We start from the raw sequence: 211,127 nt of genomic DNA on the forward strand, positions 1-211,127 counted from the left end.
ACCACAAAAAGTCCTTAACTCGTTGGAAGAGTTAAGGACTTAACTTGTAGTTCATTGTCAGAATTGTTTCAGTGCCTGGCACCTGAACTTGGTTTGGGATGTATCTGAAGGACTAATCGACCCTATCGATTTAGAATATAATATTACTTTTGGCATATCTGATCGAAATCCGGATTTAGCAGTTGTTCCGTTTGGGGTAAACCGTCCAGATAAAGTATGGAATATAGCAAAAAAAGGTAAATATAATTTTGCAGGTGTATCTGGTGGTGCGGATATGTATACAAATTATAAATTTACGGGAAAAACCTCTTATACAATCAAGGTAAATAATCGATCTAAAAAGCCTATAGAAATAACAGCTAAAAGACTTTTAAAAACATATGCATCTACAAAAGTATCAGGCAAAAAGAGTGCAACAATTCAATTTAGTAATATAAAACATGATACCGAGTTTTATATTGTTTTTGAAGGCAAAGATCAAGATTTTGATGGTTATATAAAATAGTTTTAAAAAATTAATAGAGTGACCAAGTATAGTTTTGGTTGCTCTTTTTTTATGAGCTAAATTGCAATATTAAACACAACAAAAGTTAAATATGGATAAATAGGTATTTCTAAGTATTTAGCCAAAAGATGAAGAGTACGATCACCAAGATACGCCATCACTACTATATATGGTGAGGTGAACAAAGTCAGTATATCTAAATTGGTTGCACGATATGCTTATTCTACATTTATACTATAAAGTAGTTTTATGTTAAAATAAAGTCGTTAGAGGAGGTATAGAAATGGACATAAATATAGGTGATATCTTAGTAACTTTAGCCATCTTTATCACTTTAATATCAATCATTTCTTTAATTATAATATTCTTTAGGCTATTTGCTGACACAAAAAAGCAAAAGCAAAACATTAATCAAAAATTAGATAAGATTTTGGAAAAATTAGAAGAGAAATAAGCAATTTGTATCGAAAAATCTTTAATTAGAAGGTTCGCTGTAAGGAGATGCTTTTATTAGATATTTAGTAATTATGGGGATTATTTGTATTGTCGTTTCAGGATTAAGCATTGGAGCATGGACTTCAGGACCTGAGCAAAGAGCGAATTTTTTCTCTGAAACAAAAGAATACAGAAAAAGCAGAGAAAAGGTAGGCTTATGCTTTGGAACCATAGGTGTTATTTTGCTTATTATTGCAGCTTTAATATGGTATTTATAGTTACTAGCACCTATAAAAGATTTCAAATAAAGAATAAACTAATAAAGGGTTAGCCAAATATGGTTAACTCTTTATGTTTTTACAAAAATAGTTTGTCAACACTAAACTATACAATTGTTTGGGTGACTGGCACCTGAACTTAATATATATATCATAAATTGATAAAATTAACAGTTATCAAAGAAATAAAAACAATTAAATACATAATTTAACAAAGTTGACACACTAAATTATTTAAAATATGATAAAATATAATAAATTCTAATAAAGAAATATATTGTTATGTTAAAAAAAGTGTTTTATTAGCTTTACCTTTTGCTTTAGTCGTGGGATTATCATCTAATATTTTAGCTAATGCTGAGGAGGATTCTTCTAATCCAATAGAATCAGTAAATGCGAACGAAAAAGCAAAATATCAAGATGAATTCGCGAGTTTGACGGAAGATGAAATAGTTTCTAACTATGAAAGAATTGATCAACAATATGATGTGGGAGAGGAACTTTCGTTAAAGGATCAAACTTTTATTGAAATGTATGCAAAGAAACCAGCATCTTCAGAAATGACCTTATTTGCTTCAAAGTATATTTCTGAATCTAGAACAGTAGATGGTGTTACAGTATCAGTTAAAGGTACTATTAAACATGATATAAATAATATTTTTTACAGTAAATCCAGATTAAAGGAGGGTACTGTTAATAATGTTAAGTAGCTTTGGATTTCCTGGGCTTATAATTACTACTTTGGTCTTGATTTTAGTGATTTTCTTATTAAGAAAATTATTCAAGAAATTTAAAGTGAATAATCATGAGAATATTAAATCGAAATAATTAAAACCCCTCTGCCAATCGGTAGAGGGGTGATTTTTTATTTTATGAAGTTATCTGTATTTTGCAATAAACAGTTATCTCTGCATCTTACTAATGCTTTTTCCATTTAATTGTTTGGGTGACTGGCACCTGAACTTAAAAAGGGATACTAGTTGATAAAAAGTAGAGTCTATTCTATTTCACATAAACTCTACTTTTAAGAGAGAGGGATAATTAAACTACCATTTAAGATAACCGCCTTCTCTAAAAATACTTTTATATTTTTTAAAAGCCCCTTTTTTTACATTAAGTTGATAATAATTAATTATATATCCCGGTGGATTAGATGCATTGTTGTATATAGCAACTTTAAATTTATATTTGCCAATATTTTTGGGCCTTAGGGTATTGCCTAAACCGTTCTTAGCCTTTTTTAGTTTGCCGTTATACATATAGTAGACTGATGTCGAACGATAACTACTAGTTTCTGCTGATGAGATAAGTAGTAAATCTGGTTGTCCCTTGTATTTTGAAGAAATTTTGTAAACCATCTGTTGTGTCTTATTATAGGTGTAGTTTCTTAATTTTTGTGAGCTTTTTATGTTATTCACATAAAATTGAAAGTTTCCATAATAAATTCGGTCTCCCTCGTTTGCTCCTGCCCAAACTATCTCATATGGTTTGTCCGAATTCCATGATGCAATACCTGATTTATCATTTATCCCTGCCAGTTTGATCTTGTATTGTTTTCCAGATGAAGATTTTAAAGTTGTAGAATATCGAGTCTTATTCCCTTTTGCCATAACATCTCCTATATTGGGTGTTATTAGGAAAATAAGAATCATAAAAACGAGAATTCTTTTCCAAAATTTGAGCATTTATATTCTCCTTTTTTAGTTATTGTTAGGCTATATATCTATTTTGCAATTAAAGTCTCACAATTTTCCATCATAAATTTTTGATATTTTTGGTATTCATAGGTAACCATCGTTTGTCTTACACTACTTATACTAAGTTCAAGTGCCAGGCACCGAAACAATTGTACAATACGCAAAGGGACAAACCCTTTTACATTTACCAGATACTAAGATCCAACCTTTTATACGAGAAAGAGACAATCCGAATAAAGGAACGGACTTTGCTGCGATTTTTGGTCATGCAAAAGCCAAATGTGCATTGGAAATTGCAGCAGCAGGTGGACATCATATTCTGCTCAATGGTCCTCCTGGATGTGGGAAAAGTATGTTGGCAGATGCCTTTCAAACCATTTTTCCTGAGTTAACACAAGAAGAGATGTTAGAAGTATACAGCATTTATCATTTAGCCAAAGAACCATTTACCTTTTTGATGCGTCCATCCTATAGAGCGCCACATCATTCCTCCTCCTCTACGTCTTTAATCGGAGGAGGAACATATCCAAAGCCTAGGGAAATCTCATTAGCACATCGAGGCATACTGTTTTTAGACGAATTAGGCGAATTTTCACGAAAAACACTTGATATGTTGCGTCAACCAATGGAAACAGGTGTGGTCAGCATCAGTCGTGTGCGACAAACAGTCACTTACCCTGCTGATTTTACACTCATTGCAGCAACCAATCCTTGTCCGTGCGGTTATTATGGTTCAAACGATCATTATTGTACTTGCTCACCGAACGAAATTCGTAAATATCAACTAAAAGCATCCGGTCCATTGCTTGACCGTTTCGATTTTCAATTATTTTTACAAAGTGTTCACCTCTCACATCAAGAAACAAGTGAAGACTCAAATACCATCCGACAACGAGTAACAGATGCGAGAAATCAACAAAATAAGCGCTATCGTCCATCATTTCTAAATAGCACAGTACCATCTGATCAACTTATACAGCTCTGTGGCATCACCAAACAACAACGCGATCAACTAGCCGTTACCTGTTTTCACGAAAAATGGAGCAACCGCACACAACTTAAAATCATCCGAATGGCAAGAACCATTGCTGACCTTGCAGGAACAAAAGACATCACAGATACAGCCATAGAAGAAGCCATTTCATGGAAAAAAGAAGCAACCCAAACACAACAGCCAAATCCATCCTAACCACAAAAAGTCCTTAACTCGTTGGAAGAGTTAAGGACTTAACTTGTAGTTCATTGTCAGAATTGTTTCAGTGCCTGGCACCTGAACTTGGTGTTGCAGACCTTGCAGGAACAAAAGACATCACAGATACAGCCATAGAAGAAGCCATTTCATGGAAAAAAGAAGCAACCCAAACACAACAGCCAAATCCATCCTAACCACAAAAAGTCCTTAACTCGTTGGAAGAGTTAAGGACTTAACTTGTAGTTCATTGTCAGAATTGTTTCAGTGCCTGGCACCTGAACTTAAGCAGGAACAAAAGACCTCACAGATACAGCCATAGAAGAAGCCATTTCATGGAAAAAAGAAACAACACAAACACAACAACCAAATTCATCCTAACCATACAAAAAGTCCTTAACCCGTTGGAAGAGTTAAGGACTTAATTTGTAGTTCATTGTCAGAATTGTTTCAGTGCCTGGCACCTAGCAATTACCCTAGGAATGAGTTAAGGACTTAAATTGTTTCGGTGCCTGGCACTTGAACTTAATATATTGAATATTGGAATAAGTATTTGTGAGATATTTATAAGTAAATAGGCAAAAAAAGTCCTTAACCCTAGGAAAGAGTTAAGGACTTAACTTGTAGTTCATTGTCAGAATTGTTTGGGTGACTGGCACCTGAACTTAGTGGGTACACATGAAATATCTGTCTTAGTTGTTTTGAAAACCATTCCTTCACAAAAATCTCTTCCATTTGGATTCTCCTTTTCTCTTAAAACCTTGAAATAGACGGGTAAAACGATTACTTTTAAAACCCTTTACTTTCTTAGGCTCGTTCAAAAGTAATAGCTTTTTAGGTACTGTATGTTGCTTTGAGAGCCATCATTCCATTCCCTCCTAACGAAAAAAGCTCCCATGTACGGAATACATGAGAGCTAGAATTCAAGATAATAATATATATTTAAAAAGAGAATCCAAACACTATGAAACAAAAAAACTCCCATCTTCCGAAGAAGATAGGAGTCTTTGAATCCGTTCGCCCAATAAGGTAAGGGGTGGATTTAATAATCTGGTAGATTATTTTGAAGCAGAAGCTGTTAATCCAGCTTTAGCAACGTTACCAGCTGCATCAGCTGTAGTATTACCAGTACCTAGAACTTTTACAGATACTTTAGCAATTGTACCAGCTAAGATATCTTTACCTGCAGTATATGTTTTATCGCCATCAACATCGATATAATTACCTGCAGTTGCATCATTTTCATAATTGAATGTAGCTACAATGTTACCAGCATCTGAACCAGTACCAGCAGTGAATGTGTAAGCTGTAGTTGGAATTAGAGTATCATTAACTTTAACTTCATAACCTGCTTCAGCACCAAGAGTTGAAATATTTTCATTGAAATCTAATGTGAATGAACCGTTTGTATTCCAAACAACTTTGTTTAGTTGTGGAGCAATGTTATCTTTTACATTAGCGAAACCAACGAATGCTGATAATGCAGAACCATCAGCTGCTTTTACATTGTTAACAGTAAATACAGCATTTGAATCTGTTTTTGCAACAAAATCAGAAGGTAATGTAATTGTTACTACTTTACGAGCAGAGTCAATATCAATATTTGTATCAGCTGGAAGAGCTTGACCAGCTAAAGTATAGTTTGCTGGGTTATTAGCAGCAGTTGCACCGAAGTCACCTATAACTTCTTTAGCAAAAGTGATTTTGATAGTATTTTGAGTAGTAGTATCTAAATCGCCTTGTACTAATTTGAAAGCAGAACCTGCTTTATCAAATGCTACTGTTTTAGAAAATGCAGTTGAATCATTTGCAGTTAAAGCAGTATCTTGTACAAATGCTTTACCAAATGCAAAGTTATATTTATTTCCTTGTGCAGCTGCTTTTACTCCAATTTCAACAGTTTTCTTATCATCAGATAATTTAATAGCTGTAGCATCTAATAAATCAGTAACTGTTGCAGTTGTACCAGTACTTGCATCTTTAGCAGAAATACCAGATAAATCAGTAGGTGCAGCTTTTAACTCTTCACTGAAAGTAACTTTTAGAGTTTTAGCATTACCATTTGCATCATTTTCTACAACAACATTAGAAGCAGTTGGAGCAGTTACATCTTTTGTTAAAGTTACTGCTTTAGTTGTTGTTGAAACTTTATTTCCTAGTGCATCTTTAGCAGCATCATCAACAACTACTGTTAATGAACGTGAAGCAGCATTATCATAAAGTGTTGTACCGTTAATTGTAACTAAGAATTTTGTTTTACTTGTACCAACTTGAGTTACTGTAGAACCCACTGTGCCAAGTTTTTCATCAAGAACTTTAACAGCACCTGCTACAGTACTTACAGTCATATCTTTATCGAAAGTTAATAGAATAGCATGGTCACCACTTGCTACTGTTGTTGCAACTGGAGCTACGGTATCTTGATTTACTGTGAATGTTTTAGTTTGTAATGGAGTTACATTATTATTGTAGTCAGTTGCATTAAGAACTTCTACTTTGTGTTCTGAAGATGTGCTTAATGATAAACCATTGAATGTTAATTCATCAGTACCAGTACCACTAGCTGCTGAGTAAACTGTTCCATCAATTTTAACAACAGCAGCTGAAACTGGTTCAGAGAATTTTACTTTTGCAGAAGTTGCAATAGTAGCATTTGTGTTTGCAGTTACTGATTCTACAGTTGGAGCAACTTTATCAGAAATTGAGAATGCTTTAGAGAATTCTTCAATACTTTCTTTACCAGTAGTTTTTACTGCTTTAGTTGCACTTAAAGTGTATGCACCATCAAAAATTTCACCAGTGCCAAGTGTAATTACTAATGTTTTAGCATCTGTAAATTCACCAGTTGCATTTGCAGCAGTTACTGTAGCAGTAGAATTTGAAGCTGATTCTTTAAAAGTAATAGTACCTGCTACTAATTTTGAATTTGAATCAAGAACAGTATCTTCATCGATTGATTTGTTAAATGTAACTTTAACTTGTTTAGCGTTAATCGCTTCTACCGATTTAACTTTAGCACCGACTTCAACGCCGTCTTCGTATGCCTTTTCGACACCGTCAACATCGAAAGTACCGTTTGCTAACTTTGTATCGTTGTAAGCTTTACCATCTTTTAATGGATCTGCTACGAAGCCTTCGTTTTTAGCTGCATCTTTGTAAAGATCTTCTTTGTAAAGAGCATAACCTACGTTAAGTACGCCATCTTTATAAAGTTTATCTTGATAAAGAACAAGATCTTTTTCAAGAACACCTTTATTGTAAAGTTTTTCTTTGTAAAGACCAGTTACTAATTTACCGTTAGTGTAAACTTTACCTTTGTATTCACCTTCAACACGTTTACCATTGTAGTAAGTGTAACCGTATTTTGTTGTACCAGTGTAACGTTTACCATCTACATAAAGGTTACCGTATTTTGTTTTACCATTGAAACGTTTACCGTTTACATAGTAATAACCATATTTTGTTGTACCTGTGAAACGTTTACCGTTTACATAGTAGTAACCGTATTTTGTTTTACCAGTGAATTTTTTACCTTTCACATAGTAAACACCTGAAGAAGTTTTGCCAGTGAATTTTTTACCGTTTTTATAAAGTTTACCTTTATAAGTTTTGTAACCTTTCACCGCTTTGTTAGTTTTTGCGTTTACAAGTGTACCGTTCTTGTTCACTTTGTAAGTAGTTTTTGCTGAAGCATCCGCGCCAGGTACTACTACAGCAGTAGTTAGTACAGAAGCACCAAGTACAGCCGCTGTTGCTGATTTAACAAATTTGAAATTTGCCATGAATAAAAATCCTCCCTTATGAATATGATTAGCATTTTGCTGGTTATAAGTTTCATCAGCTAATCATGCTTAGCCTAATTATCGACTATCAGAGGGAGAATTTCCACCTTTTTTTCTGTAAAATTATTGAACATAATAATCCGAATATCATATTTTTATAAAATAATCAAAAAAATATTATCCAATATTTTCATTTATGATTTTTTATTACAAAATAAATGATATTTTTATCATCATATCTTTATTAATAGTCTTAAAGTATCATTTTATAGATTAGCAATTTGCTATTTTTGAGTGTTTTTTACATCAAATAACTTTGTAATATTTATATAAAAATGAAATATACGCATTCTTTTAAAGCCGTAGAATGATCCTTACTTTTTCTGCTATTTATTTTGAGTTTCTTCCTTTATATATAACTATTTTTTTGCATACTATTATTTTTACCTCTATTTTTATCCTTGATTTTACCATACCATCTTTTGGTACGACTGTTACAAATGTTACGAAAACAATGAAGTTTGTAATAAAATAACAGATTATGTTGAGGAGCCTTTTTCTTTTTTATTAAATTTCTATCATATATTTTTTGTTAAATACCGATAAATACTAAATTTATGTAAAAATTTGCGTGTTGGTTCTATCTGCAAGAATATTTCAGAGTAAAAGTTATTATAATGAAGATTACTAATAAGCGATTTTAGGGGGAAGTTGATATGTATCTTTTAATCATCTATTTTCAAAAGAAAGCTTTGTCGTCTGTATGGGAAAATTCACGTTCATTCTAAATGATTAAATATTTGATCGCTAATAGATTTTTTCTCTTTTGAATTACACTTTTAGTAATTTAGATTACTTTTTTTATGCCATTTCTTTTCGACTAGTGATTTTGAGGAGGATTTGCTCTTATAACGAATAGTGTCTTCGATTTGAGGACTTTGGTTATGAACATTCAGATCCATTCATCAGAAAAACCCCAACAACCTTTCCGTTGTTGAGGAATCTTATCCATATTTGCCTCCATTCACTACTACTAAATTTGGTGGTGGAGGGGTGATTGTTTTGGCATTGGCTATTCGTATGAGTGTTTCTCTTAGTGTATCGGTATCCTGCTCTAGTATGGAATCGAGCATCTGATAGAGTTTTTGCTTGTCGATGGGTTCTGCTTTTCCGATAAAGATTTTCGGGAATACTTGCTTTTTTTGGACTTCATCTTCATTTAATAGTTCTTCGAATAGTTTTTCGCCAGGTCTGATGCCCGAGAACTTGATGCCAATTTCTTCTTCTGTATAACCGGACAGTGTGATGAGATTTCGAGCCAAATCCACGATTTTGACGGGCTCCCCCATATTTAGGACGAATACTTCTCCCCCTCTTGCCAATGTGCTTGCTTGAAGAACTAGCCGTGATGCTTCTGGAATGGTCATAAAGTATCTGGTCATTTCTGGATGGGTCACCGTTACGGGTCCACCCGCTGCGATCTGCTTTTGAAAGAGAGGGATAACGCTGCCCCTGCTTCCCAGCACATTGCCAAAACGCACGGCTACGAATTTCGTACTACTTTCTTTTGCTAGGTTTTGAACAATCATTTCTGCGAAGCGTTTCGTTGCGCCCATGATATTCAATGGGTTGACGGCTTTATCGGTCGAAATCATGACGAAGCATCCGACCCCAAATGTGTTTGCTGCTTCCGCTACATTCTTCGTACCAAAGATGTTATTTTTCACTGCTTCCGTAGCATTAAACTCCATTAATGGTACATGCTTATGGGCTGCGGCATGGTAGACGACATCTGGTACATACTGTGCAATGATTCCATATATTCGATCTCGATCTCGAATATCGGCAATGATCGGGATTAATTCAATCTCATTTTGATAGGCTTGTCTTAGTTCCATGTCGATGTTATAAATGCTATTTTCACCGTGCCCTAAAAGGAGTAGTTTTTTAGGCTGGAATTTACAGATTTGCCGGCATATTTCGGAGCCGATCGATCCTCCCGCACCTGTTACTAACACGATTTTGCCTGTTAGCTCTTTTGAGATGCTCGTCATATCAAGCTCTACAGGTTCTCGTCCTAGTAAATCTTCTACTTGTACATCACGAATATGATGGACAGCTATTTTCCCTGTGCAAAAGTCTTCAACGGATGGCATGATTTTGGTATTCACTTTTGTTTTCGCACATTCCTTGTAAATTCGATTGAGTTCGGATTTTTTCAATGAAGGAATAGCAATGATGATGTTTTCTATTTTTAATTTTTCTACTAGCTGTGGAATGTCTTGAATGGTCCCTTTTACCTCTACCCCATAGATTTGGAGTCTCATCTTTTTTAGATCATCATCTGCAAAGGCGATCGGATAGAGATCCGTTTCAGTGCTTTTGAGTAATTGCCGAGCGATCATCGAACCCGCAGAGCCAGCTCCAACAACGAGTGTCCGCTTTTTATCGGTGTTCAGTGTGATAAAACGATCACGAAATAATCGCCATGAGAATCGGGAGCCTCCAATGAGTAGCATATGCATCATCCATGTAATGCCTAATACCCGTATATCTATCGTTCGAAAGGCGATCACCTGAACGATGATCGTTGTTAAAATCGAAAATGTAATCGCCTTTATAATCGCCAGTAATTCTCGAATACTTGCATATTCCCATGTGTTGCGATACATCCGATACACAGCAGCAAATATATGATGACTGGTAAGTAATGTGATGGAACTAACCAACAAGAATGACATGGCGGTATATGGTAATGCAGGATAAACGATCAAATAGCTCAAAAATATTGCTGTAAAAACGATAGTAGAGTCTAATAGTATTAATAACAGTAGTCTTTTATTGTATAGCAGTGTGTATCCTCCTCTAATGTTTAATTGAAGCCATTTCATTATATGGGGCTTTTTTAGTAGCTATGACTGAAAAATATTTTTCTTTATTGGCAATTGGTCAAAATGGCTGAGATTTGGCTATCTAAGTAACTATGAGAGATGGCGCATGCGGTTTAGTCTATGAGAATAGTGGGAGTTTATGGATGGGGGTTCTATTTATTGGGGAGGGAGCCAGGATTGAAGGACTCCCTGCGAATGGACTTTATCCATGGGAAATACTCTCTTATCCACGGGAAATAGACCTTTATCCACGGAAGGAGAGGTTCTATCCACGAATGAAGCTCCTCCATCCACGGAAAAACGAATTGTATCCACGAACAAGAATATTTAAGTCTTAAGTTGCTTACTCAGAGCTCCAAATGATGGTTGGTTTTTCCAAAATAAGAGTAATCAAGGTTTTTTCTTTGGAATTAGGATAAGGGCTGTTGATCCTGTAGGCGATCTCCTATTCGAAGATTTGAACCTCTATCTGGGAAAATAGCTTTCTGTCCATGAAAATGGAGAGGGTTCTAGTTCTGCTTATGGGATAAGACTCTCCCATGATGAAGAAGGACAATCTGCGAATGAGAAACTTTCTATCCATGGGAAATACTCGCTTATCCATGGGAAATGACCTGCCATCCACGAAAGGAGAGGTTCTATCCACGGACGAAGCTCTCCCATCCACGGAAAAACGAATTGTATCCACGAACGAGAATATTTACGTCCCCTGATCGCTTATTCAGGGCTCAAAATAATGAATTATTTTACCAAAATAAAGTAATCCTCCTTTAAATTAGGAAGTGTTGCTCTATCGAGTAGAACTGCTACTCTTATCGATAGCGTTATCCCATTAGAAAATCCCCCTCACTGTCCACGCCACCTCTCTTCCCACCTGATATTTTGTGAAAAAAGCTCATTAAAAAACACCATCTGTGATTGATCCATCAGATGGTGTTTGAATTTGCCTTTGGTATCATTAGAAATTAGTATCACTAGAATCATTAGAATTTTGTCACGATTGTGGAGCTGACCCACCCTTTTGTTGTTTTGCCGGGGATAAAGATTTGATACCATGTTGTTCCGGCTTCGTCTGTTGATGTTGCTACCGCTCCTTTGGCATCTGTTACAAGTTTTAGGTAGGTATCTTTTTCTAATTTTACGATGACGGTTGAATCTTTGGTTGTAGCTTTGTTACGGACATTTGAATCGTCATAATTGGTGACGGCTAGATTTTGAATGTTTAAGTAGTCGCTTCTGATCCATGCTTGGTCATTGCCGTTGTAGCTGACACGGAACCAGCGTCCTTTGAAATTGCCGTTGCTGTCTTTATAATCTTTGATGTCTGCGTTATGTCCTAAAATAGTAATCTGTTGTCCTAATGCTAGTGTCCCGATTTGTCTAGCAGACGTAGCATATGGCATAGAGTAGACAGGTGTTAATAATGTTGCAGATGCCACGATTCCTTGATCGAATGTGTAGAACGTATCTGGTTGTGGCTTGTCTGCTGGAATAATGTGACTATAGACTTTGGTGATCGGCGCTGGATTTAATGTGCTAACTGGTTGAGCCGTGTAATATTTGCTGTCGTATGGTTTCATTTCTTCCATCAGCCTAGCAATGCTTCGTCCCCAATTTGTGTCTGTTGCATATTTTGTATTCATCCCGGCAATGTTGACACCATAGTTATAGATGGAGCCCGCTTTTAAATATTTGTTGTAGATGGCGTCTGCGTAGTATTCGAGCCCTTCTTGTCCAGATGGAAAATATAAGGCACAGGTAAATGGTGCTGAATCATAGGCTTGATAGCCGAAGAAATTGTTTTTGTATTGTGAGATGGCTGAACCTCCCCAGCCTGTTTCCCAAATAGCATGGGCCAGCATAAATTGCGCATTGATGCCATATTCTTTTTGGACTTTGAGAAATGCTGGAATCATTTTGTAAAGGTTGTTTGTTTGGATGCTCGTTCCTTTTTTCTTTACCAAATAATCTTCCATTTCTTTTTGCGTGATATTCGATACTTTTCGCAAGTTTTCTGCTATATAGCTATTCCCGGTCTGTTCTGGTGAAATCCAGACGGTTTTACCACTGATGGTTCCTTGATAGTAGGTATTGCCATTGATGACTTCCGTTTTCTTAGCTGTGAAAGCGGTTGCTCGGTAGTCTGCAAGTGAGTCATATACCACATTGTTCGTTGTACCGTTTGAGATATTATAAGCTTTACCGAACCCTGTTAAGAACAGTTTTAAATTGGATGTAGTAGATGAAGTGATATTAGACAGAGTGATCTGCCCTTCTTCTACCCACCCGATTGCTTTTGTTGAGGTGCCATCTGTTCGGCTGATTTCGTAATAGGTTTTGTTATCAATGGTTGCTTGTTTGTATACATAGAAATTTTCTTTTGTGTATATCGTACCTGCTTGTTGTGATGTAGCCAAGTCTGTTAGATCTTGATAAATTTTAGTTGATGTACTTTTCAAGATACCTACTTTCGTAATGGCTGCTGTTTCTGGTTGAACGGGCGTTTCCGGATTCGTTGATGGAGCATTTTTTACTTGTGTTGATGAAACCCAGATGCTTTTATTGTTCGGTGTTATACCTTGATACCAGATTTCATTGCCTGCCTTGATCGCTTTTTTGATCGTGAATTTTTGATCTTTGTAGTTCGCTAATGATTTTTCGGCAATGTTATTCGTACCGCCCCATTGAATGTTGTAGCCCTTGCCCGTACCCTTTAGTACTTGGGGAGTGGTTGGCACTTTAGCAGTTGTTTGAGCTACACTTTTTAGATCTGTGCTTTTGACCCAACCAATTATAGAAGTTGTGCCTGTTTGAGATGTGCTCAGTTGGAAGTAGATCGTTTTTCCAATTGTTGCTTGTTGATTGATGTAATAAGTTTTTTCCGTCTTTTTAGATGTTGCGGCTGCTGATTTTTTTAGGTTATTGATATCTGAATAGATTTTAGCAGTTTGGGTGTTGATACGACCAAGTCTATTTACCTTTTTTAGTACGGGTTTAATCGTCGTTGAAGGTTTTTTCGTGGTTAATTGATTCGCTTTCAACCAAATGGTTTGACCATTTAACGTGCCGCTATACCATGTATCGCTACCCACTTTTTCGGTTGTTTTTGTTTTAAAAAAGGTGTTTTTATCCGTACTAAGAGAAATGAAAAGGATATTTTTTGATCCTCCCCATGGTCTTGTGTAACCTTTGCCAGTGCCTAATATATATCTTTTAGTTGTACTGTTTTTGAGTAATTGATGCGCTTTTGTTGTGAGGTCTTTTGCCTTCACCCAACCGATTGCCGTACGGGATGCACTTTTGTAATTACTGATTTGATAATATGTTGTTTTATTGTAAACGGCTTTTTTATTTATGTAATACGTAAGTTGTAGTTTTTGAGCACCAGCCTTTGTTCCCTTTTTAGCGGTTGGTGCTTTATAAATGATAGCTTTTTCAGTTTTGAGTCTGCCTAGTCTACTCGTTTTTGTTTGTTTGACGGTTTTTGTCGGTTGTGTAACTGTTGTTTTTGCAGTTGCTTTTAGTGCCGGTAAATACATTGTCGCAGTTGATGCGAGCATGGCTGCTGATATGACCGCTGTCGTGAGTCTTTTATGAGACTTTTGCCGTGTAAACATCTATAATCTTCCTCCCTATTAAAATAGTGGATTTTTACTAACTATAGCATATATTTGAGTGATTTGAACAGATTTTCACAGATTAGAAACAAAAGCTGGGAAGGGCGTAAGATATGGCTAGGATCTTTTGATTTATACAATTTGTGATGAAGTTGAGACTAGTGTGAAATATAGCTAGATTCTTTTATTGACCTTGAGGATAAGTCAGGTATCTTGAAATTGATTCAGAAGAAAAGCTAGAATGCTTTTTCAAATTATCATCTGTCGAATAGGCTTTCTTGAGATTGATTTAAAAGCAAAAGCTAAAATATTTTTTCGAATCATTCTCTATCGAAAGGGTCTTCTTGAGATTGACTCAAAACAAATCTAAAATTTTTTTCAAATTATTCTCTATCGAATGGACTTTCTTGAGATTGATTCAAAAGCAAGCTAAAATATTTTTTCGAATCATTCTCTATCGAATGGACATCCTTGAAATTGGTTCAAAAGCAAAGCCAGAAATGCCGGTGTTTCAACTTTTCTGGCTTGTTTCATTATTTTGGCATGATTTGCTCCATATTGGCTACGATATCGTTTTCAGACATTTGGCCGGTGATGATTTTTTCGATCTTGCCTTCTGGGCTGATGAGCAGTGTTGTTGGTAACGGATCGATGTTGTATGCTCTCATTACTGACTTGGTATGATCGATGAGAACTGGGAAAGTTAATTCCTTGCGATCGATATATTTTTGGACAGAGAGTTCCGGTTCTGCGATGTTGACCGCTAATACTTGAACACCTTGATTTTTGTACGTTTGATATTGTTGATCGATTAATGGAAATTCCCGTTCACAAGGTTTACACCAAGTTCCCCAGAAATTGAGGAAGACGCCTTGTCCTTTGTATTCTGATAATTGATGTTCTTTCCCGTTCATATCGACTAGCACAAAATCAGGTGCTTTATCGCCTACTTTTATTATCTCTGCCTGATCTTTCGTTGCTGTATTGTAAATGGTATACACAATGGCTGCGAAAAGGACAAGCAAAATAACTAGGCGCAGATAGAATCGTTTTTTCTTATTCATAATCCCCTTCCTTTCCTATTTGCAAGGTGCTTGAAAAGTCATTCATCCCCAACAAAATGATAAAAATCAGCTTTTCAATGACAAAAAAGATATATTTTTATCGTAAAAGTGGCAATGTTATCGTTTTTTCGTTGATCTCCTTCCTTATTTGCGTTTGCAAAGTACAAGCATGGAAATCGTAATAATGGTAAAAGCAATCAATGCTAAAAATGGAATGGTGATAAAACCAAGCCAATTAATATATTGACCAGAGCATGGAACGCCACTTGTACATGTCGCGAATTCATGCATGGATGGGATCTTTTGGAGCGCATAATGATAGCTCGAAGTTGCCATCCCGATGATGGATATCGGTAAAATGTATTTGTAAATGGTTTTTTCTTGATGATAAAAAGCGATTCCTAGAAAGATGACAAGCGGATACATTAAAATTCGCTGATACCAGCAAAGGGTACATGGGATGAAGTCCATCACTTCGCTAAAAAATAGGCTACCTCCCATAGCGATAATGGACGTGACCCATGCAAGCAATAATGGTTTATTGATCATTTGGAAGCCTCATCTACCATCTTATTGAAATCGTCCATTGTCTTTCCCTTAAATTCCTTACCGCCTATGAAAATCGCTGGTGTTGCTTGTACTTTTAATTTGTTTGCTGTTTTCATATCTTTCTTGAAAGCATCTTTTGCTTTGTTTTTTTCGAATGCTTTTACTACTTTTTCAGTTTCAGCTTTATTAGCAACTTGACCTAATACGGCTTTCAAGAAATCTTCAGTCATTTGATTTTCTTTGCCGGCTTTTGTTGTTTGGTTCGCAAATAGTAATTCGTGGAATTTCCAAAACTTTTCGTTGCCTAGTTGTTGATAGACTGTTTCAGCAAATTGTGCAGCTGTTGTTGAATCCGGTGCAATAAATGCATAGTTCATGAAATATAATTTTGCTTTTCCTGTTTCAACAAATTGTTGTTGGATGTAAGGCAGTAGACTTTCATTGAATTCGGCACAGTGAGGGCATTTATAATCGCCAAATTCAACGATTTCTACTGGTGCAGACTCTTTACCAATATAAGGCTGATCCTTATAATCGATGGTTGAAGCTGCGGATTTATCACTTTTTCCATTTAGTACAATTAGAGCGATTAGGCAGATCGCGATAACGCCTATCATCCAAAATATTTTCTTAGACAAATGATTTCTCTCCTTTTATTACTACATAATGTAGTGCAATTTATGATTGACATTCCAAAAGTTTACTTGATGTCCAGTCTTTATAACTACATAATGTAGTGCAATCGTGCAAAAAATTTACGCACTACGCAAGCACGTAAATAAATACGATGCAGATCAAGCTAAAAATCATCACCGATTTGAAAGCTATGTCTACTGGGATTTTCAGTTTAAAATCTTTTAAGGGATTTAACATATATTCGATTCTGTAATTGATCGAGGTATCCGCAAATGATACGTAAACCAAAGGCGTTGCGTCTGCCTTCCCTACTTTCAGCATTTTCAACAGTGCACTCCCAATATTCAACGGTGTGGCTTGCTTTTCAATCGCTAAATTATCCGCCAATAATTCTTGAATAATTCGATATTGACTGCTAAACCATTTTAAGATCGGAATGTAGAAAAATGATGATGCACAAAATGATAGCAAAAAGATTTTTAGCGGATCGAGGTTTTTTTGGTGATGCATTTCATGGTAAATAACCGCGTCGAGTTCGTCATCATTCAGTAAATTCATAAGACCTGTTGAGATGATCACTTTAGGTGATAAAAATCCCATTGTAATGGCAAGTGGAACAGGATAAGAAATGACGATGATCGATTCTTTTTTTGCGCCGCATTTTTTGTTTAACTCTTTCGTTAATGCAGAATTTTGATATAGACGGAATTTTATCTTCAACGTGAAGTAGCGGACCATTTCCGAACCTAATTTCCATAGTGCAAATAGTAATGTAAAGACAACCAAGGTATCAAGAAGGTATTCAAATGATGATAAGCCGATCGCCTTTAATGTCACATGGCATACTTCAACAAGGTTGTGGAATTTTAAACTTGCACAACCAGTAGTCATAGCTATGACATACAAAGCCATCTGTAAGAAGATCGTTCCAGAGATCAAAAATGTGGCGATTAACATCATGCCGGATATGCGTTTTTGGCGTTTTTCCATATGTTATCGTTCCTTTTTTAGTTCTTTAATCTTCATCTCAAGTTTGGCCACTAGTTCGTCATCAACATCCTCTAGCGCATCGAGCATATGACTGACCACGACATTGCCAAATTCATCCATCAGCTCAGTGGTCATTTCTTTGGATTGCACATTGAGAAATTCATCTCTAGACTGAACGGGTTTGTACAGGGAAGATCTTCCTTCGGTTCTCTTTTGAAGGATCCCCTTTTCTACTAACCGGTTCATCACTGTCATGACCGTATTAAAATTTTTCGTCTTGTCTTTTTCAAGAATATGTTGGACTTCTTTGATGGTCATTTCATCATGATTCCACAATATGTCCATAATCTTGGCTTCAAGCGGCCCAAAGAAACGATTGAGTCCACTTTCATGCATCTTAAATTTACGAATATTCATATTGGACACCTCACATCGTTACATTACTCATTGTAGTGTTAGGAAGAGTGGGCGTCAACTGTTATTTCTTTTTGGAGGAGCGTCAATTGGTGATAGTGGAGCTTGGGCGATTCTTTGAGAGGAGTTGATTCGTAGTAGTGGAGAGTCCGCCGGTTCTTTGGGGTGGATGGGTTGTAGCAGTGGAGGGGAGCGTCGATTCTTTGAGCTGAATGGGTTGTAGCAACAGGGGTTTGTCCATATATTGGTGAGAGTTGATCAACTGATAACGAGTTTGGTCAATTTATTGAGAGGATTTGAGCCAGTGAAGATTTGTTGATTCATAGGGTAGGCTAATCTGTAATGGTAGGGGTTGAGCCAATCCGTAGATAACGGAGTTTGGTCGCTTCATAAATGGGATTGATTCGTAGTAGCGGAATTTTACCAAATCATCAGTAGGAGCTGACCTGTAGTGAGGTTACTTATTAGTTGATGGGGAGAAATTTGTTTTGTAATCTGTAGTAATGCTTAATGAATGGATGGGGGTTTTATGGATAGAAAAAGGGTTGAGCCAGAACTAAACAGGCCTCTCCTAAAGCCAAATAATTGAACTTATGGAACTATAATAAAAAAATCCGAACTACTGTGAAATTCTGATTAGAATTTCGTTTCGTAGTTCGGATTTTTTATTAGCTGAAATACTTTTGTCCCAGTGTCATTTGAATTAGTTGTACATTTGAACGAGTGAACCGCTAATCCAGACTTTTTTGGTGGTGCCTGGTTTGTAGATTTGGTACCATACGTTTTTATTTTTATCTTTTTTTGTGACAAATTTGTTTCCTTTTTTCACCAATTTAACAGGTGTGTTTTTCTTGACGGATGCAACTTTTGTATATTTTGTATCAGCACCAGCTCTTAAGTTTGATCCATCACTTGTTGTGAATGCCAAGTTTTCGACTGCAATTTGATCACTGCGTACCCATGCTTGTTTGCCGCTATAACTAATTCGATACCAGCGAACCACTTTACCGCTTGCGTTTTTGAAATCGCGGACGTCCGTGTGATAAGCCTTTAGTGTGATAGATTTTCCTTTTTTATATATGCCATAGCGCGATGAATAGATATATGGCAAACTATAAACCGTTGCCCCTGCCGTGACATTAACTTTTGCCGTAATCGCTGATGGCATGGCACGATATTGTTCTGGCTGTGCCTTTGATGACGGAATGACGTTATCGTATTCCTTTGGTGCTGGGAATACTTTTGTACTTGCACTTTTTTTGCTGTAATAGGAACTGCTATATGGTTTCATTTGCTTCATCAGGTTGGCGATCTTTTCACTCCAGCCTTTATCCGTCGCATATTTGACGTTCATGCCTAGTAATGTTGGCCCGTTATAGTAAGCACCTGTTTTTGTTAGATAATCTCGATAAATCTTGTAGATATAGGCACTTAAGCCAGCTTTCCCTGTTGGAAAATATTTTGCGCATGTTAACGCACAGGTGTCATATGCTTGGTAGCCAAAATAGTTGTTTTTGTATTTTGCGATGGTCGAGCTGCCCCATCCCGTTTCTAGGATAGCATGTGCAAACATGAATTGTGCGTTGATGCCCGCTTCATTTTGCAATGTGATAAATGTTGGAGCTAATTTATAAAGGATGTTGTTTGGTAATTTTCCTTTACTTAATAAAAAGGTCTGCATTTCCTTCGCTGTCATATTAGACGTTTTTCGAAGGTTCAGTGCGATGTATGGATTTGTTTCGATATTTGTTGCTGAAATCCAAACTTTTTTGCCACTTAGTGTTCCTTGATACCAAGTTGCTGTCCCTATTTTTTCGGTACGGACTATTTGAAATGTTTTTGCGCGATAGTTACTTAATGTGTACTTTTTGTTTTTGGTGCCGCCCCATGGTATGTCATAAGCTGTTCCTGATCCCGATATGTATGCAGTGGATTTTTTCGTGTTGAGGAGCGTACGTTTATTGAGCTTTAGGTCGCCTGAAGCAACCCAACCTATTTCTTTAGAGCCTTGGTAAAGTTGGTAATACGTTGTTTTGCCGATTTTTGTTTTACTTTTTGCGTAATAGGCTCGCCCTGTGTAGGTTGTGTTCGCCAATTTAAATTTGTTTTTATCATCAGGACTTTTGTAGATTTTATCAACTTTGGATTTGATGTGCGCAATCTCGTTGATTTTTGTTTTGACAAAAGATGTTGATTCTTTTGCAGAGACTTGTCCATTTGTGATATAAATCGCTGCTAATAGGATTGAGAGAATCAAGCCTATACGTTGAATACTGGTTTTCATTTTTGGTCTCCCCTTCTTTCCGTCTATCCTTATAAGATTATTGTATAGGAATAATTCTTCCAGGTGAACGGGTATTTCAGACTAGTTCTGAAAAATTTTGAGAATTATACATAACTATTTTTGCCAAGAACGTTCTTTTTTAATATCCTTTTCTGAAAAAAATGCATTTTAGTGACGAATTATAGCTTTTTGAATGAATAGTTGGGGGATGGTTGTGGAGAGGCGGAAGGTGAGGAGGCGGAGAAAAAGTGAAGTAGGCGACTTAAATTATTTGATTCGTGGATACAATTTGTTTTTCCGTGGATGGGAGGGGGTATTTCGTGGATGGAGCCCTTTCTTTCGTGGATTGGGGGTCTTCTTCCGTGGATGGAAAGGCTCCCTCCGTGGATTGGATCTCTTCTTCCGTGGATGGAATCTCCTTTCCTTGGATTGGATCCTTTTTCCGTGGATGGTGCCCCTGCTTCCGTGGATGGAGCTCCTACTTCCGTGGATGGGGCCTCTCCTTCCGTGGATGGAATCTCTGCTTCCGTGGATGGAGCCTCTCCTTCCGTGGATGGAACCTCTACTTCCGTGGATGGAACCTCTGCTTCCGTGGATGGAACCTCTCCTTCCGTGGATGGAATCTCTACTTCCGTGGATGGGGCCTCTCCTTCCGTGGATGGAATCTCTGCTTCCGTGGATGGAACCTCTGCTTCCGTGGATGGAACCTCTACTTCCGTGGATGGAACCTCTGCTTCCGTGGATGGAATCTCTGCTTCCGTGAATGGAACCTCTACTTCCGTGGATGGAACCTCTGCTTCCGTGGATGGAACCTCTCCTTCCGTGGATGGGGCCTCTCCTTCCGTGGATGGAATCTCTGCTTCCGTGGATGGAACCTCTACTTCCGTGGATGGAACCTCTCCTTCCGTGGATTGGGCCTCTCCTTCCGTGGATTGGGCCTCTCCTTCCGTGGATGGAATCTCTGCTTCCGTGGATTGGAACTTGTTTCTCGTAAATAGGAATGTTGAATTTTTTCTAAACACATTTATTTGTCGAAAAATTTTCATAATTTCTATAAAAAATGAGCGAAATTAGATTTTGAATAATTTTTATAATATTTTTGCAGCATTGTTAAGTTAATTTAATTAAAATATTATCATTTTTGATTATTCATTATTAATTTCGGTTTTGCATAAAAATTGGCTCCTCTATATAATTCTATTTAAAAATAGAAGCGATGGAGGGGATTTCTTGATTGGTAAGGCTTTTTCTGAAACACATTACTTGGATGCACTAGATAGGATGATTCAACGGCTTTCGACATTAAATCCGAAGCGGGAAGCATTAATAGATGAGTATAACCATATTCAGGCAGGGGATTTTGGTGAGAAGGTCGTGATAGAAGTATTGGAACAGCTTCAACTTCCTTATCATTTTTATGTATTTCACAATCTTTCTTTATTGCTAGAAACGCGTGTCCAATTTGATATTTTGTTTTTGACTGCACATTATATTATCATTTTAGAGGTTAAAAATATTAAAGGGACTGTTGTATTAAGGCAAAATCCAAGCCAACTCGTCCGAACATTACCTAATGGAGAAGTTAATGTGTTTAACAGTCCGGAGCCCCAGCTAGAAGAATATATGTATCAACTCAAAAATTTCTTTTTGAATAAGGGATTGAACATCCCCGTATATGGCGCAATAGTTTTTCCTTTTACATCAAGTTTCATCGAGCAAAATTCTAACAAAACAACAATTCTGCGGAAAAATGAATTGAAATCTTTTATACGAAATATACCTGTAAATACTGAGTCTATAACTGACAATGATCTAGAATCTTGTAAAAACTATTTTTTGAGTCATCATAAAGATTTTGATCCATACCCATTAATTGATCGATATAATATTTTACGCAAAGATATACTAAATGGAGTTTTTTGCGAAAAGTGTGGAAAAATCGGCATGCAAAGGATTCCTCGTTATTGGGTATGTCCAAGTTGCAGCCATAAGAGTGCAGATGCTCATAAGAAGGCAATATATGATTATTTAAGAATAATTAATAATTCTATTACTAATACAGAATGTCGAGAATTTCTTGGCATCCGTAATCCAAATCAATCTTATAGAATGATACAAAATATGAACTTAATAAGGGTGGGGAAAAATAGATGTGCTAAATATATGCTTCATGATCGGTGATATGTTTTATGGGAATATTAGTAATATCAGTTAGATTAGATACGAGGAATGAGATGGTTGTAGAGAATGGAGAAAGTGAATAGAACGACTTAAGTTGTTGTGTTCGTGGATACAATTTGTTTTTCCGTGGATGGGAGGGATTCTTTCGTGGATTGGTGTGAGTCTTCTTCCGTGGATTGGCACCCTTCTTCCGTGGATAGAACCCTTTCTTCCGTGGATTGGGAGCCTTCTTCCGTGGATTGGCACCCTTCTTCCGTGGATTGGCACCCTTCTTCCGTGGATGGAGCCTCTCCTTCCGTGGATTGGGAGCCTTCTTCCGTGGATGGAGCCTTCTTCCGTGGATTGAACCTTCTTCCGTGGATTGGCACCCTTCTTCCGTGGATGGAGCCTCTCCTTCCGTGGATGGAACCTTCTTCCGTGGATAGAACCCTTTCTTCCGTGGATTGAGAGCCTTCTTCCGTGGATGGAGCCTCTCCTTCCGTGGATTGGGAGCCTTCTTCCGTGGATTGAACCTTCTTCCGTGGATTGGCACCCTTCTTCCGTGGATTGGGAGCCTTCTTCCGTGGATTGGCACCCTCCTTCCGTGGATTGGAATCCTTCTTCCGTGGATTGGAATCCTTCTTCCGTGGATTGGAATCCTTCTTCCGTGGATGGAGCCTCTCCTTCCGTGGATTGAACCTTCTTCCGTGGATTGGCACCCTCCTTCCGTGGATAGAACCCTTTCTTCCGTGGATTGGGAGCCTTCTTCCGTGGATTGGGAGCCTTCTTCCGTGGATAGAACCCTTTCTTCCGTGGATGGCACCCTTCTTCCATAGATTTTCAATAAATTAAAAGCAGATAAAAAACTACACCGCCAATTGTTAGATAGTGTCTAACAATTGGGGTGCAGTTTGCGACTGAGACTGTCTTTTTATCCTTTTATAGCAGTGGTTTTTGCATGTTTTCGGCAATGGTTTGTTCGATTAGTTTGCGCCATTGGTTGTAGTAGGTTTCTGGTGTGTATGATTCTTGGATTAGGTTAAAGGCGCTATCGCCCATTCGTTCGGCATCTGTTGGGTTTTCTAGTAGACGTTTGATGCGATCGGCTAGGGCTTCGATGTCACCGTTTGGTACGAGATAGCCCGTTTCGCCGTCTTTGATGACTTGGGCTGGACCGTAGTTGATTTCGTAGCTGACGACTGGCGTACGATTAGCGAACGATTCAAGCATCACTAGGCTGAATCCTTCTGCTGTGGATGTTACGAGTGAAACAGCTGATTTGGCGAATACTTCATCGGTTCGGTTCGTGTAGCCTTTTAGTTTTACACTGCGATTTATTTTTAATTTTTTAATCAGTTTTTTGAGCTCTTCTTCTTCTTCGCCTGCTCCATAGATTTCCAGTTTGGCGCCTGGCACATCGCGTGCTACTTCTAGGAAGGCTTCGATGGCCTGATCGATTCGTTTTTCTTTGGCGTAGCGAGCTACCATGGACACAAGGAGTGGATCTTTTTCAACTTTTACGACTGGTATATCTACACAGTTTGGGATGACGTGGATATTGCCACGATTACCGATTTCCTTGTGAAGGTCAAGTTGTTGCTGTTCCGTTAATACGACGACTGGATAACCTTGTGGAATAATATCTAAAATCGGCTGTACGGCTTTTCGATATGGGCTTCCAAGTGTATACGGTTTTTCGAAATGATTGGAATGGAGCATGAAAATTTTAAATGCTAAATCATCATCCATATTGATCACACGCTCTGCGGTTGCTGCTCCGTCAACGATGATTACAGGTTTTACGACTTCGGTTCGGCATAATTCTTCTAACCAGAACGTATGGAAGTCTCTACGGTTGGCAAAGTCCACTACTTTTTTATGTGTCGGCTCGAACAAATAGATATGTTGTTGTTTCCCCGTTTGGTGATTGAACCACATCGTTAAAAAACAAAATCCGTCCGGTGTGAAGTAGCGTTCTTGGTTTTTTTTGTTGTTTGCCGGATGATACAATGTTTCGCGAATTTTATAGCCTTGTGGATGATATTCTTCACGGCGAATACGAACACGGTTTTCATCGAAATAATCGATAAATTTCAGGATACCATCGTTGTCCCATTGTTTATATTTGATATAAGTTCCATTCCTGAAATAACGTGCAAAATAGTCTCCGTCTTGTACCCAGTAATCCTCTTCATATTTTTTGATATTTTGTGCGTATTGTTCTTTTTGTTCACTTGTAACCTCTTTTGAAGAAAATTGTTCACGGTAATAATCGTAGACGTTTATGATTTTGACATCTTGTTTTAGCTGACCTGTTGCGCGTAATTCTGCTTCAATTTCTGGGTAATTCATTTTAAAATCCATTGTTAGAAGGACTGAACGATAGTCTTGGTTTGAGAATAGTCCAGAACGGCGAAGCATGACTTTGTTGACGCCGCCTTTTTCAACATCCATGTCCCATGCAGTCATAAATATGGTTCTTTTCATTGGAAAATTCACATCCTTTTGCGATATGTAAATGGTAAATGAAGAGGCTAGGACAAGACCATTAAAAATGAAGAAACCGTATGAAATCAAATATTTTAACAAGCATGTTGATTATCCATTTTTCCTATAAAATATAGTGTATTCGCTGATTTCCGCTACGGCTTGCACGACTCATGCGGGCGAATGCTGGGGGCAACAGGATGTTGGTCACGGAGTCGTTGCCACAGGACGTGGCGCACTACAACTCCGTTCCTTAATCGCTACGCTGTGGGGTCTCATCTATTTGCTTTTCCCGCGGGAGTCGAGCAAGCCACCACTCCTATCTACATAAATGGAGATAAAATACATGTTTTTATAGAATTATGCTAAATTTGTTACCTATTTTTTCCTAATCAACACGCCTGATGTTTTAATACAGTTCTATCTTCAAGACTTGTGCTAAAATCGATTAGTTTTCAACTTATGTCCTAGCCGATCATTAATTATATGGTAAATATTCAGATTTTTTTATTCATCCGGATTATCCGGATTCATTATTTTGCTATGTTTTCGTCGGTCTGCTAATTGATCTCGGAATGCTTTTTGTTCCGCTGGAGGTAGTCTGTGATATTTTTTGATAAAAGCTGCGTAATTTCGCATCACAACATTTGTTGGGCCAAATTCTCTTAAATGCCCACCTTCAATCCAAGCGATTTTTGTGCAGAAACTACGTACTTGACTTAAGTTGTGACTGACGAAGAAAATCGTTTTACCGCGTTTTTTATATTCATTCATCTTCTCAAGTGACTTGTCCGCAAAGGTTTGATCCCCTACAGAAAGAGCTTCGTCGATGATGAGAATATCAGGATCTGCCGTCACACTGATAGCAAATCCTAATTTAGACTTCATACCACTTGAATATTTTTTCACAGGTTGGTAGATGAAGTCCCCTAGCTCTGAGAATTCGATGATTTCAGGCAACACTTTAGCGATCTTCTCTTTGCTATAGCCCATAAGCAAGCATTTAAATTCGATATTTTCAATGCCTGTTAGTTGATTGCTAAGACCGGCATTAATGGCGATGACGTTGACTTCCCCATTGACGATGACCTCGCCAGAAGTAGGAGGAATAATTCCACCGATAATATTCGAAAGCGTTGATTTTCCTGAGCCATTGATGCCAACAAGACCGACAACGTCCCCTTTTTCAACTGCAAATGAAATGTTCTCGATCGCATTGAAGCTACTCCCTTTTTTACCTGGGAAGATTAAATCACCTAGCTGTTCGCCCTTTGTTTTATACATACGATATGTTTTGGTTACATTTTTGATAATGACTGATTCCGCCATGTAAATTCTCTCCCATATTATTTTTAGATAAAGTCAGAGAAGCGATTTCTGAATTTGAAATGTGCTTTCGAGCCAATGAGTAATAGGACAAAGATAAGCGCCCAATTGTACAGTGTAAGTTCCCAATGGGACACGATATACCAATCATGAAATAGCAATGACGCACGATAGCCGTTCGCTAAATAATAAAACGGATTTAACATTAAAATTTGATGAATCCATTCTGCCATGTTTGTTGTACGATCCCAAAGAATCGGGGATAGGAAGAACATTGCCTGTAATAATGATTGGATCAGCATTTGAATATCACGAACTACAACCGTTAATGTTGATGTTAACAGTGTGATAGCAAATGCCAGAATATAACTCATCGCTAAGAAATAGATTAACTGTAAATAGTAAATACTTGGGGGATAACCTCCAATCCAGCAGACAATTATAATGGCACCAACTAGTACGAGATGCCCATAATATTTCCCCATAATGATGTAGCTAGGCAATACGGATAGTGGGAAGTTCATCTTGGCGACCATTGCGTATCTTTGATAAATAGCCTTGGAGCCATTTAAAATGGCTTTGTTGATGAAGAACCACATCGAAATCCCAGCGAGCATCCAGTAGACATAAGGAACCTTCTCAAGACCGTTTTCGCTTTCCATTACACCACGATCCATCGCAAAGCCGAAGACAAACCAGTACATTGCCATTTGAATTGCGGGATTGAGAATTTCCCACGCAAAGCCTAAATAGTTATTCTGATTGTCGATCCGTAACTGGAATTTTGCTAAGCGCATGATCAAATAAAATGAATTGAATTGTTCTTTTATAATTTTAATAAGTGCTCTCATTTCGTTTCTTTCCTCAATTCATATATTGAATTTGTTCTGAACTAGTAGTTTTGTGTTTTTTTATTAGTATAGCTAATTTGGTAACTTTTCATAACCTTTCTATTAGTTATGATCTTTTTGAAAGAAATAGTAAGATTTCTTTGGATTTAGCTCTATTGTTTTAGGTGAGTTTTTTCATTGATCTGTTTTCTAACGCCTTTTAACGCTTCTGAACGTTTCTTAACATAAAACGTTACTTTGCATTTTATGTTCCATATACTTTATTTTCGATAGGATATCGTTTCAAATGAAACTTTTTTAAGTAATTCGTTGGTACCTATAGAAAAACACTTCACATAGTATAACATATTAGTGGAAAATATTCCGAGCGTGTGATGAGAGTTTTTTAATAGTTACGAGAAATTGAATTTTGGGATAAAGCATAGATAATGGATCAGTAATGGAAATCTTAATATCGTAAAATTGATGTGATTCAAATGATTTTCTGGTTGTGAGTTGTTTTGGATTATTTGCTTTTTTATGCAAGTAGAGTATTGAGGTTTTTGGGCTGATTTTTTGTGAAAGAATCCTAAGTGCATTGGATATTTTATTTCTGAGGCTGAATGGTTGAGTTTTGGATGGATTTGATGGGATTTTAGTTGGATTTTAAGACTTAAATTTTTTCGTTCGTGGATACAATTCGTTTTTCCGTGGATGGAACTTCTTCTTTCGTGGATTGGGCTCCTTCTTCCGTGGATGGGGCTCCTTCTTCCGTGGATGGGGCTCCTTCTTCCGTGGATGGGGTCTCTTCTTCCGTGGATGGGGCTCCTTCTTCCGTGGATGGGGTCTCTTCTTCCGTGGATGGGGTTTCTTCTTCCGTGGATGGGGTCCCTTCTTCCGTAGATTGGACTCCTTCTTCCGTGGATGGGGTCCCTTCTTCCGTAGATTGGACTCCTTCTTCCGTGGATGGGGTCTCTTCTTCCGTGGATGGGACTCCTTCTTCCGTGGATGGGGTCCCTTCTTCCGTAGATTGGGCTCCTTCTTCCGTGGATGGGGTCTCTTCTTCCGTGGATGGGGCTCCTTCTTCCGTGGATGGGGTTTCTTCTTCCGTGGATGGGGTTTCTTCTTCCGTGGATAGCCCCACCTCTTCCACGGATAGATTTCTCATAGGAAAAGCCCACCAATCTTGGCGGGCTTTTAGGAATTATTTTCCGAACACTTGGTTTACGACACGTTCTGTTGCTTTACCGTCTTCCCAAACGCAGAATTTTTCGTTAAAGCGGTCGAATTGTTCTTGTGAATAGTGACCTTCTTTTAGGGCACGTCCAATTTCTTCAAATAGATCTGCTTCGTTTTGAACAATTTTACCTGGTGCATCCGCTTCGATGTCGATGTAGAAGCCACGGAGACGATCGCGATAATCTTCTAGATCGTACATATAGAAGATGATTGGACGATTTAAGATAGCATAGTCAAAGAATACGGATGAATAGTCTGTGATCAACAAATCACTGATTAAGTATAGGTCTGCTATATCATAGTAGTTTGAAACATCTTTGATGAAGTCACCGTATTGACTGAAATCAAAGTTTTCAGATACAAGATAGTGCATACGTGCCAGCAGTACGAAATCATCACCGTATTGATCTTTTAATTTTTGAATGTCAAATTGGAATTGGAATTTGTATTTTCCTCTTTGGAAGAATTGGTCATCACGCCATGTCGGTGCGTAAAGGACGATTTTCTTATCATCTGGAATATTGAGCGACTTGCGAATCTTTGCAATTTTCGCTGTATCTTCGTTTTGTAATGCGTCATTACGTGGATAGCCCGAATCAATCATTGTTCCATTGAAATGGAATGCTCGTGCAAGAATTTCATGTGTATATGGGTTAGGGGCTACTAAATAGCTCCAGTTTTTAGATTCAGCTTTGATATTCTTACGATATTTTTTTGTTTTTGTACCTGGCATATGCACTTCTTCGATGTCTGTTCCTAGCTTTTTAAGTGGTGTACCATGCCATGTTTGAAGATAGGTCGTATCCTTTGGTCGCGTCATCCATTTTGGATAGCGTACATTATTCACCCAATATTGAGCGCGTGGGAAAGTGAATAACCATTTTAATGTGAAACGTTTCATATAAGGAACGCCTAATTCTTGGAACAAAGGGATACTATCCTTAGCAACACTCCAAATAAGTTTGTATTCTGGATTATGTTCCTTCATATATTCATATATCGCGCGTGGATTATCGCTGTAGCGTTTTCCGTGAAAACTTTCGAAAATAACTAAGTTTTTTATACGCGGCGCTTTTCGACCTATAAATCGAAAGGCTTTACCAAAATACTTTCTAAATGTTTTATTTTTCAACATTATCTTTTCACTCTTTCATATGGTATTAAAAAGTTGCATCAAAATGAAAACCTCATTGATGGGGAGGAAGTATTATTATATGTAAAAATTTAATCTGCCAATTATCATAACATAGTTGATGACGTCCATCAATCCTTAAGAGACGGTAATAGCAACGTTTCAATTCGTATATATTGCCTTTTAAACGGTGATAAGCGGACATACTCATGTCATTTAAATGAAGATATTTTATTCCTCAAAGTTCCCTACAAGCAACCCATATAGCTTAGGTAGAGACCACTGAAAAAATCTATTGATCCCCCATATATAATGAAAATCAATTTTTTAAATCACCAAAACGAAAGAAGATTTTTATCAGCAAAATGGACATGCCATAGTTTTTCACTATCCTCGATTAGAACGGGGAGCAATTACCTGTATAAGGTTGTTTCGTTCAACTAACACTAATAATGGGTCGAAGAAAAACCTCACTGTGTGAAGTTTCGCTTATAATAAAGAATATATGCTACCAACTATCTATTTTGCCAGCCTAAAAAAAATGCTACTATACGATAGGTATAGTTTTTAGTAAACGAGGTGATCTCCAATGATTTTGAATGAATTCTACAAAAATTTCAAAGAAGTATTAGATGATCGTTCACAAAAAGAACAACATCGAAGAAATCAATTATATGCAAAGTTCTATGACACTTTGCCAATCGTGGATCATTCCATTTTATATGAAGTTCGAGATGGGCAAAGTATAACTGACTCTCCCTTTGCTCTTTTCAAATATATTTTAGAACACGATCAGGAGAAAAAATACCAACATATTTGGTCTATTCAATCTTCTGAAGAGCTAGAGAAAGCGATTTCTCCTTACCTTGCTATGTCAAATGTTACTTTTGTAGAGCGTGATAGTGAGGATTATTTAAAATGGCTTGCACAAGCACAGTATCTTTTGAATAACTCTACTTTTCAATCTTTCTTCGTTCCTCGCCCTGAACAAACATATATTAACACATGGCACGGAACCCCCTTAAAACATATGGGCTACGATATTCCCGGCAACCCAGCTGGAAGTCAAAACGTGATTCGTAATTTTTTGAATGCGGATTATATTATTAGTCCGAATGCTCATACAACAGAAATTTTTTCAAAAGCGTTCCGTTTAGAGGGCATTTATGAGGGGACCATTTTGGAAATGGGCTATCCTCGTAATGATTTGACCTTTCATTCAAATCGTCAGGCAATTGTGGAAACATTAAATCAACAAGGCCTCTCTGTTTCGCCTAACGAAAAAATTGTATTGTATTCTCCTACTTGGAAAGGGACAGATACAAAGAATGCTCAGGACAATATGAAGAAAATCATTGCAGAGATGAATTTTTTGGCTGAACAGCTTGGCCCTGAATATCATGTACTATTTAAAGTCCATCCATTTTTGTATACTATTGCGACAAACTATCCGGAAGCTCGCAGTCGGTTGATATCCGATCAAATGGATATGAATGAGTTGCTAAGTATCGTCGATATTTTAATCACCGATTATTCTAGTGTATTTTTTGATTATTTAGTAACGGATCGTCCTATTTTATTTTACGCATGGGATCAGGATCTGTATGCTCAGGATCGTGGGATGTATTTAAATGAGAAAGAATTGCCTGGCCCGATTTATGAGCATATCGATGAGGTAGCAAATGCGATTCTTCATATTGAAGATGTAAAAGCTTCTTATCAAAGTGTCTATCAAGCAGCCAAAAAAAGGTTTGTTGGTTATGATGATGGAAATGTTGCTGAACGTTTGTATCACCTAGTCTTTTGTAAGGAAAACGTTGACCATGTGAAGATCGTTCAGTTGAGAAATGATAAAGAGAAAATATTGATCTATCCAGGCGGCCTTTTAAATAATGGGATTACTAATAGTTTTATCAATCTAACCAATAATATCGATTATGATCGCTATGATGTCACTTGTTTTTTAGGTGCCTCTCATCACGAAGACATCCTTGATAATCAAAATCGGATTCATCCAAAAGTTCGTCTGCTTTTTAAACCGGGCATCCCTGTTTATAGGTTTCAGGAGGCTGTAGCAGACCGCTTGATTCGTTCACATGGATTAACATCAAAGCTAAAATCCCGTTATCCAGACAAAGCCTATCAACGTGAAATGCGCAGATTGACAGGCGGCGTACATTTTGACTACGCCATCGATTTTAGTGGTTATAGCTATTATTGGACAAAATTAGTATTGGCGGCGAATAGCGATCGAAAAATTTGTTTTTTGCATAGTGATATGGCAGCAGATCGAAAAAAAGTTATAGATGGGGTTCGCCCTCACTATCAAAATTTACTGACGATGTTCTCCGTTTATCATAAATTTGATAAGTTATTGGCGGTTTCAGAAGCAACGATGAAACTAAATATATCCAATTTGGGTAAATTCACAACGACCGAGCAATTTGGTTATTGTATGAATACGATTGATCCAAATCGGATTTTAAATCCTCCTAAGAAAACGGTTACCCAAAAGGATGAAACTTCCCAACTTATTTTGGTCAATAAAACCGGCAGATGGGACTCGTCCATTCAATCCGTTGCTATTTATCGTACTTTGGCTCAATTGAATGAGGGGAAACCTGCCACACCATATACTGTTCAAGCTGATGATCAGATTCACGTGTTTGCTTATAATCATTATCATGGTGAGGATTATTATAAAATAGCGATCAACGATATCTATGTAGGCTGGTGCAATGCTTCTTCTCTAAATATGACAGGTACTGATACTAGCGAGGAACAGGGTGAACAGATTTTATATGAGGATATGCATGCAATTGGTAGATTGGACAATGTTTCTCCTAAGTACTACTTATGGGATTTACCATTTGGCGCTCCTGATGCTCATAAGAAGTCTGATATTTCCTTGTTCAAAGATGTCATTGTCTATATTCCGAAAGTGGCTAAAACAAGTCGTTCCACTTATTATCTGATTGAAATTGACCAACAAGAAATTGGTTGGATTGACTATCGTGCCGTTACTTTAATGGACAACCTGACTTCAATGTTCACAAATCCTTTAACAAAACTTGCGGCAAATTCATATATTCAAGCAAATCACAAAAAACATCACGCCGCACTTAGAACCGTAAGTGAACTTGCTTCTTTAGAAGAAAATGTGAAGCAATATGGATATATTTTGAAAGATATTGAAGGCTATCAAATTTTGACGCATCCTCCTACGCATCCTGACAGCCGAGTGATCCGACATAAGAAGGATCTACGTGGAAAAGTGTTATTTGTACACAAAAGAAAAGTTTATAAAAAACGTACCTATTATTATGTAAAAAAGGGCTCGATCATTCAGGGATGGATCGATAGTCGTTGTATTCGACTAGTGCCAAACGATTATTCAGAATTTATCTCTGAAAAAGAAATGACGTATCCTGCAATTGTTGAAAGAGCAGCTATCGAAGTCTACAAGGAACTGCCTACTACTGCGGATAGTGGCGATTTTATCCTACCAGATGAACTGTATTTGAAACCATTAACTATCCAAAAAGAATTGCGTACAGGACATGGTTATTCTGTGTTGCTCTACGATGGCGATACTAAGATTGGCTGGGTGGATAAAGATGCTACCTCACCATATAACTGCTGGATCGATATTCATAACCATATTATTACGCTTGAAAATGATGATTCCTTTAAATTCGTAACAATGGGGCGCCTTTCTCCTGAGAAGGCACAAGATAAATTGATCAAAGCGTTTGCTCAGCTTCATGAGGAGTTCCCAAATACCAAGCTATACTTGCTCGGTGATGGTCAATTACGAAAACCTTTAGATACATTGGTTCAAAAGTTGAAATTAAGAGATTCTGTATTTTTAACAGGTCAACTTGATAATCCTTTCTCATTCATGAAGCAATGTGATGCTTTCGTTCTTTCTTCCAAGTATGAAGGACAGCCAATGGTGTTATTGGAAGCATTAACATTGAAGATGAAAATTGTAGCAACGGATATTGTGGCCAATCGTGCAGCCCTGGCAGATGGCGACTATGGCCTATTGACGGAAGATACTTCAGTTGAAAGCATCTATCAGGCAATGAAGAAAATCTATCTTGAACCTGATATAACCTTTAAAGAATTCGACTATCGTGCTTATAATCAAAATGCGATTAACCATTTTTATGAAGAAATCCGAGGATAACGGATGAAGGATATGCCTGTTCGAAAAGTCAGTTGGTTGGTTATTACTGATTTTTCGGATGGGCTTTTTTGGTGAGGTATTGTGGGGGTATTCGCTCCCTCTGGATGGTTATTCGCTCTCTCCGAGGGTTTATTCGCTTTCTCTGGGGATTTATTTGCTCTCTCTGGAGATTTATTCGCTCTCTCTGGAGATTTATTCGCTCTCTCCAAGTTTATTCGCTCTTCCCGAGGGTTTATTTGCTCTCTCTGGAGATTTATTCGCTCTCTCTGGAGGTTTATTCGCTCTCTCCAAGTTTATTCGCTCCCTCCGAGGGGTTATTTGCTCTCTCCAAGGATTTATTCGCTCTCGAAGGGCATTTTCCTTCTTCTTGTTACTATTGTGTCTAGAGGCAGGCTTACTGCTTAGGATAAGTAAACTGGCATCAGTACTTCATCTACCAATTGGACAATATACGCTCTTGTTACATTGCCACCACTTAACACATTTTCTAGACGCAATAAATTAAAAGGGAGGATCATTTGTATTTTTGAGAATTCATGTTTAATTTCCCCACGATTTATAGCTGAATCTTGTATTCTCTTCATCAGCTTCATATTACTTTCCTGTGCTTCATTTAACCATAATTGCAAACTTTCATTTCTTTGACGCAATTCAAACAACAGGGCACTCAGTACTTTTGGGCCTATTGCTTCAACAATTCTTTGGAAGATCTCCATTACAGCTATTAAATCCGCACGCAAACTTTCCTTTTCTTCAAATAGATCCATCATTTTCCCGCCAAGGATTTGTTTAGATTTATACTGTACCAGCCCATGCAACAAATCGACAGGGGTTTCATATCTACGGTAAATAACTGTTCGGCTGGTGTTTGCTTGTTTAGCAACATTTTGAAATGTCATTTTCTCATATCCTAAAGTTTGGATAATTTCATCTGCAGCCTCTAAAATGGCTATTTCCAATTGATCTCCTCGTTTTCGTTCACTTGCCACGTCTTTTCCTCCCAAATCATTACTACAATTAATTAATGGCTCTACACCAAAATCTGTTCTTGGCATAAAAATTAGATAGTCCACAGGTTTCCGCTGCGGCTTGTTTGCTTTTCTCACGGGACATTGAACATACCTTCTAAATCCATATCACTCGAAGGATTTTGGAGACTCGAGCAACTCCGCCCCAATCTATATAAATGAAGTTAAAATGAACTATTCAACACTGTTTTTAAGCAATAAATATGCCCATTCATTTCGTCAAGTACATATTTCAGCAAAGAAGACTACAATTAATCTTAGCATATTTTTAAGATACATATTGGACTCTATATTCATAAGGTGTATACTCCATTTGCGTTAAGATACAAAATGTATCTTAAAAGGAGGGTCAATGTGTCACATAAAGAGAAAGAAACATTACCCAAAGAGCTGATAAAAATTGCCCTTGTTCTTGTCTTGGGTGCAATTGCTCCAATGTTAGATTCAACAATGGTAAAATATAGAATTAAATGATTTTAGCAAAGATTTTCATACATCTCTTGATACGATTCAATGGGTAATCACAGGATATGTCTTAGCAACAGGGATCGCTGTTCCCTTTTCGGGATGGCTCATCAACCGTTTTGATGGAAAAAATATTTATTTCATCTCGCAACTCCTTTTTTTGATAATTTCCATCCTTTTTTGGGATTTCACGGAATATTGAGAGTCTGATTGCTTTTCGTCTTATTCAAGGCTTTAGCGCTGGGCTTATTATTCCATTACTAACAACATTATTGATCCAAAATGCCGGACAGGATAACATGGGGAAATTGATGTCTATCGTTGGCGTACCTATCACTCTTGGACCAATACTGGGGCCAGTCATTGGAGGCTTTTTAGTAGAGTATCTGTCATGGAGATGGATCTTCTTTGTCAATATCCCTATTGGAATAATAGCGCTCTATTTAATCCATAAAAAGCTACCCAATTTTGCCGCAGCCAATAAACAAGTCAAATTGGATTGGTTTGGCATCTTATTGCTAGGTACTCTTTCAGCAAGTTTTATTTATGGAATCACAAAAGCTGCCTCAAGTTCAAACTTCAATAATTTAAAGACCATTGAGTTTATGGCAATAGGTATTTTATTGACAATTATTTACGTCATTTATGCAATGAAATATTCTAAAAAAGTAATTATGCCTTTAAACTTATTCCACCACAAAAATTTTACGGCATCTATTTATTTTCTTTTTCAATATTTCAATAGAAAAAATGAATATCCTCGATCTTATCAATTGCATCTAGATTCCTTATCTCCACTTTTTCATAATAAAATTCTACATCCTCATATTGTTCTTTTAATTTGCTTTCTGACTCATATTGATATTGAGGCTTATTTGGTACGTAGATATTATGAATAATGATTTTCTTTACAGGGATCTCAAGTCCTTTTGCTTTAGCGATCACTTTAAAGATTACTTTCTTATCCTTAACACGATCGTAACGCAAAGCATTAGTAGGATCATCCTCACTATCCGCAGATATCACTAATGCATAGGAATGACAATCATGATAGGTAACCATTTGATAGCATTCAAGCTCCGGCTTATTTTCACTTTCGGTAAAACCATATTTCGATAATTGAGGTTCCATTTTCTTCAATTCTTGCTCCGTTACATCGGTAAATTGATAGGAAAACTCTTCAACATTAGAAGCAGCTAATCGGTTTCCTAAATCTTCCGATGATTTATAATCCTTGTTCAAATCAAGCATAGCCCCATAAATAGATACCCTGTTCATAACATAATTCTCTTCTTCTCTTGTTTCTTCTTTGAGTTGTTTTAGTATAGGTAAAGCCTTAAATAGCATGGCAAAATTTTGAGTACTAGCCAAATATATGTCATCTGGTAAGGATAGAGATAGTGGTGGGTCTTCTACCTCCTTTCCAAAAGTGATATCTTTAAAGCCTATTGATTTTAGCTTTTTAAAAATATCAGAACTTCGATATTTGTCGTTTAAGTCATGTTTTCTCTTTACTTGTTTGTATGTATCACCCGTAATCATACTAATAAAACTAATATGGATGTCAAATTCCAGTTGATCTTTATCCAGCGTACGAACATGGGCATCTTCAACAATCAATCCGGCACTGCCTGGTACTTTTCCGGGATTGCTAATAATCTCCACATTCACACCATGCTTTTCTTTTACATAATGAATTAATTCTTTATCTGAATATCCAAAGCGATCCTTTACTATATTTACACCAACAAAAACTAAAATAACGGTTACGCTGACAAAAAGAATCGTTGTAGATAAACATCCAATCCCCAATATCTTCAATATCTTTTTCAATTATATTCCCCTTTTGATCAATTATTCCCCCTGTAAGAGGTAAACGTCTTCTGCCGAATACAAACATGAGTACGACTTAAATTTGTTATGATGATAATCATTTCTTGATAATATAAAATCTATAAACCTCCTAAAATAGCATTATTTGTAATATTATATTATAAATACTAATATTATGCAATTTTTTGAGGATACTTTATAAAAATCAGATAAAAATGATAAGTCACGATGAGGAATTTATTAACTAGGAGAACAAAGTCACTAAAGAAAAATAGAAGAAATGAAGAAAAATAAATTCTTGCTGAAACAAAAAATTTCATAAATTAGTTTTTGCTATTTTTTATCAAATACACACTTAGAAAATGTATGGACAATCATACCAGTTGAAAAATAATTGTTTATATGCCGGACAGCTGTTGTTCATTACTTTACACTTTTCATCATAAGATTATTAAAAGAGGCGGAGACATCACTACATAAACCTCTTTTGGTGCTTACTCAATTAAATAAAAAGCTCCGTAAATTGATATTATGAACATATAAATTTATAGAGATGCAACTCTATTTTTTAATAACTTGTCTGAATATATTTGTTTATTGGCTCCCATCAATCAAGAACAGTGAATGATGTAATTAAATAATCTGAAAATGGTCTTTTGATGATGGTCCTAGATAAATGCTTACCGTTCTTTAGATCGAAAGCATTTATTTCTCCGCGTTCTATATCTTTTTGTTCATCTCTGACTCTATAAGTCGTCTGAATGTAAGCGATGTGATTTTTAACTTCTATCCCTTCAGTAAATGTTATATCATTTGATAAAAAGTTCTTTTGTTTATCGTTTATATCAAATTCTAGTTTTGTGAATTTTTCTTTTTTATTCATCTTATAAGCATAGTTATAATCATCTAATATCACTAATTGCCCATCTACTATATCAAGCGAATCTGGTCTAAAATATTTATCAGGAATATGAATCTTTTTTATAGTATTCAAAGTTTTGGGGTCTATTACTACGATTTTCCCATTTTCCTTACTATCATCAATTCCTCCGCTTATTGGATAATATAAATAGTTATGATATAAAAGGAGGGAAGGATTGCTTGGTAAACCTGAATAATTATTTTGGTCTTCTGGAAGATCCAGTTTTTTAGTAGATAATACTTTTCCCGTTTTTAAATTACATCGATTAATATAAGCCACAGCATCAGGATCTTCTGTGATGATAAATGCGGTATCTCCTTTAATATATACGGAATGTAAAAATCCATTAGGAATGACTAAAGTTTTCTTTTGACCAGAATTTTTTCCTTTCCAGTAAACCAAAGTCTGTCCATTCTCTAAATCATCTGCCACATCATAAAGTACATAGTCTTTATTTGCATATAAGGAAAATGAATGACTGATATTTAAATCTGGAGCATTCATAGATTCAATTTTTCCTGAATGTAAGTCTATTTGATAGCGTCCTGCAGATCTATTACTGATTACATACGCTTTTTCACCATCATTCACCATACCAATAGGTTCAAGCATATTTATTTTTTTACTTTGTGATACGAAATCACCATTTTCATCTACTACATATAAGGCGCCTGATTTTTCAGGTGAAAAATTCCCTACCTTAGAAAAGGCAATAAGATATTTCCCCTTAGTGTTTAGCGTTTCTGATTCGGTAGGGAGATTTTCAACTAATTTTTGTCCATTAGTATGACTTGGAGAATAAGCTAAATATAATATAAATCTTGGTAAAATAGCTGCACAAATTATAACGACAGTAATGAATGAAAGGCTAATCAATAGCCATTTTCGTTTTCTCATATTTTCCTCCAATTGAAAAAATGCCAGTCACCGATGCCATTTAAGTCTTATGGATACGATTTCATTCAATATTGGATGTGGTAGCATCATTTCATCAGATTAGTGTTAATTTATATCTTAACTTGCTTGGTTACCTGACTTTTTTAACATTTTGCCTTTTTGTTAACTATTTTTGCATTCATCATCGATCATTTATGGCTGCCATAATGTATGAAGCGTTGTCTGTAATAGCTGTGATTTCTGTACTAATTCCCTTTTCATGAGCCAACCATTTTGGATAGTAAGGAAAGACTTTTATAAAGTTATCTTTGTAAATCGTGAGGCCACTGAAAAAGTCAATGCATCTTCAAAAAAATGATAAAAATAATCTTTTTTAGTTCATAAAATTAAAGAAAAGATGGATTTTTATCAATGAAAATAGAGATTCTATAGTTTTTCAGTGTTCTCGTAAATCGTACGTGGACTTTTTAATTTGCTAGAAGGTTGTATATCTGATTGGCGTACAGTTAAATGCTTACCATTAGAAACTAAATTAAAATGAAGCCCTTCTTTGTTTTAAGTTCTATTGGCTTTTCTAAACCACTTACAATCAAGCTTTCCCCACACTTCTTCTGCATTCATCTCTCCTTCGCCCTTTCTGTTTCAGTATCTTGTTTGCTATTTTCTCTTCTGCAATGGTAAAATCTCATCTTTCATCATGTAATCAAAATCTTTTCGTACACCTTTCCAGTATTTTAGTTTACTTAGCGGTTTTTCCGTATGTGTGCGATATAGTTCGTAATTACTCGTTCGTTTCAGTTCCGCTTCGCCGTTTTGTCTTTCTTGGCGTGGGTTATAGTTCGATACCATGAAATTGAGTGCTTCTTCTTTGACACACCATTTCTTTGAAAAATCTTCAATTAAAGTATAGTTGGTACTTTGGATCATATTTTCTAATAAAATCGATACATTTTGATCACGATATTCTTCTGGTTCCCTTTGGATTTTGTCCCATAGTTGTTTCATCAAATAGGCAAGTTTTGGGTTATTTCGCTCTAAATCACGCAAGTATTGATTCACTTCATGGATTGCTTTTTCATCTTGTTTCGGAATCAATTCGTATTCATCGTTTCCTGATGGTACAAATTGTTGGATAAGCATCAAGATATATTCATAATTGATGTCTTCTGTTTTAATGGATTCCAGCTCATATTCAATATCAATATCAATTTCTTCCACTGGATCAGTAGACGTTTTCAATTTTTCCAGTGCATTGACGTATTTTCCTTGGAATTCTTCTATTTCTTCAAGGGTGATTGAAAAGAGTGAACCAAGTTGTTCTTCCTTAAATTCACTATAAACTTGGACAGATGCAAAGGCTTTATCCAATGTTTGATAAGCTTTCGCAAATTTCTTTAGCTGTCCACGATTTAATTCATCTACTGCCGCTGGCGTTGCTACTACTTCACGCAATGCTTGAATAGCCTCGATCAACGCTTGTTTAGCTTCATCCCATGTTGGGGCTAATACATCATTTTCCCCGCCATTTGAATATAACAGTAAAGCTTGCTTTACTTTTTCTTCAAAAATTTTCGGTGTTTGGAAAGTCACAATTTGTCCGTATTTTTTCGTTTTATCAAATAAACGATTCGTCCTTGAAAACGCTTGAATCAAGTCATGTGGCTTCATTGGCGGACGATCGATGAATAGAGTAGAAAGACACGGTGCGTCAAATCCTGTTAAAAGACGATCTACGACAATCACTAGATCGAGCTGCTCCGAACGGGCTTTATATTTATCTTTCTTTCGCGCCAAACGATCATTGACGTTTCGATTATAGGCACGAATCGTTTCTAGTGTGTAACTAGTGCCGTATTCCTCATTATAATCACGTAATGATTCTTTCATCTTCTCTTGGTTACTTATCGACACTTCTTCATTTTCGGAAATGGAGTAGGTAATAGCCACCTTCGGAAAATCAGGCAAAACTCGTTTGGTCTTCTCGTCAATTTGGACGGTTGAAGTACCAGCTTTCACCTCTTTCAATAATTCATAATACCGCTGTGCTTGTGCAATGGAAGACGTCGTCAAAATCGCCCCATAAGTTTGACCGACGCCTTTTTGAAAACCTAATTTTTTGCGAGACTTATTCACGATTGAATGAATGACTTCTAACATATGTTTCTCATCTTCATAAACATACTTTGGTAAGCGAGCTTCTTTATCTGAAAGTGCCATTTCATCCATATCGATTTCGTCTATACCTGCTAATTTGAGGATAGTACGATCCAGTTCTTCTTCTGAAAAGGTACTCTGATACTCAACTTGAAAACCTAATACTGCTCCATCATGAATCGCTTCTTTTACTGTATATTCATGCAATCGTTTGCCATATTGTTGTTCCGTCGTTCGTGGTAAATTGCCAAGTGCTTGTTTGGCATTCTCCGCAAAGATGGGGGTTCCCGTAAAGCCATACCAAAGGGAGCGCACAAAAAATTGTTCAATTTCCTGCTTTTTTTGAGGCGAAACAGCGCGATGGCATTCATCCACTACAAATGCGATTTTTAATTGGGTAAGCTTATGATAACGTTTCGTTTCTTCTTGTCCTTTAAAGCGTTTTATGACATGATTTAATTTTTGGATGGTTGTGACGATGACCGTGCGATTATCTGATAACAATTTTTTGATCAAATCACTGACATTATCAGTTTCATCAATATCAATCACATCATTTACCGCATAGGAGGTGAACGAGTTTGTGGTTTGTTGATCTAAATCTACTCGGTCAACGATAAAAATTGTTTTATGAATGGATGGAATCTGTAAAAGATTACGTGCCACCTTATAGGAAGTCAACGTTTTCCCCGAACCTGTCGTATGCCACACATAACCAGACTCTTGCCGTTTCGATGCCTCTTTTACAGCTTCAATGGCATGAACCTGATAAGGTCGTAATAAAATGAGCGCCTTTTTTTCTTGATCGATCACGGTATACTGTGTCACCATTTTATGAGCTTGCGGAATGGATAGTACATCACGAGCAAACTCTAAATAATCATTGACAGGTTGATTCTCTTTATCTACCCATTTTGTGAGGAATTGTTCATTTAACTTGGTATCTGTTGCTGTTGCGATATAACGTGTGTCCGTTCCATTCGACACGACAAACATCTGTAAGGAAGAAAAGATTCCTGTAAATTTACCTTCTTTTAAGTATTTCTTAATTTGCCGAAATGCATCCATATAGGAATGATTCCGACTTTTTAGTTCAATATGAATCATTGGTAATCCATTCATCAATAACGTCACATCAAAGCGACGATTGCGATCTTCCAATGTCTTTTTATCGCTTTCAAATTGATGAATCACTTCATAAGAAGACATCCCACCCGCTATATCTGCACGATTAATGACACGCAATCGAATGATTCCCAAAGACGCATCCTCTCTTTGCACTTGCACTTTGGCAATGCCATTTTCCCCTACCAACCAGCGAGCAGCTTCATAAAAATTCGCAAAATTCAACTGATTTTGAACTTGACGGAATTCTTGCTCTGTCAAAGGAACCTCATTGAGCACATCCTTATTATTGTTCTCTAGCTTTTCTTTGAAGTTCGCCCATAACTGCTCTTCTGTATGCAAATCCTCTCGATATGTCCATTGTGATTCCCCACTGATTAATTGCTTAATCAAATTATCTTCCAAAACCGCTTCCGGTGTAACACTTCTATTCATTGATATCACCTCATCCAATTCAGCTGTTTGTGTTTTATGTAAAGTGTGAATCGATAAAATTTTCGTATATAAATACATTGCTCATATTTAGTATACCATTTTCAAAGTTGGCAAAAAAAGAGAATATTTTTGCTTGGGAGCAGCGTAAGTTAAAAGATTTAGTATCGCCAGTTGTTCGGGAAGTTCCAAAACCAAATATACCTTACAATAGACTTTCAGTAAGATCTCACGCTAAAGGAACTTTTCATCAAAAAGTTGAGGATCCTAAAACAGTAGCAATGGATAAATTATATGTAGTAAAGAAAAATGATTTAATTGTAAATATTACTTTTGCATGGGAACACGCTATTGCTGTAGCAAAAAAAGATGATGATGGATTACTAGTATCCCATCGTTTTCCAACTTTTTTAATTGATAAATCAGATGTTAATTTTATTCATTATGTAGTGTCTCAAGAGTCTTTTCGACGTAAAATGGATTTAATTTCGCCTGGAGGAGCAGGTCGAAATCGTGTTCTGAATAAAAAGGATTTCATCAATCTAACAATAGTTGTGCCAAAAATAATTGAAGAACAAGAGAGAATTGGAAACTTTTTAAAAAAACTCGATGAGACTCTCGCTCTTCTTCAGAAAAAATTGGATCAGTATCAAACCTTGAAGAAAGCTTTTTTGCAGCTGATGTTCCCACAGAATGGGGAAAGTGTTCCTCAGGTTAGATTTGCACATTTTAGCTCTCAATGGGAACAGCGTAAGTTAGGAGATATTGTTAAAATTACAATGGGTCAATCCCCAAAAGGAGAAAATTATACTGAAAATCCTAAAGACCATATTCTAGTTCAAGGTAATGCTGATATTAAAAATGGTTGGGTTGCACCACGTATTTGGACTACTCAGATTACAAAATTTGCAGATAAGGGAGATATTATTATTAGTGTTCGTGCGCCTGTAGGAGACATTGGAAAAACACAGTATAATGTCGTTCTTGGACGAGGAGTTGCAGGGATCAAAGGAAATGAATTTATTTTTCAATCTTTAAGTAGAATGAAAATTAAAAATTTTTGGGCAAAATATAGTACAGGATCTACCTTTGAATCTATAAATTCAGGAGACTTAAAAGATGCAATTATTAGCTTACCAGAAGAAATGGAACAAAACAAAATTGGTATCTTTTTAGATAAATTGGACAACATTATCACTCTTCATCAAAACAAACTCGATCAATTAAAAAAATTCAAACGCTTTTTACTACAAAAAATGTTTGTCTAGTAAAGTTTTTTGTATATAAAAATCTTCTAATATTAGAGTCAGTGAGCTATTCACAAATCATAATATTGGAGGATTTTATTATGCCAAGAAAGAAAAAATCGCAACAATTATTTCATGAGTATTTTAAAGAATGGATTGAGTTGTACAAGGTGGGGGCTATTCGACCTGTTACGCTTCAAAAATATTATATGAGTCAGCAAAAGATTATGGAGCTAGCACCTAACTTGACAATGGGGGAACTGAATCGGAGAAATTACCAAACACTGTTGAACCATTATGCATTAACTCATGAAAAGCAAACAACAATGGACTTTCATCATCAATTAAAGAGCGCTATTCTTGATGCAGTAGAAGAAGGGGTAATTGAAAAAAATCCAACGCGAAAGATAATTATTAAAGGAAAAGCCCCTAGAGAGAAAAAACAGAAGTTTTTAAATCAGTATGAATTACAGAAACTTTTCAAACAGCTAAATCTTAAAGACACAATAAATTGGGACTGGTTTATCCTTTTAGTTGCAAAAACTGGTTTACGCTTTTCAGAAGCTCTAGCACTTACACCAGAGGATTTTGATTTTCAAAATCAAAAATTAACTGTTAGAAGAACATGGAATTATAAAAAGACAAAAGGAGAATTTCAGCCAACGAAAAATGAATCTTCCAAAAGAAAGATTCAGTTGGATTGGAAAACCGCCATGCAGTTTTCTCAATTAGTAAAGAATATGGAACCGGATAAACCTATTTTTGTCAAAGGACGAGTTTTTAATTCTACCGTCAATAACCGATTAAAGGTACTATGTTCAAAAGCGAAAATTCCTGTTATTTCGATTCATGGACTACGTCACACACATGCATCACTCCTACTTTTTGCAGGCGTTTCCATTGCAAGTGTAGCCAGAAGATTGGGGCATTCCAGTATGACAACAACACAAGAAACCTATTTGCACATTATTCGGGAATTAGAGAATCAAGACAGCGATAAAATTATGAGACATTTGTCAACGCTTATGTAGAAAGAAAATTTAATTAGCAAGGAATAAAGATAAAAATAATAAGCGTGTACTTTCACTAAAATATGATTGGTTGGGGAGTAGCATGCTTATTATTTTTATTTTGAAAGATTTTATACAAACATTTTTTGTAGTAATACTTTTTTTAGTAGTTGAAATTGCCCAATCTTTAATTGGTGAAAATTGATAATTTCATCAAAATTTTTTAGAAATCTAGAAATTTTTATTTGGTTTTCTACTAAAGGAAAGTAACTTTCAAACTTTAATAAATTTGAAACACTGATACCAAAAACCTTCATACCTGTTCCTGTTCTATAACCATATTTTCTAAAGATAGGAGAATGAATTAAATAGTATAAAAATAAAGAATCGACATTTTTGGGTCTTAAAGCTATCGTATGCAACCCAGATACAAGTTTATAAGGCGTATCTATAGTAACTATAGCGGGGGTGGCTATTCCTTGATAGTCTTCTGAAGCATCAGCTAAAATCAAGTCCCCTTTTTCAAGAAACACATAATTTCCTTTTTTTATATTTGGTAATTTACTATTCTCATTAATTCTATCAGCTATTTTGGTATGTATATCACCATAATGTACATATTTATATCCTGTATAATCATTAGTCTCAACATCACGAGATAAAGAATAAGATTTAACTCTATCAACAAGTTGATCTAACTTACGCTGTTCCCATCGAGACTCAAAGTTTGCAAATCTGATTTTAGGAACACTTTCCCCATTCTGTGGGAACATCAGCTGCAAAAAAGCTTTCTTCAAGGTTTGATACTGATCCAATTTTTTCTGAAGAAGAGCGTAAGTATGGTCAAGTTGTCTAAAAAAGTTACCGATTTTCTTTTGTTCGTCCATATTTGGAATTAATAACAGCATCTTTGCCATTTGTTTTCCAGACACTTCCACAAAAGTAGAGCCTGCTCCGTTTATTTCACCAAATCGTTTTAATTTGTGAGTGCATGAGTAAATAAAGTAACTATCTAATTTACCTTGACTTGGCACAATAGATTGAAATCCTTGATTAGTTGCTCCCTCTTTCGCCAAGATAGCTGTATTTCCAATACCTGCACGAGATGTGAACAACACTGTCCCAACTGGTAAAATTTTTGCTGAACTCTTTTGTAATCCTAACCTTGTGATTTTTTTTTGACTTTCATCTACATAGATTTGTTCTCCTATTTCAACAGGAGAATACCAATCAATATCGCCGTCCCAATATTCTTCATTGTTCGTACTTGGAGTACCACCACCGATAATATCTGCAACTTCACCCAACTTACGCTGCTCCCAATCGTCAGAAAACCCTTTAAAACGGAGTTCCGGGACCTTTTTCTTACTCACCACGGAACACCGCCTTTGTCATTTCGATGATATCTTTTGAGGAATCAGTTACCGCAAGTTCATCCAACATCGCCAAAATTTCTTTTTCAGTTTGTTGGATTTTTTTGTTAGTTTCAAGTATTTCTTTGCTTAATTGGGCAATATCTATGGGCTCTTCTTCCTCGAAAGTGTCGACAAATCTAGGAATATTAAGATTGTACCCATTTTCCACAATTTCTTCGTAAGTTGCTACATGCGCATACTTCTCTATATCCTCTCGCTTTATATAAGCGTTTAAAATCTTTTCAATATGTTCATCTTTTAAAAGGTTTTGGTTTTTCCCTTTTTCGAAATCTTTAGATGCGTCAATAAATAATACATCTTTTGTCGGACGTTTTTTCTTTAGAACGATAACCGTTGTTGGAATGGATGTATTAAAAAAGATATTGGCAGGTAATCCTATCACAGCATCAATAGCGCCGTTTTCTAATAGATTTTGACGAATCTTGCCTTCAGCATTTCCTCTAAAGAGTACACCGTGAGGGAGGATAATTGCCATGACACCCGTATCTTTCAGATGGTAATAACCGTGCAGTAAGAATGCAAAGTCTGCTTTTGATTTTGGTGCCAATACCCCATACATTGAAAAGCGGGGGTCATCTAAAAAGCCTTTATCCGCTGACCACTTCGCAGAATAGGGCGGATTCATTAAAACGGCATCGAAATTTGTGGGTTCTTCTGTAGGCCAATCTTGATCTAACGTATCGGCATTGTGCAGGTGCTGATTAGCTATATCGACATCATGCAAAATCATATTCATACGAGCAAGATTATACGTTGATGTATTTAACTCTTGCCCAAAATAGGAAATTGTTCCTGATTCTTCCGAATATTTTTTAACATTTAATAACAATGAACCTGACCCACATGTCGGGTCGTATACGGAAAAACCTTTTTGATTTTCTTTACCGTGAAGGACAATCTTAGTCATTAATTTTGAAACCGGCTGAGGAGTATAAAATTCTCCTGCTTTTTTGCCAGAATCAGAGGCAAATTGTCCTATGAGGTACTCATACGCATCGCCTAGCACATCCCCATCATGTCCTGCAACGTCTAAAACCGCCAGTTCTTTCATCACATCTGCAATACTTTGGTTTTGTTTTTGGGCAGTTGCACCTAATTTTTTAGAATATAAATCAACATCTTCAAATAAATTCTCAAATATTTCACTGGCTTGTTCAATATTACGGAAACCTTGTGCCAAATCCTCTAGCTGGAAAGTACCCTTATGTATTTTTTGAACCAGTGAAGTGAATGTTAGATTGGGCTCCAAAGAATAAGAAAAGTCATATTGAAGATTTTCTAAAAGATCGTCTTTAATCTCTTCATCTTGATACGCTTCTTCATAGATTTTTTGTGCTTCGTTTAAATCAGCTGTTGATTCTTCTAATAAATCAGCAGCATGATATAACATTTTATCTGATAGATACTTATAAAAGACTAGCCCCAATAAATAACTTTTATATTCATTGGCATCCATTTTTGAACGTAGGATATCTGCTGAATTCCATAACGCTTGGTACAGTGTTTTTGAAATATTCTCAGACATATGTATTTCCTCCTTCGTGACAGTTAAGTACTAAAATAAGTATGAAAATCTCTATTCTATCATTTTATAACTTACGCTTATATAAAGCGAGAGTCATTTTTATTAAAAAAAGTACCAGCCTTTTTGAAATCATACCAGACTGGCACTTATGGTTAGCTATTTTATACTTTTTTACTCAAACTTCGCAGAGTGAAATCGGCAAATAAGCCTTGATGTAGCTGGGAAGACCGTCCACCCAAAGCTGTAGTTGATTTTTGATTAGTTTTTGTATTTTCTTATTTGTCTTTTTTAGGGCATCTTCAAGAAGCTCGATTAACTGCTGTAAAGCGACAGCCCAATTAGGATAAGTGCCAGGCACCCATACAATTATTGTTCAAGATGAAACTATCTGGGCGACTCAAAAATCAATTGCTCAACTATTTGATGTTGGTGTACCTGCAATCAGCAAGCATTTAAAAAATATTTTTGAGTCAGGCGAGTTGGATGAAAAAGTGGTTGTTTCCATTTTGGAAAATACCACTCAACATGGCGCAATCGAGGGAAAGACTCAGACAAACAAAGTTAAGTACTATAACCTGGATGCTATTATTTCTTTAGAGAACCGTGTCAATTCGCAAAAAGCGACGAAGTTTCGTATCTGGGCAGCTGATGTCTTAAAAGAATATATTCAAAAGGGCTTCAAGATTGATGTTGAGCGTATGAAACAGGGCGAAGTTGTCTTTGGTAAAGATTACTTCCGTGAGTTGCTTGAAACGGTTCGTAGCATTCGGGCAAGCGAACGACGTATTTGGCAACAAATCACAAATGTGTTTGCGGAAATTTCTTATGACAATGTAATTCCTAATAAATGATGAAAAAATGCCACACAATTTAAGTCTTATGGATTCGATTTCATTCAATATTTGACGAGATATCATTAAATTTAGAATAATTTGAGCCTTAAAAAGCTGTTCGTAACATGGATCTGTCATAATCTCTGTTATTATAGGACTTAAAATTTCTCGTTCGTGGATACAATTTATTTTTGCGTGGATAGAAGAACTTCATCCGTGGATAGAACTTCTTCTTCCGTGGATGGGAGGTCATTTCCCGTGGATTGAACGATATTTCCCGTGGATAGCATTATTTTTTGGTTATGAAAGTAAGGCTGGATTGACTGGCACTTATCACTCTTAACAAAGACTTTTATCTTCTATTAAAAAAATAAAAGACCAGTATCTAATTGATCGACTACTGATCTTTTATTAAAATAAATGTGATTGATTGTAAATTTTGCCTTCAACAATGTATTTCTTCAAAATCTCAATTACTGTTTCTAAATTCTTAACATTCGTATGTTGACGTTTAGCCGGATCATATGGAATATGATGATGGTGATATTGATCCTTTTCAAACATGGGTGGACCTGAATGATCTTCATTCCCATATGCAGTTATATGTCTTCTTTGCTTACTTAGTTTTTCTACCTCTTGGGAGAGTTCCCAACCATAGTGATATGACGTGATTTCTCCATCATCATCTAAAGTCTCTGAAATATTTAAAATGGTGGCACTATATTTTGGATGGTTGATTAACGGCAATGTTGCTACGACTTTACTGATACCTTTGGCTTTGATTTTTACCATTAAAGGATTTTTTCTATCAAATACATCAAGATTCTCTTCGAATAAGCGCTGAATCTCGCTAATTCTTTGCTGTTGAACGACATTCATTTAAAGATTATTCCCTTGAACCTTTTCAAGATCATTTAATAAATCTCGCCAATCCTTATAATCATCTGGCTCATCTAAGTCGTAAATATCTAATTTTCCATTAACGACATCTGCAAATACCTTATTGAACGGCCCACCATATTGCTTTTCATATTCTTGTATTTCCTTTTTGATTTCTTCAATTAAGTTTGTTTTACTTTGATCCCGCAATTTGAAGTTTTGTTGTAAGGCTTGAATACGTAATGCCCAAACACTATCTTTCCAGTAAAAAGCATTGTGCTTTGGATAATGTTTATGACCTATTCCTTTTTTATTGACTGTCTCCATACCATTATCAACATACCGTTTGATTGTCGCGCGAGATACTCCCATTTTTTCTCCTAATTCCTTGCTTGAAACTAAATAATTGCTTCGATAGCAAAATTCAAGTACACCTGTCTCGGTCATCTCATAAAACAACTTCTCCAAATAATATTTCACGAGAGCAAAATTGTTAACTGATATATCGCTAGAAGCGGCTTTCCGTAAATTTTCAAGGATATCTATTTCTTCTACATCTTTATTAGAAAAAATGGTATTTTCACTGTGAGTAATGTTGACGATAAAATCTCGGAATTTAAGCTGAATAAAAAATGCAAGTTTATAAAACGTGCCTTGATTGTCAAGAAATTCATTGTTCTCTATCATATTCGGATTAATCTCTCCAATTGAATGCTTTGTACCATTGGGTCGTAGAGCAATCATTGCGTATCCCTCCTTTTATTTTAGAATAACACATTTGATACAAAATAGCATTTTTGTTTCATTGTATGCAGAAAAATCAGAAATTATTCTTTTTAATGGTGATTTATCAAATTAAGTGCAACAGTTGTTCATAAAAAGCCTTGTATACCTTTTTTACCAAGAGATTTTCGTGATCGATTACGACAAAGTTTTAAAAAATGCCAGTTACCCATATAATTAAATTTCATTCAATATTTGACGAGATATCATTAAATTTAGAATAATTTGAGCCTTAAAAAGCTGTTCGTAACATGGATCTGTCATAATCTCTGTTATCGTAGGACTTAAAATTTCTCGTTCGTGGATACAATTCGTTTTTGCGTGGATAGAAGAGCTTCATCCGTGGATAGAACCTCTTCTTCCGTGGATGGGAGGTCATTTCCCGTGGATTGAACGATATTTCCCGTGGATAGCATCTTTTTTAAGTATATTCGTTGGGCGACTAGTATCAGAAAAAGCGCAAAATGTTGGTGGAACAACATTTTTGCGCTTTTTAATTACTATTTCAGCATTAACTAGGCTACAATTTAGACCCTTAGCAATCCGCGGAAACCTCTAGCTGCGTAGTAGGAATCTGCTCCATTGTGGTAGACAAAAACGGCGTCATAGCGACGATCACAAAAGATGGCGCCACCGAGGTTTCGAATATGAGGTGGTGTTTGTATCCAGCTTGAGGTTTTTAAATCGAATTTTCCGAGTTTTTGTAGTTCGCGATATTGTTCTTCGTTTAAAATTTCAATGCCCATGTCCGTTGCCATATCAATCGCGTTGTTTTCTGGTTTGTTTTTCTTCCTAGACTCTAGCGCTTCTTGGTCATAACAAACACTTCTTCGACCTTTAGGACTTTCCGCTGAACAATCATAAAAAATGTATTCTTCTGTCTCTTTATCGTAGCTAACGATATCTGGCTCACCACCAGTGTTTTCCATTTCATTCAGTGACCATAGTTTTTCAGTATTGGCTTCCAGCTTTGCTTGCACATGAGCCCATTCAAGTTCTTTGTGACGATTCATGTTTCCCTCAAAGCGAGCTCTCAATATTTCGAGTATTTCTTCACATTGTTCTGGTGACAAGTTCTTCTTTTCTTTTTCCATACTAAAACCTCTCCATATAATATGTTTAGAATTACTTTTTCAAAATGACTTCATTCTTAGCACTTTTTAATCCCATCTCTTGAACTTAACTATACACTCCATCTTCTATTACAAAAAGTTTATGGTTAAATAGAGTGTGATCTTTCTATTTTTAAACTTTTTATATTTTCTACTGTCTTTTAAAGCATTGAACTTTGTTTAGAATATGATTTCCAAGGTTTAGCTTTTATTCTTCTTCAATATATCATTTATCTTCACTTTTCTTCATTATCATAATTTATAACGTCTCAATATATACTACTCGATTGAGTTTTTAAAAGTGATGCAAAATTCTGAGGACCCATCTTTCACTACTGACGGCATTATGAAATTGACTGATCTCATTAAACCTCCTTTTTTATTCAAATGAAAATCCCCTAATTAAGCCGCCTTTCCAGTTTCCTTTTTTTGTTTAGCTTTTCAAGAGGAGGAAAAATCTCTACCTTTATAGAATTTCTACTTATCAAAGGGTTTACCTTGTATAAAACACGTCAGAATCTTTGACCAAACCTTTCTTCAGTTCATCCACTAACGCGTTTACCTTGTATAAAACACGTCAGAATAGAAAATTTCTTCCCCTTTAAAGGATTTCTACATACCCTTCTGCTCCATGTACACGAATTCGTTGCCTATCTTTTATCAGTTTGGTGGCATTTTCTACTCCGACAACTATGGGTAAACCATATTCACGTGCGATCACTGCTCCATGAGTCATCAGCCCACCCACTTCGGTGACTAAGCCTTTTATGGATACAAATAGAAGTGTCCAACTAGGGTTCGTAAAGGTAGTACTAATATGGCTCCCTCTTCTAGATCAGCACCTTCTATGTTTAAGATAACACATGCTCGTCGCTCTATCACTCCGGAAGAAACAGGTAGACCACAAGAGCTTTGGGGGAGGCCACTGAAAAAGTCAATGCATCTTCAAAAAAATGATAAAAATAATCTTTTTTAGTTCATAAAATTAAAGAAAAGATGGATTTTTATCAATGAAAATAGAGATTCTATAGTTTTTCAGTGTTCTCGAGCTTTGGTTGGGAGATTTTCTCGTTTATACTCACCTGTAACAATTTCACCATCAGATGTGATCACACGTGGAGGCGTTAGTTTTTCATATCATCAAACCAATGGTACATAAAGAACCTATGTTTACCAAAATAGTAATTGTGATATAATCTATTTTAAACTATGGATTTTGCGGAGGAGTAACGGATCATTGCCAGAGATTAACCCTCCGCATCCAAATTATCTTTCGATGAAGAAGGCGGATCAAACGATGGCAAAACGTCAGTATATCATTTTATTAAGCTCTCTTTACGTAATTTTCATGATCTTTGTAACCGTTTACTCTTTTGAAACCGGGAATCAATTTTCAGGATCAGTCGGTCTTGCCGGTATTCTGTGTGGAGCGGTGCCTATCCTGCTGACGATTTTGACTCGTCTCAAATTGGATCTGCCGCTCGTCATCACTTATCTTATTTTTCTGTTTGGATCGCAATTTCTTGGGTCAATTCTGAACTGGTACCATAATTTTAGCTGGTGGGATCTTTTACTACATGGCTTAAGTGGTATGATTATCGCCTTCTTCGCGATCGCTATTTACAAAAAGCTGGTTCTTCAAAGGGTGAATGGACAGGTTTCTTCAGGGTTCCTTTTCCTTTTTATTTTGTCTTTTGCCGCGTTTTGCGGTGTCTTATGGGAAATCTATGAGTTCAGTTGCGGTGGATTATTCGGTGTGATTATGCAGAAAGACAATACAGATACGATGACAGATCTGATAGCCGGAATGATTGGCGCGCTTATAATTGCCTTATGGAAAACATAAGTGCCAGGCACCCATACAATTTAAGTCTTCCCAATTCGATTTCATTCAATATTTGATAAGATATCATCATTTCATCAAAATGATATCTGTTTATGACTTAATTTATCTCGATGGTTGGTAGTTGTTACTTTTCCCCATAGTTTAGATCTTTTACTCAACAAATTGCATTTAAATATAAGTCAAGAGATTCTTCGACTACCTGTTCAACTAGTAAGATAAAATCGCTATAATCTTCTGTTGTATGTGCTTTATCAAGTGCTTCGTAATAGGCTAATCGATTTTCTACTTTAATAATTACTGGAGGAAACCCATTCTTCATTAATTCTAAATTAAGTAAAAGCCTGGAAGTCCGCCCGTTTCCATCGATAAATGGATGGATTCCAACAAAAATAGCATGTAACATAGCTCCACGTTCAACTGGGTGTAAATGTATTCCTCTATGATGATACCAATGCAACAAATCTTCCATTTTTTCTTGAATCAGAAAATGAGGTGGTGGTGTATGTTTGACACCTGCTATGAAAACTTGCTCTTTACGATAAATTCCAGCGTATTCATCATCAATTCCTTTTAATACTAAACGATGTATATTTTTTATTTGCCATTCAGAGAGCACCTCGTTCTTTTGAACAATTTCTTCAACATAACGAATGGCATCACGATGATTAATGACCTCCAAATGCTCTCTCAATGTTTTACCGCCAACCGTTATCCCCTCTAGGACCACTTTTGTTTCGTTCATTGTGAGTGTATTTCCTTCGATCGCATTAGAATTGTACGTCCACTCTAGAAATAGCTTTTCTCTAAGACTTTTCAGTGTATATTGAGACAATGGACGAGAAGCATCTAATTGCGCTTTCTTTTGATTAATGGTTTCAAACACTCTCTTCACCTCATTTTGTTTACCTGGGGATTATTTCTATATATTGTAACAAAGTCGTGTATGAATGCATAATTTTTATAAGTTAATTAACGCTAGAATTTATTATGTTTTTAAAATTATTAAATTGAAGGCACCCATACAATTTAAGTTTTCCCAATTCGATTTTATTCAATATTTGATAAGCTGGCATCATTTCATCACAATGATATTCATTTAACATTTCATCTGTTTATGCAACTTGTTACTTTACTTAACTTTTCCATTTTCTTTTTACATGTTCCATCTTTCTCAGCAATCCATATGAAACATGAATTTTTTCATTTTGTAATGGAATACCTGGCGTAATATGCATCCAAAGAGATTTTGAGAACGCAACTAATTGATCAGGATATACACTTCTATGCCCTATAACAATATAAGCGGTGATACAAGCACCTACTACATAAATTCCTATGTTACCACTAAATAGCTCATAACCCATGAAAACTGCAGATAATGGTGTATTCGATGCAGAGGCTACCACAGCTACCATGCCAATTGCTGCTCCAAACGCAGAATCTACACCTAATAAATTGGCAAACATATTGCCTGAAAGAGCTCCAATAACAAATTGAGGAGTAACAATTCCTCCATAAAATCCCGAACCTAATGTAATAGATACTAATAATATTTTCCAAAATATACTTGAATAAGGGATTGATTTTCCGTCAAGAGCTTCCTCCATTATTGGAAGACTCAAACCTAAATAGCTGGTTAACGTTGGAATGCCAAAAATAAGAAGAGCGATTATAATGCCTCCAATAAAGGGCATAAAAGGAGGCCATATTCCGAACCTTTCTTGGAGAAGATGAAAAATAGTCGTTGTTTTTTCAAATACTTCAATAAACAACCACGCTAACAAGCCACACAGAATACCGATGACAATAACCTTTAAAAACAACGTTTCAGAAAAATGGGGCGGTACTTGGATGGGAAAATAGCGATAAGTCATTCCCCACCATTTACTAATCTCAAAAGATACAATACTTGAAATAATGGCTGGAAAAATGATGTCATACCGTAAACGTCCGATCGTTAAAATTTCAATACCATAAATAGCTCCCGCAATGGGCGTCCCAAACACACTAGCAAAACCTGCACTCACTCCACATGCAACCATTCTTTTTTGGAGATTTGGCTCAAGTTTCAAAATACGCCCTATCCATGAAGCGAGCGAGCCCCCTATATGTGAACATGGTCCCTCTTTCCCAGCAGACCCACCAGATGCTAGTGTAATAATAGCCGCTATCGGTTTAATGGGCATTGTCTTAATCGGTAATTTTCCTTCTTGCTCATGTACTGCGGCAACTACTGAATCTTTATTTCCTGACTTGACATGACGATACGCATAAAAAAGCATCAAGCCATTTAACAATCCTCCGAGAGGTAAAATGACCATCTGTACCCACAGAGGAATTGAAGCCGTTTGTCCAAGAATACTATATAACCCCTTTAAAAATAAGGTCGTACCACATCCAACAACTGAACCTGTTATGACCGCCAATATAAACCAACGACATAATGTAGCTATCATAATAATAGGTTCAATATAATTGATGCGAAACAAAATGATCACTCTCCCTCTATAAATGCTGATATATCAACATTTTGCCCATTTTTAATAACTTTTTAAAAATTTTTTATTGTATGGATCTATTAATACTTTCTAATAATGCAACAGATTAAGAATACGCTTCACTCCTTATAACTTTCAAAATTGCCTACATACCGATGATATGAACTTGTTTCAATAATTAATTTCTTATTGTTCCCATCATATCATCTATATTCAAACTTACTATAAATAGTGCTTTTCTTCTACATGGCTATGCTAATCTATTCGATAGCTTTTCACACATACTACGTTTTAAGTTGGGTGGATGGATATAGTATGAATTCCACCTATAGTGAGTTTCGTGTTCGAGCTAAACTTATATTAGGACTTAAAAATTCGAATTCGTGGATACAATTCATTTTTGCGTGGATTGGACGGAGAATACCGTGGATAGAGATGTGAGTTTCGTGGATTGGATAGCATTTCCCATGGATTGAACGTTATTTCCCGTGGATAGCATCGCTGTTGTTCTTTAAATCAATCTAACTCAAAAATAAAAAAACGCCAGATGTTCGAAAACGCAACTGTTTACGTTTCAAACACCTAGCGAAAAATCTTAATCACTCACAAGCCCACATTGAGCATACTTCTGTACCAACATAGTAAAGTTCTACTAAAAGTCTCTCGGAAACCTGCATTTCTTTGTCTTATACCCACCACCTTCTAAACTTTCAAGTCCCGAGCCAGTGTAAATAGGTCACAAGATACATAAACAATACGGCTTTAGACGCGCTGTTCTAAAATTGTCTTCAACAGCGATTTGTCACAGCTTTTTATTGGTGGGGCGATCATCAAGACATATGTAGCTTCGCCTTCTTTATTCCTCACTCTACTATTATTTATTGATTTTCTTCCATCTCTATATTCTTTCTATCAATCTTTAGCAACTTTCGAAGCTTCATTGTAACGCAAAATTTCTTCATTCTTATCCGAAATGATTCGAACCCGTTTTGCTCCATATAAGACATAATATAAAATTGAGACAATGAAGATAAAACTGATTACGTAAAGTAATGGAACTTCGTTGCCAAACACCCCAAGAGAAGTCGTTAATATACTATATTTAATGATACTATATAAACAAACAATTCCTAGTATCAAGGCAATTCCTGGTACAATCGGATACATAACTTTAAAAGGGCGTTCCAGATCAGGTTCCTTTATTCTCAGAATAAACAAGGATACCATGCTGATACAATACATAACGACTGCTCCAAAAACAGCTAATATAATAAGGGCATTAGCAAAAGTCGCAGAGCCGGCACAAATAACGCCAATAGCACCAGGGAAGATTAGCCCCCAAGCAGGGACACCTCTACTGTTAAGTCTTGATAAAAAACGAGGCAAATATCCTTCACGTGCTAATGCAAAGGTTTGACGTGAATACCCAATAATAATTCCATGCAAACTTGCAATAACACCAAACAAACCTATAATGGCTACAATCGTTGGAATGAAGCTTCCTTCACCATAAACGCTTTCTAGCGCCTGTGGCAATGGATAATCGGCCAGTTCCCCTAATCCACCACCTAAACCTGCAGTTACAAACAGGGTGAAAAATGTTCCAACCGCTAATGTCAAAATGGCGCTAATAAAGCCCTTTGGAATATCTTTTTTAGGATTTTTTACTTCTTCAGCTGACATCGCTCCACCTTCAATAGCTAAATAGAACCAAATCGCAAAAGGAATAGCCGCTAATATTCCTGTACCCCCATTAGAAAATGAGTTCTCATTAATGATGTTGCTTATTTCAATATGCGGCAGGCCTGCCACATAAAAGATTGCCAACCCGACCAAGGCTGCAATAGTTGCGATCAATTCAATAATCGCCGCTTCTTTTACACCAATTAAATTGATTAATATGAATAGGATGAAAACACCGATCGTCGCATAAACCGGGTTGATTGCTGGTATTAGGAAATGAAGATACGCCCCAGTTGATACTGCGATGGCAGGAGGAGCAAACACAAACTCTATTAAACAGGAAATCCCTGCCATGAATCCAGCGAAAGGCCCCATCGCTCTTTTGGCATATGCAGAAGGTCCACCTGCATGTGGAATCGAAGTGGTAAGCTCTGCAAAACTGAAAATAAAGGTTGTATAAAAAGCCGTGACAATCAGTGCAGCGACCGCAAGTCCAAGAATTCCTCCTTCTTTAAATCCATAGTTCCAACCAAAATATTGTCCTGAAATGACCATTCCAACTGCAATTGCCCATAGATGAACAGGTTTCAAAAACTTTTTCAACTCTTGTCTTTTTTCCATTTTTTTCACTCCCTCTATAAATGTCGATATATCAACGATTTGACCCGTTTTTTTATGACTTTAAAAAATTTTTTAGATGCTCCTCTTTACATAACCAAACTAACACCGCTTGTCTTTTGTTCTAGCATTTTGTGAATCATCGTACCCATGTGTGCAGCAGCCTCTATCGGTGTGGTACCCCTTTGATGAATATTCGAAATGACCATTCGATCGGATTCCTTTGTTCCTACTCTTGGTCTATAACACATATAGGCACTAAGAGAATGCGCACAAACAAGGCCCGGACGCTCCCCAATCAATAGAATAAAAGCTTCTGGCTCAAGCAATTCTCCAATTACATCCATACAAGCGACTCTCCCTCCTCTAACAAAAAAAGGTGTTCCTGTTGTTAGATTATAAGATTCAAGAGAGTCTAACAACGTGGGGTATACATCACGTAAATTTTCTTCAATCGCATTGGAACTTAAACCATCTGAAATGACGATCTGGACCACCGGCCTTTTCACACATTTTTCTAGTATAAGTGCTTGTGCGTCTTCTGAAAAAATCCTTCCTAAATCAGGGCGTGTCAGATAACGCTCTTTTGTTTCAAAACACGTATCAACTGTAAACAAATTAAATTGATCAAGTAATTTGGCTGATACTTCACCATATACCGTATCGACGGCTGCCGCATGGTCAATTCGCAATAATAAAAAGTCCTTCGTTAGTGGTCTTGTTCCCGTTCTGCCTACTCCAATCCGTGCAGGTGTAGACTTTTTTAAAGCTAAAAGCGAATCCTTATTCATCTTTCATCCCTCTCTTCCTATGCTCTGTTCATAAACAGTGTTGGATCACCAGCAGCCAGACCCAATTTACCATCTTCGAGTATCCCGTATTTTTCCATCCATTTTTCAAATTCAGCCACAGGCCTTAATCGAAAAATACTACGCAATGTAGCGATATCGTGATAACTCAGCGATTGATAATTCAGCATGCAATCATCAGCCATCGGAACCCCTATTACGTAATTGACCCCAGCAGTGGCAAGCAGCATACTTAAATTTTCCATATCATTTTGGTCGGCTTTCATATGATTGGTATAACAAACATCCACTCCCATAGGCAGACCATGCATTTTTCCCATAAAATGATCCTCTAAACCAGCACGAGTGACCTGCTTACTGTCATACAAATACTCTGGACCAATAAACCCTACAACCGTATTTAGTAAAAACGGCTGAAATTTTTTGGCAAGGCCATAACATCTGGCCTCCAGTGTAACCTGATCAATATCAAAATGGGCATTAGCAGAAAGCTCTGAGCCTTGTCCTGTTTCAAAATACCAGCGATTTGGTCCTTTAGCCGTCCCTTTTTCAAAAATGAGGGCTGTGGCTTCTTCCAGCATAGAAACTGAAATTCCAAATGATTCGTTCCCCGCCTGGGTACCCGCCAAACTTTGAAAAATGAGATCAGCAGGGGCTCCCTTTTCGATCGCTCTCATCTGGCTTGTCACATGTGAAAGGACACAATTTTGCGTTGGAATCGCAAACTGCTCCATCACTTCTTTTGTTTCACATAAAAGTCCATAGATATTATTCGTTGTATCTATGACAGGATTAATACCAATGACTGCATCACCGGCTCCATAGCTTAATGCTTCATATAAGGATGCCCTCATGCCTAATAAATTGTCAGAAGGATGATTAGGCTGTGCTCTCGCCGCTAGCACCCCTTTATGACCGACTTCGGTATTACAATGGGTTATGACCTCAATCTTAGAAGCCGCCTGGATTAGATCAAGATTAGACATCAACTTTGCCACGGCAGCGATCATTTCACTTGTCAAACCTCTTCCGATGGTTAATAAATCATTACTTTCATGACTTTCATCCAAGATATATTCACGCAGTTCAGCGACGGTCCAGTTCTTAATTTTCTTGTAAACTTCAGTATCCATCCCCTCCTCAATCACCCTACTTACTTCATCTTCCTCAGGTGACAGCAACGGATAATTTCGAAAATCACTCAAAGGCAAATCTGCCAAAATGGTTTTTGCAGCCATGCGTTCCTTCATATTCTCAGCACTAATACCTGCTAGGATATCACCAGATCGTTCTTCATTCGCCTTTGCCATGATTTCTTTTAAACTATGAAATTGATAGATGTTCCCTAATAAAGTTATTTTTTTATACATCTTTATCACCCCTTTATTTTTTAGAAAGCCAATGTTTTGACCGATATCGAGATGGATTCTCCGGCAACCGGAAGACCGAGATCAATATAATCTCCATAAGTAAAATCAATCTGATCGATACACAAAATATCTAATGTGCCGTGACATCTTCTAGCAATCGCTTGGCCAAGTGCTTTTGCAATATCTGAATCACAGAGAATGACCAAACAATGAGAAGAAGGAAAGTTGTTCCGAAATTGTTCTAGGATTGAAGCTGACAGTTCTTGCAAGATTTGATACGTACAATTAGGAATATTCGATAAAGCTAATGCAATGGGCGGTTCATTCTCTTTAGCATGATAGATTTTACCTGCCTGTTCCAATAAATCCCCTAATCTTATCTGAAAGCTCTCCGGTTCCCACTGATGATTTTTTTCCACTACTGGAATCGTACAAATCGGAATATTTTTGATTGGTAATAATGCTTCATTAACATAAATGGTTGCTCCACTCACTTCTGTATTTTGCATTCCCGCACCAATAACTGTTGCTTTAGTGGTCTCTTGAGCTTGTGTGAAAATGAATGAACAGGCGTGGATCGACTCATTTAAGGAGTGAGCCAATTGTGGCCCAATGTCCCCGTATTTGGTCACATTCCTGATGGTGGCAGGAGGACCGTTTCTCATCATTTGCCCGATTCCACCCGAAATAATCACTTCGTCGATTGGAAAAATCTCAGTTGGCTGCGAATCTAGTAATAGTAATTCTGCCGAATACTGAGGACAACCACTCAGAAAAGAAAACATGCTGTCACTCATCTTGTTACAGATTTCCTGTACTTGAGGAAAGGTGAGAGTGTCTCCAAGTTCCAAATAAAAATCATTCTTCTTAAGCCATAATTGTATGGCATCTGAAATGTATACAATTCTTCCGCTTTCAGTAAGTCTGATAAGTCTACCACCAACGTTGAAAGTAATAGTTTGTATGGCTCTTCCATTCTGAAACAACGCCACATTAGCAGTACCGCCACCAATATCGATATTTGCAATGATCCCCTCAACCTGAGTAGATCGTCTTAGAGCTCCTGATCCTTTGCCTGCCAATATTCCTTCTAAATCAGCGCCAGCTGTGGCAACCACAAAATCACCAGCTCTATCCGCTAGATAGTGGATAATAGACTGTGCATTTTCTTTTTGAGCAGCTTCACCCGTTATAATAATGGCACCGGCTTTGACGTTTTCCATTCTTATTTGTGAGTTCCCATATTCTCTTTCCAATATGCATGTAATTTTATCCATATCAATTTTGTAATCATTTATTAAAGGAGTCGTATAGATTGGACTAGAATATGTGACCCGACGATCCACGATTTGACAGCTTGGAAGACTAAATCCATTACCGCTTTCACTTATAAGTAATTGACTAGCAATGAACTTTGTCGTGCTTGTGCCGATATCGAGTCCAATACTAGTTATCCAATTTTCAGGCATGTTCTCCCCTCTCCCTTCCTTATGGAATTTTCAAACATAGGACAAACAAAAAGACGCTTTGAGTCCTCATACATCTAACAGAGTGTTCAAAGCGCCATTGCTATATCATTATTTACTTTTGTGATCTATTATTATCTGCTCCGCAAGTTTCGCTAAAGGAATATGAGTAGCCATGCTATGCTTTTGCATACTTCTGTATGCATCATACTCCGAACAGGATAACTGCTGCATCAAAATTCCTTTCGCTCTTTCGATAATCTTCCGTTCCTCCATTTTTTGGTTTAACCTAAATATTTCTTTTTGAAGAGCTTTAAAGCGGGATCGTTCACTTAAGATCATTTCAACTGCCGGCAGCAACTCGCGTTCACTTACCGGTTTAACGAGATATCCATTAATCTCTGCATCTTTCGCTTGTTCAATCAACTTATGATGACTGTAGGCAGTTAACAGCAAAATAGCACAATCTGAAAAACCTCTAATCACGGACGAAGTCTTAATCCCATTAACCTTTGGCATCTTTACGTCCATGATAATTAAATCTGGTTTCAGATAATAAGCTTTTTCAATCGCTTCTTCGCTATTTCGTCCTTCTCCTACAACATCATATCCACTTCCTTCTAATATTTCTCTAATATCCATTCTGGTAATCGGCTCATCATCGACAATCATGATTTTTTCTGACATCATTACATCACCTTATCGGAAATTGGAAATGTTAAAGAAACTTTTGTTCCCCGTTTGGAGTAAAAAAACGATAGATCCCCTTGTAATTTTTCCTCAACCAGCATTTCAACTAATTGCAAACCCAGAGATGATGTCTTTAGGTCAGACCTTTTCTCTTTTAAACCTTGCCCATTATCTTTAACGGTAATGTATGCCATTTGTTTTCGAGAATTCACATTGATTTCAATCTTTCCTTCCTGCTGGTCAGGGAATGCATGCTTGATGCAGTTTTGAACCAATTCATTCACAACAAGGACAACGGAGGTCGTAATATCCGACGGTAAAAATAAGGATTCCCCTTGAACAGAAACATTAAACTTTTTTTCCTGGTTATTCGATAAGGAAATTAATAGTGCTGAAATTTGCTCCATTACAAACTTCGTATCTACTTTTTCAATACCATGCTGTGCCAGATAATCATGGACAATTGCCATACTTGAAATTCGGGATATACTATCACGTAATACTTCAACGGCTTCACTTGAAGAAGAACATCGTCTTTTTTGCAGTCGCAGTAAACTTGTAATGATCTGCAGGTTATTTTTCACGCGATGATGTATCTCTTGAACAATCACTGATTGGAATACGTCATCTTTTTCTTTATTATCCTTACTATTCATTAAGGTCTTCACTTTTTGCTCGTTTAAAATTTCTTGTGAAATATCTCGCTCTTTTATTAAGACAGCAATCGTTTGATGAAAGCTATCCTTAATCGGGACAATATCCTGTTGCATAACAACATTTTCCTGAGATATGCCTTTCGAGCCAATGACGGGTTTTCCTGTTTTTAAACTAAACAAAACACCCGGTTCAGAATCTTCATATGCAATTTGACCGACTACAGAATTTTTATATAATGATTGTGTGGTGCAGGGTTTTGCTTCAGCCACCACAATAGCAGCATCCTGATTATTTAACAGACAATCTATGAAAATATCTGCTTGAGTGAGATCGGCAATTAGTGGAAGATTGTTGAACATATCATATAAGATCCCGCATTGTTCATCTGTTAAGATGGTGACATCCTCCAAACAAAACGAATTATCCATGTTGATAGAATTCCTTTCAGCTATGCTTCAATTGCAAAACGGAGAAAAAAGTTTTCTGTAAAATCATTTACTTTCAACTACTATAACATAATAGAAATGATGAGACCATTAGTATGTTAGATAATCTAACATATAAAATTTCAAGATGAATGCTTGCGATCATTTTAGGCAAAAATGTTAGGCAACTATACAATGAATATTGGTATAAAATGAAGCTTCCATCCGTGGGGATTTTCTTCATACCCACGGATAGTTAGCTGAACCAATCGGGCTTTTACGGGCAGTTGATCCCCACCCTCTCCTTTCTTGTTTTTCTCTAAACCTTAAGGTGGGGTCTTACTGCCCGTTAACGCGGGATAAAATCATCGATTCCTTTGAAGAAGTCTTTTCCCACTTGAGGAGACCCTTTTGGATTCCCTCTGCGGTTTCCAGCCTGGCGACAATTTGCTTTTGACCATTATCGAGATTTTCGATGCCTATTTCTTTCGCGATTTTTAGATATTCACTTGGCTTGAGAAACGTTCGCAATCTAATTAAAATAATTCGAATTTAAAAAGCCTTCAATCTTTGTAGAGATTAAAGACTTTATTTGTAGCTTATTTTCAGAATTGTTTGAGTGTCCGGCACTGAAATTCATCTATTTTAAAAATTGAATTTCTGTTACTTTCTGTATTTCATCTACCCAAAGATAAACTTCTTTAAATTTATGAGTGAAATATTTTATGGCTGGGGAGTTCTTTAAATCATCATTTAGTATCCAATCATATAAACTAAGAAAAACATAAGGCATATTATAAGGAGGATTTAAATAAGGCAAGATCTTATCAAAATCCCTATTTTCATATTTTTCAATTTTTTCAGTCCTTATTTTATAAACCTTCTTCTGTTGCCATTTATCATCTGCATTAATTGGTATATCTATATTATAAATATTTTGAATTATCGGATTTTTAGAATGACCTTTAACATAATTAACTGAGTAATCTTTTGGCTGACTTAGCATTATTTCTTTTAGAACATCATTTTGTGACACCATTTTCACATTATTAAAATGTGGAATTACATCTTTTAGAAGATCTTCAGGTATCTTGTCTTCATCTAAAAAAATAGATATTAAAGAATTTTGTACTTTAGCTGTATTCGACACAAAAAATTCGGTTAAAACAGAAAAATTTTTATTGACACCGTCAATATTCCGAATATGTTGTATCTTAAGATCAACATCATCCTGAATAGATGCTGTATTTAAATCAACAGAACATTCTTCTAACCAGTTCATTAACTCCACCACTTTTTATTTAATTTCAAAATAAGATGCACCATTTGCTATTGCACTATAAGGACCATTTTCTAGTGTGATAAAACTTCCACCAAGACGTGCTCGATAACTTCCTTTTGACAATCTAAAACTTGCTTCATTACTAATATGTGTACTTGGTGAAGATACTTTATATTTGAAAGAAAATGTAGAATAATCTTTCCATCCACCTTTTAGAAAACCATAATCCTTTTCAAGGTAGACGATTACCTTACTATAAGTAATCACACCTCCCTTTACTTTTATTGTCCAAGGACAATAAGCATTCTTACCAAGAGTATAACAAGCAATTGTACCACCTGCAAAACTCAATCCTAATGGTTTAATAATACTTTGAATACCTGAAGATGATTCAGGTCCATAAATAGTTGTCGCTGTGTTTGATAAAGTATCAGGGTCAACTGATGGCTCTTTTTCTTCAGTAATGATTATTTCTGATCCTTCACCAATAGTTGGTAATTTGGTGCTTTCTTCAGCTAATGATTTACCTGGCACAATGGTAATCAATAAAGCAAGTAACATAATAAAACTTAACGACTTTTTCATAGTACCATCCATTCTAGTAATTTATTCATAATATACTATATATTATATATTAAGTAAATAAATTATTCTAAATTTTTAGAAAATATCATAAATAATATAATTGAAGCTGAACTATTCACGTATCCCCTCAGAACTAAAATTCGAATTCGTGGATACAATTCATTTTTGCGTGGATTGGACGGAGAATACCGTGGATAGAGGCGTAAGTTTCGTGGATTGGACAGCATTTCCCATGGATTGAACGTTATTTCCCGTGGATAGCATCGTTGTTTTGAGTTTAGTAAGACTGATAATTGTTTGAGTGCCTGGCATCAAAATTTTCATCAGTGGGAGTTTTCTTCATCCCCACTGAAATAGAAGAACTCAGGTTAAAAGCACCACGTCCTGTGGCAACACCTGAGTAATTGTGTGGGTGCCTGTCACTTGAACTTTAAAATTCGTATTTTTTCTGTGAAAAACAATTCACGAAATTGATTCATCTAATATAACTACAAAAATTACACTTTCTCAAAACTACCAGTATAACTAGTGGTTTTGATTTGTTTACTTTTCTTCAAATTCCTTCATTCTCTCCATTAAATCTAGCTGTTCTTTGTTTTGACTTATATATTTATATTCAAAATACTTAATTCTATCTGTTGGACCAAATTCACTTTCATCCCAATTTGTATAATCAAAATGTACGTTTAATTTACCTGTATCATTTAAAATTAATGTAACTGAAAACCAAGGATCCTGGTCATTATCAGTAAAAACTTTTTTGAGTTCAACAGTTAGTTGAAATAATTTATGTAGTTCTTTATTATAAGCCTTCTTATCTACACTATATAATTTTGGAATATAATGTGAAAAAATGTATTGTTCCTCACCTTTTGGCGTAAAAAAGAAGAAAACTCCTCCTTCACCCTCCTTAACTTCACCATTAAAACAGAAATTATCCCATTCAGTTGGAATCATATCATTAACCTGTTGTGCAATTTCTTTATATAACTCGTTTAATTCTGTTTCAAAACTCATCAATATCAGCCTCCTGATTTATTTGCAATCTCGCGAATCACTGGCAATTGGCCTTCAATTTCATATTCGACCATAAAGAAATCCGGTCTCATTGAATTATTAGAGTAGATCGGTTCAATACTAACAGAGACTTTCTTGGGCGGTACCTCTTTTAATGCACTGGCCCACTCAGTCTCCATTTAATTGTGTGGGTGCCTGTCACCAAAACTTACTTTGAGTAATAAGCGTTTCATTCGGCACTCCACCCACTAAAAAGCCCTTGAACAAACATATTCAAGAGCAATAGCTTTCATCTATTTAATAATTTTCTCCGTTGGTGGTTCAGGGCTTTGGATAGTAGTAATGTTACTTAGTATTTGTTCTTTTAGCCTGATAATATTTGGCAACAATTTTTCAGGCATTAAACTTTGAATATCTTCTAATTCACAACCTTCCCTTATTATATCTATCACTTCTTCACTTAAACCAGACATTTCTAGTTTACTAACAGTAAGGGGATTAAATAAATATCCCTCAGCTTCTTCAATACTGATTATTTGTTTTTCTAAAGCAGATAATAATCCTAACTGAATTATAGAAACTAACCTTTCGCTTTCACTTTTTCCAGAAATGCTAATGTTTATTTCCACGATAACACCCCAAATTCATTTATTACTCCAGCCTGATTTAACTTTCACATCAAAGACTTTTCCAGATTGACCTTCAAAATAATGTATTGATATCTTTTTACCATTAGAGTCATACCCATCCTTATATATCTTTTTCCATTGTCCTGACTCTACTTCTCTTAACTTTTCTAATACATCTTGGTTCTTTACATTTACTTTCTTAGTACCATTTTGTACCGCCTTAAATCCAGATGGGTATTTAGGTGCTTGTTTAATAGAATTATACACATTTTTAATTTCACCAGTACCCTTACCACTACCTCTTACCTCCATCTTCGCCATAGAAATCAACTGATATCTCAAGCCTACACTATTCACCGTATTATAAGGCACAACCCCTGCGTTAATTGTTTGAGTGCCTGTCACCAAAACTTATCCTTTGCAGTTCTTCGATGCGATCCACTTCTTCATTGTGTGGGTGCCTGTCACTTGAACTTTTTGATTAAACTAAATATTCAGCTTCCCATTTATCTTGTTTCTCTATAGGGCTGAGTTCTGAAATATCCTTATATCCATAGTTAATTTTCATTTTTCCTGTACTATCTAAAATAAAAGTTAAACTAGTCCACTGCTCTTGTTCTTGTACCCTAAATTCCTCCCACAATCTCGTAAAACAATTATAGAGCTCATTTTCCAATTCATCATAATCATCTTCAGAAATACTAAACAAATCTGTTATATCAAGGCTATACACTGGTTCTACTCTAGATTGAGCATAATAGTAAAAAAATACCTTTTTATAATTTTCTCTAATTTCAGCATATAAAAAAATTTTTTCCCATTCTTCAGGTACTATATTTACTAATGTATTTGCAATTCGTTGATATATCTGTTCCATTAACTTAGTTTCCATCTCACTTACCTCCTAGATAATTAGTTAATCTATCCGAATATTTTTTACCTTCTATTGTATAGCTAATTTTAAATTCAGTCGGTCTAGAAGATTTCCCTTTATAAATAGGCTTTACTCTAACTGTTACTTCTTTTCCTTCTTCTAAAGCTTTTTTCCAAGAAGTCTCTAATGCTTTGTACTCTTTCCTATTAAGAGTAGCATTCATTGGTACTAAGTTGTCAATTTCACCCGAGCCTTTAAAAATGCTTGCTATCAAATGTCCTCCATCATCATTAGATAATCTGTCCTCTCCACCAACAGTCCTTTGCGCATATTGATTACGTTCTGCTTTGCCAAGTTCTAACTTCGCTTCTACATTTGATATTCTTCCACTACCATCGGTTTTATACTGGTACCCTTCTTTAGTTGTATACTCAATATTAGGTTTCAATGCTTTCTTACCATTGTCTTTAGTGAAATGCTCTCTATATTTTACTTGTTTAGAAATATCGTCTTTGCCTTTACCACTCATCTTCGCCATAGAAATCAACTGATCTCTCAAGCCAACGCTATTCACCGTATTATAAGGCACAATACCTGCATTTACACCCGCTGATTGGTGTTGGGGCGCATAGGGATACAGGTTAAGTGGCGAGATTTTTTGGGCTGCGGCTTTTACCTTGTGGACGCCTACTTTAGCAGTGGCTTTGACTGTGGTCATTCCTGTCTTCGTTACAGCGCCTAATCCTTTAGTGCCCACTGCGGATAATCCGAGGGTTCCTAATGCGTAGGAGATCCATTCCGCACGTGAATTGGCATCCCCATTGATGACATCCCGCTGAAATGCTAATGAATCCAATTAAAATAATTCGGATTTAAAAAGCCTTCAATCTTTGTAGAGATTAAAGACTTTATTTGTAGCTTATTGTCAGAATTGTTTGGGTGCCTGTCACTTGAAATTCAAAGTAAAAAACCTTGAAAGGCATTTAGCCAATCAAGGTAATTTTAAGTTACTATGATTCGAAAGCTGTTCTATCAGGAAATACACCACCTTCTTTTACTAGGCAAACTGCCAATCTTTGAGCAGCTCTATCATAATAAAACTTAGATGGAAAATTGTTATCTGGGATAACTTCTAACTCTGAAAATTTTCTAGTAAATTTATTTAACTCAATTTTCCCCATAATATTTTCATTAGGTCCGAATCTGTAAACTACAGTTTCATTATCTTCATATTCTTTTAGTAATAAAACGTATGAAGCCAACTTTATTCCTCCTCTGGTGGATACCATGGACGCCCAGACTCTACTGTTTTATCATGGGCCGTCCTATAGTCCGTTTTAAATATCCCTTCAAATCTCAACTCAAAAAGTTCATGATTTAATAAATCAATATCATTCTTTTTGTGGGTCCCTTTTTGGAGCCTATCCCACGCTTGTGCAATTTCATAATCTGAATCAAACCGTCCAACTCCATGTTCTTTAATGTGCTCTTTGAACAATAAATGATCTTTGATTCTTTGTACCCTTTGTTCAGTCATTCCTGTATTTTTAGCAATAGAATTTACATCCGTTTTGGATTTTCTAAAGGATTCGTACATATCATCCGCTTCATCAAGTCGTTTTAAATATTCATCTACTGAAAGTTCTCTACCACCAGTTTGAACTTTACCCGTACCCTTACTTTCCACTTTCGCCATAGAAATCAACTGATCTCTCAACCCAACGCTATTCACTGTATTATAAGGCACAACCCCTGCGTTCACACCAACTAATTGATATCGGGGCGCATACGGATACAGGTCGAGCGTCGGGATTTTTTGGGCTGCGGCTTTTACCTTGTGGACGCCTACTTTGGCAGTGGCTTTGACTGTGGTCATTCCTGTCTTCGTTACAGTGCCTAATCCTTTGGTGCCCACTGCGGATAATCCGAGGGTTCCTAATGCATAGGAGATCCACTCGGCACGTGACTTGGCATCTCCATTGGTGACAACTCGTTTAAATGATAATGAATCCAATTAAAATAATTCGGATTTAAAAAGCCTTCAATCTTTGTAGAGATTAAAGACTTTAATTGTAGCTTATTTTCAGAATTGTTTGGGTGCCTGGCACTTGAACTTTCTGAAGAAAAATGGTTTAGTAAAGTTGAAAAAAATATAGATAAAAACAATATCACAATCAAATATAAAGCTAATACTTATAAAACAGCCTAATTTTAGGCTGTTTTTTCGTATACCATGTCTATTATAATATTGAAAAGACTCAAAATAATTTTTTGAACCTCTCGTTTTTTCGTTCTTTTGAATACTGCACAAGCAACTATTTTTTATAAAAACTGGTATACTTATATTTAGTCTTTTTAGTTATTAATTTCTTTTTTGATTTATCTTTATAAACATAAATTGTTGTTCTTTCACCAGCAAGTGGTTTAAAAGTTTTCTTAGTTTTAACATATTTTCTATATGTCACTATTTTACTGTACGTTGTTGAAGCATTAGCTTGATAAACTAAATTAGCTATTTGCAATGGCGCTTTCGCTTTTTCAAAATAATTAGGTAATATACTTATAAAATAAATATTTAAAGCTGCAACAGTTAAATTTCTCACTTTTTTGTTATAGAAAAGTGTAGAATGGTATTTCCAACCAGTGTATTTATACTTTGTTTTTGCTTCAACTATTTTTGGTTCATCATTTGAAAGAAATGGACTTACAGATGAAAATACAATTACAGATAACATCAAAGAAACTATCACTTTTTTAGTAATTTCATGAAATCACCTCCTTATTCCCTAAAATAATACAATTATATTAGGGAATAAAGGGTTTTAAGTAGAAATAAGTAAATGTTAGTATAAATAGAAATAAATGTAATTATTTAGGGTCATTATCTCTTTTGATAGAAAAAGCATTTAAAAATAGAAATAATAGGAAGAAAATTAGTGCCACTATTATATTTATTTTAAAATCAGAATACACATCATATAATATTAGCAACCCTAAAAATAATGATGAACTTGCTAAATTTCGATTAGAAAAAATTATCTTTAACATCTTATTACCTGCCTTCTTCTTTTTAAAATAAAAACATTTAACTTTATTTACAATTAAAGTATACCATTTTTATATTTAAACTCTCAATTTAACTATACAAAAAATAGATATTAAGGAATAATATACTACGCTTTAATTTTTATAATTTATTAGCCTAATCTTGCCATTATTTCTTTCAATTTAGCTTCATAATCCATTGTTGATGCTGTATTATCTTTTTTGAACCAATCAGGAATCTTAAATATTCAGATATAATTTGTGTATCATAATGTCCCACCAAACGACTTAAACTTTATACATCTATACCATTCCTTAATTGCTTTTGTGCAAAATAATGGCGGCAATCATGCGGAGAACATCTTATTTCTTTTCTAACCCCCACATTGCGTCCATGTTCACGTAAAATTTTATTAAGTCGTGAACGGTGTAATTGTTCTCCTATTTGGTCTAAAAAAATAATCTTCTAGTTCATCAAGATTTTTATGTTTGAAGTGTTCAATTTAATTGTGTGGGTGCCTGTCACTTGAGCTTACAAAAGAATTGTTTCAAGTGCATCAATCAACATAGAATCAAAACTTTCAAATGATTGAATTAGAGTTCCTGAGGGTTTGTCGAGTTCTACATATATACTCTCTTTTAGATCATAACCATACCATGCTGTATCAGAGTCTCCAAAAAATAGATACCGCTTTTGCCAATCATTTTCATGCCAAAGCTCGTTTGTCTCAATAAATCCATGGATATCTTCGTCTACTTCCTTATCAAGTAGAACTTCATCAACGCCGTAGATTACCAATCCATTGAAGTCTAACCCATTTATTCTCCTTAGAAATTCGATATATGACTCAGGTAACACAATGTTTCCTAATTTCCGCTGAATATTATGATTCATTTTTTTGATTTCTGTATATGATGCAGGATTTCTGAGTGAACTTCCATATTTTTTTTCAATTTTTTCTATTTCTATCAACAAGTCTTTCCACTGGGGCATATCTACTATTCCCTCCTTTTAAAAGGTTTTGATGGGTAAATATCATCCTCAAACATCGGCCAATTTATCGTTTTACTTTGTTTAGGGACTAATCCTCTTGTTTGAGAGTTTTATTCATTGGTAACCGCTTTATGATAAGGGTCATTCTTTATCAAGACTAAATTAGCGAAATCATTTGTACCACCATCATCTAAAGGTAAATTGTGATGCACTTGCCACCCTTTAGGGTTAAGTCCATCTTTCATTCTAGCAATATCAGCTTCATCTAAACCAGCTTTTCTAAGATGTTTAACTCTTACAGGATCGCTGGCAAATTCTTTAAGAAAATTCTTCTTAACAGAACTATTAAATTCCTTTCTAAGTTTAGCTGTTTCTACTGGAATTCTCTTAATATAAGTGATTTCTTCTACCTTTACACCTTTTAAATGAATTTTCTCTCCTTTTAAAGTTCCTATAAAGTAATCATGCTTTTCACCATTAACCTTAATACTCCCCTTTCTTTCCACCTTCGCCATAGAAATCAACTGATCTCTCAAGCCAACACTATTCACCGTATTATAAGGCACACCCTCTGCGTTCACACCAACTAATTGATATCGGGGCGCATACGGATACAGGTCGAGCATCGGGATTTTTTGGGCTGCGCCTTTTACTTTGTGGACGCCTACTTTAGCAGTGGCTTTGACTGTGGTCATTCCTGTCTTCGTTACAGCGCCTAATCCTTTGGTGCCCACTGCGGATAATCCGAGGGTTCCTAATGCGTAGGTGGCACGTGAATAGGAATTATACCACTCACCATATCTCGTTCATATGAATCTAATTAATATAAACAAAATTTAAAAAGCCTTCAATCTTTGTAGAGATTAAAGACTTTATTTGTAGCTTATTGTCAGAATTGTGTGGGTGCCTGTCACTTGAACTTTCTGTAGAGATTAAGCTTTGTAACTTAAGATTTCAGTAATTAAAACCTATTTAAAGCCTTTATAAACATCTACATCGTTTTCGTTTAATACTGCTTTTATTTCTTTACCTTCAAAAACAACTATATAGTCGTTTGGCAAAGCAAGAACTTGAATGATTTCTGGTTTAATTTTTAGAAGCTGATAAGCATATAGAGCATGCAACTCTGTAGTATTATTATCCTCTACAGGACCTATATACCAACCTGAATCCCCTTTTTCAACGTCTCCATTTCTTTGTAAATATATTTTCTCGAGTTCTAGTACACCTTTAGAAAGTATGATTTTATCACTAAATTTTATTGTTAAACCATCGACATTTATCTTTCTCAAAAAATGACCTTGTTCTAGTTGTACCCACAATGCTAAAGTTAAATCTTCTGTTGTATCTTCAAATGGATTTCTAGAATAATCAGGAGTAGTCATTATAAATTTTCCGGTTTCTCTCTCATGTAAATAATAGACGGACCAACCAACTTGAAAAGAGAATCCATGAATTAATTTATTAGGATCTACCTGTTCTAATATAGCAAACAAATTTTCTACTTGAGGTTCTAATTCTGTTTCGGCAGTCACTATAATAGTTTTACCCGTAATAATCTTTTCAAATTTCTTCATTACTTCAACCTCTCTTCTATGGCTACTTTTAGAGCTTCTCTAGCTTGTTCTTCTTTTTTTAGCATTTCCATTCTAACATTAACAGGAACCTCTCCCATCTTAGAATGCCCTTTCCAATCAGCCCAACTATGATCCCCCTTAGATGCATTAGAAGATTTTCCAAGACCAATAAAATTATCTTTTAGATTTAGAATTTCTATCTGTTGTTCTCTAGTTAGCCTACTGAATCCATCCATTTCAGTTATTTTCTTCATTGAAACGATATGGTCTGCTTCAAATTTATCAATTTCATAACCATATACTGGGTCTACTTTAGGACCATCTGGATTAACCATTTTTCTTATATCGTTACTTGGTGTCTTCTTCCTCAAATTTTTATATTCATCTTTTGTAATACCATTACTCGTACCCTTTCTTTCCACCTTCGCCATAGAAATCAACTGATCTCTCAAGCCAACACTATTCACCGTATTATAAGGCACACCCTCTGCGTTCACACCAACTAATTGATGTCGGGGCGCATACGGATACAGGTTGAGCGTCGGGATTTTTTGGGCTGCGCCTTTTACTTTGTGGACGCCTACTTTAGCAGTGGCTTTGACTGTGGTCATTCCTGTCTTCGTTACAGCGCCTAATCCTTTGGTGCCCACTGCGGATAATCCGAGGGTTCCTAATGCGTAGGAGATCCACTGGGCGCGCGACTTGGCATCCCCATTGATGACATCCCGCTGAAATGCTAATGAATCCAATTAAAATAATTCGGATTTAAAAAGCCTTCAATCTTTGTAGAGATTAAAGACTTTATTTGTAGCTTATTGTCAGAATTGTGTGGGTGCCTGGCACTTGAACTTGAACCAAGTAGTAAGTGTGGTTGTATTTTTTTATATGTCACTGCAACCAATCTCGTAAGTTTGCTAACCATCATGAGTTTTTGATTCAAAAGTGATAATATTTTAACCATAAAGTTCTTAAAGTCAAAAAACCTTGAAGGCATATTAAGCCAATCAAGGTTTTAAGTTTCTCTGAATTAACTTTTATTGGACCATAATTAACAATTAAAATATGCCTTCAAGAAATCAAAAAACGATGACCAACTTTCCTTTAACTCACCTTTAATAAGTAGTTCATCTCCACCCTCAAAATTAACTATATAAACTTTATCTGTTACAGTATCCAGTACTAATACAGCATTTGCTGACATTTCACTTAAAACCAGATATTGCTTCGGAAAACCATGTTCTTTTCTAGAGATGAGTGTGTATGATTCAATATTGTTTTCTTCATCTGCTATATCTAGTAATTCAAAGGGTACATGCTCTTCCCAAAAAGGTCCTGCATACTGGATATAAAATTCTTGGAAAGTATCCGATACGTTTACACCTAGCCTTATTAAAGCATCCTGTACTAGATTGCTATCTTCACGTTTATATATTTCTTCTCCTAGAACTTCATCTAGTCTCTCAGGCAATATGCTCATATTATCTTCCTCCTAAAGCTTCTTCTCCTCGTATTTTCCAATAATTAATAGAATCTACTTTTTGAAACGCTCCTCTAGTTGTCTCATCCATTGGATAAAATGGGTTTAACTTTCCTTTATAAGGATGTAGTGGAGCTCTTTTAGCATTAGCGATATTATGGTACCTTGTTGAAGCTTCATATAATGGTCCAACACCTTTTTGTTGTGAATGATGCAATGTTGCAACACTACCTGCTTCATCAAGAATAGGGGCTAGTCCGTATTTCGCAGATGCTTCAGCATTTGTTAGCCCGCGACCTTTTTTAGCACCTTTTGTTCGGACCATATCCCAATTAATATCTCCTCTTTGATATACTTTATAAGTAAATCCTGTGCCATCTTTACCTGCATTATACTCTACACTTCTAGTGAAAAATTTATTATTTTTATAGTCCTTTAGATGTTGATAAGTTTCTTTACCCGTACCCTTAGTACCCGTACCGCTACCTCTCGCCTCCACCTTCGCCATAGAAATCAACTGATCTCTCAAGCGAACGCTATTCACCGTATTATAAGGCACAATACCTGCGTTCACCCCGGCTAATTGATGTTGGGGCGCATACGGATATAGGTCAAGCGTCGGGATTTTTTGGGCTGCACCTTTTACCTTGTGGACGCCTACTTTAGCAGTGACTTTGACTGTGGTCATTCCTGTTTTTGATACAGCCCCTAATCCTTTGGTGCCCACTGCGGATAATCCGATGGTTCCTAATGCATAGGAGATCCACTCGGCACGTGACTTGGCATCTCCATTGATGACATCTCGTTCAAATGAATCAGCGATGGATTTCGAAAGATAATCGTACGTTTCGATGGGATGAGCAATGGCATCCATTGTCCTTTCTATTGTTTTTACGGGATGAGTGGCGAAGTCAAATATGCCTTTTACAAAGTCTTTTCCCGCTTTAAGGAGACCCTTTGAGATGCCCTCCGCGGTTTCCAGCATAGTGACGATTTGTTTTTGGTCATCATCGAGATTTTCAATGCCTATTTCTTTCGCGATTTTTAAATATTCCTCTGGCGTGGAAGCTTTTGCGAGTTTCTTTTGCAATTCTTCGATTCGATCCACTTTTTCTGTCTCTACTCTTGAACAGGTGCTTCCCACCTCATCCTTCAACCAGCTATCTAGCTGATACTGGCTTAATGTGCCGCTTGTATAGTTTTCTAGTTGCAGCTTTCCACTCTTCATCTGCGCTTGGATGCCATCTATGTAGTTTTGCATGTTCGACACATCATTGGATAATTCTTCAAAAGCTTTACTTTGATTGTAATCAAATTGGTGAACTTTTTCTACCGTAGACTGAATCTGTTTTTGAGCGTCCGTCACTTCCTCCAAAAAAGAGGCATCATTTAATGACGGTGTTGCCACAATATCTTGGATGGAAAGAATGGTTTGATTGGCCTCATCTGTGAGGGTGATGGTACGATTAGCTGTGTTTTGGAGGCTAGTTTTTAAGTCCTCTGTTAAAAACGCTTCGTCGATCCGGCCATTTTCGGCGGATTCTAGCTTTTGTAATTCATGGTCCATGGCCTTTAGTTGACTCTCGTAATCGGCTATAAAAGCTTGGTAATAGGAGATAAATAGCAGGTGTACTTCTTGATAATAGGCTCGAATTGCCTCCCCACTTTCTCCTTTAAAAGCATCTTCTAGCGCCAGTATCCCTTGTACCGCTTTTTCAATCGCCGCCATCTCAGTTTGTTTATTTTTTAAGGACTTGAGCGTTTTCTCGATGCCATTCTGTAACCCTGCCACATCTAGTACTTTTGTAATAACGATCCACCTTCCTTTACGTTTCGTTCAACTTAATGTCGTTTTGTGTTTCACTGAGCGTTAGTTAAAGCAACCGCTATATCTACCACTCTATAACTATTTCATCATCATTTCCTATCTATTCAGTAACTATATTCCATTAAAACAAAGCATATTACATGTTAATATTTATCAATTATACCATGTAAAAAACATACTATTGAGATTATTTTTGCCTATTTATATCAATACAAAATAGGAAATATAAACTAATTACTGGTACCTATATCTAAGGCTATCTATAGAAAAAATCCTTAACCTCTGAAGAGATTAAGGACATCATTTACACCCCATTATCTATATTACAGTGCCTAGCTCTTGTATCTATTGCAAAATCGTCATAGATATTTCTTTCAAAGTCAAAATTATCATTACTCTTGTCCATTTGAACAATCCCTACCCTTGTTCAATACGTAAGAATTGATCAACGTTAGAATACATTTCCAAACCAATATCTTTGGCAACATTGAAACTCATTAAAGCAATTTGCAAACGTTCCCTGTCCATAAAGCTGTACAATAGGTTTTGTTTTGCTTCGTAGCCTCATTAAAATGGACTCTAAATGGTTCTCTGGGTCATAATCTTTAAAATCATCTTGGATAGTACCATTAAGAATATTTCTGTAAACAGGCTATCTTTCATAGTTATACAATGGCGCATTAACAAAATAATGGTATTGATATAGATACATACTAAGGACATTATTTTTTCATTTCCTTCACAAATCTACAAAAGCAACATATGACTATGCTTTAATAGGGAATATTCTTCTATTTAAATTAATTTATCAAGCCCGTTGATTATCCAATTTTGCCCACATAATATAGTACTTTTGATTTCCGCTACGACGTGCTTGCTTTCCTGCAGGCATGTCTCGAGCCTACTTAGCGAAGCTGCGTTTTTTCAACTGTTTGTTTTTCACGAGAATTTATTCGCTCTTTTCATGGGGCTATTTGCTCTCCAGGAGGATTTATTCGCTCTTTCGGAAGGTTTATTTGCTCTCCCAGAGTATTTATTCGCTCTCTCAGGATTTATTCGCTCTCTCGGAGACTTTATTCACTCTCTCGGAGGATTTATTCGCTCTCTCGGAAGGCTTATTCACTCTCTCAGAGACTTTATTCACTCTCTCGGAAGGTTTATTTGCTCTCTTAGAAGGTTTATTCGCTCTTTCCGCAGGACATTGCATTGTCTTCATCGAGTATGATTGCATGAAGGAAACGAGCTAGCCGCAACAAAGAGCGAGCTACATAAATGGAGCTAAAAATACATGGCTTTTTAGAATTATGCCCAATTGATTGCCTGTTTTTTTCCTGATCGACACGCTTGTTAATTTATAATCTACAGATCTATATAACACACTCAATTCTTTGCGATCAATCTATCAATGTTCTGTGATACCTCTTGTAAAATCGTTTTCCATTTTTCTTTTAAAGTTTTGCTTAGTCCAATATAGAACCTTATCTCGTGAGGCTCCACTCCTATGAGAAAACCCTTTATCGATTCTTTCTGTTAATATAATGATTGAAATAAATGAAAGTGATGCGCTGATATGTCTAACGTTTGATATTCATGTAAATCGGCAAGTGGATAAATGGTAATCTCTCCTGGTTTATTTCCTGAAAACACAGCATCCACAATGATGACAAATGTATTTTTCATGATTTGATCCATACAGTAATCAATATCGGATTCTCCAATCAGAAAAGATACATGGGGTGTACAATTCAGCTTGGATAGTTGCTCAATGAGATAAATACCGATTCCATCATCTGTCATTAATCGATTGCCAATACCTAAAACGATTATTTTTTCCATTAAAACACCTTTATCGTTTTTACTTGTTTTCTTAGACTATATACATGAGTTGCACATGACATACACGGATCAAAAGAACAAAGAATTCTGCCGATCTCTGCTGGGGGAAGCCACTGTAAAAGTAGTATATATATTCTGTAGATGCAGATGAATGCGTTGTGGTCTGAATAAACCAAGGCATTTTCAAAGTCATGACTCTCTTTGAATAGTGTGTCTTGGTGTGGATTTGCCCAACTAAATTGAGAAAAAGATGTTGGAAGATCTCTGGATTTATACCATTCAATCGACGTGAAGTCGCGAAATACTTATGAATTCTAAGTTTGTACCGTCTTGTAGGTGTTCATCCAAAAAGCAATCTGCCAAAGCATGTAGACTTTCCTTTTCGCGTAATTGTGCAAACAGAATTAGAGATGGTTATCAAGAAATCCAAAAATCTACTGCTGCTTCATACGTGTCAGCATCAAATGTATCCAGACGTATCCATGCTACCGAGAAAAAAATATATTCACAACTTCTATCAATTAGTGTAAAAGAATAACCCGACATGTCTTCTAAAACATCTAAGGTATACTGTGCGAATTTACTTATATCATATTTTGTTGGTTCCACAATCATGTTTTGTTCAAGGTATCTTTTTTCCTTAGAATAGGCATAAGCTTGTTCCATTTTTTCATCATCATTCGGATCATATGCACTTAATCCAATGGAATATCCTCCAAATGTTCCCGTTAACGAAATCGTGTGCTCATCACCAGCATTATAATCAAAAATTCCCCCATTAAACTTAATTATATATTTCTCCGCTATTTTCAAATTACTTGTTGCTATACGTATTTGATAATTTGCATCTGCGAATATATGCGCCAGTATAGTTTCATTATCTTCATCAAAAATCTCATAATCTGTAAAATAACTGTCGGGCACAGCGTCAAATGGAATATTCTCTTTAGAACACTTAACTGTTATTGTACCAATAGGTGTATTTAGTTCAGTTAAATTTTTAAGAATCCTATCATCTTTCACATCATTTACCTCCCTTATTTTTATTTCATATTCTGATTTATCCTCTACATCGAAACGAACTATTTTATTGTACTTTAATTTAACTATTAAATTTGCTTCCATAAACAGAATTCTATAGAGGAATAAAAATCAGATTTTCAAGCTCTAACTTTCAATTTGCAAACTCATAAATTCATTATTTTCAGGCTTTTCATACTCCGCATATGCAGGATTGCCACATATGAGTTGATAGGATTCATTTTCCCTCTAACTTTTAAGCATTACCTCATTTCACTGTCTCCGTCCCTATCCACATTCAAAATGATCGAGTAATTGACGCACTTCATCCGTTGACTTTGTGTTCATCAATTGATTTCTTAACATGCTTGCCCCAGGAAATCCTTTGACATATATTTTGAAAAAACGATGGAGCCCAGTGATTGGACGTGGCAATTCTTCTAAATAGTTGTCATGAAGATCAAGGTGCAATCTTAGAAGATCGAGATATTCCATACTACTATGCTCTTTCGGCTCTTTTTCAAAGGCAAACGGATTTTTAAAAATACCTCGCCCAATCATAACCCCATCCACACCATATTGACGAACGAGCTTCAGTCCCGTTTCACGATCAGGAATGTCTCCGTTGATGGTTAGTAGCGTATTGGGTGCCACACGATCACGTAATTTCTTGATTTCTGGAATCAGCTCCCAGTGTGCCTCTACTTGGCTCATTTCCTTTCTTGTACGTAAATGAATAGAAAGATTCGCGATGTCCTGTTTTAAAATATGCGTTAGCCACTCCTCCCACTCATTTACATCCTTATAGCCAAGTCGTGTTTTCACGCTGACAGGCAGTCCACCCGCTTTTGCTGCTTCAATAAGTTCTGCCGCAACGTCCGGACGCAGAATAAGACCGCTACCTTTCCCTCTCGATACCACATTCGGTACAGGGCAGCCCATATTGATATCTACACCTTTAAATCCGAGCTCTTTCATCCCAATACTCATTTGTCGAAAATATTCGGGCTTATCTCCCCAGATATGTGCCACCATCGGCTGTTCATCTTCTGTAAACAATAAACGACCACGAACACTGTTCTTTCCCTCAGGATGACAATAGCTATCCGTGTTTGTAAACTCTGTAAAAAATACATCTGGTCTACCTGCTTTACTTACTACATGGCGAAAAACAACATCTGTCACATCTTCCATTGGCGCAAGTACAAAAAATGGTCGTGGTAAATCACGCCAAAAATTATCAATCATTTTCAAACTCAAATCCTCTCATTACGGATACAACTTTAAACTGTCTGTTGGTCCAAAAATATAAAGCGAAACTTTCATCAGTAGGGGTTTTCTTCGTCCCACACTGAACTGGAGGAACTCAGGTTAAAAGCACCACATCCTGCGGCAGCACCTGAGTGACCAACATCTTGTTGATCCGTACCAATCGTTTTTATGAGCAATTGATCCCCCTCCTAACTTCTTTGCTTTCGCTAAATTTTGAGGTGGAAGGATTACTGCCCGTTAATACGGGATAAAACAAATGTATCGCTTTCTTTACACTGATACCATGTTTCCTGAATTGCTATCATACACTAGTACATTTGAATACTGGTCATTTATGAAAATCGCCATGTTTATTTTAACGAAAATCGGTCCGAAATGGTATTTTTATTATAGTACAACCATGCCCTGCCCTCCACATGGCTTAAGCGTACAGGATTGATAACGATGTCTGTATGAATAAATCATTGGGTAAACTTTAGCAATGTACTTTTGTAGGAATAATATATCGATTTACGGCATCTCACTCCCCCAAAAATCTAAAGCAAAATCTACAGATAAATCTTCGTCAGATACAAAATCTTTAATAGCGAGTGAAAAACGATACGCCCCCATAAATCTTTTCTCCGATTTTATATAAAAAGGAAATGCTTTTGATGTACTACAATCCACTAAAAAGTCTAAATCCCCATTATTAACAAAAACTGCTACTCCAAATGTAATGCCATCTTTTTCCCATTGCCAACCTGCATAAAATTCATCAGATACAACATCTACTTCTCGCCATTCAGATAAATACAAACTGAAATATCTTAGCCTGTATGATTAAATTACGAACATATTTTAAAGTATACTTAAACTTGTTTCTTTTATATCAGTAATTAGCATATGACCTGGTGCATGAGTAATCATAATCGATGGTTTACTTTCCATTGCAACTGCTTGAGGGGTTACTCCACAAGCCCAAAATACTGGTATTTCTCCTGACTTAATAGATACTTTATCACCAAAATCTGGCTTTGAAATGTCTGTAATACCTATTTGTTCTGGGTTACCGATATGAATAGGCGCCCCATGTACATTTGGAAAACGTGAGGTAATTTGAATTGCACGAATGGCATCCTCTGGTGTCATAGGACGCATACTAACAACAGTTGGTCCCTTAAATCGTCCTGCCTTTTCACAAGGGATATTCGTTTTATACATTGGTACATTACAATTTTCTTGAATATGTCTGATAGGAATTCCAGCTTCAAGAAGAGGTGTTTCAAATGTAAAACTACAACCTATTAAAAATCCTACCATATCATTTTCCCAATAATCTGTAATATCTAATACTTCATCTGTCAAAATACCATCACGATATATACGATATCTAGGAATATCCTTGCGAATATCTGCATTTTTAGCAATTTTAGAAGGTATAAATGATCCTGGTTCTGTTACATCCAATAATGGACATGGCTTTGGATTACGTTGACAAAATAGTAGAAAATCAAAAGCCAGCTCCTTTTTTAGGATCACTAAGTTTGCCTGTGTAAAACCAACTGCCATTCCAGAAGTTGGTCCAGTAATTTCTTGTCTTCGAATACATTTGCGGATTTCATTTGACTCTAGAGAACTATATATTGTCATTGACATTCACTCCTTATAAACGAATAATCCATGAGAAGAATACTCATGGATTATACTAGATTAACTAAATAATTTGGGAATTTGTTCAATTAGTGTGATAATGCTAAGATATCCCATTATTATCACGACGAGTGTACCACCAATAGTTAGCCAAAGAGGATGCTTATATGTACCAACTAATTCTTTTTTGTGTGCAGCAACTAATAAGGTTCCTAGTGCTAAGGGTAAAATCAGTGCATTTAATGCCCCTACCAGAATCAACACTTTAACAGGTTGTCCAATAAAAACAAAAGTGGCCGTTGAGAAGATAATAAATGTAATAATCACCCAATTATGATATTTCTCAATCAAAGGATGGAATGAACGGATAAAAGAAACGGATGTATAAGCCGCCCCCACAATAGAAGTAATCGCTGCTGCCCACATAATCACACCGAACATACGATAACCAATATTTCCGGCAGCTAATCGGAAAACAGATGCTGGCGGATTGCTACTATCAACTTTTAATCCCTGTGAAACAACGCCAAGCACCGCCAAGAATAAGGCAATACGCATTATACCTGTGATCAAAATTCCTGATACAGAGCTTTTGGTTACATCTCGCAAAGATTCTTGACCCTTTATGCCAGCATCTAAAAGGCGATGACCGCCTGCAAATGTAATGTATCCTCCAACTGATCCTCCTACTATGGTTACGATTGCAAACCAACTAATTTTCTCAGGTGCAAAGGTATTGACAAGTGCTTCCCCCATGGGTGGTGAAGTTTTAAAAGCTACAAAAAGCATCAGTAGAATCATAACACCACCAGCAATTTGCGCAACCCTGTCCATTGCCTTTCCAGCTTCTTTATAAACAAAAATAAAAATAGCAAACAGTGCACTAATAACGGCAGCAGTAACTGAATCTAAGCCAAACAATGCATTTAAACCTAGTCCAGCACCAGCTACATTACCAATATTGAAGGCTAGACCACCTATAACTATCATAATCGCAAGTATTACACCTAAACCAGGCAATATCTTATTAGCAATTTCTTGTCCACGCATGCCACAGATAGCAATAATGCGCCAAACATTAACCTGTACAAAAACATCAAGAATCAATGAAATTAAAATTACAAATCCAAAGCTAGCAGCTAATTGTTGTGTAAAGACGGTTGTTTGTGTTAAAAACCCTGGACCAATACATGAAGTAGCCATTAAAAAAGCTGCTCCTAGCAATACACTTTTATTTGCCTTTCTCTTAACAAACTTACCTTTTTCTTTCTGATCTATTTTTTTGTCCTCGTTAATATCAATTCTTTCTTCCATTGAATTACCCCTCCTTGATTGAACGTACGGATATTTGATGTTCTGTTAATCTTGTATAAATATGTTTTACAAATTCTACAGCATGTTCTCCATCCCCATGAATACAAACTGTATCTGCTTGTAATAAGACTGGTATTTGTTGCTCCGATAACACCTTCCCTTCTTTTATCATTTTTACAACCTGATGAACAGCTTGTTCTTTATCAGTAATCAATGCATTAGGACACTGGCGAGACGTTAAAAAGCCATCTTGCTGATAGGTACGATCTGCAAACACTTCATGAGCAGTTTGAAGCCCCATTTTTTGCCCTGCTTTTGTTAACTCACTTCCAGAGAGACCAAATAATACAATTGAAGGTGAAATATCATAAATGGCTTGTGCGATTGCCTCTGCAATCGCTGGATTTTTAGCAGCCATATTATAAAGCGCTCCATGTGGCTTAACATGTTGCATGGATTCATTAAAAATTGTTAGAAAACCTTGCAATGCTCCAACTTGATAAATGATCATATCATAGGCTTCCTGAGGTGTAATATTCATCTCTCGTCTTCCAAAGCCGTTTAAATCGGGTAATCCTGGATGTGCTCCAACTTTCACACCATTAGCAATGGCTAACTTGACTGTTTCTCTCATAACCGTTGGATCTCCACCATGAAAACCACAAGCAATATTGGCGGATGTTACATATTTTAGAATCTCCTCTTGCTCCCCAAGCCGATAACGCCCAAAGCTTTCCCCTAGATCACAGTTTAAATCAATCCTAAACATCTTCTTTCCCCCATTTTCCCCTTAATAGTTAAAATGAATATGCCTCTATTCAATTCCATTATTCGGAACTTCAGTTTTGAAATTCAAAAACATTTTAGCATAGTTTATTCTTACTGAAAAGAATAAATTTGAAATTTTTCGAAAAATATTTTTTTTAGAACTTTTCATTTAAATTAAACTTGTTTTTGTTTATCCTTAAATTATAATATAACAATAATCCGTTATTCAAAACTATAATACCGAATTTCGAAACTTTAGGAGATGGTTTTATGTTTGATTTAAAAGAGAATGTACAAATAAGACCTTTAGGTGATTCTGCACTTGTCATTCAAGTTGGTGAGGGAATTAATGAAATCATACACAAAAAAGTAAAAAGTATATTGAGCTTATTAGAAAAGTATCCATTTCAGGGATTCATAGAAGCGGTTCCTGCCTATAATAATATAACGATTTATTACAATCCAATTGATGTATACTTTTCAAATACAGAAAAAAATATAAAAATGCCATACGAACAAGTAAAAACAAAAATTCTTTCGTTAATGAATGAATCCCATATAGGCGAAACAACAAAAGAAAGTGTTATAAATATTCCTGTAGTATATGGTGGCGAAATGGGACCAGACTTGGAGTTTGTTGCATCGTATCACGATTTAACACCTAGTGAAGTCATTCAAATTCACTCTTCCATGGAATACCTTGTTTATATGATAGGCTTCGCTCCTGGCTTTCCTTTTATGGGGGGGATGAATAAACAAATTGCAACACCACGTAAGAAAAACCCTAGTTTAGCAATTGCTCCTGGATCTGTTGGAATTGCGGGAAATCAAACTGGTATCTACCCCTTAGAAACTCCAGGTGGATGGCAAATCATTGGACGATCACCTTTTTGTTTGTTTTTACCTGAACAGTCTCCTCCAACCTTATTACAGCCCGGGGACCGGATTCGCTTTACACCCATTTCATTGAAGCAGTATAAGATAATGGATGGAGAGATAAAATCATGGGAATAAAAGTATTGCAGCCAGGTATTTTAGCAACCATTCAGGATCTAGGAAGATACGGATTTCAAAAATTTGGTGTTATCGTTGGAGGAGCAATGGATTCAATTTCTTTACGAATTGCGAATCTACTCGTTGGAAATTCTCAAGGAGAAGGCTTACTTGAGGTGACACTATATGGAACCACCCTTTTATTCGAAAGTGATGAGCTAATTGCAATTACAGGTGGAAATTTACAACCTACAATTGACGGTAAAGAAGTTCCCATGTGGCGGCCCATTTTGATTCGAAAAGGATCCGTTTTAAAATTCAATGCTGCGATTAGCGGATGCAGATCCTATTTATCATTTAGTGGGGGTATTCAAATACCCAAAGTGATGGACAGTAAAAGCACTTACATGCGTGCTAAAATCGGGGGCTTTGAAGGAAGAAAATTACAAAAGAATGATATCTTTGAATGTGATAAACGAACAGAGTTAGGAGAGCGTCTTTTTAAACAACTAAAAAACAAGCCAACTTACGTCTCCTGGTCAGTTTACTACACATCCTTTGTTGCATTAAAAAAATCTCAAATAATCCGTATCATACGAGGTTCTGAATATGAGCTTTTTGATGAGAAAAGTCTAAAAAAATTTTTTTCAACTCCTTACATTATAACTACAAATGCAGATCGAATGGGCTATCGATTAGAAGGAGAAGCCATTCAATTAAAAGAACCATTTGAATTATTATCTGAGGGAGTTACATTTGGAACAATTCAAGTACCATCCAATGGGCAACCTATCATTTTAATGGCGGATCGTCAAACAACTGGCGGATACTCGAAAATAGGTCAAGTGATTTCTGCAGATTTACCTTCATTAGCACAAATGCAAGCAAATGGTCGGATATATTTTAAAGAGGTCACTCTTGAAGAAGCTCAATGGGCACTAATTCAACAAGAAAAAAAACTAAATAAGTTAGCACTAGGACTTCGTTTAAAAGATTACAAAGAATGTGAGTAAAAAAAGAGGCAATCTTCTGAAGATCGCCTCTTTTTAAAACTATTCATATCCTAATTGTTTAGAAATCGTTGCTGTGGCCTTCTTTAATTTTTCAACAAAAATTTTGACATTCTCTCCATGATAATTAGCTTCCAATCCAGCAATACTCAAACCTGCAATAACTTCTCCTTTGTGATTGAAAATCGGTGCCGCAATTGCAGATGTATAGTTTTCTAATTCTGAATGACTAATTGTATAACCAAGTTCTTTTGCCTGCAAAATCGTTTCATAAAGCTTTTTCTTATCAGTAATCGTCCCCATTGCAAATGATTTGAGCTCGATCGTTTCGAGATATTCTTTTATTTCTTCATCTGATAAAAAAGATAATATTGAGCGAGAACACGCCCCTGCATATAAAGGACTTTTTCTACCAATTGCTGTATAGAGACGAACTTTCTGCTTCGTATCTATCTTTTCTATATAAATGGCTTCGTTACCATCACGAACAATTAAATTGATTGCTTCCTTTACATCATTATGTAACTCATTCATAATTGGATATGCAATTTTTCGTACATCTAGACGCATGGATACTAGATGCCCAAACTTAAGGAAAAGAATGCCTAATCTATATTTTGCATCAATTCCCTTTTCTAAAAATCCTATTTCCTCTAAAGATTTTAACATTCGAAAAACAGAGGTTTTAGGAATCTCCGATAAATCGATTATCTCTTGGAATGATAGTTCAGCATGTTCGATAAATAGATTTAATATGTCCATTGAACGGACAACTGTTTTATTTGTCAATTTATTTTTTTCTTCCTTTCGTTATAGATTTTGATCTAATCATATATTTTTCATAAAAAACACCTTCTCAGTTGAATTTTCTAATCAATGTTCTGTTCTATATTACTTCAACTTCATCCAAGACACACACTTCACATGTGTCGAGTGTATATGGCAACGCATGGATGCTGGTGGGTTTAAGTAATTGGCTGGCCCCTACCATAGTAGAACCTAGCCTTTTTTATTTATCTCCAAACAGTTTTTTCCACTAACGCACCCGTTTGTACAATAAAGTATTTATATAAAAATGTGACCATCATTCTCTGCCACGACTTTGACCATTTCAATTGAATGGCTTTTAAATAAAGAGATAATCCGTATTAAAGGTTGAAATGGCAAAGATACTGATTTTATTTTTGGCTAATGAAGATAATATTCCAGTTAAGTTAATGTCTAAAATTCCCTCTTTCTTTATACATTTTCAACATCCTTAAATGCTTCGTTCATCTGAACCTTCCCCTTCCATCAGGAGGCCACTGAAAAACTATAGAATTGTCATTTTCATTGATAAAAATCCATCTTTTCTTTCATTTTATGATCTGAAAAAATTGATTTTTATCATATTTTTGAAGACGAATGGACTTTTTCAGTGGTCTCTTCCATCAATGGAGGGTTTTTTCATCCCCACTGAAATAGAAGAACTCAGGTTAAAACGCCACGTCCTTTGGCAACACCTGAGTGACCAACATCCTGTTGGCCCGAACCAATCGGACTTTTACGGGCAATTCATCTCCCATCTATCTTTCTTGTTTCTCTGTATATATTGAGATGGGGTCTTACTGCCTGTTAAAGTGGGATAAACATTTGAAAGGACACACGATAGATAGTTCCTCACCTGTTCGTGTGATAGAAAATATATTGGAGTCTAATGCCCACAATGGTATTGTTTCTGTTGATGAAATTTCACAACGGAAAAAGTTGAATCTAAAATTTTTAATCTCATATTTTCTGCACTCCTTTTAGAAGTTATTATACTATTTTTTCTATCAAATCCTTATTAAAACTAAATCGCCTGTTAGTTGAAGTGTTTGAGTAACTGGCACTTATCATTTTCTCTCGCTTTTTGCACATTTTTTCTAAAAACCATCTCATTTTCCCACGATTGTTGATATATCGGGCTTGGTGGGCTTTTTCCTCTTTTTTTAAACAAACTTTTTCCTACTGCTGATAAGTTGTAGAAAGAGTATTGAAAATGTTTATTGGTTGGTCACAATTTCCTTGATATCAATCCCACACACTCTACATACGGTATCACATAAATTTTATACAATTTAACAAATGGATATTGCTGTTTGAATCTTTTAGCAAAATCTAACTCCATGGGATAAATAGCTATTCTCCTGCTTTTCAGAACTATAGATTAATGGGTTTTTTAGCCTCCACCTTTTCTACTGAATAATCCAAAATTAAAATTTTCATCTTTAACATACTGCTTACTTTACACAAGTAAATCGGAATTAACAGGGAAGTCTTATCGAAAGAATTTGATTTAGTTCCTTACACGTCCAAATCTAACAAATATTATGTATTCTCCTACAACACAAAAAAAGTAATACTTTATTCTGTACTTTCAAAATAAAGCATTACTATTTTTAATCGAATATTCTAACTAATATTATTACGCTTTCGCAAGTGCTTGCTCTAAATCCCAAATGATATCATCAATATTTTCTACCCCAATAGATAAACGGATCAAGTCAGGCGTAATTCCTGCCTCTAATTGAGCTTCAGGTGATAATTCAGCATGTGTTGTACTAGCTGGATGAATAACTAATGATTTAGAATCCCCTACATTAGCAAGTAGCGAGAACAATTTTACGTTGTTGATGAAACGTTTTCCTGCCTCTACTCCACCCTCAATTCCAAATGTGAAAATAGAGCCAACACCCTTCGGTAGATATTTATTTGCCAATTTTTTATATTTGCTATCTTCAAGTTCAGGATAATTAACCCAAGTAACTTTTGGATGTTTGACTAAGAAATCCACTACTTTACGTGCATTTTCAACATGACGTTCTACTCGCAATGATAGAGATTCTAGTCCTTGAAGAAGATAGAAAGCATTTTGTGGACTAAGAGTCGCACCTGTATTTCGAAGTAATTGTACTCGTGCTTTAAGCGCATAAGCAACTTCGCCAAGATCAGCATACACTAAGCCGTTATAGCTTTCATCAGGTGTAGTGAAATCAGGGAATTTACCACTTGCACGCCAGTCAAATTTACCACCGTCGACAAGTACTCCACCTAAAGTCGTTCCGTGTCCTCCGATGAATTTAGTCGCAGAATGAACCACTACATCTGCACCAAATTCAAATGGACGAATCAAATATGGTGTTGCAAATGTATTATCGATAATCAACGGAATCTTATTTTCATGTGCAATATTCGCTACCGCTTCTATATCAAGCACATTGATTTTCGGATTTCCAAGTGTTTCACCATAAAGAGCTTTTGTATGATCGTCAATCGCTTTTCGGAAGTTTTCCGGATCATCTGGATCAACAAATTTAACTGTAATCCCAATTTTCGCTAAAGTAACATGGAATAATTCATATGTACCACCATATAATGTGCTGGCTGCAACGATATTATCTCCGGCATTCGCAACGTTTAAGATGGAGTAAAGAATAGCTGATGCACCTGAAGCTGTTGCTAGTGCTGCAGTTCCTCCTTCTAGTTCTGCGATACGTTTTTCAAACACATCTTGCGTTGGATTCATAATACGTCCATACACATTACCTGGTTTCTTAAGTTGGAAGAAATCAGCCGCTTCATCCGCATCTTTAAACACATAAGAGGTTGTTTGATAAATAGGTACAGCACGTGAACCTGTTGTAGGATCTGGTACTTGTCCTGCATGTACTTGCAATGTTTCAAAACTGAATTTTCTTACTTCTTCGCTCATTAAAATCGCTCCTCTTCAATCAATTAAATTTGGATTAAATAGAATCTTATTTTGAGGAAACTAAAAAGCCTCTTTCTTAAAAGATAAGAAAAAGGCTTTACCGCTCGGCTTCACTTTCTTATCTCTCAGACTTTTAATCTGTGGGAATTAACACCATACACATTAAATCTGTGCTGGTTGTCGGGTTTCATCGGGCCTATCCCTCCACCACTCTTGATAAGATTTATTTAATTGACTTTATATTACCATCAAAAAAAGCCTATGTCAAAGAAAACTTAGTATTTTTATATGATTACATGAATAAAAGTGCCAAGTATTGAAACAATTCTAGTTTAATAATTGAGCTTCAATTGTGTGGGTACCTGGCACTTTTATCTACCCTAGAACTTCACCTGCTATTTTTAAGCACGAAAAAAGACACCTTCATTTCAAAGTGCCTAAATAGCTATTACCATTAATATTTTGTTTTTTCGTTTAATTCACGCTCTAAATCTCGACCACCATACATGACACGAATCACATTAACTAGATTTGCTGGAATATTGACTATAGAGCAAGCTCAACTGGCATAAATCTTAGTCCGCGAGATGTCCATGGTTCCTTTTGATATTGAGGAATCGTTCTGGAAATTCCTCTAGACTCAATATTCCTTTTTCAAGTCGATCAAGTTGACCCGCGGCATTGCCAGAAGACTTTAATTCAAAAGCAATATATTCGAAAATCCCCCGTAAATCGTTATCCGCTTGTTCGGTTACTTTTACTTCAAAACTCATCAACGATAGTCCTTGCGAATGTCAGCAAACGCAGCTTTTGCACTCTTGGTTCTTCCTTCCAACATATCCACATAACCTTTTTCAAGTTCTCTATTCATTTCTTCTTCGGTTAAAGAGGAAGCGTCTAAAACTTTTAGTGCTGGCATTTTCAAATCAAACGGAATGCCTCTTTGAAGAATAATTTGTTTATAAAACATATTGATGGCATTAGATGCTGATATACCAAGTGCGTTAAGGATATTCCCTGCCTGTTCTTTTACATCAGGTTCAATTCGAGCATAAAGATTTGAAGTTTTTGCCATAATTTTGTGTTCCTTTCAAAAATTATCTAATTACATTAGACATATTTGTAAGCACATCAGCAATACAATTACCTTTTAGAATCATATATCTCTCGGCAACGAATATCATGCTCGAATCATCGACGACACATACGCCGCTTTTAGAATCATATATCTCTCGGCAACACTTCATCCAAAAACCGCTCAACCTTAGACTTAGCTCGCCCATTATATTGCTTAAGACATTCCCGCAAATCTAATTCATTGCTAGTAGCTTTTACAGCTAAAATACAATTGTTTCGGTATCTGACACCATCCCAAAATTTATCGCTCGTTTTTCAAGCGATAAAATAAGCAATAACGAAAAATATAAGCGATAAATGAAATCACCATTGGATTTTCTGATACTCTAACTTGTTCCAATGCTTTAGTATGCCAGCTATAGAGTGAAATTCCATGAGTAGGGGTTTTCTCCATCACCCACTGATACCATATACGATTTACGCTATTACTAAAATAAATTGAATCGCCTAGAATATTAATAATCGAAGGGTTCATTTTGGATATTTTCTTTTTTGAAGTTCCATTAATTTTTGTTTTATAAAAACCTTTATCATATCTAGAGTAATAAATCCAGCCATTATTGACATTATAAGCTAAAACATTAGAAATAATCTTTTTATTTTTTGTTCCATTAGTTTTTACTTTACATACTATACTACTAGATGTTTTGTAATATATCCAGCCATTTGATATTTGACATGATTGAAGATTTTTGGCTTTCTTAATGCATTTATTTCCTTTGCCATTAGTTTAAATTTCTTTATTTAAATCTATATAATAAATCTATTCTCCTGATATACAAAAAGAATCTAACCATTCTAGTTGTACCAACTTTGCTTTTTATACCATCATTTTTAATCTTATATATAGCATCATGCACATTGCTGCATACGTCACGTCACTCGCTCGAATTATCATTTTTAATCTTATGTATAGCATCATTACAGCTACAATAAATCCATCCGTTATATAGCTTTTCTTTGCATCAAAAAAGCCCACAAAACTAACTTGAAGGCTTAGTAATTTATTCAATAACATCTAATTCATCTTTATTGATTATTGTTCCATCACCAATATCAATCCCAATTTCTGTAAAAGTTTTCTTCGCCAATTTAGCAATAGTTCTTGTCGTAACAGTATCGAATGTTCCACCAACGATGGCTCCAGCAAATGGAACAGCTTTCCCCAAGTTAATAGCTCCCTTAGTTCCAAACTTAGTAACTAGTCTAAACCCAACAGCCTGGTTAATTTTAGTTAGTGTTTTTCCAGGAACTTTCTTCACAACGCCCAACAACATTTTATTTCCAATAACAATACCGGTCTTTTTCATGATATCTGAAACTGAACTTCCTGCGAGTGTAGCGTAGACAAATGTTTGAACTTGATCGCTTTTTAAATCATATCCTCTAATCAAAGCAATAGCTGCAATCATACGCATTTGAAATAATATTACTGTTGTTACATTTGCCGGTATGGAGACTGGCATAGTGATGACACCACCAAAACCAGTTATAAATCCAGAAGTTGCTGCTTTGGTTGTTTGAAAGTTAATCAGTTTATTGATTGCAGTCTCTTTGTCATACTTTGAAAGATAATCTTCGACTAATTCTTGAATATTTTTTTGACCAGGCAAACCAGTTAGAGTTTTTTCATATGCCCAGTCCAAAGTTTGCAACATTTTTTCTTGCGTAATATTTACTGCATTATCTGAATTACTTTTAAGTTTATCACTGATATTATTCGCTATTTTTCCCACACCATCAAATAGATTAGCCATGCTATCGCCCTCATCTACAATATTTGTTGTTAGTAATTATACATCACATCACATTTTTGGAATATAACAAGCCATCCTAAGTCCTTAAAAATGAATCCCCACATATTTCTCTTTCGCTTAATATTGTCGCGATGATTTCAATTGGCATTTCATTTACTAAAGTCATAGCATATTTTGTTTCGGTACCTGACACCTGAACTTTAACAGAAACATACAAATTATTATTTACTAGTACGTTTGCGTATGTACTCTAAAAAATCATCGATAGGTCTCTCACGCCACCTTTCACTGTGTACAGCGCGATGACAGTTTGCACATAGCATGATTAAATCTTGTTCTTTAGTCCATCTTGTCCCTTTATATAAAGGTAGAATATGATGGGCTTCGATAAAATCAATTCCATATGTCTGCTTAAATGAAAAATCACATGCTTCACAAAAAAGTGTGCCATGCTTTTTCAGGAAATTCTTTTTGGCTAAATTTACAATCGCCGAATTACGTTCAATTTGAAAATGAATTCGTTGACGTCTCATACCTTCAATACTTTCATCTTTGGCTATTATTCCACTATTTGAAACGAATGAAACCGTTCTATCAGGCATCTCAACATATTCTATAAATGCCTTACGCAAAGTATCTTTTACTTCCCAAATAAATGCACCATCTTCAGAGTATCCCTTAAAAAAATGACTCCAGTACCTTTCCTTACCATCCTTTTTTATATCTGCTACAAACGTATAACCACGTTTTCTCAATCGTTTAATTGTTCTCCATAGTGACAAATTATACGCTTGATGAGGTCGTCCTGTTATTTCTGATATATTTAAAGCAGAACCTTTGCCATTCATTTCAAAAACCAAAGTATAAATTGCTTCAAGTAAAATAAGTGTAAAGCAATCATTTTCTTTAAGCATATCTAACCATTCGTCTGTAGTGATAGAGGGGGCATTTGTTGGATAATAACTCCTCTCTTTCCTCATATTAATCTTCTCCTCCAATAAAAGTGCCAAGCATCCACACAATATTGTTTCGGTACCTGGCACCTGAACTTTAAATTAGGTACAATTGATTTTGGTCATTTCTTCGGCAATTAATTGTTAGTAGCTTTTACAGATAAAATATAGTCGTAAAAAACTCTATTAAAAACAATTATTACTCAAATATACAGTAAGAAATATAAAAAATATGCGCACCTTTTAGGCTTCCTCTTTAAACCATAGTTCCGGTTTTCTCTTCATTCAATCACTTATTTCTCAGTCTCTATACGACTTTAAAGCTGCAAAACAAAACTAGATGCTCATCAATGTTTATTGACAATTAAGACAGCAACCAGTCAATCAAATTCAAGGATTTGATTCCTTCATATGAAGTGATATAGTTTCTATCCATCGACAATACGATTTTTTCGTAGTTATCCGCTATCATACGTAATGGTCTGAGTTCACGCTCTCGTGTTTCCGGGGATTGCATACTTTCTGTTACTTGAATATATAGCTTATCATTTGGCTTTTCTGCAACAAAATCTACTTCTGTTTCACCTACTTTACCAATATATACGCGATAATCCCGGCGAATCAATTCCAAGAAAATGATATTTTCAAGGATGTGTCCACGGTCAGCATCGCGATAACCAAGTAGTATATTCCTGAATCCCAAGTCGATAATGTAATTCTTGCCAAGGGTCTTTAAAAGTTGTTTCCCTTTTATATCATAGCGTCCTACAGAATAAAAAATGAACGCACTGTGTAGCATAGAAATATATTTATCAACCGTTTTTCCGGCAACATTCTTTCCTTTGCCATTTTGGATATCTCCTTCATTAGAAAGGACATTTCCTATACGGTTAGGAGAAGTGATACTACCAATGTTCGAGCAAAGAAACAGCACGATTTTCTGTAGCATATTTTGGTCCGCTTTGTTGTTGCGTTGTAAAATATCTCGCAACACAACAGTCGAATAGATCCCCTCTAATGCTTGATTGCTTCTTGCCTCATCGAACTTATATTCTCTAAGAATTGGCATTCCGCCAAACTGCAAATATTTCTGGAACTTTTCTTCCATTGTCATGGCTGTTTCAAATTCATAGAAGGTCAAAAATTCCTTAAAAGACAATGGCAGCATACGAATCTCCACATATCTGCCGGAAAGTAGAGTCGAAAATTCAGTGGATAACAGATAAGCATTGGAGCCAGTGATGTAGATATCGACATCAAAGTCAATTCTGAAAGATTCGATTGCCTTCTCCCAGTGTTCCACCGCCTGCAGTTCGTCAAAAATCAGATAAGTTTTTCCTTCAGTCGGAATACGGACACTGACATCATCATAAAATGTCAGATAATCTGTCAAATTACGATAACGCAACGATTCTAAGTTTATGTGAATAATATTGGAATCAGGCACATTAATTTCCTTTAGATATTGATGAAATAGGTCAAGCAGCGATGATTTGCCGCATCTACGAATACCAGTAACAATTTTAACCAAATCAACATCTTTATGTTGAATAAGCTGCTGTAAATACTCAGGACGGTTGATAAGTTCAGGCATAAACACACCTCCTAAATTCTTATCTCTATTATACCCAAAAGCCCTAAAAGTAAATAGTTTTGGATTTATAGGTCAGAAAAATGATTATACTTGATACTTTTTGACATGAAACTTAGACAAAACAAATGTTGAGGGAAAAACATCTGAACAATCTTCTGCGGATACATCAGCATATACGCTTTGGAAGCAACGAAAAACTTTTGAAACTTCAGTAAAAACTTATCAAGAAGGCAAAAGACCAAAGAGATCTACGACGCCATTGCCGATGAAATTTTCAAGCTTCGTGAGTGAAAACAGCAGACCTTCATTGATACTGCCCCGCACGGAATGAGCAGCTCCATCGCATCAATAAATTGCAAGATTTCATCAAGGAACAGTCTGCAATAATTACAAAATTTAGATATTCTATCATACTAAATTATCATTATTTTTTGATTGATTTCACTCTGTCATTCCAACATTCCAAGTCATAATATTAACTTTATCCATCTTTTTATTCTCGATATTTTCTAAGAATATATGTACTTTATAAAAGTAGAAAATTTCTAATTTTTTCTCTGTTATCCAATCCGCCAACACGCCAAATCAATATCACTCAACTAGCGACATCTAATCCGCAGCCTAAACGGTAAGAACATTTTTCTCCTAGATATGTTGATAACAGAAATCTGGACTCTTCCATATCGGAAAAGTCCAGAAATACGCCACTTTCTGGCTGTTATTTATCCTTTTTTGACACCAATACTTATCGTCTCAAAGTGCCTTGAACGATCAAAAAAGAGGCCTTCTAAGCTTGGTGAGGCCTTGGGGCAGGATAATTTACTCGTATTTTATATTTCAACTTCTGTTAAAGTCAAATTCATCGCTCTTCCTCCGACCTTGACTTCAAAAATTTCATTTTCTTTTACAGCTAAAGACACTCGGATTTCAGATGGCCTTTTCATAGCATAACCTTGTTCAAAAATAATATTTGAAGCTTGCTTCTCGTTAATCTTTCCATAATGGTACAGATAACAACCAAGGGCACCGCTTGATGTTCCTGTTGCAGATTCTTCCGGGATATCATATAAAGGAGCAAAGTTTCTACAATAAGCGTTGGCGCCATGTAAGGATTTCAAAGAAAAAACATGGTATCCAACGGTATTGTACTTCTGGCTGATTTCTTTTACTTTGTTCATATCCGGTCTAATCGCATCTAAAATTTCAATACTTTTTACAGGAACCATAATATCTCGAAGTCCTGTTGACACAACTTGAATCAATAAGTCTGATGAAATCTGGGAAGTACTGATGTTCAAAGAATCTGCTACTTCATCTTTATCTATAACTTCCGAAAACACAGGAATAGATTGATCCATCATAACAAAACTATCGTTATGAATTTCAATGCCAAGTATACCTGCTCTGGTTTCTTGCTTATACTTACCTTGTTTTAACAAGTTCAGATTTGACATTGCGTAAAAGGTGGCAATTGTAGCATGACCACATAAGTCCACCTCTTCATTCGGTGTAAAGAATCTCACTTTAAAATCTGCCGCGTTTGATTGTAATACAAAAGCCGTCTCACTGAATCCAAGAACAGCAGCGATTTTTCTCATTTCTTCTTCGGATAATGAATCTGCGTTCATAACAACGCCTGCTGGGTTTCCGCCTTCTTTTGTTTTAGCAAAAGAATTTAATGCGTATACGTTTATTTTCATATATTTCCAAACTCCTATACTTCACTCAAAAATAAGCTAACTATAAAAGCAACCACATTATTACATAAATGATATAATTCAACAACCGTTTCTGTATACCTTGTTTGGACAATAATAATGTCGCAAAGTCCCACTGATCGCTTTGTAAAAGAATATACTTCCGAATACAATTTATATCAAACTGTAAACATAGACATTTGAGCCTGCTAAATAACCTTATTTAGCCTTTAGTAAGGTTACGTCTTTATTATTCAGTAATATCATAACTAGCTAAAATTTCAGGTTCAGGCGACCAATATATCTTCAATTTTTACCTCGCACGTGTAATTGATATTATGTGTAATATGTTCTTCAGTTTCATTTGTTATGATTAACTTAACTGAATTGCATTCCTTTACAACTTCAATATTATCTATCCCAAATACTCAACTATCGACAACCAAATCAACTACTCAATTATCCGTTTTACGACATCTAATCGCAGGCTGTCGTCTAATTTTACTATCTCAATATGCGACATCCAATCCGGCTACTCAACTATACAGCTGTTTTACTATTTTTCCCTTGTTACGCTGTTTCCGTTGAGCATTATGTTGGGTTGTCGATCTGAATATCATGCCACTTCTGATAGCGCAAAAGACCTGTTTTCAAGTCTCTTCCACCTTTTTTATTTCTACTTAGATATCACGCCATACACTCAACGTGCAACGAGCCAATCAGATTGATGTTGGATCTGTGTTTAGCGTTTTTCCCGTGCAAGGGAATAGGACGAACATGCTTTTTGTTTCGGTACCTGGCACCTGAACTTTACACCCATGTTTGTCTAGCATTTCTGCTCGATTTCATCAGCTGAATAAACTCTGCCATTTTCTATATCGGCCATTCCTTTATTTATTTCCGCATTGAATTGTTCTTTTGTCAGAGAACCATAAGCCAGCGGTGCTTCTGATGGAAGTTTCACTTCAAAAGGAATTCCTCTTTGTAAAACGACCTGTCTTAAAAACATGCCGACTGCATTTGACATAGGTATGCCGAGCTGATTGAGGACGGCCTCAGCCTGCTCTTTTACTTCTGGTTCAACTCGTGCAAATACATTTGATGTTCTTGCCATAATAATCGCCTCCTAACACTATCGTATGCGTTTAGCATGCGAATTGCAATCATATAAAATATTATTATTATAAATTTACAATTCAGGATACAAAAAGCATCCCACCTAAGTAAGCAGGATGCCCTCATGGCAATTTTGTTATTTTTTTAGTAAGCCCAAAATATAAAAATAAGCACTCCTTCATGGTACGCACGACGAATAGCATCTTTTTAACAAAAGCCCCAAGCATCTACACGAAAGTACTATGAGACTTGTTATTGACGATATAACTGCTTTGGATTAATACTCAAATAAAAGGGGGCTATTAAGTGAAAAAATTACTTATAAATTTGAATTTGTTATTACTAGCCTTTTTATTAATCGCATGCTCGAATAATTCAGAGGAATCCAATGCAGCAATATTATATTTAAATGGTGAGGAATTAATCGGGCAAAAAATTGTAGATAGCGATAAATACACGCTTCTAGATAAAATAGGAGAAATCCAAGTAAAAACTGATGCAGATGCCAAGCCAACACAGGAACTTACTTCTAATGCATTAGAGGTTGGAACGGAAATCTATACTGTTAAAGAAGATGAACAGATATATGTAGCTAAGCTTTCTAATCATCAATATCAAGTTTTTATTAAAAACGCTAATAAATAATCTCACTATCAAACTCAGAATGGTAGTTATGTTAACCAAAAAGTATGTAATTTATTTTATATCAATACATTACTATAAAAATTGGATGTAATATAATGTATGGACACACTCCCTCTTAAAATGTTGTTATATCAACGTTTGCTCTCGCGAGAAAAGCGAATAGATGAGACCCCACAGCGTAACGATTGAAGGAACGGAATTGTAGTGCGCCACTGTGGCAACGACTCCGTGACCAACATCCTGTTGCCCCCAGCATTCGCCCGCATGAGTCGTGCAAGCCTTCCGCTGAAATCAACAATCCCCCTATTTTATGGATTAAATTGGATAATCAACACGCTTGATGTCCATTCTAACTATAGCTATTGTTTGTTGTTAAGATTGATGTATGATTTTCTTTAACATATACTGTTCCACTCATTGTTAGTTCAACAAATAGAAAACTACTCAATGTATACATCACAAACCATTTTTTCTTCATAATTCCATTCCTTCCTGCTTAAGCGCAGGCACTCACACAATTTTCGATACTCTTCTATTTCTTGGTTGTCACTCTGATTTCCAAGAGCATCAAGTAATTTATCGATTTCAGCTAATATCTGTGGATAGATAGCCTGCGGTGAATCAATCATTTCTCCCATAGGTTCACTGTCTTTCTTTGTGAATTTTAGTTTTTTTATCTAAAATAAGTGTTAAATGACGAAAAATATATACTTAATCATTTTTTGTATTATATTATCTAAACTATACATTTGCGTTTATTCCCAATATTTATCCATTTTGATTTCAACAAATATTCACAAGCATAGAGAAAAAGCCTTTATTTGGGTGCCTAGCACTTGGGGTTTACCTATCCTTTGATTTTACGTATAGATATGATAAACTGAATATATAATAAAAAGAGGCTGAGTGCGCTAACACTCAGCCGATTGTAACACACATGCCGCAATGTAGCGGCTGACCAGTTCATAAGTTTATATCAAGAGATAGTCACCTAACATTTGGTCGTGCGAGGTGGCTATTTCTTTTTATTTAGATGAAAAATAATCGTCACGATTAATGTCAAAGCTGTCAACAACACAATGTTAAATTGAGCAACTAAACTTAGTACCTCATACGACTTCATCTCGCCTCACCCCCTTCCAAAAGGGAGTTCAGCCGCCACCTACTTTATGTATGTTACTCTCGCTATTCTATCATCTCGTTCTTCATTAGTCGATAGAATCGAATATCTGTACGAAATTTGTCCAGATACTTTGAATGAGTACCTAGCTGGATTCAATTATTTATATTCTTTCTCAAATCACTATTTGGACATTTCAGTTTTTGCACAAAACAAAAGAGACATTCTGCAAGATTGCTCTCACAAAGGACTTCTTGAATTCTAAATAACTCCATATATCCCCATAAATTATTATAATTATTTGAGTACCAGACACCCAAGTTCTGACAACCAAGTGGATCGGGGAAAATTGGTCATGAGTGAAGTGATTGAACAATTATATAAACAACTACGTTTACCATATATCACAGAGGAATTTGAAGATTCTTAGGGTTTAAGATGTTTATCATGATTATAATATCTGTTTTCTTTCCATTTGATACAGCAATAAAGTGAATCGAGTAGGAGGCTAACCATTAATTGATTAGCCGACCTCTCACACCACTAACAGTTCCTACTGCCAAGCCTGTAGTGGACTTTTACCACCAAGTAATCACTCATGCCGGGCGCACAACTCCATCAGTGGGGGTTTTCTTCTTCCCCCGCTGATGGTTAGTTGAACCAATCGGACTTTTACGGGCAGTTGATCTCCCATCTATCTTTCTCGTTTCTCTCTATCTTGAAATGGGGGTCTTACTCAATGTTGTCATTTGGGTGCCTGGCACTTGGGGTTTACAATTTTTCTTTTGAGGCAACTACTCAAAATATATAATTTTACTAATAGACACTACTATTAGTAAAAATTTTAAAAATCGGTATTACTGCTTTTACATCGATTTTAAGTTACCCTAAACAGCTCTGGTCACCTATATTAGACACCATTCATAATCACAATCGGAGTGTATTGGCATGGTTCTACTGTTCATCAAATCTTAGAACGCCAAATTTATACTGGCTGTTTAGTGGCAAAGAAAACATCACAATTTCTCCGACAACTAACAAACGTATTATTAATAAACCAGAAGACTGAATTGTACGAGAAAATACTCATGAAGCAACCATTAGTAAAGGAGATTTCGAATTAGTTCAACAACTAATTCAGTCCCGTAAACGTATAGTTCTCAACAAAGTTCGCATCTTTTTACTTGACTACTGATTTGTGGCAATTGCGATGCTGGAATGTATTTTAAACGAGATCGATATATGTGTGGGCATCAGAACAGCATGAAAAAAAGGCTTGCTCTGATAATTTCCATCCTATTGAGGAAAAATGAACTCAAGCTATTTTAAATGACTTAAATACACTCTACTTCTCTAAAATCTCAAAAAAATCTACAGAAAAGCTTTTAGAAAAACAACTGAAAAAACTACAAGCTAATCCCAATAATGAAATTAAAAAACATCAAAATCAGCTTACTAGTCTACGTGCAAAGAAACAAAATGCCCTTGATAAGCTATTTGAAGATAAAATTGATCAAGATGCGTATGATGGCCACTTTAAATCCTCAAATTGAAAAGCTAGTTGAACAACTAAATTTATTACAATATGAGGAGAATAATACAACTGTAAATGTCTCTGAATTAAAAGCAGACATTTTATAACATTTAAACCCCAAACAACTTTTAACAGAGCTAACGCCATCTTTATTAGCACGGTTCATCCATAAAATAATAGTAAAAGCAGACAGTCAATTAGAGGTGCATTATCGCACTTCTAAACCGTTTGCTTTTTATGTTTCAACAAATATTAAGTCAGATATCCCAAAGAACCATCCTATTAAAGCATATGTTGAAAAGCACGCTTAAATTAGATTTAGTCAACTAGTTCAAGCCATGCACAGCACTCAACATGTGTTAAGAGGTATTCATAGCTGTCAATAATTAGAAGGCTGAATATTTTTGTACAAAATTCACCTTGAGGAAGATATCCACTGAGGGTTTTCGTATGAGGGAAAATATCAACTCTTTTACTGTTTGATTTATACAAACAAGTGAAGATTTTAGAAGGTGGTTAATCTGCTTTGTTTTCTGGTAAATAATATACTTTTCCATCCTTCGCAATTATCTGCACATCTTCAAGATATAATTCTGATTGTTCGTATTTAAAACTACTGCCATTACCATAGCTTTGTTCATCTATTATATTTGCTACGCTCTCATCAATTGTACGAAAATTCAACTCATTTCTTATTAAGCCTGGAAAGAAATGAATTACTCCGTCAAATCCATCTCTCTTGCGGCGATTTTCATCTATATCAATGTTCAACCTTTTTGCAGTATCTTGATGCCAGTTAGTGAGCCTTGTTTGTGAATCAATAACCTGCTGTCTGAATACAGGAAGCAGAGCCACACACTGCTCGCGAGAAACAGCACCAAGATGCAGTGTATACCTTAGGTCAGAAATCTTATACATCACATCCAGCAAAGACTTTTGATACAAATACCAATTCTGAGCCCCTTTTAATTCTCTTTCGTAAGTCTTGTAATCAATATCTTTCTTTTTCGCATATCCAGCAAGTGTCAGATTAGCCTGTCCTAAAAGTTGAGTGCACTCTTCTTCAAGGCTATCAAGCTGAGAAATTTTACTAAGTCTCAACTCATTGTTTTCAAGGATTTCAACTTGAAAGTCTGCTATCTTCTTAACATGGACCATAAGTGAAAATACTCTACTACGATACTCATTGTCCTGAAAATCTGAAACCTTAGATATTCTTTCGCTTATTAAGCCAAGCTCAGCATTAATTTGTGTCATGTAATACTGGCCAACAACTATCGATGCTACTCCCATAGCCGTAGCTGCGGTATTTGCCACAACGCCCGTCCCTTCTTGCGCCTCAATTGCTACTAAATTTGCATGACCTTTAATCCCATCTGCGCCATGATAAATACCTCGAACAGCATTTTCCATTGCATTCGAGTTAGTGAGTTTTGCACCTGCTGGAATTATAGCTCTATATAAAACCTCGTTATTTGCTTGTACTGCTTGAATTGCATTATTAACTGTATTCACGACCTGTGCTAATTCTGGAACAAGATTGTTTACATGTGCCAGAACTTTACTGTTTCTAATTTCAACTAGTCTACTCTCATCAATTTTAGTTCCAACTGGAAGCATCTCCATTTGAATTGCAGATCCATATGGTTTATCTGCCTTCTTAGTAGGGGCTTTAAATGGTGAAATGCCCGAAACAATCATGGAATTTTCTAGTTTTTTATTATCTGCTTTCTTTTTCATGAATATCGTTAGAAAGAAAGCAGTAATAACTACGATGCAAATTCCAATTAATATGTATTCCATATAATTTTAGCCTCCCACAATTAACTCCATGTCTTACTTTTCAACAACTCTGCAATATCCTTAGTTTCAGGTAGATGTTCTGTCTCCAGAATTTGTGTTAAATCAAATATACGTGAGCCCATAGGTGCCCTTGGTGTAATTTTCTTAAAATCAGTTTCATAGAACTTCTCAACAAAGAAATATCTGTGCTTGATAGTTCTTAAATCATAGCCATGCTCATCACCATCTGTAATTGCAAGAAGAATTTTATGTTTTCTTTCCTCAGTTAATTCGCCATACTCTGTCTCATATTGCATACCGTCTTTAGTTTCAACTGCTAAAATACGAGCGCAAACCTTGCCGACTGCGCGCACACTTTTGTTTTTATATAGACTTAAATAGTCATGTGCCCTGAAGCCACGCTCAGCATTGTCATAGTAAATATCTTCACTTACGTTAAAATCAAGAGTGATCCCTGCCAATTGCATCCTCATAAATTTCCATGAATCAGAAACAGCAATGAGGTCATCGTTATAGCAGTAATTCAGATAATCATCCAAAACCTCCTGCATTTCATAATCCCTATCATCAATCACTTCTTGTATTGCATTTGCTATACCTTCAAATGTTGTATTGATATGAATGACTGGTTTACTTTGTGCAGAGTTATATTCCTTTAATTGTTGTTCAAAAATCTTCTTTTTATCTTCTGCCATTATCTCAGGGGCTAGAGTAATCATTACCTTATACTTCTCATCACCAAAAGAATTCAAATGTCTCATAAGCTGATCAGAATAAAACCAGTCAGACATTTTTGTTTCAACAACAATCTTAAAGCTTTCCTGTGTGATGGTCGCATCAGGAACACTATCAACACTCTTCTCTTGTAAGTTAAATACGATTTCTGGCTCAAAGGAATCAGAGAAAAACTCCGACTTTAAAAAGCGAAAAAACTTATCTGAAGAATATTGATATAGGCGAGATAACAGCAACATCGTATTTGCCGTAGCTACATTTTCTTTTGCATGATATCTTTGAAAATAATGAATCTTCATAACTATTTGTCTCCTCTCTTTTTCTTTCCGTAGTTCTTTGGGAAGTAATCCTTCCCAAGCTGCCAAACATACTGGTCGATTTGCTTCAAGTTATAGTTATCCAATCCATAGAAGGAGCGAAAATCAATCAGTATACCTTTGAATCTAACATAGTCCTTCAAATCACCATCTTGGAAATCTGAGAAGTTATCACGATTTCTAAAATAACGAAGCACCTCATCAACGTAGCTATCATAAATCGGATAATCAAGTGGATTGTGATGGCTACAATACTTTGAAGCAAAGGAGTAAAAATTCTTCTCTGTATCACCGATAGTTACATACTGGATATCCCGAACCAGGGTAACATCACCGGCCTTAAGCCTCACATCAATATTCAGATCGCATATATGCTTAGCCATTGGGTAGATTGAGAAAATGTTAGTACTATAAAAATCATTAAGCGTTGATGCCTTTAATAGAATATCGATAACGTCTGTATTCTTCGGGCATAGCTCAAAGAACAGTTTATTAAGTGCATCCTCCTGCAGGTGATAGTTCTCAAGGTCGTCCCACTTTGTAAGATAAATCTCAACCTGCTCGATTGATGGATTAGGAACATCAACGTCCATTTTCTTTTTACGAGTATATGTACGGTAAGCAGTCTTGTCCTGCTTAGATGTGGATAATGAATCGGCAATTCCATCAGTAGCTAAGAACAGGCGGAACCTTCTTAGATGAGACAGGTAGCTATTAGCAAGTGATTTAACATTACCTGTCGAGTTCTCAGAAAGAGTCTTTATTAACTCGTTCTTTGCCGCATTCTTGAAATCAGTAGCAGTCACTGCATTCCAGAACAGGTCTTTGCTTCCTTTCCTCCAAAGGTAGAAGGTATCCGTATAAGCGGTATTGATTGTTAGTTTTGAAATATTCTGACTATTTAAGAATTCTCTGTATAAAGAACGCAGCTCATCATATGGTAAAGCTCTCATTTTATTAATATCCAAAGTCAAACAACCTCCTTTACTCCATACTGTTTAATCTCTCAAGCCACTTCAATATGCAACCACTTTTGAAGAAATCTAATAATGCACCATCGCAAAAGCGCTCGGCTCTAACAACACCCATAATCAGCGCAAGCACACACTGTGCATTCAAATTTGAAACGTCAGCATTCTTCATAGATTTTGCACCCCGTTCAAGACCGTTATCCTTGAGAATATCTCCATAGCGGGTAAGTTCCATATCTTTATTATTTTCCTCAAAGGTGTAAACATCATTGATGAATTTATGTACCATTTCGGAATAACTTACAAAAGGCAACTGCATTGGATGCTCCGGTGTTCCATCGTTTTCTTTATCAACAACCCATTCGCCAATGCTATCTTCCTGGATTATAGGTATGTATTTTGTCAAAATATCGTATTTACCCATCCTCGTCCTCCTCAGTATCGTCAATGCCAAATAACATCTTGAACTTATCGAAGTTATATGGGCATGAGTTATCACCATCAAATCTAACATGTTTATGACCATTGTTGTATTCAGATTCTAGTTCCCATTGCGTACCATCACACACCGTGTATCCGAAGCGCTTAGTTGAATATCATCTGCGCCTCTCACCTATGTGGAAATCCTTAAGTGCGGCCATGAAAGTATCCTTTATATGGTAGAAAACATCTCATTATAAAATCTATCTGCAATATAATTTGTAAATGAACGATTACCTGCCATAATACTCTCCCTACCCATATGAAAATCATATCCTAAGAAAATTTCCTGTTCCAAATATTAGTTCATAGGTAAATTATAACATGTATCATGACTGTCTCAATATTTACATGTGTGCTGCAATAATTCAAGTTTTTTCTATTTTCCGCTGCATAAACGCAGCTATTTGTTGATAATCTACATACCTTCCTCTGGTAGATTATTTCTATCAGTTCAGATATTTTGACCTATCCGACATCCATTCTATCTCCACACCCCTACAAAATCATCCATTCTATCTCCTTAACCCTCTGCCGATTTCCTCCGTCGATATATTTCCTTAATAAAAACAAGAGTTTCCAAGGTTAAGAACATCCACCGCACAACCGGCAGAATGCTTCTCAATCTCAAAAGCCCTTTATTTACAGGCTTTTAAAGCCCCTCTATTTCTCCACCCTTGACATCAAGGCAACGCACTCCACATGGCTCGAGAGGACAGAATGAATGTCATTTGAGTATGCCCGTTCTCGGAAACATATCCACTGCGTTTTTGGTGCTATCGGTAGACGGGAACATATCAATGTTTCTGCATAATCTGATATAATCTAAACAATCTTTTTAACTGAGGTTGACTAAGCGAAGTCCCTTCAAATGCTTGTTCTATTGACTCAATAATTATTTGTTTTTGCACATTACATTCTTTTAGTTTTTCACACAGGTTGTCAGAATAAGTTAGCAACCATTCTAGCTGAAAAGTATCTGCCTTAAATTCTGAAGGGCATAATAAGAAATCATATTCCTCACAAATACCACGATATTTTTCCGTAATAGAAGCAGGAAAATTACGCATAAACATATATGCTGCAACTTCTCCAATATGTTCTTCTGCACTTGGAATCGTATATTTTTCTATTCCAAGTTCTTTGTTTTTTCCGTTCTCTTTAACCTTTTCTTCTAAATATGATTCAACTATATGAAACTCATCACAGTTCTTTGGAAGATGTCCAGAATAACCTCTTTGCATTAACTGAAAGACATTCTCTATTGTATATATAGGATCTATAATCTGTTTAGCCTCGGCATTCAACACGGGGTAAATATATTCCAAACAAGGCTTAACGTAAACTAAATTGTCCCTGTTATCAATAATTAGCCCAGAAATTGTATTATCCATGCTACATTTATCTACTTCTATTATATCTGATAATAATTGAGCAATCATTGAAATATCAGAGATTGCACTGTCAATTCCTATTGGAGGAATTTGATTTTTTAGAATAGGTATGATTTTTTCAAGTAACCAATTCTCAATCATTAAATAGGATCCCTCTACCTTTGCTATTCTCACCCATTTGTTTATTATTCTTATCCTATCAGAAATATCAAAATGTCCATCTCGCATATTAATAATAAATTGAACAGCATCTAATTTACATTCGTTATCAGTTACAAAATACGGAGCAATAGAAAGAAGCATTTTAATTTCTTCACTGTAAAACTTCCAGAGGAAAATTTCCCCTCCTGTTAAAGTTTCCCCAAACATACTATTATAACTTTTGAATTGTTTCTTTATGTAAATCTCTAACTCAGAACTTTCATCAAATGGCAAATTTCTTAAATTAATTTTATTGACAAGATAATCAATATCATCTTTTTTAAAATTCTTAGCTATCAAAATTATATCTGTAAGAGTAAACTTACAACGAGTATTTGATATCATGGAAAATGCCCCATTCTTACTTTTTGATACTTCTTTAGAATAAGCCTCCAACCACGATACCATTGCATTTTTTATGTAGAGTTTATTCTCATCAAATCCAGTAAATAATATCATATTATCATATATAAATTTCGTTGTTTCCAACATTGTTAGTTTAACTTTATCAAACTTAGACATGCCAAAATACATCGTATCTTTTTGAAGTGACTTTTCTACTTCATACTTCTCTTTTGTAAGTTCATAGTATTTATCTATAAAACAATTTCGTTTAGAAAAATCAATTAAAAATGTATATTGAGATTTAAATTCATATGGCAGTTCAGAAAATTGCTTTTCTAATTGGTGATTTCCCATTTCATAATTTAAATGTTCAATAAAGCTATCATCGAATACTTTTAACTGTTTCCCGAAATTAATTGCTCCCTGAAATCCTGTGGTTTGGGTTATCATTTGTTTAATAATCGAAAACAGATATTGTCTATTAATCTGTGAAAAGTAATATATATCCCATTGTCTTGCCTCTTTTGTTTTCTTAAGAATATCTGTATATAAGCTATAACTTGTGGTATAGTGCCCTAATTGTGCCAAATAATATGCTTTTTTATAATTCTCTTTTATACTTGTATATTCAACACAACAAAATTCACTCATAACTTCATATTCGGATGTAAAAGCAGGATTTGTTATATTAATATGAGGCCAGATAAAACCATTCTTAGTCTCTATTCCCTTAACTTCAGCTTTATCTATGAATTTCTTTACAGTAATATACCACTCCTCATTGATTAATTTATATTCTTCTTCATTCTCCCAAAAATCTTCAAAATAATCTAACCGTACATTGGAAAGTGTTTTTAAATGATTGTTTTCATCTAATATTGCATCATGGGTTCTTGTTTTATTAACAATTTTCCATTTATCATTTAATTCGTACTCTCCTTTGAATATACTATTAAAATCCTCTCTTCGAATATAATCCAAATTCCTTTACACCAAATACCTTTTCATAAATATATTGCAATTTGTTGACTCTATCTGCTAAATCAGTTTCATTATTAAATGTTAGTATGTCTTTCAATACGGAACGATACTTGACCAGATAATCTGTATTATCAGTGTAATCATTACAATCAAGAACTCTTAATCCACGGCCTTCTTGATATGAAAGTTCAATATCACTTAACCTTTCCCCAGTATGAATAAAAATTGGCATTACAAAGGAATCCGACTGCACATTTTTGACCCAATTTAAAATTAACTTAATGTTGTAATCATTTAAGCCATAACCAACAAATATAACGAGATTTGTTGCAAATATCGTTTTGACCAAATTGTCAATTAGAAGATACTTATTTTCATAATCCAAGTAATCTTGCTCTTTTAATACAAAATCATTCGAAAAATCACCATGCACCTTTATGATATAATTTGAAGTTTCTGCTTTGGCTACTACTTTATTTGAATTTAAAACACTAAAGTTACGCCCAAATTTAATGGCCGTTTCTTCAAGCAATGTATCATAATTGGTGGTTAGCATATGATTTGGATGTAATGACAATATTAAATCATGTATCTCATTGGGGGTACAGTTGTTTTCAAAACCTTTCTCAACTTTCTTTCTATATATATCCTCGCCTTTATTAAGATAATACATCTGCGGAATCTTTAATAATTCCTCTGGTGAAAAATTGGCATATCCATTTTTATCTTTTTTATATAAGTATCCTATTTCATCTGCCATATCCTGCACTAATCCATTCCAAGAAGGAAAACCAGATAATCTTGAAATACCAGCCCCAACGAATACAGATAATTTTCCTAATCCAGAATAGCGTTTAATGTCTTCCAGAATGTCTGCATTTTTCATATTGACCTCCCACGTTTATAATAAAATCCTAAATTAATTTTAACTACCACCGAACACAAAGAAGCCATCGGCTGGAATGCGTTCTCGCAAACAATTTGTCATATACACTCCACCACAAGGTAAGTTTCTTAAGTGGGAGTATCCCCTGCTCATGCTAGAGGCTAAATTCATTATAGATATCTACTGCATTAACCTGTACGTACAAGAAAAAGTCCTCTATTAATTCCCTTAAATCAAGCAAATCATTCATCTCTGCCAGATTTATAGAAGTCACAGTTCATCACTGCTATTCAAAAAATCTTTGATGAGTTATTTTTAATCTTTTTTCATAAAAAGTATTTATTCGTCGTTTTTATGTTGAATAATTCTTCTTTATCTTTTTCTGTTAACAAATCATCTGGATGTTTACTAGAATCCTGAATCCAATTAGCCTTGCCCATAGCCCATTCATATTCATCTGTTGTTTCATCCAGCTCAGCAGAAATGTATTCCTTTATTAGTTTCGAGTAAAAATAGTTTATCGAGTTAATCAACAAATCCTCGGTTTTTTTATGTTCTTTTTCTCTCCGTTCTCTAAGTAACTCCCTCTCCTGTTCTTCTATCAATCTTCTTTCTTCCTCTAGGATATGAGCCTTTTCAGCTTCATCCATGATTGGCGGAAGTGAAAATATGTATAAGAATACCTTTCTTAATAGATCTTCAGGTGTCATAGTTTTCGTTTGTTTAATTAACTTTTCATGTTTACTCCATTTAAGCCAATACAACTTATAACCCACTTCAACATATATTTTTCCTATTGTTTCATACTTAAATGTATTGTAACGTGAATAGGCTTTATCATCTGGGGATAATGTGACTTTTTTACAGGGGAGTTTAAAATTTAAATTGAATGTATACTTTTTATACAATACTTGTGTTTCATCATATTTACTAACGATTTTTGCTCCTGCCATTTCAAGCGCTTTAAATAAACTATCAATGAAAGGTAAAACTTCTGGAATGATTTCACCGAAGCAGAACTAATTCTTAATTTATCTTCTTTATATGATTGAGTTTTTCTGCGGTATGACACTATTTCCTTATGGGGTTTATTTGATAAAGACTTATTAACCTTTAATGTGTTGTATATTTTAGTTAATTTTTCTTGATCAGATTCTAAGCTAGGAAAGTGAGACGGCTTTTCCTTTTCTATCTTCTTTGTGGATGAAGCGGCATTTTTTCATCATGGGTGCTACTGGATTTTTTGTCATTTACGGCTACTGTAATTCTTTTAGGTACCCCTGCATTTTGTTTTTTAGCTTTTTCAATGGCAATTATTCGATTATTATTTGGATTTGGTAGTGGCGGTTGGACTGGCTTCTCATTCCCCATATGTAAACTACTCCAATAAGATGCTGTAGGTAATGGAATATCATTACCAGTACATGCGTTTTTCAGTTTATTATAGGGTACATTTAATTCTTTAGCAGTTTTAGTGATACCAATAGTCCATAGCTTTTCATATAAATCTTTTCTCGAGATTGATAGCATTATTTTTCCCTCTCTTCATCCTTTGCTTAATTTTATATCTGCAATAGTTTTCAGTCAATTTAATCCACAAATAAGCCCATGTATTCATTAACATGGGCTTAAGTAGATTATATTCACATTTCTATTTGCTTCTCAATTCCTGATTTAAATTCAATAGTTAAATCACTATTGTAAATTGTTATTTTTTCAATAAGCCGCCTTACTAATTGCTCATCATACTCCTCTAACTCGCAGGATTGTTCATTCAAGAAATTAGTCATTTCTGTGATTCGTTGCCTTTTCCCTTCTCGCTCTGCAATTTCAACAAGTGCATTTTGCTTCAATTCTCGAAGGCGGTAAATTTCATCAGCCACATCTTCATAGTCATTCTTGGATTTTGCTTGAATAAGAAGCTGTTGTTGTAATTCTTCCAATTTGCTATCAATGTCATCAGTAGCATTATCAATTTCTTCATTAAATACAGTAGCTATATTTTTCTGTAGCACCTTGAGGAATGGGTCTTTGTTAGCCAAAAGTTCGTTAATAGCCTTAACAACTGCTTTCTGCAATGTTTCCTCGTTTATGGTAGGGGCCGTACATTCAGACCCTTTTTCCTCTAAACGGCTGACGCATCTCCAAACAATAGACTTGTAGCCTCGGTTATTCCAGTGTACCCGTCGGTAAATATCGCCGCACTGTCCGCAGTAAACAATACTCGATAAAGCATACTTGCTGCTGTAGACTCTCTTTTTACCGCCCTTGCCGCCCCGAAGATTCGCTCTTCGAACCATCTCTTCTTGAACCTGCATAAAAAGCTTGCGTGGAATTATAGGCTCGTGGCTATTTTCTACATAATACTGAGGAACGATGCCGTTATTCTTGACTCGCTTTTTAGAAAGGAAATCAACCGTATATGTTTTTTGTAGAAGGGCATCACCGATGTACTTTTCATTCTGCAGTATCTTTTTCAGTGTTTCCGGTCTCCATTTGGATTTGCCTGCCGCTGTAAGGATACCGTCAGTTTCTAGTCCTCTTGCAATCTGTAAAAGACTGCCCCCCTCCAGGTACTCTCTGTAAATCCGTTTAACAACCTCGGCTCCCTCTGGGTCAATGACTAGTTGTTTGTTTTCATCCTTAGTGTATCCGAGGAAACGCTTGTGGTTGACTTGGACTTCACCTTGCTGATAGCGATACTGAATACCTAACTTTACGTTCTGGCTTAAGGATTGGCTCTCCTGTTGGGCAAGGGATGCCATAATGGTTAACAAGACTTCACCCTTAGAATCCATGGTGTTGATATTCTCTTTTTCAAAGAATACAGCGATGTTTTTATCCTTTAACTGACGGATGTATTTAAGGCAGTCTAACGTATTTCTAGCAAATCGGCTGATGGATTTTGTGATGATTGTTTGAGTGCTTGACTCCTATACTTACCTGAATTTCACAGCATATATCGCTTTTATTATTGGGTTTCACAAGATAATGAACACTTGTATAATATGAATCTCGAACTTCTGTTGAAATACCTAAGTGGTTAAAAAAGGTTTAGGTTTCAGTATCCCAAGTATAGGCTTTCATCTCTTCTCCCAAAACCCAATCTCCACTATCAACCTTCCTCATAATCTCTGTATGTATCATCTCAAACTGATCTTGATACAAATGCAACACACGTACTCCAGCAAGATCTGTAACTTCACAAAACAAAGAATTTTCTGTAACTGTAATCCGCTTTTCGGATTTGCGCTTCAGTTTATACCGAAAGTGCTCCGGGTCTTTTAATCTAACTTTGATAGAATGAACAATCGGAAAGGAAATATTATGTAAAGCTGTATTTAATTCAAAAAAGGTTTTTACTTGAATTAGAAATTGTGTCTGCCCATGTTGATAAAATTCAATTACCGTATTCACTGTTTCAACCTCAACAATCTCTTCCTTTTTGATGCCCCCATTGTTATTTATAGCACCTCCGCCCGTTCAATAAATTCCTTGGCAAAAGCATGATAATTTTCCTGAGTTTCTTTATACTTTTTAAAATGGCCTGGATTAGGCTCTTCGACTAATAACGCATCCAGTAGTTCCGGATCATTTTCCTTATAATCTTTATAAGTTTGAGGGACAAGCCACATTGAGCACTTAAGTGCCTGAGCTACAGAGGGGAATGTGTTATGAGAATGCATAACCGCAATACCACCGATTGGACTCATAATGTCAGCAACAGGAGCTCTGTTTTTAGATACAATGTATTTCTCAACGGTTTTGGGCATTTCTTTTGCGTATGCATAATGTGCAACTGCCAAATCATACTCGTTCAACTGTTTAGACTGCTTTTTTGCATTATATATCGTATATCCAAGAAATTGTACAAACTTTTCAGGGAATCTTGTCCTTTTATCCTCTGATATAAGTTTATATATTGTCTCAAACTCCTTTTGCCATTGTTGTAGGGAATTTCCTATATTGCGAATACCATATACACTAAACATATCTGGTAAAGCCGGAATTATAAAGCCATCAACAGTTGAAATAATTACCTTATTTAAAATCCCCAAACTAGGAGAAGTATCTATTAGTACATAGTCATATCCATTAAGTTTTCCATATACTTCACATATTCTGCGAATATTCGTCACTGTTCTAATACTCAAATTATCACTTTGGTACAATCCACTCCAACGCTCTGCAAGTTTATTTTCATATTTATGTAAGGAAAGTCGTCCAGGGATTAGGTCCACATTATCATAGAGTTTAATAACAGGTGGATATTTTGTTAATTCATTTAATCCGTCCTCTGTAGGTTTAAGAAGAAAGTGAATTGACCTAGGGTTACTTAATATTTTTTCTAAACCATATTGTTCAATGGCTGCTCCATAATCATCTATATATAAGTCTTCATCTTGCCAAATCTGGTGCAAACTGTCCTCAAATACACCAGAAATAGTCATATTGCATTGGGGATCTAAATCAATTAGAAGAACTTTTTTCCCGAGTTCTCCTAGTGCACATCCCAAGTGAAAACCTAACGTTGATTTTCCAACTCCGCCTTTATTGTTAAACAAGGATACTATTTTCATTTCTTGACCTCCATTCTTAGCATGTTACTATAGACCCGATTACGTAGAATTATCTAATTATTACTTTAACAACACATTTATATTTATAAGTATAATTCCTCACATCCAACTCGACACTCGTCAAATAAAACATCCAAACTGCTCTGTCGCAAGAGCCTAGCACCTAACCTGCACTATCACCGGACTATGATATCTAATTTGACCACTTGACTATCAAATCCACTTTCTTGGATATATTCCCATGTAGCGAAAAAATCACGATTTTCAAACTCCTACTTTTGACCAAAAAACTCATATCCATTGAGTTTTTGGCACTATCAGTAGACGGAAACATATCGATCTATTTCCAAAATACACTGACTGTCCTCCAAATTCGCCCGAATAATCATTATCCTGAAATTAATGTCTGGCTTTTACATTTGCAAGTCATACCATCCTTGATCTAATCACCATAGCTATAGTTGGTTAATGTTGGCTACAACCGGATAAATATAAATATATATTTAAAATATACTCCGTAAAGTACCAATATTAGATTTTAAAAGAACCTCTCTTTATACCTCTAACCTTATATATGTTTTGAGCGCTGAGATTAACTCACCACTCATTTCATCTCCACCATTTAATAATCGAAGTACATAATCAATATAATAAACCTTCTTCCAACCAAAGAAATTTGATAATTGAGTATATGGCAATAATCCTTTATTATTAATGACTTTTAAAGCTCTTAGGAAATCCCTATTATTTACAATCATTTTTAACTCCTGTCTAGATTCATTATAAATCTCATCAATATTTACTACATCTTTAATTGTATATATATTGTTTTTATACTCTTCAATTGTATTTATTTTATCATTAAGTATTCTAATAATATTATTTTGACATTTCTGTTTACTAAATAGTAGTGCCTGAGATTCTATCTCTTTTTCTAAAAACTCAAGAGTTTTATCTTGAACAGCTGTAAGGATACTTTCATATTCTTCTTTATTTTGCTTTATGCAGACTATCCGAATTACTTCAGGCAGTAAAAATAAATTTTCGATTTCTGCAACATCAGGAGAAAAAATGTTATTCCTATTATGACTAAAAATTTCTTCGTCACTTTTTCTGTCTCTATCAATTATTCCTTTTACTTCAGCGTAATGAATACCTCTTAAATTTTGATAAGCTTTTGTGTATTGTATAACACTGTTACAACTTTCGACAGGAATAATATTATATTGAGGAAACAATATTGCATATAACTTCCTGTCAATACTTTTATTAGGCGTACCTTCAACAAGAAGCACTTTTTGTCTATTTCCTAGTATTTCAAGCTTTAAATTGTCCGTAGCATTAACATCTTCAATTAATTCATAATCCCATTGCGAACTACTTTTTATTCCTTTTACCCAGATGATTTGTGTGTTTATTCTTAAACTTGCGAATTCCAAACTATGTGTAATATATAAAAAAGTACAGTCTTGTCTTGCTACTTCAATAGCATTCCACAATCTAACTAATATAGATTTATGTAAATGGTTTTCGGGCTCGTCAATAATTATTAGGCTACCTGAGGGTACAGATAGAACTTCTCCAATAAAATAGAAGATTGCCCTTTCTCCATCGCTCATTTCACTACCATTGTAATATTCACTTTCTTCTGTCGATTCTGTATCATAAACTTCTATTTTGCCCGCACTAATTTTCAACTTACGATGAGTTATTACATTTTCCCAAATACATTTTATTTTTTCTAGTCTTGTTTCATTATCAAACTCCACATTTCCGTTTTTATGACTCTCGCGATATTCTATACTCTTTTCATAGTTCTCAGTCATGAGTAATTCCATTAGCATATTAAAATCATTCAATAGATGAGTTTCAGGCTTATTGCCCCACCTATTATTTTTCTTTCCATAGATTTTTAACCATTTTTTATCGTTACTTGTGTTTCCGTATAAAAACTTTTCTTCTGCTATCTCTAATTCAGTCGGACTTACCATTGCTGGCATATTTAAAGACTTTTGAGCCGAAATTCTATGAATTGGTATCTCACCGTTATTATCATCAATCCAAATACTCATTCTTGTTTTTCCTGAACCATTAGCTCCAATTAAAACAATCGACTGCTTGTCTACGATGTACTTTTCTTCTCCATTAATACTTGGTATTTTAATTTTCATAAGTGACCTCCTCTTCCTGTATGTATCTAGTTAATACACCTATTTACTTCATCTATATTTACATATCACACGCATGTTATTTGCATTAATAATAACCATATTTTAAAAACGTTACTTTTATCATATCTTTTCTTAACCCTTTAAAAGCAGTCATCATCTATCCTGTCTCCTCAACCCTATTTCATTTTATGGCCTTTTTTCTACACTTTGACATGCTTTCACAAACATAAAAAACACATTTTAGGTTGAGTAGTCGATTTAGATGCTATCCAGCAACTCCAGTAATATCAAAGCTTACACCCTCGACATCAATACTACCGTCTCCACATGGCTTGAGTTGATGGAATTGATGTCTGATATCCATTTTTTATGGTATCTGTACGCGGGAACATGTCAATGGGTTTTTCGGTCATTTTTGAAAAATCATCCGTATGTGGAAACATGTCTATGCAGGAAGAGTATCAGCGAGTGTAGTCAGCTGGATAGTAGATTTCAGGTCATTTATTTTATTATTCTTGACATTACCTTCTGTAACAGAGGGGGTATTTCGAAGTGCTGTTTTACACAACTCGAGATATTTATGAAACGTGTTCTGTATTATTTCTTCCATCTCTTGCAACCCGATACCTGAAATATTCCTACCATCACCCCTATGCAACGAGTCAGAATGATATCCGAAAAAGTTCTTCATTTTTTCATAAAGTGCCTTCATTGTCTGTAAACCGTCAGTATATTCAAATTATTATCAATTTCTACAACAAAATTACCATTTAGCATCTTTGGTTGTTCGCTTTTATAACGGAAAAAGATCTTGCTGATTTCTCAACAGGCCATATATACTGATATGCAGTTTTAAACCAGTTTTAATCACTATTGGGCATTTTATAAATATAACGAACCAACTAAATTACATAATATGAGTATATGTGAAGTTAATTTAGTTTATCTTGCCGGATTTGTTAACCACTCTTCTTTTGTAATGATAAGCTTGCAGCTTTCAAATTGCGAAATTCTCCCGTCTATGTCAGGTCTGAATTTATTAGTTATTCCTGTCTCCGTAACCTTCATACCGAGTTTTAAAAGTGGAGCAAGTTTATCCTTATCATTCAATGCCCAGCAAGCTTGTATTCTTTCGGCACCCAGCTGAATAAATCCATAATTATACAGAGCTTTAAGAGCCTCATATTCATAATCATTGCCAAAATATGCTGAATTTATAACATGACCGATATCCAGAGTCTGCTCATCGTCCATAAAGTTAAAATTGGTTAAGCAAACTACCTTGTGTAAATCCTTGATTTCAACAGCCCAAAACTGATGCTCTTTCGAAAAATACTCGACAGCACCTTTAATTCCTTCTTCATCTGTTGGCCACGTATGGTCGCAATCAGCAAACTGTGATTGCTCTTTAGATATGGCAATTTCCAGTAAATCTTTCCAATCATCCAGTACAAACTTCCTGATAATAAGCCGTTCAGTTTCAATACGTAATATTTTGTTTGCTCCCATTTTTGATCTCCCTCCATAAATTTGTATTTGAAATACAATCCGGTCGTATTCATCGAAGGTTCGAGTTTTCCTTGTAACAGACGGCGGAACTCCATGGAACGACTGATAAGCCCGTGTAAACGCTTCTGGCGAATCATAATCGAGCATTAATGCTAAATCAATTACCTTAATGTCCGTATTGATTAATTCGTGTGCAGCAATAGTCATACGTCTGTATCGCACATATTCTGAAAGTGTTACACCGGTTGACAACAGAAATATCTGTTGGAATTTGGACAGAGAGCAACAGCAGATCTTTGCTGCTTCCTCATAATCCAGCTTTTCCTTCAAGTGTAATTCGATGTACCCTATTGCTCTATTTAGATTATCAATCCACTCCAAAACCTTCACCTCAGTATAACTATAACATAGCTCTATATAAAAAACCTTGCATTTTACCCAATATTCTGCAAGATATCGTCCTTCATATTTTAAATAGTTAATGGTTCACTTTTTCTTACTACTAACCCGACCAATTAACTATCAAGCCAGGTTCATTCTTGTCAAATATCCGTTGCGCAAAAATAAGGACACGGTCAAGTTCATATTTATTTGTAACATTTTAAATGGTGTAATTCACTGATACTTCCTCCCTATCATTTCGAGAAGATTTTATATGCTGAAATATAGTCTATAAGCGGATGTAGTTTCTTTGCTCTGAACATATCAAGCAGTTCATCCTTGTCTACCCATCGAGCGTTGACAACCTCTGTCGATTGAAGATTTAAGTCTTGAATAGGCACATCGGCTTGAAACAGCCACACATCATAAAAATCCTGTATACTGTCGCGCCGGATTTGAAACAGCAGTCGAGCCGTAGAGCGGTCTAAATCTATCCCCAGTTCTTCCTTAACCTCTCTGATCGCTCCGTCCAAACTGCTTTCTCCAGCCAGCACAGAGCCGCCAGTACATTCCCAATAAAGTGGATATTGTTTGTCGGGGTGACGCTGCGATAATAAAAACTGACCTTTATTATTTGTTATCCAAGCACTAACGACAAGATGATACATTCCTTGTGGTATGGGCTGCCCGCGCTCATGCGTTATCCCTGTGCATTCACCTTTTTCATTGTATAAATCCCAAAGCTCCGGCATACTTACACCTCTTTATCCGGTAATGGCGCATCACGAAAATCAAGCAGATAACCGTCGGCAATCGCCATTATTTCGGATTGATGGTGTGCAGAATATTTATCGTACACTCCATAAACAATCATTCCAGCTTGCTTTGCACTCTTTACGGCTGGCAACACATCTTCAAACACAATACATTTTTGAGGAGAAATACCAAGCTTTTTCGCTGCAAGCAAAAACACATCTGGGCGCTCTTTGCCATACGGGACTTGCTCAGTTGAACAAATAACATCAAATAAATCATAAATACCGTTACTCTGCAGACAAGGCAGATACAATTCTTCGGGTAAACCCGTGGCAATAGCCAATTTGATGTTCTCGGCTTTTAAGCGAAGTAAGTAATCCAGCGCATAAGGTGTCAAGCCGACATCATTCCTATATTTCGATATTGCCATACAGTTCCATTCTTCAACAATTGCGGGAATGCTTTCATTCAGTCCGAACAGGTCTATCGTATATTGCGCCGCTTCCTCAAAGCTGCGGGCACAGATTTCAGCGACATAGTTTTCCGGTACGGTCAAATTGCGCTTTTTTAAAAAATCAATGTCAATCTGTTCCCAAACGTCCATTGAATTAAGTAGTGTTCCATCTAAATCAAAAATTGCAGCTTGAAAGTTCATAGGTTTGTCCCCTCCAGAAATATCCGCTTCAGCTCGGAGGCCGCCTGCCGTATATTTGGCTGTGCGATAATCGCAGACACAACGGCTAAACCGTCTATCCCCATATCATGAAACAGCCCAGCGTTTTCCTTGTTGATCCCGCCAATCGCCACGATAGGGAGAGCGACAGATTGCCGGATGTTTTGCAGCTCCTTTATTGATACGATAGCAGCATCTGTTTTCGTACCCGTGGGAAACATCGCGCCAACGCCCAAATAGTCAGCTCCATCCTTTTGTGCCTGTATTGCTTCTGAAACGGAAGATGCAGATACCCCCATGAGCATATCATCACCGATGATTTCCCTTACAATGGCGGCGGGAATGTCACTCTGACCGATATGTACGCCAGCCGCATGAACAGCTAAAGCAATATCTATTCGGTCATTGATAATAAGAGGAACGCCGAAACTATCCGTAACCGCTTTGATCTCTGTTGCCAGCTTAAAAAAGTCAAGGGATGAAATGTTCTTTTCTCGTAGTTGTACCATTGTGCAACCGCCTAAAATGGCTTGTTCAACCGCTTCGGATAATGTGTCGGTGGTCATAAGGCTACGGTCAGTTACGAGATATAACGAATAATCTCTTTCCATCGTTAGATATCCTCACTTTCTTTCAAGCCGTACTTATATAACTCATAAAAATGATGGGTAGGCCCGTTGCCTTTTCCGATGGCAAGGGAGTGTTCAATAGCCATTGTGACATATTTCTTTGCCGCCGCGACCGCCTCATTGATACGCAATCCTTTGGCAAGCTGTGCAGCAATCGCAGACGAAAATGTGCAGCCTGTGCCGTGTGTGTTCTTCGTGGCAATTCGGGCTGTTTCAAAGTGATAAATACTTTCCCCGTCAAAAAGAACGTCCAAAGCATTTCCAACCGCATGACCGCCCTTTACGACAACGGCCTTACAGCCCATGTCGTATATCTTTCGGGCAGCGGCCTCCATATCTGTAACAGAGGTGATTTTCATATCAGCGATTTTTTCTGCTTCGGGGATGTTCGGTGTAAGCACATCGGCAAGGGGAATAATAACATCAATCAAGGTCTGAACAGCCATAGGCTTCATTAAGGCGCAGCCGTTTTTGGCGTACATCACCGGGTCTATTACAACATTGTGAGGTTTGTACTCCCGCAGCTTTTCAGCAACCGCGCACATACATTGTGGCGTGGAGAGCATACCAATTTTAACGGCGTCAACCTCAATATCTTCAAATACGGCGTCGATCTGCTTTGAGATCATATCCGGCGTTATATCCTGAATGTCAATTACCCGGCTCGTATTTTCCGCAACTACAGAAACAATGACACTCATTCCATATACGCCATGAGCTGAAAATGTTTTTAGGTCGGCCTGAATACCTGCTCCGCCGCTGCAATCAGATCCCGCTATACTCAATACCTTTTTCATAGAATAAAAACCTCCGTTATTATTTTTGGGTAAACAACCAATAGTGTCCCGTTTGTTACAACAACTGAGCTTTCTCTGCCGATGAACTCATTACTGACCCCGATAGGGAAAGAGTTCGTCAATGTGGCATTATGAAGCTCATATTTTAAGCCTTTTATATAAACGCCCTCTGATTTTTCAGAATATGAAAATACCGACACAAAGCCAGAAGCCTGTGGATTAAAGAATAGAGTCTTGTTTGTAATAGCACTTATAATACAGTCCCTACCGAATAAAAATCCTTGCTTGCCGTTTTGGGACAGTTTAGCTAAAAGCTGGATATTTGCAATTGTGTGTTCCACGCGCCCGCCCATTCCACAATAGATATGAAAGACCTCATATCCTGCTTTGATGCCTTCTCGAACAGCCGCCAACATGTCGGTATCATCTTTTTCGGCATTCAGTTCTATAACATTTGGATGCTCCGGCTTGAAATGCAAAGTGTCGAAGTCGCCTATCACCAGATCGGCGGTCATGCCGCTTTGCTCTATGTAACGTAGGCCCGCATCAACGGCGATAATCATATCCGCCGGACAAGCGGTGAAGTCCAAGCCGTAATTTTCCCCAGCACCGACAACATAACAGATCTTTCTTTTCATGGCTTACTCCTTGTATGCCATTTCCCAGAAATCAAGTTCAAGTAAACTGGCCTGTTCAAATACATGCATCAATCGCTCCTGTTCCTTCGTCGGCATAGCCGAGCATTTGCTATCTGCGAATGCGCTCCAGAGCTTGCAGCTTTCAAAATATCCGTCATCGGCATAGTCCTGAATGAAATCCCAATACCTAGAATTTGCGGTTCCTGGCATAGCGGCGATCTTCCTGAATATGTAGCTGTAACTCAACATACAGGGAAGAACAGCCATAATCATTTCGCAAACGTTGCCACTTTCCGCAGCGTCAAGTAAAAAATCGATATATTTCTTATTTTCTGGCAAGGGAGCTATCAGCTCTATGTCGTCGTCGGTCATTCCGAATTGCTTTAAGTAGTTCAACCTCACCGCAGACTCGGTATCCGTTAGAAAACTTAAGACGGAATAAAATAACTGAATATCCTTGAGAACGGTGGAGTGATACATGGCATTCCCATAAACACGGGCATAGTGCTTTAGATAAATGCTGTCCTGTATCATGTAGTTCTTAAACTTCTCAAACGGCAATATGCCTGCTTGCAGTTCGGTGATAAAAGGTGTAGCAATGCATTTGTCCCAAATTGGCATGTTCCTTTTCAATACTTCGTCCATGAATGGCATTGATTATATCCTCCTGTTTATAAATAAAAATAGAGCCTCCAAATAAGATTGGAAGCTCTTTCAGCCGCAATACGGCATAAGAAATTGCTTCCCTATGCCGGTATTAACCGACAGGTCCAGAGGTCAGGTCTTAACCTTTTTCAACTTGTTCAGTTCCCTCGCAAATATAGTAATACAATATTTAGTTATAACAAAAGGACACCCCGTGTAGAAAGCGTCCTTCAAATACAAAAGTATCGATATACTCCCTACGCTGGTGTTAACCAACAGGTTCTAAGGGTCTAAGCAAACAGCTTACTCTCAGCCTGCTTAAAGCAAGCTCCCCTTTTTTTCTTTTTTAATTATATTACAACACGACAAAAAAAGCAACCTTTAATTTCTGCTCTTCTTTCGTATAGAACAGGATCATGAGATGAAATGAACTGGCCAATCTTTTTAATTTCCGTTTGTTGGAGAAAGCAAATGAGGTAGCAGAACTCAATAGCAGCCGCGTAAGATCTTCCAAAGCCATACTTTACCTACAATAACATCAGCATTATTGTGTTGAGGATTTTTACTGCACATTTCATATAATAAACGTTGGGGCCCGCCTTTGGTTGGATTGAAGAAATTAAGTTGTATATTTTAACATCCATATTTAACCACGCCGTTACAATTATACAGAAAAAAATGTTTTTTTATAAAACAAAATGCCGCCAATTAAGAAGGGTTTCCTCCTCAACTGGCAGCAATCATATTGAAATCCTATAGTTTCACTTCTATTTCCAGCCCCGACTTAAACTCAACCACTAACCTATCATCATATACAATCGCTTTTTCAACTAGTTTTCTGACCAGTTTATCATCAAACTCCGTAATATCACCGGTTTGCGTGTTAAGGAAGTCCGTCATTTCAGCAATCCGATCCCTCTTATCTTGGCGGAGAGCGTTTCTCGAAAGAGTTTCTTGCCTTAGATCACGTAGTCGGTAAATCTCGTTGACAATATTATCGTATGCTTCCTTTGAATTTGCCTTTTGGATCAACTCGGTTTGGAGTTCTTCCAGCCTTTTATCAATGTCTGCTGTAGTCTCATCCAAATCCACGCTTAATACGGTTTCAATATTCTTTTTCAGTATAGCCAGAAAAGAGTTTTTTCCGCTGACCGCTACATTGATGGCCTCTACAATTTTCTCTTTAAGCGTATCTTCAAGTATAGTGGAAGCGGTACAAAATAAACCGGTGTTTTCCAATCTGCTGACGCATCTCCATACGATTGATTTCTTTCCTCGGTTATTCCAATGAACCCTTCGAAATATTTCATGACAGTTGCCGCAGAAAACCATCTGTGATAAAGGATGCTTGTTGCTATAGTTTCTTTTCTTTCCATTCTTACTTATATGCACACATCTTCTTTTGACAAGCTGTTCCTGAACCTGCATAAAAATTTCACGCGGGATTATAGGCTCATGGCTGTTTTCTACATAGTATTGTGGAACAATACCATTATTGGGTACCCTTTTCTTTGATAAAAAATCTACCGTATAGGTTTTCTGTAATAGCGCATCACCGATATATTTTTCATTCCTCAAAATCTTATTGATGGTACTGGTATGCCATCTGGGATTGCCTGCACCCGTCAGAATTCCGTCAGCCTCCAAACCCCTAGCTATCTGTAGCATACTGGAACCTTCAAGATATTCTCTGTAAATGCGTTTGACGATCTCAGCTTCTTCAGGTACGATAACTAAATTGCCATCCTTATCCTTTGTATAGCCAAGAAACCGGTTGTGATTGATATGGATTTTTCCTTGCTGATATCGGTACTGAATACCCAGTTTTACATTCTGGCTTAACGATTGGCTTTCTTGCTGTGCCAAAGATGCCATAATGGTCAACAGGATTTCTCCTTTGGTATCCAATGTGTTTATATTTTCTTTTTCAAAGTAAACCGGAATATTTTTTTCTTTAAGCTGCCTTATGTACTTTAGGCAGTCCAGCGTATTTCTTGCAAACCGGCTGATAGATTTCGTAATTATCATATCGATTTTGCCCTGCATGCATTCTTCTATCATCCGGTTAAATTCTTCACGCTTTTTTGTGTTAGTTCCGGTAATACCTTCATCTGCAAATATGCCTGCTAACTCCCATTCGGGATTGCTTTTGATATAGTTTGTGTAGTGCTCGATTTGCGCTTCATAACTGGTTGCCTGCTCCTCGCTGTCCGTAGAAACACGACAGTAAGCTGCTACCCGAAGCTTAGGTAATTCCTCGGCATTTGCACTATTCCCAATTCGCTTACGGGCAGGAATTACCGTAACATTCCTGGTTGTCATCTAAAATCACCTCGCTCTTAATAAGACTATAAGCATACTCTGCCTGCTGAAACGGATCATCGTATAGATTATCTGGCATTGAAGCATGAAACTTAAAATTCAGGCATTTCTTTTCATTTCCTTTATGTTCATAAATCCTGCCAAGCACCTCAGCTCGCCTGCGTCTTTCCAGTTGTGCTTTTTCGAATGTGTCCTTGCTGATAATTGGCGGATAGAATTTATCCTTAACATACCGTTTATCTGCCAGCATTCTTGCAATAGATGTGTGGTAGCGCTTAATGCCCGCTTTTTGGGCTGCTTCGGTTAAAGAAAGACCGGAAAGGTAAGCCTCAAATAGTTTCTCAATCTTAACTGCTTCCTCTTCATTAATTACAGCCCTACCGTTCTGAATGGTATATCCAAAAGGTATATGGCTCATCATTTCACCAGCCTTTCTCTTAAGTTCAACCCGCATTTCATTTTGAAACTTATTTCTTCTTGTGAAAACACAATGATTTCTTCAATAAAATCCTCAAATATTTCGCTTTCGAATACATCAATCTGCTTATCAGCTTTCGTTGCAAATTTAAGAAGCTTCTCAACCTCAACAAGGATAGTCTGACTCCCATCGATTGCGCGTTTTATGGCTTCTTTTTGTTCTTTTAATATGGCTGCTTCTTTAAGCAGCTCATTTTTTTGTGTATTAAAAAGAGCGGGTTCCAGGTATCCTTTGGCCATAAGTCCCATAATCACCTGAACTCGCTCTGTATTTTCTTTGATTTTTGTTTCCATCTCCTGAATCTTTGTTATGTTATCTGAGTAATTTGTCTTCTTTAAGCTTTGTAGCAATGGTCTTAGAATGAATTTATGACCGAAAATAAGCTTATTGATCATTACAACGAAGGCCTGATGGATTGCATCCTCTCTGACAAACTTCATGGAACAGCTTGATGCGTCCTTTATATGCTTTGTGCAGCACCATGCAATATATTTACGGTTACCGCTGCCATGAATTCGACGCTTAAAACTGCTGCCACATTCTGCGCATCTGATTTTCCCAGAGAAAGGGTAGCGTTTTTGATACTTACTGCTTCCCTTAATTACACCTTTTTCTTTTCCTCTTTGCTTTAATATCTCTTGGGCGGCTTCAAATTCCTCATGGGATATAATGGCTTCATGATGATCTTTTATCATGTATTGATCTTTTTCCCCACGATTATAATGCCGCTTAAAATTCTCATCTGTATAGGTTTTTTGCAGAAGGACATCCCCAGTATATTTTTCATTGCTTAAAATGCCGCGGATAGTTGTCGCTGTCCAGTGTGAACCTCTCTTTGTTGGGATTTTATCCGAATTTAGCCCATCTGCAATTTTCTGTGTGCCTTTACCGTCCAAAGCCTCGGAAAAAATCCGCTTTACGATTTCAGCCTGTTCTTTATTGATAAATAGCTTTCCATCCATATAATCGTAACCATAGGGAGGGTATGAAATCTTGTATGTTCCGTTTTGGAACCTACGTCTGATAGACCACTTACTATTTTCTGCAATGGATAATGACTCGTTTTCTGCAAGACTGCCCAAAATTGTCAGCACCAATTCGCCTTCCATGCGCTGCGTGTTTATATTCTCTTTCTCGAAATAGATGAAAACACCGAGATCGGTAAGTTTTCTCACCATCTCAATACAGTCGGTTGTGTTTCTGGCAAATCTGCTGACCGACTTGGTTATAATAAAGTCAATTTTCTTGTTTTCGCAATCTGCAAGCAGTCTCAAAAGTCCAGTTCGGTTTTCCTTTTTTGTGCCTGATATGCCTTCATCATAGTAAATCCCTGCAAATTCCCAATCAGGATTTGCTTTTATATAGGATTCATAATGGTCCTTTTGCGCTTCCAGGCTTGCCATTTGCTCATCACTATCGGTTGAAACCCTGCAATAAGCTGCCACTCTTACCTTTGGTTTGAAAGCTTGGAGAGCATTGTTTCCATCAATCCTTGTTACCTTTCTCACTGTTTTCACCTCCTTTGGGCATGTGACATGTTACCTCTGTGTGCCGCTAATAGCAAGCTAATTAGGCCATAAGCTGTGCGTACATTGGAGAAAAAGTTTTAAGATTTAACTTATCGATTTTGTCGAATTCCTCCTCTGAAATCAGTCCCGCTTTAAGCATCTTTTGCAGGATTTTATATGCCCGCCAGTAATCTACCTCTCTTTGAATTTCCTCCTGCGTTATCTTTGTATAGTTCGTTTCCTGCGGGTTATATGGTAAATGATTAGCCGCTTCTATCATTCAAGCACCTCCTATAAAAACTTAGGACAGCCGCGATTGGCTGTCCTTTATCGTTATTCCGGCAATTTCAGAACTTGTCCGGGGTAAATAGTATCTGAAGTCAGGCCATTGAGTTCCTTAATCTCCGGATATCTTGTTCCTCTGCCGAGTTCTTTTTCCGCTATTCTCCATAAGGTGTCGCCTTTTTGCACTGTATAGGTTCTATTGCCCTTGTTATCAGGAATGCTGTTTACAATTACAAGGTTTTCTTTTGCTACCCAAGTGTTTATGCCTGCAATCTCTTGACCGCCGGATTTCTTAACCTTTTTGCCAAGCAAAACACATTCTTTGCCGCCTTTTATGACCGGCTTGCCTTTGTATAAAGTCTGTGTGACCCTGTGGTAATAGTCATTTTTGACCCACGTTGGAACTTCTACACTGCCGGGGTAGTAATTCTTTACACTGACCTTAAACTCCACCATATCTCCAATTCCAATATCAGTATTGATATCTGTACTGTTCTCCAGCGCTTTTTTTACTGCTTTACGGAAAGTGTCCATATTCTCCCCATGCTTGGGAAACCAGTGCATCACATCAGCATGGTTGCTGGCAATACCGAGCTTATATCCTTCGGAGTGGCAGATGATGTCATTCTCATTAAGACCGTACTTCTTGCAGAGCATAACGCAGAGTTCAACAGCATTCTGCCACGCTTTACGGAAATAATCTTCCTGCTTTGCTGCATCATAACCCGCCATTACCGACCCGGATTTATACGAAAACCCAGCAGGCTCACAGATTTCAAAGCCAATATGGGTATTGTTGGCTGCTCCTCCCGCATGCCACCCGCGATGATCCCAAGGCAGGTATTGCCAAACCTCTTTATCGTCTACAAAAGCGTGAACACATACCTGCCTATTTATTTCGCCGGCCTTGTAAGATTTGTTCCAACGGGAAAACCACTCAGCCGCCATTACACCCGGCACAGCCGTCGAATGTACCATGATTCCTTTAGGCGTGATTTTTCGACCAGCTGTATAGCAATCGTTTCGCGTCATGTATTTAGTAAAAAGCTTCATTTCTTTTCATCCTCCTCATTTGAGTGGCCATGCAGTTGTTCCAATGCGTTCTTCAGCTTTTCAGGAATGGGCAGTCCTATATGTGCTGCATTCTCAAGAATTGAAATTCCCTCGTTACTCAGGTAAAAGAAAATAACCGCTGTCCGGATTGCCCCGCCGTTGCCGAGCACCTGGCTGTCGATTATGTGTCCCACACCCACAAGTACAAAAATAAGTACCTTCTTAAAGATGCCCTTGGCTCCGACTTCACTCGAAAGCTTTTTGTCTACAATGGCACACATCACGCCGGTCACATAGTCAATGGCCACAAAAGCGATGAGCGCATATAAAAATCCATCCAGCCCTCCAAGAAACCAGCCAAGAAATCCGCCAATAGCAGTAAAAACCGCCTGCACCCAGTTCCATACTGTTTTCATTGTCTTAACCCTCCGTTCAACTTGAATTTTGCATATAAAAAAGCGCCCTGCCTTAAAGCAAAGCGCTGAAAATTAAAACTTCTAATCTATATTTGCTTCGGAAGCGCCTCCCACAGTCGCATATCCTCCTGCCCAAGAGACCAGATAGCTATACCTCGCAGTTTCCATCGATAAGCCGCTTCGTTTGCCCAGTAAACAAGGCTATCCACATCCTGATAATACAGAATAGAAAAACCATCTGCATCTCCGAGGAAGAGACGGGATATCCAGATATTGATGTCTTTCGGTATAATCTTTACTTCATAGTCATTACCGCAAGAAAGAGCCAAAAGTTGTGAGTGGAAGAAGTCATAGTCCATCGAAATGTCCTCACTGCGAGTTATCGATTCCTCCACATCGTTATTTACTGAAAACACCTGAAATTCATCATCCCACGTGACACCAGTGCGAGCAAGCCTGCCAAAGCTGGTTATAGTTCCATCCGGGAGTTCCACATCAAAACGCTCGTATGGTTCATATACCCACGCATCGCCCAGCCGCAGCAGCTCGCATACCGTCCGGTTGTCCGAGCAGTACCCTGCATAACCACTACCACCGATTACATTCACTGTGAAACGCAGGGTTGAAGCTGCACCAGAATATACTCTTACCTTATTGCCGCGTTTTCGCATCTCTATAGTATACATATTCGGATTAGCACGAAGATCGGCATCTGCAGTTTTTGAGAAACTGGTGGAGTAGCTACCAAGCAAGGAATTACCTTGATAAAGCTCGACTCTTTGCGTGTCATAATTTAAGCAGCAGAAAATATCACCAAGGAACACCCCAGCCCGTCCGCTGCTATTTTGAGGGAAGGCCAGCCTTGCCCGGATATGGATGTCGGAAAACCCGTCGTATTTCCATGCAAGTTTGCCATATCCCTCGAGTTGGGAATATGGGCGACTTTCTGTGCTGTCTGGGTCTTGCCAAACATCCCATTCGCCATCCAGCACAGTCCAATAATTTTCAGGCAGGATGTTCCTGTCCCGAAAATCCTCATACCAAATAAGCGCCGAGTCGGGTTTTCTTCGCAACATTTCAAAGGTCAGTTTAAAACCTCGATCCGGCTCAACCATCACACCATTTACATCCTTGAACCGACGAGGAGAGAGCATAAAGCTGGCTTCACCGGCAAAGGGATACTCCGAAAATCCACTGCAAACCCTAAAACCGTAAAACTGGACTCCCGGCACACCACCGCTTATGCTGACAGCATGCGTTCCCTCTTGGAGAAATACACCTTTTGCAAGTGTCAACCAACAAATTCTTCTCCAGTATGGCCACCACAGACGGTTTTCGCTGAATGTCTTTGAGTCACCGTCGAGGGTAATTACAATTGCATTTTTGTCCCAGTAGGGAAAGCAAAGCCGTACTGCGACATCGTAATATGCCGCTTTAGTTATCTCGAACTGGTACTCTGCCGAAGCCTGATCATCTCCCAGCGAGGCCATCTCATCAGTAACAATGACATTTCCTTCGTATTCATCCGGAACTCCGTTTCTGTCAATATAAATGGTTCCGAACTCCGCTTTCTGCTCCTTGCCATAACTTGTTAAATATCTCCGCCTGTTATAAACCCCTTTTAGCAGCGGATATTCCCAAGATACGGCATCCCATCCTTCCATATAATCATATACATGAGGAAGAGCCCAAGGTACTTTGTTATAGTCATCCCAGTAAGCCACAATTGGAATAAACGGCTGGGGCGGTGCATCGCCTGTGAAATTGTAAACTCCAGTCATCCAGTATTTAGCCGCATAATAGGTATTAGACACTCCACGATAAGTTATTCCAAGGTTTTCAGGTGTGTCATGGATCCTCCAGTTCCAGCCATAGGCAGGCAAACCCATGAATATCTTGTCCGGAGACATAACGGAAACTGCATAATCATATATACCCTCAAGCCAGTCACGAGGAGATACTGGGCCGGGAGCAGAGCCCGCCCATGCCATGCCATAGCTCATGATGGCGGCGGTATCGCAATAGTCGTTAAGATCGGCATAAACACACCAGTTTTCACCGCCCACCGAGCCTTGAACGCCGGTCATGCCAGGCAGGCAGATGTTGACAAGCTTTGTTGCATCATAAGACTTAACTGTATTATATATATCCCTAAATAAAGCATTCGCCGCATCCTTGTTTTCATAACCTCCACCGCGCTCAAGGTCAATATCTACCCCAGCGCACCATGGATACTTGTTCATTATTCGGATGATTTCAGTGAGAAACTTATCCTTTGCACCGTTTTCGTTGTTGCGAAGTGCAGTAAAAATATTGGCTATTCCATGATTCATAATAGTGAGCAACCACTTAATGTGCGGCCATTTCTGAATATACGGAAGCATGCTGCTGATGCTGGTACCGGTTTCAGTGATTGTACCTGTTGCGTCAACCTCAAAAGTAAAAATGCCTACCGTATCAAAGCGGTCGCCGTAGTCTCTAAGCGCTTCATACATTCGGGCATTACCCATAAAACTCCACACCATGCAACGTTTGCCTTTTAAGAAATCCCTCACAACCGGTCACCGCCTTCTTGCATCTCCTGAAATTCAAAGAGCACCCGCGCCGATTTTCTCTCTTCCAGTTTCACTGTATGTTTGCTGTCCCATGCCGCAGAATATTGATAAAACCCATCCTTAGGAGTCTGACTTCCGTTTTTTAGGCATTGGCGGGTGGAAGCCTTGAGCGCCAGCTCATCGCCTGCGTTAACCGAGTCAAGAAACCTTACCTTATGCGCGCCCATACCTTGGGATATTTCAATACTTCCTGCGGCCATATCCTGTATAGGATAGATATAGCAGTCAAGACCAGCAGAAGTTTTACCCAGGTTGAATAAAATTACAGTCTCCGCTGTTCGCACCACACCGTTATAATGCCGGGGCGGAACTGGCTGCCCGTTTTCCTTCATTTTCGTTAGCATTTTGCTCGTGTGGACGGTATAGCCTGTCAACTGATCTCCATCCTGAAGCTGCAGGTCGGTGAAATATATAGTTCCGGTACAATCTGTGATCATCAGACGAACTGTGATACTGACCACGCGCATTTCTTTCTTAATCATTAACGTTTCTGCGAACCTGATAAAGCTGTTTTTTGCCATCGTCAACACTCCAGATAAAATAAAAAAGACCGCTGATGCGATCTCTTATAACAAAACTGGATTAATTTTTTACAATGCCTTATTCTTTAGGAGTTATATTATTTAAAGCTTCTATTAAATCTTCTCTCGTTACAATCATTTGACATATCTTTTTTGATGCTTTCCCATCTTCAGTAGGCGTCGCCATTACATCCAGAGTAATGAATTCGCCACCTTGTAACATCGATGAGTTTTTGTAAAACTTTAAATACCTCCCAGAGATTTGACATTCTACATGCAATGGTCCAAGGGAGTTTTTTCGGCGTTGTGAATATGTTATTGGAAACCGTTTAATTTTATTATTATCCAACTTCGGCACATCCTTTCAAAAATATAAATCAAACAAATTATACCATATTAATACCTCCTGCTCCTATTTATCCGTCCAATGTCCACTGAATTTCGCATACATGCCCGATCCATCCAGTGGAAACCGAACCGCCCTGAAGCAATAAGTCTGTAAAGTACACTGTGCCGGTGCAGTCAGTGACGCACAGCCTGATGGTGATAGATTTGACTCTGCTGATACTTTTGGGAGAAATACTGTGTGCAATCTGATTGAAATATGCCATATCATCACCCTCAAATTAGGTCTATAAATCTTGTTTCTGTTGTACCGTCCTCGTATTCAATGACTATCTCAACACCAACTTGGCCGTTTTCGCCCTTTTCAAGGTTTTCTGAAGCAATCTGCGCTGAAAATGTATAGCTTTTACGTGTTGCTGGGTATACCGTCTGTGACAGACTCTTTGTCATACCAGGTACACCAACAGCCTTGAAGGAAGCAGTTCCCGAAACACCATTCTCAGTATCCACTTCAAAGCCGGAATTGACCCAGTAGGCAAAACCATCATCCGCTCTGGAATTGCGCAGATGGTTGAATGGTACCATATCTTTAATTTCCTGACGGTTTATCAACTCTGCTGAGGACAGCGCATCCGCTGCCTTGTCCCACTGTGCTGAAGAATCGCCGAGTTCCCGCAGTTTAGTTGAAAGCTCAATCACTGTTTTCCATGGCTCCTGCAAGTTATACTGCCTTCTCACAACACGAGTCTTTACCAAAAGGCCTAGTTCCTTATCGTCTACCGTTACAATATCACCCAGTTTCCATGCTTCGTGCTCATAACCGGTTAGCGCAGATAAATCCATTGCAGACAGTACATAAGAAACGCGAGGCTTCGAATATTCTGCAAGCCGCATTTTTGCATATTCCAGCATCTGATACGGATTTGTAAACGACGAACAATCAAGCGTCGACACCCTCACTTCACTGGAAAAAGTGTAATCTTCCACGTATTCCTTACCTCCATTAATTGAAGCGAAGGTCAATCCGTTCTTTCCATAAGCATAGAGCCTTGTCACTAATTCGCGTGTATCGACTACCCGCTGAATACTTTTCAAATTCTTTCTATATGAAAAAAGCGCTCCGCTATCAGTACCACTAAAAGTCAAAAGGTGTACCTGGCGGTTGGCGCTGTCAAACACCAGATCGCCGCCATAAATATTCTGTACGGCGCGAAGGATGGATAAGGCATTTTTTTCTGTACACTGCCATGTCCGTTTCGTAGTGACAGTAACATTTCCTACTGTCCAACCTGTACCCAAAAGTGCATATTGCATCGGAACATCTGCAGTATCTGCATTGAATTCTCTAGGTTCTTTTTCCGCACTGAAAGACAGATCGTAAAATACCGCTTCAGCATATACTTGCGTAATAACACGCCCATCTTCGCTTTTATTGTCCGTTAAGGTTCGGATCCGGTAAATGTCATTTACGATTTGCACTTGTTTTTCATTTTCCAGTGTGCTTCTTTTTGGATCATGGAACGGAAGCTTGAATTCCAGCGTATCCGCGCCGTTCACCTCACCAGTGACAATGATATCAAAGGCATTTTCAAGAACAGCTTCCCATGCTCCGTTTTTGTCCAAAATCACAGGACGGGCAAAGCCTAATTTCTCATAGGGCGCTTTCGGTATATCATGAAGCTGTATTTCCAGAAGTTTTGGCGTCCTCAACGGATCGCTGCTGGTAAGGGTAACACGGAACCTTATATATTGCCGATTTGGCGATTGAAGTTCACCGCTGGTTCCCACAGCCTGCCATGCAGACCATTCTTCAAGATCATCGCTTGTGCTGGTCTCTACTAGAGACACTGAAGTAACACCTGCAGTATATTCGCTTGTCACAGCTACACGACCGCTGCCCGATAATGCACATGGAACCGCCCTTGTATAAAGTACGCCACTTGCAGGATACTCGCCATCTGTTGCTTTAAGGGTGACTGCGCCAGGCTCTGCCAAAGCATCTACATCCGAAGCCGCATCCCCACCGTTTGCATGTAAAGACGACTTAAAATATAACAGCAAATCATCAGCTGTAAGCTGTGAGTCCGTTTCCAGAAACCAGTCGTCGAAGCCTCCGGCATAGTAGTAGGTATTTGCATGCATCCCCATAATAATGTCTGCTATACATTCCCGATTCAATTCTCCCGAAAAGGAACGCACAGGCGACACCCAGGTTGCCCCGTCGCTGCGATCGCATATGATGTTCTGTACCTTTTTGTTGCTTACTTCAATGATGGAGGCGATAAAATACCAGCCGCCGTTTTTCAAGGTAATGGTAGCTGTTTCACTCTGGTCGTAGATTAGTGTGCCGGAGGAGTTATACAACATAAGCCTAAGTCTCCCTTGATAAAGTGAAACATAAAAAATTGGCTGACCGGGTCCTTGGCGGGTATTGAATATGGGTATATATGTCTGGCCAACCGAATAGGTGGTAGGATTAATCCAACCGCCTACAACAATCTTTTCGCCCAGATTGCTAAAGAAACTCCCATCATTTTCTGCTATAAGATGGGTCTTTTCAGAAGTCGGATTAACAATATTTTGCCTGAAGTATCTTCCGAATCTTCCAGCAATAAGGTTTGCTGATGTACCTGACCAGCCGGAGATGGTAAAATGTCTGCCATGTCCCGATGAATCCATAAGCTGAAGATTTTCGTCTGGTGTTTTTTCATTAAATCGCCATAAAGCAGACGTCCTTGATGTTACAGGAAACTCACCGGTAAAATCCTCTTGGCTCGTTAGAATTGATTTTATCGCCATGTTATCACCTCCATCTGCTTTTTGCCTGTATTTTTAACTCAGTAAAGGTCGCGTTTTCTGTGGCAATCTCAATATGATTAACACCTTTCCTGAGAATTGGAAAATTCAGATCCTGCAGGCTGGGAAGGCCATTTCTCAAGGTTCCGCCTGTTTCATCAATAACCTTAGCTGTTACCATGCCGGAGTCGACAATCAGAGTTTCACCTTCAGATAATGAACCAACAATTCGCAATTCCTCGCCGTTTGTAATAAGCGAAATATAGCTTGATGAGGACGTTGATATCAAACCCTTCAAGAGATAAACCGGATTGGAATCCGTATTTCCTTTAACCCTCTCCAACTCATGCAGACCTGTTTCAGAAAGAACAAATATCTCATCTTCCAACGCGTAAACATACGGGTCGGGACAAACAAACCGAAGTTCAAAGCTGCCCGCTGTCCGCAATATCCGCTCACAGTCAACCGCTTCTGATAAGCGAGCCATAAAATATCGGTCGGGCAAATCATCTAGAACAAGTTGTTTAAGCCCGTTTTCCGGATTTAACCATTCTGCAACATTATCAAGAACCGATACAAGCTCAGCAAAACTGCGCTGGGGAAGCACACTACAGCTAATTATTATGTTTCGTTCTGATATGTCGCAGCCAAAATCTGCAATACCTGCTTTGCCCGGCACAGTTTCAAAGGAATTGCGCAGGGCAGGGGAGACCTGCCATTTGGTAAGTCTTGCTCGTATTTTCATACTTTGCGACGATATTCCATTGTAGATAAATCCCATATGCTTCCCTCCATTACGCTGTTATAAAACGTCCCTGCGCCCTTGAACCTGTCTGCATCAGGTTATATAACTCCTGTGAAATCCTACGTATGTCTTCTTCACCACGAACAATCATCTGCTGCACCACAACAAGCGGCCCAGAAGCTAAATCGCTAAATCCACCTCTTCCACTTACACTAATATCAGGAGATATATTAAAATCTGTCGGCACTGCATTTTGCATATCGTCTGCCACTCTGGCCATAGCCTTGTCAAATCCCTCACCAATACCCAGTGCCATATTGCCGCCAATACCTTCAAAAACAGTGGACGGAGATCTGATTCCAAGAAAATTCTTTACTCCATCAACAATACCGGAAAAGAAACCGGAAACCTTATCCTTAATCCAGCTACCAAGGCTTTTAATACCTTCCCAGATGCCTTTTACAATGTTCTTACCAATCTCAACCACTGAAACAACCGCCTTGCCCAAACCTTCTATAATAGCCGCAACAATCTGAGGTAAAGACTTTACTAGTTCTGGAATGGCTTTCACAAGCCCGGCAGCAAGCTGTACGATAAGCGTAATTCCCAATTCTATGATCTTCGGCATATTGTTCGTCACAAAGTCAATGATTGTTGTAATTATTCTCGGCAGTGCTTCAATTAGTTCTGGCAATGCATTTAAAAGTCCCTGCGCCAGTCCCTGAATCAATGTAAAAGCAGCTTCAAGGATTTTGTCCATATTATCCAGCAGCCCTTGCACAATGGTGATCACTGCTTGAACCGCTGCTGGAATTAGCTCCGGTAATGCTTCTCCAAGCCCCATTACCAACGCTGTGATTAGCTGCACCGCCGCATCAATAAGTAAAGGCAGGTTATCAATGAGTGCTCCGACAATGGTCATGACCGCATCTACTGCTGCTGGAATCAGCTCCGGCAGCAGGCTCAAGAGAGTTTGAAGCACCTGAGAGAACAATTCAGTTACAGTTTGCAACAGCACGGGAAGCAGATCTTTGACTGCTGAGATAATCGCACCGGTTGCCTCCGGCAGAGCAGCCACTATATTTTCCAAAACCGGTACGATATTTTTAACTACAGCCTGAAAGGCATCCACAAGATTTTGTGTTAGGTTCGTCATATCAGCGTTCGCATTGCCAAGTCCTGCTATAAACGAACTTAGAGAGGCTTGTAAAAGACCAATAGAACCGCTGATGGTCTGGGTAGACTCTCTTGCGAAGTTTCCAGCATACTGTTCGGTTTTTTCAAAAAACATCTGCATGGCGATCTCGGCCTTTTCGGCATTGGTTGCGCTATTCCAGGCAAAATCCAGCCCTTTTGCAAGAGCATAAGCTTCAATGGTAGTGGCGTTCATGGCGACACCCAGATTATCCATCATGGTAAAGTTACCCTTGGCTGCGCCAGCGATGGATTCCATGGCAGTCTGCATGTCAATACCCATAACCGAAGCCATATCTGCCGCCCGTTGCATGGCCTTCTCAGTAAGCTCCAGACTTTTTTGCTGATCGACACCAGCACCCTGAAACAATGCGCCCATTTTGTTGGCGGTGGCAAGATACTCGGATTGAGACAAGCCCAGATTCTTGTAGGCTTCTTCTCCCGTTTTTTGGATACGTGTAGCATATTCGCCAAACACAGCTTCAGAACCGCCAAGGTTCTGCTCAAGCTCACCAAACTGCTCCACGACCTCTTTTCCCAGCTTGATGGCAGCCGCGCCCGCTGCGGCCGCTGCAGCACCCATAGCCGCGCCAACACCTTTAAGAACGCTGCCCAGCTTCTCAAATTTCAAGCTGGATTTTTCGGCGTTGTCTCCACTTTCCTTCAATTCGTCCCCAAGCTCGTCTGCACTTTCAGCAGACTGTTCGAGCTCGCGCTCCATTTTGTTCAGTTCGGCTTTTGCATTATTAAGCTGTATTTGCCACGACTGAGTACGTCTGTCGGTTTCTCCGAAAGATGAGGCGGCATTGGCAAGCGCTTTCTCCAAAGTAGCAATTTTTTCTTTCTGCAATTCGATCTCTTTGTTAAGCACCTTGTTTCTTGCAGTAACAGCTTCAACTGATTTATCTTGCTTATCAAACTGAGATGCGACCAGGTTCATTTCGCTACCCAGTACCTTAAAACTTTGGTTGATCTCGCGAATGGCGTTTTTAAATTCCTTTTCGCCTTCAATCCCGATCTTCAAGCCAAAATTGTCTGCCACATAACCGCCTCCTTTCCTGCAAAATTTTTAAATTCCATAAGGTATCACATCATCAATGGTCAGCATGCGCTTCGGTTTAGACAGTCCTAAAAACTGTCTATGGCACTCCCATAAATCAAGCAGGTACCCAATAGGCATTAGCCATACTTCATCCTCTGAACGGTTGAGCTGGACAGTACCGTAATATAGAAGCCGAGTGAACAATTCCTCATCGCTCACTCGGCCGGTGTGTTTTTTAAGTCATCCTCACTTTCAACGTTTCTTTTGGTACCCTTGAACATTGCTTCCATGATAGCGTCTTTATATGCTGCCAGTTCCAAAGGAGATGTGAGAAGTTCTACTGTCTCTTCAGTCAGGAGTTCACGCTTATCCTGATTTTTAAGGTTGTGTATCAAAATGCTCTGGTTAGCCAGCAGTGTAATCAGCCATACCACTTCGTCAAGAGCCATCTCGAAGTTCTCGGTTTTCATCAGTTTCGTGCCGAGGTTTTCAAGACCGCCGTACCTTTTTGCAATCTCCTTTGTCGCTTTAGTGGTTAGAATAAGCTGATATTCTTCATCGCCGATTTTGATAATTGCGCTTCTGTCATTATCCTGCATTATTCGCTGCCTCCTCCCACAGCAAATACCGGCTCATAAACTTCCGTATACCAGCCGGTAATAGTTTCAGGCGATACACCGGGATCGTCTTCGCTGACCTCCGCCTTCCAAGGGTGCTTTCCCTGGCCATCTGGTTTGTTACGTCTCATGACTGTCCCTTCAATGGTGGGTGTCGAAAAGGTAATGCTGTCGCCCTTCGTCTGCAGATTTGTCGCCGGGATGCCGAATTTTACCCTATAAAGCCAAAAATACCTGTACTTGCCGTTAGCTTTCTTGGCCCTAAAGCCGATTGCCACAGGAGCGCCACCATCCTCACTGGCAGAAATCAGCACATTATTGTCATCAAGAGTGGCTCCCGTCAAAACCTCTGCAGCGGCTACTCCGATGTCTGCAACGCCAAGAGTCAGGGTGCCGCTTTGAAATTCCTTGACCACTTCTGCCGCCCCGTCATCGGCATAAAGCGTCGCCTCTGCCAGCTCCACAGAAAGCTCTGCCGTAATAGCCTTAGCCAGCGGAACAGGCGTGTCGTATGTCTCTTCTCCGTTTTCATTCTCAGTTATTTTGGCATAATATAACCTGTCCAGTCCGATTGTGGCCATGTTTTTCATTCCTCCTTTACTTCATACTCTTTTTCCACATCAATGGCATAGTGGTGATAGCCGGTATCGTCCTCATGGCCTATATACCGCCTGTCGGTAATGGTAAAGCCTGCTTGAAGCAATGTGTTCACTATTTCGTTTTTACGGGCAGTGTAGTTTCCCTTTATAAATAAAGACAACCTTACCTCCTGGGTTTCTACCTGAGGCCGGTTGTCTGCAAAAACTTCAAATGTATCTGTCATAGGAGTAATGACAAGGTACTCATCTGGCGGTACACCGCTAAATACCCCGGTTTCAATGGGGATACCCAAACCATCCAATAACGAGTTTAATTCTGACAATATGCTCATATACGACCCAGCTCCTGTTCCAGTCTTGACTTCATTACTTCGATGCAGGACTTCCTTGTAGCTGATTTTGCCGGTTTCAAAAAGGGCCTTGGAGGCTGCCCGGACTTACCATACTCAATAATATTAGCAATCTTCGCATTGCTTTCCCCATCCTTCCTTGGTTCAGTAAAGCCGATTTTTATGTTGTGGTTTCCATTCCTGTCCTGTTTGGCAGGAGAGAGTCCCAAAGCATTTACCAATTCACCGGTTGCTCTGGACGGATATTTAGTGCCGCTCCCGATAACTGACTGAAGATTGGACTTCACTTTTGAAAGAACCACTTCTCCGCCTGCTTCCAGCACCTTAGGTATGATTTCGTCTGTTCTTTCTCCAAGTCTGGATAACTTGAGCAAGAACTCTTCCGGCAATTTAACTTCCACCTTAGCCACGTTGCAGCCCCTCCTTTTATGCTTTGCTTGATTTCACTTTTTCCGCAAGCACCTCAATATACATTCCGCGTCCCTTCACATCCTCTACACTGATAATGTTGTACCTGCCATCGCTGCAAACGAGTACAAGATCTGTGGTAACTTCCAGGTTAGGTATCTTACGGAAGCGGAACAGGGCAGACGCCTGCGAAAACGCCGCCCTGTTTGCCCATTTTTCACTGCCATGCCTGTCTTCCTTGTATGCCCTTACCGAAGCAAGAATAACATCACCTTTTTCAGCAAAACCCTCACTATCCTTAACCGGCTTGACTGAGATAATGTCCACGAAAGTTTTCATTTTCCCAAGGCCCATATTTACACCTTCCAATCCCGGTCGAGCCGCAGCAATAGATTAACTGTATTCCATACCTGCTGTCCAGCCTGCACACTATCCCCAAAAAAGCCAGCAGTCGAGCCATCCCTGCTTTCATAAAAATGGCTCGACAGCATAATGACAGCCTGCTCAGTAGTAGGCGGCATGGGGTTTTCGGCATAATATCCTTCCGGCTTTTTCTGGTAACTTTCCGCATAGGCCACTGCGGCTTTGATATACTCTTGTAAAAGTGCGTCATCTTCGCTGTGCTGCAATATGAGGTTTGCTTTAACCTTCTCCAAAAGTTCCATGCCGCAGCACCTCCGTTTTCATTAAGTTGATTTCTGCTGCAGTATCTTGACTGCTTCAGACAGCACCAGCTTGCCATCTACACGCTGGGTTGCCATGAATCCAACTTGTCCGGTCGCAGCATACAACTCATTAAGCCGCTTAAAAACCCTGCCCTGACGGTCTGCCACCCAGTAATAAGAAAAATCACCGAATACAATCGTTTTTGCTCCGGCGGCAATGGCTGGCATAAATGCAGAAGTTTTAACTGGACGATTGAGGATAGTATCCGGTGTTCCAGCAGTTACAGAAGGCTGCCAGAGATACTGACCGTTGTTGTCTTTGAGCTTCCTTATAGCTTTAATTGTCGAATCATTCATAATGAATACAGCGTTCCTGCGGTACGGAGACTTTAGGCTGTAGAATAAGTCCATGATCTCGTCAAGGGTAATGGCTGTTGCGCTCGCCGCAGTTACTCCTATCTCACCACCGCCGTTATCTGCCAAGATACCGGTTGGCTTGCCAGATCCGTCACCGATAAAGAATGCTTCCTCCTCTTTCGCCCCGATTCGGCGGGCGAATTCTTTGGCTATATACTGTTCAAGGTTGAATACACTATCGTTTAACAATTCCTCTGACACCTTGATCATAGTAGCCAGCTTATATGCGCCGATGGATACCTGTGCAAAGGAGTCATCGCTTTCGGGAATCTGGCCTTCCTCATCCACCCAAGATGCAGTACCCTTGCTTGCCACCACAGGAATTTTCTTGTCACCGCTGGACGTGGTAATAACATTGGCAATCTGCCTAAAGATATTCTCCTCCTCCAGTGCTTCCACAAGAGTACGCTCAAAGTCGTCGGGAACAAGATATCCACCTTCGGTGTCCTCTCCAATCTGCAGTGCGTTGTGTACGTCATATTTGCGCCTGCCGCGCATCATGTTCCAGAAAGACTGCCTGTACTCATCGCTGGCACGTCCGGTTTTTTCATTGTTGCCAGATATGGAAGTGGGTTTGTCTGTAATAGGAATATTCAACGGTTTTGACAGTTCCAAATCTATGGCAGCCTGACGCTCAAGACGCTCTATTTCTTTGCCCAGCGCAATAACGTCGGCTTCCATTTTTTCATAAGTTGCGGTATCCTCCGGTGAAAGCAGTCCGTCGTTCCCGCGTTTGCTGTCGAGGAAAGCTTTAGCAGCTTCCCATACTTTAGCGCGTTTTTCACGCAGTTCCAGTATTTTGCTCATAATCAAATCCTCCTTAAGGTTTTAATAAAAAAAGCCGCTTTTCAAGCGACTCAATTGGTGTTCCTTTTGGTTTTTCTTTTGGTTTAAGCTTTTGCAGGATGGAATTTGTTACTGCCTGCCTACTGAAGATCATTCCTCCTGATACTTCAAATTCGGATGGGAATGATTCATCCTCCATAAACAAGATTCCATCGGCAAAGCCAAGTTCCACCGCTTTTCTTGCGTTAAACCAGCTTTCTGCATCCATTAAGTGCGATATTTTTGCCCTGGAAAGTCCGGTTTTCAGCTCATAAGCGTTGATGATGGATTCCTTTATTTCTTCCAGCATTGCGATAGCTTTCTCCATTTCTTCCGTATCACCGATGGCTATTGTCATGGGGTTGTGAATCATCATCATGCTGACTGGTGACATAAAGACGTCACCTCCGGCCATAGCTATGACCGAAGCGGCGCTGGCTGCAATACCGTCAATCTTTACCGTCACTTTGCCTTTGTAATCCATAAGCATGTTGTAAATTTGATTAGCTGCAAATATATCTCCGCCAGGGCTGTTGATCCAGATCGTTATATCACCCTCTCCGGACAACAGCTCTGATTTGAACTGTTTGGGAGTTACTTCGTCTCCCAGCCAGCTTTCCTCGGCTATAGGCCCGTCGAGGTACAAAGTCCGGCTGCCGTCATCGTTTTGCACCCAGTTCCACCAGCGTGACGCTGGACCCAATCCGCGCTCCGGGTTTTGCGGGTTTTTGGGCTTATCTGCCCGCGTTTTTGCTTGCATTCTTATCTGCCTCCTTATCATAAAAATTTCCTGCTTGCGACAGCGGGAGCATATTGCCGTTGATGAGATACAGGTCGCCGCCCAGTTCCGCAGGAATGCGGTTCATATTCTCAAGTTCGCGGATATCGTTGGCCGACATCCAGCCGTTCTGGCGTGCCACGGCATAGCCGTTCATGCGGCTGGCATAATCCCCGCGCAGAAGGCCGTCCACATTGAACTTGACAAAGTATGTCCGTTTTTCCGACGGCAAAAGCAGCGCCTTTTGGATAGCCTGTTCCCAGCGCGCCACCCACGGGTCGAGGGTGTATTTGACAAATTCCAACGACTGCTGCTCGATGTTTGAAAAGCTTGACTTCTCAAGGTCGCCCACCATGTGGGGCGGCACGCGGAATATCCGGGCGATCTCGTTTATCTGGAATTTCCTTGTCTCCAGAAACTGCGCCTGCTCCGGCGGGATACCGATTTGCTGAAACTTCATGCCCTCTTCCAAAACTGCAATGCGGTGGGCGTTGGCGCTGCCCTGATAGACAGCGTTCCAGCTTTCTCGCACCTTTGCCGGATCCTTCAATACGCCCGGATGTTCCAGAACGCCACCCGGATTTGCTCCGTTGGCAAAAAAGGATGCACCATACTCCTCACAGGCAATAGCCATACCTATGGCGTTCTTGGCCATAGCAATAGGGGAGTATCCGATCAGTCCGTCAAAACCAAGTCCCGGGATGTGAAGAACCTCATCACTTCGTAGGTATATAAGGCCTGCTTTTGGATTAACCATGCTCTCATCGCTGTCGCGCCGATAAGTGTAAAACAGTTCTCCGTTTGGAGCCCTGTCTACCGTCATTTTGTTTGGCAAAAGTGGATAAAGCGCCAGCACTCGTCCGGAACCGTCCCTAATAATTTGAGCGTAAGCATTTCCCCATAAAAGAAGATGACTCATCAGTGTTTCTCGGAACACGAATGAAGTCATCTCAGGGTTTGGTTCGTCATGGAGTAAATAATAGAGCGGGTGGGTCAACGCTTTTTCTTTGCCACCGTCTTCTTTATAGCGGTACACATGAAGCGGAAGCCCGGCGATGGCTTCTGCAAGTATCCTTACACAGGCATACACTGCAGTTGTCTGCATAGCAGTCCGCTCATTGACAGCTTTTCCGCTGGATGTGCCGCCGAAGAAAAAGCTATATGCATTACCGAACAGGCTGTTTTTCGGCTTATCCCTTGCTTTGAACAAACGGGAAAATACACTCATATGATCAACAGCCCCCTTTCATCATAAATTGATCCGTTGCGTTCATCCCCGTCATGCCTTAACGCGCGGTCAAGCGCCATAATTAACGCTACCGCACCATCTATTCTCTCGGTGGATTTTTCTTTATCCGGCTTAATGTTTCCGGCGGGATCGGTTTTGACATAGATATTGTCCATCATCCACCGCAGTACTGGGTTACCACCATGGGCGATGCGTTCTTCCAATGTCAGCTTCATCAACTCTTTTGTAGGCGGCGACATATCCTTGAAACCCTGACCGAATGGAACAACCGTAAACCCCAAAGCCTCGAGGTTTTGCGTCATCTGAATTGCGCCCCAGCGGTCAAAGGCTATTTCCTTAATGTTATATTTCATTCCGAGTTCCTCAATAAAGGTTTCGATAAAGCCATAATGCACGACGTTACCCTCAGTGGTAAATAAAAAGCCCTGCCTCTCCCAGACATCATAAGGTACATGATCTCTCCGCACACGCTGATCAATATTCTCCTCCGGTATCCAGAAAAAAGGTAGAATCTGATATTTGTCAGATTCATCAAGCGGTGGAAACACCAGCACAAAGGCGGTAATATCGGTAGTAGATGACAGGTCAAGTCCTCCGTAACAGGTTCTGCCGCGCAATTTTTCTGCATCAACAGGAAACGCACACCTATCCCATTTATCCATTGGCATCCAGCGCACCGATTGTTTCACCCACTGATTTAAGCGGAGCTGACGGAATAAATTTTCCTCTGCAGGATTTTGCTTGGCATTTTCACAAGCCACCCTCAATTTTTCGATGTCAACTGTAATGCCCAGTGACGGGTTAACCTTTCTCCATACCTTTTCACTTGTCCAGTCATCGGTATCGGCTGCGCTGTAGATAACAGGGTAGAAAGTCGGATCTATCTTACGCCCTTGAAGAATATCCTCAGCCTTTTGGTGCACTTCCCAGCAGATGGAATTGCGGTCTGTGCCAGCAGTTGTGATCAGGAAAAACAGCGGTTGTTTTCTTGCATCGCCAGATCCGTGAAGCATTACATCATAAAGATCCCTGTTTGGCTGAGCATGAAGTTCGTCAAATACCACACCATGAACGTTTAGGCCATGTTTTGTATATGCCTCCGCTGAAAGCACCTGATAAAAACTGCCTAACGGTTTATATACCAGCCGCTTCTGTGACAGCATTGGTTTAATTCGAGATTTTAATGCCGGACACTGTTCCACCATATCTACTGCAACGTCGAAAACAATGGATGCCTGCTGACGATCAGACGCACATCCGTAAACCTCGCCGCCATGCTCGAAATCACCGCAGGTAAGATATAAAGCAATTGCCGCTGCAAGTTCGCTCTTACCCTGCTTTTTTGGAATTTCTATATAGGCAGTGTTAAACTGCCGGTATCCGTTAGGTTTCAAGATTCCGAATATATCCCGGACAATCTGTTCCTGCCAGTCAATTAATTCAAAAGGCATTCCATACCATTCACCCTTGGTATGCTTCAGGCAGTTTATAAAAGTAACAGCGGCATCCGCCGCTTCCTTGTCATATCGAGAACCTTCCGCCATAAACTTGGTTGGTTTATATCGTTTTAACTTCCGCAGCTTTGCCGCCTCCTTTCCTAAAATTGAGCAAGAAAAAAGGAACCTCATGGATGAAGTTCCTCTCTAAAGTGGATTTCTATGAAACTTGTTACGTTATAACCGTTATCGTTTGCCTGTCAGGATAAACTCGGCATATTCTTTCTTGTGTTCATTAAGAAATACTACTAATTCATAAAACCCCATTTTATATGCCTCTTCCTGTACTCTTGGCAAGTCAAACATATTACAGGCACCGCTGTCCCGTATGGCTATAATCTGCCGATAAATCTTATCAGTTATCAGATTCTCGTTACCCATGTCCTACACCTCTGACTTCTCTGCCGCTGAAATTGAATCTCTTACCGCTTTATTGAGAAACGAAATATCAAAACCCGCATCTATATAGCCCTGCCGAATCACCTCGTAATAGTAACGACCCGGTGCTCCCAAAGGTCTACCTTCATTCATGATATACACCATTGCGGGTACCCACTGCCCTTTGAAACGTACCTTAACCGTTTCTTTCCGGTATAGATGCGGATAACCTTCATATCTATCCAGCGCCTTCTCATCATTAGGCATGATTCTCCAAAGCAGTACCGGTACTCTTTCACCTTTTTGTTTTTCTATTGTCGCTACTGCGCTGCCATTCCCTCCTCTGAATAACAGCCGGTATCCTGTGAGTTTTGCACTCCCCAGCACTTTTGCCGTTGGGCAGCGGTATGCCATCTGCCTTAAGTTCAGATTGCTTCCGTATGCTAAATATATGGTTCCTTTTTCTTTGCTCATCGTATCATCCTCCTTGTATTTACCAAGGCAGAGGCGGAGATCCACCCCTGCGCTTGTCTATCTATGCTGCCCGAAACCGCCATGCTGCGTTACCATCAAGGTGTTTGCAAAGATGCTCCCGGCAGTTTTTGAACTCATCACCAATAAGTCCTATGCGGTTGAGATATGTCCGCATGGCAAACTTCTCATTTTCAACCTGTGGTTTCTTGCTGGAAGCGCATTTTTGGGTTAATGCCTGATGGTTTAACGCAAGGGCAAGCACTATGTAGCTTCTAATTTTTCCCGCATGAAGTTCGCTGTTAAAGCCTCGAAGCTCAATTGTCCCATTGCCATTAAAAAAGCTGTGCAGGTTCAAAAAGTGGTACCTGCTATTATGGTAATGGGTGCTTCGGCTTTCGCTGTAACCTTCGTACCAGATGCTCTCAATCGCCGCCATGGTTTTGGGCTTACGCCGATTCATCTTCTCAACCAGTGCCTCATCCATCTTTTTACAAAACCGCATCCTGTCCGGCTCAATCTGCAATGCTTTATAGAAAAGGTCATTCTTGCTGGCGATAATGTTAATATAATTACGGATGCTTCGCGGTGTGTGGTCTGCACCGTCTATATGGATATGAATTCCACAGCTTGTGTTTACAAAACCTCCAGCCTTGCGAAGCCTCCTTATCAATTCCTGCAGGGTTTCAATGTCCTCGCGGTATGTCAGTATCGGGCTTACCAACTCGACGCTATATTCCCGGCCAGCCGCCACAATCCTGCCGTTTTCCTTTTTCTGAGTCCGGATGCTCCCGTCGCTCATGAATTTCCATATCCGTCCATCCGGTGCAATAACCTTTTGGGTATCGTAATAATCTCCGCTGGATTCAACCCTCCCTCCAAGAAAAGCTGCTGCAGTTTTTGCCGCTTGTTTTCTTGTCATCCCCGTCAATTCTACCTCGATTCCAAATCTCGTTGTAAGCATTGCGCTTTCTCCTCGCTTTCTCTGTGTTTTTTGCCCTTTGGCAGTGTACATTAGGCCATTGAAAACACAGGATAGCAAGGCAATTCTGCGTGAGTTTCCACTGGATTTTGAACAATTTTACACATCCTGAATTGTGTACATTTACAGCTTTCTGATCACATCTATACCATAGGCTACACCCAAAGAAGAACCGCAGTCCCAGTTGATATGAACAGTTCCGATATCATCCACGAAAGATACTGTTCCTTGGTCTCCCGGTTTCAGCTTAGAATACGGATCATCCATGCAGATAAACTCAACACGTGTACCCGGCGGATACTGCTCTTTAATGCGAAGGACTGTTTCTTTTGAAGGGAAGCCTCTTGCACTCATAGTTCGTCCTCCTCTCCAGGATAATATGCGGCATACTTTGGGTAATCTCTACCATCCGGCATTACCAACACTCCATCAGACCGTCCCCGCTGCTTAACCAGCAGGCAACGCCACACTCCATCCTCATTAACATGACAAAGCCCTTTATTTTCCTCAATGAAAATGCGATCAACACATAGGTCGGCAACGAAGTTATCATAATCAATCTTTGATAGCTCGATAGTTTTTACAACTACAAATCGTTTCCTCGTCTCATACCGATGCGGCACTTTTTAATCCTCTATTCTAAACGGATGCTTGACAAAGAAGGCGGTGCTATGAAAATTATTCATTTTCGTCCACCGCCTTTGCTCTGCCTTTCCGATACGCCCCGTTACCGGACAGCCTTGAAAGCAGCACCTTGCGTTCAGTTTTGAAGTTATCACCTATAAACCCCAACCTAAGCAGGAAACAGCGAAAAGCATATTTTTCATTATCTGTTGGTTTTTCTTTTCGTAGTACTCGCTTCTGTAATTTTGCCTGTTCTGCCATCTGCTTTGCCAGCGTTATATAGGTCTGCACTTCATCAGCATTTAAAGTCGCGTTCCAGAAAGGGAAGGAAATCTCATCATTTTCAGCTAAGACTGCAAGTTCCCTTTCAATCAACATCGCCTTCTTTATCAATGTCTCTTTGCTGGCCAGCATATTATTTAGGTTTTCAAGGCTAATCGCGCTAAAGCCCTCCAACGAAAGAGTAATTGTCATGGTCCCCTCTGCTGAAAAGCCCTCCACATTCAACGTGTCAATAACTGAACGGATGGTTTTTATTTCATTGAGACTGATTTTCGGTGAGTGAACCACACTGTCCCTGTCAATCGTCCAACTGCCAGCAGATTTTTCGTCTTTAATCTCATACAAAAACTCCGGTGCTCCGGCATAGCGCACCTGGCCTTCAAGGGCTTCAGCTATGACCGAGGCAATGGCTTTTCTCTCCTGACCGACAATCTTCTGTGAAAAGCGAAAGCTGTTATTGCTCATGCCATACACCTCCCCTCAAATAAGCTAAAACATTTTTGATTCCCATAAAAAATCCCACCTTTCCTTTTTGGTGGGGTACATTAACGCTCTGTTTTGAGGGGAAAGCAAGGACATTTTTAATCAATCTGTGTTTCCGCGTAAGGTATTTTTTCACTACCTGTTACCAAGAATACTGAATCTGCGCCAAATTGTGAAACATAGCGCTTTACAATCACATCGCAGTATTTCGGGTCAAGCTCCATCATAAAACAAACCCGCCCGGTCTGCTGTGCCGCAATCATTGTCGTACCAGAACCACCGAACAGGTCAAGAGTTAAATCTCCAATATGGGAACTATTGAGCATTGCCTTTGCTACAAGCGATACCGGCTTCATGGTAGGGTGCTCCTCCGATACTTTAGGACGGGGTATCTCCCAAACATCTGACTGTTTACGGTCTTTAAGCGGGCAAAGGCGTGTTCCTTCAAGCCAACCATACCAGATCGGCTCGTACTGGGTATGATAGTCCTTTCTTGATAGTACCAAGCTGTCTTTTTTCCATATAATTGTGCTCGACCAGTGATACCCTGCCTCCCGCATGACGTTCATCAAACTGCCCCATTCCTGAGCACTCATTACCACATAGGTCATGCATCCGGCTTCAGAAACCTCTTTCATGCATTTAAAAGCGCGCAATAAAAAAGCGCCGAATTCTTCGGTGCTCATATTGTCATTTAGAATTTGTCTTGGCTTCCAGCTTGGATGCCTTGTATCTGAACCGTAATCAACATTCCAGGGTGGGTCGGTGAAAACAAATCTCGCCTTTTGTCCGTTCATCAGCTTTTGCACATCTGAAAGCATGGTGCAATCACCGCACATCAGACAGTGGCTGCCAAGTACCCATATGTCGCCCTTTTTGGTAACCGGAGTTTTAATCTCTGCAATTGCCTTTTCTGTATCGAAATTATCCTCTTTGACATTAGCGGTTGTTTTATCACGGAACAACTCATCAATTTCCGAAGCATCAAACCCGGTAAGAGAAACGTCAAAACCATCTTCATTTAAATCCATAAGCAGATCGGTCAAAAGCGGAATATCAAACTCGCCACTGATTTTATTCAGCGCGACATTGAGCGCCTTTTCCCGCTGTTCATCCAAATCAACTACAACACAGTCGATCTCCTTATACCCCAAAGCTGTAAGTACTTTATAACGCTGATGTCCGCCGACAATATTCCCGGTGCGTTTATTCCATATGACCGGCTCTACATATCCAAACTCTTCAATGGATCGGCGGAGTTTCTCGTATTCAGGATCGCCCGGTTTTAAGTCCTTCCGCGGGTTATATTTCGAAGGTTTTAACTTTTCTGCTGGTATTTTCAGTATATCCATAAATCTTAACCCTCCAGTTTGACAGCTTTTTCGCCGGTGAAGTCCTCCCAGCGCTTAACAGCTAAATCACAGTAAATAGGCGATAACTCCATCGCATAGCATTTGCGCTCGGTCTGTTCAGCAGCAATTATAGTGGTTCCGCTGCCGGAGAACGGTTCAAGCACAATACCGCCCTTGTCGCTGTGCATTTTGATGCACCGCCATGGAAGCTCCACAGGGAACATTGCCGGATGTTCCTTGTTTGCCCGGACAGTCGTCATCTCCCAGATGCCAGCATAGCCCCATTTCTTACGTTCTTCCTTTGTAAGCCGTTTCACAAATTTATAACTGTGTCCCGCAAAGGCCGAAAGCCATACATATTCCTGATCGTTATATTCCTCAGCCTCGCCTTTATTGCTGAAGGCTGAAATATACTCATACTGCTGCACCGGTTTGTTGGAAACAAGGTGATAGGGTCCTACTCCGAAGTTCTGCCCCTGCTTCTTCCAGATGCGGATCCATATGGGGCGAAAGCCGTTGTCCAGAAACATATTCACGCTGTATACGCTGGTGGGCTCAATAAACTGGGAGCCGGTGGCGTAGAGATCACCCAGGTTCCAGCAGACAATATCCGCATGCCTGCAAAGGTTTTTGATCACCGGGCGGACGGTTTCAAACCACGGCTCGATTCCGGCCTTCTCATATTCTTTGCCCACTCCGTAAGGCGGGGAAGTCACTGCCATCTGTGCATGACACCCGTCCATTAACTTCTCAAAATCTTCATCCTTCGTAGAGTCGCCGCACATCAAGCGATGATTCCCGAGAAGCCAGATATCGCCCCGCTTCGTTACAGGCTCGCACTGCACAATTTCCTCATGCGCTTTATCTATGTCAAAGCTGTCCTGCACCGCTTCCTTGGCATACCATCGGTTGAGCAGTTCGTCTATTTCAGAAGCGTCAAATCCTGTGAGCGAAACATCAAATGCACCTGCGTCCAACTCAGCCATCAGTTCAGCCAGTTTATTCTCGTCCCACTCTCCCTGAATCTTATTAAGAGCAAGATTGAGCGCTTTTTCCCTCTGGGGGTCAAGATCTACAACGACGCAATCTATCTCTGTCTGTCCCAAGTCCAGCAAAACCTTTAAGCGTTGATGCCCGCCTACCACATTACCTGTTTTTTGGTTCCAGATAACAGGCTCCACATAGCCAAATTCCTCTATTGACCGTTTTAGCTTTTCATATTCCTTATCGCCAGGTTTTAAATTCTTGCGTGGGTTGTATGCTGCTGGATTAAGTTTTTCAACAGATATTTTTTGTATGTTCATCTTGCATTCTCCTGTTCAATATTTTCTTAAGACCCTTTTTAGCACCCTCACAATCTCCGTTTATTACTTGTCCCCGCAGAGTCTTAAACTGCTGCTTCGTTAAATGGTCTTCATATTTTCTTAGTTCCCTAAGAAAGATTGAATTTGCTTTATGCATCAGCCACCCCTCCTGGCTGTCAGTAGTTTTTCCATCACATCATCGTGAGGAGTAGCCCCCTTGTATTCGGTAGCACAGTTTTCCCGCACGACTTGATAAATTTGATACCACAGGTTATTGGCCTGTTTCATAAAGCTTTGACTCATAGCCACATAAGGTGACGGGATGGCATTGCCAGTTGTCGGATGCTTAGCAAGAAAGCCAAATTCAGTGATACATTCCTCGCACTGGATCCACCGCGCCACACTCTGGGCATATTGCTCTATAAGCTGCGCAGGGATAAGGTGAACACACCTGCGTTCCTTAAGCCACTGCCATGTTTTTTCGTATATTTCCACCGCCAGTGTTGTTTTTCCGTTCTTCTGCTTTGCAGCAAGATAATCCCTCGGTGGCGGCATGCTCTCTCCTTCCAGTTCCGCAGCATCCGTAAACTCCATTACCATGAGCTTTCGTCTGCCGGGATTTCCTTCCAAAATCTTATCCGCCAGAGGTTTTTTCTTCTGTCCTGCACCGATACGTGCCCCGCCGCGGTTGGTACCGTCCTTTGCCATACACATCACCTCGATTCATGTAAAAATAAACAGGGGATATACCCCGTTTGAAACTGCGATTTTTCGCGCGTGACCCCCCGCCCGTTGCACAAAACTGCTTCACCAGAGATTTTGACCCCCCTACCGTCTTGCCCATCGTTCTCCTTCGCGAGCAGTGATCGATGAGTGACATTGTTTGCACAGGCTCATAAGGTTATTGTCTGCATTGGTTCCGCCTTTGGATAAAGGGATAATATGATGTACCTCTTCGGCTGGTGTAAGCCTTCCGTACTTTTGGCACTCCTCGCAAAGCGGATGCTCTGAGATATATCTGTTCCTGATGCGTTTCCATCTCCGACCATAGCGTTTTCTTGTTTGGGGATCTCGTTCGTATTTGTTGTAATAAGCATCCTCTTGCCTTTGATGCATGTCGCAGTACCTTCCGTCCGTCAGTTCAGGACAGCCGGGAAAGGAGCAAGGCCTTTTTGGTTTTCTTGGCATCTGGCCACCTCCTTTACGGGTATAAAAAAAGCCCTCACAGGTTCATCCCATGAAGGCTTATCCATAATTTTTCACAATACCATTATATTTGGATTTATAATGAATTTCATCTCATAAAAATCTCATCTGGAATATTGAACAACACATTTGCTATTTGACCATGGCATCTTACCGTTATAATACTTATCGGAGATATACCGCTGCATATCGGGTGGTAAAGCTGCAAGCAAAAGATAAGCCTTTTTTCTATCTTCCTCTAACTCCTGGGTGCTTTTATAGAAGGAACATTTATCTTGCTGACACTTGTGTACAGTCAGGATATTGCAGCCATTCCTTCCGTTACTGCCAAAACAATTATCGTACATCTTTCTTCACTCCCATTTTATGTCATAAGAAAAAGCCCCGAAGGGCTTATGCGTTTTAATGTCATTTTTTCACGATATCATTATATATGGGTTATCTGTGTTTTGCATCTCATAAAAATCTCATTACTACTTCCCATATAAAAGCAGTGCCAGATGATTAAGTGCCTTATCCTTCCTACGGTACACCTGTGCTCTTTCAAGAAACAGCTTCTCTCCGATGTTTGCTACAGCTTCTGTCTTGCTCACATCATTAACAAAAAATTCTGTCAGTATAAACTGTTCTTCCTCCGACAGGGCTTCCCAAGCAGGCTTGAACCACTCCATATATTCTAATGCCCGTCTGTAACGTTCTTTCAACACATCAATCTCGTCAAGGCAAGCAGCAAGGCGTTCTTCGCCGCTTTTGGGATTGTGTTTGCCCGGAACTCCGGTAATCTTTGCACTGTGAGGGCTTGTCATACGGGTTTCAACTTCATATATATCCTCATCACTGTGTTCGATAATGTACTGCATGCTGTTATAATCTTTCAAAGCTTCAACAGCAGCCGCTTTTTTATCTAAATACTGCCATGCAATCAGCATATCGCACCTCCAAAAAATCAAGATAAAAAACCTTGATCTTTGAAGCAGTGTGCTTTTTTGCGTTGCTTTGCAGTGCTTTATTTCCTTGTTCGTTATGTCTTCGTTCTTTATAGAAGGCCATGCTTTTCCAGAATAGCCTTCACCTCATCTACCGAATGGACAACCGCTGCCACTCCTCCGGCATTGAGGATTTTCCTAATGGTAGCTTCCTGCAGTTTTGTTGTCTTTCCCGATGGGGTTTTTATTTCAAAAGCTATAAACCGTCCATTTACACAGGCAATAATGTCTGGTATCCCCGCTGTCCCGTACATACCACCATGTTCCTTCCAACAGAAACACCCCGGTACTGTCTTTAAGTACCGCAGTACTTTAGTCACAATACTTTTTTCAGACATAACCGCTCATCCTCCAAAAATGTTACCTTTTTCCCTCTTATAACCTCGTAACATCCAAGAAGGGCATCTCATAAATCCGCTTCCCAAGCGCTTTTCAGCATTTTGTTACCTTGTTACCTCTTTTTGGGGTAGGTGTATACACAAATATTTTTATTTTTATATTTTTTAGTCTTAAAAAGCAATGGTACTATCGCGCGTATATATAAAGTTGAGGTAACAAAGGTAACATCGGTAACAAGTGGCTATTCATCAGCGTTTCGGGCGTTACCTTTTTGTTACCTTGTTACCTTTTTCGATACTAAAGAGGCTCAATATCTGTGATCTCAAAGCCGCTCACATCGCATCGCTCTTTCAGTATCGAGAAATCAAGAGCCCACGCTTTTTTTGTTTCATTCCCGAAACGCATCGTTTTATTGCTCTCTATAAAAAAGTCACTTTGCCTCAATTGCTTCAGAAACTGGTTATATGGAAGACATTCACCTGTGATTGCATAATCGCGTCTGTACTTGGTATAGCGGTCATATACATCACAGAAACGAATCCCGATAACCTTGCCATCTTTATCAAAAGTGTAGTCTTGATTCGGAGCCAGTTTCATCCGGGCCATGATTTCCAACGTCTGTTCTACAATGGTCTTGTTATTGCTGCCGCCATCCAGCAAGTACTCCTGCACACCATTTTGAAGATATCGAATACATGTCCCTTTGTTAATGGGAAACACTTCAGACCATGTAACATTAAGGAATTCACATAGTTTGTTTACTAGGATCAGTCCGGCATAGCAACAGGCGAGATTATTGACGATACGAGATGGAAACTCATCAGATATCTCTGACTTTGCTTCCTCATACCACTTCTCTGCCTCAGCATCCGATACTCTGAGTGCTATATCCAGCAGGCTCCGACCGAAACTGCCAAGAAGATCCGCTTTTGCACACAGCTTATAAAATGCTTGCCTATGGCTGGCTGGTTTTAAGTCCTTCTTGCTGAAAAGCAATTCTATGCTTCGTTCCCTGATAGCCGCTTCATCCGGTGATTCCTCACCAGCTACAATAATAGGCGCCAACAGTTCATAAGTAACAGCACTTTGATCCGCCCTACCGCGGACACCTTCATGGCCGTCATATGCATCACGAAGATGGTTGTATAAGGCATTTAGCCTTAACTTGTCTATCTTTGACGGTTTGAACTCATCCATCAGCTGTGGTATCAGATTCGATGATGCAGATTCTTTCATCAATGTAAATGCGGTAACCTGTGTAGCTGCGCGAATTTTACTGCATGAAAATACAGGCAGAATAACCCGCTCCAATGTATTACTCTTTCCGCTGCCCTGTTCTCCGACAAGCAATAAGTGCGGAAACTTAATGCCTGATTTTTTAAGATGCGGTTTAATAAAGCATCCGGCCACCCAGGCCATCACTGACACCGTTTTTATGGGTTCGTTATAGCTGAGGATCCACTCTCCAAGCATAATAAGCTGTTCCTTTGTCAATGGCTCAAAGGTAAGGATATCGGTTGTTATGCTTTTATACTTATCAAGCTGCACGATATCTTCAACAATGCTGCCTCCCGCTTCAATGGCACCATCCGTTGAAACATAGACCATCCGTCCGCCATGCTCATAAATTCCAAGAGCCTTGACCCCTGTTTTCCGTACCCACTCCATTTCGGATATATAACCTTTCAGCAGCTCCAAATCTCCTTCTGAGCCAAAATAGCCTAAGGATATTGTGCGGCGGTTCAAGATATTTTTGAACTTTTGAATATTATTGAAGTCGGTGGTCATAAAGGTCTGGCGGTATATTTCATCGCGGGTTGTAATAAGATCGGCGGTCATCTGCGTTTCATCTTCCGATACAATCATCTCCACCGGTTGAATGATAAAATTTGTTATAGGATACACGCTTTCGCCTCTGGTGCGGTAATACCTGCCCTCATGTTCAAAGATAACTGACTCGCTTTCGCGGCTGTATACGTTCTCTGTAACTTCAATGGCCTTATCCAGTGTCTCCTGCCCATATGTTGCTCCACTTGCATGATGTACCGTATCCCACTTTTCCCGGAATAACCCGGAATTTCTAAACAGCCTGTCCATCTGCTCTTTGTTTTTGCCTGACCAGAAAGCCAGCATACAGCAAAGGGCAAGGTCGGCTTCGGACTGGCTGGGATACCCTGCTTCCTGCCATTTTCCTTCCCATAGCAGATCAAATTCCTTATGGTTTTCGGCTGTCCGGGCTTTCTCCAGAATTTCTTCGTCTGTAAGCGGCTCTAACTTAAAATTTTTACGGTCTTTTCTGCTTTTCCCTTTCCGCTTTTTACTTTTGATATAGTTCTCATGTATCCAGGCCAGTGCTCCATTATCTTCAGCAATGTAATCAGGAGTCCCTGGCAGTCGCTCGCCAGTCATTGTGAAGTATCTGCTGTGGGCATACATTTCAACGCCGGTTTTAGTGTTTTTATTGCCCTTGGCAGGCATCTCCCCTTTATAGAAAATATGAAGCCCAGTTCCTGAAGGGCTGATTTCCGTATAGGACGGAAACCGCTCAAGGATATCCTTGGCGGTATCGCTTAATTCCCCAGTGTTTTTGTCGCGGCAGTGATCTATGTCTATCCCTACTAAACCTCCGCTTTTTGCGAATACAAAACCTAATCCGGTATAGAGATATTGTTCTTTTGCCGCAATCGCATCGTCAAGGGTCGACCAGTCGTTTGGGTTAGTGCTTGAGGCTTTTCTACCGGTTAAGGGATTGTAAGGGATTTTACTGTCTCTTCCGTCCTTTGTGTTTGGTTCCAGACGCCAGCAGATCCATTGCTTCCGGTTTGCTAATTCTTTAGGGAATGAGATGCTCACTTACACTGCACCTCCTCGCATCGTTCATTAAAATACCGGATCGGAATGCTGCGCTGCTTTGCCTTTTCAATCTCAATGGACATCCCTTTAGTAATTTTTCTGCCAAATACCCACACTTCTGAGCACTTTGACATCAATACCATGCCAAAGTACAAGCCCAGATTTCGCATTTGTTCATCATCGTCGTCCATAAACTGCGGAAACAAGAGGTGCGGAGCAATAGGTATGCAATTCCTGCTCACTGCAAAGCGGCAGTACCCCTGAGCCTTACGGATATTACGTTCTATATCACCAGCATATGGGCTGCAGATAAATACCATCGGTCTGTAAGGCGCTTTCCTGGCCTCTCGCTCAATCCTAAGCAGTGCTTCATAAGGTGTGGGGTCGTAATATCCTTCTGCGTTAAACTTGCTGATACTCATGGTATTACCCCCTGCCTATGCGCTTTTTTGTTCACGTTCGATTACAGGCAATATACCTTTCTTGTTTTTAAGAAGGTCATAGATAAATAGCCTTCCTTTTTGTGTCCAATATGTGTGCATTACGCTTCTTTCTGCATCAATAGCATGAGTCTTGGACTGCGTGTATCCTTGATCGGCGTACTCCTGAAATAAAAGCCAGCAATTTCCCATTTTGTACTGTACTCCGAGCTCATGAAGCAGCTTATTGAAAGCGCGGCCAGACATTCCGTAATCCTTGGCAATCTTGCTGATCGGCACAAGGCTTTTATTTTGCAATATGAGATCATAATAGCTCGCTTTGGGCTTCAACTCACTGATAATCTGTTTATTCTTTGCATTTTCTATTTCTAAAGCTTTCCGCCTGTCGCGTTCTGCCTTTAGTTCAGAGAAAATCCTGATGCCATACTCCGGATTAGAAATCATCTCTTCGATAACTTTATCTGTAGCATAAACTCCATATTTTCTGATCGTGGGCAGCACTTCATCAAAGACCCATCTTTCAAAGCGTTCAGCAGCAGGAAGCTTTGATTTAACAATTAATCGGAAAAGATCCCCTTCCGGAATAAATTTTATATCCTGCTCACCGCCACTTGTAAGGACTCGGTGTTTTACCGACCCCTTTGTATGTCTCTTAATTGCATCGTAGGGATCTAAGTATCCAAGCATCCTCGCGCAATCTGCCGCAGGGAAGTATTCCTTTCCATCAATAACGAGTACTTTAAGCTCTCCAAATTCTGTATTCTTAAAAACCTGTAAGTTATTCATAACATCAATCCTCCATTTCTTTCATTTCTCCAAAATTTCTCCCTACCGAAGCCTCTGCCACAATAGGTACATCAAATTCAGGGAAGGGTTGTGTTTCCATACACTCTTTTATAAAAACAACTGCTTCGTCCGCCTTGTCTTCCGGTAATTCAAAAACCAGCTCGTCATGTATCTGCAGTATAGGTTTCAGCCAGAGCCTTTCGGGAAGTCCACTGATGATGCGCCCACAGGCAAGCTTTAGAATATCTGCCGCTGTACCTTGAATAGGTGTATTTAATGCGCACCGCTCGGCAAAGGACTTCTTGCCCCAATCTGATGACCGAATTCCCAGCAGGTATCTTCGCCTGCCCAGCCATGTTTCTGTATAGCAGCTTACAGCAGCTCGCTTTTTAACCTCATCCTGCCATTTGGCAAGACCGGGGTATCCGGATTTCAAGTTTTGAATGATGGTCTCACATTCGGACAAAGTTGGGTTCAGCCCAGCTTTAAATTTAAGTGTTCTCTGTAAGCCAGTAGGAAACAGGCCATAGAACACACCGAAATTGCAGTTTTTTGCAATGGTCCTACGCTCTTTATAATGTGGAGCATTTTTGTCTGCTGCCTCCTCAAAAGGAATGCGGTAAATAACAGAAGTGGTCTGAGCATGGATATCACCGCCAGTACGATAGGTTTCCAGCATACGTTTGTCCCTGCAATAAAATGCTCCGACGCGCAGTTCTATCTGTGAAAAGTCAAGAGATAAAAGAACCTTTCCGGCTGGCGAAATGATAAATTTCCGTACGCCTATTGGGTCATTGTCTTTCTGCGGACAATTCTGCATATTCGGGTTTCTTGACGCAAATCTGCCTGTCTCTGTCCCCAATGGCATAAGGTCCGGATGAATCCTGCCGGTATCCTCATCAATAAATCGAAGATAACCGTCTATATAGGTGGATTTGAGTTTGCCCCATTTGCGGTACTCTTGCACCAGATCAAATAAGCGAGCAAGTTCAGGCCTGTTGGATTCACACCATTCTTTTAATAGGATCATGGTTTCATCATCGGCAGCTTCCTGATGTTTTGCGGTCGTTTTCATTACCGGAAGACCGAGATCCACAAAAAGATATTTTTTAAATGCTGAAGTTGAAGCATTTGCCCCAATCTCTACATTGCCGATAATTCCGGCAATCTCTTTTCTGATACTGACAATCTTTTCTGCGGCTTCCGCTTGTTTCTTCAGCATGGCTGACTTATCCACCAATATGCCGTTATACTTCATTATCCCGACATATACTGATGTAGGCGATTCTACCTCTTCCACAATAGTTCTGTGTTTGGGTAAAAATCTATCAAACCACTGATTGAAAACATGATACAAGCGAAGAGTGTAGTCGCTGTCAGCACAAGCGTAGCGGACAGTATTCTCCTCCTGAGGGTTCAATTCATCGAAAAACCGACCATCAGTAACCGTTGAGAATTCTGTCATTTCTGCTTTGCAGAGTGCAGGCGCAAGCGTTTTAAGTCCGCTGTCTGCAAGACTTCTGAACTCCCACTTGCTTTTTAATGTAAGCTGTGATGCTGCAATCGTGTCATAGCAAGGCTTTTGAAGGACGATACCTCTTGCGTAAAGGAACATAGACTCAAAAGCCAGATTATGAGCAACTTTTATTACATCTTTTGATTCGAATAGTAATTTCAGATAATCCCATATTGCCGCCTGATTCTCTGCATTTCGCCCGCTACGATGTTTAAGTGGGACATATATAGCAGTCCCTTCTGATACTGAAAAACTGATCCCTGTAATATCTGCTTTATGAGCATCCAGAGCTGCACTTTTATCGTTCCTCCATTTATCGCAAGGCGAGGTTTCAAAATCGAAAGCAAATAGGACAGTGTTTTTCAGATACTCTTTTATTTCAGACAGCATATAAACACATTTGTATCCCATGCGGTTCTCCTTTCCGCCCTATCGGAGATGGAAGTTACTCTCCGATAGGGACTTTGATCACTTAAGCGGCTCAGTAATTTCACCTGATTCAGGGTCTACATTTATTACCTCTTCACCGGCAGGTTCAGTGTCATGGCCGACTCGGGTACTGAATGCTTTGACCTGCTCGGAAAGCTTGGATATCAACGCATATTCGTCGGCGGTCAGATCCCGATCTACAGCAAACTGAGCCTGTGAATAGGTGATACCGCTTGAATTGGTCGCCTTTTTCAAAGAAAAGCGAGTAACAACGCTGTTTGATTTTTTGCCTTTAGAAAGCAGCCTTTTGATGTAGCGGGAAAACTCTTTCAACGATCCTGTTGGCAATGAGAGTATCAACGGGAAAATCTCCCCTTCACGCAGTACATATATCCTGCGGCGGTTCTTGCAAGCTTTGCTGCCGTTTTCCCCCGAACCGAACTGATTATATGGGCATTTGGCACAGCTTCCTCCGGGGTCTCCTTCGCCGGTTATACCATCAAAGCTTCCGCAATCCGGTGGGTTACTGCCTCCGGTATACTTGTCCTTGTAGTATGCATAAAGTGGATGATGATAAAGGATTACCGCTGAGAATTCTTTGACAGTATCAGGTTCTCCGGGATTTTCCCCGGGTACTTCGAATACTGTGCTGCCTGCGGACGGGATTTTTATGCGTTCAAAAGTCATGTCAAGACCGTCAAGTTCTGATGCCATTGCCTCGTCAAGATTGAAATCAGCGAGCTGAAGAAAACCTGTATTTTCGTTAATAGTTACGAGTTCATTGTTTTTCATGCTTTTATACCTCCGTAAATATGAATTTGAAATGTAATCTATATCATTGTTCTTTGAAGCATTGTTCTTCGAACAGTTATTCCTTGAACATTGATATTGGAGCATTGCTTTCTGAAGCTATTTACCTTGCTGCTTTCCGCACAGTTACTGTTGTCTTTTCGAAGACATTCACAAGGCCTTTCAGCCAGTCCGGAAGCTCGTCCCCATTCTCCGCAATCTGTTCTTTAACAAATGCTGACAGGGAATTTGCATTGACTGTTTCATAGATGAGTTCTCCAAAGCCTTTACTGCGTAGTGCGTCAAACAGTTCCTCCTTCATACCTGCGGCAGCACTGGCTCTTGTTGTCGTTGAAAGGCAGAACATTGTTCCTGCTCTTGTGAAGTTTTGCGTCTCACTGCTGATCATCAGCTCAGACAGGCGGTATTCAACATCGTCAATCTCTGCATTAATGCTTTTCAGTTCCTCTTCCGCGGCCTTTTTTGCATCGCGAAGCTCCTTAAGACGGTCAGCAAGTTCAAACATCGCATTATCGCTCATAGCTTTCACCTCCCTCTGGGGCAAAAGGATTTGCTCCTTTGCGGTAGTCGTCTATCAGCATTTTTGCAAGATCTGCCTTATTGCGTAGGGCAGTCAGGATTTTTGAATCCACAGTACCCTTGGCAATAAGGTAGATATATGTGCAGCCATTCTTTTGTCCAACTCTATGGATGCGGGCCTTTGTCTGCTCGAAATTCGACATGGAATAATCAAGGGAGTAAAATACCATTGTGCTTGCAGCAGTCAGCGTAATACCGAGTCCAGCGGTTGCAATCTGGCCTACAAACACCATGCAGTCGGGATCACATTGAAACCGGTTTACTTGTTCTTGGCGATCCTTAGTCGCACCATAAATACACGCATAGCCGATGTTCTTTTTCTCCAGCAACCTGCATATAGCATGAATTTCAGGGATAAACCTTGCTATGACAACCAGCTTATGTCCTTCTTGAATACTGCTTTCAAGGATATCTTCAAGAGCTTTCAACTTGGCATCACTGACTTGCTCGATTTTCCCACCGTCATCGCTTCCGATGAAGCCGCCGGTTAATTGCGAAAGACGAAGCAAGCGTGTCAGTATGTTTGTAGCTGTTACTTCTCCTGCTGACAGCTCAGTATAGCTTTGTTTGACAAGCTCTTTATATTTCTTTAAAGTGACAGGCTCAAGCTCAATATGGCGAATAATATCGGTGGTTTCCGGCAAATCCAGACACTCCGCTTTGGTCGCCCGGAATGCAATGCTGTGAATCCTTTTCATCAAATCCTGTTCCATTGATTTTTTCAGCACTGGCGTATGGTTGCCATAGCCAACCATGTTGAAATACCGGTTTCGGAATGCATAGAAGCTATTTCCAAAGATACGAGGATCAAGAAACTTGTACTGGCTGAATACATCTATGGCTTTGTTGGTTATAACCGTTCCTGTCAGTAGGAGCCGATACTGGGCAAGCAAGCCCAATCGGTGCATTGCTTTTGAAACCGCTGTATTATGAGTTTTAATTTTATGTCCTTCATCGGCGATGATAATGTCAGGATGCCAGTTTGCCAGTTCCTTTTCCATTCTCCATGCAGATTCGTAGTTGACTACCACCACATGGACACCTTCGCCAGTTAAAAATCTTAGCTGTTGGATTTTCTTTTGAATCATGCCATTAAGGACTATAAGCTGATATGGGAAATCTGCGAACCGTTTAAACTCGTCTTCCCACACTCCCAGAATGGAAAGTGGCGCAACAATCAGCACACGTTTTATTCTTCCTGCAGCAAGCAATGCTCCTATAATGGCGATTGAGACAAGCGTTTTTCCGGTGCTGTTCAGCCCATTTCCATCAGGAGCGCTGCACCCCATCCGGAAATGGTAGGAAAACCACCACCCTTCAAAAGTCCAAATAGACTACAGATGAAATTGAAAGCACGAATTTGATGCTTGTATGGTCTGCCCTTTATGGGCATTGGAATTATTTGCTGCGCTTTTGCATTGTTCAAAGAGTCTTGCATCTTATATCCTCCATCCTTCAATTTTGAGGGTTGGCCAACTCTCTGACTCAATGCTACTCGAATTGCTAAAGCCTGTCTGGACATCTAAAGTCCATGTTTTAGGCAAAAAAATAGCCATTATGCAGTAAGGTTCTTGCACCTTTTTTGCATAATGGCTGAAAATCTCAGTATTATAACCTGTTTATAATAAAAAAAAAAGTTGGACTTCAGAAGTCCAACAATTTTTTAACTTATCATTTCTTTATATGCCTTTGCACAAAGAGGGGAAAGCCCCAAGGCTTCCAAAACTTCATTACATTCATATATTGTATGTCCTCTGTACGAATGAATCAGCTTTTTATATGCCAATTGTTGTGGGGTGTTATTGAGAGTATAGCCGGCAAGCCTTAATATCTCTTCACTATATGTAGGGCTTAGCTCCAATCCGATGCAGATTGCAACAACAGTTTCTAAAGTTGGATTGTTAAGTTCGTTGTTTTTTATTCTGTCATATGTTTTTCCTGAAAGCAAAGTCTTTTCTATAAAAACAACCTTATTGTAACCTTTTCTTTTGATATGTCCATATACCGCTTGGGAAAATGTCTGGGTTGTACGGCTCAAATGCTGACTTTCTTCGACGAGTTCTTCGTGAAATTTCTTTAGCTCTTCTGAACGATTAAATACTTCCATATTATGCTTGTCCGGATTAAATGTCGGCACTCTGTTATAATCCGGTGTAGCTTTACGGAACATTATAGAATCGAGGTATACTACAATGTCCATTTTTGAGGCTTTATTTAATTTTAAATCAAACAGAAGGCAGCATTCATCTACATGCAGTTTTGCATAGTCTGTAAGATCAATGCTTCCATTTTCTAACTTTTTAATGTATTTGGAGTCGTTAATAACGTAATGACCATCAACATAAATAAAATTACCGCTGTCTATAATCTTTGCGAATTCCGGATTTGCATAGTATTCAAAAAAGGAATCGCTTAGGCTAATACTGTATGTTTGATTCTTATGTAATGAGTCCGCCTTAAATGAATAATTGCTGATAAAATGGTCATCTACGTAGGTATATACACCTTCAACTTCCTTATATCCAAGGTCAAGCATCCTTATTTTGGCTGCTATCCTTGACACCTGGAAGAAGTCAGCTAATTCATACACGACATTTTCCATTATATTTAGCCTGTCGTGAGTACCAAAAAGGAGCTCATTCTTTTTAATTAGCTCCTCAATCTTTTTAATGGTCATTGATTTAGGCATAAGGATGCGAGGTGCTATTCCGTTAGCATGCCATTCCATCCAGTCTTCTGGCGTCCATTGCTTTTTGTATTTAGTTGTTTCGTTTACTCTGCAGCTTATGAGTAAAGCATCGCTGTTATATGTCTTAACTAACTCATGGTATTTTCTATGCTTATACCAGTGAACACACTCATGAATAATGGTATTGTTCATGCACCCTATGTTTCGCATGAAATACACATTAGGATCCACGAGAATTGTTCCTCTTGAAACTTCCAAAGGCTTATATGCTCTTTCATTTCTGTCGTAATATTCTATCGTACAATCTCCAAAAACTATTTGACCGAATATAGTGAAATGCTTTGTTAACTGGATTTCCTTAACCTTAAGCCCCATTCTTTTCACTACTTCGTCTACCGGAATAGGTATAGGAGTACTTAATGCTTCCGGGCAAAATTCACTTAGAAAATCGGTAGCAACATCGTCAAACTGTTCCTTTTCTATAATTGGCACTAGATACTCAGACAGTCGGCCTAATTTGCTTTCTCTGTACTTGTTGTATATTGAAACAGAGTTGATTTGAAAATTCTGAATCCCGTCATCAAGGTCAGCTTTACAGGAGATACGGAACCATTGTTCTATACCATCAGTCTCGCGATTCCTTCGTACTGTTTCTGCAATTTCAACTTCGGCAGAAACAATTACGTCAAATAAAATACTGTTACCTGGCGAGTCAGTTATGTCTATCATTATGATGTCAAAATCGGATAATGCTGCTTCATCCGGTGATTGCACACGATATGAGTTGGATTCAAGCTTATCCGGGTTGTCCTCTATATACTCGGACAATTCGTTAAAGAGATCATTATAATACATATTTGCAATAACATCTCTGAACGAGCTGACACTTGCCATACCGTACCTCCCTGATTACATTTCATCATTTCAGACCAAATATTTCCTTATGTAAATTATAGCATAAATTGCGAAAAACACAATAATTAATTTGCGAACTCAAATTTTTGTTGTGTTTTAACCAGCTTTATGATATTCTTTATATTACAAGGCGAGGTGACAATTATGGCCGTAAGCTATAAAAAACTATGGAAACTCTTAATTGATAAAGATATGAAAAAGAAAGATTTAAGAGAAGCGGCTGGTATTAGTACATCTTCTATGGCAAAACTCGGAAAAAACGAAAACGTAACAACTGATGTGCTTGTAAAGATTTGCAAGGCATTAAAGTGTGATATTTCAGATATTATGGAAATTATTGATGATAAAAACTAATTTGATTTTAGATTTCTTTTTACCATGCTTCTCCACCTTTCATTAATATATTTGATATTCGAGTGGCAATCGCCACCTCCTTATTAGTGTTTTCACTATGCTTGTCGAGCAAATTGCACCGTTTAAAATGTAGCAAGAGCCTCATATATGTAATTTTTGTATTGTTCAAGATACTCTATCATTTTTTTCAATATCTTCATCATCAACAATTTAGTTCTCACAATTTTGCTTTTTTCTATGACTGAGTAGAACCATTACTAAACCTGCTTGGAATATAATCTGTAAATAGACGATTGCCGACTTTAAAACTCCCCCTCAATAATTTTAATGAATAATTTAAGAGTGCAACTGAATGATGCAGATTTATATATACTATAAATACGGTTTGCCATATCTTGATGCATGTTCTTTCAAGAAACTTTTATAATATTCATTCTTTTCGATTTAAAAAATCTAAAGAAACTTCATGTACCTTCAGAGCACCTCAATTGATAATTCACATGATATTATTTTATCATAACATTAGCTACATAATGATTATAGTGCCACTATGTAAAAAACCGAAATCTATTTGACCAATGAGTTATTTTTAGCGAATTTTACCCAAAAAACTCCTAAATATCGCATTGACCAATGAGTTTTCATTGACGCTTATATAAAAATTGGATATACTTTTATTAAGCACTTAAAAGGGAGGATATGCATGACAAAAAATTTAAATTTAATAGAATTAAAGAATAACTTTCTCAGTAACACTTTTAAGAATGAAGACGATGTAAAAATCAACTTCCATTCAGATATCATAAAGCCAATTTTAAGAGTTGTAAATCCACTTAGAGCAAACCAATATAGCAGCGAGAATCGATTATTATCTGGAGGCAGAACTGATGCAACATTCCAGAATATATCATTCGAATATAAAAAATATGGCTATTTTGATTCAATGGCAGGAATCGATGAAGCTCTATACGGAAGAAAGAACCAAAACGATCATGGGTTATATGATTACATTATAAGTGATTCAGGCATTACTAGAAATGATGATGTTGATACTATCACACAAAAAATAACCAACAATATTGGCGTTGGATTTGATGGTAAGACATTTATTTTTGCCAGATTTATTAAATCACCTAAAAAAACAAAACTCGATACTTCAAAAACAACCATCGGCGATCTTCCAGAATTGAACATTCAGTTCCATTATGAAGTAAAAGATTTCGATTCTGGTTTAAGGAAATTGGTATTATTACTTAAGCAACAAAATAAAATTGCACTGACAAAAAAGAATCTTTTGGCCTTAATCAATACAAAAAGCCCGTTTGTACGAGAGAGTATCAAGTCCATTTACAATGAACTTGATTACAATATTAACGACTTAAGTGGGAGTGATCGAATTAGAACACTTTATAACGAATGGGATAGAGTGTTTGGAGTTATGTATGGCGAGGATGCAGAAGCTACTGAATTTAATGCTGTATCTCCCGCTATTAAAGAAGCTTATGGATTCGAAGAAAGTTTTGAATTAAACAGCAAAATGTACCTTTTCTCAATGCAAACCTTTTTTAATATTTTCCTTAAGCTTTTGATTTATTCATTCCTTTCTGAACTTATTAGTCCAGCATTCACAACAAAAACTGTACTTGATAAGGCTCAGATAGACTTGCTTTTTGACGGAAACGACGAGGAAGAAAATAAGATTATAAACAATTTCTTTGAAGCCCACTTCCTTGAATGGTTCACATATTCAGATAGTAGTTTCGAGGTAGATCTAATTAATAGAACCCTTGAATTAATTAGTAATTTTGATTTAGGAACATATGTATTAAAGCCTGAGGAAGTACAGGACATTCTTCAAGAAGTGTACATGGAATTAATTCCACCAGAAATGCGTCATTTAATGGGTGAATATTTTTCTCCAGATTGGATTGTAGAACATGCGCTTAATATGGTTGGTTATGATGGAAGCATCGACAAAACTTTAATAGATCCAACCTGCGGTTCAGGTACTTTCCTGACACAGGCTCTTAAAAGAATTATTAGTAAATGCGGTGGAAAGCTAACCTATGAGGATATTCAAAAAATAACACATAATTTAGTTGGTTTTGATATAAATCCAATATCAGTAGTTTCAGCAAAAGCGAACTTTATATTAATTATATTCTCTGCATATTTTGATGAGATTGAAAGTAATTTTGAAGAGCCGGTAAGCATTCCAATATATATTGCGGATTCTATTCTATCTCCAGTTGTATACTCTGAAGAAAACGATGATACACTTGTTATTCAGACATCTATCGGAGAGTTTGAAATACCAAAATTCAAGAAATATTGTGACGCTAGTGAATTCTTAAAACAGCTTAGCTTGGCGATACATGAAAAACCAAACTTTAATCGTTTCTGGAATAAAGTTATAAGATTGGGGTTAATTGAGGATTCAAGCAAAGATATAATTAAAAAGTTATTTGATCGGCTATATGTTCTTCATAGAGGTGGAAAAGATTCTTTCTGGCCTATCATCTTAAGGAATAGTTTTGCTCCAATAATGATTGGGGATAAATTTGATTTCGTAGTAGGTAATCCACCATGGATAGCTTGGAAATCAATGAGCAAAAGTTATCGTGAAGGAACTTTAGAAGTTTGGCAAAGCTATGGTATCTTCGAAAAAAATGCCTATGATAAAAAAACAACTCATGATGATTTTGGTATGGCTGTTACGTATGTTGCCATAGATCAATATCTTAAAGTTGGAGGTGATATGGTTTTTTTATTGCCAGCTTCATTTTTAAAGTCAACTAAAGGTGGAGAAGGTTTTAGAAAGCTATCAATTGTTCGAAATAGTCAAAATGTTCCTTTCTCTATAGAACGTGTTGATGATTTTTCTAATGTTAGACTCTTTACCATACCTACGGTTGCTGTAAAGTTTAAAAAAGGTACCCCTATGAAGTACCCATTATCAAATTATAGAGTATGGACACAAGTGGGTAGAAAATCAGTAATTGATTCCCATGAAAAGTGGCTTGATGTACTACCTCGATTAACTTATGAAAACATGAATGCACAGCCTGTAGATCCTTCTGATATACAATCTGCCTGGTTAACTTTACCCGATATGAATTTTGCTAACCATATTCTTGATAGCTCAAAACCTAGATATTATAGAGGTAGAAAAGGGATTGAACCTGCAGGGGCAAAAGGGGTCTATATTCTAAAAAAGCCCAAAAGAACCAAGGAGGGATTATTAGAAATTGAGAACGATATTTCTCGCCAGAGAAGAAAGGACATTTTAGCAAAAGGGGTTCATAAAGGAATAATTGAAAGTGATTATGTCTATCCAATGCTAGGTGGGAGAAATATCGAAAGATGGGCTGTAAAATCTAATGAGTTTATGCTGGTACCTCACTCTTCAACATATAAATATGGGATACCCGAAGAAGAATTAGAGCTTCTTGCTCCACTAACCATAGAATGGTTAGATTACTATCGTGAAGAATTATTAGCAAGTAGAATTCAAAATGGTAAGTTTTATAATCCCGAGACTCAGCCATTTTACAGATTAGATAATGTAGGAGAATATACTTTTTCACCCTATAAAGTCCTTTGGAAAGAACAAACAGGAAGTATGTCTGCTGTAACAGTAAGCTCATATTATGAATCTATTCCAAACGCTGATTTAGAATTATTTGATAATGATAAACCGATTGTTGTTGATTCTAAAGTTCTCATGCTTGCTGTATATGATGAACTTGAGGCATACTATGTTTCAGGTATCTTAAATTCACCAAATGTTAGAAATGTTATTGATGGCTATGCTATCTCAACTAATAGAGGTATTGATGTATTAAAATATTTGGCTATTCCCCAATATAGCTCTAAGAATAAGTTGCATACTGACATTGCAAGAATCTCTAAAGATATACACTTGGAGATGAAAAAGCAACCAAGAAACAGTACACTTATTAGAAAGTATGAAAATGAGCTTAACGATATAGTTCACACTCTATTTACCACAAATTGGGAAGAGACATAATAAATATATAATAATGGCTATGATACATGATGCTGCGAAATCAAATTATACAACCAATCTGTCTCCTCAACCCCCTGTAAAGAAGGCGGTTATCTAATCTGGTAACTCAACTCTATATTTTCATGGCAGTTGATATGTTCCCGCAAACAATAAAAATAAGGGTTTCCTTACATTGACACTTCAGGCTAAACAGCCAAAAGAAAAGTTCAATGTCTGGAAACCCTTTTATTTGCAGGTACTTTCAGCCCTCTATTTATCCACCGTTGACATCAATACTACCGTCTCAACATGCCCGGTATGCGGAAACATATCCACTGGCTGTACTTCCTGTGTCTTATAACCACCGTCTTCTAAAATCCGCAAGTCTCTTGCTAGTGTTGCTGGGTTGCAGGAGACGTAAACAATGCGGTTTGGACGCTGTTCTAAAATGGTTTTCAATAGGGATTCGTCGCAGCCTTTTCTTGGTGGGTCGACCATCAAGACGTCTGCGTTTTTGCCTTCTTTGTACCAGCGCGGGATGACTTCTTCGGCTGGACCTGCTTCAAAATAAGTATTGTCTAATCCGTTTAGTTTGGTGTTGCGTTTGGCGTCTTCGATGGCTTGCGGGACGATTTCGACACCCATGACGTATTTTGCTTTTTTCGCCATGAAGAGTGAGATGGTGCCGATTCCACAGTAGGCATCGATCACGGTTTCTTTGCCTGTTAGTTGCGCATAATCAAGGGCTTGTTTGTATAAGACCTCTGTTTGAATGGGGTTGACTTGATAAAAGGATCGGGCTGAAATTTCAAAGCGAACACCACCGATATGATCTTCAATCGTGTCTTGTCCCCACAGATGGATGGTTTCATTGCCAAAAATAACATTTGTGGTTTCAGGATTAATATTCTGCATGATCGATGTTACATTTGGGACAAGCTTACGAATAAGGGCAATCGCTTCCTCTGCTTGTGGGAATTTGCGTTTTTTTGTGACTAAAACGACCATCACTTCACCAGTTGCTCGAGCTTTTCTGACAACTACGTGGCGTAGCATCCCTTGTTTCGTTTGCTCGTTGTATGGTTTGATGCCTAATTTCCAAAGACGTGGTTTTAAGCCTGCTAAAATGGCATCTGCCTCTGGTGTTTGAATCAGACAGCGGTCTGTGTCGACGATGGCATGGGATTTTGTTTTATAAAAACCTGCAATGGGTGCATCCCCGTTCAAACCGAATGGGATTTGTGCTTTGTTTCGATAGTGCCAAGGGTTGTCCATTCCTTTTACCGGATGAACAGGTGCATCTATTTTGCCGATGCGCTTCATGACATCGCAAACCATTTTTTCCTTCCATTTTAGCTGTGCCTTATAAGAAAGATGTTGCAGCTGGCAACCACCACATTGTGAAAATACGGGACATGGGGCATCTACTCGATCTGGTGAAGCCACTTCAATTTCCACAATTTTGGCAAAACCATAATTTTTTAATGTTTTTAAGACATGGACTTTTGCTTTTTCATCAGGCAGTCCACCTTGGATAAAAAGTGGGTAGCCATCTACTTTGGCGACACCCGCGCCGTCATGTGTTAAATCTTCTATATCAACCGATAATTGGTCATTTTTCTTTACTGGTGCTGTCATTCGTGCATCCTCCGTTTCAGTCCTTCTATTGTATCATGACGCAAGCAAAGAAAAAATCCAAGAGCCCCTATTGCCCTTGGATTTCATTTTATTTATCCCGCTTGAACGGACAGTAAGACCCCCACCTCAAGATTTAGAGAAAAACGAGAAGATAGATGGGGGATCAACTGTCCGTAAAAGTCTGACTGGTTTAAGTGGGCAGGATGTTAGTTTCTCAGATATTGCCACAGGACGTAGCGCTGTTAACCTGAGTTCCTCTATTGCAGTGGGGAGGAAGAAAACCCCACTGATGGAAGCTTCACTTTATTTATTTTTCATTCCTTGTAACAGCGCTATCTCTAGAAGCGACATAAAAGCCAATGACAATGGCGACAATTACTACGATAAACGGTGCATAGAAAATCAGAAATCTTTCCATTTGGCTTTTCCTCCTTACGCGTGATGATCTTTTTTCCCTCTTACATAATCTTTGTTAAATAGGAATAATTTCAGCACTAAATACAAAGATGGAATGAGTAATAACAGTCCCAGAACAAAGGCAACGACTAAGGCAATGGCCATCGCTTGATTTGTAAACGAATCGTATAATGTGAGGAATGGGTACAGTAAGTATGGATAATGCGAAATGCCATAGCCAAAGAAAGCAAATGCAAATTGACCGATCAATAGCCACAAGGCCACTCCATAATGTCGTTTCATAGCGATACACCAAACTGTTACTACAAACATCACTGCGGAAATAGCAAATAAATACCAAAAGTCAATCATTCTATTATAATGCTCAATATTGTGCTTTCTTAGCTCCACCATAATCCCGATCACTGCGATAACTAAAGGGAATGCCCAAATCAATGCATATTTTCGCAATAAACTGGTGGCCGCCGAATCGCCCGCTTTATTGGCATACCAAGTAAGAAATGTGGCGGAAATATAAAGAACAGCCGCTAGTGCTAGCACAACGATACTCCACGTAAGTGAGCTCGTAAACAGCGCACCATAATCTAATACAGGTCGATCATCAATAACGGTGACAAACCCTCCTTCAGAGATTGTCAATACCACCGATAATGCCGCGGGGATTAATAGTCCCGATACACCATACATGAACGAATACCCTTTATGCCCCCTCGAACCATATGACTCAAATGCATAATAGCTCCCTCGAATGGCGAGTAACACAAGTGCAATACTAGCAGGTACGAGTAAAGTGGTGCCATAAAAGAAAGCGGTTTTGGGAAAGAAACCGACAATTCCTACGAAGAAAAATACTAAAAAGACATTCGTGATTTCCCATACGGGTGATAAATAACGTTGAATGATATTGGTTAAAATGTGATTTCTTCCAGTGATCAGACTGTATGCATTGAAAAAACCTGCGCCAAAATCGATTGAACCGATGATGACATAGCCGAATAAGAATAGCCATAATACGGAGATGCCTAGCACTTCCAAACTCATGAGATACCACCACCTTTTTCAGCATGACGATCTGCAATTTCTTTTTCGATAGGATTTCTTTTAAACATGCGGCGAAGCACAACGACACTTCCGATTCCTAAGATGAGATAAACGATACAGAATATCAATAACATTAAATCTACATGATCACTCGAAGTAGCTGCTTCCGCTACCTTCATATAATGTACTAAGATCCATGGCTGACGACCAACTTCTGCAAGCCACCAACCAGCTTCAATAGCAATCATCGATAGTGGTCCACCAGCTACGACCACCCATCTAAACCATCTGGAATGGATAAAGCGCCATCTTCTTAACTTTCCAATCACATAAATGGCAGATACACCTACCATGAAGAAACCAATCATCACCATCAAATCGAATAAGAAGTGAATATAGAGTGGTGGCGTTTCATCCTCTGGAAACTCATTTAAACCTGTTACTTCAGCAAAGGGATCATTATGCGCTAATAAGCTTAAAGCGTATGGTATTCGAATGGCATATTTCACATCTTCCCCATCCCTTAGACCAAATACTAATAATGACGCACCTTTTTCAGTTTCAAAGTGCCACTCTGCAGCGGCTAGTTTTTCCGGTTGATATTCGACCAGATATTTGGCAGAAAAATCCCCAACGATGGCAGTGCCGATCGAAAAGACCAATCCTAGTTTCATAAATAAATACAAGGACTTTTTATAATAGATATGTTTAGAGCCCTTCAACATCCGGAAAGCAGCGATTGAAGCTAGCACAAATGCTGATGTCATATAGGCTGTTAATAGCACATGTCCGACCTTTGTCGGCATAGCTGGGTTGAACATAGCAATGATCGGTTGGATATTGACGATTTGACCATCAACGACATCAAATCCTCGAGGAGCATTCATAAAAGCATTCACAATAGTGATGAAAATAGCGGATACCGATGCACCAATAGCGACTGGTATTAAAAGCAGGAAGTGTTTCTTTTGGTCTTTAAAGCGGTCCCATGTATATAAATAAATTCCTAGAAAAATGGCTTCAAAAAAGAAAGCGAATGTTTCCATAAAAAGAGGCAACGCAATAATATTACCGGCTAGTTGCATAAAATTTGGCCATAATAGTGACAGCTGCAAGCCGATTGCTGTCCCGGTGACAACTCCGACGGCTACCGTAATCACAAATCCTCTTGTCATTCTTCTAGCCAATAGAATGTAATGCTCATCATTCTTTTTGATCCCTATCCACTGAGCAATCATGATCATCAGTGGAACACCGACACCAATTGTGGCGTAAATAATGTGAAATGTTAAAGTAAGCTCTGTTAGAAGGCGGCTAAAAAAAACCGCATGCTCATTAACCATTGTTAAACCTCCTTAGTGTCCAATCATTCTTCCTAGTATTGATAGCAGCATAATGCCCGCGACGATAAAGCTAATCCATATCAGCATTTTTTCTTGTTTTTTGTACAATATGGTTTCTCCTTTAACAGCCATGTCCTTCTTGTTATATGAAATGATTCGTGAATACATGAGATGACGATTGCTTTTTTAATAAAAACTAAACATTCAATCATATAAGCTTAGTATGCTCAGTTTTTACCGTGATAATGTAGAATAATTTCGACTTTTTTCTAAAAATAGGATTTATCATGTGCATTGTTGTTTTTAGATGATAAAATGGAATACCTTCTCTATATTCTCTTGTAGCGAAAACTAACCGCAATTGGATTATTAAAAAAGTCCATTCAACTCTAAAAATGAACCTTCTTCATTCAAATGAAAGAAAAGATGGACTTTTACACGCGTGTTAATTTGATAAAAATTGGAGATGTCTGTTTGGCATAGTTTTTGAAGAACTCTGCATTTTTTAGGACCATTTATATAGATCTTCGCTGTGGCTTGCTCCCGCGGGAAAAGCGAATAGATGAGACCCCGCAGCGAAGCGATTGAAGGAACGGAATTGTAGTGCGCCACGTCCTGTGGCAACGATTCCGTGACCAACATCCTGTTGCCCTCAGCATTCGCCCGCATGAGTCGTGCAAGCCTTCGCTGTAATCAACAAATTCCCCTATTTTCATGGATTAAATTGGATCATCAACACGCCTGTAAAAAAGTGATACTATAGTTTTTCAGTTGCCTATAGTAAATTTGAATAACGCCTAAAAATTAAAAAAAGCTAGAGAGTGTGCTTTTACACTTTCTAGCTTTTTAAGCAAGATATTAGATTTATTATTGATCGATTCCTCTTATTTCATCAATAGGTGCGAACAATTCAATATGACATTTTAGATTTTCAAATTCGGCTGGTGCATCTCCACCATATTCGCCGTCTAAATTCAATTGTACCTTTTCATCTGATGTAATCTTTAGCTTACTCGCTTTTGTATAAATAATATGAGGGTCTTTCATATGTTCTCCACGGCTCGCTAAAGTTACGATTTTGACGAAATCCGCTACATTGCATTTTTTTAGGATAAAGACTGAAAATAGTCCATCATTTAAGCTTGCATCTGGCGCAAGCTTTTCAAATCCACCCACTGAATTGGTTAAAGCAATTAATACCATCATCGCTTCATCATCAAATACTTGATCGTCAAATTCAATACGCATTTTCGTGGCTTTGATAGATGGCAGCATTTCGATTCCCTTTAAATAGTAAGCAAGTTGTCCTAGTACTGTTTTTAATCTACTTGGGACTTCGTATGTTAGTTCTGTAATTCTACCGCCGCCAGCTATATTGATAAAATAGCGATCATTGTTTACACGACCAACATCTACAGGGATGCTATTCCCTGCAATAATAATATCAACTGCTTTTTCAATATCACGTGGAATATGGACTGCACGGGCAAAATCATTTGTAGTTCCCATTGGGATTAATCCAATTTTAGGCCTTTTTTCAAATTCACTTACCCCTGAAACGACTTCATTTAGAGTGCCATCACCACCTACAGCGATGATAATATCAAATTCTCTTTTTACTGCATCTTTGGCAGCAGTAGTTGCATCTCCGGCACATGTTGTCGCATGACAAGATGTTTCATACCCTGCAACTTCTAGCTTTGCTAATACTTCAGGTAAATGTTTTTTGAAAATCTCACGACCTGAAGTAGGATTATAAATGATACGTGCTCGCTTCATTGTTTTACCTTCCTACTCTAGTTATTCTAACTATATAATAACGAATTCTTTAGGAAATAGTTCCTGCTTTTTTTGATAAAGTGAATCAAAATAAAGGGCTTTCATTGTCCCACAGTCACTATTAAATAAAGCTTATCTATGCTAAAGGATACTGCCCCGATGTTTTGATTATCCAATTCAATCTATAAATGGTAGGGTAATTGTTGATTTTCGCTCCGACTTGCTCGCTATCCCGCGGGACATTGAATTTGCTTCCTGAATCCACACCGCACGAAGGAAATGCGCAGGTATTTCCGAGGACTCGAGTAAGCCTCCGACAATCTATGCAAATGGAGCTAAAAATACATGATTCTTGGAAAACTATAGCAAATATAGATCCTATTTTCCCCCTAATCAACACGTTTGATGACGCTATTACTTTTTATTGATCATTAAATTGAATAGTACTTTTATAAAGTGAAGCTTCCATCAGTGGGGGTTTTCTTCATCCCCCACTGATGGTTAGCTAAACCAATCGGGCTTTTACGGGCAGTTGATCCCCCCACCTATCTTTCTCGTTTCTCTCTAAACCTTGAGGTGGGGGTCTTACTGCCCGTTAACGCGGGATAAAAGCAGAAAACAAGCTGTCTCATTTTACACACATAGAGGCAGCCATATATAGAATTCGTTCGATTTATCAATTACACCCCAGTGTAATTGTGTCAGGATTTTAAATCATACTTAAAAGTAAGTCTGTTAATCACTGTGGTTAGCGCTTCGCTTTCGTTTTCAAAAGCATTTGCGATTGTTGCTTCACTTTCACGTAAAAATATCTGTGACTGCCACTTCGTTCTCGCCATCAAAAACATCTGCGACTGTCGCTTCGCTTTCACGTAAAAATATCTGTGACTGCCACTTCGTTCTCGTCATCAAAAACATCTGCGACTGTCGCTTCGCTTTCACGTAAAAATATCTGTGACTGCCACTTCGTTCTCGTCATCAAAAACATCTGCGACTGTCGCTCATTAAAACACCTGTAACTTTACTCCGCTTTCATACATAAAACATGTGCTACTGTCACCTCGTTTCCGTGACTGAAACATTTGCGGCTGCCGCTCTGCTTTTGCAGCATAAAACACGTGTATCATCTCAAATAAACGATCCATAAATGTCAACAGTCTAAATTAAGCTTTTTTCAAAATCCGTGACATCCGCCTAAGGCTTCATCTTCATCTATTTTATACCGAAATAGCTACGTTCTGCAAATCTCCTTATTGTGAAAGGGCTAAAATGAGGGCTCTGCTAATGTCTTCATAAACCCAACCCCAGAACTGTTCATTCGTTGCGTTTTCTCTTGTAATACTCGAAAATAGTGCTTGTTGTTTCTCTGCAAATGCAGGATCATCCTTGTTTGGTAATTCACTCATTCTTTTCACCACATATTCTTGAAGCCGTGGTGCACGCGGTCCCCATTTACCGATAACATTTCCTTGATGATCCAGTAAAATGTAGATTGGAATGGAACGTCCTCCATTTGTTAAATATCGGTCGATCAATTCTATATTTTGATCGCGCAATACGACTCTTACTTCTATATCCGCTCTTTCTGCAATCTGGCGCAGAACTGCATTATTCATCATTGCATCTCCACACCATTCTTCTGTAATGACTAAAATATGTGGTCTTCTTTCACTCAATAGAGAGATAAAATTTTCATCATATGGTAGCTTGAAATTCTGATAAACGTTAAAACTTTCATCCTTATGCACTTTCATTTGGTCCATATAGCTTTTGATTGGTAAGCCTTCATGAAAATATTGTTGCTCCGTCTTCATATTCAAATCCCTCCTTTCATCAGTGTAAAGGGTTTCATTTCTTTTCGCAAAAATGGGATATGAAATGAGGAAAAATTCAGTCATTTGTTTGTTCCTCTATAATTCTGTAATATTATTCAATGAAATTAAGGAAGGGATGAAATCTGTTGAAAGTTCAAATTCTATTAAAAGCACACAACTTTTTGTTCTTTGGTTTACTGGCTCTTTTCATTCCATTCTTGCCTGTATTCTTGAAGGAACAGGGCTTCACCACGAGTGAAGTTGGTCTAGTTATTGGAGCAGGTGGGTTTATAACGATCATTGCACAACCTTTATGGGGACTGATTAGCGATAAGACAAAAACGTTGCGAAAAGTCATGCTTCTATTAATCCTTCTAGCTGCTGTCTGTGGTTTTATTTTATTTAATATGGAGAGCTTTTGGTTATTGGTTTTTACAGCTATGCTTGTTTACTTTTTCCTGATGCCTCTTGATCCTTTAACGGAAAGCTTAAACTATACAATGACTGAAGCTTCAGGAACAAGTTATGGTTCTGTTCGTACATATGGTGCACTAGGGTATGCGGTCTTATCATTAATCGTTGGTTATGTGATGAAATGGTTTGGGATGAATAGTGTTTCCATTCTTTTTGTGTTTCTTGGTATTGTTTGTTTCATCATCATGTGGAAATTGCCTGATGCTCCTACTTCTTCTAGACCGGTAACGATAGATGGTCTGAAAAAAGTTTTAACCAATAAGCAAATGATTTTATTCTTGCTTTTAATTTTCGCTAGCTCCATACCAGCGCGTATGAATGATACGTTTTTAGGTATCCATATCAATAACTTGGGTGGAGATACTTCATTAGTCGGGATGGCATTTTTTATCTCAGCCGCTAGTGAAATCATCGTATTTGCTTTAAGTTACCTATGGCTGCGTCAAGGAAAAGAGTTACTGATTATAACGATTGCGATCTTCTTTTATGCACTTCGCTTTTTCTTATCGGGTTTAGTAGAAGATCCGGTTTTACTAGCAATTATTCAAATTCTGCAAATGTTCACTTTTCCTATCTATTACACAGCTGCCATTCAATATTTATATCAGATTGTTCCTCGAGAATGGAGAGCAACTGGTCAAACAGTTTTAGCATTATTGTTCTTTGGAATTTCTGGAATTATTTCTTCCTCACTCGGCGGATTTCTTTATCATGTATTTGGTGGTCATATATTCTATTACACCATCGCGGCTATTTCCTTTACCGCAGGGGTATTCGGCATCAGTTTATTACTTCAACAAAAGAAAAGAAATTCTGTATAATAACTGATATTAAATTTAAAAATTATTAAATGAATCAATTTCATAATGCAAAATTCAGATAAAAAACACAAAATTTCAAATCAACATGAAAATTAATATTCAGAAATTTTGGTTCCGCTACAGACGGCGCTTTCCACGGGCTTGGCTTCAATCGCCTCGGGTCAACACGATGTTGCCCCCAGCATTCGCCCGCAGGAAAGCGAGCAAGCCTTCGCTGTAATCAACGAATCCCCCTATTTTCATGGATTAAATTGGATAATCAACACGCCTGTACGATTATATCTAATCCTTATTTAAGCAATACACCTGAAAAACTATCTATTTTTAAGCAAAACTCCACACAGCAGCGCTTCATCCCTTATTATAGAAATTAGCTAGATTGAATCTTCATTTGCCTCATGAAAGGAGGTTACTATGGATTCAAAATTGATTATTTTAAGAGGAAATTTAGGAAGTGGCAAAACAACAATCGCAAAGGCTCTACAAAAAGAATTTGGACGAGGAAATCTACTTGTTTCACAGGATGTTATCCGGCGTGATATGTTGAAAGTCCATGATAGAGATGGGAATCTATCTATTGATTTAATGAGTACGATTGCTAAATATGGTAAAGGAAATTGTGCATACGTTATTGTTGAAGGAATATTAGCCCAAAATATATATGGAGAAATGCTGCGTTCACTCATTGAATATTTTGATCATAAAGCGTTTATCTATTATTTCAATTTGTCTTTCGAAGAAACCGTGAAAAGGCACAATTCTCGTGAAAAGGCAAAGGAATTCGGTTACGAAGAATTGCACAGTTGGTGGAATCCTAACGATTATTTAGGTACCAAAGGTGAAACTTCTTTTACAAATGACATGTCGAAAGAAGAGATCCTTGCCATCATTTATCGTCAATTAAGCCATAAAAAATAGAGCCAACAAAAGGTTGACTCTATTTCTAAGTGATGTTGATTAACGTTTTTGGATTTCTTGTAAAAGAAGTTTGTTGACTAATTGTGGGTTTGCTTGTCCACGAGAAGCTTTCATAATTTGTCCCACTAGGTAGCCAATTGCACGGTCTTTACCGTTTTTGAAGTCTTCGATAGATTGTGCATTGTTATCCAAAACCTCTGTAACCATTTTAAGAAGAGCCCCTTCATCTGAAATTTGAACAAGGCCTTTTTCTTTAACGATCTTTTCTGCATCGCCACCGTTTGTTACAAGCTCTTTGAATACTTTTTTCGCAATTTTAGAAGAAATTGTACCGGCACTGATTAATTTAATCATACCGCCAAGACCTTCTGGTGTAAGGGCTGTTTCTGAAAGCTCTTTTTGTTCAGCATTTAAGTAAGCTGAAACTTCCCCCATTAACCAGTTAGATGATAATTTCGCATCTGCTCCTGTCGCTACAGTTGCTTCAAAAAAGTCAGCTGTTTCTTTAGAAAGTGTTAATACATGCGCATCATATGCTGGTAGACCGAATTCAGAAACATATCTTTCTTTACGAGCATCAGGAAGTTCTGGAATCAATGCTTTTTCGCGTTCTAACCATTCATCATCAATCACGATATCCACTAAGTCTGGTTCTGGGAAGTAGCGATAATCATCTGTTCCTTCTTTGACACGCATAAGAATCGTTTTACCCGTCTTTTCATCGAAACGACGTGTTTCTTGTTTGATTTCGCCCCCAGCATTTAATACAGCCGCTTGACGTTGTTCTTCGTATTCAAGACCTTTACGTACGAAACTGAATGAGTTTAAGTTTTTAAGCTCTGTTTTAACACCAAATTCTTTTTGACCATAAGGACGAATAGAAATGTTGGCATCACAACGTAATGACCCTTCTTCCATACGTACATCTGAAACACCTGTATATTGGATGATCGCTTTTAGTTTTTCAAGGTAAGCATAAGCTTCTTCTGGCGTGCGCATATCTGGTTCAGATACAATTTCAAGAAGTGGTGTACCTTGACGGTTAAAGTCTATTAAAGAAGAATTTTTACCGTGGAATAGTTTACCGGCATCTTCTTCCATGTGGATACGAGTAATACCGATACGTTTCTTTTCTTCGCCAACTTCGATCTCAATCCAACCATGCTCACCAATTGGTTTGTCGAATTGTGAAATTTGATAAGCTTTCGGATTATCAGGGTAGAAATAGTTTTTACGGTCGAATTTCGTCTGTTTGTTGATATGCATGTTCAATGCTAGCGCTGCACGCATACCATAATTGACAACTTCTTTATTGACAACAGGAAGTACACCTGGGTAGCCAAGGTCAATGACGGAAGTATTGGTATTCGGTTCAGAACCAAATTGGTTTGGAGATGGAGAGAAAATTTTAGATTTTGTTTTCAACTCAACGTGTACTTCTAAACCGATGACTGTTTCGTAGTTCATATTATTTTACCTCCCATGTTTGAGGTGTTTTTTCGTGGAAGTCTGTAGCTTGTTCAAATACATCTGCTACACGGTAAACTGTGCCTTCCTCGAAGTATTTACCAATAATTTGTAGACCCACTGGAAGACCATTATCAAAACCACATGGAATTGAAATAGCAGGAACACCAGCTAGGTTGATCGGAACAGTTAAGATGTCATTTGCATAAACAGTCATTGGATCATCGATATTTTCACCAAGTTTAAATGCAGTAGTTGGTGTTGTTGGACCAACAATGACATCATATTTTTCAAATACTTGATCGAAGTCTTGTTTGATCAAAGTACGAACTTGTTGCGCTTTTTTATAATAAGCATCATAAGTACCTGCTGATAATGAATAAGTACCGAGCATGATACGACGTTTTACTTCATCTCCAAAGCCTTCTGCACGTGTTTTCGTATAAAGTTCATCTAAATTCGATGCTTTCGCTTGATAACCGTAACGGATACCATCAAAACGTGATAGGTTAGATGAAGCTTCGGAAGAAGATAGGATATAGTATGCGGCTAAAGCATATTTAGAGTGAGGAAGTGATACTTCATCTACAGTAGCACCTAGCTCTTTCAATTGATCAATGGCAGCTAGTACAACTTTGCGTACACCATCACTAACGCCTTCTGCTAAATATTCTTTTGGTACAGCCACTTTAAGACCTTTGATATCACCAGTTAATTGGTCCACATAGTGAGGTACTTCTACATTTGCTGAAGTGGAGTCATGCTCATCAACGCCTGCGATTGTTTCGAGGATTAAAGCATTGTCGCGTACATTACGAGTGATTGGTCCAATTTGGTCCAATGAAGATGCGAATGCCACTAAACCATAACGAGATACGCGGCCATATGTAGGTTTCATCCCTACAACGCCACAATATGCTGCTGGTTGGCGGATGGAACCACCTGTATCGGAACCTAATGAGAATGGTACTTCTCCTGCTGCTACTGCTGCAGCTGAACCACCTGAAGAGCCACCAGGTACATGGGCAAAGTTCCAAGGGTTATGAACGGGCTTGATCGCAGAGTTTTCAGTTGCTGAGCCCATTGCAAATTCATCCATGTTCAACTTACCAATTGTGACCATGCCAGCTTCTTTTAGCTTCTCTACAACTGTTGCATTGTAAATGGGGTTAAAACCTTCTAGGATTTTAGAAGCACAAGTGGTTTCTAATCCTTCTGTGACGATATTGTCTTTTATCCCGATAGGTAGCCCATAAAGTGGACCACGTTTTTCAAATGGTACTTCATCCATTTCTTTTGCTTGTGCTAATGCTTTTTCTTTATTTAATGCTAAAAATGCACCTACTTCGCCATCAACTGCGTCAATGCGGTTATAGGCTTCTTGCGCTAAGTCAGCGATTGTGACCTCTTTGCTATGTAATAGCTCTTGTAATTCTGCCGCTGATTTTTTAAATAGTGACATGCTTGTCCCTCCCTACTAAAGTCTTATTCTGTAATGATTGGTGGTACTTTGACTAAGCCATCTTGCTGATCTTTGACATTTTTCATCATGACTTCGCGGTCTAAACCTTTAACTGCCACGTCTTCACGTAATACATTGACTAATGGCAATACGTGAGTTGTAGGTTCTACATTTGTTGTATCTAGTTCATTTAACTGTTCAGCAAAGTCAGTGATTGCACCTAGTTGAGCAGTGAATTTTTCTGCTTCTTCTTCTGTAATTGCTAGTCTAGCAAGATTCGCTACGTGCTTTACTTGTTCTTTTGAAAGTTTCTCCATTTTCCACACCTCCGAAATCGATAACCATACCGATAATAATATCATTATTCTAAAGAAATGTGCAACACACTTCCATTCACTAAAGTGCGTCTAAACACTAGAAAACAAAGGGTTTGATTTCCTTTACCATTGAATAGGCTGTGTAATTTCCATTATATCGAAAATTCAATCAGAAAATTGCCTCTTTACAAATTATACAATTTCTCAGCATAAAGTGAAACTTCGCATAGCAGAGTTTTTCTTCACCTTTATGTTCATCTAGATTTGAGCAGCAAAAAAGATCAATCTTGCTTCCTAGAATTATCCTTTTACAAGAAGGAAGCCTTCGTTTACTGTGTAAAGTAACTCCTATCATATGGCGTTTTAATGACATGACTAAAGGGTGGACATTCATATCCATATAGAAAAAGAAGTCGCCCTATTCCCTATTGGTCTGGGGCAACTTCTTTTTCACTAGTCATTATAAATATGGATATACGGCTCGTCCGTATTTGCTTCTTTGACCACTAATGCCTCTGGTCCATTGATAGAGGTAACGTTTACTTCCACTTGAAGACCTTTTGGGAATTGATCCATGACTTCGCCAGCCATATATTGAGTAAAGCCTATGATTTCGGAAGATCCATAAAATTTAATAGGAATTTGGATATCTAGTTTCTGAATCTTGCTATTTTGGTAGAATCCTGTCCCGATGATATTCGTATAATTAGAAAAATATTTATCAATATCTTGTTTAAAATTATTAAAGTTTTCGTTTATATCACGATATTTAGTATTTGTATCACTTGTTGGGAATTGTACGTATTTTTCATTTACTTTTCTCCACTCTGTAATTTTGGCGCTACCTTGACCTACATCAGTATATGCAAAATAAGTTCCCGGAACAATATCTGAACGACTTTGTTGTTTAAATAGTCCTATCATGATAGGAACTTCTGCTAGTCCATCCATTTGGCGCAATCGTTTCACTACTTGTGCAGCGATTTTTTTACCTTCCTTATCTAAAGTAGCTTGATCGATTGGTTCTTCATAAGTTGCACCATAATCTTCTTTTTGATAGTAATAGATTGAGTTTAAAGCCAGTCCAATAGAGACACCTGCTAATTTTACTTTATTTTTACCCGTCTTCTGTAAATAGTTTTGTTCCACAATATGGGCTAAGTAAATCGGTGCTTTTTTTGCTCGTTCTGTTGGCGTCATACTTTTGGTCGCTTTTGGATTTAGTCCAGCGGGATCTTGATTACTTCTTGCTAACCAAGAAGTAACCGTATCCTTATCTAAGTATTGTCCTTCTTGAAAATAATATGTGTCTGGATCAAAAGCTTGTTGAGATAAACGCAATAGACCGCTTTCAGCTTCCTTGACATCATATTTTGTATGAATATTTGAAACAATCAAACCTCTACTTGCGCTTTCTTTATATGGTAAAAGTGTCCGATAGTATTGGTCATCGATTTGCATACTAGGAATGATGGTTGTTTCTTCTTTATCTTTTGATTGATTTGTCTGTACGACGGTTGAATCTTTTGTCAAAGAAGGCAAACTACAACCTGCTAGCATAGCTGTTACAACCATAGCTGGTATAAAGCGACGGTTCATTGTTTTGAAAACTCCTTTACTTATTTAATTCTTCCATAAGGCGGTCTTCATTCCACACTTCAATGCCTAGTTGTTCAGCCTTTGTGAGTTTTGATCCTGCCTCTGCTCCGGCAATGACTAGGTCGGTCTTTTTACTAACACTACCTGTCACCTTTCCACCTAGCTCTTCTATTTTCTCTTTTGCATCCTGACGTGTCAATTGTTCTAATTTACCAGTTAGTACAATTGTTTTTCCAGAGAACGCACTAGCGATTTCTTCTGCATTTACTTTTTTTCCTAAGTATTTCATATTCACGCCGGATTCTCGCAAACGTGCGATTAGCGCTTTTACATCTTCACTATCGAAATAAGAAACGATAGAATCTGCCATTTTTTCTCCAATATCGAATACATCGATCAATTCTTCTTCTGTTACGGTCATTAATCGATCCATTGTTTCGAACTCTTCAGCTACCAATTTTGCAGTTTTGGCACCTATATGCCGAATTCCTAATCCAAATAATAATCGCTCAAGTGAATTCTTTTTGGATTCCTCAATCGCATTAACAAGATTGATCGCAGATTTTTCTCCCATACGATCAAGTGAGATAAGGTCTTCTACCTTTAGATGATAGAGGTCTGAAACGTCTTTGACAAGGTGTGATTTTAATAATTGTTCGACTACCTTTTCACCACAGCCATCTATATTCATCGCATTACGGGATACAAAATGAGCCATTCCTTCTGAAATTTGCGCGAAACATTGTGGATTCACACATCGTAATGCGACCTCCCCTTCGATATGAACAAGCTCACTATCACATACAGGACAATGAGTCGGCATCATAAAAGGTTGGCTATCTTCACTTCGTTGGTCGAATAATACCGAAACCACTTCTGGAATAATATCGCCGGCTTTACGAATAATGACCTTGTCTCCGATACGAATATCTTTTTCAATAATAATATCCTCATTGTGCAGAGTCGCACGTTGTACAGTAGTTCCAGCAATTTGCACAGGCTCTAAAATAGCGGTTGGTGTTACAACACCTGTACGTCCCACTGTTAATCTTATGTCTAATACCTTTGTCACAACTTCTTCAGCTGGAAATTTATAAGCGATGGACCAACGAGGAACTTTTACTGTGTTCCCCAGCTCTGCTTGTTGTACATAGTTATCGACTTTGATCACGATTCCATCAATTTCATATGGCAATGTTGGTCTTTTTTCCGTCCATTCATCAATATAGCTCATCACTTCTTTTATATCTGCACAGTTACGCCGTTCATGGTTTGTTTGAAAACCTAAGTGATCCATATAATCTAGGGCTTCACTATGGCATGTTAAACCATAAGCCTGACCACTACCACCGATCCCGTAAATAAATGTTGCTAAGTTACGACTTGCTGCAATCTTAGGATCGAGCTGACGCAAAGAACCTGCCGCCGCATTTCTTGGATTTGCAAAAAGTTCTTCACCATTCTCTGCACGTGCCTTATTTAAATTCGTAAAGGAACGCTTAGGCATATAACACTCTCCACGCGCTTCGATTGTAACAGGCTCTTTTAAACGAAGCGGTACTGTGTGTACGGTTTTTAGATTTTCTGTGATATCTTCACCGATTTCGCCATTTCCTCGAGTCGATCCTTGAACAAATAATCCATTTTCATAACGTAAAGATATAGCTAAGCCATCAATTTTTAACTCACATACATAAGAAAAGTCATCGCCGATAACAGATCGCACACGGCGATCAAAATCGTTTAAATCGCCTTCATTGAATGTGTTCCCCAAACTTAACATTGGATATTGATGTGTCACTTTTCTAAATCCAGATAAAATTTCACCACCCACTCGTTGTGTAGGTGAATCTGGATAAATCAAGTCCGGGTTTTCCTTTTCTATTGCTATTAGTTCATGTAAAAGTTGATCATATACTGCATCAGATACAATCGGATTATCTAATACATAGTAAGCATGCCCATATTCATGAAGAAGCTTGTTCAACTCTTCTACACGCTTTTCCAATTGAACTCTATCCATTTACTTTCCTCCGTATATTTGCTTAGACTTTTTCGATTGGCGCGAATTTCGCTAATAATCGTTTGATACCAGTTGGGCTTGGGAATGCAATATCTAATTCCATATTTTCGCTTTCCCCTCTTACGGCAACAACTGTACCAGTTCCCCATTTTTTGTGGAAAGCTTTGTCTCCAGCCTTCCAATCAATATGGTCACCACCGGTTTGTTGGTATGTTGACGTAACAATCGTTTTAGGTGTCTGTAGCTTAGTATACCCAGATGTACGGCGATTTGATGAACTATAGTCATGATATTCATTTGTAGAATACTGATGTGTAGAAACTTCTTCTAATATTTCGGTGCCAATTTCTTGCAAGAATCGCGATGGACGGTTAAAACTACTACGTCCAAAAATGGTGCGACATTGTGCACATGTTAAGTATAATCGTTGCTCCGCCCTTGTTATGCCTACATAGCATAAGCGGCGTTCCTCTTCCATCTCATCTTCATCTTGAAGTGATCGTGAATGTGGAAAGATATTCTCTTCCATACCAATGATAAAGACGACTGGGAATTCCAGACCCTTTGCAGAGTGCATGGTCATTAAGACGACAGAGCCCTTTGATTCATCTTCTTTATCAAGTGAATCAATATCTGCAATTAGTGCTAAATCCGTTAAAAATGCTACTAATGATTTATCATCACTTTGATCTTCGAATGCCTTTGTAACAGTTAGAAATTCATCGATATTTTCTAAACGGCTTTCTGCTTCGATCGTTTTTTCATTTTTTAACATTTCACGATAGCCTGATTGATCGAGCACCGCTTCAACTAATTCTGTCACTGATAAGTATTCTTGCATTTGGGTGAAATTCGAAATCATTGTACGAAAAGCAATCACCGCATTTGTAGCTCTTGCAGATAACCCCATAAAATCGACTTCTTTTAGTGCATCGAAAATCGACCTATCTTGGTCAATTGCAAACTGCGCCATACGTTCAAATGAAGTTGCCCCAATACTGCGCTTTGGTTCATTGATAATACGCGCTAAAGATAGATCATCATCATTATTAGCAATCAAGCGTAAATATGCGAGTAAATCTTTAATTTCTTTACGGTCATAGAATTTTGTTCCACCGACAATGGTATAATTCATATTTGATTTTACAAGCATTTCTTCCATTACACGCGACTGTGCATTGGTACGATAAAGAATTGCAAAATCATCTAATGGGCGATTTTCTTTTTCCATTAACTCTTGGATTGTTTTCACAACATATTGAGCTTCTTGCTTTTCATCATATGAACGGAAAACGGAAATTTTTTCACCTTCCTCGTTATCCGTACGAAGTACTTTTGGATAACGACTGGTGTTATTCTTTATGACGTCGTTAGCCGCTTGCAAGATGCGAGAAGAAGAACGGTAATTTTGTTCCAGCATGATGACTTTTGCATTTGGATAGTCTCTTTCAAAAGATAAAATATTTTGGATATCCGCTCCACGCCAACGGTAAATGGATTGATCTGAATCACCAACCACGCATATGTTTTTGAACTTTTTGGCTAACATTTGAACTAATCGATATTGTGAATGGTTTGTATCTTGATATTCATCGACATGAATATATTGGAATCGGTTTTGATAGTATTCTAAAACATCTGGTACTTCTTCAAATAACCGAATGGTTTCCATGATTAAATCATCAAAGTCCAAACTTTGATTTTTACGTAAACGTTTTTGATAATTTTCATATACTTGTGCTACCGTACGTTCATATGGATTGGATTCATTTACCTGTGCCTGATAGTCCTTTACGTCGACACATTCATTTTTCGCAGAACTAATTGCATTGAGCATTGAACGTGGATCATAACGTTTAGGGTCGATATTGAGTTCTTTCAATATACCTTTAACGACTGTTAGTTGATCAGATGTATCCAATATTGAAAAGTTTTTGTTAAAACCGATACGATCGATTTCTCGGCGTAAAATACGCACGCACATAGAGTGAAAAGTGGAAACCCACATACGTTCTCCTGTACCATTGCCAAGTAATCCATCGATACGTTCTCTCATTTCACGTGCTGCTTTGTTCGTAAATGTGATTGCTAAAATTTTAGATGGATATACTTGTTTTTCAATAACTAAATAAGCGATCCGATGTGTAAGCACGCGTGTTTTACCAGAGCCTGCACCTGCCATGATAAGTAGTGGGCCCTCTGTCGTTTTGACAGCTTCTTGTTGTTCTTTGTTCATACCTTTTAATAAATTTTTCGTAAGCTGTTCCATAACGCACCACCTTTATACAAACATTCGTTCCTAATTATACATGATTATTTTTTATCTTTCACTGCTTTTACTGTTTTTAATGCTGTGTCTAAATCATCATAAATAATATTTCCAACAACTACTGTATCCGCATATTTTGCCATTTCCTCTGCTTTGTCTTCAGAAGTGATCCCTCCGCCATAAATCAGTTGTGTCTGTTGTAATTCTTGACTCACTGATCTCACTAATTGTGGATCACCATATATGCCGCTATATTCCATATAGAAAACAGGCAATTGAAAGAAATTTTCAGCCATTCTCGCATATGCGATCACATCTGCTTCTTGTAAATCTGTTTTTGCACTGGTTACTTTTGCAGCCTTGCAATCACTGTTCAAGATGCAATAGCCTTCAGCAATTAGCTCGTCCCACACCATCACATCACCATATGCTTTGATCGCCTCATGATGTAAATCTTTTATCCACGTTGTATCTGTACTATTTAATACAGAAGGAATCAAATAATAGTCATAGCCCGGTGTTACTGAATCTATATTTGAAATTTCTAATGCTACAGGCACTGTATAACGACGAATGCGAGCAAGTAAATCTAGTACTCCATCAAGCGTTACATCATCTGTTCCGCCGACAATAATGGCATCCGTACCTGATTCGCACAATGCTTCTAATGCTTCATCTGAAATATTTTTTGCTGGGTCCACTTTGAAGACATGCTGCCAGTTTTTTATTTCCATCCATTACCCACCTATTCTAAATTTCTATCACTTAATAGTATACACAAATCATAGCTATTATGGCTTCTACCAATCTATTTGTTTTAAACCTATGAAAGAGATTTTGGCAAAAATATTAAGATTTTTTCTAATGAAGTGAAACTCTATCAGTGGGGGCCACTGAAAAAGTCCTTTCTGATTTTTATTGAGAGTAGGAGAACAAATTGATCGTTCTCCTACTCGCTTTTTTCATTTGAAGCCGTGGATTTCCGTTCCAGGCAGGCGCTTTCCGCGGGCACGGCTTCAATCTCCTCGTCACTTCGTTCCTGTGGGGCTTTCAGCTCGCGCTGTTCCCGCTGGAGTCGCTGCCTTCCACTCCAATCCACTATGTTCTCCTTCTTTAATTGATTTTTTCGTTCAAAAAAGAAACTCCTTTTCTGTATAACTAATTGAAGTAAATGTAGGTGGTTTGCCCAATGAGTTCAAACCAAGAAACCCTTAATTTAAGCCCATTCATGGCAATGATTGCTTATATCCCAGCTGTTCAAGAAAAATTAAATGTCTTGAAAGAAGTGGTTGAAGCCTACACAGAACAGTTCCATTTCTGTACAGACCCAGATGCACGTATCGGTCATAAAACAGCTGATTCTTCATTTTTTGGTTTCAAAACGCACATTGCGATGAGTGACGAAAGATTGATTACCGCTGTGATACTTAAGTGAAAAGCGTCACATCCTGTGGTAACACCTGAGTGACCAACATCCCGCCCGCACCAATCGGACGCATGCGGAAGTTGATCCCCCATCCATCTTTTCTTGAGATGGGTTCTTACTGCCCGTTAAAACGGGATAAACACGTCAAATTCTATACTTCAACATTTAGCATAGAGCCTGAAAAAGGAAAAAACTGAACAGAATCTGTCCAGTTCCTTCATCCTCATTTTTATGAATTCGAAAATATAGCTTATTTAGGTGCTTGAAAGGGCTTTTCGTCTGGATAAAGACGGCCCAACATTTCATCATATGTGTCATTGCCATAATCAAAACATCTGCGTACACGAGAAATAGTTGCCGTAGATGCACCTGTTTCCTTTTTTATCGTTTCATATGTTTTTTTCAAACGGAGTAAATGTGCTACTTCAAAACGTTGTGCTAATGATTGAATCTCACTGATGGTGCATAAATCATCAAAAAATTTATAGCACTCATCCAGATTATTTAATTTTAAAACAGCTTTAAATAATTGGTCTGTTTGATGGCCCTTTATTTTTTCAATTTGCATGAAAATATTGCCTCCTTCCTTATCAGTTCAGGTACCTAGCAACTTTTTCGTCCAGGATTGGAAGGTTTAAGATGATCCATGATGGACATTTGTAGCAGACTTACGAGTACGCCACTCCCCCAATAACATCGATATATTATCGTTTATATTTTACCATCATGTATACAGTGATTTCAATTTAACGCTTTAAAGTACTGCTATCTCATAACAGATGGAAATAAAACCTTTTTCTTCATCACCTCAAAAATACCTCGCTGTGTAATTCGGATATATGGTAAATGAGTGGACTGTAAGAATAACAAAGTGTAAATCGCATCTCCATATGGATAGCCTCTCTCTGCTAATGCTGTTTTTAATGCTGTTTCTTGCTCCATTAGCTGTTCTAGTGGTTCGATCGATAAGCCTCCACCAAGTGGCAACGGTAAACTTTCTATGACTTTTCCATTTTCGACAATCACTATGCCACCATTCATTTCCTTCATCACTCGGAAGGCTTGAAGCATCGCTTGAACATCTTTGCCTATCAATATAATATCTCCCGTACAAGAATAAGAAGAAGCAAAACCTTGAAGGTGATTTGCAAATCCTTTGATCAACGTATTCACACGCCATTTGCCATGACGATCAATCAGTATTAAATAGCATTCATCATGTTCTTCGCTTAAATGCCCTTCATTTGTATGAATCGATACTTTATATGGTTTTGTAATCACATCATTGACCATCTCAATGCCGAATGGAATGGAAAATTGGCAATCTTCTTCCGTTATATCAAAATCTAAGTCTAAAGAGCCTAATGCCGAAAAATCGACACCCTCCAATGTTTGTATCTTTTTGCCATCCCGTTTTAACCAAACTCCTTTTGATAAAACGCTGATGGGAACAGGATGATACTCATCTTGTAAAATATTCAATGTTGCATAACGACCCGTTGCGATAAAACCATGAATATCCGTCATATTGTAGTAACGTGCAACATTGTATGAAGCCATTTGATAGGCATCAATCGGGTTCACCCCAGCATCAAGGGCGATTTGAATACATTGATCCATAATTCCATTCTTATAAAAAGATGGTGTTGAGCCATCTGTTGTCATCATTAAATGATCGAAAATATCTAAATCCTTATCTAAAATATCTTTTAGCAGATTTGGTAAATCTGGACGAATAGAAGAATGTCTTAATGTAACAAAATAACCGTGTAGAATTCGGCTCTCTACTTCTTCAAGAGTCATTGACTCATGATCTCCATCTACACCAAATAATTTCATGCGTGCTAATGTACGAGAAGAGGCTCCCGGTAAATGTCCTTCAATTTTTTTACAATATGCTTTTGCCGCTTGTAACCAATAAAGCATCTGATCATCGCCTGCTACCAATCTTGGCCAGCCAGTTAACTCGCCTCCTAATAATACATCCCGACGTTCCATCCATTCATGAAGGGTTGTCGTCGTAAATAGATCATGTTCGTGAAGTAATTCTGTTTGCGAATCAAATCGAACCCACCAATAAAATGTGAAAGGTAATTGTTTTAGCTGATCTAAAATTGAAAACGTTTTCTTATTATTGATCTCTAAAAAAAACGACATATTGTCTGAAATGAATGTAGTAGTTCCTAGTTGTGCAGAATAATCCGCTAATGTTTGGGGATTATAAAGTTGAAATGGATGTACATGTGGTTCAATATAGCCTGGAACAATTGTTTGTCCCTTCACATTTACGATTTCTGTCCCTTTTGTATTTACAGGCATTTTAGGACCAGCGTAAACGATGCGGTCTTCTAAAATCCAAATATTTCCCTGCACCCATCGTTTATACATGCTATGTAGATAACGTGCATTGATTAAAACAATGCTGGGTGCAATCTTACCATCTATGACAGCAATTTGCTGACGAATTTCCCCAATTTTCCAAGCTGGATCAATCATTGCATCCATCTCCTTTCTTTTAAAGTGTGTGCTTTTTTAGCACGATTATTTTGTAGATGAAAATTTTATCAAAATTTTTAAACTATAATTTATATCGTATCATAGCACTTTAGGAAAGCCAAGTAAACAAGTAAGATTTAAAATTCATGACAAACTGGAGGTCAAATGGATGGCGTTAGAAGAAAACTTAAGTATTAAAAATGCATTTGCTCGCTTTGCTTGTGGTGCCAGTTGTACAGCAATTGGTATTAGTAAGCTTGTGCGGAAACCTGATTGTATTAGAGGAAGAGCCATGATTTTATTTGGAGCTATGAAGATGGCAGAAGGTGTGACAAAATATTGTCCTACAAAGGCGATGTTAAACAGTTCCCTTTCTTCTATCCTAAGCGAATTGCAAACGGGTAATTCTGGAACCTCTACTGCAGGAACAAACTCTGGAATGGCATCCACGTCAAAATCGAGTTCAAATTCTGGAACAGGATCTACATTGGGTGCGATGGCTTCTGCAGTTATGGGAGGAACTTCTTCTTCTCAGTCAAATCCGCTATCTGGTGTTACTCAAATAGTGAAAGACATTACAAGTGCAGCCATGCCCAATACGTCAACTAATCAACAACAAAATCAACAACAGGCGAATCCTAATACTCAATCCAATTCCAATCAAGCCTCTAACTCTGGACAACAATCCAACCTTGGTCAACAAAATAAGCCCAATCAGATGTCCAATTCAGCTCAAAGTAAAGCAAAACAAGCCAATTCTAATCAGCAATCCACCTCAAAGGGTTCAACAGGACAATCGTAAAGTGGACTGCCCGAAAATGATTCGGGCAGTTTTTATGTTACGAATCGTACTTTCCAATCAGAAGCCTACAGAGTCATAAGTCTACTAGTCATTGTAGCCGATGTTTTATCACTAGACCACCTTTTTTGAACAAGTTCATCTTATCTTTACAATTTTTACAATAGCAAGATGACAGGCAACACAAGATTCTCGAATAATGCATCCCACTATTAGTAAGCTAGCTTACTAACTATTGGAACCATTTCACTTTGTTGTTAAAAGGTTAAAAGTTTTCTGGATTCAAAGAGTTTCAGTATTCGTCGTAGAATGGATCACTACTTTAAATTCTCCATCCTATATCTTTACGATAGAAAAAGCCTTTCCAATCTTCTTTTGCTAATCCCTGATATACTTTTTCCTGTGCTTCTTTTAGTGAGGATGCTTTTGCGGCTACTAATAGAACTCGACCACCATTACCTACATATTGGCCATTGTTCCACTTTGTTCCTGCATGAAACACTGAAAATTCTTGAGAAATTTCTTGTAGAGATGGTAACGAATTTCCTTTTATTACATGACCAGGGTAACCTTCAGAAGCAATAACAACTCCCAACATCGCTTCATCTGACCATGTTAGCTCATATGGTTGATCACGCATTAAAGCCATCATAAATTCGCCAAAATCAGAAGTCATTCTTGGTAAAACTACTTGCGTTTCAGGATCTCCAAAGCGAGCATTGAACTCAATCACTTTCGGACCATCTTTTGTCAAAATAAGACCGGCATATAAAATACCTGTAAAAGGTGTCCCTTCCGCGATCATTGCTTGTACAGTCGGCTCAACAATCTCATGGTATGCACGCTGAATAACTTCATCGGAAATTTGTGGTACTGGAGAATAGGCGCCCATACCACCTGTATTCGGACCTTTATCACCATCATAGGCACGTTTATGGTCTTGTGCAATAACCATCGGATAAATTTGCCCATTACGGACAAATGACATATAAGAGAATTCCTCTCCATCCAAAAATTCTTCAATCACTACACGCGAGGAGGATTCACCAAAACGTTGATTGCCGATCATATCTCGAACAGCTTCAATTGCTTCTTGTTCTGTCGATGCCACAATAACACCTTTACCAGCGGCAAGCCCATCTGCCTTCACCACAATTGGAGCACCCATTTTTTGAATATATGAAACCGCTTCTTGTGCATCTGTGAATGTAGCATACGCTGCAGTTGGGATATTGTATTTTTTCATTAATTCTTTTGCAAAAGATTTACTTCCTTCAATTTGCGCAGCCGCTTGAGTCGGCCCGAAAATCAGCAATCCTTTTGCATGAAAAGCATCGACGATTCCTTCTGCCAATGGCTGTTCGGGTCCTACAAATGTTAGATCAATATTATTTTCTTTTGCAAATGCAATCAATGCATCGAAGTCTGTTGCAGCAATATCGACACAGGTTGCATCTTGTGCGATCCCATCATTTCCTGGTGCAACAAATACTTTTTGAACAGATGAAGATTGAGCAAATTGCTTTGCTATGGCATGTTCTCGCCCACCACTGCCTATGACTAAAATATTCAACGATAATCCTCCTTATGTTAAGAAAACACGCTCAAAATACGGGCGTGTTCTTTTTTATGAACTATTGTAAAACTTATAAAATCGTTTAATCTATTTTTTATTGTTTAAATTAATTTCATAAATACCTTTCTAGACAAAAACAAGAACATTTCTAAATAAAGTGAAGCTTCCATCAGTGGGGGTTTTCTTCATCCCCCACTGAGCTAGAAGAACTCAGGTGAAAAGCGCCACGTCCTGTGGCAATACCTGAGGGACCAACATCTTGTTGGCCCAAACCAATCGGACTTTTACAGGCAGTTAATCCCCCCATCTATCTTTCTCGTTTCTCTCTAAATCTTAAGATGGGGGTCTTACTGCCCGTTAAAGCGGGATAAACAGTTCGTTTTATATCCATATATACTATTTTTACTTAATATGCAGCTACAGATGGCGCTTTCCGCGGGCGAGCGTTGAGCCTCCTCGTTCGCTTACGCTACATGCGGGGTCTCACCTGTCTCGCTTTCCCGCAGGAGTCGCCATCTTCCGCTTTATAGACAATATTCTAAAAAATATAGCATATAACAATTTTCTCAATGTTCATGTTTTATATTAAATCTATGAATTATGAAATGGATTTGTTTAAACCAATTTTATCAATATTTTTTAAAAGATGAATTTTTTTATACTCAAATTGTATTTTTCCGCTACAGATTACAGATGGATGTTTCTATGAGCGTGGCAAAATTCTTTTTGTATCTGAAGCAAGGAATTTTCTTGCCATCAAGATTAGTGTTTAAAGTGGCGAACTCCTGTTGTTACCATTGCGATGCCATATTTGTTGGCTACATCGATGGAATCTTGATCGCGTTTAGAGCCTCCTGGATGAATAATCGCTGTTATTCCTGCTTTTGCTGCTTCTTCTACTGTATCAGGCATTGGGAAAAATGCATCAGATGCTAAGGCTGCACCTTTCGCTTTGTCGCCTGCTTGTTCTAGTGCGATTTTAGCTGAGCCTACGCGATTCATTTGACCTGCGCCTACGCCCAAAGTCATTTTGTCATCTGTTACGACGATTGCATTGGACTTCACATGTTTTACGACAGACCATCCAAGTTTTAGGGCTTCCCATTCTTTTTCTGTAGGTTGACGTTCAGATGTAACAGTAATTTCTGCATCCTCAAAGCCTTTACGATCTGGTTCTTGAACAAGTAATCCACCTTCAACAGATACGGTGTTGAATTGATCTCGTTTTTGTTGTTCAAATGAAATCTTTAGTAGACGGACATTTTTCTTAACTGTCAATTTTTCAATTGCTTCTGCTGTAAATCCTGGTGCAATAATGATTTCTAAGAAAATACTAGCTAATTTTTCTGCTGTTTCTGCATCCACTTCACGGTTAAGTGCTACAATCCCACCGAAAATAGAAGTTGAATCAGATTCATATGCTTCATTGAATGCTTGTGCAATCGTTTCTCCAACCCCAACACCACATGGATTCATATGTTTCACTGCAACTGCGGCTGGTTGTTTGAATTCTTTAATAATTTGAAGTGCGGCATTCGCATCTTGAATATTGTTATAAGAAAGTTCTTTACCATGTAGTTGTTCTGCATATGCGATGGAAAAATCGGAACCAAGACGTTTTTGATAAAATGCGGCTTTTTGATGAGGATTTTCGCCATAACGAAGTGGTTGTTTTAATTCGTATGTTAGTGTTAATTGCTCTGGGAATTCTTCGCCTAAGTATTCTGTTAAGTAATTTGAAATGTATGAATCATAAGCTGCCGTATGGCGGAATACTTTTGCTGCTAGATGACGGCGTGTTTCCAATGTTGTAGAACCATTTGCTTTTAATTCTTCCAATACTTTAGGATAGTCATTAGCGTCTACAATAACCGTTACGTATTTTTGGTTTTTGGCAGCTGAACGTAGCATTGTTGGACCGCCAATATCAATATTTTCAATTGCATCAGCAAATTCAACATTAGGTTTTGAAATGGTTTCGACAAATGGATAAAGGTTGACACATACGATTTCGATTGGTTCGATACCATGTTCTTGCATTTGTGCTTGATGTTCTGGGTCATCATATTTTGCAAGAAGACCACCATGGATCATAGGGTTTAATGTTTTCACACGACCACCTAAGATTTCAGGAAAATTCGTTACTTCCTCTACAGATGTAACTTTTACTCCATTTTCTTGTAAGTGTTTTTTTGTCCCACCAGTTGATAAGATTTCATAGTCTAAAGCCTCTAATTCTTTTGCAAATTCTAAGATTCCTGATTTATCAGAGACACTGATTAATGCACGTTTTGACACAATAATTTCCTCCTTGAGTTTATGCCAACATCATCATTGTTGGTATGTAGATTATGGCGATATTCACTATGATTAGACAAATAACGACTGTAATGCAGCTGGGTAAAGTACATGTTCAACTTCATGAATGGCTTGTTCGGTTTTTTCAAGATTACCATCAACCACATGAACAGCTCTTTGCATGATAATCTTCCCCGTATCCATCCCCTCATCTACAAAATGAACAGTGACTCCGGTTACCTTCACGCCATGTTTCACTGCTTGTCCAATGGCATCTTTTCCTGGGAAAGATGGCAATAAAGATGGATGGATATTTACAATTTTTGATGGGAAAGCGGCTAATAATGTATGACCGATCAAACGCATATACCCTGCAAGCACTAACCATTCCACTTTTAACGTTTGCAGATTGCGTAAGATTTCTTTTTCATAAGCTTCCTTCGTGTGAAAATCTTTTGGACTCACCGCTAATACGGGAATACCTTTTTCTTCTGCACGCTTTATGACATATGCATTTGGTTGGTCTGTCACCACTAACTCAATTTTAGCTCGTAATTGTCCATTTTCAATGGCATTTTGAATAGCTTGGAAGTTTGTCCCATTTCCTGAAGCAAATACTGCAATAGATACTTGTTTATCCATTATGCCAAGCTCCCATCATGATCACCGTTGAAAATAACTCCTTCTCCTTTGACGACGCGCCCAATTGTATAAGCTTTTTCACCGTGTGCTTCAGCAATTTCACTAATACGTTTAGCTTCAGTTGCGGGCACTGCTAATACGAAACCAATCCCCATATTAAAAACATTGTATAAATCATGTTGTTGTAAGTTACCTTGTTGTTTTAAAAATTCAAAAATAGGTAGTACAGGCCATGTGCCCAAATCAATGGCAGTTGCAAATCCTGCTGGCATCATACGAGGGAGATTTTCATAGAAGCCCCCTCCTGTGACATGTGCCATACCATGAATATCGCATTTTTGGAGCATTTCTAGTACTGGCTTTGCATAAATTTTAGTAGGTGTAAGCAACGCCTTTCCTATTGGTCCAAGTTCTTCAAACCCAGCTACGATAGTATCTGGTGTCAATCCTGCATCTCCAAATACAATTTTACGTACTAATGAATATCCATTGGAATGAACCCCGCTTGAGGCAAGGCCAACTAACACGTCACCTTCCACAATACGTTCACCTGTAATGATATTGGCTTTTTCAGTAGCACCTACTGCAAAACCTGCTAGATCATATTCATGTACATCATAAAGACCTGGCATCTCAGCAGTTTCTCCACCAATTAATGCTGCGCCCGATTGCACGCAACCATCTGCTACCCCTTTCACGATCTGCTCTATTTTGGCAGGCTCTGCCTTACCAACTGCTATATAGTCTAAGAAATACAGTGGTTCAGCTCCTTGTGCTACGATATCATTTACACACATAGCTACACAGTCAATACCGATCGTGTCATGCTGATCCAGCATAAAAGCAAGTTTTAATTTTGTTCCTACACCATCTGTACCAGAAATAAGAACTGGTTCTTTTAAATTCAATTCGGACAAATCAAACATACCGCCAAAGCCACCGAATGTACCTAAAATACCTTTTCTTGCTGTACGCTCTACATGAGATTTCATACGCTGTACAGCCTCATAACCTGCTTCGATATTCACGCCTGCTTGTTCATATGCTTTTGACATGATTTTTTCCTCCTAAAATTAACGTGCCAATTCTTTTTCATGCGGCAAGATTGTATCTGGAAAAATCTCAGTAGGATATTTTCCAGTGAAACATGCTAAGCAATGACCACAATTTGGACCTTCATCTGTTCTACCAATGGCTTTTATCAATCCGTCCACTGATAAATAAGTCAATGAATCAGCACCGATTGCTTCGCGGATCTCTTCTACACTATGATTAGATGCAATGAGTTCTTCATGTGTAGATGTATCAATACCGTAATAACAGGGGTCCGTCATAGGCGGTGAGCTAATGACAACATGTACCTCTTTGGCACCTGCTTCTTTCAGCATATTCACAATTCTTCTGGAAGTTGTACCGCGTACAATCGAGTCATCCACCATTACCACTCTTTTGCCTTGTACTACTTGACGTACAGGTGAAAGCTTCATCTTAACGCCTCTTTCACGCATCTCTTGAGAAGGTTGGATAAATGTACGACCAACATAACGGTTTTTGATCAAACCTAATTCGTAAGGAATACCACTTTCTTCGGAAAAACCAATGGCTGCTGAAATGCTGGAATCAGGAACACCTGTTACAACATCTGCCTCAATATTTGCTTCTTTCGCAAGTTGTTTTCCTAAACGTTTTCGCGCCATGTGAACGTTAATACCGTCAATATCAGAATCTGGGCGAGAGAAGTAGATGTATTCCATTGAACAGATAGCACGTTCGGCAGGATAGGCAAATTTTTCTGATTTTAATCCTTCATCATTGATCGTTATGAGTTCGCCTGGTTCAACTGAACGGATAAGCTCTGCTCCAATAATATCAAAAGCGCATGTTTCAGAAGCAACGACCCAAGCATCATCTAATTTTCCGATGGATAGAGGACGTAGACCATGTGGATCTAAAGCAACCAGCATTTCATCCTCAGTCATGATTAAAAATGCATATGCACCTTTTAACAACGTTAATGCATTTTTAGCACGATCATTCATAGAACCAAAACCGCTTCGTTTCAATAAATGAGCTAACACTTCTGTGTCAGAAGTAGTTTGAAATATACTTCCTTGTCGTTCTAGATGTTTTTTCAAATGATTAGCATTTACTAAATTCCCATTATGAGCAATCGAAAGACTGCCTGTAGATGAACGGAAAAGCAATGGTTGTACGTTTTCAATGCCCCCGCCGCCAGCTGTTGCATAGCGAGCATGAGCAATGGCCGCTTTTCCTTGAAGTTTACTTAATTTATCCCCTGTAAATACTTCGTTGACCAAGCCTTCGCCTCTTACAGCTTGCAATTTTTCTCCATCCGTTACAACAATGCCAGCCCCTTCTTGCCCACGATGTTGAAGAGCGTGTAAGCCATAATAACTTATTTGAGCAGGATTAGGATGTCCCCAAATACCGAATACTCCACATTCTTCATTTAAGCCTCTGATTTCACCAAGCATGGGATAGCTCCTTTCCAAGCATCTTCGAATTCTTTCACAGAGCCCTGAATTAAGATTTCGTCATTTTCACCACGAATGATCAATTGTTGCTCGTTCAATACGCTACCAATTTTCACTGCGTCTTGAGCGATCTCTTCAAATGCTTTTGCATTTTCTTTTTTCACAGAAACTAAGAAACGGGATTGAGATTCACTAAATAATGCTGTAGCTGCAGAACCACTGACTGTCACATCTGCACCGAATGGAGTTCCAAATGTTGTTTCTGCGAACGCAACTGCAAATCCACCTTCTGCTAAATCATGTGCTGATTCCACAAGACCTTGTTGGATAGCATTCAACAAAGATTTTTGTCTCTTTGCTTCTACCTCTAAATCAATGGTTGGTGCTAAGCCAAAAATACGACCATCATTTTGCAATTTTTGTAATTCTGAACCGCCAAACTCTGTTCTTGTTTCGCCAATTAGGTATATAAAGTCGCCTGCTGCTTTTAATTTTTGGGTTGTTGTATGTGATAAATCTTCGACTAGACCTACCATACCAATGGTTGGTGTTGGATAAATAGCAACACCGCTTCTTTCGTTATAAAGAGAAACGTTCCCACCAATAACAGGTGATTGCAATGCTTCACACGCCGCTGAGATACCTTCTGCTGACTTTTCAATTTGCCAGAAGATTTCTGGTTTTTCTGGATTACCAAAGTTCAAACAATCTGTAACAGCTAAGGGTTGTCCACCAGAACAAACAATATTGCGTGCAGATTCCGCAACGGCAATTTTACCGCCAGTTTCTGGATCTAAATAAATATAACGAGAGTTACAATCTGTTGTCATCGCAAGTCCTTTGTTTGTACCACGAACACGAAGAACAGCCGCATCAGATCCTGGAGCTATAACAGTGGATGTACGCACTTGGTAATCATATTGGTCATAGACCCATTCTTTTGAAGCAATAGTCGATTGTTTTAATAATGCGAGTAATGTTTCTTTATAATTTTCTACAGTAGGCTCTTCATTTTTCATTTGTTGAAATTCTTTAAAGTATGCCGGCACTGCAGATGGTTTATGGTAAACAGGTGCATCCTCCGCTAAAGCATCTGCCGGAACATTTGCGACTACTTCTCCTTTATGGATCAAACGTAGCATTTTATCCTCTGTTACATGACCGATTGCTACAGCATCTAATCCATATTTTTCAAATAAGTCGATAACTTCCTGTTCATGCCCTTTTTTCACAACGATCAACATACGTTCTTGCGATTCGGAAAGCATCATTTCATAAGGTGTCATGTTTGTTTCACGTTGTGGCACTAAATCCAAATTCATCTCTACGCCAAAACCTGCTTTAGAAGCCATTTCTGCTGAAGATGAAGTAAGACCAGCAGCACCCATATCTTGAATCCCTACAAGAGAGTCATATTTGACAAGTTCTAGACAAGCTTCTAATAATAATTTTTCCATGAATGGGTCTCCAACTTGGACAGCTGGTCTTTTTTCTTCTGAAGATTCACTTAATTCCTCTGATGCAAACGTTGCACCATGAATACCATCACGGCCTGTTTTTGCACCCACATACATGACTGTGTTACCTGCGCCAGATGCAATCCCTTTTTGGATATCTTTATGATCGATTAAACCAACACACATAGCGTTCACTAGTGGGTTTCCTTCATAGCAAGGATCAAATTGAACTTCACCGCCAACTGTTGGAATCCCTATACAGTTCCCATAGCCTGCAATCCCGGCTACAATTTCTTCAAATAGATATTTGACACGTTTAGATGCATCTAGTTCTCCAAAACGTAGAGAATTCAACATAGCAATAGGTCTTGCACCCATTGAAAATACATCACGAATAATACCGCCAACACCTGTAGCAGCACCTTGATAAGGCTCTATTGCGGAAGGATGATTGTGTGATTCCATTTTGAAAACAACCGCCTGCTCATCACCGATATCAACAATCCCTGCACCTTCTCCAGGTCCTTGCAATACGCGAGGCCCTTTCGTTGGGAATTTACGTAAAACAGGTTTGGAGTTTTTATAAGAACAATGCTCAGACCACATAACAGAGAAAAGACCTGTCTCTGTCCAGTTCGGTGTGCGTCCTAGAATCTTCTCTACTAAAGCAAATTCTTCGTCTGACAATCCCATCTGCGCATATAGCTTTTGCTCTTTAATTTGCTCAGTTGTTGGTTCAAGCTTGGACATATGATTCCCTCCACTGTTTAACAATTGATTTGAATAAGGCAAGGCCATCTATACCACCGATCAATTCATTCACTGCACGCTCTGGATGAGGCATCATACCAAGAACATTTCCCTTTTCGTTGATAATACCAGCGATGTTTTCAACACTACCATTTGGATTTTCACCCTCATACGTAAAGACGATTTGATTGTTGTCTTTTAGTTTTTGTAAGGTTTCTTCGTCACAATAGTAGTTACCTTCGCCATGAGCGATTGGTATTTGAATCATTTCATTGTCATCATATTGGTTTGTAAATAATGTATGATTGTTGACTACTTTCAAATCTACCGTACGACATATGAATTTGAGATTTTTGTTTCGTAACAAAGCGCCTGGAAGTAATCCTACCTCCGTTAAAATCTGAAATCCATTGCATACACCAAGTACAGGCTTACCAGCTTCTGCAGCTTTGACTACTTCAGTCATTACATTAGAAAAACGAGCAATTGCACCACAACGGAGATAATCCCCATAAGAGAACCCTCCTGGTAATAAAATACCGTCATATCCGCTTAAGTCTGTTGCGTCATGCCATACATATTCTGCTTCTTCTCCGAGTTCGTCTTTAATCGCGTGATACATATCTAAATCACAGTTTGACCCAGGAAATACGAGTACTGCGAATTTCATCTCTAGTTAGCCTCCTCGATTTCATAACGGTAATCTTCAATTACTGTATTTGCTAGTAGCTTTTCACACATTTCTTTTACTATGCCATCGATATCACGTTTTGAAGGATCGATTTGCAATTCTAAATATTTACCAATGCGAACATCTGCCACTTCGTTATAGCCCATTGTGTGTAGTGAACCCTTGACAGCAGTTCCTTGAGGGTCTAAAACACTTTCACGAAGTGTTACATAGATTTTCACTTTTTTCATTTAGTTACTCCTCCTAGACGGGATAATATGATTTTATAGACTTCTGTTAAATCGCCGAGATCACGGCGGAATACATCCTTATCAAGATGTTGCTTTGTTTTTGCATCCCATAAACGGCATGTATCAGGTGAAATTTCATCTGCTAATAGTACATGACCGTTTTCATCACGACCAAATTCCAATTTAAAATCAACTAATATGACATCGATCTCTTCGAAAAATGGGCGCAAGATTTCATTTATCTTTAAGCCATTGTCGTAAAGGGCCTTCACTTCTTCTTTAGAAGCAATGCCCAATACGTCAATATGTTCTTCCGAGATCATTGGGTCTCCAAGGTCATCATTTTTGTAATAAAATTCTACGATTGGGCGTTTAAGAGGTGTTCCTTCTTCAATGCCTAATCGTTTAGCAAGGCTACCAGCCGCAATATTACGTACTACCAACTCGATTGGAATAATATCTACTTTCTTCACAAGTTGTTCGTTATCTGAAATTTTTTCAACGAAGTGCGAGTCAATGCCAGCTGTTTTTAGTTTTTCAAAGATCAATGACGTAATGTTGTTATTTAAAACACCTTTGCCTGCAATTTCTGCTTTCTTTTCACCGTTGAATGCTGTAGCGCTATCTTTGTATTCAACGAAAAGGATTTTTTCATCCTCTGTTGCATACAATTTTTTTGCTTTTCCTTCATACAAAAGTTGACCTTTTTCCACTGTTGATACCCCCGGTTTAGGTTTAGTTATTTAGTTTAAGCCTAGACGTTCGAAAATCATATCTACATTTTTCAAATGGTAGTGATAATCGAAACAATCGTCTATTTCTTCTTTAGATAGATAAGAAGTAATTTTCTCATCTGCGTCGACAAGTTCACGGAATTGAATTTGTTCATCCCATGCTTTTGCAGTCAATGGTTGAACAGTATCATAAGCTTCCTCACGTACAAGACCCTTGTCGATCAATGCAAGTAACACACGTTGTGAATAAATCAATCCAAAAGTACGACCCATATTGCGTTTCATGTTTTCTGGGAATACTGTTAAGTTTTTCACGATATTGCCAAAGCGATTTAACATATAATTTAAGCCGATTGTTGTATCTGGCAAAATGATACGTTCTGCAGATGAATGTGAAATATCACGTTCATGCCATAAAGAAACATTCTCGTATGCAGTTAGCATATGACCACGGATAACGCGTGCCATACCGACCATATTTTCAGAACCGATTGGATTACGTTTATGAGGCATTGCAGAAGATCCCTTTTGTCCTTTTGCAAAGAATTCTTCTACTTCACGTGTTTCTGATTTTTGAAGTCCACGAACTTCTGTCGCGAATTTCTCGATGGAAGTAGCGATCAATGCAAGAGCCGCAAGATATTCAGCATGACGATCACGTTGCAATGTTTGAGTGGAGATCGGTGCAGCCTGTAGTCCTAGCTTTTGACAAACGTATTGTTCCACAAATGGGTCAATATTTGCATAAGTACCTACAGCACCAGAAATTTTACCCGTTTCAATTGTTTTGGCTGCAGCTTCAAAACGTTGTAAGTTACGTTTCATTTCTTCGTACCATAATGCAAGCTTCAATCCAAAAGTAGTTGGTTCAGCGTGTACACCATGTGTGCGGCCCATCATGACTGTGTATTTATGTTCTTTTGCTTTTGCAGCAATTATGTCGATAAAATTGTGAATATCTTTTCTTAAGATTTCGTTTGCTTGTTTTAATTGATAAGAAAGAGCTGTATCAACCACATCTGTTGAAGTTAACCCATAATGTACCCATTTACGTTCTTCGCCAAGTGATTCGGATACGGCACGAGTAAATGCTACTACATCGTGACGAGTGTCTTTTTCAATTTCTAAAATACGATCAATATCAAAAGTTGCGTTTTCACGAATTTTGGCTACATCTTCTTTTGGAATATCTCCAAGCTCTGACCAAGCTTCACAAGCTAGAATCTCTACTTCCAACCAAGATTGGTATTTGTTTTGTTCTGTCCAAATTGCGCCCATTTCAGGACGAGTGTAACGTGCTATCATGTTTGTCTCCTTCTATTCCGCCCAAATGGCAGAATCATTAATTTCTTTAATAGTATGATCAAGATTATCCGTCATTATTGTAACATGCCCCATCTTCCGATTCTTCTTCGCTTGTTGCTTTCCATAAAGATGAATAGACCAATCTGGATATTTTGACAATGAGTTCGTTACCGGCATCACATGTTGTCCTAGAATATTGACCATAACGGAAGGACTCCAAAGCTTTGGTTTGCGTAATGGCCAACCGCATATCGCGCGGATATGTTGATGAAATTGCGATATATTACAAGCTTCAATGGAGTAGTGTCCAGAATTGTGTGGTCTTGGTGCTAATTCGTTAATCACAATAGTCCCATCTTCAAGAACGAACATTTCAACAGCCAATGTACCGATTAATTGAAGATAGTCTGCGATTTTTTCTGCTGCTTCGACCGCTAATTTAGCTGTCTTATTGTTAATGCGCGCAGGTACGATTGTTTCATGAAGAATATGGTTAACATGAATATTCTCACCTATTGGCAAGCAATAAGTTTCACCCTGAACATTTCTTTGAACAATCACTGAAATTTCTTTCGTAAAGGGTACAAACGCTTCAGCTACGCAAGCTGAATGTTCAAATAATGGACTTGCAAGCTCTAAGTCATCTGCTGAGTATATCGTTTGTTGCCCTTTTCCGTCATATCCTCCACGTGCAGTTTTCACGATACAAGGATAACCGACCTTTTCAATATTCTGCACAAGCTCATTAAAGTTTTGACAAGCAATATAATTTGCGATAGGACAATCTGATTGACTGATGGTTATTTTTTCTTGGATTCGATCTTGTGTAATTTTGATGAGTTCAGCACCCTGTGGTACATATGCGATCTCTGTTAATCTTTTTAATCCATCATAATCGATATTTTCAAATTCAAACGTGATGACATCACTGACTTCAGCCAATTCTTCAAGAGCTGTTTCATCATTGTAAGGTGCAACAATACGAATATCAGCTACTTGACCACATGGTGAATCCATTGTTGGCTCTAATACGGCAATTTTAAAACCCGCTTCTTTTGCAGCAAGTGCCATCATACGTCCAAGCTGACCACCCCCAATAATCCCAATTGTTTGGCCAGGAAAAATCGTCTTCATCACTGTAACTCACCTGTGCTTTCTAAAGCTTTCATTTTCATCACTTGTCGTCTCGCCTCTATTTTTTCTGTAATGGTTGAATCGGTTATAGACAAGATTTGTGCTGCTAACAGCCCTGCGTTCGTTGCTCCAGCTTTGCCGATTGCAACAGTAGCTACTGGAACACCACCTGGCATTTGCACAATTGATAGTAAAGAGTCAAGTCCATTTAATGCCTTAGATTGAACTGGAACACCAATAACAGGCAATGTTGTTTTAGCAGCCACCATTCCCGGTAGATGAGCTGCACCGCCAGCACCAGCTATAATGACTTGTAATCCTCTACCACGTGCCTGCTGAGCATATTCAAACATCAAATCAGGTGTACGATGAGCAGAAACGACTTTTTTTTCATACGGGATTTCTAATTCATCTAAAATATCACATGCATATTTCATAGTTCCCCAATCACTTGAACTTCCCATGATGACGCCAATTTTCGGATTCATGTATGTGCCTCCTATAATTACACTTCGACATAATGACATTCAGATAGACCATGAATAATTTTTTACGCTTTCTAAATCTGTGACATCAGCCTAAGGTTTAACTTCTTTTGCTTTGTAACTACATTTATGAAAGAAGTTCATCCAATAAAAAATCCTCAGATACCCATTTCACTACATTATTACTACGCGTGAAAAGCAGATACCTAAGGATTTATAGATAACATGGCTATGAAAGCATTCCATAAATGCTTTTCGCCTATGTATACACCTATAGTTTAGTTGCTTTCCCGCATAGTCCAGCATTTACGGTGCCGGGTAGAGACACTAGAGCCAATCCTCTAGCATATATGGGGGATTCAATGTTTTTTCTTCTCACATTTTAACAAGAGAAAGAACACAAGTCAACCATAAAATACGAACATTGAAATATGCAAAAAGTATATCGTTCGTATTTTAAATAATTTTTATTCTATTTTTCGATGAACAATCCTTTAAATTTAATAATTTGACGAATAGGAACGGGTTCTCCATTCACCATTTGAAAAAGCGGTTCTTCTTTTCGACCGACCGGCATATATCCTTGTTTCTTCATTCTTTCCAAACATGCGTCAATTGTTTCTGTTTCTTCTACTTCAAACCATAATTGTTTTTTAGTCATTCTATCACTTCCTGACTTGAATCTTTTTTATATTATAGCGGCTAAAACGGATTTGTTCTATCAGTTGTATGTGTGAACTTATTTTTTACATAAAAATGAACTTTCTTTCAGACCCTTTTCAATACAATTGGAGCAATTGCTTTTAATCATGTGTTCAGTTAATCTCACAAGTAAATTACCAAACAAAAAAATCATTCATCTAGCAATTTAAAAATAAAAAGACATTCGACAAAGCGAATATCTTTGTGGCTTTCACTCAAACTTTTTCTGCAGGACTCTAAATAAGCTTCCCTGAATAGACACCGCACGAAGAAAATGCACATGCATTTCCGAGGAGTCACCATTCCACTCCACAATAATTAAAATGAGTCTTTATTAAATGTTCGCATTTTTCAAGAAGAAAATGATTTATGAAATTGATTCATATAAAATCTATTTGATATTTTTCAACATCCAATCCATTTTATCTGTTTCTTCATTCCAAAAAGCGTACATCTCAGTCAAATTTCCTTTTAGTTCTTTTCCTAAGTATGAATCTAGCCATGTTTCTGCATCTGAAAGATTTACATACTTTTCTCTAATAAATGCCACATAAAAATGGGTGTTAGATTCCCATTCTTCAATATACGATACTACCTTTTTAACATCTGCCAAAAAAATTTCATCTTTAACTTGATAACCTTTATATTTCATTTCAATAGCTGCAATAACTTCTATTACACAATCACCTAAATAGCTAGTTGTTGCCTTAATAGGATCAATTTTAACTACTGTTAAATCAATACGTTCACCATCGATATAATATTCGGTAAATATACGTAAATTATTAGCATTTAAAAAATCTTCTCCTAATTTATTTCTCAAATGAAAGTAAAACGAATTTTTCATAGTATCTTCTTTTAATAAGGAAAAATTATGATAATCATCTTTAAGATTTTCTAACCAGACTTCGCAAATGGCTTTATTCACCTGTTCATTTATTGACAAAACTACCAAACGTATCACTCCTCGTATTGCTTGTAAAAGAATGTAATAACAGTACAGCTTTCTCCCCGCCTTTATAGAAAAAAGGCTTAGGAGATACCAATTTAATCATTTTGTTGAATCCCTCACTTGTTTTATATCTTCCTATCCATTAATAAAACATCTGAACAGCGAATATTTATATTTTTTTGTACCATAATCAAGAAAAACTATCACGGTGTTCATTTTAATAATGATAATTATTTTAAACAATTTTTTTCAACTAAACTGTCCAGTTAAAGAAATGGAGCAACACTTTAATGGTATTGCTCCAAACACCTCGACCGCTTATTTAAATTAATTTCAATTCCTCGATATTATAAAAAATCGAAGTGATCATGCGTCTATAAAATAATAGTCAAAATCATTTGTTTTCAACTGGTGAAACTTATCACTCATTCAGAAATTATCCACATTAGCTGCTATTGTTCAACGGAGATTAAGTACAGAAACCTGTGGTAAAATAAGGATAACTTTTTATTATTTATTGGAATGGGAGGGCACTAATGAATATTGAAGCTGACTATTTAAAGATTGTAACAGAAAGGTTTAAAATCATTAAAAGTCTTGGAGATAAGACAATTGAACAACTATCTGAAGATGATATTCATTGGACTTTAAATGAAGAATCAAATAGTGTTGCCATTATCGTAACGCATTTAAGTGGGAATATGGTATCAAGATGGACAGATTTCCTACATTCCGATGGGGAGAAGCCCAATCGGAATCGTGAGCAAGAATTTGTAGATAACATAGCATCAAAAACTGAGTTGAGAGAGACTTTAGAAAAGGAATGGAACACCCTTTTTAAAGCATTAAATAACCTAAGCGAAAAGGATTTATTAAAGAATGTATCTATTCGTGGTGAAAGTCATTCGGTAATAGAAGCCATTGAAAGATAATTAGCTCATTATGCTTATCATATTGGGCAAATCGTTTATATTGGTAAACAATTAAAAGGTAAAGATTAGAAAAACCTAAGTATCCAAAAAGGTAAGTCAGAACCTTATTTATAGCAAATGCTAAAAAAACACCAGTCTAGATAATAAAAGAGACCCGAGTTTCAAATAGATATTTTTAATTTGATGAGATTTTTTGAAAGAAAGGAACAGGCATGTTGATTATCCGATTTTCTCCATAAAGTATTTATTCGCCCTTTGAGATAATTTATTTGCTCTCTCAGGGATTTTATTCGCTCTTTCAAAAGATTTATTCGCTCTCTGCAGATTTATTCGCCCTTTGAGACAATTTATTTGCTCTCTCAGGGATTTTATTTGCTCTTTCAAAAGATTTATTCGCTCTTTCCGCAGGACATTGGATTGTTTTTTTATCGAATATGTGCTACACAAAAAGGAACGAGCAAGCCGCAGCGAAGATCTATATAAATGGTCCGAAAAATACAGGTTTTCTCAAAAATTACGCCACAGACGACCTAATTTTTGTCAAATCAACACGCGTGAGAAAGGAATAAAATAATTTTTCTTTACTAAATGAAGAGTATAAGTTTAATAATATAAAAAATGGTTATTTTTTAAATATATTGAATATTATTTATTTATAATGATTTATTCGAGTATGTTTATTATCCAATTTTCTCCACGAAATATAGTGTATTCGAGTGATTTCCACTACGGCTTGCATAAACTCATGTGGGCACAGCTTGAGCCTCCATGGGGCAAGAGGACGTTGGTCAAGGAGTCATTTCCGCAGGAGTAGCCCACCACAACTCATTTTTTTAATTGCTCATGCTGGGTCTTAACTGTTCGCTTTTCCCATAGGACGTTGAATGGACCTCAGTGAACGGGCACCGCACGAAGGGAACGCTCATGCATTTTCGAGGAATCGAGCAAACCACAGTGAAGATATCTATAAATAGGAGCTAAAAACACATGTTTTTCTAGAATTATGCCAAGTTTGTCACCTATTTTTTCCTAATTAACATGCTTGTGATTCATTAACAATATTAATTAGCATAGTCCAAGATAAAAAAGAATTTTATATTTTCTCTTTTTTCAAGACTTTATATGGCTATTCATAACTATGATCTCAATAACTTGAGATATAAAACCTTGCCTTTTTTATATCTCAAGTTTTAATAGAAACCAATGCAAAAAAAGGTACTGCCAATAATTATTAGCAGTACCTTAATACGCCTAGCAACGTCCTACTCTCGCAGGGGGACAGCCCCCAACTACCATTGGCGCTCAAGAGCTTAACTTCTGTGTTCGGCATGGGAACAGGTGTGACCTCTTTGCCATCAT

General features: G+C 38.0%; 194 protein-coding genes, 6 pseudogenes, 3 riboswitches and 1 other annotated feature (1 of these 204 running past the window's edge). Of the genes and pseudogenes, 28 read left to right on the forward strand and 172 right to left on the reverse strand.

The genetic code is table 11. The annotated features are described in order from the left end of the window. Positions 1-88: 88 nt before the first annotated feature. From FEZ13_RS10130 to FEZ13_RS10140, 4 genes are all read left to right on the forward strand, one after another. Entirely contained in the window at positions 89-505 is a 417-nt protein-coding gene (locus tag FEZ13_RS10130) for a hypothetical protein (RefSeq protein WP_146552525.1), read from the forward strand. A gap of 283 nt (positions 506-788) precedes the next feature. Continuing rightward, positions 789-959 (forward strand): DUF4083 family protein, encoded by a 171-nt coding sequence (locus FEZ13_RS10135; RefSeq protein ID WP_146552526.1) that lies wholly within the window; start codon positions 789-791, stop codon positions 957-959. A gap of 73 nt (positions 960-1,032) precedes the next feature. Next, positions 1,033-1,218 carry a DUF5316 family protein gene (locus FEZ13_RS20450; RefSeq protein ID WP_186725839.1) on the forward strand — a complete coding sequence of 62 codons (186 nt, stop codon included), beginning with the start codon at positions 1,033-1,035 and terminating at the stop codon, positions 1,216-1,218. Between the two features lie 326 nt (positions 1,219-1,544). Continuing rightward, a complete protein-coding gene (locus FEZ13_RS10140) occupies positions 1,545-1,928 on the forward strand; it encodes a hypothetical protein (RefSeq protein WP_146552527.1) in 384 nt (127 codons plus the stop codon). A 336-nt stretch (positions 1,929-2,264) separates the two neighbouring features. Here FEZ13_RS10140 and FEZ13_RS10145 read toward each other — a convergent pair whose 3' ends face one another. After that, positions 2,265-2,903 (reverse strand): hypothetical protein, encoded by a 639-nt coding sequence (locus FEZ13_RS10145; RefSeq protein WP_146552528.1) that lies wholly within the window; start codon positions 2,901-2,903, stop codon positions 2,265-2,267. 142 nt (positions 2,904-3,045) lie between these two features. Here FEZ13_RS10145 and FEZ13_RS10150 point away from each other — a divergent pair, with 142 nt between their 5' ends. Together FEZ13_RS10150 and FEZ13_RS19515 are read left to right on the forward strand one after the other, a co-directional pair. Then, positions 3,046-4,104, forward strand: coding sequence for a YifB family Mg chelatase-like AAA ATPase (locus FEZ13_RS10150; protein ID WP_146552529.1), 1,059 nt, complete (start codon positions 3,046-3,048; stop codon positions 4,102-4,104). 53 nt (positions 4,105-4,157) lie between these two features. Further along, the gene (locus FEZ13_RS19515; protein WP_186725840.1) at positions 4,158-4,301 is read left to right on the forward strand and encodes a hypothetical protein; all 144 of its coding nucleotides are present in this window, start codon (positions 4,158-4,160) and stop codon (positions 4,299-4,301) included. A gap of 861 nt (positions 4,302-5,162) precedes the next feature. On the opposite strand, the gene FEZ13_RS10155 is transcribed toward FEZ13_RS19515, so the two are convergent. Together FEZ13_RS10155 and FEZ13_RS10160 are read right to left on the reverse strand one after the other, a co-directional pair. Then, positions 5,163-7,886 carry a hypothetical protein gene (locus tag FEZ13_RS10155; RefSeq protein WP_146552530.1) on the reverse strand — a complete coding sequence of 908 codons (2,724 nt, stop codon included), beginning with the start codon at positions 7,884-7,886 and terminating at the stop codon, positions 5,163-5,165. A 1,004-nt stretch (positions 7,887-8,890) separates the two neighbouring features. Beyond that, entirely contained in the window at positions 8,891-10,777 is a 1,887-nt protein-coding gene (locus FEZ13_RS10160; RefSeq protein ID WP_255473094.1) for a polysaccharide biosynthesis protein, read from the reverse strand. A gap of 208 nt (positions 10,778-10,985) precedes the next feature. Between FEZ13_RS10160 and FEZ13_RS20035 the strand changes: the two genes are divergently transcribed. Continuing rightward, positions 10,986-11,108 carry a hypothetical protein gene (locus FEZ13_RS20035; protein WP_255473095.1) on the forward strand — a complete coding sequence of 41 codons (123 nt, stop codon included), beginning with the start codon at positions 10,986-10,988 and terminating at the stop codon, positions 11,106-11,108. Between the two features lie 232 nt (positions 11,109-11,340). Beyond that, positions 11,341-11,490, forward strand: a complete 150-nt coding sequence (locus tag FEZ13_RS19520; RefSeq protein WP_186725841.1) for a hypothetical protein — start codon at positions 11,341-11,343, stop codon at positions 11,488-11,490. Between the two features lie 270 nt (positions 11,491-11,760). Here FEZ13_RS19520 and FEZ13_RS10165 read toward each other — a convergent pair whose 3' ends face one another. From FEZ13_RS10165 to FEZ13_RS10200, 8 genes are all read right to left on the reverse strand, one after another. Next, positions 11,761-14,394, reverse strand: coding sequence for a glucosaminidase domain-containing protein (locus FEZ13_RS10165; RefSeq protein WP_146552531.1), 2,634 nt, complete (start codon positions 14,392-14,394; stop codon positions 11,761-11,763). A 533-nt stretch (positions 14,395-14,927) separates the two neighbouring features. Then, positions 14,928-15,458 (reverse strand): thiol-disulfide oxidoreductase ResA, encoded by a 531-nt coding sequence (resA, locus tag FEZ13_RS10170; protein ID WP_146552532.1) that lies wholly within the window; start codon positions 15,456-15,458, stop codon positions 14,928-14,930. Between the two features lie 144 nt (positions 15,459-15,602). Continuing rightward, positions 15,603-16,004 (reverse strand): disulfide oxidoreductase, encoded by a 402-nt coding sequence (locus tag FEZ13_RS10175; RefSeq protein WP_146552802.1) that lies wholly within the window; start codon positions 16,002-16,004, stop codon positions 15,603-15,605. Beyond that, positions 16,004-16,645: a DsbA family protein gene (locus FEZ13_RS10180; protein ID WP_255473096.1), complete on the reverse strand. Its 642-nt coding sequence runs from the start codon at positions 16,643-16,645 to the stop codon at positions 16,004-16,006. Before FEZ13_RS10180 ends, FEZ13_RS10175 begins: the two co-directional genes overlap by 1 nt. 124 nt (positions 16,646-16,769) lie before the next feature. Next, the gene (locus FEZ13_RS10185; protein WP_146552533.1) at positions 16,770-17,633 is read right to left on the reverse strand and encodes a M56 family metallopeptidase; all 864 of its coding nucleotides are present in this window, start codon (positions 17,631-17,633) and stop codon (positions 16,770-16,772) included. Between the two features lie 3 nt (positions 17,634-17,636). Beyond that, positions 17,637-18,050, reverse strand: a complete 414-nt coding sequence (locus FEZ13_RS10190; RefSeq protein ID WP_146549758.1) for a BlaI/MecI/CopY family transcriptional regulator — start codon at positions 18,048-18,050, stop codon at positions 17,637-17,639. 700 nt (positions 18,051-18,750) lie between these two features. Continuing rightward, positions 18,751-20,331, reverse strand: a complete 1,581-nt coding sequence (locus FEZ13_RS10195; RefSeq protein ID WP_146552534.1) for a glucosaminidase domain-containing protein — start codon at positions 20,329-20,331, stop codon at positions 18,751-18,753. Positions 20,332-20,510: 179 nt separating this feature from the next. After that, a complete protein-coding gene (locus tag FEZ13_RS10200) occupies positions 20,511-21,353 on the reverse strand; it encodes a hypothetical protein (protein WP_146552535.1) in 843 nt (280 codons plus the stop codon). A 208-nt stretch (positions 21,354-21,561) separates the two neighbouring features. Between FEZ13_RS10200 and FEZ13_RS10205 the strand changes: the two genes are divergently transcribed. After that, on the forward strand, positions 21,562-22,512 hold the full coding sequence (locus tag FEZ13_RS10205; RefSeq protein WP_146552536.1) for a nuclease-related domain-containing protein: 951 nt from the start codon (positions 21,562-21,564) through the stop codon (positions 22,510-22,512). Positions 22,513-22,601: 89 nt separating this feature from the next. Here the strand turns inward: FEZ13_RS10205 and FEZ13_RS10210 are convergent, their stop codons facing one another. Both FEZ13_RS10210 and FEZ13_RS10215 read right to left on the reverse strand, forming a co-directional pair. After that, positions 22,602-23,210, reverse strand: a complete 609-nt coding sequence (locus FEZ13_RS10210; protein ID WP_146552537.1) for a hypothetical protein — start codon at positions 23,208-23,210, stop codon at positions 22,602-22,604. Between the two features lie 220 nt (positions 23,211-23,430). Then, entirely contained in the window at positions 23,431-24,978 is a 1,548-nt protein-coding gene (locus FEZ13_RS10215) for a glycosyltransferase (protein ID WP_146552538.1), read from the reverse strand. Positions 24,979-25,114: 136 nt separating this feature from the next. On the opposite strand from FEZ13_RS10215, the gene FEZ13_RS10220 reads away from it, so the two are divergent. Further along, positions 25,115-25,309: a hypothetical protein gene (locus FEZ13_RS10220; RefSeq protein WP_146552539.1), complete on the forward strand. Its 195-nt coding sequence runs from the start codon at positions 25,115-25,117 to the stop codon at positions 25,307-25,309. Positions 25,310-25,485: 176 nt separating this feature from the next. Here FEZ13_RS10220 and tagH read toward each other — a convergent pair whose 3' ends face one another. From tagH to FEZ13_RS10240, 4 genes are all read right to left on the reverse strand, one after another. Then, entirely contained in the window at positions 25,486-26,307 is an 822-nt protein-coding gene (tagH, locus tag FEZ13_RS10225) for a teichoic acids export ABC transporter ATP-binding subunit TagH (RefSeq protein WP_146552540.1), read from the reverse strand. A gap of 23 nt (positions 26,308-26,330) precedes the next feature. Then, entirely contained in the window at positions 26,331-27,155 is an 825-nt protein-coding gene (locus tag FEZ13_RS10230) for an ABC transporter permease (RefSeq protein ID WP_146552541.1), read from the reverse strand. A gap of 652 nt (positions 27,156-27,807) precedes the next feature. Then, positions 27,808-28,302: a hypothetical protein gene (locus tag FEZ13_RS10235; protein ID WP_146552542.1), complete on the reverse strand. Its 495-nt coding sequence runs from the start codon at positions 28,300-28,302 to the stop codon at positions 27,808-27,810. Positions 28,303-28,338: 36 nt separating this feature from the next. Then, on the reverse strand, positions 28,339-29,508 hold the full coding sequence (locus FEZ13_RS10240; RefSeq protein ID WP_146552543.1) for a CDP-glycerol glycerophosphotransferase family protein: 1,170 nt from the start codon (positions 29,506-29,508) through the stop codon (positions 28,339-28,341). Positions 29,509-30,094: 586 nt separating this feature from the next. On the opposite strand from FEZ13_RS10240, the gene FEZ13_RS10245 reads away from it, so the two are divergent. After that, the gene (locus FEZ13_RS10245) at positions 30,095-33,697 is read left to right on the forward strand and encodes a CDP-glycerol glycerophosphotransferase family protein (protein ID WP_146552544.1); all 3,603 of its coding nucleotides are present in this window, start codon (positions 30,095-30,097) and stop codon (positions 33,695-33,697) included. A 401-nt stretch (positions 33,698-34,098) separates the two neighbouring features. Here FEZ13_RS10245 and FEZ13_RS10250 read toward each other — a convergent pair whose 3' ends face one another. Then, positions 34,099-34,686, reverse strand: a complete 588-nt coding sequence (locus tag FEZ13_RS10250) for a TetR/AcrR family transcriptional regulator (RefSeq protein WP_186725842.1) — start codon at positions 34,684-34,686, stop codon at positions 34,099-34,101. 499 nt (positions 34,687-35,185) lie between these two features. Here FEZ13_RS10250 and FEZ13_RS20455 point away from each other — a divergent pair, with 499 nt between their 5' ends. After that, positions 35,186-35,392: an MFS transporter gene (locus tag FEZ13_RS20455; RefSeq protein WP_146552805.1), complete on the forward strand. Its 207-nt coding sequence runs from the start codon at positions 35,186-35,188 to the stop codon at positions 35,390-35,392. After that, positions 35,388-35,879, forward strand: a pseudogene (locus FEZ13_RS20460) (MFS transporter); the annotation flags it as partial. The gene FEZ13_RS20455 and the pseudogene FEZ13_RS20460, both read left to right, overlap by 5 nt. Before the next feature lie 49 nt (positions 35,880-35,928). Here FEZ13_RS20460 and FEZ13_RS20040 read toward each other — a convergent pair. The 3 genes from FEZ13_RS20040 to FEZ13_RS10270 all read right to left on the reverse strand — a co-directional run bounded on the left by FEZ13_RS20040 (position 35,929) and on the right by FEZ13_RS10270 (position 42,556). Continuing rightward, positions 35,929-37,023, reverse strand: a complete 1,095-nt coding sequence (locus FEZ13_RS20040) for a hypothetical protein (protein ID WP_255473097.1) — start codon at positions 37,021-37,023, stop codon at positions 35,929-35,931. Positions 37,024-37,630: 607 nt separating this feature from the next. After that, positions 37,631-38,842, reverse strand: a complete 1,212-nt coding sequence (locus FEZ13_RS10265) for a hypothetical protein (protein WP_146552546.1) — start codon at positions 38,840-38,842, stop codon at positions 37,631-37,633. 657 nt (positions 38,843-39,499) lie between these two features. Further along, entirely contained in the window at positions 39,500-42,556 is a 3,057-nt protein-coding gene (locus tag FEZ13_RS10270; RefSeq protein WP_146552547.1) for a type I restriction endonuclease subunit R, read from the reverse strand. 107 nt (positions 42,557-42,663) lie between these two features. Here FEZ13_RS10270 and FEZ13_RS10275 point away from each other — a divergent pair, with 107 nt between their 5' ends. Both FEZ13_RS10275 and FEZ13_RS10280 read left to right on the forward strand, forming a co-directional pair. Then, on the forward strand, positions 42,664-43,821 hold the full coding sequence (locus FEZ13_RS10275; RefSeq protein ID WP_222434403.1) for a restriction endonuclease subunit S: 1,158 nt from the start codon (positions 42,664-42,666) through the stop codon (positions 43,819-43,821). Positions 43,822-43,901: 80 nt separating this feature from the next. Continuing rightward, complete coding sequence (locus FEZ13_RS10280; RefSeq protein ID WP_146552548.1) at positions 43,902-44,831, forward strand: site-specific integrase; 930 nt, start codon at positions 43,902-43,904, stop codon at positions 44,829-44,831. Between the two features lie 110 nt (positions 44,832-44,941). Here FEZ13_RS10280 and FEZ13_RS20045 read toward each other — a convergent pair whose 3' ends face one another. The 3 genes and pseudogenes from FEZ13_RS20045 to FEZ13_RS20050 all read right to left on the reverse strand — a co-directional run. Then, positions 44,942-46,186, reverse strand: a complete 1,245-nt coding sequence (locus FEZ13_RS20045) for a restriction endonuclease subunit S (protein WP_370467657.1) — start codon at positions 46,184-46,186, stop codon at positions 44,942-44,944. Continuing rightward, positions 46,176-47,771 carry a type I restriction-modification system subunit M gene (locus tag FEZ13_RS10290; RefSeq protein WP_146552550.1) on the reverse strand — a complete coding sequence of 532 codons (1,596 nt, stop codon included), beginning with the start codon at positions 47,769-47,771 and terminating at the stop codon, positions 46,176-46,178. Before FEZ13_RS10290 ends, FEZ13_RS20045 begins: the two co-directional genes overlap by 11 nt. A 175-nt stretch (positions 47,772-47,946) precedes the next feature. Next, positions 47,947-48,111: pseudogene (locus FEZ13_RS20050) on the reverse strand (IS4 family transposase); the annotation flags it as partial. A gap of 7 nt (positions 48,112-48,118) precedes the next feature. On the opposite strand from FEZ13_RS20050, the gene rhuM reads away from it, so the two are divergent. Then, positions 48,119-48,622 (forward strand): RhuM family protein, encoded by a 504-nt coding sequence (gene rhuM, locus FEZ13_RS10300; RefSeq protein ID WP_255473098.1) that lies wholly within the window; start codon positions 48,119-48,121, stop codon positions 48,620-48,622. A gap of 393 nt (positions 48,623-49,015) precedes the next feature. Here rhuM and FEZ13_RS10305 read toward each other — a convergent pair whose 3' ends face one another. From FEZ13_RS10305 to FEZ13_RS10325, 5 genes and pseudogenes are all read right to left on the reverse strand, one after another. Then, on the reverse strand, positions 49,016-49,483 hold the full coding sequence (locus FEZ13_RS10305; RefSeq protein ID WP_146552551.1) for a toxin-antitoxin system TumE family protein: 468 nt from the start codon (positions 49,481-49,483) through the stop codon (positions 49,016-49,018). Next, complete coding sequence (locus tag FEZ13_RS10310; RefSeq protein ID WP_146549779.1) at positions 49,484-50,227, reverse strand: helix-turn-helix domain-containing protein; 744 nt, start codon at positions 50,225-50,227, stop codon at positions 49,484-49,486. 323 nt (positions 50,228-50,550) lie between these two features. Continuing rightward, positions 50,551-50,748, reverse strand: coding sequence for a hypothetical protein (locus tag FEZ13_RS10315; RefSeq protein ID WP_146552552.1), 198 nt, complete (start codon positions 50,746-50,748; stop codon positions 50,551-50,553). A gap of 45 nt (positions 50,749-50,793) precedes the next feature. Beyond that, positions 50,794-51,360, reverse strand: a complete 567-nt coding sequence (locus FEZ13_RS10320) for a DUF4256 domain-containing protein (RefSeq protein WP_146552553.1) — start codon at positions 51,358-51,360, stop codon at positions 50,794-50,796. A 619-nt stretch (positions 51,361-51,979) separates the two neighbouring features. Further along, positions 51,980-52,287: pseudogene (locus FEZ13_RS10325) on the reverse strand (PEP-utilizing enzyme); the annotation flags it as partial. Positions 52,288-52,615: 328 nt separating this feature from the next. Here FEZ13_RS10325 and FEZ13_RS10335 point away from each other — a divergent pair. Further along, entirely contained in the window at positions 52,616-53,224 is a 609-nt protein-coding gene (locus tag FEZ13_RS10335; RefSeq protein ID WP_255473099.1) for a DUF2238 domain-containing protein, read from the forward strand. A gap of 154 nt (positions 53,225-53,378) precedes the next feature. Here the strand turns inward: FEZ13_RS10335 and FEZ13_RS10340 are convergent, their stop codons facing one another. The 36 genes and pseudogenes from FEZ13_RS10340 to FEZ13_RS10505 all read right to left on the reverse strand — a co-directional run bounded on the left by FEZ13_RS10340 (position 53,379) and on the right by FEZ13_RS10505 (position 84,591). After that, positions 53,379-54,107, reverse strand: coding sequence for a Fic family protein (locus FEZ13_RS10340; protein WP_146552554.1), 729 nt, complete (start codon positions 54,105-54,107; stop codon positions 53,379-53,381). A gap of 250 nt (positions 54,108-54,357) precedes the next feature. Then, on the reverse strand, positions 54,358-55,713 hold the full coding sequence (locus tag FEZ13_RS10345; protein WP_222434404.1) for a chloride channel protein: 1,356 nt from the start codon (positions 55,711-55,713) through the stop codon (positions 54,358-54,360). Positions 55,714-56,634: 921 nt separating this feature from the next. After that, positions 56,635-58,026, reverse strand: a complete 1,392-nt coding sequence (gene eat, locus FEZ13_RS10350) for an ethanolamine permease (protein ID WP_146552555.1) — start codon at positions 58,024-58,026, stop codon at positions 56,635-56,637. Positions 58,027-58,112: 86 nt separating this feature from the next. Beyond that, complete coding sequence (gene eutC / locus FEZ13_RS10355) at positions 58,113-58,814, reverse strand: ethanolamine ammonia-lyase subunit EutC (protein WP_146552556.1); 702 nt, start codon at positions 58,812-58,814, stop codon at positions 58,113-58,115. Between the two features lie 17 nt (positions 58,815-58,831). Next, on the reverse strand, positions 58,832-60,202 hold the full coding sequence (locus FEZ13_RS10360) for an ethanolamine ammonia-lyase subunit EutB (protein WP_146552557.1): 1,371 nt from the start codon (positions 60,200-60,202) through the stop codon (positions 58,832-58,834). A 20-nt stretch (positions 60,203-60,222) separates the two neighbouring features. After that, positions 60,223-61,671 carry an ethanolamine ammonia-lyase reactivating factor EutA gene (locus FEZ13_RS10365; protein WP_146552558.1) on the reverse strand — a complete coding sequence of 483 codons (1,449 nt, stop codon included), beginning with the start codon at positions 61,669-61,671 and terminating at the stop codon, positions 60,223-60,225. A gap of 108 nt (positions 61,672-61,779) precedes the next feature. After that, positions 61,780-62,355 carry an ANTAR domain-containing response regulator gene (locus tag FEZ13_RS10370; RefSeq protein WP_312755662.1) on the reverse strand — a complete coding sequence of 192 codons (576 nt, stop codon included), beginning with the start codon at positions 62,353-62,355 and terminating at the stop codon, positions 61,780-61,782. 2 nt (positions 62,356-62,357) lie between these two features. Further along, the gene (locus FEZ13_RS10375; protein ID WP_146549793.1) at positions 62,358-63,443 is read right to left on the reverse strand and encodes a sensor histidine kinase; all 1,086 of its coding nucleotides are present in this window, start codon (positions 63,441-63,443) and stop codon (positions 62,358-62,360) included. Positions 63,444-64,080: 637 nt separating this feature from the next. Beyond that, a complete protein-coding gene (locus tag FEZ13_RS10380; protein WP_146552560.1) occupies positions 64,081-64,722 on the reverse strand; it encodes a hypothetical protein in 642 nt (213 codons plus the stop codon). Positions 64,723-64,737: 15 nt separating this feature from the next. Continuing rightward, positions 64,738-65,307, reverse strand: coding sequence for a hypothetical protein (locus FEZ13_RS10385; RefSeq protein WP_146552561.1), 570 nt, complete (start codon positions 65,305-65,307; stop codon positions 64,738-64,740). 159 nt (positions 65,308-65,466) lie between these two features. Next, positions 65,467-65,631, reverse strand: a complete 165-nt coding sequence (locus tag FEZ13_RS19525; protein ID WP_186725843.1) for a hypothetical protein — start codon at positions 65,629-65,631, stop codon at positions 65,467-65,469. A gap of 219 nt (positions 65,632-65,850) precedes the next feature. Further along, on the reverse strand, positions 65,851-66,324 hold the full coding sequence (locus tag FEZ13_RS10390) for an immunity protein YezG family protein (protein ID WP_146552562.1): 474 nt from the start codon (positions 66,322-66,324) through the stop codon (positions 65,851-65,853). Between the two features lie 5 nt (positions 66,325-66,329). Next, entirely contained in the window at positions 66,330-66,503 is a 174-nt protein-coding gene (locus FEZ13_RS10395; RefSeq protein WP_146552563.1) for a DNA/RNA non-specific endonuclease, read from the reverse strand. Positions 66,504-66,617: 114 nt separating this feature from the next. After that, positions 66,618-66,953 (reverse strand): DUF3969 family protein, encoded by a 336-nt coding sequence (locus tag FEZ13_RS10400; RefSeq protein WP_146552564.1) that lies wholly within the window; start codon positions 66,951-66,953, stop codon positions 66,618-66,620. A gap of 15 nt (positions 66,954-66,968) precedes the next feature. Beyond that, positions 66,969-67,358: a hypothetical protein gene (locus FEZ13_RS10405; RefSeq protein WP_146552565.1), complete on the reverse strand. Its 390-nt coding sequence runs from the start codon at positions 67,356-67,358 to the stop codon at positions 66,969-66,971. A 76-nt stretch (positions 67,359-67,434) separates the two neighbouring features. Further along, positions 67,435-67,845 (reverse strand): immunity protein YezG family protein, encoded by a 411-nt coding sequence (locus FEZ13_RS10410; RefSeq protein WP_146552566.1) that lies wholly within the window; start codon positions 67,843-67,845, stop codon positions 67,435-67,437. 1 nt (position 67,846) lies between these two features. Beyond that, positions 67,847-68,683: a DNA/RNA non-specific endonuclease gene (locus tag FEZ13_RS20325; protein WP_146552567.1), complete on the reverse strand. Its 837-nt coding sequence runs from the start codon at positions 68,681-68,683 to the stop codon at positions 67,847-67,849. Positions 68,684-68,837: 154 nt separating this feature from the next. After that, positions 68,838-69,089, reverse strand: a complete 252-nt coding sequence (locus FEZ13_RS10420; protein WP_146552568.1) for a hypothetical protein — start codon at positions 69,087-69,089, stop codon at positions 68,838-68,840. A gap of 2 nt (positions 69,090-69,091) precedes the next feature. After that, on the reverse strand, positions 69,092-69,841 hold the full coding sequence (locus FEZ13_RS20060) for a hypothetical protein (RefSeq protein WP_255473100.1): 750 nt from the start codon (positions 69,839-69,841) through the stop codon (positions 69,092-69,094). Positions 69,842-70,142: 301 nt separating this feature from the next. Continuing rightward, positions 70,143-70,565, reverse strand: a complete 423-nt coding sequence (locus FEZ13_RS10430) for a hypothetical protein (RefSeq protein ID WP_146552569.1) — start codon at positions 70,563-70,565, stop codon at positions 70,143-70,145. 602 nt (positions 70,566-71,167) lie between these two features. Further along, a complete protein-coding gene (locus FEZ13_RS20065) occupies positions 71,168-71,335 on the reverse strand; it encodes a tyrosine-type recombinase/integrase (RefSeq protein ID WP_370467686.1) in 168 nt (55 codons plus the stop codon). 69 nt (positions 71,336-71,404) lie between these two features. Next, positions 71,405-71,866 carry a YrhA family protein gene (locus FEZ13_RS10440; RefSeq protein WP_146552570.1) on the reverse strand — a complete coding sequence of 154 codons (462 nt, stop codon included), beginning with the start codon at positions 71,864-71,866 and terminating at the stop codon, positions 71,405-71,407. 110 nt (positions 71,867-71,976) lie between these two features. Next, entirely contained in the window at positions 71,977-72,600 is a 624-nt protein-coding gene (locus FEZ13_RS10445; protein WP_146552571.1) for an HNH endonuclease signature motif containing protein, read from the reverse strand. A gap of 234 nt (positions 72,601-72,834) precedes the next feature. Then, positions 72,835-73,443 (reverse strand): immunity protein Imm33 domain-containing protein, encoded by a 609-nt coding sequence (locus tag FEZ13_RS10450; RefSeq protein ID WP_146552572.1) that lies wholly within the window; start codon positions 73,441-73,443, stop codon positions 72,835-72,837. Beyond that, on the reverse strand, positions 73,443-74,192 hold the full coding sequence (locus FEZ13_RS19530; protein WP_186725844.1) for a hypothetical protein: 750 nt from the start codon (positions 74,190-74,192) through the stop codon (positions 73,443-73,445). The genes FEZ13_RS10450 and FEZ13_RS19530 overlap by 1 nt, the downstream gene beginning before the upstream one ends. 299 nt (positions 74,193-74,491) lie before the next feature. Then, the gene (locus tag FEZ13_RS10460) at positions 74,492-74,920 is read right to left on the reverse strand and encodes an SMI1/KNR4 family protein (RefSeq protein WP_146552573.1); all 429 of its coding nucleotides are present in this window, start codon (positions 74,918-74,920) and stop codon (positions 74,492-74,494) included. A gap of 1 nt (position 74,921) precedes the next feature. Next, entirely contained in the window at positions 74,922-76,712 is a 1,791-nt protein-coding gene (locus FEZ13_RS10465; protein ID WP_146552574.1) for a T7SS effector LXG polymorphic toxin, read from the reverse strand. A 382-nt stretch (positions 76,713-77,094) separates the two neighbouring features. Then, positions 77,095-77,385: pseudogene (locus FEZ13_RS20070) on the reverse strand (cupin domain-containing protein); the annotation flags it as partial. 893 nt (positions 77,386-78,278) lie between these two features. Next, positions 78,279-78,584: a hydrogenase maturation protease gene (locus FEZ13_RS10475; protein WP_146552575.1), complete on the reverse strand. Its 306-nt coding sequence runs from the start codon at positions 78,582-78,584 to the stop codon at positions 78,279-78,281. Between the two features lie 417 nt (positions 78,585-79,001). Then, positions 79,002-79,709 carry a hypothetical protein gene (locus FEZ13_RS10480; protein WP_146552576.1) on the reverse strand — a complete coding sequence of 236 codons (708 nt, stop codon included), beginning with the start codon at positions 79,707-79,709 and terminating at the stop codon, positions 79,002-79,004. A 183-nt stretch (positions 79,710-79,892) separates the two neighbouring features. Then, positions 79,893-80,852, reverse strand: coding sequence for a tRNA dihydrouridine synthase (locus FEZ13_RS10485; RefSeq protein ID WP_146552810.1), 960 nt, complete (start codon positions 80,850-80,852; stop codon positions 79,893-79,895). Positions 80,853-80,929: 77 nt separating this feature from the next. Further along, positions 80,930-81,052 carry a hypothetical protein gene (locus tag FEZ13_RS20080; protein WP_255473101.1) on the reverse strand — a complete coding sequence of 41 codons (123 nt, stop codon included), beginning with the start codon at positions 81,050-81,052 and terminating at the stop codon, positions 80,930-80,932. Between the two features lie 334 nt (positions 81,053-81,386). Then, the gene (locus FEZ13_RS10490) at positions 81,387-81,674 is read right to left on the reverse strand and encodes a hypothetical protein (protein ID WP_146552577.1); all 288 of its coding nucleotides are present in this window, start codon (positions 81,672-81,674) and stop codon (positions 81,387-81,389) included. Between the two features lie 42 nt (positions 81,675-81,716). Then, the gene (locus FEZ13_RS10495; RefSeq protein WP_146552578.1) at positions 81,717-82,508 is read right to left on the reverse strand and encodes a putative hydro-lyase; all 792 of its coding nucleotides are present in this window, start codon (positions 82,506-82,508) and stop codon (positions 81,717-81,719) included. A 60-nt stretch (positions 82,509-82,568) separates the two neighbouring features. Beyond that, a complete protein-coding gene (locus FEZ13_RS10500; protein ID WP_146552579.1) occupies positions 82,569-83,822 on the reverse strand; it encodes an NRAMP family divalent metal transporter in 1,254 nt (417 codons plus the stop codon). 4 nt (positions 83,823-83,826) lie between these two features. Then, positions 83,827-84,591, reverse strand: a complete 765-nt coding sequence (locus FEZ13_RS10505) for a LamB/YcsF family protein (RefSeq protein ID WP_146552580.1) — start codon at positions 84,589-84,591, stop codon at positions 83,827-83,829. A 269-nt stretch (positions 84,592-84,860) separates the two neighbouring features. Here FEZ13_RS10505 and pxpB point away from each other — a divergent pair, with 269 nt between their 5' ends. Both pxpB and FEZ13_RS10515 read left to right on the forward strand, forming a co-directional pair. Then, complete coding sequence (pxpB, locus tag FEZ13_RS10510; protein ID WP_146552581.1) at positions 84,861-85,604, forward strand: 5-oxoprolinase subunit PxpB; 744 nt, start codon at positions 84,861-84,863, stop codon at positions 85,602-85,604. After that, the gene (locus FEZ13_RS10515; RefSeq protein WP_146552582.1) at positions 85,595-86,596 is read left to right on the forward strand and encodes a 5-oxoprolinase subunit C family protein; all 1,002 of its coding nucleotides are present in this window, start codon (positions 85,595-85,597) and stop codon (positions 86,594-86,596) included. Before pxpB ends, FEZ13_RS10515 begins: the two co-directional genes overlap by 10 nt. 39 nt (positions 86,597-86,635) lie before the next feature. On the opposite strand, the gene FEZ13_RS10520 is transcribed toward FEZ13_RS10515, so the two are convergent. The 12 genes from FEZ13_RS10520 to FEZ13_RS10575 form a co-directional block, all read right to left on the reverse strand. Next, positions 86,636-87,382, reverse strand: coding sequence for an IclR family transcriptional regulator (locus FEZ13_RS10520; RefSeq protein WP_255473102.1), 747 nt, complete (start codon positions 87,380-87,382; stop codon positions 86,636-86,638). 337 nt (positions 87,383-87,719) lie between these two features. Then, positions 87,720-87,836, reverse strand: coding sequence for an ACT domain-containing protein (locus tag FEZ13_RS20465; RefSeq protein WP_146552812.1), 117 nt, complete (start codon positions 87,834-87,836; stop codon positions 87,720-87,722). 361 nt (positions 87,837-88,197) lie between these two features. Continuing rightward, entirely contained in the window at positions 88,198-88,299 is a 102-nt protein-coding gene (locus FEZ13_RS20470) for a hypothetical protein (protein ID WP_370467660.1), read from the reverse strand. A 740-nt stretch (positions 88,300-89,039) separates the two neighbouring features. Continuing rightward, positions 89,040-90,326, reverse strand: coding sequence for an O-acetylhomoserine aminocarboxypropyltransferase/cysteine synthase family protein (locus FEZ13_RS10535; RefSeq protein ID WP_146552583.1), 1,287 nt, complete (start codon positions 90,324-90,326; stop codon positions 89,040-89,042). Positions 90,327-90,441: 115 nt separating this feature from the next. Beyond that, positions 90,442-90,549: riboswitch (SAM riboswitch) on the reverse strand. A gap of 352 nt (positions 90,550-90,901) precedes the next feature. Next, a complete protein-coding gene (locus FEZ13_RS19805; protein ID WP_222434405.1) occupies positions 90,902-91,099 on the reverse strand; it encodes a type II toxin-antitoxin system RelE/ParE family toxin in 198 nt (65 codons plus the stop codon). Continuing rightward, positions 91,099-91,401, reverse strand: coding sequence for a type II toxin-antitoxin system RelB/DinJ family antitoxin (locus FEZ13_RS10545; RefSeq protein ID WP_222434406.1), 303 nt, complete (start codon positions 91,399-91,401; stop codon positions 91,099-91,101). The genes FEZ13_RS19805 and FEZ13_RS10545 overlap by 1 nt, the downstream gene beginning before the upstream one ends. Before the next feature lie 303 nt (positions 91,402-91,704). Next, entirely contained in the window at positions 91,705-92,169 is a 465-nt protein-coding gene (locus tag FEZ13_RS20475) for a DUF5050 domain-containing protein (protein ID WP_146552813.1), read from the reverse strand. A gap of 298 nt (positions 92,170-92,467) precedes the next feature. After that, positions 92,468-93,220, reverse strand: a complete 753-nt coding sequence (locus tag FEZ13_RS10555) for an EcsC family protein (RefSeq protein ID WP_146552585.1) — start codon at positions 93,218-93,220, stop codon at positions 92,468-92,470. A gap of 221 nt (positions 93,221-93,441) precedes the next feature. Beyond that, positions 93,442-94,230: an HNH endonuclease gene (locus tag FEZ13_RS10560; protein WP_146552586.1), complete on the reverse strand. Its 789-nt coding sequence runs from the start codon at positions 94,228-94,230 to the stop codon at positions 93,442-93,444. Between the two features lie 307 nt (positions 94,231-94,537). Further along, positions 94,538-95,767 carry an ATP-binding protein gene (locus tag FEZ13_RS10565; protein WP_146552587.1) on the reverse strand — a complete coding sequence of 410 codons (1,230 nt, stop codon included), beginning with the start codon at positions 95,765-95,767 and terminating at the stop codon, positions 94,538-94,540. 830 nt (positions 95,768-96,597) lie between these two features. Beyond that, positions 96,598-97,467 carry a PhzF family phenazine biosynthesis protein gene (locus FEZ13_RS10570; protein WP_146552588.1) on the reverse strand — a complete coding sequence of 290 codons (870 nt, stop codon included), beginning with the start codon at positions 97,465-97,467 and terminating at the stop codon, positions 96,598-96,600. An 823-nt stretch (positions 97,468-98,290) separates the two neighbouring features. Further along, complete coding sequence (locus FEZ13_RS10575; RefSeq protein WP_146552589.1) at positions 98,291-98,578, reverse strand: type II toxin-antitoxin system RelB/DinJ family antitoxin; 288 nt, start codon at positions 98,576-98,578, stop codon at positions 98,291-98,293. Between the two features lie 308 nt (positions 98,579-98,886). Here FEZ13_RS10575 and FEZ13_RS10580 point away from each other — a divergent pair, with 308 nt between their 5' ends. Continuing rightward, the gene (locus FEZ13_RS10580) at positions 98,887-99,225 is read left to right on the forward strand and encodes a hypothetical protein (RefSeq protein ID WP_146552590.1); all 339 of its coding nucleotides are present in this window, start codon (positions 98,887-98,889) and stop codon (positions 99,223-99,225) included. Between the two features lie 349 nt (positions 99,226-99,574). Here FEZ13_RS10580 and FEZ13_RS20085 read toward each other — a convergent pair whose 3' ends face one another. Further along, positions 99,575-99,703 (reverse strand): hypothetical protein, encoded by a 129-nt coding sequence (locus FEZ13_RS20085; protein WP_255473103.1) that lies wholly within the window; start codon positions 99,701-99,703, stop codon positions 99,575-99,577. 537 nt (positions 99,704-100,240) lie between these two features. After that, on the reverse strand, positions 100,241-100,348 hold the full coding sequence (locus tag FEZ13_RS19810; protein WP_222434407.1) for a putative holin-like toxin: 108 nt from the start codon (positions 100,346-100,348) through the stop codon (positions 100,241-100,243). Positions 100,349-101,283: 935 nt separating this feature from the next. Here FEZ13_RS19810 and FEZ13_RS20480 point away from each other — a divergent pair. Then, complete coding sequence (locus FEZ13_RS20480; protein ID WP_186725845.1) at positions 101,284-101,469, forward strand: recombinase family protein; 186 nt, start codon at positions 101,284-101,286, stop codon at positions 101,467-101,469. 926 nt (positions 101,470-102,395) lie between these two features. On the opposite strand, the gene FEZ13_RS10590 is transcribed toward FEZ13_RS20480, so the two are convergent. From FEZ13_RS10590 to FEZ13_RS10915, 63 genes are all read right to left on the reverse strand, one after another. After that, a complete protein-coding gene (locus FEZ13_RS10590) occupies positions 102,396-103,682 on the reverse strand; it encodes a hypothetical protein (RefSeq protein WP_146552591.1) in 1,287 nt (428 codons plus the stop codon). Between the two features lie 20 nt (positions 103,683-103,702). Beyond that, positions 103,703-104,716: a hypothetical protein gene (locus FEZ13_RS10595; RefSeq protein WP_146552592.1), complete on the reverse strand. Its 1,014-nt coding sequence runs from the start codon at positions 104,714-104,716 to the stop codon at positions 103,703-103,705. Between the two features lie 2 nt (positions 104,717-104,718). Further along, positions 104,719-105,702 carry a PD-(D/E)XK nuclease family protein gene (locus tag FEZ13_RS10600; RefSeq protein ID WP_186725846.1) on the reverse strand — a complete coding sequence of 328 codons (984 nt, stop codon included), beginning with the start codon at positions 105,700-105,702 and terminating at the stop codon, positions 104,719-104,721. Positions 105,703-105,718: 16 nt separating this feature from the next. Next, the gene (locus FEZ13_RS10605; protein ID WP_146552593.1) at positions 105,719-106,129 is read right to left on the reverse strand and encodes a DUF6508 domain-containing protein; all 411 of its coding nucleotides are present in this window, start codon (positions 106,127-106,129) and stop codon (positions 105,719-105,721) included. Between the two features lie 853 nt (positions 106,130-106,982). Beyond that, on the reverse strand, positions 106,983-109,106 hold the full coding sequence (locus FEZ13_RS10615; RefSeq protein ID WP_222434408.1) for a hypothetical protein: 2,124 nt from the start codon (positions 109,104-109,106) through the stop codon (positions 106,983-106,985). Then, positions 109,078-109,992, reverse strand: a complete 915-nt coding sequence (locus FEZ13_RS19815) for an SIR2 family protein (RefSeq protein ID WP_222434409.1) — start codon at positions 109,990-109,992, stop codon at positions 109,078-109,080. Before FEZ13_RS19815 ends, FEZ13_RS10615 begins: the two co-directional genes overlap by 29 nt. A 326-nt stretch (positions 109,993-110,318) precedes the next feature. Further along, positions 110,319-110,945, reverse strand: a complete 627-nt coding sequence (locus FEZ13_RS10620; RefSeq protein WP_146552594.1) for a hypothetical protein — start codon at positions 110,943-110,945, stop codon at positions 110,319-110,321. Positions 110,946-111,180: 235 nt separating this feature from the next. Next, positions 111,181-111,522: a hypothetical protein gene (locus FEZ13_RS10625; RefSeq protein ID WP_146552595.1), complete on the reverse strand. Its 342-nt coding sequence runs from the start codon at positions 111,520-111,522 to the stop codon at positions 111,181-111,183. Between the two features lie 113 nt (positions 111,523-111,635). After that, positions 111,636-112,907 carry a recombinase family protein gene (locus FEZ13_RS10630; RefSeq protein ID WP_483314027.1) on the reverse strand — a complete coding sequence of 424 codons (1,272 nt, stop codon included), beginning with the start codon at positions 112,905-112,907 and terminating at the stop codon, positions 111,636-111,638. A gap of 139 nt (positions 112,908-113,046) precedes the next feature. Next, a complete protein-coding gene (locus tag FEZ13_RS10635) occupies positions 113,047-113,409 on the reverse strand; it encodes a nucleotidyltransferase family protein (protein WP_186725847.1) in 363 nt (120 codons plus the stop codon). 47 nt (positions 113,410-113,456) lie between these two features. Continuing rightward, positions 113,457-114,572: a ParA family protein gene (locus FEZ13_RS10640; RefSeq protein WP_146552597.1), complete on the reverse strand. Its 1,116-nt coding sequence runs from the start codon at positions 114,570-114,572 to the stop codon at positions 113,457-113,459. A gap of 554 nt (positions 114,573-115,126) precedes the next feature. Next, positions 115,127-116,743, reverse strand: a complete 1,617-nt coding sequence (locus FEZ13_RS10645) for an AAA family ATPase (protein ID WP_146552598.1) — start codon at positions 116,741-116,743, stop codon at positions 115,127-115,129. 942 nt (positions 116,744-117,685) lie between these two features. Next, positions 117,686-118,633 (reverse strand): GNAT family N-acetyltransferase, encoded by a 948-nt coding sequence (locus tag FEZ13_RS10650; protein ID WP_146552599.1) that lies wholly within the window; start codon positions 118,631-118,633, stop codon positions 117,686-117,688. Between the two features lie 254 nt (positions 118,634-118,887). Beyond that, on the reverse strand, positions 118,888-119,385 hold the full coding sequence (locus tag FEZ13_RS10655; protein WP_146552600.1) for an NUDIX hydrolase: 498 nt from the start codon (positions 119,383-119,385) through the stop codon (positions 118,888-118,890). A gap of 2 nt (positions 119,386-119,387) precedes the next feature. Further along, on the reverse strand, positions 119,388-120,044 hold the full coding sequence (locus FEZ13_RS10660) for an HAD family hydrolase (protein ID WP_146552601.1): 657 nt from the start codon (positions 120,042-120,044) through the stop codon (positions 119,388-119,390). Beyond that, positions 120,041-120,673 carry a thiamine phosphate synthase gene (thiE, locus tag FEZ13_RS10665; RefSeq protein ID WP_146552602.1) on the reverse strand — a complete coding sequence of 211 codons (633 nt, stop codon included), beginning with the start codon at positions 120,671-120,673 and terminating at the stop codon, positions 120,041-120,043. The genes FEZ13_RS10660 and thiE overlap by 4 nt, the downstream gene beginning before the upstream one ends. A gap of 2 nt (positions 120,674-120,675) precedes the next feature. Next, positions 120,676-121,488: a bifunctional hydroxymethylpyrimidine kinase/phosphomethylpyrimidine kinase gene (thiD, locus tag FEZ13_RS10670; RefSeq protein WP_146552603.1), complete on the reverse strand. Its 813-nt coding sequence runs from the start codon at positions 121,486-121,488 to the stop codon at positions 120,676-120,678. Then, positions 121,485-122,126 carry a thiamine diphosphokinase gene (locus FEZ13_RS10675; RefSeq protein ID WP_146552604.1) on the reverse strand — a complete coding sequence of 214 codons (642 nt, stop codon included), beginning with the start codon at positions 122,124-122,126 and terminating at the stop codon, positions 121,485-121,487. Before FEZ13_RS10675 ends, thiD begins: the two co-directional genes overlap by 4 nt. 3 nt (positions 122,127-122,129) lie before the next feature. Then, on the reverse strand, positions 122,130-122,780 hold the full coding sequence (locus FEZ13_RS10680; protein WP_146552605.1) for a TenA family protein: 651 nt from the start codon (positions 122,778-122,780) through the stop codon (positions 122,130-122,132). 227 nt (positions 122,781-123,007) lie between these two features. Further along, a riboswitch (TPP riboswitch) is annotated at positions 123,008-123,116 on the reverse strand. Between the two features lie 408 nt (positions 123,117-123,524). Next, the gene (locus FEZ13_RS10685) at positions 123,525-125,093 is read right to left on the reverse strand and encodes a recombinase family protein (protein WP_146552606.1); all 1,569 of its coding nucleotides are present in this window, start codon (positions 125,091-125,093) and stop codon (positions 123,525-123,527) included. Then, positions 125,056-125,511 carry a recombinase family protein gene (locus FEZ13_RS10690; RefSeq protein WP_222434410.1) on the reverse strand — a complete coding sequence of 152 codons (456 nt, stop codon included), beginning with the start codon at positions 125,509-125,511 and terminating at the stop codon, positions 125,056-125,058. The genes FEZ13_RS10685 and FEZ13_RS10690 overlap by 38 nt, the downstream gene beginning before the upstream one ends. Continuing rightward, positions 125,511-127,079, reverse strand: a complete 1,569-nt coding sequence (locus FEZ13_RS10695; protein WP_146552608.1) for a recombinase family protein — start codon at positions 127,077-127,079, stop codon at positions 125,511-125,513. The genes FEZ13_RS10690 and FEZ13_RS10695 overlap by 1 nt, the downstream gene beginning before the upstream one ends. A gap of 61 nt (positions 127,080-127,140) precedes the next feature. Then, entirely contained in the window at positions 127,141-127,359 is a 219-nt protein-coding gene (locus tag FEZ13_RS10700) for an SHOCT domain-containing protein (RefSeq protein ID WP_014256645.1), read from the reverse strand. Positions 127,360-127,412: 53 nt separating this feature from the next. Next, on the reverse strand, positions 127,413-128,417 hold the full coding sequence (locus FEZ13_RS20330) for an N-acetylmuramoyl-L-alanine amidase (RefSeq protein WP_146552609.1): 1,005 nt from the start codon (positions 128,415-128,417) through the stop codon (positions 127,413-127,415). Next, positions 128,414-128,833: a phage holin family protein gene (locus FEZ13_RS10710; protein WP_014256673.1), complete on the reverse strand. Its 420-nt coding sequence runs from the start codon at positions 128,831-128,833 to the stop codon at positions 128,414-128,416. The genes FEZ13_RS20330 and FEZ13_RS10710 overlap by 4 nt, the downstream gene beginning before the upstream one ends. Before the next feature lie 86 nt (positions 128,834-128,919). Beyond that, on the reverse strand, positions 128,920-131,388 hold the full coding sequence (locus tag FEZ13_RS10715; protein ID WP_146552610.1) for a glycosyl hydrolase family 18 protein: 2,469 nt from the start codon (positions 131,386-131,388) through the stop codon (positions 128,920-128,922). Next, positions 131,385-131,969, reverse strand: a complete 585-nt coding sequence (locus tag FEZ13_RS10720; protein ID WP_146552611.1) for a hypothetical protein — start codon at positions 131,967-131,969, stop codon at positions 131,385-131,387. The genes FEZ13_RS10715 and FEZ13_RS10720 overlap by 4 nt, the downstream gene beginning before the upstream one ends. A 79-nt stretch (positions 131,970-132,048) precedes the next feature. Then, entirely contained in the window at positions 132,049-132,318 is a 270-nt protein-coding gene (locus FEZ13_RS10725; protein ID WP_146552612.1) for a hypothetical protein, read from the reverse strand. A 272-nt stretch (positions 132,319-132,590) separates the two neighbouring features. Next, positions 132,591-135,113, reverse strand: coding sequence for a phage tail spike protein (locus FEZ13_RS10735; RefSeq protein WP_146552613.1), 2,523 nt, complete (start codon positions 135,111-135,113; stop codon positions 132,591-132,593). 4 nt (positions 135,114-135,117) lie between these two features. Continuing rightward, complete coding sequence (locus tag FEZ13_RS10740; protein WP_146552614.1) at positions 135,118-135,891, reverse strand: distal tail protein Dit; 774 nt, start codon at positions 135,889-135,891, stop codon at positions 135,118-135,120. A gap of 13 nt (positions 135,892-135,904) precedes the next feature. Beyond that, complete coding sequence (locus FEZ13_RS10745) at positions 135,905-138,091, reverse strand: phage tail protein (RefSeq protein ID WP_146552615.1); 2,187 nt, start codon at positions 138,089-138,091, stop codon at positions 135,905-135,907. Positions 138,092-138,306: 215 nt separating this feature from the next. Then, positions 138,307-138,690 (reverse strand): hypothetical protein, encoded by a 384-nt coding sequence (locus FEZ13_RS10755; protein ID WP_003516030.1) that lies wholly within the window; start codon positions 138,688-138,690, stop codon positions 138,307-138,309. Beyond that, complete coding sequence (locus tag FEZ13_RS10760) at positions 138,690-139,298, reverse strand: major tail protein (RefSeq protein WP_483314024.1); 609 nt, start codon at positions 139,296-139,298, stop codon at positions 138,690-138,692. Before FEZ13_RS10760 ends, FEZ13_RS10755 begins: the two co-directional genes overlap by 1 nt. Next, positions 139,295-139,639 carry a hypothetical protein gene (locus tag FEZ13_RS10765; RefSeq protein WP_146552616.1) on the reverse strand — a complete coding sequence of 115 codons (345 nt, stop codon included), beginning with the start codon at positions 139,637-139,639 and terminating at the stop codon, positions 139,295-139,297. Before FEZ13_RS10765 ends, FEZ13_RS10760 begins: the two co-directional genes overlap by 4 nt. After that, entirely contained in the window at positions 139,636-140,067 is a 432-nt protein-coding gene (locus FEZ13_RS10770) for an HK97-gp10 family putative phage morphogenesis protein (RefSeq protein ID WP_004464012.1), read from the reverse strand. The genes FEZ13_RS10765 and FEZ13_RS10770 overlap by 4 nt, the downstream gene beginning before the upstream one ends. 16 nt (positions 140,068-140,083) lie before the next feature. Further along, on the reverse strand, positions 140,084-140,419 hold the full coding sequence (locus FEZ13_RS10775; RefSeq protein ID WP_146552617.1) for a head-tail adaptor protein: 336 nt from the start codon (positions 140,417-140,419) through the stop codon (positions 140,084-140,086). A gap of 2 nt (positions 140,420-140,421) precedes the next feature. Next, positions 140,422-140,730, reverse strand: a complete 309-nt coding sequence (locus FEZ13_RS10780; RefSeq protein ID WP_004400079.1) for a head-tail connector protein — start codon at positions 140,728-140,730, stop codon at positions 140,422-140,424. A gap of 21 nt (positions 140,731-140,751) precedes the next feature. Then, positions 140,752-141,954, reverse strand: a complete 1,203-nt coding sequence (locus tag FEZ13_RS10785) for a phage major capsid protein (protein WP_023062540.1) — start codon at positions 141,952-141,954, stop codon at positions 140,752-140,754. Between the two features lie 13 nt (positions 141,955-141,967). Continuing rightward, the gene (locus FEZ13_RS10790) at positions 141,968-142,732 is read right to left on the reverse strand and encodes a head maturation protease, ClpP-related (RefSeq protein ID WP_222434411.1); all 765 of its coding nucleotides are present in this window, start codon (positions 142,730-142,732) and stop codon (positions 141,968-141,970) included. Beyond that, the gene (locus FEZ13_RS10795) at positions 142,707-143,978 is read right to left on the reverse strand and encodes a phage portal protein (RefSeq protein WP_146552618.1); all 1,272 of its coding nucleotides are present in this window, start codon (positions 143,976-143,978) and stop codon (positions 142,707-142,709) included. The genes FEZ13_RS10790 and FEZ13_RS10795 overlap by 26 nt, the downstream gene beginning before the upstream one ends. Next, positions 143,975-145,627: a terminase large subunit gene (locus FEZ13_RS10800; protein WP_146552619.1), complete on the reverse strand. Its 1,653-nt coding sequence runs from the start codon at positions 145,625-145,627 to the stop codon at positions 143,975-143,977. Before FEZ13_RS10800 ends, FEZ13_RS10795 begins: the two co-directional genes overlap by 4 nt. Positions 145,628-145,681: 54 nt before the next feature. Then, positions 145,682-145,876 (reverse strand): DUF5049 domain-containing protein, encoded by a 195-nt coding sequence (locus FEZ13_RS10805; RefSeq protein ID WP_014256686.1) that lies wholly within the window; start codon positions 145,874-145,876, stop codon positions 145,682-145,684. 3 nt (positions 145,877-145,879) lie between these two features. Beyond that, a complete protein-coding gene (locus FEZ13_RS10810; protein WP_146552620.1) occupies positions 145,880-146,347 on the reverse strand; it encodes a gamma-glutamylcyclotransferase family protein in 468 nt (155 codons plus the stop codon). 61 nt (positions 146,348-146,408) lie between these two features. Beyond that, the gene (locus FEZ13_RS10815; protein ID WP_146552621.1) at positions 146,409-147,308 is read right to left on the reverse strand and encodes an amidoligase family protein; all 900 of its coding nucleotides are present in this window, start codon (positions 147,306-147,308) and stop codon (positions 146,409-146,411) included. Positions 147,309-147,449: 141 nt separating this feature from the next. Beyond that, the gene (locus FEZ13_RS10820) at positions 147,450-147,680 is read right to left on the reverse strand and encodes a DUF4314 domain-containing protein (protein ID WP_146552622.1); all 231 of its coding nucleotides are present in this window, start codon (positions 147,678-147,680) and stop codon (positions 147,450-147,452) included. Continuing rightward, entirely contained in the window at positions 147,677-147,949 is a 273-nt protein-coding gene (locus FEZ13_RS20490; protein ID WP_265447424.1) for a DUF6329 domain-containing protein, read from the reverse strand. The genes FEZ13_RS10820 and FEZ13_RS20490 overlap by 4 nt, the downstream gene beginning before the upstream one ends. Positions 147,950-148,004: 55 nt before the next feature. Further along, positions 148,005-148,697, reverse strand: coding sequence for a virulence factor (locus tag FEZ13_RS10830; RefSeq protein ID WP_146552623.1), 693 nt, complete (start codon positions 148,695-148,697; stop codon positions 148,005-148,007). 116 nt (positions 148,698-148,813) lie between these two features. Beyond that, positions 148,814-150,067 carry a site-specific DNA-methyltransferase gene (locus tag FEZ13_RS10835; protein WP_146552624.1) on the reverse strand — a complete coding sequence of 418 codons (1,254 nt, stop codon included), beginning with the start codon at positions 150,065-150,067 and terminating at the stop codon, positions 148,814-148,816. Positions 150,068-150,072: 5 nt separating this feature from the next. Next, a complete protein-coding gene (locus FEZ13_RS10840; RefSeq protein ID WP_146552625.1) occupies positions 150,073-151,371 on the reverse strand; it encodes a site-specific DNA-methyltransferase in 1,299 nt (432 codons plus the stop codon). Beyond that, positions 151,346-151,528, reverse strand: a complete 183-nt coding sequence (locus FEZ13_RS10845) for a hypothetical protein (RefSeq protein WP_046499180.1) — start codon at positions 151,526-151,528, stop codon at positions 151,346-151,348. Before FEZ13_RS10845 ends, FEZ13_RS10840 begins: the two co-directional genes overlap by 26 nt. Next, on the reverse strand, positions 151,528-152,079 hold the full coding sequence (locus FEZ13_RS10850; RefSeq protein ID WP_003515999.1) for a P27 family phage terminase small subunit: 552 nt from the start codon (positions 152,077-152,079) through the stop codon (positions 151,528-151,530). The genes FEZ13_RS10845 and FEZ13_RS10850 overlap by 1 nt, the downstream gene beginning before the upstream one ends. A gap of 120 nt (positions 152,080-152,199) precedes the next feature. Next, complete coding sequence (locus FEZ13_RS10855) at positions 152,200-152,559, reverse strand: HNH endonuclease (protein ID WP_146552626.1); 360 nt, start codon at positions 152,557-152,559, stop codon at positions 152,200-152,202. A 491-nt stretch (positions 152,560-153,050) separates the two neighbouring features. Next, complete coding sequence (locus tag FEZ13_RS10865) at positions 153,051-153,506, reverse strand: hypothetical protein (protein WP_014256602.1); 456 nt, start codon at positions 153,504-153,506, stop codon at positions 153,051-153,053. Positions 153,507-153,613: 107 nt separating this feature from the next. Then, complete coding sequence (locus FEZ13_RS10870) at positions 153,614-153,901, reverse strand: VRR-NUC domain-containing protein (RefSeq protein ID WP_146552627.1); 288 nt, start codon at positions 153,899-153,901, stop codon at positions 153,614-153,616. Between the two features lie 298 nt (positions 153,902-154,199). Continuing rightward, positions 154,200-156,755 carry a phage NrS-1 polymerase family protein gene (locus FEZ13_RS10875; RefSeq protein WP_146552628.1) on the reverse strand — a complete coding sequence of 852 codons (2,556 nt, stop codon included), beginning with the start codon at positions 156,753-156,755 and terminating at the stop codon, positions 154,200-154,202. Further along, positions 156,752-157,177 (reverse strand): DUF7768 domain-containing protein, encoded by a 426-nt coding sequence (locus FEZ13_RS10880; RefSeq protein ID WP_011838167.1) that lies wholly within the window; start codon positions 157,175-157,177, stop codon positions 156,752-156,754. The genes FEZ13_RS10875 and FEZ13_RS10880 overlap by 4 nt, the downstream gene beginning before the upstream one ends. A gap of 15 nt (positions 157,178-157,192) precedes the next feature. Continuing rightward, positions 157,193-157,981: a phage antirepressor gene (locus FEZ13_RS10885; RefSeq protein ID WP_146552629.1), complete on the reverse strand. Its 789-nt coding sequence runs from the start codon at positions 157,979-157,981 to the stop codon at positions 157,193-157,195. Between the two features lie 4 nt (positions 157,982-157,985). Continuing rightward, positions 157,986-159,908, reverse strand: a complete 1,923-nt coding sequence (locus FEZ13_RS10890; RefSeq protein ID WP_146552630.1) for a bifunctional 3'-5' exonuclease/DNA polymerase — start codon at positions 159,906-159,908, stop codon at positions 157,986-157,988. A 57-nt stretch (positions 159,909-159,965) separates the two neighbouring features. Beyond that, a complete protein-coding gene (locus FEZ13_RS10895) occupies positions 159,966-160,718 on the reverse strand; it encodes a hypothetical protein (RefSeq protein WP_011838170.1) in 753 nt (250 codons plus the stop codon). A gap of 121 nt (positions 160,719-160,839) precedes the next feature. Next, positions 160,840-161,256 carry a gp33 family protein gene (locus FEZ13_RS10900; protein ID WP_028306836.1) on the reverse strand — a complete coding sequence of 139 codons (417 nt, stop codon included), beginning with the start codon at positions 161,254-161,256 and terminating at the stop codon, positions 160,840-160,842. Further along, on the reverse strand, positions 161,246-162,604 hold the full coding sequence (locus FEZ13_RS10905) for a DEAD/DEAH box helicase (RefSeq protein WP_146552631.1): 1,359 nt from the start codon (positions 162,602-162,604) through the stop codon (positions 161,246-161,248). The genes FEZ13_RS10900 and FEZ13_RS10905 overlap by 11 nt, the downstream gene beginning before the upstream one ends. Next, the gene (locus tag FEZ13_RS10910; RefSeq protein ID WP_146552632.1) at positions 162,571-162,753 is read right to left on the reverse strand and encodes a hypothetical protein; all 183 of its coding nucleotides are present in this window, start codon (positions 162,751-162,753) and stop codon (positions 162,571-162,573) included. Before FEZ13_RS10910 ends, FEZ13_RS10905 begins: the two co-directional genes overlap by 34 nt. Positions 162,754-162,978: 225 nt before the next feature. Next, positions 162,979-164,898, reverse strand: coding sequence for an ImmA/IrrE family metallo-endopeptidase (locus FEZ13_RS10915; protein ID WP_146552633.1), 1,920 nt, complete (start codon positions 164,896-164,898; stop codon positions 162,979-162,981). A 165-nt stretch (positions 164,899-165,063) separates the two neighbouring features. Here FEZ13_RS10915 and FEZ13_RS10920 point away from each other — a divergent pair, with 165 nt between their 5' ends. Both FEZ13_RS10920 and FEZ13_RS10925 read left to right on the forward strand, forming a co-directional pair. Beyond that, a complete protein-coding gene (locus FEZ13_RS10920; RefSeq protein ID WP_146552634.1) occupies positions 165,064-165,273 on the forward strand; it encodes a helix-turn-helix domain-containing protein in 210 nt (69 codons plus the stop codon). A gap of 703 nt (positions 165,274-165,976) precedes the next feature. Then, positions 165,977-169,303, forward strand: a complete 3,327-nt coding sequence (locus tag FEZ13_RS10925; RefSeq protein WP_146552635.1) for an Eco57I restriction-modification methylase domain-containing protein — start codon at positions 165,977-165,979, stop codon at positions 169,301-169,303. A gap of 249 nt (positions 169,304-169,552) precedes the next feature. Here the strand turns inward: FEZ13_RS10925 and rlmD are convergent, their stop codons facing one another. From rlmD to FEZ13_RS10950, 6 genes are all read right to left on the reverse strand, one after another. Next, positions 169,553-170,920, reverse strand: a complete 1,368-nt coding sequence (gene rlmD / locus FEZ13_RS10930; RefSeq protein WP_146552636.1) for a 23S rRNA (uracil(1939)-C(5))-methyltransferase RlmD — start codon at positions 170,918-170,920, stop codon at positions 169,553-169,555. 307 nt (positions 170,921-171,227) lie between these two features. Then, a complete protein-coding gene (gene cydS, locus FEZ13_RS20580; protein ID WP_376752449.1) occupies positions 171,228-171,338 on the reverse strand; it encodes a cytochrome bd oxidase small subunit CydS family protein in 111 nt (36 codons plus the stop codon). Positions 171,339-171,352: 14 nt separating this feature from the next. Further along, positions 171,353-172,378: a cytochrome d ubiquinol oxidase subunit II gene (locus FEZ13_RS10935; protein ID WP_146552637.1), complete on the reverse strand. Its 1,026-nt coding sequence runs from the start codon at positions 172,376-172,378 to the stop codon at positions 171,353-171,355. Then, a complete protein-coding gene (locus FEZ13_RS10940) occupies positions 172,375-173,721 on the reverse strand; it encodes a cytochrome ubiquinol oxidase subunit I (protein ID WP_146552638.1) in 1,347 nt (448 codons plus the stop codon). Before FEZ13_RS10940 ends, FEZ13_RS10935 begins: the two co-directional genes overlap by 4 nt. A gap of 867 nt (positions 173,722-174,588) precedes the next feature. Next, complete coding sequence (locus FEZ13_RS10945) at positions 174,589-175,500, reverse strand: diacylglycerol kinase (RefSeq protein ID WP_146549819.1); 912 nt, start codon at positions 175,498-175,500, stop codon at positions 174,589-174,591. Between the two features lie 1,250 nt (positions 175,501-176,750). Further along, a complete protein-coding gene (locus FEZ13_RS10950; protein WP_146552639.1) occupies positions 176,751-177,314 on the reverse strand; it encodes a thioredoxin family protein in 564 nt (187 codons plus the stop codon). A gap of 146 nt (positions 177,315-177,460) precedes the next feature. Here FEZ13_RS10950 and FEZ13_RS10955 point away from each other — a divergent pair, with 146 nt between their 5' ends. Continuing rightward, positions 177,461-178,609 (forward strand): MFS transporter, encoded by a 1,149-nt coding sequence (locus tag FEZ13_RS10955; protein WP_255473105.1) that lies wholly within the window; start codon positions 177,461-177,463, stop codon positions 178,607-178,609. Between the two features lie 414 nt (positions 178,610-179,023). After that, complete coding sequence (locus FEZ13_RS10960; protein WP_146552641.1) at positions 179,024-179,527, forward strand: kinase; 504 nt, start codon at positions 179,024-179,026, stop codon at positions 179,525-179,527. Positions 179,528-179,566: 39 nt separating this feature from the next. Here the strand turns inward: FEZ13_RS10960 and gatB are convergent, their stop codons facing one another. The 7 genes from gatB to pcrB form a co-directional block, all read right to left on the reverse strand. After that, positions 179,567-180,994 (reverse strand): Asp-tRNA(Asn)/Glu-tRNA(Gln) amidotransferase subunit GatB, encoded by a 1,428-nt coding sequence (gatB, locus tag FEZ13_RS10965; RefSeq protein WP_146552642.1) that lies wholly within the window; start codon positions 180,992-180,994, stop codon positions 179,567-179,569. 1 nt (position 180,995) lies between these two features. Then, the gene (gene gatA, locus FEZ13_RS10970) at positions 180,996-182,456 is read right to left on the reverse strand and encodes an Asp-tRNA(Asn)/Glu-tRNA(Gln) amidotransferase subunit GatA (protein WP_146552643.1); all 1,461 of its coding nucleotides are present in this window, start codon (positions 182,454-182,456) and stop codon (positions 180,996-180,998) included. A 23-nt stretch (positions 182,457-182,479) separates the two neighbouring features. Next, a complete protein-coding gene (gene gatC, locus FEZ13_RS10975; RefSeq protein WP_146549824.1) occupies positions 182,480-182,773 on the reverse strand; it encodes an Asp-tRNA(Asn)/Glu-tRNA(Gln) amidotransferase subunit GatC in 294 nt (97 codons plus the stop codon). A gap of 453 nt (positions 182,774-183,226) precedes the next feature. After that, a complete protein-coding gene (locus FEZ13_RS10980; protein ID WP_146552644.1) occupies positions 183,227-184,372 on the reverse strand; it encodes a CamS family sex pheromone protein in 1,146 nt (381 codons plus the stop codon). Positions 184,373-184,388: 16 nt separating this feature from the next. Further along, positions 184,389-186,395 (reverse strand): NAD-dependent DNA ligase LigA, encoded by a 2,007-nt coding sequence (ligA, locus tag FEZ13_RS10985; protein WP_146552645.1) that lies wholly within the window; start codon positions 186,393-186,395, stop codon positions 184,389-184,391. 22 nt (positions 186,396-186,417) lie between these two features. Beyond that, positions 186,418-188,664: a DNA helicase PcrA gene (gene pcrA, locus FEZ13_RS10990; RefSeq protein WP_146552646.1), complete on the reverse strand. Its 2,247-nt coding sequence runs from the start codon at positions 188,662-188,664 to the stop codon at positions 186,418-186,420. 44 nt (positions 188,665-188,708) lie between these two features. Beyond that, positions 188,709-189,398, reverse strand: a complete 690-nt coding sequence (gene pcrB, locus FEZ13_RS10995; RefSeq protein WP_146552647.1) for a heptaprenylglyceryl phosphate synthase — start codon at positions 189,396-189,398, stop codon at positions 188,709-188,711. Positions 189,399-189,898: 500 nt separating this feature from the next. Between pcrB and FEZ13_RS11000 the strand changes: the two are divergent. Further along, positions 189,899-190,093 (forward strand): annotated as a pseudogene (locus FEZ13_RS11000) (IS5/IS1182 family transposase); the annotation flags it as partial. Positions 190,094-190,340: 247 nt separating this feature from the next. Here FEZ13_RS11000 and FEZ13_RS11005 read toward each other — a convergent pair. Both FEZ13_RS11005 and FEZ13_RS11010 read right to left on the reverse strand, forming a co-directional pair. Beyond that, positions 190,341-190,658, reverse strand: a complete 318-nt coding sequence (locus FEZ13_RS11005) for a YerC/YecD family TrpR-related protein (protein ID WP_146549829.1) — start codon at positions 190,656-190,658, stop codon at positions 190,341-190,343. A 197-nt stretch (positions 190,659-190,855) separates the two neighbouring features. Further along, positions 190,856-192,586: an adenine deaminase C-terminal domain-containing protein gene (locus tag FEZ13_RS11010; RefSeq protein WP_146552648.1), complete on the reverse strand. Its 1,731-nt coding sequence runs from the start codon at positions 192,584-192,586 to the stop codon at positions 190,856-190,858. 169 nt (positions 192,587-192,755) lie between these two features. On the opposite strand from FEZ13_RS11010, the gene FEZ13_RS11015 reads away from it, so the two are divergent. Continuing rightward, positions 192,756-193,388 carry a YgaP-like transmembrane domain gene (locus FEZ13_RS11015; protein WP_146552649.1) on the forward strand — a complete coding sequence of 211 codons (633 nt, stop codon included), beginning with the start codon at positions 192,756-192,758 and terminating at the stop codon, positions 193,386-193,388. Between the two features lie 319 nt (positions 193,389-193,707). Here the strand turns inward: FEZ13_RS11015 and purD are convergent, their stop codons facing one another. The 15 genes from purD to FEZ13_RS11085 form a co-directional block, all read right to left on the reverse strand. Further along, positions 193,708-194,958, reverse strand: a complete 1,251-nt coding sequence (gene purD / locus FEZ13_RS11020) for a phosphoribosylamine--glycine ligase (RefSeq protein ID WP_146552650.1) — start codon at positions 194,956-194,958, stop codon at positions 193,708-193,710. Between the two features lie 172 nt (positions 194,959-195,130). Beyond that, complete coding sequence (locus tag FEZ13_RS19540; RefSeq protein WP_186725849.1) at positions 195,131-195,268, reverse strand: hypothetical protein; 138 nt, start codon at positions 195,266-195,268, stop codon at positions 195,131-195,133. A 455-nt stretch (positions 195,269-195,723) separates the two neighbouring features. After that, on the reverse strand, positions 195,724-197,259 hold the full coding sequence (gene purH / locus FEZ13_RS11025; protein ID WP_146549833.1) for a bifunctional phosphoribosylaminoimidazolecarboxamide formyltransferase/IMP cyclohydrolase: 1,536 nt from the start codon (positions 197,257-197,259) through the stop codon (positions 195,724-195,726). 72 nt (positions 197,260-197,331) lie between these two features. Continuing rightward, positions 197,332-197,901, reverse strand: coding sequence for a phosphoribosylglycinamide formyltransferase (gene purN / locus FEZ13_RS11030; RefSeq protein ID WP_146552651.1), 570 nt, complete (start codon positions 197,899-197,901; stop codon positions 197,332-197,334). Further along, positions 197,901-198,956, reverse strand: coding sequence for a phosphoribosylformylglycinamidine cyclo-ligase (gene purM, locus FEZ13_RS11035; protein WP_146552652.1), 1,056 nt, complete (start codon positions 198,954-198,956; stop codon positions 197,901-197,903). Before purM ends, purN begins: the two co-directional genes overlap by 1 nt. Positions 198,957-198,974: 18 nt before the next feature. Next, positions 198,975-200,396: an amidophosphoribosyltransferase gene (gene purF, locus FEZ13_RS11040; protein WP_146549836.1), complete on the reverse strand. Its 1,422-nt coding sequence runs from the start codon at positions 200,394-200,396 to the stop codon at positions 198,975-198,977. Continuing rightward, positions 200,372-202,603 (reverse strand): phosphoribosylformylglycinamidine synthase subunit PurL, encoded by a 2,232-nt coding sequence (gene purL, locus FEZ13_RS11045; RefSeq protein ID WP_146549837.1) that lies wholly within the window; start codon positions 202,601-202,603, stop codon positions 200,372-200,374. Before purL ends, purF begins: the two co-directional genes overlap by 25 nt. Continuing rightward, positions 202,590-203,273 (reverse strand): phosphoribosylformylglycinamidine synthase subunit PurQ, encoded by a 684-nt coding sequence (purQ, locus tag FEZ13_RS11050; RefSeq protein ID WP_146549838.1) that lies wholly within the window; start codon positions 203,271-203,273, stop codon positions 202,590-202,592. The genes purL and purQ overlap by 14 nt, the downstream gene beginning before the upstream one ends. A gap of 2 nt (positions 203,274-203,275) precedes the next feature. After that, on the reverse strand, positions 203,276-203,524 hold the full coding sequence (gene purS / locus FEZ13_RS11055; protein WP_146552653.1) for a phosphoribosylformylglycinamidine synthase subunit PurS: 249 nt from the start codon (positions 203,522-203,524) through the stop codon (positions 203,276-203,278). Next, positions 203,521-204,237, reverse strand: a complete 717-nt coding sequence (gene purC, locus FEZ13_RS11060) for a phosphoribosylaminoimidazolesuccinocarboxamide synthase (RefSeq protein WP_146549840.1) — start codon at positions 204,235-204,237, stop codon at positions 203,521-203,523. The genes purS and purC overlap by 4 nt, the downstream gene beginning before the upstream one ends. Before the next feature lie 30 nt (positions 204,238-204,267). Next, positions 204,268-205,563, reverse strand: coding sequence for an adenylosuccinate lyase (purB, locus tag FEZ13_RS11065; RefSeq protein WP_146552654.1), 1,296 nt, complete (start codon positions 205,561-205,563; stop codon positions 204,268-204,270). A gap of 12 nt (positions 205,564-205,575) precedes the next feature. Then, on the reverse strand, positions 205,576-206,700 hold the full coding sequence (gene purK / locus FEZ13_RS11070; protein WP_146552655.1) for a 5-(carboxyamino)imidazole ribonucleotide synthase: 1,125 nt from the start codon (positions 206,698-206,700) through the stop codon (positions 205,576-205,578). Continuing rightward, positions 206,697-207,185, reverse strand: coding sequence for a 5-(carboxyamino)imidazole ribonucleotide mutase (gene purE / locus FEZ13_RS11075; protein ID WP_146552656.1), 489 nt, complete (start codon positions 207,183-207,185; stop codon positions 206,697-206,699). The genes purK and purE overlap by 4 nt, the downstream gene beginning before the upstream one ends. 272 nt (positions 207,186-207,457) lie before the next feature. After that, positions 207,458-207,556: riboswitch (purine riboswitch) on the reverse strand. A 98-nt stretch (positions 207,557-207,654) separates the two neighbouring features. Next, on the reverse strand, positions 207,655-207,843 hold the full coding sequence (locus FEZ13_RS11080; protein ID WP_146549844.1) for an NETI motif-containing protein: 189 nt from the start codon (positions 207,841-207,843) through the stop codon (positions 207,655-207,657). A gap of 432 nt (positions 207,844-208,275) precedes the next feature. Then, positions 208,276-208,839: a hypothetical protein gene (locus tag FEZ13_RS11085; RefSeq protein WP_146552657.1), complete on the reverse strand. Its 564-nt coding sequence runs from the start codon at positions 208,837-208,839 to the stop codon at positions 208,276-208,278. A 533-nt stretch (positions 208,840-209,372) separates the two neighbouring features. On the opposite strand from FEZ13_RS11085, the pseudogene FEZ13_RS11095 reads away from it, so the two are divergent. After that, positions 209,373-209,837, forward strand: a pseudogene (locus FEZ13_RS11095) (DUF1572 family protein). A gap of 1,180 nt (positions 209,838-211,017) precedes the next feature. After that, positions 211,018-211,127, reverse strand: a sequence feature (most likely nonfunctional fraction of RNA operon); it runs 199 nt beyond the window's last position.

This window comes from Rummeliibacillus sp. SL167, assembly GCF_007896505.1.
GTDB classification, from domain to species: domain Bacteria; phylum Bacillota; class Bacilli; order Bacillales_A; family Planococcaceae; genus Rummeliibacillus; species Rummeliibacillus suwonensis.

Coding starts and splice junctions, on each gene's coding strand:
- FEZ13_RS10135 (WP_146552526.1), top strand. CDS start 789: ATGGACATAAATATAGGTGATATCTTAGTAACTTTAGCCATCTTTATC.
- FEZ13_RS20450 (WP_186725839.1), top strand. CDS start 1,033: ATGGGGATTATTTGTATTGTCGTTTCAGGATTAAGCATTGGAGCATGG.
- FEZ13_RS10145 (WP_146552528.1), bottom strand. CDS start 2,903: ATGCTCAAATTTTGGAAAAGAATTCTCGTTTTTATGATTCTTATTTTC.
- FEZ13_RS10155 (WP_146552530.1), bottom strand. CDS start 7,886: ATGGCAAATTTCAAATTTGTTAAATCAGCAACAGCGGCTGTACTTGGT.
- FEZ13_RS10160 (WP_255473094.1), bottom strand. CDS start 10,777: ATGAAATGGCTTCAATTAAACATTAGAGGAGGATACACACTGCTATAC.
- FEZ13_RS20035 (WP_255473095.1), top strand. CDS start 10,986: ATGGGAAATACTCTCTTATCCACGGGAAATAGACCTTTATCCACGGAA.
- FEZ13_RS19520 (WP_186725841.1), top strand. CDS start 11,341: ATGAGAAACTTTCTATCCATGGGAAATACTCGCTTATCCATGGGAAAT.
- FEZ13_RS10165 (WP_146552531.1), bottom strand. CDS start 14,394: ATGTTTACACGGCAAAAGTCTCATAAAAGACTCACGACAGCGGTCATA.
- resA (WP_146552532.1), bottom strand. CDS start 15,458: ATGAATAAGAAAAAACGATTCTATCTGCGCCTAGTTATTTTGCTTGTC.
- FEZ13_RS10185 (WP_146552533.1), bottom strand. CDS start 17,633: ATGGAAAAACGCCAAAAACGCATATCCGGCATGATGTTAATCGCCACA.
- FEZ13_RS10190 (WP_146549758.1), bottom strand. CDS start 18,050: ATGAATATTCGTAAATTTAAGATGCATGAAAGTGGACTCAATCGTTTC.
- FEZ13_RS10195 (WP_146552534.1), bottom strand. CDS start 20,331: ATGAAAACCAGTATTCAACGTATAGGCTTGATTCTCTCAATCCTATTA.
- FEZ13_RS10215 (WP_146552538.1), bottom strand. CDS start 24,978: ATGAAAAGAACCATATTTATGACTGCATGGGACATGGATGTTGAAAAA.
- tagH (WP_146552540.1), bottom strand. CDS start 26,307: ATGGCGGAATCAGTCATTATCAAAAATGTAACCAAAACATATCGTATG.
- FEZ13_RS10230 (WP_146552541.1), bottom strand. CDS start 27,155: ATGAGAGCACTTATTAAAATTATAAAAGAACAATTCAATTCATTTTAT.
- FEZ13_RS10235 (WP_146552542.1), bottom strand. CDS start 28,302: ATGAGAAATCTATCCGTGGAAGAGGTGGGGCTATCCACGGAAGAAGAA.
- FEZ13_RS10240 (WP_146552543.1), bottom strand. CDS start 29,508: ATGTTGAAAAATAAAACATTTAGAAAGTATTTTGGTAAAGCCTTTCGA.
- FEZ13_RS10245 (WP_146552544.1), top strand. CDS start 30,095: ATGATTTTGAATGAATTCTACAAAAATTTCAAAGAAGTATTAGATGAT.
- FEZ13_RS10265 (WP_146552546.1), bottom strand. CDS start 38,842: ATGAGAAAACGAAAATGGCTATTGATTAGCCTTTCATTCATTACTGTC.
- FEZ13_RS10270 (WP_146552547.1), bottom strand. CDS start 42,556: ATGAATAGAAGTGTTACACCGGAAGCGGTTTTGGAAGATAATTTGATT.
- FEZ13_RS10280 (WP_146552548.1), top strand. CDS start 43,902: ATGCCAAGAAAGAAAAAATCGCAACAATTATTTCATGAGTATTTTAAA.
- FEZ13_RS10290 (WP_146552550.1), bottom strand. CDS start 47,771: ATGTCTGAGAATATTTCAAAAACACTGTACCAAGCGTTATGGAATTCA.
- FEZ13_RS10305 (WP_146552551.1), bottom strand. CDS start 49,483: ATGAATGTCGTTCAACAGCAAAGAATTAGCGAGATTCAGCGCTTATTC.
- FEZ13_RS10310 (WP_146549779.1), bottom strand. CDS start 50,227: ATGATTGCTCTACGACCCAATGGTACAAAGCATTCAATTGGAGAGATT.
- FEZ13_RS10315 (WP_146552552.1), bottom strand. CDS start 50,748: ATGTTGTTCCACCAACATTTTGCGCTTTTTCTGATACTAGTCGCCCAA.
- FEZ13_RS10320 (WP_146552553.1), bottom strand. CDS start 51,360: ATGGAAAAAGAAAAGAAGAACTTGTCACCAGAACAATGTGAAGAAATA.
- eat (WP_146552555.1), bottom strand. CDS start 58,026: ATGGAAAAAAGACAAGAGTTGAAAAAGTTTTTGAAACCTGTTCATCTA.
- eutC (WP_146552556.1), bottom strand. CDS start 58,814: ATGAATAAGGATTCGCTTTTAGCTTTAAAAAAGTCTACACCTGCACGG.
- FEZ13_RS10360 (WP_146552557.1), bottom strand. CDS start 60,202: ATGTATAAAAAAATAACTTTATTAGGGAACATCTATCAATTTCATAGT.
- FEZ13_RS10365 (WP_146552558.1), bottom strand. CDS start 61,671: ATGCCTGAAAATTGGATAACTAGTATTGGACTCGATATCGGCACAAGC.
- FEZ13_RS10370 (WP_312755662.1), bottom strand. CDS start 62,355: ATGTCAGAAAAAATCATGATTGTCGATGATGAGCCGATTACCAGAATG.
- FEZ13_RS10375 (WP_146549793.1), bottom strand. CDS start 63,443: ATGGATAATTCGTTTTGTTTGGAGGATGTCACCATCTTAACAGATGAA.
- FEZ13_RS10380 (WP_146552560.1), bottom strand. CDS start 64,722: ATGAACTGGTTAGAAGAATGTTCTGTTGATTTAAATACAGCATCTATT.
- FEZ13_RS10385 (WP_146552561.1), bottom strand. CDS start 65,307: ATGAAAAAGTCGTTAAGTTTTATTATGTTACTTGCTTTATTGATTACC.
- FEZ13_RS19525 (WP_186725843.1), bottom strand. CDS start 65,631: ATGAAAATTTTGATGCCAGGCACTCAAACAATTATCAGTCTTACTAAA.
- FEZ13_RS10390 (WP_146552562.1), bottom strand. CDS start 66,324: ATGAGTTTTGAAACAGAATTAAACGAGTTATATAAAGAAATTGCACAA.
- FEZ13_RS10395 (WP_146552563.1), bottom strand. CDS start 66,503: ATGGAGACTGAGTGGGCCAGTGCATTAAAAGAGGTACCGCCCAAGAAA.
- FEZ13_RS10410 (WP_146552566.1), bottom strand. CDS start 67,845: ATGGAAACTAAGTTAATGGAACAGATATATCAACGAATTGCAAATACA.
- FEZ13_RS10440 (WP_146552570.1), bottom strand. CDS start 71,866: ATGCCCCAGTGGAAAGACTTGTTGATAGAAATAGAAAAAATTGAAAAA.
- FEZ13_RS10450 (WP_146552572.1), bottom strand. CDS start 73,443: ATGAAGAAATTTGAAAAGATTATTACGGGTAAAACTATTATAGTGACT.
- FEZ13_RS10460 (WP_146552573.1), bottom strand. CDS start 74,920: ATGAGCATATTGCCTGAGAGACTAGATGAAGTTCTAGGAGAAGAAATA.
- FEZ13_RS10475 (WP_146552575.1), bottom strand. CDS start 78,584: ATGGAAAAAATAATCGTTTTAGGTATTGGCAATCGATTAATGACAGAT.
- FEZ13_RS10480 (WP_146552576.1), bottom strand. CDS start 79,709: ATGGAAGCAAATTTAATAGTTAAATTAAAGTACAATAAAATAGTTCGT.
- FEZ13_RS10485 (WP_146552810.1), bottom strand. CDS start 80,852: ATGATTGATAATTTTTGGCGTGATTTACCACGACCATTTTTTGTACTT.
- FEZ13_RS10495 (WP_146552578.1), bottom strand. CDS start 82,508: ATGACAATATATAGTTCTCTAGAGTCAAATGAAATCCGCAAATGTATT.
- FEZ13_RS10500 (WP_146552579.1), bottom strand. CDS start 83,822: ATGGAAGAAAGAATTGATATTAACGAGGACAAAAAAATAGATCAGAAA.
- FEZ13_RS10505 (WP_146552580.1), bottom strand. CDS start 84,591: ATGTTTAGGATTGATTTAAACTGTGATCTAGGGGAAAGCTTTGGGCGT.
- pxpB (WP_146552581.1), top strand. CDS start 84,861: ATGTTTGATTTAAAAGAGAATGTACAAATAAGACCTTTAGGTGATTCT.
- FEZ13_RS10515 (WP_146552582.1), top strand. CDS start 85,595: ATGGGAATAAAAGTATTGCAGCCAGGTATTTTAGCAACCATTCAGGAT.
- FEZ13_RS10535 (WP_146552583.1), bottom strand. CDS start 90,326: ATGAGCGAAGAAGTAAGAAAATTCAGTTTTGAAACATTGCAAGTACAT.
- FEZ13_RS19805 (WP_222434405.1), bottom strand. CDS start 91,099: ATGAGTTTTGAAGTAAAAGTAACCGAACAAGCGGATAACGATTTACGG.
- FEZ13_RS10545 (WP_222434406.1), bottom strand. CDS start 91,401: ATGGCAAAAACTTCAAATCTTTATGCTCGAATTGAACCTGATGTAAAA.
- FEZ13_RS10555 (WP_146552585.1), bottom strand. CDS start 93,220: ATGGCTAATCTATTTGATGGTGTGGGAAAAATAGCGAATAATATCAGT.
- FEZ13_RS10565 (WP_146552587.1), bottom strand. CDS start 95,767: ATGCCTGAACTTATCAACCGTCCTGAGTATTTACAGCAGCTTATTCAA.
- FEZ13_RS10570 (WP_146552588.1), bottom strand. CDS start 97,467: ATGAAAATAAACGTATACGCATTAAATTCTTTTGCTAAAACAAAAGAA.
- FEZ13_RS10575 (WP_146552589.1), bottom strand. CDS start 98,578: ATGGCAAGAACATCAAATGTATTTGCACGAGTTGAACCAGAAGTAAAA.
- FEZ13_RS20085 (WP_255473103.1), bottom strand. CDS start 99,703: ATGAAGAAAAAATGGTTTGTGATGTATACATTGAGTAGTTTTCTATTT.
- FEZ13_RS19810 (WP_222434407.1), bottom strand. CDS start 100,348: ATGAAGTCGTATGAGGTACTAAGTTTAGTTGCTCAATTTAACATTGTG.
- FEZ13_RS10590 (WP_146552591.1), bottom strand. CDS start 103,682: ATGGAATACATATTAATTGGAATTTGCATCGTAGTTATTACTGCTTTC.
- FEZ13_RS10595 (WP_146552592.1), bottom strand. CDS start 104,716: ATGAAGATTCATTATTTTCAAAGATATCATGCAAAAGAAAATGTAGCT.
- FEZ13_RS10605 (WP_146552593.1), bottom strand. CDS start 106,129: ATGGGTAAATACGATATTTTGACAAAATACATACCTATAATCCAGGAA.
- FEZ13_RS19815 (WP_222434409.1), bottom strand. CDS start 109,992: ATGAAAAATGCAGACATTCTGGAAGACATTAAACGCTATTCTGGATTA.
- FEZ13_RS10620 (WP_146552594.1), bottom strand. CDS start 110,945: ATGGCAGGAGCAAAAATCGTTAGTAAATATGATGAAACACAAGTATTG.
- FEZ13_RS10625 (WP_146552595.1), bottom strand. CDS start 111,522: ATGCTATCAATCTCGAGAAAAGATTTATATGAAAAGCTATGGACTATT.
- FEZ13_RS10640 (WP_146552597.1), bottom strand. CDS start 114,572: ATGAAAATAGTATCCTTGTTTAACAATAAAGGCGGAGTTGGAAAATCA.
- FEZ13_RS10645 (WP_146552598.1), bottom strand. CDS start 116,743: ATGAAAATTAAAATACCAAGTATTAATGGAGAAGAAAAGTACATCGTA.
- FEZ13_RS10655 (WP_146552600.1), bottom strand. CDS start 119,385: ATGCCGGAGCTTTGGGATTTATACAATGAAAAAGGTGAATGCACAGGG.
- FEZ13_RS10660 (WP_146552601.1), bottom strand. CDS start 120,044: ATGAACTTTCAAGCTGCAATTTTTGATTTAGATGGAACACTACTTAAT.
- thiE (WP_146552602.1), bottom strand. CDS start 120,673: ATGGAAAGAGATTATTCGTTATATCTCGTAACTGACCGTAGCCTTATG.
- thiD (WP_146552603.1), bottom strand. CDS start 121,488: ATGAAAAAGGTATTGAGTATAGCGGGATCTGATTGCAGCGGCGGAGCA.
- FEZ13_RS10675 (WP_146552604.1), bottom strand. CDS start 122,126: ATGAAAAGAAAGATCTGTTATGTTGTCGGTGCTGGGGAAAATTACGGC.
- FEZ13_RS10680 (WP_146552605.1), bottom strand. CDS start 122,780: ATGCCATTCATGGACGAAGTATTGAAAAGGAACATGCCAATTTGGGAC.
- FEZ13_RS10685 (WP_146552606.1), bottom strand. CDS start 125,093: ATGACAACCAGGAATGTTACGGTAATTCCTGCCCGTAAGCGAATTGGG.
- FEZ13_RS10690 (WP_222434410.1), bottom strand. CDS start 125,511: ATGAGCCATATACCTTTTGGATATACCATTCAGAACGGTAGGGCTGTA.
- FEZ13_RS10700 (WP_014256645.1), bottom strand. CDS start 127,359: ATGATAGAAGCGGCTAATCATTTACCATATAACCCGCAGGAAACGAAC.
- FEZ13_RS20330 (WP_146552609.1), bottom strand. CDS start 128,417: ATGAAGCTTTTTACTAAATACATGACGCGAAACGATTGCTATACAGCT.
- FEZ13_RS10710 (WP_014256673.1), bottom strand. CDS start 128,833: ATGAAAACAGTATGGAACTGGGTGCAGGCGGTTTTTACTGCTATTGGC.
- FEZ13_RS10720 (WP_146552611.1), bottom strand. CDS start 131,969: ATGGCAAAAAACAGCTTTATCAGGTTCGCAGAAACGTTAATGATTAAG.
- FEZ13_RS10735 (WP_146552613.1), bottom strand. CDS start 135,113: ATGGCGATAAAATCAATTCTAACGAGCCAAGAGGATTTTACCGGTGAG.
- FEZ13_RS10740 (WP_146552614.1), bottom strand. CDS start 135,891: ATGGGATTTATCTACAATGGAATATCGTCGCAAAGTATGAAAATACGA.
- FEZ13_RS10755 (WP_003516030.1), bottom strand. CDS start 138,690: ATGCAGGATAATGACAGAAGCGCAATTATCAAAATCGGCGATGAAGAA.
- FEZ13_RS10760 (WP_483314024.1), bottom strand. CDS start 139,298: ATGAAAAACATGGCCACAATCGGACTGGACAGGTTATATTATGCCAAA.
- FEZ13_RS10765 (WP_146552616.1), bottom strand. CDS start 139,639: ATGAGCATATTGTCAGAATTAAACTCGTTATTGGATGGTTTGGGTATC.
- FEZ13_RS10775 (WP_146552617.1), bottom strand. CDS start 140,419: ATGGGCCTTGGGAAAATGAAAACTTTCGTGGACATTATCTCAGTCAAG.
- FEZ13_RS10780 (WP_004400079.1), bottom strand. CDS start 140,730: ATGGAACTTTTGGAGAAGGTTAAAGCAAACCTCATATTGCAGCACAGC.
- FEZ13_RS10785 (WP_023062540.1), bottom strand. CDS start 141,954: ATGAGCAAAATACTGGAACTGCGTGAAAAACGCGCTAAAGTATGGGAA.
- FEZ13_RS10790 (WP_222434411.1), bottom strand. CDS start 142,732: ATGCAAGCAAAAACGCGGGCAGATAAGCCCAAAAACCCGCAAAACCCG.
- FEZ13_RS10795 (WP_146552618.1), bottom strand. CDS start 143,978: ATGAGTGTATTTTCCCGTTTGTTCAAAGCAAGGGATAAGCCGAAAAAC.
- FEZ13_RS10800 (WP_146552619.1), bottom strand. CDS start 145,627: ATGAGGTTCCTTTTTTCTTGCTCAATTTTAGGAAAGGAGGCGGCAAAG.
- FEZ13_RS10805 (WP_014256686.1), bottom strand. CDS start 145,876: ATGGGTAACGAGAATCTGATAACTGATAAGATTTATCGGCAGATTATA.
- FEZ13_RS10810 (WP_146552620.1), bottom strand. CDS start 146,347: ATGAGCAAAGAAAAAGGAACCATATATTTAGCATACGGAAGCAATCTG.
- FEZ13_RS10815 (WP_146552621.1), bottom strand. CDS start 147,308: ATGCTTACAACGAGATTTGGAATCGAGGTAGAATTGACGGGGATGACA.
- FEZ13_RS10820 (WP_146552622.1), bottom strand. CDS start 147,680: ATGAGTGCAAGAGGCTTCCCTTCAAAAGAAACAGTCCTTCGCATTAAA.
- FEZ13_RS10830 (WP_146552623.1), bottom strand. CDS start 148,697: ATGAGCAATAACAGCTTTCGCTTTTCACAGAAGATTGTCGGTCAGGAG.
- FEZ13_RS10835 (WP_146552624.1), bottom strand. CDS start 150,067: ATGGATATACTGAAAATACCAGCAGAAAAGTTAAAACCTTCGAAATAT.
- FEZ13_RS10840 (WP_146552625.1), bottom strand. CDS start 151,371: ATGAACATACAAAAAATATCTGTTGAAAAACTTAATCCAGCAGCATAC.
- FEZ13_RS10845 (WP_046499180.1), bottom strand. CDS start 151,528: ATGCATAAAGCAAATTCAATCTTTCTTAGGGAACTAAGAAAATATGAA.
- FEZ13_RS10850 (WP_003515999.1), bottom strand. CDS start 152,079: ATGGCAAAGGACGGTACCAACCGCGGCGGGGCACGTATCGGTGCAGGA.
- FEZ13_RS10855 (WP_146552626.1), bottom strand. CDS start 152,559: ATGCCAAGAAAACCAAAAAGGCCTTGCTCCTTTCCCGGCTGTCCTGAA.
- FEZ13_RS10865 (WP_014256602.1), bottom strand. CDS start 153,506: ATGCTGATTGCATGGCAGTATTTAGATAAAAAAGCGGCTGCTGTTGAA.
- FEZ13_RS10870 (WP_146552627.1), bottom strand. CDS start 153,901: ATGTCTGAAAAAAGTATTGTGACTAAAGTACTGCGGTACTTAAAGACA.
- FEZ13_RS10880 (WP_011838167.1), bottom strand. CDS start 157,177: ATGAGTATCAGCAAGTTTAACGCAGAAGGATATTACGACCCCACACCT.
- FEZ13_RS10885 (WP_146552629.1), bottom strand. CDS start 157,981: ATGAATAACTTACAGGTTTTTAAGAATACAGAATTTGGAGAGCTTAAA.
- FEZ13_RS10890 (WP_146552630.1), bottom strand. CDS start 159,908: ATGGGATACAAATGTGTTTATATGCTGTCTGAAATAAAAGAGTATCTG.
- FEZ13_RS10895 (WP_011838170.1), bottom strand. CDS start 160,718: ATGAAAAACAATGAACTCGTAACTATTAACGAAAATACAGGTTTTCTT.
- FEZ13_RS10900 (WP_028306836.1), bottom strand. CDS start 161,256: ATGAGCGATAATGCGATGTTTGAACTTGCTGACCGTCTTAAGGAGCTT.
- FEZ13_RS10905 (WP_146552631.1), bottom strand. CDS start 162,604: ATGGGGTGCAGCGCTCCTGATGGAAATGGGCTGAACAGCACCGGAAAA.
- FEZ13_RS10910 (WP_146552632.1), bottom strand. CDS start 162,753: ATGCAAGACTCTTTGAACAATGCAAAAGCGCAGCAAATAATTCCAATG.
- FEZ13_RS10915 (WP_146552633.1), bottom strand. CDS start 164,898: ATGGCAAGTGTCAGCTCGTTCAGAGATGTTATTGCAAATATGTATTAT.
- FEZ13_RS10920 (WP_146552634.1), top strand. CDS start 165,064: ATGGCCGTAAGCTATAAAAAACTATGGAAACTCTTAATTGATAAAGAT.
- FEZ13_RS10925 (WP_146552635.1), top strand. CDS start 165,977: ATGACAAAAAATTTAAATTTAATAGAATTAAAGAATAACTTTCTCAGT.
- rlmD (WP_146552636.1), bottom strand. CDS start 170,920: ATGACAGCACCAGTAAAGAAAAATGACCAATTATCGGTTGATATAGAA.
- cydS (WP_376752449.1), bottom strand. CDS start 171,338: ATGGAAAGATTTCTGATTTTCTATGCACCGTTTATCGTAGTAATTGTC.
- FEZ13_RS10935 (WP_146552637.1), bottom strand. CDS start 172,378: ATGAGTTTGGAAGTGCTAGGCATCTCCGTATTATGGCTATTCTTATTC.
- FEZ13_RS10940 (WP_146552638.1), bottom strand. CDS start 173,721: ATGGTTAATGAGCATGCGGTTTTTTTTAGCCGCCTTCTAACAGAGCTT.
- FEZ13_RS10945 (WP_146549819.1), bottom strand. CDS start 175,500: ATGAAGCGAGCACGTATCATTTATAATCCTACTTCAGGTCGTGAGATT.
- FEZ13_RS10950 (WP_146552639.1), bottom strand. CDS start 177,314: ATGAAGACGGAGCAACAATATTTTCATGAAGGCTTACCAATCAAAAGC.
- FEZ13_RS10960 (WP_146552641.1), top strand. CDS start 179,024: ATGGATTCAAAATTGATTATTTTAAGAGGAAATTTAGGAAGTGGCAAA.
- gatB (WP_146552642.1), bottom strand. CDS start 180,994: ATGAACTACGAAACAGTCATCGGTTTAGAAGTACACGTTGAGTTGAAA.
- gatA (WP_146552643.1), bottom strand. CDS start 182,456: ATGTCACTATTTAAAAAATCAGCGGCAGAATTACAAGAGCTATTACAT.
- gatC (WP_146549824.1), bottom strand. CDS start 182,773: ATGGAGAAACTTTCAAAAGAACAAGTAAAGCACGTAGCGAATCTTGCT.
- FEZ13_RS10980 (WP_146552644.1), bottom strand. CDS start 184,372: ATGAACCGTCGCTTTATACCAGCTATGGTTGTAACAGCTATGCTAGCA.
- ligA (WP_146552645.1), bottom strand. CDS start 186,395: ATGGATAGAGTTCAATTGGAAAAGCGTGTAGAAGAGTTGAACAAGCTT.
- pcrA (WP_146552646.1), bottom strand. CDS start 188,664: ATGGAACAGCTTACGAAAAATTTATTAAAAGGTATGAACAAAGAACAA.
- pcrB (WP_146552647.1), bottom strand. CDS start 189,398: ATGGAAATAAAAAACTGGCAGCATGTCTTCAAAGTGGACCCAGCAAAA.
- FEZ13_RS11005 (WP_146549829.1), bottom strand. CDS start 190,658: ATGCAAATTGAAAAAATAAAGGGCCATCAAACAGACCAATTATTTAAA.
- FEZ13_RS11010 (WP_146552648.1), bottom strand. CDS start 192,586: ATGATTGATCCAGCTTGGAAAATTGGGGAAATTCGTCAGCAAATTGCT.
- FEZ13_RS11015 (WP_146552649.1), top strand. CDS start 192,756: ATGGCGTTAGAAGAAAACTTAAGTATTAAAAATGCATTTGCTCGCTTT.
- FEZ13_RS19540 (WP_186725849.1), bottom strand. CDS start 195,268: ATGGGGGGATTAACTGCCTGTAAAAGTCCGATTGGTTTGGGCCAACAA.
- purN (WP_146552651.1), bottom strand. CDS start 197,901: ATGGATAAACAAGTATCTATTGCAGTATTTGCTTCAGGAAATGGGACA.
- purM (WP_146552652.1), bottom strand. CDS start 198,956: ATGTCAAAAGCATATGAACAAGCAGGCGTGAATATCGAAGCAGGTTAT.
- purF (WP_146549836.1), bottom strand. CDS start 200,396: ATGCTTGGTGAAATCAGAGGCTTAAATGAAGAATGTGGAGTATTCGGT.
- purL (WP_146549837.1), bottom strand. CDS start 202,603: ATGTCCAAGCTTGAACCAACAACTGAGCAAATTAAAGAGCAAAAGCTA.
- purQ (WP_146549838.1), bottom strand. CDS start 203,273: ATGAAATTCGCAGTACTCGTATTTCCTGGGTCAAACTGTGATTTAGAT.
- purS (WP_146552653.1), bottom strand. CDS start 203,524: ATGAAAAAAGTGAAAATCTATGTAACACTTCGTGAAAGTGTTTTAGAC.
- purB (WP_146552654.1), bottom strand. CDS start 205,563: ATGATAGCACGTTACACTCGTCCTGAAATGGGCGCAATTTGGACAGAA.
- purE (WP_146552656.1), bottom strand. CDS start 207,185: ATGAATCCGAAAATTGGCGTCATCATGGGAAGTTCAAGTGATTGGGGA.
- FEZ13_RS11080 (WP_146549844.1), bottom strand. CDS start 207,843: ATGACTAAAAAACAATTATGGTTTGAAGTAGAAGAAACAGAAACAATT.